Below are 230,686 nucleotides of genomic sequence, written 5' to 3'. Positions count from 1 at the left end.
CCTTGGCGGAGGCGGCGCTCGCCTCGGCGGTGCGGCCCGCGGCCGCGAGCAGGTGAGCGCGCGTGGCCCATGCCGGCTGGAATCGCTCGAACGCCGCGCCCTCCGCACCTTCTCTCAACGAATCGAGGTGCACCAGGCCTGCCTCGGGGCCGTCGACTTCGGCGATCGTGGCCGCGAGTGACACCTGCGCGCCGAGCGTGGGCGCGACCCGCACGAGCGCCTCGTTGAGCGTGCGGAGGGTGCGCCAGTCGGTCTCGCCCGTGGCCGCGCGGGCGCAGTGCACCGACTGCATGGCCGCCTCGAGTTGGAATCTGCCGAAGCCCGCGGCCGTGCTCCCCGGCCGGGCCGCCACCGCCCGTGCGTGCGCGCGGCGGAGGTGCGATTCGCCACGGGCGATGAGCGCCCTGTCCCAGAGGGCGGTGTGCTGCTCGGCGAGGGGCACGTGCTCGCCCGCGGGGCCGGTGCGCGCCTCCGTTCGCGCGAGCGAGAGGCAGAGCAACGCGGCCAACCCCTGCACCTCCGGCTCGTCGGGCAGCAGTTCGGCGAGCGTGGTGGCGAGGTAGAGCGCCTCGCCCGAGAGCGAGTCGCGCAGGGTCTCTCCCGAGACCCGGTGCCAGTCGATGGCGTAGCAGCCGTAGACCGCTTCGAGCACCGGCGGGAGCCGGGCGGCCATGGCCGTGCGGTCGGGTACGGCGAAGGGGATTCCGGCGTCACGGATGCGCCGTTTCGCCCGCACCAGCCGTTGCGCCATGGCCGGGGCCGGCACCGCGAAGGCGGCTGCGATCTGCGTCGCGTCGAAACCGAGAACGGTCTGCAGCATCAAGGGGGTGCGCACGGCGGGATCGATCGCCGGATGCGCGCAGACGAACAGCAACTCGAGCCGCTTGTCGGGGAGGGCGTCGAGGTCGAGGTCGGCCGGGTCGACGGATGCGCCGGCGGGCCGAGCAGGATCGCCTACGGAGGTCGAGGCCGCAGGCGGGCGCACCGGTTCGAGGGTGCCGGTCGACTCGAGCACGTCGAGCGCCACGGAGGTGCGCCGTGCGGCCGACCCGAGTTCGTCGCGTTGCCGATTGCGTGCGACGGTGAGCAGCCACGCTTCCGGGTTGTGCGGAACTCCGGCCTCGGGCCAGGTGCGGAGTGCCCGCTCGAAGGCGTCGGCCAGCGCATCCTCGGCTCCGGCGATGTCGCGCGTGGGGGCGGCGAGCACCGCGAGCAGCCGCCCGTACGACGCCCGGGCGGCGAGCTCCGCCCGGGCACTGGCCGCAGCCGGCTCGGTCACGCGAGCTGGTGCCAGGCGCCGTCGGAGAACGACAGCGCCGTCGGCCGAATCTCCATCACCCCGTACTGCGCGCCGGGGCATTTCTCGGCCCAGGCGATGGCGGCATCGAGGTCGCCGACCTCGATCACGAAGGTGCCGGCGAGCTTCTCCTTCGTGTCGGCGAACGGTCCGTCCTGCACCTGCAGGGCGCCGTTCCGCAGGGTCACGGTCGTCGACGCGGCCACGGGCTGCAGGATGTCGGCCGACACCAGCACTCCCGCTTCGTCGAGCGATTTCGCATAGGCGTCGAAGGCGGCCTTGAAGGGCGCCATGTCCTCTTCGGTGACGTTCGCATCCTGGGCTTCGGGGCTGATCAGAAGGAGTGAGTAGCGCATTGTCTGTCCTTTCGTGGTGGTCACGTTAGCGGTCGCGGGAGGCGACCTCTACTGTGATGACGATCGAGCACGCCTCCGATCGACACATCCGGCGGCATCGACACCTTGCGGCGGCCATGTCAGCATGGGTGCATGGCCACCTCGCTCCACATCACGGGCGTCGCCGACGCCGACGCGCTGCTCTCGTCCGACCCGCTCGCTCTGCTGCTCGGCATGCTGCTCGATCAGCAGATCGCCATGGAGACGGCGTTCGAGGGGCCGAAGAAGCTGCTCGACCGCGTCGGGTCGCTGGATGCGCAAACGCTCGCCTCCTACGATCCGGAGGCGCTCGTCGAGGTGTTCCGTCAGACGCCGGCTGTGCACCGTTTTCCCGGATCGATGGCCGCCCGGGTGCAGGCCCTCTGCGCCGAGCTCGTCGAGAACTGGAGCGGCGACGCCACCGCCCTCTGGACCCGCGACCACCCCGACGGCCCCACCGTGCTGAAGCGCCTCGAGTCGCTGCCCGGCTTCGGCGCCCAGAAGTCCCGCATCTTCCTGGCCCTCCTCGGCAAGCAATACGGCGTCACCCCGCCCGGCTGGCGCGAGGCCGCTGGCCCCTACGGCGAGGAGGGAAGCCACCGCTCGGTAGCCGACATCGTCGACGCCGACTCGCTCACGAGAGTGCGCGAGACGAAGCGCGCGGCGAAGGCGGCGGCGAAGAAGTAAGAAGAACGAAGCGAGAGAACCGAAGGCTACTCCGTCCGCAACGTCGGGTCCGAGTGATGAAAGCAGCGGGCCGCTCCCGGATGACCCAGGGTGAGCGCGCGGCCGCGTCAGCGACCGCTCGCGAACATGTCGCCTCGCGCCGCAGTAGCGGCGGCGCGAGCAATGAGCGACGCGCTAGCCGGAGGCCAGCGCATCGCGGGAAGCGGCGGGGCGGTAGCCAGTACCCATCCCCACATAGCGCTGCAGCACCAGCGCCCGGAGGGCCGCCGCTGCCGCACCGCGCGCCCAGTCCTCGAAGGTGTGCGGGCGGATGACGATGCGGCAGTTGCCCGCTGCCCCGAAGGCGTGCGCGCCGAAGGCCGCCCGCAGCCGCTGGTCGTAGAGGTCGTAGTCGGCCACCGCCTCACCCGTGATCACCACGATCTCGGGGCCGGTGAGGTTCGCGACGGTGGCGATGGCGGTGCCGATGACGGTGCCGGCGCGGTCGAAGGCCTCGATGGCCGCCGGCTCGCCGGCGTGCGCCAGAGCGACGGCGTCGTCGATGGTGGCGACGGGGGTCGATTGCGCGGAGGCGATGGCGCGCACGATGGCACTCGACGACGCGACGGCTTCGACGCATCCGCGCCGTCCGCAGGTGCAGACGTACTGCTCGGAGGTGAGGGGCAGATGCCCGATCTCCCCGGCCACGCCGAAGGCGCCCTCCACGACTTCGCCGTTCACGTGGAGTCCGCAGCCGATGCCGCTGCCGATGGTGACGATGGCGAACGACCCGATGCCGACCCCCACCCCGAACCAGTGCTCGGCGATGGTGAGCGCGCGCACGTCGTTCTCGATCAGCACGTCGACCCCGAGTCGGGCCTTGAGCGATGCGCCCAGCGGCTCGTCGGCCCAACCGAGCAGTGCCGATTCGCGCACGATTCCGTTGTGCGTATCGACGTCGCCCGAGACGGCGACACAGATGCCGGCCAGTCGTTCGGCGCGGTCACCCAGCAACTCGCTGAGCCGCTGCACCATCTCGGCGATGGCATCGACCATGGAGGTGAAACCGGTGTCGATCACGGCGAGATGCGCAGTGACCAGGATGCCCGCGGTCACATCGGTGGCCACCCCGATGATGTCGCCCGGGTTCACTTTGATGCCGAGGGTGATGAGCGATTCGGGCACCACTCGCACGGGGCTGGCCGGACGGCCCGGAAGGCCGTTCGTGGCCGACTCGTGGTGATCGGCCACCAACCCGGCCGCGATCATCGGCGCGACCGCCTTCGTGATCGCCGCCTGCGAGAGGCCGGTCAGCCGCGCGACATCCGTGCGCGACAGCGGCCCGCGGGTGAGGATGCGCGTGAACACATCCACCGCCGCGGGTGAGGCGGTGCGCAGCAGGTCGACGGCGTCGGTCACACTACGCATTCTGGCCTCTTTCCTGTCTTTTCGTCAGTTGTCGAGCCGGGGCGGCGCGCACATCGCGGCACCACCCCGGCTCGATGGGAGCGTGCGGGCGACTACTCGCTCAAGATCTCCTTCGTCTTCGCGGTCATCTCCGGGAACACGTCGTCGCCACGCTCACCCGAGAAGTAGGCCTCGAAGAGCGGCTGGATGGTGTCGTTGATCTCCTGGCCGTTGACCGTCGGCGGCGCCGGGTAGAGTTCGTCGTTCTGCAGGGCGCTGGTGAACACCGAGAGGTCGACGCCCTGCTTCAGCTGCGCATCCGCCGCGGCCTGCATCGAGGCGGCGATCGACGGCAGGAAGGTGCCGTCGGCGCCGGCCACCGACTGGCAGGCCTCCGAACCCATGTAGGAGACCCACTTCCAGGTGGAGTCGAGGTTCTTGGTGCCGGTGTAGATGTTGTTGGCGTTCGAGTTGCTGATCACCGAACGGCCCTCGGGGCCCTCGACGGTCGGCGCGATGCCGACCTTCAGGTCGGTGAGCTTCGCGAAGGTGGTCGCATCCCACGATCCGCCCTCGATCATCGCGACCTTGCCCGAGCCGAGCTGCTCGGCGCCGGAGACAGTGAAGGCACCGAAGGCCGGCGAGAAGCCGCGGTCGGCGAGCGAGGTCACGTAGTTCATCGTGGCGATGAAGTCGGGGTCGTCGTACTCGAACTGCGTCGGCCAGGCCGCCTTGTCGCCGAGGCGCCATCCGGTGGAGGAGGCGAGGGCGTTCCACGAGGTCTGGCCGTTGAAGTCACCCGAGCCGAGGCTGCCGATGCCGTAGGTGGCCACCTTCGACTTGTCGAAGCCGGCCTCGTCGCCGCGCACGCCGTTCTCGTCGATGGTGAGGTGGGCCACGATCTTGTCGAAGGTGCCGCCGTCGTCGGGGTTCCAGGTCATGGTGGCCAGATCGTCGGCCGTCAGGCCGGCATCCGTCACGGCCGCCTCGTTGAAATAGAACGCGGCGGAGGCCCAGTCCAGCGGCAGACCGTACTGCTTGCCGTCGGTGTATTTCCACGAGTCGACGCCCACGGCGAACTTCGACAGGTCGAAGTCGTTGTCGGCGATGAGGTCGTCGAGGGCCATGATCTGGCCCTGACCGGCGTAGGCGCCGAGGAGCGGCACACTGTTCTGGAAGGCGTCGGGCGCGGCACCCGAGACGAAGCCGGCGGTGAGCTTGGTGAAGTAGTCGTCGACGGCATACTGCGAGATCTTCACGTCGATTCCCGGGTTCTCCTTCTCGAAGCCGGGGAGGCACTTCTCGTAGGAGGCGGCCTGCTTCTCGTCCCAGGTCCACCAGTTGACGGTGCCCCCTGCGCTGTCGGTCGATGCTCCGCCCGCTCCGCTCGAGCAGGCGCTCAGGGTGACCGCCGCTCCGGCGACCGCCGCGATGGCGATGATGCGCTGTAGTTTCATCTGTTCTCTCTTCTCAGTACGAGGATTCCCGTTCGGCGGCGGCGCGCGACGTCGTGCGCTCGCCCGGCCCGGGGGAATCCGAGGGTGGTGTGGTGCTGGGGTACGTCGTGTGTCCGGCGGCCGTCCAGGGCAGGTCGCTGGGCGCGAGCCCGCGACCGCGGTCGTACCCCTGTGACTGGACGACCGCCGGAACCTGTTCTCCGCCGAGAGCGGCGGTGGCGGGGGAGGCGGGTGCGGATGCGGCGGGCTCGGCGGATGCGGCGGGCTCGGCGGATGCGGCGGGCTCGGCCGTGCCGTCGAGCAGATCCGCGAGCTCGGCGCTGCCGTGCGGCGCGAGCACGACCGCCACGAGGCGATCGCGGTGGGCGACGGATGCGGCCACCTCGCGCCCGGTGAGGTTGTGCAGCCGAGCTCGGGTGAGCGCGCCACCGGCCCACCGCAGGTCGACGGCGAGGCCGCCGCGGGCGCGCAGCCCCGTCACCTCGCCGTCGGGCCAGGCCTCCGGAAGCGATGGGAGCAGGGTGACGGCCGATCCGTGACTCTGCACGAGCATCTCGGCGACGGCGGCGGTGAAGCCATAGTTGCCGTCGATCTGGAACGGTGGATGCGTGCTGAACAGGTTCGGCAGCAGCCCACCCCATTCCGACCCGTCGACGGGGGCGAAACGGCTGGCGTCGCGTTCGAACGGATGCGTCGCCTCCACCAGCAGGGCTCTCGCGGTCTCGCCGTCGCCGAGTCGCGCTCGCAGCGCGATCTTCCAGGCCCACGACCAGCCCATGGCTCCGGGTCCCCGGCCGTCGAGGAAGCGCCGGGTCGCCGAGGCCAGGGCAGGGGTGGTCTCCGGGTCGATCTCGTCGAGCGGGTAGAGACCGACGGCGGCCGAGAGGTGGCGGTGCAGCGGGTCGTGCTCGGTCTCGTCGTGGTGCCATTCGCGCAGGCGGCCGTCGGCGGTGAGTCCGGGTTCGGGCAGGCGGGCGAGGGCGTCGCAGAGCTGGTGGTCGAGGTCGCGCACGGTGTCGACGGTGGAGAGCGCGGCGCCGCCGGCTGCGTCGGTCGCGGCGGGTCCGGCGGCGCCGATCGCGTCGGTCGTGCCCGCCTCCTCGGCCGCCAGAATCTCGATCGCCCGGCGTGTGCGTCGGAACAGGCTCCGGATGAGGAACACGTCCATGCTCGCCGACTCGGTGAGCGACTCCGGCGACCCGTCGGGGCCCACGAAGAGGTTCTCGGGCGAGGTGGACGGCAGGGTGCGCAACCGGCCGTCGGGCGCCTCTACGAGCCAGTCGAGGCAGAACTCGCTCGCGCCGCGCAGCAGCGGCCAGAGGGTGTCGCGGAGGTAGCCGGTGTCGGCGGTGAAGGCGAAGTGGTCCCAGGCGTTGTGGGTGAGCCAGACGCCGCCCATCATCCAGATCGCCCAGCTCGGGTTGCCGTGACCGCCGCCCACCGGGAGAGCCCAGCCCCAGGCATCGGTGTTGTGGTGCGCCACCCACCCGCGAGCCCCGTACAGGCGCCGGGCGACCTCGCCGCCGGTGACGGCGAGCTTCTGCAGCAGTTCGGGCAGCGGCGCGAAACACTCGGCCAGCCCAGTGAGGTCGGCCAGCCAGTAGTTCATCTGGGTGTTGATGTTGATGGTGTAGTTCGACGACCAGGCCGGACGCGGCTGGTCGTTCCAGATGCCCTGGAGGTTCGCGGGCGGACTTCCTGCGCGGGAAGAAGCGGTGAGGAGGTAGCGGCCGAACGCGGCGATGACGGTGGCGCGGAGGGCTTCGTCGTTGCCCCGGAGCACCTCGCGCGCGACATCCCACGACCCGGCCCGGCGGTGGCCGATCACGATGCGCGTGCGGGCGGTGAGGGTTTCGATGTCGTCGAGGTGGCGCGCGAGCAGCGCATCGGCACCGCGCCGGATGGCCACGGTGGCGCGGGCGTGAGCTCGAGCCTCGATCGCGGGGCGCGAGTCGTGGATGTCGCCGGATGCGTTCGTGGCACGGCGGTCGTGGGCTGCGCGCTCTCCGATCGGCGCGCCGGATGGCCGCGCGTGCGCGTCGGGGGTGCTTTCGGCGGGCGAGCCGTCGGCCGGCGGGGCCGCGTTCCACCAAGACTCGGCGCGGGTGGCCGTCGAGAGCACCGCGAGCAGGCGGGTGGCACCACGCACGAGCACGGCGCCGTCGACGATCTCGGCCGTGCCGTCGGTGTCGAAGGAGAGGTGCGCCGCCGCGAACGGGTCGTACTCGGCGGCGGTGGTAGCGGTGACCATCCCGGTGCCGGCGGCGGGCGCGGTGGGCGGGTCGCCGGCCGAGCCGGGGTCGGCAGCCGGGCCGGTGGCGGCAGCCGGGCCGGTGGCGGTGGTGGCATCGGAGCGGTAGCGGTGCGCCGGCACTTCGGGTTCGTGCAGAGGTGCGCCGTCGACCGGGATCTCCACGCCGATCGAGAGACCAGAACGAGTGGCCGAACTACCGGTCTCGCGCAACGGCGTCGTGAGCCGCAGCCGCACGTCCACCGTGCCGCCCCGCGTCTCCACCAGCACGCACAGCGCCTGATCGGGAGCCGACACCCAGCTGCGGCGACGGATCTCGGTGCCCTCTACCGCGGGGCCGGTCACGCGCATCCGCTCGCTCGCGACCGCCCGATCGAGGTCGAGCTCGCGCCCTAAGAACACCAACGGCGCTGTGGCCGACAATTCCACGTCGAGGTCGGCGAGTGGCAGGAACTCCTGCGAATACGCCCCTTCGAAGGTCATCAGCAGTCGCTCGGCGGTGCGCCGGTCACCCGCGTCGAGCGCGGCGCGCACCTCGGCGAGCCGCTGCGGCCCGGCGCCTCCGGCGAGCACCGCGTCGAGAGCGCGCGCCGGTGCGTCGGGAGTGCCCGACCAGACCGTGGAATCGTTCACCTGCAGACGACCGGATGCGCCCCCGAAGACCATCGCGCCGATGCGCCCGTTGCCGATCGGCATCGCCTCGGTCCAGTCCCCGGCCGCAGCCGGCCAGAACAGCCGGAGTGTTCTCGGGTCGGCCTCGCCGAAAGCGTCGGCACGATTCATCCGTTCGCCGCTCATTTGATGCCCGTGAAGCCGATGGAGTTGACGATCCGCTTGCCGAACACGATGAAGAGCACGAGCATCGGCAGGGCGGCCACCAGGGTCGCGGCCATGAGCCCCGCCCAGTCGGGCGCCGACTGCGGCGACGACTGCTTGAACACCGCGAGGGCGAGGGTGAGGGGCTGGACGCTGTCGTCGCTCGTGACGAGCAGGGGCCAGAAGTAGTCGTTCCAGGCGGTGATGAAGCCGAGGATCGAGAGCGTGATGATGGGCCCCGACGACATCGGCAGCGTGATGCGGAAGAACACCCGGATGCGGCCGGCCCCGTCGATCAGGGCCGCCTCCTCGGTCTCGGTGCTGAGTCCGAGCATGAACTGCCGCAAGAAGAAGATGTTGAAGGCCGAGAAGAGGGCCGTCGGCAGGATCATGCCGGCGAAGGTGTTGAGCAGGCCCAGCTCCTTCACGAGCACGAAGTTCGGCAGCAGGGTGAGGATGCCGGGCACCATGAGTGCGGTGAGGAAGAGGCTGAACATCAGCTCCCGTCCGCGCCAGCGCAACCGGGCGAAGGCGTAGGCGGCGAGGGCGGAGAAGAACACGATGAACACCGTGGAGAGGGTGGCGTAGATCACCGAGTTCAGCAGGAAGTGACCGATCTCGATCGAGGCGCCCGACCCGCCCTCCGCGATCGCCTGCTCGGGGGTGGCGAGCCCGAGCACCCGCTGGAACGCTCCGAGTGTGAAGCCGGTGGGCACGAGCGAGGCGGGGTCGGTGATCAGGGCGTAATTGTTCGAGAGCGCTGTGCGCAGAATCCAATAGAACGGAAAGATCGTGACGATCAGCACGATCACGATGTACGTCCACGCTGCGGCGCGGCCGACACTGAACCGCCGACGGCTCGGCCGGCGCACAGTCGCGGTCGCGGTCGCAGCGGGCTCCGCGGGCGTCGGAGTGACCGGGATGGGGGTGGCGGTGGTGGTCATCAGTTGGTGTCCGATTCGCTCGCGCGCAACAGGCGCATCTGCAGGAAGGTGATGACGATGAGCACGGCGAACAGCGCCAGCGACATCGCCGAGGCGTAGCCGAAGTCGAATTGCCCGAAGGCCTTGCTGTAGATGTACATCTGCAGCACGTTGGAGGCGTTCGCCGGACCGCCCTTGGTGGCGACCTGAACGATGTCGAACACCTGGAACGCGCCGATCACGTTGAGCACCACGACCAGGGCGAGGATGGGGCGCAGGAGCGGCAGGGTCAACCGCCGGAACATCTGGAACTCGTTCGCGCCGTCGATCCGGCCCGCTTCGTAGATGGTGGGCGGGATGGTCTGCAGCCCCGCGAAGATGATGATGGCGGTGTAGCCGAGCGACTTCCACACGCTGATCAGCGCGATCGACGGAATGGCCCAGGCCCGTGAGGTGAGGAACTGGATGCTCTGCCCGGTGAGCTGCTCGAGCGCGATGTTGATGATGCCGAGCTGGGTGTCGAGCATCCACGACCACACGGTCGCGGCCACCACACCCGAGATGAGGAACGGCAAAATGATGAGGCCGCGCACGACGGTCGACGCGGTGAGGCGGTGCAGCACCACGGCGGTGATGATCGAGAGCGTGAGGCCGAGGGCCACCGAGAGCACCACGAAATAGACCGTGACGAGCAGGGAGCTCCAGAACACGTCGTCGCCGAGCAGTTCGACGAAGTTGTCGAGGCCGATCCACGTGGGCGGGGTGAGCACCTTGAAGTCGGTGAAGCTCAGGTAGATGCCGCGAAGAGTGGGGTAGGCCGCGAACACCAGGAACCCGATCAGCGCGGGGGCGATGAAGAGCCAGGCGAGCTTCGCGTCGCCGCGGTGCGCGGGAGCCTTCGCGTTCACGGAGCCGCGTCGGTCGCGATTGCGTTCCGACCGGGAGAGCCGCGTCGGGGCCGACGCCCCTGATCTTGCGATCACCATTGATCCACCTGATTTCCGCCTGTTCGTCTAGGCCGGAAATCCCGTGTGGCGGCGAGAAGATTTCCGGGTCTGCACTTGCATCGACAGACTAGAGATGGTTTATTCACAATGTCAAGTAATTACGAATGAAGGAATTCAGACATGACTCACGGCGAGGAAGCCGTCATTCTGCTGCGCTCGGCCGGGGTGTCTTTCGCTGTCGAACTGACCTCCCCGGTGCCTCGGGTGCTGCACTGGGGTGAGGATCTCGGGCCGCTCTCCGGCACCGATCTCGAGGCTCTGCGACAGACCGCGCAGCCTGCGACGCTCAACAACTCGCCGGATGCGCCGCGCGTCTTCTCGGTCTGGCCCACGGAGCGCGACGGGTGGTCGGGCACTCCGGCGCAATCCGGTCACGCGGCCGGAACCCGCACCACGCCGCGGCCGGTGCTGGAGCGCAGCGAGGTGGTGGTCGGGGGGGCGGGTGACGCGACGGGCGTGGGCGCCGCGAGTGGCGCTGGCGGCGCGAGTGCTGCCACACGCGCGGGAGACGCGAGCGACGCAGGCGGGAGCATCGAACTGCATTTCGTCGACGCCGTCACCGCGATCCGCTCGCGCCTGTGCTACTCCCTCGACCCGCACGGCGTGCTCGCCGTCGACCTCAGCCTCACCCGAGACCTCTCGGTCGGCACCCCCGGCTCCGCGGCCCCCTATGCGCTCGCCTCCCTCGACGCACTGCTCCCGCTCCCCGAGCGGGCGGGCGAGATCGCCGACTTCGCCGGCAAATGGTGCCGCGAGCGCTCGCTGCAGCGCACTCCGGTGCGCTTCGGCGCCCACCGTCGCGAGAGCCGCCGCGGAAAGCCCGGGCACGACTCCCCGTTCCTGACGCTCGTCGGCACCCCCGGATTCGGCTTCCGGCACGGCGAGGTGTGGGGCATGCACGTCGCCTGGAGCGGCAACCAGCACACGCTCGTCGAAGAACTCCCCGAGGGCGCCGGCCCGTTCCGCTCCGTCATCGGCGGCGGCGAGCTGCTGGCGCCCGGCGAGGTGCTGCTCGCCGACGGTGAGAGCTACGCGGCTCCCACGGTGCTGTTCGCCTGGTCGGGGAACGGGATGGACGGCGTCTCCGAACGCTTCCACCGGCGACTGCGCGCGCGGTCCGGGCATCCGTCGACCGCCCGCCCGCTCGTGCTCAACACCTGGGAAGCGGTCTATTTCGACCACGACCTCGACCGCTTGGGCCGGCTCGCCGAACTCGGCGCGCGCGTCGGCGTCGAGCGGGTCGTGCTCGACGACGGCTGGTTCAGCGGCCGACGGAATGCGGATGCCGGGCTCGGCGACTGGAACGTCGACCGCGCGGTCTGGCCGCAGGGCCTCGCGCCCTTCGTGCAGCGGGTGCGCGAGCACGGGATGCAGTTCGGGCTGTGGTTCGAACCCGAGATGGTGAACCTCGACTCGGATCTGGCGCGCGAGCATCCGGATTGGCTGCTGGCACCGGTCGAGGGAGTGGGGTTGCCGTCGCGCAACCAGCACGTGCTCGACATCGGCAAGCCCGAAGTGTCGCACTACCTGCTCGACCGCATCGACGCCCTGGTGCGCGAATATGCGATCAACTACATCAAGTGGGATCACAATCGCGATCTCTCCGAGGCTGTGAGCCGCGGCACAGGCGCCGACGGCGGCGACCGGCCGGGTGTGCGGCAGCAGACCCTCGCGCTCTACGCGCTGCTCGACGAACTGCGGGTGCGGCATCCGGGGCTCGAGATCGAGACCTGCTCGGGCGGAGGCGGACGGATCGACCTCGGCATCCTCGAACGCACCGACCGGGTCTGGGCCTCCGACTGCAACGATCCCGTCGAGCGGCTCGAGATCGAGCGTTGGACCTCGCTGCTGCTGCCCCCCGAGTTGATCGGCAGCCACCTCGGGGCCGCCCAGGCGCACACCACTTCGCGGGTGACGTCGGCGCCCTTCCGGCTGGCCACGGCGCTGTTCGCGCACTCGGGCATCGAGTGGGACCTCACCGCCTGCAGCGAGGAGGAGCTCGAGCAGATCGCCACCTGGTCGGCGATGTACCGCGAGTTCCGCTCCCTCGTGCACGGCGGGCGCGTGGTGAACGCCGACCTCGCCGACGAGGCCACGAGCATGCACGGCGTGCTGGGCGACGACGGGCGGGGGCTCTACGCCTGGTCGCGGGTGGCGACCTCGGCCGGAGGGCAGGCGGGGCGCATCCGGTTGCCGGGGCTCGATCCGGCGGCGCGGTACGAGGTGCGGTTGCGCGAAGACCTCGGGCGGCCGAGCCGCCACGAGGCGCGCGACCCCGGCTGGGCCGAGGAGGCCGCACGCGGGTGGGTCGGCGTGCCCGGACAGGTGGCAGCCGTGGCCGGGCTGCCGCTGCCGACGCTGAACCCGCAGCAGACACTGCTGATCGAAGTGCGGCTCGCGGCCGCGCGCGGTGCCGTCGACGCCGGCGCCACGGATGGAGAGGTGGACGCATGACCGACCATAGTCACCCCGCCACGAAGCCGGCCCCGGTGCCGGCCACCGTGCCCGCCACCGTGCTCTTCGTCGGCGACAGCGTCACGGATTGCGAACGCCGAAGCGACCCGGACGGGCTCGGAGACGGCTACGTGCGCGTGCTCGCGGCCACGCCGGAGCTCAAGGGCGGCACCGTGCTGAACCGGGGGATCAGCGGCAACCGCGTCGTCGATCTCGAGGCGCGCTGGGCCGACGACGTGCTCGCGGCCGACGCGCTCGGCGACTCGGCCGTGGTGAGCATCCTGATCGGCGTCAACGACACCTGGCGCCGCTACGACAACGACGACCCCACCTCGGCGGCCGACTTCGAGGCAGGCTACCGCCGTCTGCTCGCGACGCTCGTGGCGCGGCCTTCGATCGCGATCGTGCTGATGGAGCCGTTCCTGCTGCCGGTCACGCCTGAGCAGTCCTCGTGGCGCGACGACCTCGACCCCAAGATCGAGGTCGTGCGGCGCCTGGCCGCCGAGTTCGGCGCCACGCTCGTGCCCACCGACGTCGAGCTCACGCGGCTCGCGGCGGAGCTGGGCGACGGTGGCGCGGGGGCGCTCGCCGCCGACGGCGTGCACCCGACGTCGCGTGGGCACGCCGTGATCTCGGCGATCTGGCTCGAACACGCGGGGCACCTGCTGGCGCGCTGACGAGTAACTACGCAAATGAGGAGGACCGGCCCCGTATAGCGCGTCGGTCCTCCTCATTTGCGTAGTTACTAATCAGCCCTCAGCAACTCCGCCACCCGTTCGACCGTCTCGGCCGGCGTGGTGGTGTGCGGCGAGAAGCGGATGCGGCTGTCGCCGTGCAGTGTGGCGGTGACACCCGCCGCCGTCAGGCGCGCGTGCGCCTCGACCGCCGCGCCGGCAGGGTAGCCCGCCACCACGATGCCCGCCCGTTCGGCGGGCGAGCGCGGCGAGAGCAGCGTGAGGCCGGCCGTGTCGATCGCGTCGGCCAGCCGACCGGCGGTGTGTGCGATCTGCGCTGCGGTCGCCGCGAGGCCTGCCGCCTCGATCCCCTCGAGGGCCGTCGCGAGTGCGCCCGAGGTGAAGGGGGACGGGTTCGTGACCGAGTGCCGTTCGGCTCCCGAGAGCAGCGGATGGATCGTGCCGTCGTAGTCCCCCTGCTCCTCCACCCCCGACCAGCTGCCGAGCGTCGGCTCCACGCGCGCGAGGCCCTGCTCCGAGAACGCCATGAATCCGGTTCCCCAGCCCGCGCGCAACCACTTCTGACCGCCCACCACGAGTGCGTCGACGGGTGACCAGTCGGTGTCGATCGCGCCGAACCCCTGGATGCCGTCGACCACGAGCAGGCGGTCGGGCCCGATGACCGAGCGGATGCCCGCCAGATCGGTCCGGTACCCGGTGCGGAAGTCGACCGCGCTCACGGCGACGACGCCGATCGCCGGCGTGAGCGCATCCGCGATGCGCTCGGGGGTGACGGGCAGGAGCTCACCGGCGCCACCACCGGCCACGCCCGACCCGGGCAAGCCCCGAACCTGCAACCGGCCCGCGGATTCGGCCCGGCGCCACGGGTACACGTTCGCCGGGAACTCGTCGAGGCTCACGAGCACCTCCCCGCGCACCCCGAACGCCACCTGCATGAGGCCTTGCGAGGTGCTCGTCGTCAGCGCCACGCGCTCGGCAGGCACGCCGCTGAGGCGCGCGATCGCCGCTCGCGCTCTGGCGTGCTCGCCGTGGAGGTCGGCCGAGGTGGTGGGTCCGCCGCGCATCGCCTCGGCCAGGAGGGTGTGGACGGTGTCGGCCACGGCCTGCGGGGGAGGTCCGTAGCTCGCGTGGTTCAGGTAGAGGGGGTCTTCGGGCACGCGTTCCATCGTGCCATCGGGTGGGGGTCGGCGAATGCCGCCAGCCCAGGCCACTTCATTGTGGGTGGCGTTCAAGTCCTCCGACCTATATCCTATTTCCTATAGGAAACACGCCGAAGGAATACCGTGACCAGCACGCCCGACACCACGATCGTCAGCGCCGAGGCCTGGCTCTGCGACCTCCCCGTCGAGACGGTGCGAACGGATGCGATGCAGTCCTTCCAGAAGCAGGAGACGATTCTGGTGCGCATCCGCACCGCATCGGGCGGAGAAGGCGTCGGCTACAGCTACACCATCGGCACCGGCGGCCCCGCCGTGCTGAGCCTCTTGCGCACGACCCTCCTCGACGCCCTGATCGGGCTGGACGCCGCGCGGCCCGAAGCCGTCTGGCTCGCCCTCGCCGCCACGACGCGCGCCACGGCCGTCGGCGTGATCACGTGTCTCGCCCTCGCCGCCGTCGACACCGCGGTGTGGGATGCCCGCTGCAAGCACACGGGCCTGCCACTCTGGGTGGCCGCCGGCGGCGCGAATCCCTCGATCCCGCTCTACGACACCGAAGGCGGCTGGCTGCACCTCAGCACCGACGAGCTCGTGGCCGGAGCCCGGGAATCGCAGGAGCGCGGGATGCGCGGCGTGAAGATCAAGGTCGGAAAGCCCCGAATGCACGACGACCGAGAACGGCTCCAGGCGGTGCGCGACGCCGTCGGGCCCGACCTCGACATCATGGTCGACGCCAACCAGTCGCTGACGGCTGCCGAGGCCATCCGGCGCGCGGCCGCTTTCGAACCGCTCGACATCTTCTGGTTCGAGGAGCCCCTGCCGGCCGACGACGTGGCCGGGCACCGGGCGCTGGCGCGCTCGACGAGCATCCCGGTCGCTGTGGGGGAGAGCCTGTATTCGCTCGGGCAGTTCCGGGAGTACCTGCAGTCGCAGTCGGCGGCCATCGTGCAGGTCGACGTGGCCCGCATCGGCGGCATCACGCCGTGGCTCAAGGTGGCGCACCTCGCCGAAGCCTTCACCGTGAAGGTCGCGCCGCACTTCTTGATGGAACTGCACGTCTCGCTCACCTGCGCCGTGCCGAACGCCCTCTACCTCGAGCACATCCCGCAGCTGCGGGCCGTGACCCGCACCGAGATGGTCGTCGTCGAGGGTGCCGGGGTGCCCTCCGATGAACCCGGGCTCGGCATCGACTGGGACTTCGATGCCCTCGACGCGCTCCGGGTCGCCTGATGGATGACCGTTCGCGCTTCCTGCCGGCCCGGCGAGCCCTGGTCGACGACGTCTACGACGCCGTGCTCGGCCTGCTGATGGATCAGGAGATCGCTCCTGGTTCCCGTGTGAGCATCGACGGCATCGCCCGACAGCTCGACGTCTCGCCCACGCCCGTTCGAGAAGCGCTCACCCGGCTGGAGGCGGAAGGGCTCGTGGTGAAGCGGCCGCTGAAGGGCTACACGGCGACACCGCTGCTCGACGCCGAGGGGCTCCGGCAGCTGTTCGAACTGCGCACCCTGCTCGAGCCGCCGGCCGCCGGTCTCGCAGCGAGGCGCACGACGGCTGAGTTCCTCGATGCTCTCGACGCCCTCTCCCGGCGGATGGCGGAGGGTGCCCGTGGGGGTCGCGACGACGACCGTTTTCGCGACTACCGCGCGTTCGCCGACCAAGACGCCGAGTTCCACCGTCTGATCGCCCAGCACTCCGGCAATCCGTTGCTGGCCGACGCGATCGGGCGGCTGCGCTCGCACCTGCACCTCTACCGGCTGTACTTCGCCCACGGCATCGCCGAAGACGCGGCGGGCGAGCACGATGCCGTGCTGAGGGCATTGCACACCGGAGACGCGGATGCCGCGGAGGAGGCCATGCGCGAGCACATCGCTCTCTCCTACCGGCGCATCGCGGCGCGGGTCGACGAGAGCTGACGCCCCGGGCCCGGCCCGATCAGGCGTCGCCCGCGATGCCCTCCTGCTGCGCGCGGAACCGCCACACCAGCGGCACCGGCATGCCGGCATCCCCGTCGCCCGTCACCTCGTAGTGGTCGACGAACGGGCCGATCGTGGCCTGCCATTCCACGTTCGCGGGGTCGGCGTCGAGCGCGGCCAATGCGGCGAGGAAGTCGTCGCACTCCACCAGGTGGAAGAGGTCGCGACCACTGCGCCAGATGGTCCAGTCGTGGATGCCCACCTCGGGGAAGCGCGCGGCCAGCGCCGGCGGAATCGTGGCGTGGGTCTGGTCGTAGCCCTCTTCGAGGCCGTCACGGGTGAGGGAGTGCAGGGCGACGCGCATCGCTGTCCTTCGGGGTCGGGGTCGGGGTCGGACTGTTCGGCGGCGCCGCATCCGGCACCGTCTTCATGCTGCCATACGGTGTCCGCGCTCCGAACCAGCGCAGCGTGAGCCCGCAGAGCGGCCCGATCGTCAGTGCGAACACGAGCGTGCCGATTCCCACGTCGCCCCCGAGGAGCCACCCCACGAGCAGCACACTCCCCTCCACCAGTGCGCGGGCGAGCCAGATCGGCCAGCCGAGGCGCGAGTGGATGCCCGTCATCAGTCCGTCGCGCGGGCCCGGCCCGAATGCGGCCCCGATGTAGATGCCGCTGGCCACGGCGAGCAGCAGCAGTCCGGCTGCGAAGAGCATGATCTGCAGCCACAGCTGATCGACCGGGGGAATGAGCCACAGACCGAGCTCGATGGTGGTGCCCACCAGCAGCACGTTGAGGAGCGTGCCGATGCCGGGTCGTTGGCGGAGGGGAATCCAGAGCAGCAGCACGCCGAGCCCGATCACGTTGGTGAGGATGCCGATACCCCCGCCGGTGCGTTCCGCCACGCCCTGAGCGAGCACCGTCCACGGCTCGACACCGATGGCCGCGCGGATGATCAGGCTGTCCGCGAAGCCGTAGAGCACGAGTCCGCCGAGGAGGCGCAGGATGCGGGGAGTCATTCAGGTAGCCAATCGTCTAATTGGCCCTTGATCAAGAAGCCAATATGACTAAGGTGGATGCATGTCTGACGCTCGCATCGGAACCCGCTCGCTTCTCGCACTGCTCGGCGATTGGCGAGTGCCCGCAGCCGGGCCGTCGTATCTGGCGTTGTTCGACCGCATCCGTCTGCTCGTGCTCGACGGCCGCATCGCGGTCGACACCCGGCTGCCCGCCGAGCGCGATCTGGCCCAGGCGCTCGGGGTGAGCCGCACGATGGTGTCGGCGGCTTATCGAGAGTTGCGCGACGCCGGCTACACCCAGAGCGTGCGCGGTTCGGGCAGTGTCACGCGGCTGCCCGGGCGTGCGCCGGTGGGCGGCCATGACATCTCGGGCGATTTCATCGACTTCTCGAAGGCCACTCTGCCGGCCTACCCCGGCCTCTTCGCGGCCACGCAGGAGGCCCTCGGCGACTACCCCGCCGCACTCGCCACGAGCGGGCTCGACCCGTTCGGCGAACTCCTGCTGCGCGAGGCGGTGGCCGCCCGGTACACGGCGCGTGGCCTCCCCACGTCGGTGGAGCAGGTGATGATCACGATCGGTGCGCAGCACGCGATCTTTCTGCTGGCGCGCGTGCTGCTCGGTCGCGGCGATCGTGCGGTGGTGGAGTTGCCGAGCTATCCGCACGCCTACGAGGCGCTGAAAGCGGCCGGTGCACGGCTGGTGCCGGTGACGGTCGCGGCGGCAGGCACGAGCGACGACGGCATGCACGGCTGGGATGCGGCGGGCCTCGCACAGGCGTTCGCTCGCACGAGCCCCGCACTCGCCTATCTGATGCCCGACTTCCACAATCCCACCGGGGAGTCGATGCCGGCCGAGTTGCGCGCGCAGGTGCTGGGTGACGCCGCCCGTCAGGGCACTCTCGTCATCGCCGACGAGACCTCGGGCGAGCTCGACATCGACCGCGCCGAGTCGTTCCTGCCGTTCGCCGCCTACGGCGATGCGGCCACGGCGGCCTCGGCCGTGATGATCGGGTCGGTCGGCAAGACGGTGTGGTCGGGGCTGCGGGTGGGGTGGATCCGTGCCGAGCCGTCGATCATCCGCAAGCTCGCGGGTGCGCGTTTCGCGGGCGACCTCGGCACACCGGTGCTCGAGCAGCTCGTGGTGGCGCGGCTGCTGCGCGATTTCGAGCCGATCCTCGCTCTGCGTTCCGCCCAGCTGCGAGAGGGGCGGGACACGGTCATCCGGATGCTCGGCGAACGTTTCCCCGACTGGAGGGTGCCGCGCGTCGACGGGGGTCTCGCCACCTGGGTGAACCTCGGCGCGCCCATCAGCTCGCAGCTCGCGCTCGCTGCCCGGTCGCGGGGCGTGCTGATCACGGCGGGGCCGCGCTTCGGGCTGGACGGCGCTTTCGAGCGCTTCATCCGCATCCCGATCGGCTACCAGCTGGGCGAACTCGCCCGCGGTATCGACGCCCTGGCCGAGAGCAGCAATGCGCTCTCGCACGCGCCGGTGCCGCCCGCCGAGCTCTACGCCGACGTGGTCTAGCGAGTTACGCTGGCGGCATGCCAGGGAACGACGACAGCGCAGCCGGCCGCCGACGGGTCGTGGAATGGGACGACCCGCAACAGAACGTCGACGCCGCGCCCGGAATGGCGGGCATCGACTTTCTTCGCGCGATGGTGGGCGGTGAGCTTCCCCCGCCGCCGATCGGCAAGCTCGTCGGCATGACGCTCGCCGAGGTCGGCGAAGGCACGGCGACCTTCACCTGCGAACCGGGTGAATACCACTACAACCCGCTCGGCATCGTGCACGGGGGCCTCATCAGCACCCTGCTCGACTCGGCCCTCGGCTGTGCGGTGCAGTCCACACTGCCCGCGGGAGTCGGCTACACCTCGATCGAGTTGAAGGTGAACTTCTTGCGCCCGATCAGCCGCGACAGCGGAACGCTCCGCTGCGTCGGCCGCGTCGTGAAACCCGGTCGCCGCGTCGCGTTCGCCGAGGCGGAGCTGACCGACGGCAAGGGAGCTTTGGTGGCCACGGCCACAAGCTCCCTCCTAATATTCCCCTTCTAGCTGCCTCGGGCGCCGTGCTTCGCGCGGCGTCCTCGGGCGTCGCCGGTCCCTGCCCGGCGCCGCGCGACATGTTCGCGTGCGGTCGCTGACGCGGCCGCGCGCTCACTCTGGGTCGTTCGGGAGCGGCCTGTTGCGTGCGATCTCTTACCCGATGTCATTGGCCAGACCTTCACACTTTTGCGTCCTGCTTCGGGAAGACCACCTTCTGCACGATGATGATCGCCGACGCAGCGATCGGGATGGCGACGAGCGCCCCGAGCACCGAGCCGAGCGTGCCGCCGGCCACCGCCGCGATCACCACGATCGAGCCGGGCACCGCCACCGCGCGGTTCATGATGCGCGGGCTCAAGAAGTAGGCCTCCACCTGCATGTAGATGAGGTAGTAGATCGCGGCGGCCAGAGCCGTGAGCGGCGAGGCGAACAGGCAGACCAGGGTGATGATGATCGCGCCGCTCAACGTTCCGACGAGCGGGATGAGTGAGGCCAGGAACGCGATGAAGGCGAAGAGCGCCGGCAGCGGCGCCCCGATGATCGTCAGGAAGATGAGGCTCAGGATGCCGTTGATGGCGGCGAGCCCGATCTGTCCCACCACGTAGCGGCCGACCGCCCCGGTGACGTCGTCGGTGAGCGAAGCGAAGGCTGCTCGCTTGTTGGCCGGAACGAAGCGGTAGGTGACGCGCTTCATGCTGCGGAGCGAGGCGAGGAAGTAGAGGGTGAGGATCAGCACGATCACGGCGCCGGTGGCCCCGCTCGCGATGCCCGTGCCCACGGCGAGCAGACCGCCGCCGATGTTCAGCAGGTTGTTCGGGTCTTGGAAGAAGGCCGTCGCATCCTGAACGGCCTTGTCGATGTCGATGAATCCGCCGATCTGCGATTGCAGACCCTTCACGAAGTCGCTCGAGGTGAAGTCCTTCACGATCTGCGGGAACTGGTCGATGAAGTTCGAGGCCTGGTCGACGATCAGCGGGATGACGGCGAACAGCAACCCACCGAAGATCAGGATGACCACGGCGAAGACGATCACGATCGCGAGCGGCCGCGCCATCTTCTTCTCGAGCCAGGAAACCAGCGGGTCGAGACCGAGCGCCAGGAAGATGGCGACGCCGATGTAGATGAGCACCGTGCTCAACTGGGTGACGACCCCGCCGATCAGGATGGCGAGCAGAACGCCGAGCCCGCCGACCAGGCCGATGCGGAACGCGTTCACCCGCACCGACGGAACGGTCTCCTGGCCGGAGACCTCCAGATCAGACCCCGCCTGGAGTGCTTCGCTCTCCGTTTTTTGCACACGCGATTTCCTGGTGAACACGAAAACACCCCATCTCGACTTGCTCGCAACCATAGCCCGCCGAGCACGGCGACGCCCGCCATGTATTAATGGGACGTATGGGAAAGCTGCTCTACGGCACTTCGGGCATCGAGATCGAGTTCGACGACCGCACGCTCACACATCTGCAGATCGTGATCGCAGCGAAACTGCGCCGAAAAGAGAGCTTCTTCTTCTCCTGGAAAGACGACCCTGCGATCGGTGACGGCCGGTCGAGCATCTGGCTCGACTCGTCGATTCCGCTCTACTTCAAGTTCGCGGGCGGGCGGGTGCCGGCCATCAATCGGGAGTGGCTCGACATCCTCACCGCCTCCTCCAACGGAAGCGGTGGGCTCCAGTTCACCGAGGAGCCGGGCGCACCCGGCACCAACGGCAGCGGAAACGGTCACAACGGAGCGAGTGGGCCGGCCACCGTCCGCTGAGCGTGCTTCGGCCACGAGTCGCCTTCGCGCGGGGGACGACCCCGCGCTAGAGGGACGCCTCCAGCGCCGCCTTCGCCTCCTCGAGGCTCGGGTAGCTGCCCAGGTTCTTACCGGTGCGGCCGGTCACGACGAAGCCGTGCACCCATTTCTCGGCCACGATTCCGAGCGGACGGGAATCGGATGATTTCGCGACCCACAAGCCCAGCTGTGCTTCCTGCCAGGTGATGGCGCGGTTCAGCAGTGTTTCCGTCATTGTTCTCCTTCGAACTCGACTCAAAGAATCATAGATGCTCAGCGACGCGTATGGAACGTGCAGGGTTCCCCGGGCGGGTCGATAGGAAAACGTTAGGACTCCCCATACGGCCGGTGAAAAGGCGTTGGATCGACTTCCGTCAACTTGCCCTTTTCGGATGGAGAATCCCGTGCTCGACATCGTCTATGTCGCTGCGATCCTGGCCGTGTTCGGTCTCGTCGCCCTGGTCGCCTGGGGGGTTGAGAAGCTGTGATCGTCATCGATGTCCTGGCCTTCGTGCTCGGCGCGGCCTCGGTCGCCTACCTGGTGTACGCGCTCGTGAAGCCGGAGCGGTTCTAACCCGTGTCCACTCTCGAAATCTGGCTCGCCGTCGCGCAATTCGCGACCCTCGTTCTCGCCCTCGGCCTGATTTACCGGCCGCTCGGCGACTACATCGCCCGCACCTTCACCTCGTCGAAAGACCTCAAGGTCGAGCGCGGTTTCTACCGGCTCATCGGCGTCGCGTCCCACTCCGAGCAGAGTTGGGGAGCGTACCTCCGGGGCGTTCTCGCCTTCTCGGTGGTCGGCGTTCTGCTGGTCTACCTCATTCAGCGCCTTCAGGCCGTTCTGCCCTACTCGCTGGGGTTCCCCGCGATCCCGGAGGGCCTCTCGTTCAACACGGCCGTCTCGTTCGTGACCAACACGAACTGGCAGTCCTACTCGCCTGACGTCACCATGGGCTACACCGTCCAGTTGATCGGCCTCGCGGTGCAGAACTTCGTCTCGGCCGGCGTCGGCCTCGCCGTGGCGATCGCGCTGATCCGCGGCTTCTCCCGGCGCTCGACCGGCACCATCGGCAACTTCTGGGTCGACCTGACCCGCGGCGTGCTGCGCGTTCTGCTGCCGATCTCCTTCCTTGCCGCGATCGTGCTGATCGCCGGCGGCGTCATCCAGAACGTCGCCGGGTTCACGGATGTGACGACCTTGACGGGTGGAACCCAATCGATCCCGGGTGGCCCGGTCGCGTCGCAGGAGGCGATCAAGCTGCTCGGCAACAACGGTGGCGGGTTCTTCAATGTGAACTCCGCGCATCCGTTCGAGAACCCGACGCAGTGGACGAACCTCTTCGAGATCTTCTTGATGCTGGCCATCCCGTTCTCGTTGCCACGCACCTTCGGAACGATGGTGGGCGACAAGCGCCAGGGTTACGCCATCCTCGCCGCGATGGGAGCGATCTTCGTCGTCTCACTCACCGCGCTCACCATCTTCGAGGCGATCGGCTCGGGTTCCGGTCCGATGGCCGCGGGCGGAGCGATGGAGGGCAAGGAACAACGATTCGGGATCTTCGGGTCGACTCTCTTCGGCACCACCTCGACCATCACGTCCACGGGCGCGGTGAACTCGATGCACGACAGTTACACCTCGCTCGGCGGCATGATGACGATGTTCAACATGATGCTCGGTGAGATCGCGCCGGGTGGCATCGGGGCGGGGCTCTACGGCATCCTCGTGATCGCGATCATCACCGTCTTCATCGCAGGACTGCTCGTGGGGCGCACGCCGGAATACCTCGGCAAGAAGCTCGGCCCGCGGGAGATCAAGCTGGCGAGCCTCTACATCCTCGCCACGCCCACCCTGGTTCTGGCCGGCACCGCCCTCAGCTTCGCGATTCCCGCGATACGAACGGATGTCGAGACCGTCTCGATCTTCAACCCGGGCCTGCACGGCTTCAGTGAAGTGCTCTACGCCTTCACCTCGGCGGCGAACAACAACGGATCGGCCTTCGCCGGCCTCACCGCGAACACCCCGTGGTTCAACACCGCGCTCGGTGTGGCGATGCTGCTCGGACGGTTCGTGCCGATCGTGTTCGTGCTGGCGCTCGCCGGTTCCCTCGCTTCCCAGGGCAAGGTGCCGGTCACCGCCGGAACGCTGCCCACCCACCGCCCGCAGTTCGTGGGCCTTCTCGTCGGCGTCGTCGTGATCGTCGTCGCCCTCACCTACTTCCCCGTGCTCGCACTCGGACCTCTCGCCGAAGGGCTTCAGTAATGTCCACCCTCACCCATCCGTCCCGCGGCTCCGCCGTCGCGGAGTCCCGCACGGGCGCGCAGCGCGCCTTCAGTGTCGGCCAGCTCTGGAAGGGCCTCCCCGGAGCCTTCCGAAAACTCGATCCCCGCGAGATGTGGCACAACCCTGTCATGTTCCTCGTGGAGATCGGCGCCGCGCTCACCACGGTGATCGCGATCGCGCAGCCGTTCCTGCCCGCCGAGGAAGGCAGCCAGGCCACCTCGCTGGCCTTCACCTGGAGCATCGCGGTGTGGCTCTGGCTCACCGTGCTCTTCGCCAACCTGGCCGAGTCGGTGGCCGAGGGCCGCGGCAAGGCGCAAGCCGCCACCCTGCGGGCCACCCGCACCAGCACGATGGCCGCCCGCGTCGTCGACTACGACGCGGCCGGTGACCCCGCCGCCCTGCGGGCGACCACCAGCCAGGTGGCCTCGTCCGACCTGCGGCTCGGTGACGTGGTGGTCGTGGTTGCGGGAGACCTCATCCCGGGCGACGGCGACATCATCGAGGGAATCGCCTCCATCGACGAGTCGGCCATCACGGGCGAATCCGCTCCCGTGGTGCGCGAGTCCGGTGGCGACCGCAGTGCCGTCACCGGTGGCACCCGGGTGCTCTCCGACCGGGTCGTGGTGCGCATCACCTCGAAGCCGGGCGAGACCTTCGTCGACCGGATGATCCGACTCGTCGAGGGCGCCAGCCGGCAGAAGACGCCGAACGAGATCGCGCTGAACATCCTGCTCGCGAGCCTCTCCATCATCTTCGTGATCGTGGTGCTCACCCTCGGCCCGATCGCGGGCTACTCCAACGCCACCCCGTCGATCGCCGTCATGGTGGCACTCTTGGTCTGCCTCATCCCCACCACCATCGGGGCGTTGCTCTCGGCCATCGGCATCGCCGGCATGGACCGCCTGGTGCAGCGCAACGTGCTCGCCATGTCGGGCCGCGCGGTCGAGGCGGCCGGTGACGTCACCACCCTGCTGATGGACAAGACCGGAACGATCACCTACGGCAACCGTCGTGCCTCGGAGTTCATCGCCCTCACCGGCGTCGACGACACCGCGCTGCGCGATGCCGCCGCCCTCTCCTCGCTCAGCGACCCGACACCCGAGGGCAAGTCGATCGTCGACCTGGCCGAACAGCAGGGCTTCCGCCGGCCGTCGACGGTCGACGGCGAGATCGTGCCGTTCACCGCGCAGACCCGCATGAGCGGCATCGACTTCGCCGACGGCCGCCAGATCCGCAAGGGCGCCGGCTCCGCCGTCACCGCCTGGGCCCGGGCGACCGGAACGACCGGCAGCACGCTCTTCGACGAGCTGCAGCTCTCGACCGATCGTATCGGCGGGCTCGGGGGCACTCCACTGGTTGTCGCCGTGCGCGAACCTGACCAGGCCGCGAGCATCCTCGGCGTCGTCTACCTGAAGGACATCGTGAAGGAGGGGATGGCCGGCCGGTTCGCCGAACTGCGCGCGATGGGCATCCGCACCGTGATGATCACGGGTGACAACCCGCTCACGGCCAAGGCGATCGCCGAAGAGGCGGGCGTCGACGACTACCTCGCCGAGGCCACCCCGGAGGACAAGCTCGCGCTCATCAAGAAGGAGCAGGAGGGCGGCCGGCTGGTCGCGATGACCGGCGACGGCACCAACGACGCCCCGGCGCTCGCCCAAGCGGATGTCGGCGTGGCCATGAACACCGGAACGTCGGCCGCGAAAGAGGCCGGCAACATGGTCGACCTCGACTCCGACCCCACGAAGCTCATCGACATCGTGGCCATCGGCAAGCAGCTGCTCATCACGCGCGGTGCGCTCACGACCTTCTCGATCGCGAACGACGTGGCGAAGTACTTCGCCATCATCCCCGCCATGTTCAGCGCCGTGTTCCCGGGCCTCGGCCTGCTCAACATCATGGGCCTGCACTCGCCGTCCTCGGCCATCCTCTCGGCGGTCATCTTCAACGCGATCATCATCGTGATCCTCATCCCGCTGGCCCTGCGCGGCGTGAAATACCGGCCGTTGTCGGCATCACGCATCCTCAACCGCAACCTGCTCGTCTACGGACTGGGTGGCGTGATCGCGCCGTTCATCGGCATCAAGCTGATCGACCTCGTGGTCGCTCTCATCCCCGGATTCTGAACTCAGAAACCTCTGAAAGGCACACTCCCATGGCATCCACTCGCGGATTCGCCCGCCCCTACTGGGTGGCGCTCCGATACATGATCGTCGCGACGATCGCGCTCGGAATCGTCTACCCCCTCGCCGTGCTCGGTGTCGGCCAGCTCGTGCTGCCGGCGCAGTCCAACGGCAGCCTGGTCACGAACGCCGACGGCAGCGTGCTCGGCTCCACCCTGATCGGGCAGTCGTTCACCGACGCCGACGGCAACGCGCTGCCCGAGTGGTTCCAGTCGCGGCCATCGGCGGCGGGCTACGACGCAGCAGGCTCGGTCGGCAGCAACTTCGGGCCCGAGAACCCCGACTTCCTCGACGCGATCGCGGAACGGAAGGCCGCGATCGCGGAGCTCGAGGGCGTTGACCCGGCCGACATCCCGGTCGATGCGCTCACGGCCTCCGGCTCCGGACTCGACCCTCACATCAGCCCGCAATACGCTCTACTGCAGGTGCCCCGCGTCGCGGAGGCCCGGGGACTGGAGGAGTCGCAGGTTCATGATCTCGTCGAAGCCTCCATTCAGGGTCGTGACCTGGGTTACCTCGGCAACGAAACGGTCAACGTGCTGCAGCTCAATATCGCGCTCGCCCAGCTGGCCGGCTGACCGGATGCGGGTGCGCGCGTGAAACAGGGGCGGCTGCGGGTGCTGCTCGGCGCCGCACCCGGAGTGGGCAAGACCTACACGATGCTGGAGGAGGGGCGGCGCCTCCGGGCCGCGGGCAAAGACGTGGTGATCGGCATCGTGGAGACCCACGGCCGCTCCGGCACCGCGTCGATGACGGCCGGCTTCGAGGTGGTGCCCCGCCTGCGGGTGGGGCACCGCGGCGTCGAGCTCGACGAGATGGATCTCGACGCGGTGCTCGCCCGGGCGCCCGAGTACGCCCTCGTCGATGAACTCGCCCACACCAACGCGCCGGGGCTCGCGCACGAGAAGCGCTGGCGCGACGTGGAGACGCTGCTGGATGCCGGCATCAACGTGCTCTCCACCGTGAACATCCAGCACATCGAGTCGTTGAACGACGTGGTGCAGCAGATCACCGGCGTTCCGCAGCGCGAGACGGTTCCGGATGCGGTGCTGCGCTCGGCCGACCAGATCGAGGTCGTCGACCTGGCTCCGCAGGCGCTCCGCGACCGCCTGGCTGAAGGTGTGGTGTATCCGGCGACGCGCGTGGATGCGGCGCTGTCGAACTACTTCCGGCTCGGCAACCTCACCGCCCTTCGCGAACTCGCGCTGCTCTGGCTGGCCGACGAGGTCGACAGCTCGCTGCGCCGCTACCGCACCGACCACGGCATCGGTGACAAATGGGAGGCCCGCGAACGGGTGGTGGTGGCACTCACCGGCGGCCCCGAGGGCGAGACCCTGCTACGTCGGGGCGCCCGGATCGCGGCCCGCTCCTCCGGCGGGCAGCTGATGGCCGTGCACGTCACGGCGCAAGACGGATTGCGCGAGCCCAACCCCGGTGCCCTCGCCGCCCAGCGCACCCTCGTCGAGAGCCTCGGCGGCAGCTTCCATCAGGTCGTGGGCGACGACATCCCCTCAGCACTCGTGGAGTTCGCCCGCGCGTCCAACGCCACCCAGCTCGTCATCGGCGTCAGCCGGCGCAGCAGGCTCTCCGTGCTGCTGACCGGTCCGGGAATCGGCGCCACGGTCATCCGGGAGTCCGGCGACATCGACGTGCACATCGTCACCCACGCGGCGGCGGGCGGCCGGATGCGCCTGCCCGGCACCCGGGGAGCGCTCACCCTCCGCCGCCGCCTTTACGGCTTCGCGTTCGCGATCGTGGCGGGCCCGTTGCTCACCTGGTTGCTCACGGCGTTCCGTTCCGACGAATCCATCACCTCCAACGTGCTGAGCTACCAGCTGCTCGTGGTGGTCGCCGCCTTGATCGGCGGAATCTGGCCCGCTCTGTTCGCCGCGGTGCTGAGCGGATTCACGCTCGACTTCTTCTTCGTCGAACCGCTCTACACCGTCACCGTCAACGAGCCGCTGCACGTTCTCGCGCTCGTTCTCTACGTGGTCATCGCGGTGCTGGTGAGCATCGTGGTCGACCAAGCGGCCCGCCGCTCGCGGGTGGCGCGGCGGTCGGCCGCCGAGTCGGAACTCCTCGCCACCGTGGCCGGCAGCGTGCTGCGCGGGGAGGATGCGTTGCAGGCGCTCGTGACCCAGACCCGTGAAGCCTTCGGTCTCGTCGGCGTGCGGCTGATGCACGACGATCGCACGCTCTACTCCGACGGCGAGCCGGGCTCGTGGGAGCCCCCGTCCGGTTCCCCATCCCAGTCCACCTCTCCCTCTCCCTCGGCAGGGGCTCGGGTCTCGATGCCCGTCGACGACGACACCGTGTTGGAGCTCTACGGTCGCGAGCTGCAGGCATCCGACCGCCGTCTGCTCGCCGTCATCGTGGCGCAGATCGCGGCCGCAGTCGAGCACGCGAACCTCGAGGAGACCGCTCGCGGCATGGCGCCGCTCGAGGCGGCCGACCGGGTGCGCACCGCCCTGCTGGCCGCACTCGGGCACGACCTCCGCCGGCCGCTCACGGCTGCCACCGCCGCGGTGACGGGTCTGCGGGCCCGCGGTGCGACGCTCAGCGAGTCCGACCGCGAGGAGCTTCTCGCGACGGCCGAGGAGAGCCTGGCCTCGCTCGCCCAGCTGCTCACCGATCTGCTCGACGTGCGCCGTGTGCAGGCCGGGGTGCTCGGCGTCTCGCTCGTCGACGTCGATCTCGACGACCTGCTGCCCGCCGTGCTCGACGAGCTCGGTATCGGCCCCGCCGAGGTCGACCTCGACATCCCCTCCGGCCTGCCCGTGTTTCCGGCCGATCCCGTGCTCCTTGACCGCGTGCTCGTCAACCTGCTCTCGAACGCGCTGCGCTTCCGCCCGGAGGGGGAGCGGGTGGTGGTGTCGGCCAGCACCTTCGCCGACACCGTCCAGCTGCGCGTGATCGACCGCGGCCCCGGCATCCCTGTCGAACGGCGCGATGAGGTGTTCCTGCCGTTCCAGCGTCTCGGCGACACCGACAACGCCGCAGGCCTCGGGCTCGGTCTCGCGCTGTCGAAAGGCTTCGTCGAGGGCATGGGCGGCACGCTCGACGCCGAGGACACGCCGGGCGGTGGGCTCACGATGGTGGTGACGCTGCCGGTCGCAGCTCCGGCCACGCCGGCACCGGCGACGTCGACGGCCTCGACGGCCTCGACGGCCTCGACGGCCGCGATGGGCGATCGGGTGCCGGGGAGAGGCGATGCCGACGACACCGAGGACAGCGCATGAAGATCCTGATCGCCGACGACGATCCGCAGATCCTGCGGGCGCTCCGCATCACTCTGGGTTCGCAGGGCTACGACATCGTCACCGCCGTCGACGGCGCCGACGCGATCCGCGTCGCGACCGAGGGCACGGTCGACCTCATCATGCTCGACCTCGGCATGCCGCGACTCAACGGCCTCGAGGTGATCCAGGCCGTGCGCGGCTGGTCGAGCGTGCCGATCCTCGTGGTGTCGGGCCGCGCCGGTTCGGCCGACAAGGTCGATGCGCTCGACGCCGGTGCCGACGACTACGTGACGAAGCCGTTCGCGATGGACGAGCTGCTGGCGCGCATCCGGGCTCTCACCCGACGCAGTGGCCCAGGCTCAACGGGCGACGAACCGGCGGTGACCTTCAGCGGCATCACCGTGGACCTCGCCGCCCACCAGGTGATGCGGCACGGGGACCGCACCGCCATCCGTCTGACCCCGACGGAGTGGAAGATCCTCGAGCTGCTGGTGCGCAACCCCGGTCGTCTCGTGACCCACCAGGAACTGCTCACCGAGGTCTGGGGCACCCACCTCGTGAAGGAGACCGGGTACCTTCGGCTCTACATCGGGCAGCTGCGCAAGAAGCTCGAGGCCGAACCGTCGCATCCCGTGCACTTCCTGACGGAGGCCGGAATGGGCTACCGTTTCGTGCCCGACCCTACGCCGGTGCACGAAGAGGGAGGACGCCGATGATCGTCGACAACGCCGTGTACGTGGCCGGCCGCCGCACCGCCGACCCGCCGAGCCTCGACGAGACCTTTGAGGTGATGCGAGCGCGCAACGGCTTCGCCTGGATCGGGATGTACCGCCCGAACCCCGAAGAGCTGCAGTCGGTGGCCGACGAGTTCGCCCTGCCTCCGCTCGCCGTGGAAGACGCCTTGCAAGGGCATCAGCGCGCGAAGATCGAGAAGTACGGCGGCTCGACCTTCCTCGCGCTTCGTCCCGCCCGCTACCTCGACGCCGACGAGCGGGTGGAGTTCGGCGAACTCGACATCTTCCTCGGCGCCGACTACCTCATCACGGTCCGGCATGCCGAGTCACCCGACCTGGCCCTCGTTCGCAAGCGGCTCGAAGGCGATCCCGACCTGCTGGCGAAAGGGCCGCTCGCGGTGCTCTACGCCGTGCTCGACCAGGTGGTCGACGAGTACCTGCCCGTCATCAACGGTCTCGAGAACGACATCGACGAGATCGAGGACCAACTGTTCAACGGCGACCAGGAGGTCTCACGGCGCATCTACCAGCTCTCGCGGGAGGTGCTGGCGTTCCAGCGGGCCACGCATCCGCTCTCGGACATGCTGGAGTCCGTGCGCGACTCGCTCGCCGAGAGCGGCGCCGATGAGACTCTTCGGGACAACCTGCGTGACGTGCACGATCACGTGCTGCGCATCGTGGAGCGCGCCGACTCCTTCCGCCAGCTGCTGCAGAACGCGCTGATGGTGCACACCACCCTGGTGGGCCAGGACCAGAACAACGAGATCAAGAAGATCTCCTCCTGGGCCGCCATCCTCTTCACCCCGACGCTCGTCGGCACCATCTACGGCATGAACTTCGAGTACATGCCCGAACTGCACTGGGTGCTCGGCTACCCCTTCGCGCTGGCCCTGATGCTCGGGCTCGGCTTCGCGCTCTACAAGATCTTCAAGCGACGAGGATGGCTCTGAAAACGCCGTAACGGAAATGTCGCGTCTCGGAAAGATGCGATAGTTAAGCTGCCTAGCTGTATCGCCCTGCACTCGCTCGGATAGAGAGACTTCCCCGTGCATTTCCTTGCCGTTCTCAGCATGAAGAACCGGGCCCTGATCGCCCTCGTCACGATCGTGGTCGCCGTGTTCGGTGGGCTCGCCCTCACGAACCTCAAGCAGGAGCTGATCCCCTCGATCGAGTTCCCGCAGCTCGCCGTGCTCACCACCTACCCGGGGGCCAGCCCCGAGGTGGTGAACGACGACGTCTCGACACCGATCGAGAGCGCGATCCAGGGCGTCGAAGGCATCGAGACCACGAGTGCGACGAGCAGCACGAACCTCTCCATCATCTCGGCCACCTTCACCTACGGCACGAACCTCGCCACCGCCGAGCAGAAGATCCAGCAGGCGGTCAACCGCATCAAGTCGACGCTGCCCGAGAACCTCGATCCGCAGGTGCTCTCCGGCAGCATCAACGACCTGCCGATCATCTCGATCGCCGTCTCCGGCGAAGACACCAAGACCCTCGCGCAGCAGCTCGAGACCTCGGCCGTGCCCGATCTCGAAGAGCTCAGCGGGGTGCGCGCCGCCGAGGTTCTCGGGGCCATCGGCCAACGGGTCACCATCACGCCCTCACCCGCATCGCTCGCCATCGCAGGCGTCACCACGAAGGACATCACTGACGCGATCGCCGCGAACGGCCAGCTGATTCCCGCCGGAACCCTCACGCAAGACGGCCAGAGCTACGCCGTGCAGGCCGGATCGAAGCTCACCTCCACCGACGACATCGCCTCCCTTCCGCTTCCCGCGGTCACCGCGGAAGGCACGCCTGTGACCATCGGACAGGTCGCATCCGTCGCCCTCGTCGACGACCCGGTGACCTCCATCTCGCGCGTCAACGGCAAGGATGCGCTCACCCTGTCGATCACGAAACTCCCCTCCGCGAACACCGTCGAGGTGTCGCAGGGAGTGCGCGATCTGCTGCCTCAGCTCGAGAGCGCCATCCCCGGGGCCACCTTCACCGTCGTCTTCGACCAGGCCCCGTTCATCCAGGAGTCCATCGAATCGCTCGCCACCGAGGGCCTGCTCGGTCTGTTCTTCGCGGTGCTCGTCGTCTTCGTGTTCCTGTTGTCGATCCGATCGACGATCGTCACCGCCATCTCCATCCCGACCTCGGTGCTCATCACCTTCATCGGCTTGCAGACCGCCAACTACACCCTCAACATCATCACCCTCGGCGCGCTCACCATCGCGATCGGGCGAGTGGTCGACGACTCCATCGTCGTGATCGAGAACATCAAGAGACACCTGTCGGCGCTCGCCGGCGTGCAGCTCTCGCCGAAGGAGGCGGGCGTCGCCCGGGCCTCGCTCATCGTCGACGCCGTGCGCGAGGTCGCCGGCGCCATCACAGCCTCCACCATCACCACGGTGGCCGTCTTCCTGCCGCTCGCCTTCGTGGGAGACACCACCGGTGAGCTGTTCCGGCCGTTCGCGCTCACTGTCACCATCGCGCTGCTCGCGTCGCTGCTGGTCGCTCTCACCATCGTGCCGGTGCTCGCGTACTGGTTCGTGCGGCCCCCGAAGGCGAAGAAGGCCGCTGCTACGGCCACGGATGCCGCGGCGACGACATCGACGGATGCCCGCTCCCAGGAGCACGCGCACGCGCACGCGGCCGTCGCCGAGCCCGGCTCGGCCCTCGAAGCGCCCAGCCGCCGCGCCCGCAACCATCGCGTCGAGATCGAAGACGAGCCGCCCACTGCCCTCCAGCGCCGCTACCTGCCGATCATCTCCTGGACGTTGAAGCACTCCGTCGTCACCATCATCATCGCCATCCTCGTGCTGGTGGGCACCGTGCCCCTGACGCTGCTGATGAAGACGAACTTCCTCGGCTCCAGCGGCCAGAACACCTTCACCGTCACGCAGACCGTGCCGGTCGGCTCGAGCCTCGACGCCCAGTCGGCCGCCGCCACCCAGGTCGAGACCGCGCTCGAAGGCATCGACGGCATTCAGACCGTGCAGCTCACCATCGGCTCCTCGGGCAGCGCTCTGCGCGATGCCTTCGTGGGCGGCGGTGACAGCGCCATCACCTACAACATCACCACCGACGAAGACGTCGATCAAGACACCTTGCAGGACACCGTGCGCACCACCCTCGAGAAGATCCCGGATGCCGGTGAGATCTCGGTCTCGTCGGGTGGCGGCTTCGGCGGCACCTCCGACATCGCGATCGACGTCACCGCGCCCACCCAGAGCGATCTCGCCACGGCGGCCGCTGCGGTGCTGACGAGCATGCAGGGGCTCGACGAGGTGAAGCAGGCGTCGTCGAACCTCAGCGCCTCGAGGCCCTTCATCCAGGTCGCGGTCGACCGCGACAAGGCCGCCCTGGCCGGGCTCAACGAGGTGGCGGTCGGCAGCATCGTCTCGCAGACCATGCAGCCCACCACCGTCGGCTCGATCGTGATCGACGACAAGAACTACACGATCTTCATCGTCGCCGACGACCCGCCCACCACTCAAGACCAGCTGGCCGCTCTGCAGATCCCGACCGCTCTCGGCCCGGTGCGGCTCGACTCGCTCGCGACGGTGTCGATCGTCGACGGCCCGGCGACCATCACGACCGTCAAGGGCGTGCGCACCGCGACCGTGTCGGTCACGCCCAACAGCGAAGACCTCGGCACCGCCAGCGCCGAGGTCACGAAGGCGCTCGACACGGTCTCGCTCCCGGCGGGCGCCACCGCGAGCGTCGGCGGTGTCGTCACCGACCAGTCGGATGCGTTCTCGCAGCTCGGCATCGCGCTGCTGGTCGCCATCCTGATCGTCTACGTCGTCATGGTGGCCACCTTCAAGAGCCTGCTGCAGCCCGTCCTGCTGCTCGTCTCCATCCCGTTCGCGGCCACCGGCGCCATCGCGCTGCAGGTCATCTCGGGCATCCCTCTCGGCGTTCCGTCGATCATCGGAGTGCTGATGCTCATCGGCATCGTGGTGACGAACGCGATCGTGCTCGTCGACCTCGTGAACCAATACCGGGCTCGAGGTCTGCCCGTGCGGGAGGCGCTCGTGGAGGGTGCTTCGCGTCGTCTGCGGCCCATCCTCATGACCGCGCTGGCCACGATCTTCGCGTTGCTGCCGATGGCGGTCGGACTCACCGGGCACGGCGGGTTCATCTCACAGCCGCTCGCGATCATCGTCATCGGCGGCCTGGTGTCGTCGACGCTGCTCACCCTGATCGTGCTGCCGGTGCTCTACAACCTCGTGGAGGGGTCGCGGGAGCGGCGGCGGGAGCGGCGCGAGGCGCGGGCGCAGGAAGTTGCGGCGGCTTCGTTGACTGTGCTAGCTGCCGAGTAGGCCGTGCTTCGCGCGGCCTACTCGGGTCGCGCCGGTCCTTGCCCGGCGCTCCGCGACATGTTCGCGTGAGGTCGCTGACGCGGCCTCGCGCTCACCTTGGGTCGTCGATAAGGGCCTGTTGCGTGCGGTGCCGGGTCTTTGTTCGTCGGAACGACGGACTTTTGCGGGGTGGAACGGGAATGACGGAGGGTCAGCCCGTTTGCCGGTGAATCCTCCGTCGTTTCGGCAGGGGCAACTAGAACGCCAGGGCGAGTAAGAAGAAGATCACACCCAGCAGGGGGAGGGTGCCCTGGGTTGCCGCCGCCTGGAGGCGGGCGCGACCGGTGCTGAGGAGCACGACGGAGGCCGCGAACATGCTTCCCGCGGAGAACACGGCGAGAGCGAAGCCGGCCTCGCGGGCATCCGTCCAGTAGAGGATGACGCCGAGGGCCGCACCGACTGCCAGGAACAGGTTGTAGAAGCCCTGGTTGTAGGCGAGCGGCGCGGTGGCGTCGGCATCCGCCTGGCTGGCGAGGCCGAAGCGCTTCCAGATGACGGGGGTGCGCCAGCGCACGCTCTCCATGTACCAGATGTAGACGTGCAGCAAGGCCGCGAGGCCGACGAGAACGGATGCGACGATGGCCATGCGGTCAGCCTAGCGGCGGTGAGGCGAGATACTTTATGAAGCGCAATCGATTCGATCTCGGAGGAGCCCTCATGGTGAACGTGGCCGTCACTGGTGGAAGCGGAAAGCTCGGCAGAGCAGTGGTGCGGGAGTTGCTCGACAACGGGTACGAGGTGGTGAACCTAGACCGGGCGCCGTCGCCCGAACCGGATGCGCGGTCCAAGTTCGTGCGGGTCGACCTGTCGAACTACGGCGAGGTCGCCGAAGCCTTGACCTCGGTCGACGACCGCTACAGCCAGGTCGACGCCGTGGTGCACCTGGCAGCGATCCCGGCCCCGGGCATGTTCACCAACTCGGCGACCTTCGCCAACAACGTGCCGAGCACCTACAACATCTTCGCAGCGGCGCAGGCGGCCGGCATCGACAACATCGTCTGGGCCTCGAGCGAGACCGTGCTGGGCCTGCCGTTCACCGAGACGCCTCCGCCCTCGTTCCCGGTCGACGAGTCGTATGCGGTGCGCCCGCAGTCGACGTACTCCCTCGGCAAGGCTGTGGAGGAGGAGATGGCCCGGCACTTCACGCGCTGGAACCCGAACCTGAAGCTCATCGGCCTGCGTTTCTCCAACGTCATGGACGTGGCCGACTACGCCGCCTTCCCGTCGTTCGAGGAGTCTCCGCTGTCGCGCGCCTGGAACGCCTGGGGCTACATCGATGCCCGCGACGGCGCGCAGGCGGTGCGCCTGTCGCTCGAGAGCACTCTGCGCGGCTTCGAGGCTTTCGTCATCGCCGCGGCCGACACGGTGATGTCGACCCCGTCGGCCGCTCTGGCGGCGGAGCACTTCCCGACGGTGCCGTTCACGCGCTCGGTCGACGGCACCGAGACCCTCCTCTCGATCGACAAGGCCCGGGAGCAGCTCTGGTTCGCCCCCAAGCATTCCTGGCGCGACCAGGTCTGATCTACTTGCTGAGTTGGCGTGAAGCGAGGTATGCTCATCGTTTGAAGTGAGCAACCCTCACCCGGTGTGTTGCTCATCGCTCGAGTGAGGAACCCCGCCCATGCCTGCTGCACTCCGCCGACGCATCCTGCCCGCTGTGGCGCTGGGCGTAGCGATCTCGCTCTTCGCCGGCTTGCCCGCTGCCCAGGCGGCGGGTGGGGCGACACCGGCGCCGGGGGAGACGCAGCTGATCAGTGCCGGCACTTCAGGAGGGGTCGGAGACGACGGGTCGACCGACACTTCGGTGTCGCCTGATGGCCGATTCGTGGCCTTCACGTCCGCGGCTCGCAACCTCACCAGCCTTCCCGTGCCGCCCTCGAAGTCTCAGGTGTACGTGCGAGACGTCACGAGTGGGCAGACCGTGCTCGTAAGTGTCAATGCAGTGGAAAAGGCCGGAGGTAACTCGAACTCCTACAACCCTTCGATCTCCGACGACGGCCGATATGTGGCGTTCGCGTCAGATGCAAGCGATCTGGACACGTCAGTTACTTACGATGGTCACACCCAGATCTACCTGCGAGACCTGACGACTGGATCGACGCAACTGGTCAGTAGGAACCCGACCAGCAGGGCAGCGGGCGTCTACAACTCGTTCCAGCCGTCGCTGTCCGGTGATGGATCGCGATTGGCTTTCGGTTCGATCGCGACGAATCTGTTGCCGGGGACGTCTTTCGATGTCAGTCAGATCTTCGGGGCAGAGATGAAAAGCGGCGTGATGACAGTCGTCAGATTGCTCAGCACGCGCGACGCGAATCTGCCCTCACCAGGTCGGATCGGAAACGGTGATTCATATTCTCCATCGTTGTCGCGCGACGGCACGGTGGTGGCGTTCGCATCGAAGTCGACGAACCTCAGTTCGAACGCGGTTTCAGGCACGGTCTACCAAGTCTTCCTGCATGCGATCGACTCCGGCAGCACGGGGTTGGTGAGCGTTGTACCTGACGGTAGCGGCGGTGGGAACGGCGATTCGCGCCGTCCGGTGGTCTCCGCGGATGGTCGGCGCATTGCGTACGACTCGAAGGCCGGGAACCTCTCGCCGAAGGCCGTGGGCACCGTCGACGAGCAGGTCTATCTGCGAGACACGTCGGCGCTCGCATCTCAGCTGGTGAGCGTGAACCAGTCCGGTGCCACGTCCGCGATCGGCCCGTCGTTCTCCGCCTCGATATCCGATGACGGGCAGCGGGTGGCTTTCGCCTCGTACGCCGGGGATCTGGTCCGGGCTGACGTTGGGGGTAGCGGGCAGGCGTACTGGCGCGACGTCCGGCTGGGTGTGACGAGTCTCGTCAGTGCCACAGCGGCCGATCCGCTGCGAGGCAGCGCAGGGGGCGGCGGTAATCCGAGCATCTCGGGCGACGGGCGGCTCGTCGCGTTCAGTGCGTCGCGTGACCTGCTGGGCGGCACGGAGACCGAGCCTGCGCAGGTCTACCTCCAGGGGTTGGAGGGGCCGCGGGTGGAACGAATCGGTGGAGCGGATCGGTTCGCCGTGTCGGCACGGGTTTCCGCGGAGACCTTCCCGCCCGGGGTGCCCGTCGCGTATGTCGCTTCTGGTGCTGTGTTCAGTGACGCGCTCTCGGGGTCGGCCATCGCGGGCGCGCAGGGCGGCCCCGTCTTGCTGGTCGGTAAGGATTCCGTTCCGGAAGCGATCGCTACCGAGTTGAAGAGACTCAAACCCGCGAAGATCGTCGTGCTCGGCGGGCTCAACACCATCAGCGCCGGCGTGGAGACGGCACTCAGTGCGTTCGGCGCGGGGGTATCGCGAATCGCCGGCACTGATCGATTCGCCGTGTCGGCGTCCATCTCAGCGAACGGATTCGCTCCGAGCCTCAACACTGCCTATGTGGCCTCCGGTGCCGTGTTCCCCGACGCCCTGTCGGGCTCCGCCGCTGCCGGCCTCCTCGGCGGGCCTGTTCTGTTGGTCGACAAGGATGTCGTTCCCGCCGCCATCACAGCCGAGCTCACCCGGCTGAAGCCCAAGAACATCGTGGTGCTCGGCGGCACCAACTCGATCTCCGATGCCACCTTCCTGAAGCTGAAGCCCCTGGCGACCCAGATCAAGAGGGTGGACGGCCTAGACCGCTTCGAGGTCTCCGCCAACGTGTCCCAGGACGTGTTCCAGAGCCGAGACGTGGTCTACGTGGCATCAGGTGCGGTGTTCCCCGACGCGCTTTCGGGATCGGCGGCCGCGATTGCAGACAAGAGCCCGGTGCTCTTGGTCACGAAAGATTCGATTCCGCCCTCGGTTGCAACACAATTGGATCGCCTCGACCCCTACCGCATCGTCGTGCTCGGCGGGCCGAACACGATCTCCGACACCGTGAAGGATGAGCTCGAGAAGTATCTGCGCAGGTGAACGGGGGCTGCGGAAAAGCTGGGCGTAGACCCCGAATCTGACCGATCGGACAGTGCCTGACCGATCGGTCAGATTACAGTCGTCGTGTGCCCTCCCCTCAGCCGATCACCCGCACCCAGACCGACGTCAGCGCCGAGCTGCGCCAGATCGCGCTGCAGATGTTCGCCGAGAACGGCTACGCGGGCACGAGTCTGCAGCAGATCGCCGACGCCGCCGGCTACTCGAAGTCGAGCGTGCTCTATCACTTCTCGTCGAAGGAAGCGCTCTTCGAAGGCGCCATCGCCCCCGCCGTCGAGCGGCTGGGCACCTTCCTCGCCTCGACGGTCGAGCGCGCTTCGTCGCGCGAGCTGCGCGAGGCCTTCGTGGTCGAATTCGTCGACCTGCTGCTCGAGTACCGCCTGGCCGCACACATCATCATCAACCAAGGGCAGACCCTCGGCGACATCCGTCTGATCGATGAAGCACTCGGCTACATGGCTCGCATCGGCGATGCCTTCATGTCCGAACTCCCCACCACGCAGCAACGCGTGCGCCTCGGCATCGCGCTCGCCGGAGCCGCCTACATCCTGGTCGCCGCGCCCGCGGGCAACGTGGTCATGGAACCCGTCGACGAGGTCAGGGAAGCCCTCATCGACGTCGTCACCGAGCTGATCCTGCCCCTCTCGGGCTGAGTCCCCTCACCCTCACGCACGATTTTCCCTACGAACAACCGAGGAGCCCTCCCGTGGCTACACTGCTCTACCGAATCGGACGATTCGCCTTCCGCAAAGCCTGGTACGTCGTGGCCGCCTGGGTGCTCGTCCTCGGCGCGCTGCTCGGCACGGGCCTCGCGCTCGGCGGCCAGACCCAGGAGAGCTTCACCATCCCGGGCACCGAGTCGCAGCAGACCATCGACAAGCTCGAGAACCTCTTCCCCTCCGCGGCGGGCGCAGCCGCCACCGTCGTGATCGTCGCTCCCGACGGCCAGAGCGTCAAAGACGCCGACGTGAAGCAGGAGATCAGCGACGTCGCCGACGACCTCGGCAAGCTCGACCAGGTCGCCGCGGTTGTGAGCCCCTACTCCGAATACGCCACGAACGCGATCTCCGAAGACGGCACGACAGCCCTGCTCAAAGTGCAGTTCGACGGTCCGACGACGGATGTGACGGATGCGACGCTCAAGCAGGTCACCACCGCGGGCGACACCCTCCAAGCCGACGGCATGACGGTCGCCTACGGCGGCGAGGTCTTCTCGAACCAGACCTTCGGCCTCACCATCACCGAGGGCATCGGCGTGCTCTTCGCCGGAATCGTGCTCTTCATCACCTTCGGCTCCCTGCTCGCAGCCGGTCTGCCCCTGCTCTCCGCCCTCATCGGCGTCGGCGTCTCCTTCGCCGGCATCACCCTCGTCGCCGCCTTCACCAGCGTCTCGAGCACCGCCCCGATGCTCGCCGTCATGATCGGCCTCGCGGTCGGCATCGACTATGCCCTGTTCATCCTGTCGAGACACAGATCCCAGCTGGCGCAGGGAATGGATGCGGAGGAGTCGGCCGCGCAATCGGTGGCCACCGCCGGCGCCGCGGTCGTGTTCGCGGGGCTCACGGTCATCATCGCGCTGCTCGGTCTGCTCGTGGTGGGCATCCCGTTCCTCTCCGTGATGGGGGTCGCGGCCGCCTTCGCGGTCTTCGCGGCAGTGAGCATCGCCATCACGCTCCTGCCCGCCATCATGGGCATCTCGAAGGGCAAGCTCGCCCCGAAGCCCGGCTCGCGGGCCGCCCGCCGGGCGATCGCCGCCGCCTCGCACGACGACGAGAAGACGGATGCACCGGCTCAGCCCGCCGCCGCCACCACCGACGAATCCGGCGAGCCGGTCAAGCAGGCCAAACCCGCCAAGCCCTCCCTCGGCGGCCGCTGGGTGCGCCGGGTGATGAAGGCCCCGATCGTGTTCATCGTGGCGGTCGTGGGCCTGCTCGGTGTGGCCGCGATCCCCGCGTTCAGCCTCGACCTCAACCTCCCCACCGCGGCCTCGCAGCCCGAGGGCGACTCGTCGCGTATCGCCTACGACACCATCGCCGACAAGTTCGGCCCCGGCTACAACGGCACCATCGTGGTGGTGGCCGACATCACGCAGACCACCGACATCCAGAACGACCTGGCGGGCATCCGGAGCGATCTCGAAGCGGTCGACGGCGTCGCGACGGTGGGCCCCGGCCTCCCCGACGAGACCCTCGACACCGCGATCTTCCAGGTCGTGCCCACCACCGCGCCCGACGCCCCGGAGACGAAAGCGCTCGTCGAGCGTCTTCGCGACATGAAGGGCGAAGTCGAGGCGCAGTACGGCACGCCGTTCACCGTGAGCGGGCAGACGGCCGTCGCCATCGACGTGTCGAACCAGCTCACCAACGCGCTCATCCCGTTCGGCATCCTCGTGATCGGGCTGTCGATCCTCTTGCTCGCGATGGTGTTCCGCTCCATCGCCGTGCCCATCAAGGCGGCGCTCGGCTTCGCCCTCTCGGTCGGCGCCTCGTTCGGCGTGACGGTCGCGGTCTTCCAGAACGGCCTCTTCGCCGACCTGCTCGGCGTGCACAGCACCGGCCCGATCATCAGCTTCCTCCCGATCCTGCTGATGGCGATCCTGTTCGGGCTCGCCATGGACTACGAGGTCTTCCTCGTCTCGGGCATGCGTGAGGAGTACGTGAAGACGAAGGATGCCCGAAGAGCGGTGCGCGTGGGCTTCCAGCACGGGGCCCGCGTGGTCACCGCGGCGGCGCTCATCATGTTCTTCGTCTTCTTCGCCTTCGTACCCGAGGGAGAAGGAGCCATCAAGGCCATCGCTCTCGCCCTCGCGGTCGGCGTCTTCGTCGACGCGTTCCTGGTGCGCATGACCCTGGTTCCCGCGGTCATGACGCTCCTCGGCAAGCACGCCTGGTATCTGCCGAAGTGGCTCGGCCGCATCCTGCCGAACGTCGACGTGGAGGGCGAGAGCCTGCGCGAACACATCGGCGAACGCGAATGGGCTCGCCGCCACGACGCCGCGGTCAGCGCCGAAGACCTCGCGGTCGAGGGGTCTGGTGCCCCGGTGTCGTTCGAGATCCCGGCCGGTTCCGTGGCGGTCATCACCGGCGAGACTGCCGCCCGCCGGCTGATCGCGGCCACTGTCGCGGGGCGTATCGCCCCCGACGAGGGACACCTGCAGGTTCTCGGCCACGTGCTTCCCTCCGAGTCGGGTTCGGTGGCCAAGCGTGTCACGCTGGTCGACCTCGAATCGCGGCGACCGGATGCGACCACCACGGTCGGCGACGCCCTGAACGAGCGTTTGCGTCTGGGCCTGCCCTGGTTCCGTCGCGTTCCCCGAGGCGACGCCGAGGCGCTGGTCGGCCGCATCAACGGCGCACTCGCCGGCCGTGAAGGCGAGACGCCGATCGACATCCACCGCACCCTCGGTGAACTCACACCCCTCGCGCAGTCGTTGCTCGCCGTGGCGCTCGGCGTCGCCGATCGTTCCGACGTGCTCGTGATCGATGCGGGCGACGGCGACTTCGCGCATCCGTCGACCCCCGCATTCGCCGGCGCCGTCGCGAGCATCGCGGATGCGTCGACCACCGTCATGATCGGCCTCGAATCCGAACCCGCCACCCACGCCGCCACCCTGGGCAACCGCGAGCTCATCCGCATCGCATTGCCGGGCTCCGACCCGGGCGCGCTCGAGGTCACCCCATCCGCCGAATCATCCGCTTCACCATCATCCGCTTCGAAGGGAGGCCCCCGATGAGCAGCTCGACCACCACACCGACGCCCCGGATGCGCCGCCGCACCAAGATCGTGCTCGTCGTTCTCGCCGCCCTCGCGGTGGCCTTCACACCGCTCGCGGTGAACGGCCTGTTCGCCGGCGCTCTCGCGAACGCCGACACGAACATCAGCACCGTGCCCGCCGCGATCGTGAACAACGACACGATGACCACCACCACGAACGCAGATGGCACGACCTCGACGAACTTCGCGGGCCGTGGTCTCGTGACCGAGCTCACCGGCGCCGGCCAGACCGGCTTCGACTGGCACGCCACGAACTCGTCCGACGCCCAGAAGGGCCTCGAGAACGGCACCTACTACGCGGTGCTCACCATTCCGAAAGACTTCTCGGCCTCCCTCAACACGCTCGGCACTGCCGATCCGAAGCAGGGCCTGATCGACATCACCACGGATGACTCGCACGGCTACCTCTCCGGAATCGTCGCGAGCACCGTCGCCTCGGCCGTGCAGGCCGGTTTCGGTCAGCAGGTCACGGCCCAGGTCGTGAACGGCATCTACACCAGCTTCGGTGGGGTCGGCACGAGCCTCTCGGATGCCGCGGGTGGCGCTACGCAGCTCGGCACCGGCGCCGACGGTCTGGCGACGGGCGCGACCCAGCTCGCCGATGGGGCCACGCAGCTCAGCTCGGGCCTCACCCAGTACACGGACGGGGTGAGTCAGCTGTCGGGTGGCATCGACCAGCTTGCTGCGCAGACCGCACCGATCGCGGCGCTGCCTGACGGGATCTCGCAGTACGTCGGAGGCACCCAGTTCGCCTCGAGCAGCCTGAACAACGCGCTCGCCGAGGTCATGGGGAACACCTCGGTGTCCGCCGCCGCCAAACAGCAGCTCGGAATCGCCCAGGGAACACTTCAGAAGCTCAGCGAGGAGGGCACCACGCTGATCTCGCAGACAGCCGGTCTCGCGGCGCTCCCCTCGGGTGTCTCGGAGCTCGCATCCGGCGCCGACACCCTCGCCGCCAGTGGCCCCGCCCTGGTCACCGGCGCCCAGCAGCTCGGCGACGGCGCGACGCAACTCTCCACCGGGGCCACACAGCTCGGCGACGGTGCACGCACGCTCGCCTCCGGTCTGCAGTCGGGTGCCGACCAGATCACCGCGAACAGCGACCCTGCCGCCGGCAGTTCGACTGCCGGTGACGTCGTGGCCCAGCCCGTGAAGGTCGACGTCAGCACCGAGAACCAGGTCACGAACCTCGGCCAGATCGTGTCGACCATCCTGCTGCCCACCGCCCTCTGGATCGGCGCGCTCGCCCTGTTCCTCTGGCTGCGCCCGTTCTCCCGTGCGGTGCTCGCGAGCTCGGCGACGACCGCGCGACTCACCGCGCGAACCTTCGCCCGCGCATCCGGAATCGCCGCGGCTCAGGTGCTGCTGCTCGTCGGCTTCCTGCACCTCTCGCTCGGCGTGGCGTGGAGCTCGCTCCCGGCCACCCTCGGGTTCTCCCTCATCGTGGCGCTCGCGTTCACGGCGTTCCACCAGTTCCTCGCCACCGCGTTCGGGCGGGTCGGCGCGGTGATCTCGCTCGTGCTGCTCGCCCTGCAGCTCGCGGCGACGGGTGGGCTGTACCCGGTCGAGATCCTCTCCGGGCCGTTCCAGGTGATCAACACGATCAGTCCGATGAGCTACGCGGTCTCGGGCATCCAGACCATCCTCACGGGCGGCGACGTCGGCACCGTGGTGACCGCGGCGCTCGTGATGGCCGGCATGCTCGTGCTGAGCATCCTGCTCTCCGCCTTCGCGCTGGCCCGCCGACGGCGCCCCGTGGAGATCGGCTGGCTCGTGCCCGCCCGAGCAGCCCTGCCCGCGGCCAAACCGAAGCCCCACCCGGCCCCGCGCCCCGGGATCGCCTGACCCGATTCCGCTCCGACTTCTCCAAACGAGACGACCACCGCCCCGCCATAGGGCTGCGCTTGCCGTCTCGTTTGGAGAAGTCCGACCGCGCGGCCTCTACTGAAGCGAACTCGCGTACACGCACAACCGTGCGTAGCAGGCGCCGAGCAGCGGCGTGGCCACCCCGAGTGCGCCCCCGCGGTCGACGAGGTCGCCGATCACCGACTCCACCTCGATCGGCCGCCCCTCCTCGAGGTCGCGGTACATCGAGGTGGTGAACGGCGAGCCCTGCTCGGTCACGCGCTCGGTCGCGGTCTCCACCACCCGTTCGCTCATCGGGTATCCGGATGCCGCGGCCACCGCCGCGCACTCCTCCACGATCGCTCGTGCCGTCTCCGGCCCGGTCGGGGTGGCGGCGACCCGACCGACCGGCCCGCCCATCAAGGTCGTCACCGCGCCGCCCGACGCCAGGAACACCCATTTCACCCACATGTCGGCGAGGATGTCCTCCGACAGTCGCGCCTTGTACTCCGCGCCGTCGCGGTCGGGCACCCGCAGCGTCTCGTCGACCGCCCGGATACGTTCGGTCATCGAACCGTCGAGCTCGCCGTAGGTCATGCTCGTGCCCGGCGCGAGCAGCCGCACCGTGCCATCGCCGGTCAGCTGCGAGGAGGCGACGCAGAGGCCGCCGATGACGGACTCGGCTCCATACCTCTCCTTCAGCGTGTCGATGTGCTTCAGGCCGTTCAGGAGCGGCAAGACCGTCGTCTCGGGCCCGACGAACGGGGCGATGTCGTCGATCACGCCGTGCAGCGCATACGACTTCACCGCCAGCAGCACGAGGTCGAAGGAGTCATGCTCTCCGGCGGAGATGGCACGGATGCCCGCGAACGTCTCGACCGCGTCCGGCCCGTCGCCCGGCACCCGGCCCGCAATGCGCAGTCCGTCGCGGCGCAGCGATTCGGCGCGGTTCTCGCGGGCGAGGAAGGTGACGTCACGCCCGGCGGCGATCAGCCGCGATCCGAAGAATCCGCCGATCGCACCGGCCCCGACGATGAGAGTGCGCATTGTCCCGTCCTTTCCGCCGACGTGTCACTGTCAACGCTACGCGTAAGATCCGACTCATGAGCCGACTCTCACGCGCCGGGTTTCCCTGGATGCTCGTGGTCGGCATCGTCTTCATCGGATTCATCCTGCGCGGCCCGCTGATCGCCGTCGCGCCCATCACGGGCACGATCAGCGACGAGCTCGGGATGACGGCGGCCCAGGCGGGGTTGCTCACCAGCCTGCCCGTGCTCTGCTTCGCCGTGATCACCCCGTTCGCCTCCCTCTTCGTGGGGAAGGCCGGCGCGAACTTCGCCACCACGATCGCGATCATCGGAGTCGGGATCGGGTCGATCGTGCGCTCGGCGGGCGGGCTGGAGGCCACGTTCACCGGCACCATCATCATGGGTGCCTTCATCACGATCGGCAACGTCGTGATTCCGGTGATCATCCGCCGCGACATCCGTGAGGAACGCGTGGGCATCGTCACCGGCGCCTACACCTCGGCCATGAACGTGAGCTCGATGATCACCTCGCTCGCCACCGTGCCGCTCGCCGTGACCTTCGGCTGGCGGGGAGCGCTGCTGGCCTGGCTCGGGTTCGTGGTGCTGGCCGCCGCGGCGTGGCTCCTGGCCATCGGTCCGCGGCGCGCGTTCCACTGGGGTCCGGTGCGGCGCTCGGTCGAGACCGGGGCCGTCGACACCGTGGTGATCGACACCCGATCCGTGCCGCTCACCGGCGAGGAGCCGCGCACCTGGCGCAACCTCTCCGCCGTGCTGCTCGCCCTGGCCTTCGCCGGGCAGGCCTTCTCGTATTACGGGCTCACCGCGTGGTTCCCCACCATCCTCGAGCAGGAGGTCGGCTACTCGGCAGCGGAGGCGGGCAGCAGCTCCTCGATCTTCCAGATCGCGGCCGTCGTCGGCGCGCTCGGGGTTCCGCTGCTGTCGAAACGCATCGGCATCCCGTTCACCTTCCTCGGTGTCGCGGTGCTCTGGGTGAGCTTTCCGCTCGGAATGATCGTGGCGCCCTCGACCTGGTTGCTCTGGGGATTCCTCGGCGGGGTCGCTCAGGGCGGCGGCATCACGATCGTGTTCATGCTCATCGTGCAGCTCGCGATGAGCGGCACCCACGCCCGTCGTCTCTCGGCCATGATCCAGGGGGTCGGCTATGCGCTCGGCGCCACCGCTCCCACCCTCGTGGGTGCCGCGCACGACGCCACCGGCGCCTGGACCTTGCCGATCGGCGTGGTGCTGGTCGGCACCCTCGTGTTCAGCGGCGCCGGGCTCGCCGGGGCGATCCGGGCGACGGGCCCGCGCGGAGGTCGTCTCACGCCGAGCCCGTAGTCTTGGCGGGTGGACTTCAGAATCTTCACCGAACCCCAGCAGGGTGCCAGCTACGACGACCTGCTTGCCGTGGCCCAGGCCGCCGAACGCCTCGGATTCGATGCGTTCTTCCGCTCGGATCACTACCTGCGCATGGGCGACGGAGATCCCGGACCGGGCCCGACGGATGCCTGGACGACGCTGGCCGGGCTCGCCCGCGAGACCTCGCGCATCCGGCTCGGCACGCTCGTCTCCTCGGTGACCTACCGCTATCCGGGCATCCTGGCGATCCAGGTGGCGCAGGTCGACCAGATGTCGGGCGGCCGGGCAGAACTCGGCCTCGGCACCGGCTGGTTCGAACGGGAACACCGCGCTTACGGCATCCCGTTCCCGGCGAAGCGGTTCGACCTGCTCGAAGAGCAGCTCGAGATCGTGACAGGGCTCTGGGCCACCGAGCCCGGGTCGACCTTCTCGTTCAGCGGCGAGCATTACACGCTCGAAGATTCGCCCGCGCTGCCGAAGCCCGTGCAGTCGCCGCTGCCGGTGCTGATCGGCGGCAAGGGCGCCCGGCGCACCCCTCTTCTGGCCGCGCGCTTCGCGAGCGAGTTCAACATCCCGTTCCCTGACCCCGGCACCATCCCGGGTCTCTTCGAGAACGTGCGGTCGGCGTGCGCTTCGCTCGGCCGCGACCCCGACGAGATCGTCTACTCCGTCGCCCAGATCGCGGTGGCCGGGGCGGATGACGCGTCGTTCGCGCGCCGAGCGGCAGCTGTCGGTCGGGAGCCCGGCGAGTTGCGCCAGAACGGGCTCGCCGGCACCACGGCCGAGGTCGTCGACAAGCTCGGGGCACTCCGCGAACAGGGTGTCGAGCGGGTGTATCTGCAGATCATCGATCTCGCCGACCTCGATCACCTCGACTTCCTGGCGCGGGACGTGCTGCCGCAGCTGTGAGCGGCCCGGCGACAGCCGACCCCGCGGAATAGGGTGGGGCCATGACCGTGAACTCTCTGCTCGAACTGACCATCGCACCCGAGGCCGTCGACGGCGCCGTCGCCCACATCGACCGCGTTCTCGAGGCCACCCGGGCCTTCGAAGGCTGCCTCGGTGTCGAGGTGATCGTCGACGTCACCGACCCCGCCCACATCGTGTTGCTCGAGAAGTGGACCACGCTCGAGCGCGACGACGCATACCGCGCTTTCCGGGCCACGCCCGAGGGCGCAAGTGATCTGGGCACGATTCTCGCGGGCCCGCCCACGCTCACCCGCTACCTCGTGGTCGAGTAGCCCTCATCCGCAGTGCAGGGAAGGTCGAACCTCGACAGGTGACGGCAGTTCGTGTAATGTAAGTCGGTCGGCTCTGGACACCGCGAGTTGCATCGCGGATGGGTTTGTAAGTCTGGTGGGCCGGTTTCCCAGTCAGTGCGTTGTTGCGCTGGTCACTGAGGAATGTCGCGTACGACACGGCCCCGGATACGAAACAACCGGGTTCTAGTTTGCACTTCACCACGAGCGTTTTCGAGCGCAAGAACGGTGTGGAGAAGTGCGCGCAATTAAAAAACCCGGAAAGTATCATGCCCAAAACCAACAAGTCCGGTGGCTTCAAGGCCGCCAAGAACTACGAGCCGCGCACGCCCGCCAAGGGTGGCCCCAAGGCCGGCAGCCGCAGCCCCGGTCACCGCGGCTACAAGGCCGTCGACGAGTCGGCGCCGCGCAAGCAGCGTTGGAACTCGGATGATCGCGCCGCTCGCGGTGCTGCTCCGTCGAACCGTGGCACCGAGCGCCCGAGCTACAACGACCGCGCCGAGCGCCCGGCCCGCCCGGCCCGTGACGGCGAGCGCGGCAGATACGACCGTTCTGAGCGATCTGAGCGTCCCTCCTACGGTGACCGCCCCGCACGCGGGGGCTACGAGCGCCCGAGCCGCGAGAACGGCTTCCACAAGTCGGGCACCGGCACCGGCCGCTCCGAGCGTCCGTCTTACGACCGTGGCGAGCGCCCTGCGTACAACCGTGGCGAGCGACCCTCCTACGACCGCCCGTCCTACGACCGCGCCGACCGCCCCACGGGCGAGGGCGAGCGTCGCGGCCACGACCGCGGCCAGCGCACCGACCGCCAGAAGTGGAACGACGCCCGCAACGAAGAGCGCCGTGCCGCCGCGGCTGCCGAGCGTGGAACGTCCGACCGCGGTTCCGACCGTGGCGCATCCACTCGTGGTTACGGCGGCAAGCCGCCCCGCACCGACGACCGCGGCTACAACCGCAGCGCCCGCCCGAAGTCCGACTACCAGCCCGGTGAGCGCGCCGACCGTCCGGCCCGCTCGTCGTACAACCGCGACGACCGCGCGCCTCGCACCGGAGGCTACGACCGCGGCGAGCGCCCGGCGTACAACAAGGATCGCGGCGAGCGTCCGGCCTACAACGGAGACCGCGGCGAGCGCCCGGCGTACAACCGCGACCGTGCCGAGCGTCCTGCCTACGGCGACCGCCCGGCGCGCACGGAGCGTCCTGCCTACGGCGACCGTCCGGCGCGCACGGAGCGTCCGTCTTACGGTGACCGCCCGGCCCGCAGCTACGACGACCGCCCGAAGCGCAGCTTCGACCGCGACGACCGTTCCCCGCGCACCGATCGCGCGCCGCGCACCGGCGGTTACGACCGCCCGGCCCACACCCGCGACGACCGCGGCAGCGACTTCTACCCGTCGCGCGACGCGAAGCAGAACTTCCACGCCGACGACGTGGTGCTCGAGCGCCTCGAGGCGCAGGCCACTCTGGCCGAAGAGGTCGAGGGCGCGACGTTCGCGAGCCTCGGACTCGGCGGCAACATCGTGCGCGTGCTCGGTGAGCTCGGCGCCGAGAGCCCGTTCCCGATCCAGTCGGCGACGATCCCCGAGGTGCTGAACGGCCGTGACGTTCTCGGCCGTGGCCGCACCGGCTCCGGCAAGACCATCGCCTTCGGCGCCCCCCTGGTGGAGCGCCTGATGGAGAACGGGGGAGGAGCGAACCGCAAGCCGGGCCGCAAGCCCCGTGCGCTCATCCTCGCCCCCACCCGTGAGCTCGCGTTGCAGATCGACCGCACCGTGCAGCCGATCGCCCGCGCCGTCGGTCTGTTCACCACGCAGATCTACGGCGGTGTGCCCCAGGCGCGCCAGGTCGGTGCCCTGCAGCGCGGTGTCGACATCATCATCGGCACCCCCGGCCGCATCGAAGACCTCATCGAGCAGCGTCGGCTCGACCTCAGCGAGGTCACCATCACGGTGCTCGACGAGGCCGACCACATGTGCGACCTTGGCTTCCTCGAGCCGGTTCAGCGCATCCTGCGTCACACCAAAGACGGCGGGCAGAAGCTCCTCTTCTCCGCCACCCTCGACAAGGGCGTCGCGACGCTGGTCGAGGAGTTCCTGGTGGAGCCGAGCGTGCACGAAGTCGCCGGCGAAGACCAGGCGTCATCGACCATCGACCACCGCGTGCTGATCGTCGAGAGCCGTGACAAGAGCGAGATCATCAAGCAGCTCGCCGACCGCCAGGGCAAGACGCTGATCTTCTCCCGCACCCGCGCCTACGCCGAGATGCTCGCCGAGCAGCTCGAAGACGCCGGGTTCCCGGCGACGAGCCTCCACGGAGACCTCAACCAGGCGCGCCGTACCCGCAACCTGCAGCAGCTCACCAGCGGTCGCGTGAGTGTGCTGGTGGCCACGGATGTCGCAGCCCGCGGCATCCACGTCGACGACATCGATCTGGTCATCCAGGCCGACGCGCCCGACGAGTACAAGACCTACCTGCACCGCGCCGGCCGCACCGGTCGCGCCGGCAAGAAGGGCACGGTCGTCACCCTCATCCCGCGCAGCCGTGGTCGCCGCATGCAGGAACTGCTGGGTCGCGCCGAGATCGAGGCCGAGATGATCACGGTCGCTCCCGGCGACTCCTTGGTGAGCGAGCTCGCCGCCGATCAGTAGGTTCCAGCGCGAAAGGGACGTGGCCGCAGGGTTGCGTCCCTTTCGCGTTCCAGGACGGTTGCGCTCCTTCACGAGCCTCGCGGGCATTCGTCGACGGGTAGGGTTTTCTGACATGTCTTCGCAGCCCGACGCCCATCACTCCCGCGCCCACCTCGGCCGCCTGCCCCTGGGGGCGGCGGTCGTCGTCGCCGTGGTGTGCGGAGTGCTGATGGTCACGCAGTCGCGCGTCAACGGCGAGCTCGGCGGGCAGCTCGGCGACGGATTCACTGCCGCTGCCCTCAGTTTCACCATCGGCCTCGTGATCGTGCTGATCGTCGTCGCGTTCATGCCCTCGGCACGCCGCGGCACCCGCTACGCCTTCGAAGAAGTGAAGCAGCACCGGCTCCCGCTCTGGACCTTCTTCGCAGGCTTCGGCGGCGCCGTGTTCGTGCTCTCGCAAGGGCTCGCGTCGGCGGTCGTCGGAGTCTCTCTCTTCACCGTCGCCTTCATCGGCGGGCAGACACTCAGCGGCCTGGTCGTCGACCGCGCCGGCCTCGGCCCTGGCGGCGTGCGCTACCTGACTCTCCGCCGGGTGCTCGGGGCGGGCATCGCGCTCGCCGTGGTCGTCTGGTCGATCCTGTCGCACCTCGAACCCGACATCCCGCTCTGGATGCTCGTGCTCCCCGTGATCGCGGGCGCCGCCGTCGCCGCCCAACAGGCTGCGAACGGGCGCGTCGCCAACGCAGCGGGCTCCGCAGTGACGTCGACGCTCTTCAACTTCATCGCCGGTGCGACGGCGCTCGTCATCGTCGCCGCCGTCCACGCGCTCCTGGCCGGCGGCCTGCCGGCGGTTTTCCCCGCCGAGTGGTGGCTGTACCTCGGCGGCCCGATCGGCGTTGTATTCATCTTCGGCCTCGCCACGGCCGTGCGCACCACGGGTGTGCTGCTGCTCGGGCTCTGCTCGGTCGCCGGTCAGCTGGGTGGGTCGATCGTGATCGATCTCGTCGCCCCCGGATCGGGCCACTCCGTCGACTGGACCACGCCGATCGCCGCCGTGTTCGTGGTAGTCGCCGTGCTGGTGGTGTCGTTGCCCGGGCGACGTGGTGGCCGCGTCAGCCGCAAGAACGCGGCCGACACCGCCGAGAACATCAGCCTCCGGGCGTGAGCTCCAGCCCCTCCCGGCGAACGAGACCGCACTCGAACGGCGCCGCCGTCCTAGCCGACGGCGGCGTGGCCCATCCGCCAGTACCCGATGAAGGTCACGTCGGATTTCGGCATGCCCGCCGCGACGAGGTGGCGGCGGAGCCCGGTGACGAGGGCGGATTCGCCGACCAGGTGCGCGTACCCGCGGCCCGACGGCAGGGTCGCCGCCGTGATCGCCGCCTGAACGCTCTCGCGGGCGAGCACTCCCGGAACCGCATGGGGGTCGGAGCGCGGGAGCCAGTTCACGGTCACGCCGGCCGGGGCCTGGACGGGCTGGACGTCGGCGGCATCCGGCAGCTCGATCCAGGCATGACCGACGGCGTCGCGCGGCAGGCGGGCCAGAACGCCGACGGCGGCCGGGAGTCCGGTCTCGTCGGCCGCGATGAGGTGCCAGTCCACGTCGTCGGCGGCTGCGTACGAGGAGCCCTCGTCGAGGATGCCCGCGGTGGTGCCGGGCTGCGCGTTCACGGCCCAGTCGGAGGCCGGGCCTGATCCGGCGCCGTGCACCACGAAGTCGACGTCGAGCTCCGGATGCGTCAGCTCACCCCCGGCCGCACGGTACGCCCGCACCGTGTAGTTGCGCACGTGGGGGCGGCGCTGCTTGGGTGTCGTGAGGAACTGGGCGTACCAGAGAAAGCTCGACCGGGTGGGTAGGCGCAGCACCTCCTGGCCTTCACGGGGCAAGAAGAGCCGGAACCACTGATCGAACCCGATCGGGCGGAATCGCCGGATCGCCTCGCCGCCGAACGTGACGCGCACGAGGTTGGGCGAGACGCGTTCGGTGCGAGTGACTTCGGCCACGATGAGCTGAGGTTTCTCGGGCTTGACCTGGGTGAGTCGTCCGGCCACGGGGCGGTCTCCGTTCTGCGGTGGTGCATTTGGGTGCGGTTCCGGGTCTCAGAAGCCCTGAGCGATGACGATCGCGGCGGTGGCGAGCCAGAACGCGGCCATGAATGCCCAGTCGCGCGCGCGGAACGGCACGAGGTGCCGTTCGGTGCGGGTGGCTGAGGCGCCGAAGGCCCGCGAGTCCATGGCGAGGGCGACCCGTTCGGCGTGCCGGATGCCGCCCGCCAAGAGCGGAACCACAGTGCCGAATCCGCGGCGCACGGCCGCGACCGGACCACGACCCGCCGCCATCCCACGCACGCGGTGCGCCTGCCGGATGACGTCGAGCTCGTGGCCGAAGCGCGGCACGAATCGGTAGGCCGCGAGGGCCGTGTAACCGACGCGGTAGGGCACGTGGAGGTGCTGCACGAGTGCGCGCACGAGGTCGGGGCCGGTGGAGGTGAGTCCCGCGATGAGGGAGAGGGAGAGGATGCCCGCGAGCCGGAGCGCGGCTGTCGCGCCCACCAGCAGGGAGCCGGCGTAGAAACGGAAGTCGCCGATCTGGAAGAGCACCGGCGTGCTGTCGACGCGCGACGCATCCGTCCACAGCCCGAGGCTCACCGCGAGCACGGCGGTGGCGAGGGGGAGCACGACGAAGAGGCCGAGGAGCGCGCGGCCCGAGAGGTGCGCGCCGACGAGCAGCAGCGCGAGTGCCAGGGCGACCAGCGCGAGCGGGATGCCGAGGTCGCGCGAGAAGATCAGCACCACCATCGCGGGAAGTGGCCCGGCGATTTTCGCGAGCGGGTTGAGGCGGTGCAGGAACCGGATCGCGCCGTAGTCCGGCGCGTCGGCGTAGGGATCGCGGTTTACGCGGTGGGCAGGGACCGCGGTGCGGGTCATGAGGAGCTGCCCTGTGTGGGCCGCCAGGCGGCCGGAGCGGGGTGGGCGTCGGGTGCGGCGGTGGATGGAGCGGGGTGGGCGTCGGGTGCGGCGGCGGGTGGAGCCGGGTGGGCGTCGGGTGCGGCGGCGGGCGGATGGGCAGCGACGGGTGCGGCTGCGGTCGACGCGGCGAGGTCGCTGAGGCGGGTCACCCCGTGCCAGGCCGGGTCCGCCGCCGCGCGGAAGGCGCGCACGAGCGGCGGGGCGAGCAGTCCGGCGTGCTCGAGAGCGTCGCCGGCGAGCACGTCGGCGGTGCGTCCGTGCGCCGCCACTCGGCCCTGGTCGAGCACCACGATGTGCGAGGCGTGGTCGGCCACGAGCTGCAGATCATGGGTGGAGACGATGATGGTGGTGCCCTCGCGGTTGAGCGCGGTGACCAGGTCGAGCAGTTCGACGGCGCGCTCGCGGTCTTGCCCGAAGGTCGGTTCGTCGAGCACGAGCACGGGCGCACCCGCGATGAGCGCTGTTCCCACCGAGAGCCGCCGTTTCTGCCCCCCGGAGAGGAGGAAGGGATGCGCGTCGCGCTGTTCGGCGAGACCGAAGCGGGCGAGCATCCGGTCGACCTGATCGGCGATCTCGGCCGGCGGAAGCCGCTGCAGTTCGAGGCCGTGCGCGAGTTCGTCGGCCACGGTCGAGCGGATGAACTGGTGCTCGGGGTTCTGGAAGACGAAGCCGACCGTGCGGGCGAGGGTGCGCACGTCGGCGCGGGCCGGGTCGAGGCCGAGCAGGTCGACCGCTTCGCGTGGTGGCGCGACGACACCGGCGATGGCCTGCAGCAATGTGGTCTTGCCGGCGCCGTTGGTTCCGACGACCGCCACGAACGAACCGGCCGCGATCGTGAGGTCGATGCCGTGCAGGATCTCGGTGCGCCCCCGCTTCACGCGCAGGCCTCCGACCCGGATAGCGGTCTCGGCATCCGGCGTCGCCCGGCGCGCGGGGGTGGTCACGACGTCCGGCGCGATGACCTCGGCCGCGCCCGTGGGCACCGCATCCAGGGTCGCTGTCAGCTCGGCGGGGGTCAGCGGGAGCGTCGGCACCGGCACACCGGCCGAGCGCAGGCGCAGCCCCGCAAGGGCCGCAGTCGGCAGCCAGACGCCGAGCGCGATCAGCTCGTCGACGTTGTCGCGCAGCACGGATTCGGCCGGTCCATCCAAGACGAGCCGGCCGGCGCGATCGATCACCACGACCCGATCCACGATCTCCATGGCCGCGTCGAGGTTGTGCTCGATCAGCACGAGAGCGTGCTCGCCGCCCCGCACGAGTTCGCCCAGAACCGCGTAGACCTCCTCAGTGCCGACCGGATCGAGGTTCGCCGTGGGCTCGTCGAGCACGATCACGGGCGACCGGAGGGCGAGCACGCAGGCGATCGCGAGGCGCTGCCGCCCGCCACCGGAGAGGCGGTCGGGGTTCTCTCCGCGGCGTCCCCAGAGGCCGACGTGCCGCAGCGCCGCCTCCGCGCGGGCGTGCACCTCCTCGACGGGGAGCGACAGATTCTCGGGGCCGAAGCACACTTCGTCGAGCAGGGTGCCGGTGACGATCTGGGCGTCCGGATCTTGGAAGACCATGGAGACCGTCTCGCTGAGCCGGGCGACCGTCGCGTCGGCGGTCGAGACCCCGTCGACGAGCACGGCTCCGTCGATGACGGCCGGCACGGCGTGGGGAATGAGGCCGTCGAGCGCCAGCGCGAGAGTGGACTTTCCGCTGCCGGAGGGGCCGAGTAGCAGCACCACCTCCCCGGGGTGCACGTCGAAACTCACGCCGTCGGGCGTGAACCGGGCGTTCCCATCGTGACGGATGCGCACATCCGCCACTCTGATGACGGGAGAGCTCGGACTCATGGCGCCTTTCGAACGACTTCGGAGAGAACGGATCGCGTCGCTCTGCACTCTAGCTTAGGTAAGCCTTGCCTGGGTCGATAGCGTCGTCGGAGGAAGGTTTCACTCGCTCTGGGATTTTCCAGCGACCAGACGCTATTCTCGTAACGCCCCTGGTCGAGGTCTCGCTGCCCGCGGATACGACCCCAGTAAGACCCCGAAAGCACTTCGTTTGACAAACCCGGAATCGCGATCCGACCGAAAGTCGGCCCGCAGAGCGCGCATCGACGGTTCGTCGACCCCGCTCACCCGGCGGCAGCTGCGCGAAGCGGCACTCGAACGCGAGGCGCTGGAGCGTCAGGCGGAGGCATCGGCAGAGGCGCCCGGTCGGCCCAGGGCGTTGAGCCGGCGGGAGCGGATCGCGGCCGAAGCGGCTGCTGCGGCAACGGATGTCGCTTCCCCCACCTCCGGCGACGTCGAGGTCGTGCCGGCGGCCGAGGTCGTGCCGGTCGTCACCACGGAGATCGTGATCGTGCCCGTCGCGGAGCCTGCACCGCTCACCCGGCGTCAGCTGCGCGAGCGGGAGCAGCAGCTGCGCGAACGGGAAGTGGAATTGCGCGTCGAAGAGATTGCCGATCTGGAGATCGCGACCCTCGATTCCGGTGCGCTCGAGCCGTCGGTCGAACTCGCGCTCGAACCGGTCGCGCCCGAATCCGCGATCGCCGACCCCCAGGCCACCGAGCCGGCCCTGCACCTCGTGCCAACGACCCGTCGGGAGCGCAAGCGCGCGACCCGGTCGGCCACGACCGAGGGCGAGGTCGTCGAGGCCGAGCTCATCGACGTGACCGCGGAATCCGCGGCGGCCGGCGCCGCAGCGCCGGTCACGGCCCCTGCTCCGACGTTCACGACTCCTTCCCACTCGAACGCCACATCCCGCACTTCGAGCGCAACGACGGCTCCCTCGTCTGCATCCGCGCTCGCCTTCTCCGGCGCGTCCGGCGCATCCAACGCCTTCGTCGCCCGTTCGGCGTCGCTGGCGCTCGCCGCCCCCACCACGCCCGCCCAGTTGGCCGTGGCGGGCGACGATGTCGCCGCGGCAGCATCGCTCTCCCGCGCCCCGAAGCTCGCCCGCACGGCCCGCCGCCGAGGCGGCTGGGCGAAGGCCGGGCTCACCGCTGTGGCGATGACGTTCGTGCTCGGCATCACGGCGGTCACCGCCATCCCCTCGACCGTGTCGGCGAGCCCCGTCGATGCGAACGTGGTGAACCTCAGCCTCAACGCCGGAACCGCCCCTGCCTCGCAGAAGCTCATCACGGCGGGTTCGGCCTCCGAGGTCGTGAACCGCGACGGCTACGCCGTCACCGACGCCGGCGAGTTGCAGGCCGCCGGGTACTCCACGGCGCAGCTGCTGGTGGGTCGCTCCCTCGCGCAGGAGCTCGTGAACGCGGTCGATTCGGGCAAACTCGTCGGGTCGACCCCCGATCACATCAAAGAGATCCGCTGGATCGCCCAGGGTGTCACGGTTCCCGATTGCGGAGTCGATTACCGCGTGCTCGAGATCATCGCGATCGCCGTGCGCAACTTCGACCAGGTGGGTGTGAGCGACATCAACCGCAAGTGCACGGGCCAGATCGAGGGCGCCGGCACGAGTTCATCGCACTACATCGACGGCGGCGGTCACGCGGTCGACTTCTACCTGCTCAACAACAAGAGTCTTGACGGCACCGACCCCGGAACGCTCAAGCTCATCAGCCTGCTCGACCCCGTGATGCCCGTCGGCGCGCACGTCGGCCAGGCCGAGTGCCGGGCCTCCGCCGGCATCAAACTGCAGCTGACCAACTGGACCGAGTTCGACGACGCCTGCACGCACATGCACGTCGACGTTCCCGTGACGGATGCGCCGCTGCTGCTCACCGACGACTCGCTGCTCACCACGCAGTAACGCGCGAGGCGGCTGCGGCTGCGGCGGTCTGCGCCTCAGCCTTAGCCTCACCGGAGCAGCCTCCGCGGGGTCTCCACCAAGGCGGCCGCTCGCGCTGGCGTGTGGGCGGGCGCATTTCGGGAGGAGCTGCGTGCAACGAGCCTCCGTGGAGGAGCTCGCTCGCGTTTGCTCCTCCCGAAGCGGCGCCTAGCGTCGGTTCGCAGGTCGCGCGAGGCCCCGCGCAACGCCCGTCGCCGCGAGCGCACGGGCGATCGCGATCGCCAGCAGCGTGAAGAGAACGGGCGACAGCACCGACCCGGCCACGAGCACGATCGCGCCCGCCGAGTCGAGCTCGCGGGCGCCCACCAGGCGATACATTCCGACCGCGAGCACCACACCCGAGAACACCGCGCCCGCCAGGAAGAGCCAGACGGGCCAGCGGCGATACCGGAGGATCAGAAACGGCAGCTCCTGCAGCACGCCGATACCCAGGGCGATCAGGGCCGCCACGAAGCCGAGCGGCTGGAAGGCGGCCGACACGAGGCCCGAAAGAACGGCCACCAGCAGGGCGACGCCGCCGCGGCGGAACAGGAACTGCGCGATCGCACCCGGCAGGAAGTACACCCCGAGGGTCAAGCCGTAGAGCATCGGCACGACCGCGTTGACCGTTCCGCCGAGATACGACGCGACGACGTACAGGATGCCGCCGGCGACGCCGATGGCCGCACAACTGAGCAGCAGGCGGGTGCTGGTGTTCTTCATGGGTCCTCCAGCAGAAGTCTACGGTCGCGGGAGTTCTGCTCCGATGCCCCGGCGTCCGGCCGTGCTGCTTGCGCTGGGCCGGAGGCGTGCGACGATCGGGGTATGGAAGAACGCGAATCCCGCGCAGTCCGGATGCGCCATGCCCGCGTGCGGTTCGCCGTGATGGCAGTGGTGGGGCTGGCCGTCGCCGGCGCCTCCGTTGTGCTCGGTCACGGCGACGTGGCGGCGATAGCCGGCTGGAGCGCGGCCTGCATCGTGTACCTGATCTGGATCTGGGCGACGATCGGCACCATGGATGCCCGGGAGACCGAGGAGCACGCCTTCCGCGAAGACCCGACCCGAACGATCAGCGACGTGCTGCTCATCATCGCCAGCCTGGCGAGTGTGCTGGTGGTGGTCTTCGTGCTCGTGCTGGCGTCGACCACGGCCGACGTCGAGCGCGACATCCTGAGCGGCATCGCGGTGATGAGTGTGGTGCTGTCCTGGGGGCTCGTGCACACGCTCTACACGCTGCGCTACGCGGTGATCTACTACTCCGGCACCGTCGGCGGCGTCTCGTTCAACCAAGACGAGCTGCCCCGATACGCCGACTTCGCCTATCTCGCCTTCACGCTCGGAATGACGTTCCAGGTCTCCGACACGAACCTCACGTCGTCGGCGATCCGGATGACGGCACTACGGCACGCGCTCCTGTCCTACCTCTTCGGGTCGGTCATCCTGGCGAGCCTGGTGAACCTCTTGGCAGGCTTCGCGCCCTGACGCTACTTTGGTGACACCATCCGCACGACGAGGTGCGGAGCGAACGAAGGAGTTCTCATGGCTGCACGACCCGGGGGAGTCACCCTCGTAGCCGTCATCGTCTGGATCCAAGGCCTGCTGACACTGATCGGCGGCATCATCGCCCTGATCGGCGCGTTCGCTCCCGGCGCCGTCGGTGGGGCGTTCCTCGCCGTGGCGATCATCTCGATCATCATCGGCATCATCACGATCGCCGTCGGGTTCGGATTGCTGCGTGGCAGCAGCGGCGCGCGCATCCTCACCACGATCGTGCTTCTCATCTCGCTGGCGACGGCGATCTTCTCGATGTTCGCGACAAACAGTTTCTGGAGCCAGCTGGTGAGCGCGCTGCTCGCCGTGATCGGGCTGATCCTGCTCTACACGCGGCGGGCGAACGAGTACTTTCGCGAATGAGTGAGTAATTCTCGCCGATCTCGTGCAATGGGCTGGGCGGGGTGCCATACTACTGAGGAATTATCATCGACTCAGGAGTGTGGATCATGCCGGTCATTACGGATTCAGTGCACGAAGGGCGCGGGCGCGGCGGGCTCGGGCGGCTCCGGCTGGCGGGAATCGCCGCGGCAGTCGCCGTGATCGGGTCTGTCGCCCTCGCCCCAGCGGCGGCCAACGCCGAGGAGCTCGTCCCGGTGTTGAACAACGACGCCTACACTCTGTCGGCTGGGCAGACCTTCACGACGCCCGCCGGTCAGGGGGTGTTCGCGAACGATGTCGATCTCGGGTTGAACGCGCTCATCTCGATCGTGGCCGGGCCCACGCACGGCTCCATCGAGGGCCTGGGCGATGGCGGCGAGTTCACCTACTCGCCCGACAACACGTATGTGGGCAGCGACTCGTTCGTCTACTGCATCAAGTTGGGCAAGGCTCTCCCCTGTCTGCCGCTGCTCACGGCGAAAGTGACACTCACCGTCGAGCCGACGATCGAGCGGATCGGCGGCGCCGACCGCTACGCCGTGTCGGCGGGCGTCTCCGCGAAGTTCCCGGCCGACATCGACACCGTCTACGTCGCTTCGGGTGCTGTGTTCCCCGACGCCCTCTCCGCCTCCGCCGCGGCCGGAGCACAGGATGCGCCCGTGCTGCTGGTCACGAAGGACGCCATCCCCGCGGTGGTCGACGCCGAACTGCGGCGCCTGCAGCCGCAGCGGATCGTGCTGATGGGCGGTCTGAACACCATCGGCGCCGCGGTCGAGACGGCGCTGGGCGCTTACACCGATGCGGTGGATCGCATCGGAGGCGCCGACCGCTTCGTCGTCTCGGCCGCGGTCTCGCGGGGCGTCTTCGACCCTGACCGCGAGGTGGCGTACGTGGCATCGGGCGAAGTCTTCCCCGACGCCCTGTCGGGATCGGCCGCGGCCGGGCTGCTGGGTGGCCCCGTGCTGCTTGTCACGAAGACCGGTATTCCGGCCGACGTGAAGACCGAGCTGGAGCGGTTGCACCCCAGCCGGATCGTGGTGCTCGGTGGCACGAATACGGTGGCTGACTCCGTCGCGACCGGACTCACGGCGATTGCGCCGACCACGCGCATCGACGGCGCCGACCGCTACGCCGTGTCGGCGAGCGTCTCGGCCGATGCTTTCGACGTCGACGACACCGGCACGGTGTACGTGGCGTCGGGCGAGGTGTTCCCGGATGCACTGTCCGGCTCGGCGGCGGCCATCCACTCCCACGCGCCGGTGCTGCTGGTGTCGAAAGAGAGCATCCCGGCCACGATCGCCACCGAACTCGACCGCATCAACCCGGTGCACATCGTGGTTCTCGGTGGCATCAACACCATCTCCGACGCGACGTACGCCGCGCTGGCGACCCACCTGGGGTAGCTCCAGGAGTAAGCGGCGGCCGGTGCCCCTCGAGGGTGCCGGCCGTCGGCCGTTTCAGAACAGGGCGATCAGCGCGAAGATCACGCCGAGCACGGCGGTGGCGATCAGAAGTACGGCGATGCGGGTGAGGGGCGTCCACGGCGAGACGCGGTTCTTGCGGGCCGAAGCGCGGCGCGTGAAGAACAGCGTCGCACCGGCACCGATCGCGACGAGGGCGGCGATCGCGGTGCCGATCAGGAAACCGCCCCGCAGACAGGCGAACGCGAGCAACAACGCGATCATGGCCGTGGAGAGAGCCGTGCGTTGCCACGCCAAGGCGGTGCGCTCGGGCTGCAGGCCGGGGTCACGCGGCGTCGAGGTGTCGCCCTCGACTGATTTCGGACTCACAGACCCCGCCCGATCTCGAACACCGCGTAGCCGCCGAGCACCAGCGCCAGAACCACCACGCCGCCCACGAGCCATGGCAGGGCGACGGGGGCGGGCAGCGGTCGGTCTTCGCGGAGTGCCCGCTCGACCCGCCGCCAGGAGAACAGGGCCGACGCGGCCAGCGCGCCACCGGCGAGACAGGCGACCAGGGCGATGACGTCGACGACCCAGGGCAGGTCGGCGATGGTCGCGAGCGTCGTGAGTGCCACGCCGCCCGCGACGAGGGAGAGCCCCGTTCGCACCCAGGCGAGAGCCGTGCGCTCGTTGGCGAGGCTGAACCGTACATCCGGATCGCGGCCGACGCCGTAGACCGAACGCGGCCGGCGGGTGTCCGGTGGCTCCTGCGCAGCCGGCTCCGAGGAGCTGGCAGCCGATTCATCCATACCCGAACTCTACCGACGCCGAAGGGCCGGCCACCCTGAGGTGACCGGCCCTTGGCCGTTGTGCCCGAGACTACATCGTGGGCATCAGCACCGAGTCGATGAGGTACACGGTGGCGTTGGCGGTGTGCACGCCGCCGCAGATGACCTTGGCGTCGTTGACCATGAGGTCGTCGCCACTGCCGGTGACGGTCACGGTGCCGCCTTCGACGGTGGTGTGGTCGCCGTCGATCATGTCAGGCGAGATCTGACCGGGAACCACGTGATAGGTGAGGATCTGGGTCAGCGTCGCGGCGCCTTCCGGGGTCTTCAGCGAGTCGAGCGTTGCGGCGTCGATCTTGGCGAACGCGTCGTCGACGGGGGCGAAGACCGTGAACTCACTGCCGTTCAGGGTGTCGACGAGGTTGACGTCGGGGTTCACTCCACCGGAGACCGCGGCGACCAGGGTCTTCAGCAACGGGTTGTTCGAGGCGGCGGTGGCGACCGGGTCGGCAGCCATGCCGGCTACGGAGCCCGCGCCGTCCGGAACGGCATCCGCGTAGGCGGCGCATCCGGAACCGACGAGGTCGGACGCGGGGTCGGCCATTGCTTCGGGGCTGGGCGTCGCCATCTCCGAGGGAGCAGTCGACTCTCCGGTCGACGACGAGCCGGAGGTGTCGGTGCTGGAGCCGGAACATCCGGCGAGACCGAACGTGGCGACGGCAGCGATTGCGAGAGCCGTCAGTGTGTGGCGCTTGGTGATACGCATGGACCTTCTCCTTCAGGGATGGATGTAACCGACCCCTGACCAGCGCTTTCGTTGCGGTGTCAGGTGGCCGAGCCTTCAGAGGGTCTTCGGAGGCGCACCCGCATCGGATTGGAAGCGGCAGAAGAATGGCTAGCCGAAAGCCTCGACGATCGGGCGGAATTTCATCTTCGTCTCGAGGTATTCGTGCTCCGGATCGGAGTCGGTCACGATCCCGCACCCGGCGAACGCCGTGATGTCACCGGATTCGTCGACCTGGGCCGAGCGCAGGGCGACAGCCCACTCGCCGTCGCCGTCGGCGCCCACCCAGCCCACGGGCCCGGCGTAGCGGCCGCGGTCGAACGGTTCGAGTTCGTGGATGAGAGCCAGAGCCGAGGAGGTGGGTGTGCCCGCCACGGCCGCGGTCGGGTGCAGCGCCGCGATCAGGTCGAGCGAGGTGGAGCCATCACTCAGCGTGCCTTCGATGTCGCTCGCGAGGTGCCAGAGGTTCGGCAGCTTGAGGGTGAACGGGATCTCGCTCACGGTGAGGTTGCGGCTGTGCGGCGTGAGTGCCGCCATCACGCTGGTGACCGCGTAGCCGTGCTCATCGAGGTCTTTGGTGGACGTCGCGAGCGCGACCGCCTTCTCCTGGTCGGCCTCCGCATCCGTTCCCCGTGAGGTGGTTCCGGCGAGCACCCGGGCGCTGACGGTTCCGTGGTCGACCCGCACGAGCGTCTCGGGGCTCGAGCCCACGAAACCGTCGACGGCGTAGGTCCAGCAGTCGGGGTAGCCGAGGGCGAGGTCGGTGAGCGGGCGGCGCAGGTCGGAGCCCGCCGGCAGATGGCCGGTGAGGTCGCGGGCCAGCACCACCTTGCTCAGCTGCTGGTCGGCGATGCGGGCGATCGCGGCGTCGACGGATGCCCGGAACCCCTCCGCAGACACGGCGCCCGGCAGCAGCGAGATGCGGTATTCGGGGCCGAGAGGGCGAGCGGTGGGGGTGACGACGGAGGCCGGATCTTCGCCCTCGACACTCGTGCGCGTGATCCAGAACCGGCCGTCGCGCTTGCCCAGCACCAGGCGCGGCACGATCAGCACGCTCGACGCGGCGGAGTCGTCGGCGAAGGCGAAGGTGCCGAAGGCCACGAGGCCCGTGCCGGGGGCTGAGATCGGGTCGGTGACGGTCGCGGCGTCGACCACCTCTTTCCAGGCGGCGCAGGCGTCGAGCATCCGGTCGGGCCCCGAGAATTCGAGTCGCAGCGCCTCGCCGATGCCGGCGATTCCCTGGCCCTTGCGCATCCAAATCAGCGGATGCCGCGGATCGATGAGTGGGATGAGGAGCTTCAGGTCGTCTACCCGGGTGGTCTCGACGTGCAGACGCGGAACCGGGGGAGTATCACTCACCGAATCAGCTTACGCCCGGCATTCGGCACCCCTGTCACGGGCAGTGCGCAGCGATCGCCCGGTAACTGAACGTAAACTGAGACGGTGACTAAGGCAGACCTCACCAAGCGACCCGAGCAGGTCTCTGCCATGTTCGACCAGGTGGCAGCCGGATACGACCGCACCAACACCGTGCTCTCGGTCGGCAACGCCATGCTCTGGCGCGTGGCGACCACCCGCGCGGTCGCCCCGCGACCGGGGGAGCGCATCCTCGACCTCGCGGCCGGCACCGGAACCTCGAGCGCTTCGCTCGCACGCAGCGGCGCGCACATCGTGGCCGCCGACTTCTCGCCGGGCATGATCGAGGTCGGCAAGAAGCGGCAGGCCGGCCTGCCGAACATCGAGTTCGTGGTGGCTGACGGCATGAACCTGCCCTTCGCCGACGACGAGTTCGACGCCGTCACCATCTCGTTCGGCCTGCGCAACATCGCGGAGCCGCAGACCGCGCTCGCCGAGCTCTTCCGGGTGACGGCACCCGGTGGCCGCATCGTGATCTGCGAGTTCAGTAAGCCCGTGGCGCCGATCCGTTCCGCCTATTACTGGTATCTCAAGAATGTCATGCCCACACTCGCCAAGGCGGCCTCGTCGAACGTGCCCGCCTATGACTACCTCTTCGAGTCGATCGAATCCTGGCCCGACCAGAAGACCCTGGCGGGGTGGCTGCGCCAGGCCGGGTTCGGGCACGTGAAGTATCGCGACCTGAGCGCCGGGATCGTGGCCCTGCACAAGGGCACGAAGCCGCTGCCGGAAGAAAAGTAGGCTAGTGAACGTGACCCCCAGTCTCCGCCGTGCCACGGGCCGGTCCACTCCGCTCTCGCTCGCGGACCGCCTCTTCTCCACCGGCGAAGACCGGCGCACCGCCCGTCTCATCGAGGAGAGCATCGATGCGCTCGAGATCCGCCTCGCCGCCGAGACGAAGTTCACCGGTGGTCTCGTGGATGTCGTGTCGCGGTATCTGCTGGATGCCGGCGGCAAGCGGGTGCGGCCCATCCTCGCCTTCCTCACCGCCCAGCTCGGCGAGGGTGTGACCGACGAGGTCATCACGGCGGCCACGTCGATCGAGCTCACCCACCTCGCTTCCCTCTATCACGACGACGTGATGGATGACGCGGATCAGCGCCGCGGGGTGCCGAGCGCCCAGAACGTGTGGGGCAACTCGGTCGCCATCCTCACCGGCGACCTGCTGTTCGCGCGGGCCAGCGCCCTGCTCGCCCAGCTCGGCGAGCGGGCCATCCGATTGCAGGCGGACACCTTCGAGCGCCTGTGCCTCGGCCAGCTCAACGAGACCATCGGCCCGCAAGACGGCGAAGACGCCGTTGCTCATTACCTCCGCGTGCTCGCCGACAAGACAGGGTCGCTCATCTCGGCATCCGCCCAGCTCGGCATCATCTTCTCGGGTGGCGACCCGACGTTCGAGGAGCCGGTGCGGGAGTTCGGCGAGAAGGTCGGCATCGCCTTCCAGCTGGTCGACGACGTGATCGACATCGCCCCGAGCGACCGGGAGTCGGGCAAGACGCCCGGTACCGACATCCGCGCGGGCGTCGCGACACTGCCGGTGCTGTTCCTGCAGCAGGAAGCGGTCAACGACCCCACGGCTGCGGCGTTGCTGGCACGGCTGACTCCCGAGGCGCTCGCGGCGGGCGGCACGGAGGCCGACGACGCCATCCGAGCGCTTCGCGAGCATCCGGTCACCCAGCGCACGATCGACGAAGCCCGTCGGTTCGCCCGCGAGGCCACGGAGGCGCTCGCCCCGCTGCCGGCCGGCACCGTGAAGAAGACCCTCACCCGTTTCGCCGACACCGTGGTCGAGCGCACCAGCTAGACCACTCTTCGCGCAGCCGACTCGGTTGCGTGCACCTCAGACGCCGAGCGTCTCCACCGATACGAAGGAACTCACCGTGACCAAGCTCCGTTTGGCCATCGTCGGAGCCGGCCCCGCCGGAATCTACGCCGCAGACCTGCTCGTGAAGGCCGAGCGTCACTTCGACGTCTCGATCGACCTGTTCGAGCAGCTGCCCGCCCCCTACGGTCTCGTGCGCTACGGCGTCGCGCCCGACCATCCGCGCATCAAGGGCATCATCACCGCGCTCCGCGAGGTGCTCGACTCGGGTGTCATCCGGTTCTTCGGCAACGTGCGCTACGGCGTCGACATCACGCTCGACGACCTGAAGAAGCACTACAACGCCGTCATCTTCTCCACCGGCGCCGTCCGCGACGCCTCGTTGAACGTTCCAGGCATCGACCTCGAGGGCTCCTACGGTGCCGCCGATTTCGTGAGCTGGTTCGACGGGCATCCGGATGTTCCGCGCACCTGGCCGCTCGACGCGCAGTCGGTCGCGGTGATCGGTAACGGCAACGTAGCGCTCGACGTGTCGCGCATCCTGGCCAAGCACGCCGACGACCTCCTGGTCACCGAGATCCCGACGAACGTCTACGAGGGCCTCAAGGCCTCGCCCGTCACCGACGTGCACGTGTTCGGCCGCCGGGGGCCGGCTCAGGTGAAGTTCACTCCGCTTGAGCTCCGCGAGCTCGGCGAGATGAACGACGTCGACATGATCGTGGCCGACGAGGACTTCGAGCTCGACGACGCCTCGAAGGCGGCCATCGAGTCGAACAAGCAGGTCTTCGTCATCAACAAGGTGCTGAACCAATGGCGCGAGCGGCCGGTGGGCCAGGCGTCCCGGCGACTGCACCTGCACTTCTACGCGAAGCCGCTCGAGATCGTCGGCGACGCCGACGGCCGTGTTTCGGCCATCCGATATGAGCGCACCAAGCCGGATGCGGCGGGCGGCGTGGTCGGCACGGGCGAGATCCGCGAGATCCCGATCCAGGCCGTCTACCGCGCCGTCGGCTACTTCGGGTCGCCGCTCGACGGCATCCCGTTCGATGAGCACCACGGCGTCATCCCGAACCACGAGGGCCAGGTGCTCGACGACCACAACGAGGTCATCCCGGGCGTGTACGCCACCGGGTGGATCAAGCGCGGACCGGTCGGACTGATCGGCCACACCAAGTCCGACGCGATGGAGACGCTGTCGCACCTCGTGCGCGACCAGGCGAACTGGTGGAGCCCGGCCGATCCCTCCGAGGAAGCGATGCCCGCGCTGCTCTCGTCGCGGGGCGTGGCGTACACCGACCTCGACGGCTGGCACAAGCTCGACCAGCACGAGTTGGCGCTCGGAGCTGCCGACACCCCGCCGCGTCTGCGCATCAAAGTCGTGCCGCGCGACGAGATGATCGACATCTCCCGCGCCTAACGGCGCACTCGGGAACGTACGGCCGCGGCCGCGCACACGATGACCGCGAGGGCTCCCACGATCGTGAGTGGAGTCAACGGTTCTCCGAGGAGGAGTGCTGCCCAGACGATGGTGAGCACCGGCTGCACCAGCTGGATCTGACTCACGGATGCGATGGGCCCGATTCCGAGGCCGCGATACCACGCGAAGAAGCCGAGGAACATGCTGATCGCGCTCACGTAGGCGAAGGCGAGCCAGCCGTCGAGCGGCGCGGTCGGCGGATGCTGCACCACGGAGATCCCGGTCAGCACGGCCATCACCGGTGCGGCCACCACGAGCGCCCAGCAGATCACCTGCCAGGAGCCGATCTCGCGCGAGAGCAGGCCGCCTTCGGCGTAGCCGACCGCCGCGGCGATCACCGCTCCGAGGAGGAGGAGATCGGAGATGTGCACGCCGCCGAATCCGCCACCGCTGATGAGGGTGAAGGCGACGACGGCGGCCGCGCCGGCGATCGACGCGAGCCAGAACAGCCGGCTCGGGCGTTCCCGGCCGCGCACCACCGCGACCACTGCGGTCGCGGCCGGCAGCAGGCCGATCACGACGGCGCCGTGACTGGCGGGCGAGGTCTGCAGGGCGAAGGAGGTGAGCATCGGAAACCCGACCACTACCCCGGCCGCTACGACCAGGATGCGCGGCCAGACGGCGCGTGGTGGCAGCGACGTGCGGGTCACGAGCAGCACGATGGCGGCGAGGGCGGCCGCCACCACGGCGCGGCCGGCGCTCACCATGATCGGGTCGAGTGTCGCGACGGCGATGCGGGTGAAGGGGAGAGTGAACGAGAAGGCGAGCACCCCGAGGAACCCCCAGGCGAGACCGGGGGCGGTGAGTCCGCGGGCCCGGGCGGCGGCGGAAGCGGGCGGCGGCGGCGCGGGCGAGGCAGAGGCTGGGGCAACCGCGTCGCGGGTGGTGGCCGGGCCGCTTGCCCCAGCCGCCTTCCGCGATAGCGGAGCGGTCAGGGCGGCAGTAGCGCTACTATCATCCTTCATGAACCAGAGTAGCAGTGCGGCGCGCATCGCCGTCGAACTCCGTACCGTGGTCGACGGTCTGCGAGCAGGCGCGCGACTGCCGTCCACTCGCGAGCTGACGGTGCGCTTCGGCGCCGGCCCGGTGACGGTGCAGCAGGCGGTGCGGATGCTCGTGCGCGAGGGCCTCGTCGAGTCGCGCCCCGGAGCCGGCACCTTCGTGCGCCATGCCCAGCCGGCGCCACGTGCCGACTACGGCTGGCAGACAGCGGCGCTCGGCGCGATCCGCGCCGACGGCGGCTACGTCGGATCGACCATGCAGACCGCTGGACCCGATGTCATCGCGTTGCACAGCGGCTACCCGGTCGACGACCTGCTTCCAGTGCGAGCGGTGCAGGCGGCACTCGGGCGCGCAGCACGGTCACGCTCGGCACTCGACCGGCCGCCGGCATCCGGTCTTCCCGAGCTGCGCTCCTGGTTCGCGCGGGAAGTGGGCGAGGCGACGTCGGCCGGCGGATCGGCGCCCACCGCATCCGACGTTCTCGTGATGCCCGGCGGCCAGAGCGCTCTGTCGTCGGTGTTCCGGGCGCTCGCACGGCCCGGCGACGCCATCGTGATGGAGTCGCCGGGCTATTGGGGAGCGATCGCTGCCGCCCGTCAGGCCGGGCTCGAGGTCGTGCCGGTGCCGCGCGACGAGAGCGGGAACGCGGTCGATCCGGTCGTGCTCGCCGAGGCGTTCGACCGCACACGGGCGCGTCTGTTCTACGCCATGCCGCACTTCGCGAACCCCACCGGGGCCACCTGGCCGGCGGCGCAGGCGGCAGCGATCCTCGAGGTGGTGCGGTCGAACGGAGCGTTCCTCGTGGAGGACGACTGGGCGCACGACTTCGCTCTCGACACCGTCGTGCGTCCGCTGATCGCTCAGGATGCCGACGGGCACGTCGTCTACGTGCGCTCGCTCACGAAGAGCGTGTCGCCCGCCATCCGGATCGCGGCGGTGATCGCGCGGGGACCGGCCAGGTCGCGCATCCAGACCGACCGGGTGGTCGACGGACTCTACGTGAGCGGAGTGCTGCAGACGGCGGCGCTCGAGGTGGTGACCGCGCCCGGCTGGGAGCCACACCTGCGGCGGATGCGTGAGCAGTTGCGCGCCCGGCGTGACGCCCTGGTCGGGCTGGTGGACGAGTTGCTCCCGCCCGGCACGCTCACCGCGGTTCCGCGCGGCGGGTTGAACATCTGGTTGCGATTGCCGGCCGGGGTCGATGCCGACGAGTTCGTGGAGGCCTGCGGCCGCGAGCGCGTGCTGATCTCGCCGGGTGAGGAGTGGTTCCCGGCTGAACCGACCGGGGCGTTCGTGCGGCTGAACTACTCGGGCCCCGATCCGGGGCGATTCGAGGAGGCGGTCCGGGTGATGGCCGGTGTGCTGGACACCTGATCTTCCGCCGGATGCGGGGTTCCGCAATCCTCGCGACGACCGCTCGACCCGTGTCGGAGGGGCTCGCTACAGTCACAAGCATGACTTTCTCCTCCGAATCCTTCGCCGAGCTCGTCTCCACGGCCTCCGGGCCGGTTCTGCAACGCGGTGACGCGGCGCTCGCCGCCGAGGTCGCCGCCCAGAACACCGCCGTCGTTCACGACCCCGAGGTCGCCGTCTCCGCGGTCGACGAAGCGGATGTCGCGGCCGCCGTGCGGTTCGCCATAGCCAACAGTCTCCCGGTGCACGTGCTCGCCACGGGCCACGGCAGCACCGTGCCCGTGACGTCGGGGGTCATCATCACGACCTCGCGTGTCACCGGTCTGTCCATCGACCCCGAGAGCGCGGTCGCATCGATCGGTGCGGGGAACCGGTGGGAAAGCGTGGTCGCTGCTGCCGCGGAGCACGGCCTGGCACCCATCACGGGAGCGTCGGGGCACGTCGGATGCATCGGCTACACCCTCGGCGGCGGGGTCGGCCCGTTGGCGCGCACTTTCGGATTCTCCTCCGACTACGCGCGGAGCTTCCGGGTGGTGACGGCCGACGGCGAGGTCGTGACGGCGAGCGCCGAGGAGCATCCCGATCTGTTCTGGGCGCTGCGCGGCGGCAAGGGCGGGCTCGGGGTGGTGACCTCGATGGAGTTCGGGCTGGTGCGGCTGCCGAGCTTCTACGGAGGCTCGCTGTTCTTCGAGGAGAGCGACATCCCATCCGTCCTGCGGGCTTGGGCGACGTTCACCGAGACTGCGCCCGAGGAGGCGACCTCGTCGGTGGCGGTCGTGCGATTCCCTCCGTTCGAGGTCATCCCCGAGCCGTTGCGGGGCAAGACGGTCATCTCGGCACGGTTCGCCTACGTCGGCGATCCGGCGGAAGGGGAGCGGCTGTTCCAGCCGATCCGAGACGCCGGCTCGGCATTCCTCGGTCGGGTCGGCGAGATGCCGGCGAGCGAGGTCTCGACGATCCACAGCGACCCAACCGACCCCGGGCCGAGCTGGGACCGAGGGATGCTCCTCGGCGGCATCGACGGCGAGTTCATCGATCGTTTCCTCGCGATGTTCGGCCCTGGGCGCGAGGTTCCGATCATCGTCGCCGAGCTGCGGCACCTCGGTGGGGCGACGGCACGCGACGTGCCGGGCGGCAGTGCCGTGGGTGGCCGGTCGGCGGAGTATGCGTTCGTGATGATCGGGGCACCCGATCCGTCCCTCTTCGACACGGTGCTGCCGCAGATCGCCGACGGCATCACGGCGCAGTTGTCGGAGTGGGTGTCGACGGAGACCAACATCAACTTCGCGAGCGGTTCACTCTCGGTGCCGGGTCTCTACGAGGAGTCCTGGCCGGCAGCCATCTTCGATCGCCTGGCCGAGGTGCGGCGGGCCTACGACCCCACCCATGTGTTCCCCTACCCCGACTTCCCCGATCGCGGCGAGTGAGCGAAGGGGCCCGACAGCGCGGCCCACTGGAGCAACATGATCGTCTTCGCGTCGACGATGTCGGTGCCGATGCGGGCGAGCGCGTCGTCGATGCCCAGCTCGACCAACTCGATGTCTTCGCCTTCGTCGGCGAGCCCGCCACCGGCATCCGCGCGGTTCGAGGCGTCGTAGGGGGCGGCGAAGAAGAAGAGCTTCTCGGTGACCGATCCGGGGCTCATGTAAGCGTCGAAGACGTGTTGCACCTCGCCGATCGCGTAGCCGGTCTCTTCGCGGGCCTCGCGACGGATGGCGGTCTCGGGGTCGTCTTCGTCGAGCAACCCGGCGGGCAGTTCGAGCAGCAGTCCGTCGGGATGGCCGTTGACGTAGGCGGGATAACGGAATTGCCGGATGAGCAGCACTGTTCGGCGCGCTGCGTCGTGCAGCAGGATCGTGGCCCCGTTGCCGCGGTCGTAGGTCTCGCGCTCCTCGGTCGACCAGTGGCCGTCGCTGTGCTGGAACTCGAATCGGGTGGTGCGGGTGACGTACCAATTCGAGGTGAGCAGGTCGACATCCGTCACCCGCACGCGCGGATTGCCGGTGAGGTCGCGCCCGGTCTGATCGAGTCGGGTGCGACCCCGGCGGTCGGGGATGTCGATGCCCGGGCGCCCCGGCTGATCGTTCGTCAGCGGGTCGATCGCCACCGGATCAGCGGAAGTTGATGAACTGGAGGGCCACGTCGAGGTCGGCGCCCTTCAGCAGCGCCATCGTGGCCTGGAGGTCGTCGCGGCTCTTGGAGGAGACCCGCAGCTCGTCGCCCTGAATCTGCGACTTGACGCTCTTCGGAGCCTCGTCGCGGATGAGCTTGTTGATCTTCTTCGCGTCGTCTTGAGCGATGCCCTCCTTCATGGAGGCCTCGAGGCGGTACTCCTTGCCGCTCGCGTAGGGTTCGCCGGCGTCGAGCGAGCGGAGGGAGATGCCGCGCTTGATGAGCTTCGACTCGTAGACCTCGAGGATGGCCTTCACCCGCTCCTCGGAGTTGGCCTTCATCAGCACCTTCTCACCGCTCTGCTCGATCGAGGCCCCGATGTTCTTGAAGTCGTAGCGCTGCGCGACCTCCTTCTGCGCCTGATTGAGGGCGTTGTCCGCCTCCATCTTGTCGACCTTGCTGACCACGTCAAACGATGAATCTGCCATGCGCTCATTTTACGTGGATCGACGGTTGTGACGAAGGCTCAACATGGCTAGACTTATGGCCTGGAGGTCGGGGAGACCATGGAGAGTTACGACATGCTGAACGCGCGAAATCAGTTCGCGAAACTCATTGCACGAGCTGAAGCAGGAGAAGAGGTCGTTGTCTCGCGCCGCGGAAAACCCGTCGCCAAGATCGTTCGGTTCGTCGAAGAGCCCGAGTATTTCACGGGCAAGACTTTCGTCGAATGGCTCGAGGCGAATCCCCTTCCGGAGCATCTCCGCAAGACACCCGAAGAGATCGACGCGATCATCGCTGATCTGCGGGGGGATGACGACGAGTGATCTACGTGGATTCGTGCATGTTCATCTATTCGATCGAGGACCTGTCGGCGAAAGGCGATGCCGTTCGGGCGCGGTTCGCGATGTTCGCCGATCAGCTCGTCGCGAGTCCTCTCGTCGAACTCGAATGCCGGGTCGGCCCGCTTCGAGACGGAAATGCGATACTGCTCCGCCGTTTCGAGCGAGCATTCGCCCGGGTTCGCATGCTCGACATGTCGCCGGCCGTCTATCGTCAGGCGGCAACGGTCAGAGCTCGCTACGGAACCAAAGCGATGGACTCGCTTCACCTGGCGACCGCCCAGGTGCACGAATGCGATTCGCTCTGGACCAATGACCTTCGCCTCCAGAACGCAGCCGGAGGTCTTGCGATCGAGACGTTCTGACCGCTGCTGTCAGGCGGGTCTGATTGAGTGGGGGGCGTGAGGAAAACGTGGGGTGCCGTTGTCGGCGCAGGGCTGACCGCGGTGGTGCTGCTGACGGGGTGCACGGCGGGCGCGGGCGGATCGACGGCGACCGGGCCCGATGCCACGTTCGCGGTGAACGCCGAGGCGGCCCGCGCATCCGGGGTCACTGACACCGCCTTCGACGACGGAACGCCGAGCGCCGACCTCGTCGACACCGGATGGCTGGACCGGGTCGCCGAGGCGACCGACATCCCGCGCCGCGCCCTGCAGGGCTACGCGGGAGCAGCGCTCGCGATCGGCGAGCAACAACCCGACTGCCACCTCGGCTGGAACACCCTCGCCGGCATCGGCTGGGTCGAATCGCACCACGGCACCATCTTCGGCGGGCACATCCAAGACAACGGGGTCACCAGCGACCTCATCATCGGAGTGGCGCTCGACGGCAACGGATTCCAGGAGATCCCCGACTCGGATGCCGGCGCCGTCGACGGCGACACCGAATGGGATCGCGCGGTCGGGCCCATGCAGATCGTGCCCACCACCTGGGCCGCCTGGGCCACGGAAGCCAACGGCGACGGGGTGCCCGACATCCACAACATCGACGACTCCTCCCTCTCGGCGGCGGAATACCTCTGCTACTCGGGCGGAGACCTCGGCACCGAAGACGGCTGGCGCACCGCGATCGGCGCCTACAACGAGTCACCCGCCTACCTCGACGAAGTGCTCGACTACGCGAACCGGTACGCGAGTGAGGCCATGGCTGAGAACTGACCCGCAGGCGATTTCTCTCCGGGCGCAGTCCTGGGTATTCTTTATCAGCGCCTTCGGTTGTGTTGCAGAACGTGGTCGGGTGCGCCCTGGCGGGTTACCCAAGTGGCCAAAGGGATCTGACTGTAAATCAGACTGCTTCGCATTCGGGGGTTCGAATCCCTCACCCGCCACTGTATTTTTGCCACCCAGCCGGTGGCGCCCCCCCCATTGCCACCCAGCCGGTGGCGCCCCCCCCATTGCCACCCAGCCGGTGGCGCCCCCGCATTTCTTCCCCGGAATTGCCGTCCAGCCGGTATCGGGTGAACCGCCCCGTTCAGAAGCGGGCGAGGAAGCGACGCGGGTTCTCGGTCGCGACGAGGTGCGCGAGATCCGCTCCTCCGATCCGTTCGATCAGGGGCAGTCCGCGCCGCCCGAGGTAGGCGAGGCCCGGCATGCCGCCATAGGCCGGGTAGCGACTACGACGGGCGACATCGCCCCCGATCAGGATGCGCCGAGCAGCCCCCATCGATGCCGCGCGCACCGCGCACTCCACGATCACGGAATCGGGCCACGACTTCGATCGGGCGAAACCGTCATAACCGAGATACGCGCCGGTCGCCGCGAGGTCGGCATGCAAGTAGGGATCGGGGTTCCGGTCGACATGAGCGAGCACCGTGGCCTCGGGCTCGACCCCGCCCGCGATGAGGATGTCGATGACTTCGAAGGCGGCACTGCCGTGCTCCAGATGCACCATGACGGGCGCCCCGGTCTCAGCGTGGGCCTGCCCGATCGCGTTGAGCGTTCGGCGTTCGAAGCGCGAGATGCTCCAGTAGCCGATGCCGGCCTTCAGCACACCCGCACGCCGCCCACCCGGGAGAGGAGGCTGCCGGGAGGGCGCGTCTTCCGGCGGAAGTCCCTCCGTGACATCCGTCACCAGAGCGTCGACCAGCTGCGCGGCACTCCACTCGCGGAGCCAGTGGTTCGGGGCGTAGTGTCCGTCGTGGTGCACGCCGGTGGTGGCGATGACCGCCAGGCCGGTGGCGGCGCTGATCCGCACGGTGGCTGCGGGCGAGCGGCCGAGACCGATCGGTGTCGCGTCGATCATGGCGTCGAAACCCGATTGCACGAGCGACGCGGCCTCCTCTGAGCTGGCGCGCTCGTCGTCGAGCTCGTCGCCGGGCAGGAGGGGGGAGATCTGGAAGAGATGCTCGTGGTAGTCGATCTTCGCGAGAGCCTCCGGTGCCACATCGCCGGTCACGGTGCGAACCAGGCGGCTGCGGGTCTCCGGCTCAGCGTGCGGCATCGGCCGTGGCGCGGGTCGCGTGCAGCGCCCGGGCGAATCGCCGAGCCGTGGCTTCGATGGTCTCCCAGTCGCCGGCCGCCATTGCGTGACTCGACACGAGATCGCCACCCGCGCCCACGGCCGTCGCTCCGGCGGCGAACCAGGCGTCGAGGTTCTCTGCCGTCACGCCACCGGTGGGCATGAACGCGATGTCGGGGAAAGGCCCCCGAAGGGCCCCGAGATAGCCCGGGCCGCCGAGCGACGACGGGAACACCTTCACCAGGTCGGCGCCGAGTTTCGAGGCCAGCATCACCTCGCTCGGTGTCATGCCGCCGAGCATCACCATGGCCCCGGTGGCCTTCATCGCGGCGGCGAGCTCGGCATCGGTGCCTGGGCTGACGAGGAAGGCCGCTCCCGCGTCGGCCACCTCGGCGGCCTGCTCGGGCCGACGGATGGTGCCGGCGCCCACGTACACCTCGTCACCGTGCCGCCGCACGATCTCGGCGATCACGGCGGCCGGGTCGGGCGTGCTGTAGGTGACCTCGATCGCCGTGATGCCGCCCCGCAGGAGCGCTTCGGTGGTGTCGAGGGCTGTTGCCACACTCGGCGCGCGAAGCACCGCGATGACTCCGTGACGGCGAACGGCGGACAGGTCGTGTTCGGTCATGGCAGGCTTCCTGAGTCGTGGCGGATCGGCACCCTGGCGGGCGCCAGGTGGGCGAGGAGGTTGTCGACGGCCATGGAGGTCGCACGGCTGACGCTGGCGCCGGTGTAGCCGCCGAGGTGCGGAGTCGCGAGCACGCGGGGATGACGAAGCAGGGCCGACGGCGCCGGCGGCTCGGTGTCGTATGCATCGACGGCGTAGCCTCCGAGCCGGCCCGATTCCAGCGCCGCGAGCACGGCGGCGTCATCGACGAGTGCGGATCGGGCCGTGTTCACCAGTGTCGATCCGGCCGGCATCAGCGAGAGCAGCCTCTCGTCGACCAGGGCGCGCCCGTCGGTCGGGGGAGGTGCGTGCAGCGACACCGTGTTCGAGCGCGCGAAGAGTTCTTCGAGCGGGAGGTTGTCGAGCCCGTCGAGGTCGGTGAACGGGTCGTGCCCGACGACGGATGCCCCGAGCGACCGGAAGAGACCGGCCACGGTGGCTCCGATGGCGCCGAGACCGACAACGCCCACCCGGAGGTCGGCGATCTCTCGGCCCTGCCAGCGATCCCAGCTGCCACGCTTCACCGAGTCGGATGACCAGGACAGCGATCGCGCGCAACTGAGCGCTGCTGCGAGGGCGAGCTCCGCCACGCCTTGCGCGTTGGCCCCAGCCGCTCGGGTGATCCGGATGCCCCGATCGGCGGCCGCCTGGGCGTCGATGTTGTCGACACCCGTTCCGTTGCGGCTGATGACTTCCAGCCCATCGGCGTGCTCCAGCGTGGCGCGCGTGATGGGTTCGACTCCGGCGAGCCACCCGCGCACGCCGGGAAGAGCGGATGCCAGGTCCTCGTCACTCGGTGTCATCCCGGCCGGGGTCGCGATCAGCTCGAAGCCTGCCTCTTCGAGCGGGCGCAGCTCGGGCACCGCCCTCAGTCCCGCTTTGGTCAACGACCGCGGAGTCACCAGTATCCGTCCCAGCATCGCCCTGCCCGTCTTCCCACTTCGATGTAGTAGTACTACAATAAAGCATGACGCAAGGCGGGAAGCAACCCCAGATATCGCCTCGACCCTTGCGGTATTGACCGGATTCAAGTAGTTCTACTACAGAACGTTGGGTCCGAATCGGCTCAGAAACTCAAAGAAGAGGAGTGACCACCGTGCTTGTGGGCATCGACAGCTACAGCTTCCACCGCTACTTCGGGGAGATCTACCCCCAGCAGACCGATCCGGGCACGCGCTGGGACATGAAAGACGACTTCATTCCCTTCGCTGTCTCTCTCGACGTCGACGAGGTGGCCTTGGAGACCCTGTTCTTCCCCGCCTTCGACGACGCCTACTGCTCGGCCGTCAGCGACGCGCTCGACGAAGCCGGCCTCCGCCGGGTGATCGGGTGGGGGCATCCGGATGGCCTGCACCGCGGGCAGGACGCCGAGGCTCTGCAAGACCTGATCCGCCACATCCCCCGGGCCGGCAAGGTCGGAGCCGACATCATGCGCATCGTGGCGTCGAGCATGCTCTACGTCGACGAGCCGCACGGACCGCAGGTCGAGGCGTCGATCAAGATGCTCAAGGAGGCCACCAAGGTGGCCGAAGACAACAACGTCACCCTGGCCATCGAGAACCACATCGACTTCACCTCGCTCGAAATCCTCGAAATCGTGCAGAGCATCGATTCCCCGAATTTCCGCGTGAACTTCGACACCGGCAACGCGTTGCGGCTCTATGAAGACCCGGTGGAGGCGGCGCGCAACCTCGCTCCCTACACGGTGGCGACCCACACCAAGGACATCACCACGCGCCGCGGCGGAGCTCCGTCGGAGCGCTTCCTGTTCTGGCCGTCCTGCCCGGCCGGCGAAGGGCTCATCGACTTCCACGGCATCGCCCGGGTGCTCGACGAAGCCGGGTTCGAGGGTTCCCTCGCGATCGAGCTCGATCTGCTCGCCTCGCCCTGGAACGACCGAACCGAAGAGGAGAACGTGGCAGAGAGCATCGCCTTCCTCAAGTCGGTCGTCGCGGAGCTCGAGTCGTCGAAGGTGCCGGAGGTGAGCGCATGACGCTGAGGCCCGCCCCCGGCGACGACCGCGACGCCATCCGTGTGGGGATGCTCGGCTACGGCTTCATGGGCACCGCGCACAGCAACGCACTGAAGACGCTCTCCTACATGTTCCCCGATGGCCCCAGACCCGATCTGCGGGCCATTGCGGGGAGATCCGAAGACGCCGTGCGCCGGGCCGCGACCCGATTCGGCTGGGAGCAGTACACCACCGACTGGCGCGACATCGTGGCCGATCCCGACATCCAGGTCTTCGACAACGTGGGCCCGGATGCCGCTCATTTCGAACCGACGCTGGCCGCCATCGAGGCGGGCAAGCACGTCGTCTGCGAGAAACCGCTGGCCACCACGGTCGCCGAGGCAGCACGCCTGGTCGACGCCGCCGAAGCGGCCGGGGTCAAGAACCTCACCTGCTTCAACTACCGCTTCGTGCCGGCCGTGCGACTCGCCCACGACATCATCGCGAACGGCGACTTGGGCGAGATCTACAGCGCAAGCTTCCGCTACGCGCAGGAATGGCGCACCGATCCTGAAGCGGAGCTGCCCACGTGGACGGGTGCGCTCTCCGTCATCGGATGCCACGCGGTCGATCAAGCGCGCTACCTGGTGGGGGAGCTCGACTCCGTCTCGGCGATCCTCTCGAACCCGGTGACCTCGGCCGACCGGGCCGAGCCCATCGACACGGTCGCGTCGATCGTGCAGTTCAGCGGGGGCGCCACCGGTGACATCGGGGCGAGCCTGATCGCCCCCGGGCGCCGGAACCGGCTGGGTTGGGAGATCAACGGCTCCAAGGGTTCCCTCGTGTGGGACCTCGAGAACCTGAACGTGCTGAAGGCGTTCACCCGCACCGGCGGCCCGCTCGACGGCTTCGCCGACGTCATCGTGAACGAGTCGCAGCATCCGCTGGTGGGCGCGTGGTGGCCGAGTGGGCACATCCTGGGCTGGGAGCATTCCCACGTCAACATGCTCGCGCATTTCCTCGCTGCCGTCGCGGACGGCGGGGAGGTCGGGCCCGAAGCCGCGACCTTCGCCGACGGACTGGCCGCCGCGAAGGTCGCCGAGGCGATCACGCGGTCGTCGGAGACCGGTGAACGCACGGCGGTGAGCTGATCCGGTCGACGAGATCTGATCGAAAAGGCCAGCGGGGCGGGACTGTGGTGGGTCCGCCCCGCTTCGCTGTGCCCGCCGCGCTTTGGCAGCCCTGCGCGATCGCCACTGCTCAGGCCGAGGCGGCCGGCACGAGGTAGACACCGAACGCGAACGAGCGCTCCTGCCCCGGGGCCAGCACGATGTGGGCCCGCTGGTCGCTTCGATTGAAGGCGTTCGTCAGCCGCTCCACCGGTTCGAGCGCGATCGATCCGCGCGGCTCCCGGGCGAGGTGGTCTGCGGTGTACACGTGCATCGATCCGCGCTCCTGCCACACGTCGAGCGCACGCCCGGTCGTCGGGTCGCGGAGGTGCGTGTGGAACGGCCCGCCCTCGAAGCCCTGCAATCCCGTGTAGTAGGTGTCGACGGCGGTGTCGCCGACAGCACGACCCGACCGGAACGAGAGCGGATCGTCGTCGTCGAGCGCCACGAAGGCGGCGCGCCCGTCGAACGGGATGAGGTCGTCGTCGGTGGCCACGCGCACGCTGGCCGGCACCGTCAGCTCGAGGTCGGCGACCGGTGCCGCGCCCAGGCGGAAGTACGGATGCCAGCCGCTGGCGAACGGGGCGTCGACCGATCCTTCGTTCCGCCCGGTGATGCGGATGCGCAGGGCGTGGCCGGAGAAGGCGTACTCGACATCGACTCGCACCACGAAGGGGTAGCCTTCGACCGATCCGTCGAGAGCGGAGCTGCTGAGCCGAATGACGGCCGAGTCCTCGCCGGTCTCCACGGAAGCGACCGTGAACGCGCGCTCCCGGATCAGCCCGTGAAGAACGAGGTCGGGGTCGGTCGGCGAACTGCCGCGCAGATCGAAGGCTTCGCCCCCGAACTCGTAGCGGCCGTCTCGCACCCGGTTGGTGAACGGAGCCATGATGCCGTTGCGCACGCCGTGCTGCTCGAGGAGCTCCTGCTCGGTGGCATAACCGTCGACCAGGTCGATCCGTTCGCCGGCATCCGTCACCACCCAGGACAGCAGTGTGGCGCCGTGCAACGCGATCGACGCTTCGGTGGCGCCATCGGCGCTGGATACCACCACGATGGGCGAGGAACCGAGCTGGGTCTCGGCGACCGAGAAACGCGACATCGCGATCAGCCTCGCATCTGGGCGAGGTCTTCCTTCATGATCTGGATGCGCCGGGCGGCATCCGGGCCTCGTCGCATCGACGCGCCGGTGGCGAGGATGTCGACGATCACGAGGCCGGCGAGCCGGCTGACGGTGGGGGTGTAGAGGTCGGTGTCTTCGAAGGTGCTGACCCGGATGGAGAGGTCGGCGAGCTCGGTCAGCGGCCCGTCGGCGCCGACGATGGCGAGAACGCGGGCGCCCTTCTTCTTGGCCGCCTCAGCGACGTTCACTACGGTGCGCGTGTGAGCGGTGTTGGAGATGGCGACGACGACGCCTCGGGCGTCGGTCATCGACGCCGCGATGAACTGCTGGTGGTAGTCGGCCGGCGCCTGGCAGGGCACACCGAACAGCGGGAACTTCTGCTGCGCATCCTGAGCCACGATCCCGCTCGCACCGGCGCCGACGAAGATCAGTTCCGAGGCATCGGACACCATCTCGATCGCCCGCTCCATCACGTCGTGGTCGAGCAGGCGGCGGGCACGATCGAGGCTCGAGATCGTGCGGCTGAAGACCTTGTCGGTGATGTCGGAGAGAGTGTCGTTCTCGTGGATGGTCGACATCGTCATCGGCAGCCCGAGCGCGATCGTCTGGGCGAGGCTGATCTTGAAGGTGCGGAATCCGTCGAACCCGATGGCGCTGCAGAAGCGCATCACCGTGGGTTCGCTGACTCCGGCGGCGTCGGCGAGGCCTGCCATGTTGAAGTCCATCGCCTGCACCGGGTCGCGCAGGATCAGCTCGGCGACTTTGCGCTCCGACGCCCGCAGGCTGTCTTTTCGCGCGGCGATGGTCTCGAGAAGTGTGGTGTTGGCGGCCTCTTGTTCAGCCATGGCGACGCGCATCACCTCGTCGCCCTCGCGAGATCGGAGAGACGATCGAAGGTCGGACCACTCGTCGGTATGTCGACGTGGAACACTTCGCCGATGACCTGGGTCCACCCATGCAGGAAGTATACCCATCCGTCTTCGACGTGCTGCAGCCGGCTGCCCTCCTGGGCGTGTGCCTGATCGAGGAACACGAGGTCGCCGCGGTAGTTGAGCTCCCACGCCAGACCGGCAGACGGGAACCGCCCCGCGTCGGTGATCGGTGACCCGGGCGCGTCTTTGCCGAGCCCGGTGGCGTTGACCACCAGCGATCCGGCGGCCAGTGCGGCCATGGCGCGGTCGTTGTCCTGGGCTTCCGGCGCGAGCACGTACTCGAATTCGGTGTCGGTGTCGAGCCCGGCGTGGAACTCGCGGATGTGGTCGAGCCGCAGCTGAGACCGGTTGCTCACCACGATGCGAGCCGGCCGGTCGTCGCCGCGCTCCTCTTGGCTCAGATACCAGCTGATGGCGATGGTCGAACCGCCGGCGCCGATGCAGAGGGCGTCGGCACTGGAGGCACGCCAGTAGCCGGCAGGGACGAAGGCGTCGAGAGCGAGCCCACTGGAGATCGGATCTTTCGCGTGGCAGATGAGTCCGGCATCCGACTTGGAGATGCAACTGGTCTCGCCCATCATCGTGGCGAAACGGTCGGTGCTGTCGAAGAGATCGGCCGCCGCCCGGTAGAGGTCGATCTTGTGCGTCGTCACGAGCGCGCCGAGGCTGAGCGGATCGGCCGCGATGAATTCCACCACCCGCCGGTAGTGCTCGGCCGGGGCGTGCAGCGGGAGATCGATGCCTTGAAGGTGCGCGACCCCGAGACCGAGTTCGGCCGCCCAGCGGGGGAACACCGACTGGATCGACGAGCTCGCCGTCGACACCCCGATGAAGTACAACGTCGGCACCTCGGCCGGGCGGAGGGTGTCCGCCGTCATCGCCGTGGGACTCACGACGCCGGGGCTTCCGAGGGCAGGTAGCCGACATGGTCGGGGTTGGACCGAAGGGCCCAGCGTGCCGTGTCGGCGACGACCAGCTTCGCCATGCCGCCGGCTCGCGCGATGACCTCGTAGTCCTGGCCCGCATCCGTCGCGTAACAGAACAGCGTGGTGAAGGGAACGTGGCCGACGTTGACGCTGCGGTGGATCCAGTGCCCCGGAACATGCACCGCCACCCCGGGGGTGATCTCGATCGCCCGGGTCTGGCCGTCGAGGGTCTCCATTAACATCACGCCGCGCCCGGCCAGTCCGTAGTACAGCTCCGCGCACTGCGCTTTGCCGTGGATGTGGCCCCGTGTCATCGAGAACTCGTCGCCGATGCGGCCGGGGTTGAGGGTGGAGACGCCGATCGTGAGAGCGCCGTCACCGTTCTCGATCGAGCTGCTCTGCACCCAGTAGGTGGGCTCGCCCTCGTCGGCGGACAGCGCCCGGTCGTAGGCGTCGGTGTCGCGGTACAGACCGCTGAGATCGGCGAGGTATTTCTCGTAGCGGCCGCTGCCGCCCACCATCGCGCCCGCTCCGATGAGGAATTTCAGTTCGGCGGGCTCTGCGTATCGTGGTTCGTTCTCGTTCATGTCGTTCCCCAGGCTCGGGTTCGTGGTCGGTCGGCGGGTGTGGTGGGTCACAGCTCGTCGAACCACGGTTCGAGGCGGCGGTAGGCGTCTACGAAGAGACGGTGGGCGTTCTGGTAGTCGGCGTGCCGCTCGGCATCCGGTGAATACGAGCCAGTCTCGTCGGAGAGGCGGCTCGCGATGTCGAAGTCGAAGAGACCGACGCCGACGCCGCCGACGATGGCGGCTCCGAGCGAGGTCGCTTCGTCGACGAGGGCGCGGCGACGGATGGGCTGGCCCCAGACGTCGGACAGGATCTGCAGGAACTCTCCGGAATTCGCCGCTCCGCCGATCGCCTGCACCCCTGAGATCTCGGCGCCGTTCTGGGTGAAGGCGAGCAGACCGGTCTGAAGATTGAAGGCGATGCCCTCCACGACCGCACGCACCAGGTTGTCGGCGGTGTGATGGCGGGCGAGCCCGGCGAACACGGCGCGAGCCCTCGGGTTCCAATAGGGCGATCGCTCGCCGAGCAGGTGGGGGAGGAAGTAGAGGCCGTCCTGAGAGGCCTCAGCCCGTGCGGCACCGGCCAGGAGCGTGCTGTACCGCTCCTCCTGACCCGGGGCGAGCACGTCGACGATCCACTGCAGTGACGCGCCCCCGGCCTGCATGGTCGCGGTCGGAACGAAGCGACCGGGAATCACGTGATTGAAGGTCATCGTGCGCATCTCCGGGTCGTGCAGAGGCGCATCGGACGCGTACGACACCCACGACGACGAACCGAGGTAGGCGTAGGCGCCCGATTCCGGCCCGGTGATCCCCGTGCCGAGCGCAGCCATCGGCCCGTCGCCGCCCCCCATCACGACGGGGGTGCCGGCGGGGAGCCCGGTGGCGCTCGCGGCATCGGCGGTGATGGTGCCGACGATGCTCGTCGACGGAACGATGTCGACGAACATCGACCGGTCGACGTCGGCGGCCTCGAGCAGTTCTTCCGACCAGGTGCCGGCCGACTGGTCGTAGGCGTTCATGCCGCTGGCGTCGGAGGGATCGGTCGCGAGAACGCCGGTGAGGCGGAACACCACGTAGTCCTTGGCGCACACCACCCGCCGGGCGGCCGCGAAGGCGTCGGGATCGTTGTCGCGCACCCACATCACCTTTGGCAGCGAATAGGTCGCGTTGAGGCGGTGACCGGTGATGCCGTAGGCGCGTTCCATCCCGACCCGCTCCACGAGCGTGGTCGTCTGCGCCGTCGAACGGGTGTCGGCCCAGATGATCGCGGGTCGCACCGGGCCGCCGGATGCGTCAAGCAGCACCGCTCCCATCATCTGCCCGGAGAAGGAGACACCGGCGATGCGCTCGCGGGAGCCGGGCACGGCGTCGACCAGCGCACGACTGGCGCGGCAGACGGCATCCCACCAGTCCTCGGGATTCTGCTCGGCGCGGCCGTGCGGACCGAAGTCGGTGCCGTATTCGACGGTCACGGCGGAGACCATGCGACCGTCGGCGTCGACGAGAGTTGCCTTGTTCCCGGTCGTGCCGAGATCGTGCGAAATGATCACGTCTGCCACCTACCTGAGGGAGAATCCACCGTCGATGAGCAATTCGGTGCCGCAGCAATAGGCGGCCTCCTCGCTCAGGAGATATTCGATCGCGCCGCTGATCTCGTCGAGCGTGGCGAAGCGGCCGACGACCGTGCCCTCGATCCAATGCGCGTGCATGTGCTTCTTGAGGGCGTTGAGCGGAGTGTCGACGTAGCCGGGGGAGACCGCATTGATGCGCACCCCGCGGGCACCCCATTCGACGGCGAGCGACCGGGTGAGGGCGGAGACACCGGCCTTGGAGGTGTTGTAGACGCTCTGCTTCTGCGGTTCGTTCACCACGGCGTTGCCCGACATCGAGGCGACGTTGACGATGGCGCCGCCTCCGCGAGCGAGCAACTCGCGACCGAAGTACTTGCAGGCGATGAACACACCGCGCAGGTTCACGCCCATCACGCGGTCGAAGGTCTCGAGCGGCATGTCTTCGGCGGCGACGTCGTTCTCGACGATGCCGGCCGCATTGACCAGCTCGACCGGAGTGTCGTCGCCCTCGTACAGGGCGGAGACCACGTCGATGACGGACTGCTCGTCGAGCACGTCGACGGTTCGGAACTCCACCCCGGCCGTCGGGTCGTCGGCACTGCGCAGGTCGAGCGCATAGACGGTCGCACCCTGGCGGGAGAGCGAGGCGGCGAGATGGGCGCCGATTCCGCCGGAGCCGCCGATCACGGCGATCCGGCGACCTAGAAAACGTTCGTTCACGAGTTGCTCCTTTGAAGCTCGGACGAGGTGAGGTGTAGCTAAACTACACAAAACAGACGCTCACCGCAAGAACCGGGGCCTGTATCCACAAAATCCTTGCCCGCAACCCCTTCCCATGACAGGTTTGATGTAGTAAACATTCTCCAAGCCTTCTCTTTCAACGCATCACCAGGAGAAATCAATGTCGATTCCCGTTACCGACGCGAAGAAGTCCCTCTTCCAAGGGGTCAACCCCGTTTCTGTGCTGAACCGTTTCGGCCTGCTCATCGTCATCCTCATCGGCGTGGCGATCATGAGTCAGGTCTCGCCGGTCTTCTTCACCTGGATCAACTTCACGAACGTGCTCTACGTCGCGAGCCTCGTCGCCGTGGTCGCGATCGGGCAGATGTTCGTTCTCCTCGTGGGCGGCATCGACCTGTCGGTGGGGGCGATCGTCGCGGTGTCGTCGGTCTTCGTCGTGGGGCTCCCGCAGCAGAACGACGTGCCCACATGGGCCGCTGTTCTGGTGAGCCTCGGCTGGGGAATCGTCTTCGGCTTCGTCAACGGTTTCGTCACCACGAAGTTCAAGATCTCGGCGCTCATCGTGACCCTCGGCACCATGAGCATCGCGCGGGGCATCGCCTACATCTACACCGGCGGCAGCAACCTCGCCCCGATCCCGGCCGACCTCGCCGCTGTCGGAAACGCCTCGATCGGCGGATTCCCGGTCGTCATCCTCTTCGCGCTGGCCATCGCGGTCATCGCCCACATCGTGCTCTCGCGCACCCGTTTCGGTCGCTCGGTCTACGCGGTCGGCGGCAATGCCGTCGCGGCCAAGTTCTCCGGCATCCGGAGCGACCGCATCATGATCCTCGCGTTCATGGTGTCCGGCCTCCTCGCCGCAGTCGGCGGGCTCATGATCACCGTTCGGTTGGGCGCCGGATCGGCGTCGTCGGGCACCGGCCTCGAACTCACGGTGATCGCCGCGGTCGTGATCGGAGGCACGAGCCTGTTCGGCGGAGAGGGGAAGGTGGCCGGCACCCTACTCGGCGTGCTGCTGCTCGGGCTCGTGCAGAACTCGATCAACCTCCTCTCGGTGCCGCCCAACTTCGACCTCGTGGTCAGCGGCATCGTGATCATCCTCGCCGCCGGAGTCGACGTCTACCGCCGGCTGCGACTCGAGCCGGCCCTCGCCCGGCGTGCTCTCGAACGCCAGAAGCAGGCCGAGGCACGGGCTGAGGCCAAAGCGGTCTCCGAGCAGCCCACGAGCGACGACGAGAAGGCCGACGCCACCAGCAGCCTCTCCAAATAGCCCACCACCAGTTGAGAACCACGATTCGCAAGGGAGCAATCTGATGAAACACAGCAACTCACAACCGTGGCGCAAGCGCCTCGGCAAGCTCGGTCTGTCCGCAGCCCTCGCAGCGGGTCTCGTGCTCGGCGCCTCCGCGTGCGCCGGAGGAACGACGGCGACCGGCGACGACGTCGGTTCCGACGGCAGCGGGATCTCCGGCAAGCGCATCACCTTCGTGACCTTCGGCATGCAGTACGAATTCATCGTCGGTCTGGTGACCACGGTGCAGGAGCGTCTCGAAGCCGCCGGAGCCGAGGTCACGATCGTCGACGGCAAGTCCGACCCGAACCTGCAGACCACGCAGCTCCAGGACGCGCTGGCACAGCAGCCCGACGCCGTCATCGTCGACCCGGTCGACCCGGCGCTCATGACCGCAGGCATTCAGAAGGCGAACCAGCAGGGCGTGCCGGTGTTCATCGTCGAGTCGCTGCCCGAAGACGTGGAGTACACCTCCTTCGTCGGCTACGACAACGTCGCCGCCGGCGAGCTCGGCGCTCAGACCCTCGCAGAGGCCATCGGCGACAAGGGCACCGTGCTGCAGCTCCAGGGCGGCGAGGCCTCGAAGCAGGCCGGCGAACGCAAGGAGGGATTCGACACGGAGATGGCGAACCACCCCGACATCACGGTGAAAGACCTGAAGACGGAGTGGACGGCGGAGAACGCCAACAGCATGACGCTCGACGCTTTCACCACCGACCCCGACATCGTCGGCATCTGGTCGCACAACGACGAGATGATCCGTGGTTCGGTCGAAGCCCTCAAGCAGCTCGGCAAAGACGCGGTGGTCGGTGAAGACGGCCACGTGGTGATCGTCGGACACGACGGAACCCCGCTCGCGCTCGACCGCATCCGCGAAGGCGTGCAGGACGCATCCGTCGTCTACGACGCGATCGAGATGGGCAACATCACGGCCGACAACGCCGAGGCGTTCTTCAGCGACGAGTCGTTCGAGAAGGACACCATCATCCAGCCCTTCATCGCCAACGCCGACAACGTCGACGACGACAGCCTCTGGGGCAACCTGCCCTCGCTGCAGAAGTAACACCCGTACACGACTAAAAGGAGACACACGTGGCCGACTACGCCAAGAAGAACGTCTGGCACTTCGACGAGATCGAAGAAGACGAGGAGACCGCTCGCCTGATGCCGGGCTTCGAGATCCAGTACATCATCACCGACGACACCACCGACCACAACGACAAGACCGTGTTCGGGCACTGTGTGTTCCCGCCGAAGTCGCAGCACTTCCCACACCGCCACCTGGCGGCCGCCGAGGTCGTGTACGTCATCAGCGGTCGTGTGGTGAACGGTTCGGTGGATGAGGACGGCACGATCAACGAGACGGAGTGCAGCGCCGGCATGGCGACCTACGTTCCGCAGCGTCAGATCCACTGGACACGCAATCCCTACGACGAGCCGTGCGAGTTCGTGTTCGCCTACTACGGAGCACCGAGCCTCGAGAAGAGCGCGTATGTCGATCTCACCGACGTCGTGCCGATCGAGAACGTCGAGGTCTCGGGCGTTCTCGTGCACGACGAGAAGGTCGACACCAAGCTGGCGCATTACCTCTGATCGGCACCTGCCCGGGCCGTTCGTCGTCGACGAGCGGCCCGGGCGCTGTCGGCGCACCATCGTTCACACAACTGCTTCGAAGGAGAAGACACCATGCGGGTTATTCAGGTCGGACTCGGATTCTGGGGCGCTGATTGGGCGAACGTCATCGCCACTTCCGGCCAGACGGAGCTCGTGGCCCTCGTCGACATCAGTGACGAGTCGCTGCGCGTCGTCGGCGACGCCATCGGTCTGGCTCCCGAGAAGCGGTTCACCGATTTCGCGGAGGCCATCGCGGCGACGGATGCGGATGCCGCGCTGGTGGTCGTGCCGCCGCACGTGCACGAGGCGATCGCCCTGCAGGCGCTCGAGGCGGGTCTGCACGTGATGGTGGAAAAGCCCTTCACCACCACGATCGCCGGATCGCAGCGTCTGATCGACGCTGCCGAACGTCACGACCGCACCATCATGGTCACCCAGAGCTTCCGCTTCCGTCGCGGACCGCGAACTGTCAAGCGGTTGATCGAAGAAGGCGCCTTGGGCACCATCGAGCAGGTGTATGGACGTTTCTTCAAAGACCCCGCCTTCACCGGTTTCCGCCTGGAGATGGACGAGCCGCTGATCGTCGACATGTCCATCCACCACTTCGACTACATCCGCGGCATCTTCGGCCTCGAGCCCACCCAGGTGCGGGCCCGGAGTTTCAACCCGAGCTGGTCGCGGTTCGCCGGCAACGCGTCGGCCAACGTGCAGTTCACCACCGCCGACGGCGCGGAGATCTCCTACGTGGGGTCGTGGCATGCACGCCGCCCGCACACCTCCTGGGATGGCACCTGGGAGATCCACGGCACCGACGCCTCCCTCTCCTGGGACCACAACACCGTGTTGCTCTACCCGCACTCGAACGTCATCGGCGAGACGGTCTTCCGTCGCCGCGCACTGGAGCGGCCGGGCGACGTGCTCGAGTTCCCGCTCGACCCGCTCGAGCGGGAAGAGCGCTGGGGCACGATCAACGAATTCGTGACCGCGATCGCGGAGGGGCGCGCTCCGGAGACCCACGGCGGCGACAACATCCGTTCGCTCGGGCTCGTGCTCGCCGCGGTCGAGTCGACGAAGAACGACGGCGCGCCCGTCGACTTCGAGCAGTTCCTGCGCGAGGGCGTGACCTCATGAACGGCTCCCCCCTCCTCAGCGTCAGGGGCGTCACCAAGTCGTTCCCCGGGGTGCGGGCACTCGACGACGTGCGCCTCACCGTGAACGCCGGCGAAGTGAATGCCCTGTGTGGCGAGAACGGCGCGGGCAAATCGACTCTCATCAACATCCTCTCCGGTGTCTACACAGCCGATTCGGGGGAGGTGCTCGTCGGCGACCAGCCGCTTCCGGCCGATCCGGTCAAGGTGATCGAAGCCGGCATCGCCACCATCTATCAGAAGCGCCAGTTCGTTCCTGCGATGACGGTCGCCGAGAACGTGATGCTCGGCAACTGGCCGTCGGCGGGCGGGTTCGTCAACAAGCGGGAGATGAAGAGGCGCGCCCTCGATGCGCTGCGCCAGGTGGCACCCCACCTCTCGCCCGACAAGCTCGCGCGCGAACTGTCGCCCGCCGAAGCGCAGGAGATCGACATCGCCCGCGCCCTCTCGCGGGAGTCGAAGGTGCTGATCATGGATGAGCCCACCACCGCGTTGTCTCCGCCCGAGGTCGACCGTCTGCTGGCTCTGGTGAACACCCTGCGTGACGCGGGCATGGGCATCCTGTTCGTGTCGCACTGGCTCGAAGAAGTGCTGCAGATCGCCGATCGGGTGACCGTGCTGCGCGACGGACGGTACGTCGGCGAGGCGCCGGTCGCAGAGCTCGACACGCAAGCCATCATCCGGATGATGGTCGGCCGCGAGGTGAAGGATCCCCCGATCCCCGCACGCACCATCGGCGAACCCGTGCTCGAGGTGAAGAACCTCACCCGCACCGGCATCTTCAACGACGTCTCGTTCCAGGTTCGCGCGGGGGAGATCGTGAGCATGGCGGGCATCGCGGGCGCCGGCCGCACCGAGGTCGTTCAGGCCCTGTTCGGGGCCGACAAGTACGACTCCGGTGAGGTGCTCGTGAACGGCCGCCAGATCAGGCCCGGCGATGTGGCCGCCTCGGTGCGCGCCGGCATCGGCCTCGTTCCCGAAGAGCGTCACCTGCAGGGCCTGGTGGAGCAGATGAGCGTGCGCGACAACATGACGCTCGCGGCTCTGAAGGGTGTGGCGCCCGGTGGCTGGCTGTCGACGTCGCGGGAGAACGCGGTCGACAAGCAGTACACGAAAGAACTCTCGATCAAGGCGGCCAACTCCGCCGTGCGCGTCTCCACGCTGTCCGGCGGCAACCAGCAGAAGGTGCTGATCGCGCGCTGGCTGGCCCGCAAGCCGAAGATCCTCATCCTCGACGAGCCCACCAAGGGAGTCGACGTGGGGGCGAAAGCGGAGATCCACGCGCTCATCGCGCGCCTCGCCGAAACCGGGATGGCCGTACTGCTCGTGACCTCCGAGTTGCCCGAGGTGCTGCTTCTCAGCGACCGAGCTCTGGTGATGCGCCAGGGCCGACTGGTGGCCGTGGTCGACAAGGCCGACCTCACCCAGGAATCGGTCATGGCGCCGGCGACCGGCGAGTGACGATGAGTGACGACAGGAGAGTCCGATGAAAGCCCGATTCGTTCCCGTTCACCTCGAAGAGCAGCCGACGGAATCGTTCACGCGGCAGCTCGACGCGCTGATGATGCTCGGCGAGCACCTGATCGACTGGCAGGAACCGCGCTGGATCGGTCACGCCGCGGATGCCGATGGCGACGCCGTCATCGTGCCCGACATGAGCGGAGTCGCCTACCGGCTGCTGCCGGAGTTCCAAGCACTCCGACTGCCGATCCTGGTCGTGACGAGCGAGTTCGGAACGGTCAGCATGTGGGACTGGGAGATCCGCGACTTCCTGCGCCGGCGCGGAGTCGAGACGACGGCGCCGACCTCGCTCGCCGAGTTCCACGACGTCAGCCGTGCCCTCGCCACGAAGGCCAAGCTCGGGCGGTCGAAGATGCTCGCCTACCAAGACAACCTCGGCGCCGGAAAGCAACCCGACATCTTCAAGCGCTTCTACTGGTGGGAGGAGGAGTGCGTCGACGACATGCAGAATGCATTCGGCGTGACGATCGAGCACCGCAGCTACAAAGAACTGTGGCAGCGCGCCCTCGCCCTTCCTGAGCAGCGGGTGATCGACGAGATCACCCGCCTCGACGGCGAGGTGCCGATCATCGGGTTGTCGAATCGAGGGAGAGCGGATGCGCTGCGCCTCAAGCTGGCGCTCGACGACGACCTCGACGAGACACCGGATGTCATCGCCGCCGGCATCAACTGCCTCAACGAGTCGGCCACCTCCACCACCACGCCGTGCCTGGCGTGGAACCTCCTGTTCGAAGAGAGGGGTCTCATCTGGGGCTGCGAGGCCGACCTCACCTCGATGATCACCCAGTTCATCACCTGGGAGACGCTCCGCACGCCCGCGATCATGACCAATCTGTACCCGTTCCTGATGGGCGATGCGGCGCTGAAGCACGAGAAGATCCCGTATTTCCCGGAGGTCGACGAGCCTCAGAACCACATCCTCACGGCGCATTGCGGCTTCTTCGCCGTCATTCCGCAGTCCTGGTCGACCGAATGGGCCGTGCGCCCCCGCGTGCTCGAGATCGTCGACGAGAACGCCCATGCCCTGGATGCGAGGCTTCCGCTCGGCGACCTCACCATCGTGAAGATCGCCAGCACGATGGACACCCTCACCGTGACGCCCGCGGAGTTGACCAACTACGAGCAGTACGTGGATTCCGACTGCCTGAACGGCGCGGTGCTGCGGATCGAGGACGGCTATCGCTACGTCGAGTCGCTTCCCTCGCACCACGCCGTGCTCGCCGTCGGAGACATCGTGCGCCGATTGGAACTCGTGGGGCAAGTGATGAATCTCGACATCCAGAAGATCTGACCATACGGTCTCGCCCCCGCCCCTCCGCACCTGGAACGACCTCGAAGGACTCCGATGAAAGCGATCGTCTACGACCGGCCGGGCAGTTTCACGCTCGCCGAGATCCCCACCCCCCGGCCCGGCGCGCGCGACGTGCTGCTGCGCGTCATCGTCGCGGGTGTCTGCGGCACCGACCTGCATCTGCACGACGGCGAGTTCGGCCCCAGCTACCCGCTGATCCCCGGGCACGAGGTCGTGGGCGAGGTCGTCGAGCGTGGGTCGGAAGTCACCCAGGTCGAGGTCGGCGACCGCGTGACCTTCGACAACACCGCGGCCTGCGGACACTGCGACGAGTGTCGTCGTGCCCGCCCGGCGTTCTGCCGCTACATCATCGCCCAGGGAGTGAACGCGCCCGGCGGGTTCGCGGAGTTCGTGGTGACCTCGGGCGACCGGTGCTTCGTGGTGAACGACCTCGATCCGGAGGTCGCCGTGTTCGCCGAACCGATCGCGTGCGTCGTGCACGGGCTCGACGTGCTCGCGCTGAAGCCGGGCGCCGATGTGCTGTTGTTCGGAGCCGGGCCGACGGGGTTGGTGCTCGCCGAGCTGCTCGCGAAGTCGGGAGCGGGAATGCTCACCGTCGCTGCGCCCACTGCGGCGAAGCTGGCCTTCGCGGCCGAGCACGGCGCCGACCGCACCGTGCAGGTGCGGCGCGAAGGCGGATTCGCCGATGACCTGCTGGCGCTGACGAGCGGTCGCGGTTTCGACGTCGTGATCGATGCCACCGGCGCACTCGGCGTGCTGGAGCACGCCATCCCCTTGACGCGCACCGGCGGCACGGTCTTCGTCTACGGCATGACCGCCGAAGCGGCGATGCTCCCGATCGCGCCCTATGAAGTGTTCCGTCGCGAGCTCACGATCAAGGGCTCGTTCGCCCAGCAGTTCTCGTTCGACCGAGCGCTCGAGGCACTGAGGAACGGCCGGGTCGACACCGCGGGCATGGTCACCCACCGGTTCACCCTCGAGGAGTACGCCGAAGCCCTCGCCGCTGTCGCCGACAGTTCGTGCATCAAAGCCGTCATCCGCCCCGGCGGAGTCTCCTAGGAGCCCCATGTCCCGCTATCCGTTCGGAATCAGTTCCTTCCTGCTCGCCTCTCCGTTCCGCGACGAAGATGTCGAGGCCCAGTTCAGCTACGCGCACGACGTGGGCTTCGACGTCTTCGAGGTGTGCGTCGAAGACCCGGCCGCGCTCGGCGCCGACACCCTCAACGAAGCAGCAGCCCGCACGGGCCTTACCGTGTCGGTGTGCGGGGCGTTCGGCCCCGACCGCGACATCTCGCACGAGGATGCCGCGGTGCGCCGGCTCGGCATCGAGTACGTGAAGCTCTGCGTCGACCTGGCCGAGGCTGTGGGCTCGCCCCATGTGGCAGGGCCGATGTATTCGGCCACCGGGAAGACGCGCATGCTCGCCCCGGAGGAGCGCCGACAACAGCGCGACTGGGCCGCGGAGAGCCTGCGCGAACTCGGCGACTACGCCGGCGAGCGGCAGGTGTCGCTGGCCGTGGAGCCGCTCAACCGGTTCGAGACCGACCTGGTGAACACGGTCGACCAGGGCCTGGAATTGTTCGACCTCACCGGGCGCTCCAATGTGGGCTTCATGCTCGACACCTTCCACATGAACATCGAGGAGAAGCATCTCGGTGCCGCCATCCGGGCTGCCGGCGAGAAGGTGTTCCACTTCCAGGTCTCTGAGAACGACCGCGGCACACCCGGGTCGGGGCACGTGCCCTGGACCGAGACCTGGGAGGCTCTCGACGAGATCGGCTATCGCGGATCGATCGTGATCGAGTCGTTCTTGCCCACGGTGGTCGAGATCGCCCGAGCGGTCTCGCTGTGGCGGGAGATCGAAGTCTCGATGGATGCGCTCGCCCGCGACGGACTCGCTTTCCTGCAGGACGAGCTGCCCTGAGCGTCTCGCGGCTCTCCGGCTTGATTTGCGCCGGGATGCCGCTTTGACTTGACTGGTGAATCCGGGGACAACCGACCGGCATCCACTCCGACACCTGGGAGACCGATCCATGGCCGACGCCACGCCCGCCGAACTGCTCGAACTCGCTCGCTCCATCGCGGTGGAAGCCGGCGCTCTCATCAAGAAGCGGCGGGCCGAAGGCGTCACCGTGGCGGCGAGCAAGTCGTCGCCCGAAGACGTCGTGACCTTCGCCGACCGCGAGTCGGAGGACTTCATCCGCGCCCGCCTGGCCGAGGCGCGACCCGGTGACGGCTTCTTCGGCGAAGAGTCGGCCGCGACCGCGGGAACCTCGGGCGTCACCTGGGTGGTCGATCCGATCGACGGCACCGTCAACTACCTCTACGACCTCCCCGCCTACGCGGTGAGCATCGCGGCCGTGGAGGGCGATCCCGACCCGTCGACCTGGACCGCTCTGGCGGGCTGCGTCGTGAACCCCGCCACCGGCGAAGTCTTCACCGCGAGCCGTGGCGGCGGCGCCTTTCTCGGCACCCGACGGCTGCAGGTGAACACGGATGTCGAGCTCTCGCAAGCCCTCGTGGGAACCGGGTTCGCCTACGACGCCCGGTTGCGTGTGAAGCAGGGGCGCTTCGTCACCGGTCTCGTCGAGAAGGTGCGCGACATCCGTCGGGCCGGCTCGGCCGCGCTCGACCTGTGCTCGGTGGCCGCGGGCCGCCTCGACGCCCATGCCGAGCGCGGACTCAACCCCTGGGATCACGCGGCCGGCGCCCTCATCGTGCGCGAAGCGGGCGGCCGGGTGAGCGGCTTCAACGGCGCCGCCGAGGGCACCGTGATGACCTTCGCCGCGGGCCCGGCGCTCGCGGAGCAACTCGAACCGCTCCTGTACGAATTGCACCGTGGCGCGGGTCTTCCGCTCTGATCCTGCGTGACACTCGGGCCTCGCGCGGGTTTGTTGCACCAGGTGGCAATTCGATAGAAGCGTATGTAGCCTGGGTTGATCCGTTATCTCGCTTACCCCGAGAACACCCGTCGATCAACCGGAAGTTCCCACACAATTGGCACGTACGACTTCACGCCCGGATGACGACTCATCCAAACGCGAGGCCCACGGTTCAGCGAAGCACCCCACCTCCTCTCTTCCCTCACGCCGCAGTCTGCGCTCGGGCTCTGTCGCGCCCGCGGACGCGGCGTCAGCGAACGCTGAATCGACCCCGGCTGAGTCGACCCCACTGAGGTCGGTGCGGAGTCGCCGCGAGGCGCGGCTGGCGAACGTTCCGGCCACCTCCGTCGACGGGGAGGCGACGGATGCGCGCACGTCGGTTGCGAACGCGACGGCTGCGCAGACCGCCGCTGCGGTGAGCCGCCGTGCGGCGCGTGCCGCCGCCATCGCAGCCGCCGAAAGCACATCGGAGACTTCTGCTGCCGCGCCGGATGCCGTCGCCGCCAGCACCGTCGCCATCGTGCGGCCGCACGCGCAGAAGGCCGGCCGTCGGGCCGCCGAAGCGTTCTCCGACGAGATCGAGAAGCCGGTCGGCGGGCGCCGCGCCATCGTCTCCCGACCCACGACCGCCTTGCCGCCCACCGATGACTCCGTCGCCGGAGATGCCACGCCGCTCGAGCTCGAGGTCGAGATCGTCGTCGCCGAAGCGGTCAGCGATTCCCGAACCGGCGCGACTCCCGTCATCTCGCCGATCATCGAGACCGCGGCGATCCCGGTCATCAAGACCGCAGCGCCGATTCTGCCGGCCACCCTCGCCGACGAGCCGGCGGCACCCGTCAAGCCGGTATCGCGCCGCACGCTGCGCTCGGCCGCCATCGTGCCGGCCGAGCGCCGACCGAACGACGCGACGCCCGCATCCGGAACCTCGTCGACGACCACCGGCACGGGTGCCGGCCACGCCGACGACGCGAAGCCGCCCACGGGGCGCCGCAGCCGCCGCAACATCGCGAAGGGCGGCTTCAGTGCCCTCGCCCTGATCTTCGCCACCGGCATCGCCGTGGCCACCAGCATGCCGGCCGAAGCGTTGCACGCCGCCGCCGAGAGCCCTCGGGTGAGCATCCTCGCCTCGGAGCGGGCCCTCGCCGACACGGCACCCGGTCAGCAACTCACCACGAGTTCCGACGTCGCCGGTGCGAACATCGCCCGCGACGGTTACGGTGTGCGCGACACCGCGGCACTCCAGGCCGCCGGATTCCGCATCGCCGACACCTTCACCAACAACCCGAGGGGCGCCATCCAGTGGCCGTTCCCGGTGGGCGTGCCCATCAGCGACGGCTTCGGCGCCCGCGAATCACCGGGCGGCATCGGCAGCACCGACCACAAGGGCGTCGACTTCGCGCCCGGCCAGGGCACCCCGATCCAGTCGATCGCCGACGGTGTCGTCAGCTCGGTGGAGCCGTACGACAACAGCGGGCTCGGCGTGCACGTGATCATCGATCACGTCGTCGACGGCCAGAAGGTCTCGAGCGTCTACGGGCACATGCTGACCGGGTCGATCCAGGTGTCGGAGGGCCAGGTGGTGAAGGTCGCCCAGACCGTCGGTCTCGTGGGCAACACCGGTGCATCGACCGGCCCTCACCTGCACCTGGAGATCCGTCTCGACGGCGTCACGCCGGTCGACCCCTTCGCCTGGCTCGAGTCCCACGCGGTCTGATCCTCGTTCCCCGTCCCCCTCCTTCCTCCTCGCGACTCGCCAAAATCCGCCCTCGAATCGGTGATTGAGGGCGGATTTTGGCGTCTCGCGAGGAATTTTCCGCTGGTCGCGGAGAGGCGGGACCGGCCTAAGGCGTGAGCCAGACCGCCGTGTCGGGGGCCAGAGCCGCCTCGGTGAGGTCTTCGCTGGAGAGCAGCGCGTCGCCCACCGGCAGTTCGACCGCGGTTGCACCGATGTTGGCGATCACCGTCACGCCGTTGTTGCGGAACGCAATCACCTCGGGCCCGTACCCCGGCAGCCACTCCACCGCGCCGGTGCCGAGGTCGAAGCGGGAGCGCAGCTCCAAAGCGAGCTTGTAGAGCTCCAGGGTCGACCCGGGCACGCCCTCCTGCGATGACCGTGTGAAGCGATCCCAATCCGCCGGCTGCGGCAGCCAGCTCTTGTCGGAAGACGCCGGGCCGAAGCCGTAGGTCGGCACGCCGGCCTCCCAGGGAATCGGCACGCGGCATCCGTCGCGCCCGTACCGCTCGCCCTTGCTGCGGAACCAGGTCGGGTCTTGACGGGCCGAATCGGGCAACTCGATGTCTTCGGGCAGGCCGAGCTCCTCGCCCTGGTAGATGTAGGCGCTGCCGGGCAGGGCCAGCATGACGGCGGTGGCGGCGCGGGCGCGACGCAGACCGACGACCGGATCGGGCAGGCCGGGCGAGTCGGGCCCGATGCCGTGCCCTTGCGGGTTGTCGGCGGTCAACGCCAGGCGGGAGGCGTGCCGCACGACGTCGTGATTGGAGAGCACCCAGGTCGAGGGCGCCCCCACCGACGCGAAGGCCGAGATGGAGTTGTCGATGACCGCGCGCAGCTCCGGCGCCGACCAGCCGGCCGAGAGGTAGGTGAAGTTGAAGGCCTGCTGCATCTCGTCGGGCCGCACCCAGTCGGCCAGCTTCGTCAGCGGCTCCACCCAGGCCTCGGCGCAGAGCACACGGTCGCCCTCGTACTCCTCGAGCACGGCGTGCCAGCTGCGGTAGATCTCGTGCACGCCCGGCTGCGCCCAGTACGGCGGGGTCGGCGGATGCGCGTCGATCTCGGGCTCGAGACCCACCGGCTCGACACCCACGATGCCGCCGCCCATGCTCCCGGCGTCGGCCGGAGGGGTGTAGTCGGGGAGGCCTTCGGCCTTGATCAATCCGTGGGCGACATCCACGCGGAATCCGTCGACCCCGCGATCGAGCCAGAAGCGCAGGATGTCGAGGAACTGGTCGCGCACCCAGGGGTTCTCCCAGTCGAGGTCGGGCTGCGATTTGTCGAAGATGTGCAGATACCACTGGCCAGGCGTGCCATCGGGTCGCGTGACCCGCTCCCACATCGGGCCGCCGAACACCGACTCCCAATTGTTCGGCGGGATGTCGCCTCCCGGGCCCTTGCCGTCGCGGAAGATGTAGCGGGCGTGCTCGGGGCTGCCTTCGGGGGCGGCGAGGGCCTCCTGGAACCACCGGTGGTCCCACGAGGTGTGGTTCGGCACGAGGTCGACGATGACGCGGATGCTCAACTCGTGCGCCGTCGCGAGCAACGCATCGAAGTCGGCGAGCGTGCCGAACAGCGGATCGACGTCGCAGTAGTCGGCCACGTCGTAGCCGGCGTCGTGCTGCGGCGAGGTCATGAAGGGGGAGAGCCACACCGCGTCGACACCGAGGTCGGCGAGGGCGGGCAGGCGCTTCCGGATGCCGGTGAGATCGCCGACCCCGTCACCGTCGTCGTCGGAGAAGGAGCGCGGGTAGATCTGGTAGATGACCGCTGAACGCCACCACTCGCCCCCGGTGCCGATGAGGGTCGCCAGGGGCTGCGCATCCGTCTCGGGAAGATCGGATTCGGGGCTGTCCGCGATAGTCATGACGAGAACTCTAAAGGATGACGGCGAGCATGTGGAATCGTTTGCAGATAGCTTGGCGCTCGTGCGGCAAAACCGGGCGGGGATGGATGCTATTCTCTACTGGTGCCAAAAGCCGTTCGCGGTTGTGCGCGCCCCCTTAGCTCATTGGTAGAGCACTTCCTTGGTAAGGAAGAGGTAGTGGGTCCGATTCCCACAGGGGGCTCCGGCTTCCCGACGCCGTACGATGGTCGGAAGCAAGGCGGGATAGCTCAGTTGGTTAGAGCACACGGCTCATAATCGTGGGGTCGCGGGTTCAAGTCCCGCTCCCGCTACGAAAACCCCCAAGATCTCGCCATCTTGGGGGTTTTTGCTTGCCGTAGCGACATCCGTCAGTCGATGGGCACGAATTTCACGGTGTTCGTGCGGAGGTAGCCCGTTCCCGCCGCGTTGCTCACCGAAACCGAGCCCGACGGGCCTGCTGCGAAGTCGAACCGGCCGAGCAGTATCCAGGTGGCGCCTCCTGAGCGCTGATCGATGTCGGTGGTCGTGGTGCCGGCCGAGTCGGTCACGGTGAAGCGTGCGGAAGGGCTCGCGTTGGAGTGGTTCGGCACCCAGGCGTAGACGTCGTACTCCCCGGCCTCGGTCAGGTCGGGCCGCCACTCGGCCGTCGCTCCCGGCGACAGGCTCGCCCGCGTCTTGCTGCTCAGCCACCCGGCGACGCTCGACGCGGCCCACGCCGAGCCTGCTTCGGTGTATCCGGGGTCCTCGACCCCGATGATCGCCATTGGCAACGGGGTGACGCTCGTGGCCGTCGGTGCCGACTCGTTGCCGACGAGATCGAGGGTGGTCACCGCGATCGAGTGGGAGACGTCGTTGGCGAGATCGGGCACCTCGTAGCCGAGCGGCCGATTGGTCTCGTCGTTGATGTTGCCGACCGGCTCGTCGTTCTGCAGGGTGCCGTCGACATAGAGGTTGTAGCCGCCGAGGTCGAGCTCGGTGTTCTGGCTCCAATACAGCACCGCCTTGCCGTTGGCCGCTTCGGCCACCAGCCCGGATGGTGGCGTGGGCGCCTGCGTGTCCGCGGGCACGACTGCGGCTGCTCCCGTCGATGGTCCCGACTCGTTGCCCAACCGGTCGACCGTCGTCACAGTGATCTGGTAGTTCTGCCCGGCGAGCAGCTCATGCATCCGGAACGACGTGCGCTTCACCGGCTGCCACGTCAGCCGCTGGCCGTCGAGGTAGACGTGGTAGCCCACGACGTCGGCGCCCGCCACCGGCGACCACGTCGCGGTGAAGTAGGCGTTGCCGTTCGCCGGCGTGGTGGTCACGCTGACTCCGAGGCCGCTCGGAGTCGAGGGCGCCCCGGTCTCCGGCGGCGCGGGCACGAACTTGACCGCGTCGACGCGCATCTGCTTCGGCGGTGTGTTGCCCACCTGGTCGTAGTCGACGCGGCCGGCGTTTCCGGACGCGAACGGATAGTTCCCGAGGCGCAGCCAGCCCCCGCTGGTGGTCGCGGCGGTGATCGGCACGGTCGCCGTTCCGCCGTTGTACGCCACCGTGAACTGCGAGGTCGGCGGCGTGTTGGCGTCGCGCGGAGGCAGCCACGCGTAGACGTCGTAGCTGCCGGCGGCGAGCGTCGGCGTCCAGTGCGCCTTCGCGGTCGAGTTGGCCGAGTACCGAGTGTCGGTGCCGCGCCAGCCGGTGACCCCGGTGGAGGTGTTCCAGGCGCCGGTCTCGGAGTAGCCGGGTGTGCCGTTGTCGATCACCGTGGAGGGGACGAATTTCACGGCGTCGGCGCGCAGGATGCCGACCCCGGCCGGGTCGCTCGCTGCTGTGACCTTCTGCCCCGATCCGGGCGTGAAGGAGTAGGAGCCGAGGCTGACCCACTGCTGGCCGGCCTTCGTCTGATCGACCACGACATCCGTCGTTCCCTCGTCGTGGGTCACTGCGTAGCGCGCCGCGGTCTGCCCCGTTGCGAGAAGACTGGAGTTCCAGGCGTAGACCTCGTAGGCGCCGCCCGTGCTCAGGTTCGGCGCCCACGAGGCGGTGGAGCCCGCCGTGTCGCTTGCGCGGACGGTCTTGTCCTGGAAACCGAAGGCCACCTGGCGACCGTCGGTGACCTCGTAGTGCCACACGCCCGACTCGGTGTAGCCCGGGTCGCCGTTGTCGACGACGACGGTCGCCGCCGATTGGTCGTGCCCCGTCGCGACCGGTGCGAAGTAGCGGAAGTAGTCCCAGGTGGTCTCGCCCGGCAGCTCGTCGGCGACGACGCCCTCGGTGTAGCCGAGGGTGGTGAGCCAGATGTTCTGGATGCCGTGCGGGCCGGCCTTCGGAAGGGTGTACTGCAGCACCCCGTCGGTGTAGAACTTGACCTCGGTGGGCGTCCATTCGAAACCGTAGGCGTGGTACGCGGCCGAGGTGTCCTGCTGGGTGATCAGCTTCCCTTGGTTCCCGACGTGACCCGGCATGAACCAGTGCGAATGGTAGGCGAGCTTGTCCGGAGCGTGCGAGTCGACTTCGAAGCCGTCGATCTCGTTGATGCGGTTGTGTGGGCCGGTGTAGCCCGGCACGTCGGGGATGTAGGCCGAGAGCCCTGTCGTCCAGAACGCCGAGTGGAACCCCTGGTCGCCCCAGAGCTTGGCGCGGGTCTCGTAGTAGCCGTAGCCGAACCACTGCTTGGACACGACGCCGCCGCAACTCGTCGTGATGTCGTCGTCGATCGGCACATCGAGCTCGTCGAAGGCGATGTGCAGGAGTCCGTCGCCCACCGTGACGTTCTCGGGGCGATTGGTGCAGATGGCCTTGTCGCCCTCGCGGTAGAACCACTCGTCTTCGTCGAGGCCGGTTCCGTCGCCATCCACGCCGTCGAACTCGTCGGCCCAGGCGAGTCGGTAGCCCGGAATCGGAGCCGAGGCGGCGGTGGACGGCTCGGCGGTGGTCTCGGCGTGACCCGGAGCGGCAGCGCCGACTCCGAGCCCGGCGAGCCCGAGTGAGGTGATGCCGAGAACGGCGATCCGGCGGATTCGTGCGCGATGTGACGTCATGACTGCCTCCTTGCAGATTCGAACGCTTTGTGGAAGGGAGTGCGAAGTGAGTGGGAACGTCCTAACGCGAACGCGTGAACCGGCGAACGACGTCCTCGTCGACATCGACCCCGAGTCCGGGGCCGGTGGGAACGACGAAGGCACCGTCGGGGTGCACCTCGAGCGGCGTCGTCAGGATCCGGTTCGCGACCGGGAGAGTGAACGGCTGATACTCGAAGGCGAGCAGCGAAGGCGACACCGCGGCGACGTGGACACCCGCGGCCATGGCGATGCCGAACGCTGCGGAGTGGTGGGGTGCGACCTGCGCATGAAAAGCATCCGCCAGCCCGGCTATGGCCAGGCCTTCGGTGATGCCGGTGCGACCGATGTCGGGTTGGGCGAGGCCGAGCGCCCGCCGCTGCAGCCAGTCGGCGAACTCGAAACGGCTGCGCATCGCCTCTCCGACGGCGATCGGGGTGCTGATCGATGCGGCCAGGTCGCGGTGGCCCTCGACGTCTTCGGGAGCGAGTGGCGCCTCGAAGAACCAGGCGCCACGCGCGTCGAGCTCCTTGCCGAGGGCCTTCGCCTCGCCGAGTCGATAGCTCCAGTGGGCGTCGAGCCCGATCTTCAGCTCCGGGTCGACGGCCTGGATGGCGTCGTAGCTCGCGAGGTCGGTGCGCAGGTCTGTGCCGAGGTGCAGCTTCATCCGTCGCGTGCCGGCCGCGACGAGTTCGGCCGCCCGGTCCGCGCGCTCGGCGTCGTCGACTCCGCGCACGCCGGACACATAGCTGGGCACGGTCGGGGAGTGGCTGCCGCCTGCGAGCTCGGCCACCGAGAGACCGACGGCGCGGCCCCAGAGATCCCACAGTGCGATGTCGACGGCCGACATCGCGTCGGCCTGGTGGCCGGTGAGGTGCCCCCGCTCGCGCATCGATTCGGTCATCCGGTGCCAGAGCACCCGCACCCTGCGCGGGTCTTCCCCGAGCACGAGGGGCGTGATCAGCTGGTCCACGATCGTGGCGGCCACCTCCGGTGCAACGGGGGCGAGCCCCTCACCCCAGCCGACGAGGCCGTCTTCGGTTTCGATGCGCACGAGGAGGCTCTCGTAACCCCGCGAGTAGAGGCTGCGCCACGGCGGCTTGATCATGTAGCCGCGGTGTTCGACGGCCGATTCACCGGCGTAGGAGTTGTCGGCGTCCTCCTTGCTCAGAAAGAGGGGAAACGTCTGCACGCGCGAGATCTTCATCGATTGCTCCAGGGTGAAATGGGCAGAGTCCTGCCCCGCGAGGTGGGGTGGTGCTGAGTCAGCTCGTGGCGAAGGCCGTCGAGGAGTAGGAAGGGCTGTAGCCCAGGGCGACGGAGATCTCGTCGGCGGCCTCGATCACCTGAAGCGCGAGTTCTTGGTGCGGCGCCTGCAGATCGAGTGCCGAGAGCGGACCGCTGACCGAGAGGCCGGCGATGATCTCTCCCGCGCGGTTGCGGATCGGAGCGGCAAGGCAGGCCCGGCCGAAGGCGAGCTCCTCGATCTCGGTCGAGTAGCCGCGGCTGCGGATCTCGTCGAGTGCGACACCCATCTCGGCGCGGTCGACGATGGTGTGGGGCGTGAAGCGCGGCGGATTGCCGGCGAAATAGGCGTCGACCTTGGCTGTGGGCATGCCCGACAACAAAGACTTGCCGAGCCCGGTCGCGTGCAGGGGCGCTGAACGACCCGCCATGGAGAAGGACTTCGGCGCGTTCCTGCCCTCGAAGTTGCAGAGATAGAAGAGAGTGAGGTCGTCGATCTCGGCGACGTTCACGCCCAGCCCGATGCGATGTGCGAGGTTCTGCGCGATCATTCGAGCGGCCCGGAAGATCGGTGAGCCGTTGAGGGCGATCGTTCCGAGTGAGACGGCTGCGGGGCCGAGACGGTAGAGCCCGGTGCGCTCGTCTTGGATGACCAGTCGCATCCGATCGAGTGAGGACATCATCCGTGACACCGTCGACTGCCCGAGCCCGGTCATCGTGCACAGTTCGGAGACCCGGAGCTCACCGACCTCCTCGGAGAAGCACGCGAGCAGCGACATCGCCCGCTCGACGGTCTGCGTTCCACCCACGGTCTCCGAGGCCACGATCATCTCCTTCTCCTGTGTCATGCCGGGTCGACCAGTGTCGACCATCTCGGTGGAAGGACGTCCCACATACCGACATCCTAGTGAGGGGATCGCGGCACATCAAGGCAATTATGGGTTAGTCATGCATTTTATGGATTTCGCATGCGCAATGTGATTTACTGACTGCCATCGACGCGGTCTGCCGCTACAACGACGTACGCGCCCTACCAGGGCTGAACTCGGGAAGTGAGTGAATGGAGCAAACCCTCCTCGGTCGCGAGACCGAGCGCACGCAGGCCGAGCGCACCCAGGCCGAACGCGCCCGGCGCCGGCGCACTCCGACCCCGCGCACCCCGACGAAGCGCACCAAACTCGGCGCCCGCGACCGCACCTTCGGGTTCATGATCGCACTGCCGGCGGTGCTGCTGTTCATCGTGATCTCCATCTACCCCTTGGTCTCGAGCATCGGAACGAGCCTGTTCGACCAGTCGCTCCTGCGCCCCGAACGGAACTTCGTCGGGATGGCCAACTACTCGGCGGTCTGGGAGGAGTTCGTCGCTCGTCTCGGCACGACCCTCATCTTCTCCAGTCTTGCGACGATCTTTCCGGTCGTTCTCGGCGTGTGGCTCGCGATGCTGCTGAATGCGCGCATCCGCGGCCGCAACGTCTTGCGCGGCTTCCTGATGCTGCCATGGCTGCTGCCCGGAGTCGTGGTCTCGTTCCTCTGGGCGTGGATCTTCAACGACAGCTACGGCATCCTGAACCACCTGTTGAGCCTCGTGGGGCTGCCGGGGCTGAACCTCCTCGGCAACCCGGCCGGGGCGATGGCCGGTGTCGTGATCGCGAAGACCTGGAACTCGTTCCCGTGGATCATGGTGGTGGCCCTCGCTGCTCTGCAGACCCTGCCGAGCGAGCAACTCGAAGCGGCCGCGATCGACGGGGCGACCAGGCGGCAGCGGTTCCTGCACATCTCGCTGCCGCACTTGATCGGCCCGGTGGCCCTCGTCTCGGTGCTGGAGTTCATCTACAACTTCGGCAACTTCGACACGATCTTCGTAATGACAGGGGGAGGCCCGGGCACGTCCACGACGACGCTGGCGCTGAGCCTCTACCAGATGGCGTTCGGCAGTTATGAACTCGGCAAGGCCTCGGCCATGGGCGTGCTCTGGCTGGTGCTGCTCGGAGTGATCGCGGGCGGATACCTGCTGCTCAACCGACGATTGGAGAAGCGATGACCCGGCGCAGCGAGATCGGGGAGGCGATCGTCTACCCTCGACTGTCCATCCCGGGCAAGGTCGTCCTGACTGTGCTCGCGCTGTTCGGGTTGCTGCCGATCTACTGGCTGGCGTCGACCGCCTTCATGAAGCGCGATGCGGTATTCGCCATCGACCGCCCGCTGTTCCCGATCGATCCGACGCTGGAGAACTTCATCGGGTTCTTCCAGAACGACGCCCTGATCCGCAATCTCGTGAACAGCGTGATCGTGTCGACCGGAACGGCGCTGCTGTCGGTGATCGTCGCGGGCTTCATGGCCTACTCGCTGTCGAAGTTCCGGTACCGGGGCCGCAACGCGATCATGGTCATGTTCCTGATCGGGCAGCTGATCCCGGGAGCGCTCCTGCTGATCTCGCTCTACCTCATGCTCAACTCGGCAGGGCTGCTCTACACCTACACCGGCCTCATCCTCTCGTTCACCACGTTCACCCTGCCGCTGACCGTCTTCCTGCTCAAGGGCATCATGGACGGCCTGCCCGACGACATCCTCGAGGCGGCGAAGGTCGACGGGCTGCGGAGCGGCGCCATCCTGTTCCGGATCGTCTTCCCGCTCGTCGTGCCCGGCCTCATCACGGCCGCCATGTTCGCCTTCATGCGCGGGTGGAGCGATCTGCTGTTCGCGCTGACGCTCGCCGGGCCGGACAAGCAGACCCTGCCTGCCGGCCTCACCCAGGCCTTCATCCACGAGGGAACAGCCGACTGGCCCGCACTGATGGCGGCATCACTCATCACCTCGCTGCCCCTTGCGATCATCTTCATCATCCTGCAGCGCTACTTCGTCTCCGGCCTCGCCGCCGGAGCCGTCAAGGGCTGACCCGCACCGTCCGCACATTTCGACAAGGAGTCCACAGATGAAATCGAGTCCAGCATTCGATCGCCGCGCGTTTCTCATGGGAGGCAGCGCATCCCTCGGCCTCGGCATCCTCGCTCTCGCGGGCTGTGCCACGACCCCGCCGCCGGGCGGCAGCGCCGGAGCAGGCGGTGCCACCGAAGTGAAGACCATCAGCCTCTACGGCAACTCCCTCGGCGAAGATTCGCAGAAGGCGGCCTGGCAATCCGTCGTCGACGGGTTCCAGAAGGCGTCCGGCGCAACGATCAAACCCGTGATCTACCCTTACGACCAGGCCGCGACCCAGTTGGCGCTCACCGGTCGTTCGGGCAAACTCCTCGGCGTGGGTCAAGCCGGACCATGGCAGGTGCTCTCGCCGATGGGCGTGCTCGCCGACCTCACAGATCTCGCCGACGGACTCGGCATCCCGCAGGGCGTGCTCGACACCTACACGATCGACGGCAAGCTCTACGTTCTGCCGCTGACCGCGGCCGGCATCGGCCTCATCGTCAACGGCGAGATCGCCTCGAGCGTCGGGCTGAAGTCGGGGTTGTCGACGGATGCCTTCGCCACCGCGCTCGAGAAGATCAAGAGTCAGGATTCCAGCCTGATCCCCTACGCGGCGGTCACCAAGAACCCCGACCTGAAAGACGCGGTGCATTGGATGTGGGGCTTCGGCAGCGAGGTCGTCACCGCCGATCTCGAGTGCACGATCGGCGACAAGGAGAGCGTCGAGGCCATGACCTGGTACAAGGGGTTGCAAGACCAGGGTCTGATCCAGCCGAACGTGGCGCGATCGGATGCGCGCATCCTCTTCGCCAGCGGGCGGACGGCCGTCTACGATGACGCCCCGCTCGCCTCGACCTTCGTGAAGACCAACGGCGCCGCGCAGAACGTCATCGACAACATCAGCACCATCAGCCGGCCGCAGCACAAGGGCAAGGACTCGTTCAACCGTGCCTGGGGTGGCGGCCTGTTCGTCACTGCAGGCGAGGGTGAGACGACGAGTCGCGACTTCGCGCTCTTCGCCGCGACCGACCTGGCCGCCGCCACGGCGCTCTACGAGCAATCGGCGGTCGCTCCGGCGGCGAAGTCGGTGGCCGACCAGATCCCGGCTCTCGCGAACGACACCTTCCAGACGGTCTTCCGCACCGAGGTCTCGGAGCACGCCCGCGGCGCCGCGTGGGACCGCATCGCCGTCACAGCGCAGGTGGACACCACGATCGGCGAGGGCGTCGCGTCGATCCTCGCCGGACAGGTCGACGTGCAGTCGGGTCTCAACGACCTCAAGCAGAAGGTGCAGAGCCTGCTCGACTCGAACGCGTGAGCACCGCGTCCCAGGCCTGACCGACACGATCGAGTGCCGCGTCGACGATCCCCAGGCGGGTGGTCGTCGACGCGGCGGGCGGGCAGCTGATCTTGAGCCCGATGAACGGCGGCTCAGCGCAGGCGTCCGCCGCTGAGAGGGTCGCCTCGAGCGCCGCGTCGTCAAGCAGCGAGGGGTCGTCGGGGTCGTTCGGATCGGCCGGCGGGAGGTGCACGTCGGCCCAGGCGCCGCCGCGGGCATCCGTCCGACCCGAGCAGCCCGAGAGCACGACTCCGGCGAGGAGGCCGGCCTCGCGCACTGCTCGAACGTGCTCGACCGGGGTGAGCGCACTGCCGCCCTCGATCGCCGACCGGCCCCAGTTGATCACCAGGCCGACCGGCGCCTCGTGCTGGGCGAACCGGCGCACGACCTCGATCTCGGCCTCCAGCTCGAGGAATCCTTTCGCCGCCGTTCGGCCGGGTCTCGCCGCGTCGCAATGTTCGACCACGAGACGTGCGCCGGCCCAATCCCAGCCGAGCAGTTCGTCGAGAGAGCGGCCCAGAGCATCCGCTGATGAGCCGGCGCCTGAGCGGGGAGCGGTCTGCAGCTCCACGAAGTGCACGACGGATCGGCCGGCGAGGTCGGCGAGACGCACCGAGGCGTCGCGCACCGATCGCGCCACGTCGACCGCGGAGCGTCGCCCGTCGGCGTCGAGCGAGGCGAGCCCGAACCGCGGCCGCGAGGAGAGGCGGCCGACGGTGTCGCCGACCAGGGTCGTGACGAGCTCCTTGTGGTCGCCCAGGCGTGCCAGCAGCCAGTCGTCGCCGTTCCGGTTGAACCGGTCGAGGTAGGGAATTTCGAGGCCGGCCACATCGGGTCGCCGCAGCAGGCCATCGAGCAGCGTGCGCTCGTCAGCGGCATCGAGGTCGGGCCCCGCGGCCGCGTAGGCGCCGACGATCACTTGGCGAGGTAAAGGGTTCGGTGCGCCGATCGTGTCGCACGTCGCGGTCATCGGGCCCGCTCGCCGAAGGTCAGGGGTCGGATGCGCTCGATGAGCCCCGTCGTGTGTTCTGCGGTGCGCATGATCTCCGCTGCCTTCTCGGGCCCCGGGAGGCCTGTGGTGTCGCCGACTGCCGAGATGACCAGAGCGGCCAGTCGCGAGCCGATCAGCGCGGCCGCCTCCGGATCGGCGCCGTCGAGTCGCGCCCAAAGATAGCCGCCGGTGAACGCGTCGCCTGCGCCCACCGTGTCGACGACCGTCGTGGCGACGGAGCCGAGATGGCGGGGATGCCCCTCGGGATCGATCCAGTGACATCCGCGCTTGCCGTCTTTGATGACGACCTCGCGGCATCCGGTGGACATCGCGGCATGCGCGATCTCGCCCGGGTCGGACGTGCCGAACAGGGCCTCGCCCTCGTCGGCGCCAACGATGAGGAGGCGGGTCACCGGAAGCGCGTCGCGGATCGCGGCGAGGCTCTCCTCCCATCGGCCGAGGGCGGGACGCAGATTGGCGTCGATGACGAGCCAGGTGCGCGTGCTGAACTCCGGGTGCCCCGCGAGCGCGCGGAACAGCTCCGCGGGCTGCTCGCCGAGGGCCGCGGTGAGGCCGGAGACGAGCACGGCGCGCGGGTGGTGGGCGAGGGCTCTCTCGAGTGCCTCCGGTCCGAGCCGCGATGCGGCCGAGCCGGCGCGGTAGTAGTGCACGCGCCGGGCATCCGAGCTCACCGGCTCTTTGAAGAAGATGCCGGTGGGCCGCGCGCTGTCGGTGTCGGCGTCGAGCGATACGCCGAGCCGGCGTGCGGTCTCGTGCACGCGCGCCGCGAAGGGATCGTCGCCGAGCCGTGTCACGAGGGCCGGCCGGCCGCCGAGAGCGGCCACGGCGGCGCAGGCATTCAGCTCGGCGCCGGCCACATGCACGCTGTACGCCGTCGCGGTCTCGAGTGTGCGGCCGGCGCCGGGCTCGAGCAGCACCATGGCTTCGCCGATTCCGACCACATCGCACCGCGGCCGCGAAGAGGAAACCGGGCTCACAGCCAACGGGCCCGCAGCTCGGGCTTCAGCCACGCGGCGGGAGACGAGATCGACAGGCCGCCGTCGACCGGGATGGTGGCGCCCGTGACGAATGAGGCACCCCCCGAGGCGAGGAACACCACTACGGATGCGACCTCCCCAGGCGAGCCGACGCGACCGAGCGGATAGCCCTCGCTCTCGTCCGAGCCGATCGCCGAGATGCTGCCGGGCTCGACGGCGTTGACGCGGATGCCCCGCGGCCCGTATTCGAGAGCGAGTTGGCGCACGAGGCCTTCGACGCCGGCCTTCGCCGCCGCGTAGGCAGGGAGTCCGGGAGCGGCCAGGGAGGCGTTGACGGAGGTTACCGCGACGATCGCCGACCCGGGTGCGAGGTGAGGGAGCGCTGCCCTCGTCGCGAAGAAGGCGGAGTCGAGGGTCGCGCCCACCGCGTTCCGCCAGTCGACGTCGCTGGTGTGTTCGGCCGAAGCGACCGGCATCTTCGCAGCGGCCAGAACGAGCACGTCGAGGCGGCCGAGAGTCGCTCGAGCCTCGCCCACCGCCCGGTCGGCTTCGGCGGAATCAGAGCAGTCCGCCACCACGAAGCCCTCATAGGCCTCGGATTCGAGCGGTGTGAGGCCGATGCCGACGACCCGGTCGCCGCCGTCGCGGAAGGCGGCGGCGATGGCCAGCGCGATGTCGGAATTGCCGCCGATCAGAGTGACTCCGCGACCGGTCACGCCCGAACCCCCGAACGGTAGGCGGGAAGACCGAGCTCATCGAGCACCACGTGCACGGCCTTCCGGCTGCCGGGGTCGAGGGTGGTGGCGGGGTACCGCACCCGGGCGTTCTCGATGATGCCCCGGGCGACGAGGACCTCCTTGTGCACGGCCCAGGCGATGCCGGGTTGCAGGCCGATCAGAATGAGCGGAAGGAGGCGCCGGAACGCCTCCCGCGCCTCCTCGTGGTCGCCCTGCTCCCATTGGTCGAGAACGGGTCTCAGCACATCCGAGAACTCGCAGGCGGGCATCGTGCCCACGGCTCCGCGAGCGTATTCCTCAAGGCAGAACTGGGCGTTCTGGCCTCCGAGCACCACGAAGGAGGGGTCATCGACCGCTTCGACCACTGCGCCCACCTTGGGAGTGGTGGGCGGCGCCTCGATCTTCACCGATCCGATGCGGTCGATTCGGGCGAGTTCCGCGATCAGCGACGGCGGTATCGCGACCCCGGTGACGCCCGGTGCGTCCTGCACCATCGTGGTCAGCCCGGTCGCCGCTGCGACCTCGCCGTAGAAGTCGACCAGGGTTCCCGCGGGCGGCTTCACCATGAACGGGGGGAGCACCATGAGGGCGTCGGCACCGCCCGCTTCCGCTTCGGACGCCTGCTCGATCGCCGTGGCCGTCGAGGTTCCGTTGACTCCGGCGATCACGGGAACCCGCCCGGCCGTGACCTCCACGACCGCGGCCAGGATCGATCGTCGGTCGATCGCGGTGAGGGCGAAGCCCTCGCTCGCCATGCCGAACACGGCCAGCCCGTCGACCCCGGCGTCCAGCTCGAACTCGACCAACCTCCGCAGCCCGACCGTGTCGAGCGCGCCGGACTCGTCGAACGGCGTCGCCAGAATGGGCATCAAGCCGCGCAAGGTCGTGACCATGGATCGTCCTAACTTCAGCGTCAATGCTGAGCTGAGCATGCGCGGAACATTTTCGCGCAATCGGCATTCATATTGTGAGTTAGCCTGCCATATATTGGATTCTATCGCCAGACGTGGGAGTGGAGAGTCATGACCGTTTCAGAAGACGCACGGATGTCTCGCGCATTGGATTCGGCTCTGGTCGACGTGCCGGTGGTGGGGATCGTGAGAACGGATGACGGTGACCACGCCCACGATGCGGTGTGCGCCCTGCTCGACGGGGGACTGACCGTGGCCGAAGTCACTTTGACCACCCCCGGGGCGCTCGCGGTGGTGCGTTGGTTGCGCGGCGAAAGTCGGGCGGGGGTGGTGATCGGGGCGGGTTCGGTGCGAACCGCCGCCGACGCGCTGGCGTCGATCGAGGCCGGGGCGGAGTTCCTCGTCACGCCGACGACGAATCCGGCGGTTCTGTCGCTCGCTCGCGAGGCGGGTGTGCCCGTTCTGTGCGGGGCGTTCACACCCACCGAGATCGAGGTGGCGAACGCCGCCGGCGCTCACCTCGTCAAGCTGTTCCCCGCCTCGATCGGGGGTCCGGCGTATCTGCGCGACCTGCTCGCGCCCATGCCGGAACTCCGGATCGTGCCGACCGGCGGAGTGAGCATCGACAACCTCGGCGAGTGGTTCGAGAGCGGGGCACCCGCCGTCGCGGTCGGGAGTGCCCTCGTGCCGCGCCAGGGGGCCGCGGCTTCCGACATCGCCGAGCGCGCCGCGCGCTTCGTCGCGGCCGCCGTCGCCGCACGAGGGCGGTACGCCCGGCCCGTCGCATGACCCGCGTCGTCGATGTGATTTCGGGCGACCGCTTCGCCCAGGGCGAATCCCCGCGGTGGGACGCCCGTCACGACGAGCTCGTCTGGGTCGACATGGCCACCGGTACCCTGCACCGTGGAACGATGGATTCGGCCGGACTGACCGTGATTGCATCGATCGGAATCGGTGGCCGGATCGGGTGCGCGGCGCCGATCTCCGACGATCCGGACGGCCTGATCGTGGCTGCCGACCGCGGTTTCCTGCGGGTCGGCCGGAACGGAGAGCTCGCGCCGACGCAGGTGGACGTGGCGCCTGAGGGTGCCTTCATGAACGACGGCGGATGCGACCCGGCCGGCCGGTTCTGGGCCGGCACCCAGTCGGTGCCGCGGGCGCCGCACTGCAGCCTCTACAGCCTCGAACCCGACGGCACGGTGATCGAGCGCCTCCGCGGGGTGACGGTGTCGAACGGCCTGAGCTTCTCGGCCGACGGTCGCACCCTCTATTACATCGACACGCTGCCCGACCGCGCGATCGACGCCTTCGACGTGGATGCCCGGGGCCGGCTCGGTAATCGACGGCGGCTTGCGGTGGTCGAGGGCGGCAATCCCGACGGTCTGGCCATCGATGAGGAGGGGGCGCTCTGGGTCGCGGTGTGGGATGCCGGTCAAGTGCGACGGTACGCGTCCGACGGACGACTGCTCGAGTCGATCGACCTGCCAGCGGTTCGGCCCACCGCCGTCGCGTTCGTCGGCAGCACTTTGATGGTCACGACTGCTTCAGTAGGCCTGCCGGCGCCCTCGCCCGAGGACGGCGCGATCCTCGCTGTCGCCCTCGATGTCGGCGGAGCGCCCGCGTCGCCCTACGGCCGGCCGGGCGTATGACTCAGGGGCCCCGCGTCCCCCTCACTGCCGCACGAGTGCTTTGAGAACAGCGACACCCCGACCAGAATGGATGCGGACGGTGATTCGCAGACATGGCACAGCACTCTGACGCGCAGGCGATCACGATCGACAACCCGTCGGGGCTCTCCCTCACCGTGTTGCCGCAGCGCGGTCTCGACATCGGAGAGGCGTCGTTCGACGGCGGCATCCTGAGTTGGGCGCCGGCCGGCGGTGTGCCGAAGGTGCCGGCCGCAGAAGGGCCCGAGCAGTGGCGGTCGACTTTCGGCGGCCTGGTCGCCACCTGCGGTCTCAACAATGTGGGTTGGCCGTCTGAGGGCTACGGGATGCACGGCTCCTTCACTCTTACTGCCGCCCACGACGTCTCCGTGGCTCGCGACGCCGGCGCGGTCAGCGTCACAGGCGTCGTCACCGACGGCGACCTGGTCTGTCATCGCTCGGTCGTCGTCACCGATCGATCGCTCGCCATCACAGACGTCGTCACGAACACGGCCGCGGCCGACCGGCAGGCGCCGATCCTTTACCACGTGAACTTCGGCGCCCCGTTCCTCGGTGCGGAACTCGTGGTCGACGGTGCGGTCGCGACGAGCATCCCGCGCGATCCACTGCCCGGGGCCCCGGTCGACTGGCGCCGGCCGGCCCGGAACGCGGTGTTGGACGACTTCGTGATCGAGCATCTCTGGGAGGCCGACGCTCCTCGCGTCATGACGCTCACCGACGCGGCCACCCGACGTCGGGTTTCGGTCGGATGGTCCGGTCTGCACAGACTGCACCAGTGGATCGACCTCACACCTCGCTATTTCGTGACCGCCATCGAACCGTCGAACAGCTCGGTGCAGGGCCGGGAGTTCGACCGCGCAGCGGGCCGCGCTCCGATCCTCCGCGCGGGTGAATCGCGCACCACCGGCGTGACGATCTCCTGCGAGAACCTGCCCATCTGAACCCCGACGCTCCGCTGGTTCGCCGGCCGTGGATTCCCTCGTGCGAAATTGTTCACCGAGGCGTACGTTCGGTCGCGCCGCCGGCGTAGCCCGCATCCGCGGGGCGAGCGACCGGCGAGACGGAGGTGCGACGTGTCAGAGAAGACGGATGCGGCGGGTGGGTCGCCGAAGCCGAAGACCGTGCGGAGCCTGGTGCCGGCCCGCATGGACAGGTTGCCGTGGACGAGGTTCCACTGGATGGTGGTGTTCGGTCTCGGGGTGTCGTGGATCCTCGACGGACTCGAGATCCAGATCATCGCGTCGAACGGCTTCCAGGAGTCGCTCGGCATGGACTCCCAGCAGGTGGGCCTGGCCGGCACCATCTACCTCGTGGGCCAGGTCGTCGGCGCTCTCGTGTTCGGGCGGCTCTCCGACAAGTTCGGCCGCAAGAAGCTCTTCATCATCACGCTCGCCATCTACCTTGTGGGATCAGCGGCCGCCGGCTTCTCGCCGAACATGGAGTTCCTCTTCGCGATGCGCTTCGTGGCGGGTCTCGGCATCGGCGGCGAGTACGCGGCCATCAACTCGGCGATCGACGAACTCATCCCGAGCCATTACCGCGGTCGCATCGACATCGCCATCAACGGCACCTACTGGGCCGGTGCAGCGCTCGGCTCGGTGGCCAACCTGTTCTTCTTGAACCCCGACAACTTCGCCGAGAACGTCGGATGGCGCCTGGCCTTCTTCATCGGGCCGATCCTCGGTCTCGTCATGATCTACATGCGCCGCCACATCCCGGAGAGCCCGCGGTGGCTGATGACCCACGGCAAGGAGGACGTGGCCGAGAAGACGGTCGACGACATCGAGGCGCGGGTGGAGAAGGAGTCGGGCAAGAAGCTCGACCCGGTGCCCGACGACCAGGCCATCGAGGTGGTGCCGCTCGACCGCATCCCGTTCAAGAAGATCGCCAGCGTGCTCATCCGCGACTACCCGAACCGCACGGTGGTCGGCTTGACGATGATGATCACGCAGTCCTTCCTCTACAACGCGATCTTCTTCACCTACGCCCTGGCCCTGCAGAACTTCTACGGTGTCGAGAACGACGCGGTGCAGTACTTCTTCTTCCCGTTCGCCATCGGCAACCTGGTCGGGCCGCTCGTGCTCGGGCACCTGTTCGACACCTGGGGCCGGCGCAAGATGATCCTGCTGACCTACGGCCTCGCCGGCGTCATCCTCACCATCTCCGGATTCCTCTTCCAGGCCGACCTGCTGAATGCCACGACCCAGACGGCCTTTTGGTGCGTGTCGTTCTTCTTCGCCAGCGCGGGCGCTTCATCGGCCTACCTCACGGTGAGCGAACTGTTCCCGCTGGAGATGCGGTCGCAGGTCATCTCCTACTTCTTCTCGATCGGCCAGATCGCCGGCTCCGTCGCCCCATTGCTGTTCGCGACGCTGATCGGCGAAGGCGAGGACCGCGGACCGATCGCCATCGGCTACATCGGCGCGGGTCTGCTGATGCTCGCAGGGGGGATCGTGGCGTTCATCTTCGGAGTCAACGCGGAGCGCAAACCCCTCGAGGCCATCACCAACCCGCTCTCGGCGGTGAGCTCCGGCAAGTTGAAGGTGGAGGGGGAGCGCACCACGCGGGACCGCGAACGGCAGACCTGAGAGCGTCGCTCGGAGGGGCGCTCAGCGCGCCGGTTCGAAGCGTGCGGCGAGGTCGTCGAGGAGGGGCCCGAAGCTGTCGACCATCTGGTCGAAGAACTCCTTCTCCCACTCCGCGCCGGTTCCGTAGGCACTCGTCACCACACGGAGCACACAGGACCCGCCGGATTCGGCTTCGATGAGGAATTCCGTCGCGATCGGCGTGACCGCGGACAGGGTCTCGTAGACCTCGGCCAGCGGCACGCCGATCGAGTCGAACCACTCGGCCATGTCGGGAGCGATCTCTTCGGGGCGTTCGGCGATCGGCCACGGCTCCTCGTAGGCGAAGCGCGTGTTCGGCGTGTAGTCGGTGACGACTCCGCGGGAGGTGTAGTCGCCGAGGTCGAAAGTCACCTGGCCTCCGGCCTGCGGTTCGAGCCGGGTGGGTGCCATCCATGACGCGATGCCGTCGGCCGTGGCGATCACCTCCCACACCTGTTCGGGACTGGCGGCCAGGGGGTAGCGGCGTTCCATCCGGTGCTCGACGCGTTCCGGTTCGTCGGGGCGGTTCATGATGACTCCTTCGGTCGGGGGTAGGACGAGAGGGTCAACCGATGCGGCCGGCCCTCGTCGTGGTGGTAGCGGGCGACCAGAGCAGCGATCGCCGATTGCAGTTCGGTGGCGAAGGCCGCCCGGTCCTCGGGCGAGGCGAACCCGATCACGGTGTCGACGGTGAGGGTCGGAAGGCGCGTCTCGGTCGTCGTGCTGTTCGCGATGGCTCCTACTTCGGAGACGGTGCGCGCGTTCACGGCGATGAGATACGCGGCCGACAGGCGGTCGGCGATCTCGTCGGGATCGACGGCGGCGTTCTGCAGCACGCCGGGCGAGACCACCAGACAGCGGGCCGACCGACGCATGAACCGCTCGTTGATGCCGCCCCACAGGCGGGTCTCCGCCTGCTCGATCAGCCCGTGCGCCTCGAGCGCCTTGAGGTGGTAGTTCACCTTCTGCCGAGTCGACCCGATCGCCGCCGCGACGGTCGTGGCCGAACCGGGCTCGCTCAAGGCGTCGAGGATCGAGGTGCGGATCGGATCGAGTGCGACCTCGACGGCGGCACTGTCGGTGAGTACTCGGATGTCCTCCATGCACTCAATCTAGAGCTTGACAGAAAAAGTTGTCAAGGGGTGGGGACGAGGGTCTCCAGTGCTGGGCGCGTGGCCAGGTAGTCCTCGATGCGCTGACGACGCTCGAACTCGTTGGAGTACGCGACCTCCACCAGCTCGAGCGAGATGCCGTCGGGGTCGTGGAAGTAGACCCAGCGCCATCCGGCGAGAGCGCCGTCGTCGAAGCCGTTGATGTCGGCGAGGAACTCCACCCCGTGGGACTCGAGTTCGGCCTTCTTGGCGACGATGTCGTCGACCCGGAGGGCGATGTGCATCGCGCCGAGGTAGTTCTGCTGGATCGGCTCGTCGTTGTCGACCGGCCGGTTGGCGTATTCCAGGAGCTCCAGCGTGGCATCCGACCCGATGCGCAGGAGCGCGTTCCGAAGGCGGGCCCCGGGCACACCGGTGCCGCGTGCCAGCGCTTCCCCCTCCATCCACTCGCTCGGCTCCTGCGAGAGCGGCAGGCCCAAGACGTCGTGATAGAAGTAGATCGAACGATCGAGATCCCGCACGATGATGGCCGTGTGGTGCACGCTTCGAATTGTCATTGTGTTGATTCCTTCTCTGTGTCCTCGTCGAAGACGAACATGACCTTGTCGGCTCGTCTCTCCTGCACCATCCGGAACGCGGTCGGCGCCTCGTCCAGCGTGAAGCGGTGGCTCACGGTGACTTCCGGCGTGATCCCGTGACGCAGGATGAATCGCACCATCTCGTCGTATTCATAGATGGGGAAGACCCATCCGCCGATCACGGTCAGCTCTTTGCGCAGGAACTGCTCGCTGGGGTTGATGGTCGCCGAGGAGGATTCCCCCACGAACGCCGCGCGCCCGAGGCGGGCTGCCGCGTCGAGAGCCAGGTTCTCGCCCGCAGCGTTGCCGGAGCAGTCGATGGCGACCTCGGTGCCGCGGCCGTCGGTGAGCGCCAGGATCTGCTCGAGCGCCGTGCCGTCGCTCACGTCGACGACATGATCGGCGCCGAGGGTGCGAGCCAGCTCCAGACGGTGGGGCACCAGGTCGACCGCGATGACGTCTGCACCCCGCGCCTTCGCGACGAGAACCGCGGCCGCGCCCATCGGGCCAAGGCCCACCACCGTCACGACATCCGTTCCCGACACCCCGAGGCGCTTCTGCGTGTGGTACTGGGTGCCGAAGTTGTCGACCATCACCGATCCGGCCTCGTAGGAGAGCTCGGGCGGCAACTGGAGACACACTGCCTCCGGCACGACGATGTATTCGGCGTCGCCCCCGTCGACGTCGAAACCGACGCACTGCCACTGCAGACACTGCTCGATGTAGCCGGCGCGACAGAACTCGCAGTGCATGCATCCGATCGACAGATGCACGGCGACCCGATCGCCCACGGCGACGCTCCGCACCCCCTCGCCGATCTCGACCACGTCTCCTGCGGCCTCGTGCCCGGGAATGATCTTTCCGCTCCCGGCCAGGTTTCCACCCACGACCGCATTGCCGGAGTAGAGCGAGAGGTCGCTGGCGCAGATCGCCGACGATCGCACTTTGATGAGCACCTGGTTCATCGAGGGCACCGGAATCGGTCGCTCGACGACCTCGACCGTGCCGTCGCCGGGCAACAGGACTGCCTTCATGTCTCCTCCAGGAGGGGGTTTCACTTGATTGCTCCGAAAGCGAGTCCCGACACCATCTGACGGCGCAGAAGCACCATGAGCACCAGAATCGGTGCGGCCGTCAGAGTGGCGGCCGCCGTGATGTTGCCCCAGTCCGTGCCGTAGAGGCCCGTGAACTGCTGCAGGCCCACCGGCGCCGTCTTGGCGCCGCTGCGGGTGAGGGTGAGCGCGAACAGGAATTCGTTCCACGTCAGCACGATGGTCAGCACCGCCGCGGTCGCCGCCGAGGGCACGAGCAAGGGCCAGATGACCCTCGTCAGGATGGTCCACGACGACGCGCCGTCGACCATCGCGGCCTCCTGCAGCTCGTAGGGGAGCTGGATGATCGAGCTGCGGAGGATCCACACCACGATCGGCAGGTTGAAGGCGGCGTAGGGGATGATGAGCGCGATGTAGGTGTCCATGAGCCCGAGCCGACCGACGATCAAGAAGATCGGAACGACCGCGACGATCGGCGGAAACATATAAGTGGAGAGAATCCAGTTCGACAGGCCTTTGCGAGCTCGGAACGACCGCATCGACAGTGCGTACGCCGCGGGAACCGCGAGGATCAGCGCCAGTGCGGTGGACCCGAGGCTGACGATCGCGCTGTTCAAGAGGAGATTGGCGAAGCCCTCCGAATTCCCGGCGCCCGGCAGGAGCACCGCCGCGTAGTTCTCCAAGGTGGGCGTGAAGATCCACGCCGGCGGGATGTCGTTGGCCAGAGCGGTCGGCTTGATCGAGGTGATGAGCATGAACACGATCGGCACCATGCTGATCACGAGCCACAACCACAGCCAGGTGCGGCCCGCCAGCCACAGCGTCAACGCGCCGGGACTGACTTTGCTGGTGCGAATACCGGACTGGCTCATGACATCTCCTCAGGGTCTGCTCGGCGGCCGATGACTCGCTGCAGCAACGGGATCAGCAACGACAGCAGCACCAGGAAGATGACCCCCAGGGCGCAGGCCAATCCGACGTTGAAGGTCTGCAAGCCGATCCGGTAGATGCCGAGGTTGATGATCTCGGTGGAATCGCCCGGGCCGCCGCCCGTGAGGATCTTGAACGAATCGAAGGTCTTGAACGCTTGGATGGCCCGCAGCACGACGGCGATCGAAAGAAACGGGAGCATCTGCGGCAGGGTGATGTGCCAGAACATCTGGGCACTGGACGCGCCGTCGACCATCGCGGCTTCGCGCGGCTCCAGCGGAAGCGATTGCAGCCCGGCCATCAGGATCAAGGCGATGAACGGGGTCCACTGCCACATGTCCAGGATGACCAGCATCAGCCAGGCCGTAGTCGGATCGCTGAGCAGGTCGGTTCCCTCAGGCAGGCCGAGGAAGCCGAGGTAGTACCCGATCCAACCGAAGTTCGGGTTCAGCAGCTGCTTGAAGACGATCGCCGCCGCGGCCGGCGTGACGGCGAACGGCAGCAGCATGATGGCGGCGCCGAAGCGGTTGGCCCGGGTCTGCCCCGACAGCGGGAGCGCCAGGGCGAACCCGGCGGCCAGCTCCAGCGCCACCACCACGACCACGAAGGCGATCGTCACGAGGAAGGAGTGCTGGGTCGACGGATTCGTGAGAGCGGTGATGAAGTTGTCGAAACCGACGAACTTCCCTGCACCACCGAGAACGCGGTCGTTGCGGAACGCGGAGTAGAGCACGAAGATCGCGGGCCCGATGGTCAGCGCGCCCAGCACGATGAGGCTCGGCGCCATGTAGAACCACGGCGAGCTCCGCTTGCGGGGGCGCGGCGGCCGGCTCCGCGCAGGCGGATCGATCCGCTGCACGGGCCGTTCCACCGACGGCGCCAGGGTTCTGGTCATCGCACGCGCCCTTTCGCTCCGACTCCGCGCCCGCTCACTAGTTCCCGGCTCCCAGCAACGACTGCACCCTGTCGGCCGCCGAGCTCAGTGCCTCCTCGGGCGTCGACGCCCCGGTCGCTGCGTCGTTGACCGCGACGGCGATCTCGTGGCTGATCTCGGTGTAATTGGGCACCCGCGCGCGGCCGACCCCCTGGGCGAGCGAATCGCCGAGCGTCTCGTAGAACGCAGCTTCCGGATTGTCGCTCGTGACGCTCTCGTAGGCCGAGACGCGGCTGGGGTGCATCTGCAGTTCCGTCATCGCGGTCTGCTGCTCGCTCGCCGTCATCCAGCTGATGGCTTGGTAGGCCCATTCCTTGTTCTTCGAGTTGGGATTGATCGAGAGCATCCAGGTGCCGAAGTGCGGGCCTTCTGCCTGCTGTCCGGGCATGGGGGCGTATCCGATCCGGCCGCCGGCGTCGGAGACGGTGGGCGAGAGCGCCATGGGGCTGTAGTTCCAGGTCATGGCCGTCAGTCCGCTGGCGAACGAGTCGGCCGTGGTTCCCCAGTCGGCCGAGGTGCTGCCGGGAGGCACGTTGCCGCTCTGCGCGAGATCGGCGTAGTAGGTCAGGGCATCGACGCCCTCGGGCGTGTCGAAGGTCTGCTCCCCATCGGGGTTGACCAACGTTCCGTCACCGCCGAAGGATGCGAGCAGGGTCTTGAAGTCATCGGTGGCCCAGTCACCCACCCCGGCCATGATGGTCGTTCCGTACAGACCCTTGTCGGGCTGCGTGAAGAACTCGGCGACGTCGGCGAAGTCCTCCCAGGTGGTCGGCACAGCGAGGGGCCGGCCGTACTCCGCGGCGAACGCGGCCTGTTGGGCGGGATCCTCGAAGAGGTCGGCCCGGTAGGCCATGGTCGCCACGTTCGCCTGGATCGGCAGACCGAAGACGTCGAAGCCCGAGTCCGTGATCGAGCCGATGTCCGGTGCCGACTCCGCGTCGTCGAATCGCTCCGTGGGTGAATCGGCCTTGTAGACCGCCGTGTCGTAGAAGACCTTCGGGATGAAGTCACCCAAGTCCGACTCGGGGGCGTTCTTGTTGAGGGCATCGTTGCTCAGGTACGACCCGAGGGGCTCGAGGCTCTGAACGAGGGCGGGCGCCCAGGGAGTGTCGACGATCACGATGTCGTAGTAGTCGCTGGCCGATGCGAACTCCGAGAAGACCTTCTGCTGGAGGGCGTCGTACGGCATGTTGTCGATCTCCAGATCGACCCCGTAGGCCTCCTTGAATCCTGGAACGAGCGACGCGATGGCTTCGTCGCCTGCCGAGGCGTCGCCGTACAGCACTCTGAGCTGCTGCGGCTTTTCGGCGTTCTCATCCGGACCGCTCGAGCCGGCGGTGCAGCCGGCCAGCAGCAGAGATGCTGCGCCGAGCAGAGCCCCGGCTGCCAATAGGGGTCGTCTGAAGGTGCTCCTGGGAATCATGGTTCGACCTCGTCGTCTGATTGATCGTGCAAGAGGATGCGCCGCTAGGGCGTTCGGCGATTGCCGTTAGATCTGTAGTGAAACTACCTAGACAGTCTTTCGGGCGCAACCCTTGATGCGATTTTGGGCAAAACAGACGTTACATCTTGCATTCTGGGAATGTTTACTACAAGATAAGGCCAACACGAGGAGGTGGCGGCCGGAGCACGACGGCGTGGTCGCCGTGCCCGAACGCGCCTCCGGGGTCTACTGCGTGGCGCCCGGCGAGCCGCTGAACGGCGGCTCGATCGCCGGATCGACCTCGTTCATGAACGCCCGCGCGATCTGCTCCCAGTCGGAGCCCTCGATGTAGCCCTCTTTGCCGTCGGGCGTCAGGGTCGTGTACACCGGCTCGTGCTCCTCGCCCTCCGGCGACTTCACCACCAGGTAGCCGAACATCGTGCCGTCGCGGGTGATCGTCCATCGCGGCGGGCCGCCCGCGAGCGTGTAGCTGAATCCGCGATGTTCGATCGTCAGGTTCTCGGACTCCAGTGCCATCATCTACTCCTTCTCGGCTGCGCGACGGGCTATGGATGCCCGGATCGCTTCCTCATCGACATCGATGTCGCCCGCGTCATCCGGGCCGCCGACCCCGGGCACCGATTTCACGGCAGCCTCGTCGATGTCCGGGTCGTCGAAGTGCGCGGAGGTGCGGGGTTCGTCCTGTGCCTGCTCGGTCTCCCGACCGCTCGCCGGGCTGTAGGACATGTCCTTCTCCACGGTGTCTTCGTCGTTGCCGCTCTGGATCGCCATGGTTCCTCCTGGTGCTACGGATGCGCCTCCGACGCGAGACCGGTGACCGTTCCGACGGTACGCCTGAACGCCCGCGAATCGTAGGGAGGGCACCCGTAGCCCAGCGCACTCGGAGTCTGGACCTCCGCGCGACAGCGACAGTACAGTGGCGGCATGGGGCATCCGGGCCCGGTGCGGCGATCCGATGTGGCCGGTGCGGTGACGATCCGGCGGCCGGTGCGCGTCGTCTTCGCCGTCTGCTCCGAGTTGCGCAATCTTCCGCGTTCGGTGGGCGACGTCGTCGACGTGCGGCCGCTCGGGCACGACCGATACGAATGGACGGTGGCGGGACCCGCCGCTATCCGCGTGCGGCTCACGGTGGAGGTCACGGCGCGCGAGCCCGACCGGGCGCTTGCCTATCGCTCCCGGGGCGTTCGCGGAATGCGGGCGCAGTGGCTTTTCCGGTTCGAGGAGACCGACCAGGGTTTCTGTCGCGTGCACGAGACCATCCGTCTGCCGTTCGGGGCGCTGGGGGCGGCGGTTTTGAGAGCGGTCGGCAAGAACACGTCGGTGGAGCTCCACGCCAACCTCCGCCGGTTGAAAGACGTGCTCGAGTCGGACGATCCGGCGCGATGACGAACCCGGCTCACGCCCTCCCCGACGCCGGAGGAGCTGCCGCGGCGTCGGCTCGCGCGAGGTCGCGCGCGATGTCGGCCACCGCATCCCGCCCGGCCCGATTCGCACCGACGGTCGACTGCGAGGGGCCGAAGCCGATCAGGTGGATGCGGTGGTCGCGTTCGACCCGGGTGCCGCGCAGGGTGATGCCACCCTCGGGGTTCTTCAGCTGCAGCGGATCGAGGTGCGCGAGCGCCGCCCGGAATCCGGTGGCCCAGAGGATGACGTCGACGGAGGTGAACGTTCCGTCGGCCTCCCGCACGCCGTGCGGCTCGATCGCGGTGAACATCGGCCGCCGTTCGAGCACGCCGCGGTCGCGGGCTGCGAGGGCGTATGGCGTCCAGGCGAGACCGGTGTAGGAGACGACGCTGCCGGTGCGGTGCCCGGCCTCCACATCGGCCACCACCTTCGCGATCGTGTCACGGCCGATGGTCTCGTGGTCGAACGCCCCGGGCAAGAAGAAGGGCTCGCGGCGGGTGTACCAGGCGGTCCAGGCGACACGCGAGATCTCCTCGAGCTGCTGCACCGCCGAGATCCCCCCGCCGACGACCGCGACGCGGTGACCCGCGAACTCCTTCAGATCGCGGTAGTCGCTCGTGTGGAGCTGCCGACCGAGAAAGGTGTCCTGGCCGGGGTACACCGGCAGCACGGGGTTCGTCCACGTGCCTGTGGCGTTGATCAGGTACCGGGCGCGCCAGGTTCCGTCGCTGGTGCTGACGACGAGGTCCCCGCCGAGGCTGTCGTCGGCCCGTTCCACTGTCGTGACCGTCACGGGGCGGAGGATCGCAAAGTCGAAGTGCCGCTCGTAGTCGCCGAAATACTGTGGCACGGCGTCGCGGCTGGGTCGGTCGTCATCGACGGGCGGTTGGGCGAAGCCGGGGAGATCGAAGATGCCGTTCACGGTCGCCATGCGTAGCGATTCCCACCGATGCTGCCAGGCGCCCCCCGGGGCGACTTCGGCGTCGAGCACGACATAGCTGCGCTCGGCGCGAGGGTGGTCGACGGCGCTGACGAAACCGCGTCGCTGCAGGTGGTAGGCGGCCGACAGGCCTGCTTGACCGGCGCCCACGATCAACACCGTGGCGACCCGCTCCACTTGCTCACTCACCTCCCGTTCAACGCGCCGGCGCCGGAGATGTTCCCGCGTCGCGCGTGCTGTAGCGCAGGGATCACGTTAGGTTCGTGTCGGAACCAACACCATATGGAGGGAATCATCATGAGCACCACACCCGCAGCACAGACACCGCAGACCGCCCCCGCCGGGCAGGACTTCCCCGGCAAGACCCTGGGCATCGTCGGCCTGATCCTTGCGATCTTCTTCAACCTGATCGGCCTGATCGTCTCGGCGATCGCGCTGAGCCAGTCGAAGAAGGCCGGCTACAAGAACACGCCGGCGCTCGCCGGAGTCATCGTCGGAGCAATCCTGCTGGTGATCGGCATCATCGTCTCCATCGTCGTCGGCGTCACCGCCGCCGCCACCATGAGCACCATGAACTACTGATCCGCTCGCGGAGACGACGAACGCCCCGCCCGCCTCCGTAAGGAGTGCGGACGGGGCGTTCGCCTTGTGTGGGGCTAACCCTCCGTGGAGCGGCGTCGACGGATCGTCATCAGCACGGCCAGTCCGAGCCCGGCCACCAGCAGCAGACCGCCGATGACGAGCGGGGCGCCCGTCGTGAAGCCCGTGTTGCCGAGCTGCGAGGCGTCCGACGTGGTGGGAGCCGGCGTGCCGATGCTCGTCGGAGCATCCGTCGGCGGCGTGCCCGGGTCGGTCGGGGTTCCGGGGTCGCCGGGCTCTCCCGGATCGCCGGGATCACCTGGGGTGCCCGCCTCGACCAATTCGATCGACGCCGACACCACGACGGTCCCGTCGGCACGCTGCACCTCGACGGTGTGTTCGCCGGCTTCGATCGCGTCGGGGATGTCGGCGGACACCGTCAGCGCTCCATCGGCGTCGCTCGTCGCCGAGCCGAGCAGCACCGGCTCGGAGTGCAGGTAGACCGAGTAGGCGGTCGCGACGTCGAGGCCGGTGGCCACCACGTCGAGGTGCCCGCTGGTCTCCAGTGTTCCCGTCACCGTGACGGCCGGCTTCGGGTGCTCCGGCTCATCCGTGTCCTCGACCACGATCGTGCGCTGCACGCTCGTCGCGTTCCCGGCGGCGTCGCTCACGGTGTAGCTGAGCACGTAGCTACCGGGCGTCGCGGTGTCGACCGTTCCGGTCACAACGATGGCAGCTGTCACATCGCCGTCCACGTCGTCCGTCGCGCTGACGCCCGCCAGCGGATCGAAGGCATCGCCCTTCGTGACGGTGTCGTCGGTCGGCAGGGTGATGACCGGCGCCTCGGTGTCGTGGATCACTGGCGCGAGGCCGTCCACGGCGGAGCGCAGCGCGGTGTAGGCGGCGAGGTAGTCGTCGTACGACGTCTCCTCGCCCACCGAACCGGCCGCGGCCAGCGCATCCGTCACCGCGGCGAAGCTCTCCGGGGTGTACAGCGCCGGATCGAGCGCCGCCGCCTGCGGAACGAGCTCGGCGAGCTGCCGGATGACCTTCCATTCGAGCTGACCACCGGCCAGGTTGAGCGCCCGGAGTGCTGCGCCGAGCGCCTCGGTGGTCACGGCCGGGTCGGCCGCCACCGCACGGGCGTTCTCGAGCGCCTGGGTGAAGGTGCGGAAGTCGATGGCCAGGTAGCGGTCTCCCAGCTCCTCGAGCGGCTCGAACGCGGCGATCGCGTCGGTCAGCGGCGTCAGGTCGACGCCGTAGCCGAATTCGAGCCAGTCGATGTTCGCGACATACGGATGTCCGCCGTCGGCCTGGGTGCGCAGCACCAGGAACACGGTGTGCGCTCCCGTGATGCCGCTCGGCAGGTCGACCGTGGTGGTGGTGATCGCGTTCCACGCGTTTCCGGAGACCGGGAGCGGCACCGTGGTGAACGGCTCACCGCCCTTGGAATCGAGGAACACGTCGATCCGTGAGTTCTGACCGCAGCGCGACGAGTTGTTGACGTAGCGCACGGTCACCGAGGTCGCGGCCTGCGAACCGAGGTCGATCCCGTCGTACTGCAGCCAGTCGCCGTCGTGCGTGCCCTTGAGATTCGTGTAGGCAACGCCCGAGGGGTCGGTGTTGTTCTCGACACCGAGGTCGCCGCCCGAGTTGGCCGTGAAGTCCTCGGCCTCCAGGTGGAACGACGTCGGCACATCGACCGGAGCGCTGCCGAACTGCAGCCAGCCGACGTTCGCGACGTAGGGATTCTGCGCCGTGGCCGTCGGAGCCGTGAACACGATGTAGACATCCTGCACGCCGGTGAAGACGGTCGGATCGAGGTCGAGCGTCGTGGTGTTGTAGGTGCCCCAGTTGTCACCGGTGAACCCGGCGAGCGGCACGGTGGCCGTGGCCGGCGCATCCAGGCTGCCGAGTCGGATCTCGACCCGCGTGTCCTCCGTGGTTCCGTTGTGCGGCTTGTCGAAGCTGACCTGGATGTGGTCGGCCCCCTTCGCGCCGAAGTCGTAGCCGCTGTAGGCCGCCCACTCACCATCGTTGAGGTTCTGGAAGATGGGGAGCGAGTGGTCGATGCCCGGGTGCAGCTCCGTCGCGTTGGTGGTGTCGAGCCGGTCGAACTTCACCGAGCCATCCGGTGCGGCGCCCGCCGTGAACTGGAACGAGTCCAGGTTCGCGATGAAGGGAAGTGCGCCGGTGACGGTTCCACCGAACACGAAGTAGACGCTCGACGCGCCGGCGAGCACTGTGCGATCGTCGATCGCGGCGGTCACCGTCGTGTAGTTGTTCCAGTCCGGACTGTTGTGCGGCAGCGCGACGGTCCCCGCGAGCGGGCCGTCGGGGGCGTCGGCGTGGATCTCCACGAAGGAGTCCGGCGCCGTGCGTCCGGCGTTGGCGACGTACCGGATGTCGATCGCGCCGGGAGCGCCGGTCGAGAAGTCCATGCCGTCGTAACCGACCCAGCTCCCCGGGGTCACCCCGCCGAGGTTGATCGCCTCGTTCTTGAGCCCGCCGCCCGACCAATGATCGGATGCCTCGCCCTCCAGCCGGCGGAAGCCGCCCTCGCCGAGCACCAGACCGTCCATCGCCGTGTTCACGGTGAAGTAGGCCTGCTGCAGGGCGACCTCGGAAGCATCCGGCGCGTCGAGCAGCGCCTTCGCCTTCGTGAGCGCTTCGCTCAAGGCCGCGAAGCTCTGCGGCGAGTAGTTGCCCTGGTGAACCAGGTGCGCCTCGTCGTAGAGATCCTGCAGCCGCGAGTGCCAGTCGGCGCCGACGGTCAGGGTGAAGGGGCTGAGCGAGCTGAGGCCGTCACCGGTCACCTGCCGCGAGGTGACACCACCCGCGAAGGCGGCGTCGTCGAGCACGAGGCTGAACGAGCTCGGTGCGATCGTGGTGAGGGTGCCGTTCACCTCGAGGGCGAGCGTGGTGGCATCCTGCCGCACGAGCGTGGCGCTGAGGCCGGCCGGGAGGCCCGCCAGGTGCGCGGTGCCCGTGGCGAGCAGGTCGGTGCCGGTCGCGCCGGCGAGCGTTGCGCCGCCGTGCAGTGTCAGCGTCGCCTGATCGGCCGTGGCCCCCGACTCGTCGGCCTTGAGGCCGATGTCGTCGGCCGACACGGTGTATCCCGTGTAGCTCACCTTGAACGTGATCGTCTGAGCAGCAGCGCCCGCCGAACCGGCGAACGCCGAGTCGGTCAGGGCGACGTTCAGATCGTCGATGTCGTCGGAGGGCAGGTGGATGCGCGAGGTTCCCGAGAGCGAGAGTTCGAGCGATCCGGCGCCCTTCTTGGTGGCGCGCAGAGCCAGGCCGTCGGGCAGGTTCTCTGCCGTGACCGCTCCGCTCGCGGCGAGGTCGTCGCCGTTCGCGCCGGCGAAGGTCGCCTTCGTGGTGCTGAGGGTGACCGTGGAGCCGATGGTGCCGTCGTTCGCGTCGGACTCGGTGAAGACGCGCGCCGACGAGACGATCGGGTTGCTGCCGCTGCGGTCGTAGACCCCGCTCGACACGTGGTCGCTCATGGAGTAGTCCATGGGCCCGTCGGCCGCCCAGCCGGAGGCCTTCTCGCCCATTTGGAACGTGACCGCGCCGCCGGCGTGGATCTCGTCGCTGGTGAGCCAGGTGCGGTCGAGGCTCTGGCCGTTCAGGTCGGCCGACTGGATGTAGAACGAGTCCGGCGAGACGCCGTCGGCGTTGATCGCGAAGGTGCGCCCGTCGTGCAGGTCGATCGTCATCCTCTCGAAGATCGGCGAGCCGATCTGGAAGCTGTTCGATCCGGAGACCACCGGGAACAGGCCCATGGCGTCGGCCACGAAGGTGCCCGACATCATTCCGGTGTCGTTGTCCTGCGTGGGGAGGAAGCCGTCGGAGTCGAGTTCGAACACCTTGTCCTTGATCGGCGGACGGAACTCGCCGCCACCCGAGGAGACCTCGCTGGTCGAGTCGGTGGCGATGTAGCGGTTCCAGCTCGCCTTGGTGGCGATGGTGCGGGCCCAGTACTGCGTGTGGCTCGGCTGGCCGACGTAGTTGAACAGGTAGGGAGCCTGCAGGTCGATCTCGTTGGCGTTGGAGTGGAGCATCCGCGAACCGTCGTCGGGAGCCTGCTCGCCGAAGAAGTAGTCGATCGCCGACTGGGCGTTCTTCTGACCGCCCATGAGGTCGATCATGCCGCCCATGTCGTTCGCGACATACCAGTTGTACTGCCAGAGCGTGCCCTGGTAGAGGTTGGCCGCCTGGAACTGCTCGGGGTCGACGTTCGTCCAGAAGTTGCCGTTGCCGTCTTTGGGCATGATCATGCCCACCTCGTCGCCGGCCGGGTTCGTCCACGCATCCTTGTCGAACAGGTTCGTGTAGTTGGTGGCGCGGTTCAGATAGAACGCCTCGTCGTCGGTCTTGCCGAGGGCGTGCGCGATGAGCGACATCGACCAGTCGTCGTATGCCGTGCCGAGCGTGTCGCCCGGCTGGTCGGCGAGGTAGCCGCGCGCCGTGTTGGCGGCGTCGTTGTAGCCGCCGCCGACGTGCTTCTTCAAACCGGCGAACGCGAGGTCGAGTCCCTTGAGGTTGACGCCCTTCGAGACGGCGTCGGCGATGACGACGGAGGCGCGCTCGAACCGAACCGTGGGCACCGACTGCTCCAGCGACGAGACCGAGCCGGCCCCGCTGTTCGCGAACTCGGCGAAGAGGTCGACCAGCGACTGCGCGACGTCGTGGTAGACATCCGGGTAGGCGATGCCGAGGATGGCCTGCTTGCGGAAGTCGTCCCAGAGTCCCCAGCCGTCGTAGTGCGTGTAGCCGTCGGCCTGGTAGATCACGCCGTCGATTCCGCGGTAGGTGCCGGTGGTGCTCGTGGCGTTCACCGGCGATCCGAACATCCGGTAGAGGTGCGTGTAGAACAGCTGCTCGAGCGTGCCGTCGGGGTCGCTCGTGGTGCTGCTGTCGACGGCCACCGTCGAGAGCACCTGGTTCCAGGCGGCCTTCGTGCCCTCACGGACGTCGGCGAAGGAACGGCCGCCGATCTCGTTGGCCATGTCGGTCTTCGCCTGGTCGGTGCTGATCGGCGAGAGAGTGGTGTTCAGCTGCACCTGGTCGCCGGCCGCCACATCGAAGTCGATGATGGCGCCGATGTCCTTGCCCTGGCGGCTCGCCGAGTCGTCGAGGGTTCCGGCGGCGTCCCAGGTGCGGATGCCCTTCACCGGGCCGGTGGTCTCGGCGTAGTAATAGAGACGGTAGTTGTTGCCGTTGAAGCCGCCCGCCACGAAGCCCGAGAAGCTCGCCCGGCCGTCGGGCAGGATGGCGGTGTCGAGGGTGGCGTCGTTACGGCCGGTGTAGTTGTTGCGCAGGTCGAACACGAGCGAGGCCGTGCCGGCGTTGGGGAAGGTGTAGTTCTGCAGCGAGCTGCGCACATCCGCCGTCATCTGCGCGTCGATCGGCGCGCTGCCCGGGGTGTTGGAGACGCTGCTGTCGGTGCCCTGCGTGGTGGTGAGGTCGACCTGGTAGTAGCCGGGCGTCGCCTCCTCGTGGTCGTGCGAGTAATCCTTGGCGTAGGAGTTCGTCGACGGGCGCGTCGTGTACTGCACGTAGGTGGGAACCACGAGGAGGTCGCCGCCGGCGCCCGATCCGCCGACGCCGTCGAGGTTCGTCGAGGTGAAGCCCGCGATCTGGTCTTCGGCGTAGTCGTAGCCGGTGTGCGAGCGGCCCGGCGTGGTCATCGGGTTGAGTTTCGCGAGACCGTGTGGGGCGAAGGCGCCCGGCATGTCCTGGCCGAAGTCGTCTTCGGTCGAGACGAAGGGGTCGACGAGCCGGGTGTAATCGGATGCGTCGGCGGCCGTGCTGCCCGTGCTCATGACGGGAGCGGCGGATGCGCTCGCCGCCACCCCGAACCCTGGCATCAGGCCGGCTGCGACCACGGCGACGACCGCCGGGATCGGCAGCAGGCGGTGGAGCCTTCGTTCCGGGCGGGCCCGGCGGTTTCGGGGGGCGTTCTCGACGCCCGTCCTGTCGTCTGCGTGTGCCACGTCGTTCCTTCTGTCCCCTGCGCGCTTGTACGCCGAAGACGCGGCGTACAAGCGCGCACCAGTGCTGCGATCGATGAATCCGTCGCCGCCCACGAGCGCGGGCGGCGACAGCTCCTGAAGATCGCAGCGCCAGGTGGACCGAATCCGTCCGGAAAGCGTCCGGGGTCGGAACGAGCAGGAAGCGGTTAGTTCACCGCTACAAACGACTGCTCACTGCGGGACGGTGCTCAGGCCGACGCGGCCGCGATCGCTTCGCGCACCTGACCGGCGAATCCGGCCACGGTGAAGCCGTCGGGGAGGCTGTCGATGAGCACGAGATCGGAGATCGAGTTGTTCACGCGGAGAGGCAGGATCGCCTGGTAGGCCTCGGACTCGTACCATGCAAGCGCGGTCGCACGATCGGCGAACTCGATCAGCACCACCGAACCAGGCCATGCACCCTCGACCACCACGTCGGGAGCGCCTTGCGCGAGCCATTTGCCGCCGAACGGGGCGACCGTCGCCTCGACCTGGTCGAGGTAGCTCAGGCCGTTCTCGTTCGGAACATCGCCCGGAATGCGGAGGTGATTGATCAGATAGGTGCTCATGGTGAAGCCTTTCGTTTGGATGATTGTCATAATCTAAACCCTCGCTCCGCGATCTGCAAGTTAAATGATGGGTGTAATATTAGAGACGCAGGCGGGCGTATGGCCGCCGGTGAGGAGGCACCATGAGCAGAGCGTCACAAGCGGATGCCGCGAAGCACCGCGACGAGGTCGTGACCGCCGCGGCGCAGTTGCTGCGCGAGCGCGGCGCGGCGGGCATCAGTGTGCAGGAGGTCATGGCGGGTGCCGGCCTCACCCATGGCGGGTTCTACAAGCACTTCGCCTCGAAAGACGAACTCGTGGGGCTCGCGGCCACGGAGGCATTCGGTGAGATCCTCGCGTTGCTCGACGGGCTGCGCGGTCACGACCTCGACCGCTCCACCCTGGGGTCGCGCGTCGTGAACGACTACCTGTCGGCCGAGCATCGCGACGAGCCGGGCACGGGATGCGCGAACACTGCTCTCGCCTCCGACTCGGCGCGCGCCCCGGAGTCGCCGCTGCGCTCGTCGTACCTCGAGGGACTCGGCGGCACGATCGAGCGCCTGACCGAAGTACGCAAGGAGGCCGGCGACAGCGACGAGGCGGATGCGCGGCGGCACGCCATCGAGACCCTCGCCTCTCTGGTCGGCGCGCTCACCCTCGCGCGGGCGACCGCCGGAGATCCGTTGTCCGACGAGCTGCTCTCCGTGGTGAGCGAGGGTTTGCTGCAGCGCTGGTGATCATGCGGTTCCCGGCGAGGTCGGAGGGGGCGTCCAGGCTTCTGGGGCACTCGCCTGACAGGCTGGGCACACCATGCTCGGACCACTGCTCTACCTCCTTTTCGCCGGCGCTCTCGCCGCGCTGACTCTGGTGGCGTTCGTGAGCGCGGCCCGGCCCACGCCGTTGCCGGCGCGCTGGGCGATCCCGCTCGTGGGAGTATGGGCGGCATCCCTCGCCGTGATGACGCTGCGGCCAGGGTCGGGGCTCGGGATGCGGCTGAATCTCGTGCCTATTCTGTTCGACGGACCGGGCTCGGCCGTCGACGCGGTGCTGAACGTCGCCGTCTTCGTGCCGTTCGGGCTGCTGCTGGCCGCGGCCGCTGTGCGCTTCCGCACCACCTTCGCGGTGGCCCTCGCGATCACGCTCACCATCGAGGTGACGCAGTACCTCGCCGACACGGGGCGCACCGCCGACATCAACGACGTGCTCACGAACGTGGCGGGCGCCTGCCTCGGCTGGGCCATGGCGCGCGCCATCCGCGCCCTGGCGACGCGCGCCGCTGCGGCCCGCACTCCCACCGCGCCCGCGCGCCCCTGACTCTGTCCTCCGTGCCCTTGTCCACGACCCCGGCACCGTGGTCGTTCTAGACTCTCGTTTCATGCCCGTCATCCCCGTCGCCGAGCTCGGCGATCCGCGCCTGGCCGACTACGCGCACGCCACCGACGTGGCGCTGAAGAAGGCGCGCGGCACCGAGCACGGCCTCTACCTCGCCGAATCGCTGCTCGTGCTGCAGCGGGCGCTCCGGGCCGGGCACGTTCCCCGCTCCGTGCTCGCGCTCGGCAGCAGCGAGGAGGAGGCCGTGGCGGCGCTCGCCGAAGCCGGGCATCCCGAGGTGCCGGTGTTCGTGGGCCCCGGGGAGCTGCTCGCCGAGCTGACCGGCTACCTCCTGCACCGGGGGCTGATCGCGTCGATGAACCGCCCCGCGCTTCCGGATGCCGCGGCTCTGCTCACGGGTGAAGGCACCGGCTCCGGCGGCACGGGCGGCACCGGCACCCGCCGCATCGTCGTGATCGAGAACGTGGTCGACCCCACCAACGTCGGCGCGATCTTCCGCTCCGCCGGCGCCATCGGGGCCGATGCCGTGCTCGTGACGCCGCGCTGCTCCGATCCGTTCTACCGGCGCGCCATCCGGGTCAGCATGGGCACCGTTCTGCAGGTGCCGTGGACGCGGGTGGGGGAGTGGCACGAGCTGGCCCCCCTGCTCGCCGAACACGGCTTCCACACAGCGGCCCTCGCCCTGACCCCGGATGCGGTGAGCCTGCGCGAGTTCGAACGGCGGGTTCCCGAGCGCGTCGCCCTGGTGCTCGGCGCCGAAGGCGAGGGCCTCAGCCCCGAGGCGATCGCCGCGGCCGACACAGTGGTGCAGATCCCGATGCTGCACGGCATCGACTCGCTCAACGTCGCGGCCGCGAGCGCCGTGGCGATGTGGGCGGTCTCGCGCTGAGAGGCGCGGAGGCTAGCCCAGGCCGTCGAGGTAGCGCAGCAGGATGCCCTCGCGCAGCGCCCAGGGCGACACCTCGAGCTCGTCGACGTCGTAGAGCTTCATCACCGAGTGCAGCACCACGGCGCCGGCCACGATCTGGAAGGTGCGATCGGGCGTGATGCCCGGCAGCGCCTGCCGTGCCTCGGCGGGCAGCTGACCGAGTCGCGGAATCCAGTCCTTGAGGTCGGCGCGGCGGAGCGTGACGGTGGGTTCGCCGGCTCCGGATGCGTTGGGCCGGGTCGAGCCGGCCAGTCGCGCGAGCGAGCGGATCGTCTTCGAGGAGCCGACCACGTGCTGGAACGGTGGCAGGCCGGCGAACAGCGGAAGCGCATCCGCCCGCATCACGGCCCGCGAGTGCGCGCGCAATTCCAGCATCTGCGAGGGGGTCGGCGGGTCGGAGGGGAAGAACTGCACGGTGGTTCGCCCGGCGCCGAGAGGAAGCGAGACAGCCACTTCAGGGAACTCGTCAGACCCGGCTGCGATCTCCAGCGAGCCCCCGCCGATGTCGAAGAGCAGGATGTTGCCGCTCGACCAGCCGTACCAGCGGCGGATGGCGAGGAAGGTCAGCCGCCCCTCGTCTTCGCCGGTGAGCACGCGCAGCGAGACGCCGGTCGCGGCCTCGACCTGGGCGAGCACGGCCTCGCCGTTGGTGGCTTCGCGAAGGGCCGACGTCGCCATCGGCAGCAGCTCCTCGATGTTCTCGCGCCGCGCCACCTCCATCGCCGACGAGATGGCGGCCACGATCGCGTCGACACCCGCAGCGCTGATGCTGCCGTCGGGCTCGAGATAGCGCATCAACCGCAGCACCGACTTGTGCGAGGCGGCCGGCACGGGGCGGGCGCCCGGATGCGCGTCGACCACGATGAGGTGGACGGTGTTGGATCCCACGTCGAGCACTCCGAGTCGCACGTTCCGAGACTAGTGGACGGCGCGACGACCGGTTGGGGCGGGCGACCTGCCCCGAGGTCTCCGTAGACTGGGCGGGTGGCAGTGAATCCAGAGCTGGTCGGACGCGTGTTCGAGAAGACGAATTCCTACTTGGTGGGCCGGGAGAAGGTGCGGGAGTTCTCGCGCGCCGTGTTCTCCTCGAACCCCGTCAACCTCAGCGTCGAGGCCGCGCGCGACGCCGGCTACGCCGATCTGGTGGCACCCCCGACCTTCGCGATCGTGGTGCAGGAGCTGACCCTCGGGCAGCTGCTCGGTGAAGAGGACGCAGGGATCGAGCTCACCCACGTGGTGCACGGTGAGCAGCGATTCGACTACTCGCGCCCCATCGTGGCGGGCGACGAGCTCAGAGCGCAGCTGAACGTCACGAGCGTCAAGATGCTGGGCGGCAACGCCATGGTGGTGGCCGAATCGGTCGTCACCGACTCGGAGGGGGAGCACGTCGTCACCGCCGTCTCGACCCTCGTGGTGAGGGGAGACGTATGAGCGACCTCGAGATCGTGCACAAATACGAGGTCGGCGACCAGGTGGCGGAGGCGAGCTACCATCTGACGCGCGATTCGCTCGTGCGGTATGCCGGCGCATCCGGAGACTTCAACGCCATCCACTACCGCGACGACATCGCGGCCGAGGTGGGCCTGCCCGGCGTTCTCGCGCACGGGATGCTCACCATGGGCCTCGCGGTGCAGCCGGTGGTGGCGTGGCTGGGAGACGCCTCGCTCGTGTCGGGCTATCAGGTGCGGTTCACCCGCCCCGTCGTGGTCGATCCGGTCGACGGGGTGCAGATCGCGGTCGTGGCGAAGATCGGCCAGCTCGACGAGGAGGCCGGCACGGCGCGCATCGACCTCACCACCACGGTGAACGACGAGACCGTGCTGGGCAAGGCGCAGGTGCGCGTCCGTCTGCCATGAGCGACTCCGCCCTCGACGTGCCGCTCGCACCGCTCACGACCCTCCAGGTGGGCGGCCCGGCGGCTCGCTTCGTGACGGCGACCACCGAGCCCGAACTGCTCGAGGTGGTGCGGGAGACCTGGGCCTCGAACGACGACTGGTTCGTGCTCGGTGGTGGATCGAACGTGGTCGTGGCCGATGACGGCTTCGACGGCACGGTCATCCGGATCGCCACGCGCGGCATCGCGCCCGTGATGTCGAAGGTCGGCTCGGTGCGCCTGCGCGTGCAGGCCGGCGAGCCCTGGGACGACTTCGTGCGGCACACCGTCGAGAACGGATGGAGCGGCATCGAAGCGCTCTCCGGCATCCCGGGTTCCGTGGGAGCGGCGCCGATCCAGAACATCGGAGCCTACGGCCAAGAGGTCGCGTCGGCGATCGTGTCGCTCGACTTCCTCGACTTCGGCACGGGCGAGGTGCGCCGGATGTCGCATGACGACCTCGAGCTCTCCTACCGTTCGAGCGTTTTCAAACGCGGCCTCCGCGGGGTGGTCATCTCGGTCACCTTCGAACTGCGCGATGCCTGGGGCGACTCGCTCGAGGGCGCCGACTCGCTCACCGACGCGGTCGATGTCGACGACCCCGGCGCATCCGCCGCTCTCAGCGAACCGGTGAACTACGCCCAGCTCGCGTCGGCGCTCGGCATCGACCTGGGGGAGCGGATGCCCATCGACCAGGTGCGCGGCGCCGTGCTGTGGCTGCGCGGCAGCAAGGGCATGGTGCTGGATGCCGACGACCCCGACTCGGTGAGTGCCGGCTCGTTCTTCACCAACCCGATCGTCACCGAGCACTTCGCGCGCACCCTGCCGCCGAGCGCGCCGCGCTGGCAGATCGAGCCCGACGAGCCCGACACGATCATCCCGCTCGAAGACGGCATGGAGATCGCTGTCGACGGCGACAGTTCGGCCACGGCGCTGCCCGCGGAATACCACGTGAAGCTCAGCGCGGCGTGGCTGATCGAGAACGCCGGCATCCGGCGCGGCTTCTCGTTGCCCGGGTCGACCTCCGCGATCTCGTCGAAGCACACCCTGGCGATCGTCAACACGGGCGCTTCGTCGGGCACCGGGCTGGCGGCGGATGTCTCCGAACTCGCCCGCTACGTGCAGGGCCGGGTGCTCGCCGAGTTCGGCGTGCTCCTCCAGCCCGAGCCCGTCTTCCTGGGTCACGAGCTCTGAAAGAGAGAGCGGCGACTCAGTGGCGGTGTCAGCGCTTCTCGCGCTCGATCAGCTCCCGGTAGCGCTGCGACTCGCCCACCATCTGCCAGCCGGCGTCGTCGGCCGGTGGTGCCCAGGCGGGGTCGCTCTCGCCGGCGAAGACCAGACCTCCGGCCGCGATCGTCTCGGCGTACTCCGACGCCCAGGCGCGCTCGGTCTCGAGCAGCCGCAGTTCGAGTTCGAGCGTGTGGGCGACGTGCGGCGGGGCCAAGCCGCGGGCGACCGCCGCGATCTTCTCCAGCAGTTCGGCGCTGCGAACGGATGCTCGCCGCTCGCGTTCCCGCAAGGCATCGAGCATCTCGGCCCGCCGCAAGAGCGGTGAGAGACTGATCGCCACCCGGAAGCTGGAGGGGTTCATGGCGTTCACCGTGACCACCGCCTCCCGCAGCAGTCGGTCGAGCTCGGCCCGGCCGGCATCCGCCATCGTGTAGACGGCCACCGTGCGGTCACCCTCGGTGAGGTCATGGCGATCGATGAAGCCCTGCTTGGCGAAGGTGCTGAGCATCGAGTAGATCGATCCCGGCTTGATGTGCGCCCAGTCCTCCACGCCCCAGGACAGCAGCTCGCGGCGCAGCTGGTAGCCGTTCGCGGGCTCGAACAGGCTGACGACTCCCAGGAGGAGCGCGCGGGTCGTCAGGGTGGCCATGAGCCGAGTATATGAGCGTGCATCGACCAAGAAAACGCCTTGACACGGAGGTGTTCAAGTTTGAATAATAGGCTCCGACAAAGGGAGATCCATGATTCATGCACGAGGGCTCGCGCGCACCTTCGCGGGGCGCGGCCGAGGCAAGGAGAAAGAAGACGTGAAGGCGGTCGCCGGAGTCGACATCGACGTCGAGAAGGGCGAGATCGTGGGCTTCCTCGGCCCCAACGGCGCGGGCAAGACGACGACGCTGCGCATGCTCACCACTCTGCTGAAGCCCACCGCCGGCACCGCAACGGTCGCCGGATACGACGTCGCGACCCAGTCGCAGCAGGTGCGGCGCAGTATCGGCTACGTCTCGCAGAGCGGATCGACCTCGCCCGAGGCGCGTGCGGGCGAGGAGATCATGGATCACGGCATGCTCTACGGCATCAGCCAGAAGCAGGCGGAGGCCCGCGGTCGTGAGTTGTTCGAGCAGCTCGACCTCGACGGGTTGTGGACGCGGGAGCCCCGAGCGATGTCGGGCGGTCAGCGTCGCCGGCTCGACATCGCGATGGGCCTGGTGCACGACCCCACGTTGGTGTTCCTCGACGAGCCCACCACGGGCCTCGATCCGCAGGCCCGCGCGAACCTCTGGACGCACATCTCCGACCTCCGCGTGCGCCTGGACTCCACCGTCTTCCTCACCACCCACTACCTCGACGAGGCCGACGCGCTCTGCGACCGCATCCTCGTGATCGATCACGGCTCCATCGTCGCCAGCGACACCCCGGATGCGTTGAAGCGGCAGATCTCGGGCGATCTCGTGGAGCTCGTCGTGACGGACGCGGCGCAGTCGGCCGCGGCCGCCGAGCTCCTCGCGCGCATCGCCGACACCGACGTCGACACCGACACCGACAGCGTGAGCGCACGGGTGCGCGGCGCTGGGCACGAGATCCCGGGCCTCATCCGCGCGCTGGATGCCGCGTCGATCGAGCTCGAGTCGATCGAGGTGCGCCGGCCCACCCTCGACGACGTCTTCCTCACCCTCACCGGCCGTTCCCTTCGAGAGGATGCCTGATGTTCTGGCGCGACACCTACATCGTCTTCCGGCGGCAGCTGCGGCTGGCGCTCCGCAACCCCGCCTGGGTCATCATCGGGCTCGTGCAGCCGATCCTCTACCTGGTGCTCTTCGGGCCGCTGCTCGAGCCGATCGCGAGCCAGCTCGGCACGCAGAACGCCTACACCCTGTTCGTTCCGGGCCTGCTGGTGCAGCTCGGCCTGTTCGGCGCGCTGTTTGCGGGCTTCGGCCTCATCGCGGAGTGGCGCGCCGGCGTGATCGAAGCCGAGCGCGTGACGCCGGCGAGCCGCACGGCGTTGCTGCTCGGGCGCATCCTGCGCGACGTGCTGCAGCTGTTCGTGCAGGGCATCGTGCTGATCGGGCTGGCGTTCCTGTTCGGGCTCACCGGCTCGATCCTCGGCATGGTGTTCGGCCTCATCCTCACCGTGCTGCTCGGGGCTGCTTGCGCTGCTGCGTCCAACGCCCTCGCGCTCACCACGAAGAGCGAAGACGTGATGGCCCCGGTGCTCAACAGCATCGCACTGCCGGTGTTGCTGCTGTCGGGCATCCTGCTGCCGATGACCATCGGCCCGCAGTGGCTGCAGGTGGTGAGCGATTTCATGCCCACGAAATACATCGTGAACGCCATCCGTGAACTGTTCGTGGGCAACTTCTGGACCATCACCACGATGTGGGGCGTGATCTGGACGATCGTGCTCTTCGCGGCGGGGCTCTACGTGGGAACGCGCACGTTCCGCAAGGAGAACGCGTAGGGGTCGCGCCGCTCAGAGCAGCCCGAGCTCCATTGCGCGGGTGACCGCCCGGGTGCGATCGGAGACCTCGAGCTTCTCGAAGACGTGCTGCAGATGCGTCTTCACCGTGGCCTCGCCGATGAACAACGCCCGCGCGATCTCGGGGTTGCTCCGGCCGTCGGAGACGAGTCGGAGCACCTCGAGTTCCCGGGCGCTCAGGGCGGGCACCGCGGGCGATCCGCTGCGCATCCGCTGCACGAGCTTGGTGGCGATGGAGGGTGCGAGCACCGTCTGGCCGGCGGCCACCGAGCGTACGCCGGCGATGATCTCCTCCTGCGGCGCGGCCTTCAGCAGGTAGCCGCTCGCGCCGGCCTCGATGGCTCCGAGGATGTGATCGTCGCTCTCGTAGGTCGTGAGCACGAGCACCCGGATGCTCGGGTCGGCGGTGAGGATGGCCGCGGTCGCCTCGGAGCCGCCGAGCACCGGCATCCGGAGATCCATCAGCACGACGTCGGGTGTCAGCTCGCCCGCCAGGGTCACCGCTTCGGCGCCGTCGGCAGCTTCGCTCACTACCTCGATGCCGTCGGCCGCGCTGAGGAGGGCGACGATGCCGCTGCGCACGATCGGGTGATCGTCGGCGACGAGCACGCGGATCGCCGGTGCCGTGTCGCCGTTTCGGGAGGAGCTCACGAGACCGACGCCTTCCAGGGGGTGTCGTTCACCGCTCCTCCTCCCGAACCGTCGCCACGAGCTCGGTGCCGCCGCCCGCGAGGGAGGCGACGCGCAAGGTTCCGCCCACGAGGGCGAGGCGCTGCCGCATGCCCTCGAGGCCGAAGCCGCTGTGAGCGCTCGCTGCGTCGGCGGCACCGATACCGATCCCGTCGTCGCCCACGGTGAGCGTGATGGAGCCGGCGCTCCGGTGCAGCGCGAGCCGTGCCCGTGAGGCGCCCGAATGCTTGCGCACGTTCGCGAGCGCCTCTTGCCCGCAGCGGAGCAGCACGACCTCGAGTTCGCGCGGCAGGGTGCCGACCTCGTCGAGGCTCGTGTCGATCTCGATGCGGGTCTCGCGCTCGAAGGTGCCGACGAGGCGTGCCAGGGCTGCCGCGAGTCCACCGTCGACCGGCACCGTCGCGGTCGCGGCGACGAGAGCGCGGGCTTCGGTGAGGGCATCCCGTGCCACCTGTTCGATGAGTTCGAAGTCGTCGTGCATTCCGGTGCCGTCGGTGCCGCGGTTCTGGCCGCGCTGGGCGAGCATCACGAGGCTGGTGAGGTTCTGGGCGATGGTGTCGTGCAGTTCGCGGGCGAGCCGTTCGCGCTCGGCGGTGGCACCGGATTCGCGGTGCATGGCGGCGAGCTGGCCCTGAGCAGCGGTGAGTTCGGCGAGCAGCCGGGTGTTCTCGCCGCCCGTGCGCATCTCGGTGGTGAACCACACGCCGAGCCCGATGCCGAGGGCGATGGACACCACCTCGATCACGACGCCCTGCACGAGGGCATCGAGCCCTCCGCCGAGGCTGATCCAGAACCCTGCGGACACGCCGATCGCCATCACCACGCAGGTGAGGATCGGGCGCCGCATCGATTCGCCCGGACAGAGCGCCCAGATCATCGGAAACGCGATGCACTGCAGCGTCGCGACATTCGGCGAGAGAGCGGTCCCGATCGCGACCGTGGCGACGACGGCCACGATCAGCGGCGTCGCCCAGCGCGGGTCGCTGAGCCCGCGCCGCCCGACCAGTGCGTAGAACAGCCCGAAGGCGGCGAGCACGGCGAGCGCAGCGGGAGTGGTCCAGGCGGGCGCGACGGGTGTGGTGACAACGAGCGCGCCCACCACGAGGAGCGCTCCGGCCACCGCGACGTGCCACCAGCGGGTGCGGTTCATGGGCCCACCCTATTCGTGCGGCACTCCGGTGAACGACGGTGTCGAGGCATCCGTCGTTCAGCTGTCTTTGCGGATCCAGCGGAAAGTCACCCGGCAGACCACCAACCCCACCACCAGCCAGATGCCGAGAGCGATGGCGACACCGGGCAGATTCCAGGTGCCGCCCGCCTCGGCTGCAGCGAAGGAGTCGGGGAGGAGCGCTGCCCGCATTCCCTGCGCGATCCACTTCAACGGGAAGATGCTCGCGATGTTCTGCAGCCACTCGGGCAGCAGCGCGAAGTTGAGGTACACGCCGGAGATGAACTGCAACACCAGGAGGGGAGGGATGATCACCGCGGAGGCGCTCTTTCCCGAGCGGGGCAGCCGAGAGATGGCGATGCCGAGCACGGCCGCCGTGAAGATGCTGAGGAAGTAGACCCAGACGAAGGTGAACCACTTCTCGGGTTCGGTCGGCAACGCGACCCCGAACGCCACCCGGGCGAGCAGCATCAGCAAGATCACCTGGGCCAGCGAGGTGACCAGCACCTGGCCCATCTTGCCGATGAAATAAGAGATCACGGGGAGGGGTGTGCCGGCCAGGCGTTTGAGGGTGCCGTCGCCGCGTTCCATCGCGATGTCGACGCCGAGGTTCTGCACGCCGCTGAGCAGGATGCCGGCGGCGATCATCCCCGGCAGATAGTAGGCGGCCTGGCTGATGCCGCCGGAGCCGTCGGGATTCGTGCCGACGTTGCCGAGGCCATCAAACGCGACCGAGAAGATGCCGAGCAGCACCACCGGAAAGAGGAAGGTGAAGAAGACTGTGTCGCCGGCGCGGAAGTAGATCTTCGTCTCGTAACCGACGCGGCGAAGACCGAGCCGCACGGCCCGCACGGCGCCGAAGCGGGTGCCGTCGGGGCTGGTGGCGGTCGTGACCGAGGTGGTGGTGAGGGTGCTCATGCTGCCTTCTCCGATTCAGACGAGGCGACCAGTTCGAGGTAGATGTCTTCGAGCGACGGCCGGATGACTTCGAGTTCGGCCGGTTCGCCATGCTCGGCCACGAGGCCGGCGACGAAGCGCGCCGGTTCGTGGGTGCGTTGCTCGTGCACGGAGCCCGACCCGGTGTCGCACCAGCGAACCAGGGGCACGCGGGCCTCCGCCGATCCCAGTTCGTGCACCGGTCCGATGTCGATCAGCCGGCCGCCGGCGATGACGGCGGCGCGATCGCTCAGCTGCGCGGCCTCGTCGAGGTAGTGGGTCGTCAGCACGATCGTCGTGCCTTCCCGCGAGAGCGACCGGATCAACTCCCAGAACTGACGCCGGGCTTCCGGATCGAATCCCGTGGTCGGTTCGTCGAGAAACAGCAGTTCGGGCCGGCCGATGACGCCGAGCGCGACATCCACTCGCCGGCGCTGCCCTCCGGAGAGCGACTTGATGCGCGTCTTCGCCTTCTCTTCGAGCCCGACGGCGGCGATCACCTCATCGACGTCGCGCGGTCGCGGATACAGGCCCGCGAAGTGGGTGAGCTGCTCTCGCACGGTCACATTGCCGCTCTCGCCGGTCTGCTGCAGCACGATGCCGATGCGCGCCTTCCACTCGAGCGTCGCGTGTCGCGGGTCGGCGTCGAGCACCCTCACCTCGCCTCCGCTACGCTCGCGGTAACCCTCGAGGATCTCGACCGTCGTGCTCTTTCCGGCGCCGTTCGGCCCGAGCAACGCGAACGTCTCGCCGCGGGCGATCTCGAAGCCGATGCCGTCGACGGCGGTGAAGCTGCCGTAGCTCTTGCGGAGTCCGTCGACGGTGACCGCCGGTCCGGAGCCGCGATGCGAAGAAGTCATGCATCCATGCTCGCCACTCGCGCGCGCCGGCACCAGCCGTCGTCGGCCGGATTCGCGCATCCCCCGAACGGTGGATGCGCGTCATGATGTATCCTCAGTGAATAGTGACGGATGCTCGCATCGTGAGCCGCCGAGGCGAGGGGAGTGGTCGCAATGAGCGTCTTGGAGCGGATGCGCGGATCCCGAGGAGCGGGCGGCGTGCCGCTGCTGCATGTCGCCGTCGATCAGGGTGATGGGCCGGTGGTCGTTCTCCTGCACGGCATCGCCTCGTCGTCGGCGAGTTGGCGGCTCGTCGTGCCCTTTCTTGCACCTCTCTACCGCGTGATCGCGATCGATGTCCTCGGCTTCGGAGGGTCGGTCGGCGGCCCGGGTGTGGGATTCACTCTCGATGAGCACGTGCTGGCCTTGCACAAGACGATCCGCTCGTTGCGCATCCGCGGGCGGTACACCATCGTCGGCCACAGCCTGGGCGCCCTCATCGCCGGTCGCTACGCTGCCGTGCATCGGCGCGAGATCTCGCACGTCATTCTCGCGAGCCCGCCGATCTACCCCGACCGCCGTTACATCGACGAGCTGAGCCATCGGCTTCGGGTCGGTGGTTATCTGTGGTTCTATCGCTTCGTGCGCAGCAACAAGCTCACCATCATCAACAACGCCGGCCGGTTCTCGAAGTGGATGCCCAACGGATCGATGAAGATCGACGAGCAGTCTTGGCTGGCCTTCTCCAAGTCGTTGGAGAACTGCATCGAGACGCAGACCGCCACTGCGGATGTCGCTCAGATCACCGTGCCGGTCGACATCGTGTTCGGTTCCCGCGACCAGGTGATCGTGCCGGCGACGGTCGAGCGGCTCGGGGCGATGCATCACGTCGTGCTGCACGAGGTGGCGCACACCGACCATCTCATTCGCGCACCACTGGCTCGCGAGATCGCTCGCCTGGTGCGCTGACCTGACCGGCTCCGGTGGGCTGGTCGGCGTCGGCGGTCTGGTCGGCGTGGGCGGTCTGGCTGGCGTGGGCGGTCTGGTCGGCGTGGGCGGTCTGGCTGGCTCGGGCGGTCCGGCCGGTCTGGGAGGTCAGGCCGGTCGCGCGTCCGGAGGCGAAGCGGAAGTACGCCCACACGCCGAGGCTGAGCAGCGCGAAAGCGCCGAAGGCGAGGAACCACGGGAGGAGCTCGCCGCCTACCGCGGCCCAAGCTCCGGGCAGCGGTAGAAGCACCACGCAGAAGGCGGCGACCGCGACCAGGAACAGCATCGCCCACGCGCGTCGGGAAGCGGTGAACAGGGTGTTCCCGTCAAGGAACCTCAGGGGAACCAGCGAGACCAGGGGGCCGCTGAATCCGCAGACCACGATCGCGGTCGTGGTGTCGAGCACAAGCGCACCGAATGCGTCGGGGGCGCGGAGCACGCTCGGCTCGACGGCGGAGTGCACCACCCACGCGAGCACAGCGATTGCGATGAGTGAGAGGTTCGTGACCGCCACCAGCAGTGCACTCCTCGCTCTGCTGACGGTTGCACCGAGTTCGAGGGCGATGACGATGCCGAAGACGAAGCCCGGCTCCAATCCGACGGCGCGGGATATCAGCACACTCAGGGCCGTCAGCACGAGTGCCGACGATCGACTCATCACGGTGCCGCTCGTGCCCCACCGGTGTCGGGCGTAAAGCGACGCGACCGCGGCGGGCACCGCTCCGCACACGATCATCGCGATCGCGAAGGCGGCGAAGAGTCGCGCGGAGGCCGCGTCGGCACGGGCCTCGGGATCGACCGCGACGGACGCCAGAGAGGCGACGCCGACCGCGAACAGGACGGGGAAGGCGCGACCGCCGCGACCGCCCGCGTGTACAACGGTCGAACGAGCGATCCGCGTTCCGACTCGCATCTTCGCGAACGGGTCGCGCAATCGATCGCCGACCCACTTCACCGGCGCAATCATCGCTCCACGCCTGAGAACGCCGGCGAGCGCGCCTCGAATCCGGTCGTGGTTCTCGTGCAGTGTCGCCTCGAGCAGGCCGCCCGGCACGATCACGAGGAGCAGGGCCCCGGCGAGCAGGAGCACCAGGAAAACGGTCGTCGGAGGTGGGAACGACAACACCTCATCGACCGTTCGAAGGCTCGAGCCGAACTCCGACGGCAGCGCGAATGATGCGAGAACACCGGTCTGGGACTCGGAGGCAGATCCGCCTCCGCCGGCAGCGTCAGCGCCCGCAGGCCTGTCGGAGCTCCCAGCGCCGGCCCCACCGGGTCGGTCGGCCGTTTCACCTCTGGACCAGAAGCGCTCGGTTGCCGCATCGCGACCACCTTGACCGTTCTGCGCCGCTCCCGTTCGCCCCTCCCCGTCCCCGCCGGCGGGTGCGCGACTGTCCCCTGAAGAACCCACCTGCGCGGATGGGTCTTCGAGCGCCGATCCGGTCCAGCCGAGGTCGGCGGCCTCGCCTCCGCTGCCTCCGTCGGAACCGCCCACCCCATCGGCGTTCGCGGTGGTGTCCGGCGCATCCGCTTCAGCGGAGCCGTCGGGTTCGGCCGACCCGTCGGTGCCGCCGGTGCCGCCCGTTCCCCCTGGCCCGTCATCGCTTTCACCCGAGTCTTCCGGGTCGGGTGGAATGGGCGGTTCGACCACGACTCCGGCATCGACGATCAGTTGCAGGGGCAGACCTTCAGCCCAGCTGGTGGGGGCGCTCGGGTAGGCCTGGCTCACCGTCAGTGTGAATGGTCCGGGGCCGGTGGGAAGCGTCGGCGGGCGGCAGCTCCAGGAGCCGCTCCCGTCGATCGTCGTGGTGCAACCGCTCCCGTCGCTCAGCACGACCCGCAGCAACCCCCCTGGCACGCCGCTGCCGGTGAACAGCGGCGCATCCGGCGTCGCTGTGATCGTGGTGCTGCTCCCAACATCCGTCGTCACCTGAGGCGGATGGAGCAACCCGAACTGCAGCATGACCACGTCGCTGCCGTTGTAGACGTTGACGGGACCAGGAAAGTCGCGGGTCGTGGTCACGGTGCACGACCAACTGCCGTCTGCCGCCACGATGACGGAGCACAGCGTCAACAGGTCGCCGACAGACGGCACCGCTCGCACATCGATCGTCTCGCCCGCGCCTCCCTGCCCGTCGATCAGGAACGACACGGAACCGTCTGGCGACGCGATCACCACGCTGCCGCTTGCCGGTGCGTTGGACACCGCCAGGAGGCTGTCGGCGCTCGCCGGCGAGTGCGGAGCAGCCAGGGCCACCACGACGGCGAGGCCGACACAGAGGAGCGCGCTGAACCCCGAGGCGAGCACCGCATGGGATTTCATGAGCGAAACTCTACTCGTCGAAGAGCTTCAAGTGAAGAATGCTCGGCTATGTCATCCTTGCGATGTACGTGCCCGTGCCGCCGCTACCCGAAGAGCTTCTGCAGGCGGGCGACGCCATCCGCCAGGGCGTCGTCGCCGAGGGCGTACGACAGCCGCAGGAATCCGCTCGGCCCGAAAGCCTCACCCGGAACCGTCGCCACCTCGACCTGCTCCAGTATGAGGTCGGCGAGCTCCAACGACGTCTGAGGCGTCACCCCGCCCCAGGTGCGGCCGAGCAACCCCGTCACATCCGGGTACACGTAGAACGCGCCCTCGGGCAGCGGGGTGTGCACGCCGTCGATCTGGTTGAGTCCGTCGACGATCAGCTTGCGTCGGCGGTCGTAGGTGGCGCGCATCACGTCGACCGTGTCCTGGGGGCCCGTCAGTGCGGCGATGGCCGCGCGTTGCGAGACATTGGAGACGTTCGAGGTCATGTGCGACTGCAGGTTCGAGGCGGCCTTGATCGCATCGAGGGGGCCGACCATCCATCCCACCCGCCATCCGGTCATCGCGTAGGTCTTCGCGACGCCGTTGACGAGCAGTGTGCGGTCGGCCAGTGCCGGCACGGCGTCGACGATCGAGACGGCGGTGAGTCCGTCGTAGACCAGGTTCTGGTAGATCTCGTCGCTGATCACCCAGAGACCGTGCTCCTCGGCCCACTCGCCGATCGCCTTGGTCTGCTCGGGGGAGTAGACGGCGCCGGTGGGGTTCGAGGGCGAGACGAAGAGCAGCACCTTGGTGCGCTCCGTGCGCGCCGCTTCGAGCTGCTCAACCGTCACGAGGTAGTTCTGGTCGCTGCCCGCGAACACCTCCACCGGAACGCCGCCCGCGAGGGCGATGGCTTCGGGATAGGTCGTCCAGAACGGAGTGGGCACGAGCACCTCGTCGCCCGGATCGAGCAGCGTGGCGAAGGCCTCGTAGACGGCCTGCTTGCCGCCGTTGGTCACGATCACCTGGGCGGGCGACACCTCGATCCCGCTGTCGCGGAGGGTCTTCGCGGCGATCGCCTCGCGCAGCTCCGGCAGCCCGGCGGCGGGTGTGTAGCGGTGGTTCTTCGGATCGCGCACCGCCACCGCAGCCGCCTCCACGATGTGCTCAGGAGTGGGGAAATCAGGCTCGCCCGCGGCGTAGCTCACGACCGGCCGCCCGACCGCCTGGAGCGCCTTGGCTTTCGCGTCGACCTTCAAGGTCGCCGACTCGGCGATGGATGCGATTCTGTGCGAGATGCGGGGATGGTCGGTCACGCCACCAGCTTAGAAGACCTACCTCCGCTGAGGAGGCTCAGACGACTATGTAGCGGGCCAATTGAGGGAGAAGGGCATCGCTGACGGTGTTCGGCCCTCCGAGCACGATGATGCGCAAGGGATTGAGGCGGTCGAGTTCCGTCTTAACCGCGTCGGGGATGCCGTCTTTCGTGACGAGCAGCACAGGGGCGCCATGCATGATGGCGGCGGCTGAACCGGAAAGTGCGTCGGGGAAGACGGTTCCAGAGGCGACGTACACTGTGGGAGCTCCCGTCGAGTGGCCGTAGTGCGAGACTGCTGCCGAGACGGCGTAACGGTCGTCGCCGTCCACGCGAACGACACGGGTAGTAGGCGAGGCGTACGCAGAGATGGCGGCAAACGTTGCGTCGCTCACGGAGTTGCGGCCACCGACGACGACGATCTCGAAGCTCTCGTGACGTTCCAATTCCGCTGCCACTGGGCTCGGGATGCCATCGCGGGTGACAAGGAGAACCGGTCCGTCACCCGTGGTGCCCGCGGAACCAGAGAGCGCGTCGGGAAACGTCTCGCCCGACGCCACGTAAATGGTTGGCACGAAGGTGCCGCCGAACATCGCTTTCGACAAGGCGGAAGAGACGGCGTACCGGTCGGGGCCTCCGAGGCGTAGGGCGGGCGCGTATCCGCTGAGTGTGGCCTCGACACCCAGCGAAATGGAGTCGGTTCCGCCGACGATGATGATCTTCCCGGGCGTCAACCGGGAGAGTTCGGCCGCGATGGCACTGGGAACCGCATCGCGGGTGACGAGGAGGACGGGCCCGAAGCCACGGCTGGCGGCCGAGGCGGAGAGCGCGTCCGGGAAATTCTCTCCAGAAGCAATGAAGGCATATTGCACTCCCGAGTCGAACGTCTCGGCAGAGACAGCAGCGGAGAGGGCGTACCGATCGGGGCCGCCAATGCGCGACAACCCGGTGGGAACGGCGGCTTCCGCAGACGTGACTGTCGCGCCGGAGAAGAGGGCGATCGTGGCCGCTGTGGCGGCGACCAGACGAAAGAAGTGATGATGACGAAGCCTCATGATATTCGAGGATAACAGAGACAAACTCAGGTATTGGAGATGGATCACTACTTAGTGAGAACCGGGAAAGCCTCTGCGAGAGCGCCGATGATCGACTGGATGGCGATCGAGAGCAGGAGCAGGCCGAACAGGCGCGTGACGATGCTCATGCCGGTGGGTTTGACCACCCGGGCGACCTCGGGGGCGAAGAACAGCGCGACCGCGATCACGCCGGCCACCAGGAGATTGATGCCCACGCCGGCGAGCAGGTCGATCGGGCTCGGGTAGTCGTCGGCGAAGGTGATCACGAGGCTGATGGCGCCCGGGCCGGCGATCAGCGGAATCGCGAGGGGCACGACCGCCGGCGACTGCGAATCCGCCACGGTCAGCACGTTCTGCTTCGCGGTGAGCATGCCCCAGCCGATCGAGGCGACGAGCAGGTTCCCGGCGATCCGGAAGGAGGTCAGGTCGATGCCGAACGCCTCGAGGATGAACTTGCCGACCAGGAGCGACACCGTGAGCACCGCGAACACGGCGACGCCCACCAGGAAGCCGATCCGTCGCTGCCGAGCGCGGTCGAAGTCCTTCGTGAGGTTCAGGAAGATCGGAAGACTGCCGATCGGGTTGGCGATGGTCAGCAGGGCGATCGCGCTGGTCACCAGAGTCGGCGCGCTGATCACGTCGCTCACGCGAGGGCCTGCCGGGGAACGACGACCTGCTTGATGATGATGAGGATCGACGCCACCACGGGCACGGCGATCAGCGCGCCGAGCACGCCGAGCAAGGTGCCGCCCACTAGCGCTCCGATCACGACCAGGATGCCGGGCACGTCCACCGCCTTGTTCATGATCCGCGGGCTGAAGACGTAGGCCTCGACCTGCATGTAGACGAGGAAGTAGATGCCGATGGCGATGGCCGTCACCGGCGACACGGTGAGGGCGAGGAAGGTGATGAGGATGGCGCTGATCACCGTTCCCACCAGCGGGATCAGCGCGAGCAGGAACGCCACCACCGCGAGCGCGCCCGCGTAGGGCACTCCGATGATCAGCATCGCGATGAACCCGAAGACGCCGTTGGTGGCCGCGAGGATGACCTGTCCGCTCACGTATTTGCCGATCGACCGCACGATCTGCTCGCTGATGGCGACGACGCCTTCGCGCTGCGACATGGGCACCAAGACGTAGAAACTGTTCTTCACGGCCTCGAGCGACCCGAGGAAGAAGAGGGTGAGCACGAGCACCAGGATGCCGGCGGTGATTCCGTTGATGAGCGCCAACCCGACCTTCAGCACCCCGCCGCCCAGTGCGGCGAGATTGCCCGGATCGGTGAGGAAGTCGTCGAGGTCTTGAACGAGCTTCTGGGTGTCGACGGAGGTGCCGAAGACATCCGTGAACCAGGTCGACTGAGTGGCGGCCTTCACCGCGTCGGGAAGATTCGAGATCAGATCGGTGGTCTGGTCGACGAACGCCGGGATGACCAGGAAGAACACTGCCACCGCAAAGGCGATCACCAAGACGAAGACGATGAGGATGCTCCAGCCGCGCGGAATGTGCCGCCTCGTCAGCCAGCGCACCAGGGGATCGAGGCCGAGCGCCATGAACAGTGAGGCCAGGATGCAGATGACCACGGTCGACAACTGCACGAAGGCGAACCCCAGAGCGAATGCCACGAGACCGCCGAGGGTCGCGACGAATCCGATTCGGAAGGCGCCTGTGCGCATGTTGTGCTCCATCTCGCTGCCTTTGCGGTCCTACCGGATGTGACTTACACTGTGTGTCGGTAGTTGAAATCTGCCAAGCTTTTCTATGCCTATTTTCTGGGCCCTGAATCCTCAAGGTGAGTGTAGCGAAGCTGTGCGTCTTCAACGCTGTGCTGGTTACAGCATTAGGGCGGTGGCTCAATTGGTAGAGCAGCGGTCTCCAAAACCGCAGGTTGCAGGTTCGAGTCCTGTCCGCCCTGCTCCTGTTTGTGAAAGGTACTGACACGGTGGCACGAAAAATAATCGACGAACCTTCCGAGGACGTCGTCGAGAATGCCAAGAAGGAGCGGGCGGCACGGCGCAATCCGTTCGCCCGTATCGTCCTGTTCATCAGGCAGGTCATCACGGAGCTGAAGAAGGTCGTCACACCGACCCGGCGCGAGCTGATCAGCTACACGCTGGTCGTGCTGGTGTTCGTCGTCATCATGATGGCGATCGTCGTGGGGCTCGACACCGTGTTCGGCTGGCTCGCGATCGTGGTGTTCGGAACGCCATCCTGATCTCCCCGCACCATCCTGCGGCCCCGCGCCGCACCCGAAGCTAAGAAGTGGAAACGAATTCAGTGTCTGACGCAAAGCCCGAAGAAGCCGGTGTCCCGGCTGACCTCGACGCCCTCCTGGAGGCGATCGACGAGGCAGCCGACCCCGAAGCCGACGCGGTCGTCGACGATGCACTGAACATCGACGACTTCGACGAGGCCGCCGCGGTGCTCGACGTGCTCGAAGACCCCGATGCCGAGGTCGCCGACCAGCCCGTCGACGAGACCGCAGAAGAGGTCGAAGCGGATGCCGCCGACTCGTCCGCCTCCGAATCGGAGGAGTCCGGCGAGGCCGACGACGAAGAGGCCCCCGAGGTCGACCCCTACGACGCGTTCCGCGCCGAACTGCGGTCGCTGCCCGGCAAGTGGTACGTCATCCACTCCTACGCCGGCTTCGAGAAGCGCGTGAAGTCGAACATCGAGAGCCGCAAGACCTCGATGGGCATGGAGGACTTTGTCTTCCAGGTCGAGGTTCCGATGGAAGACGTCGTGGAGATCAAGAACGGCCAGCGCAAGCTGGTCACCCGCGTGCGCATCCCGGGCTACGTGCTCGTGCGCATGTTCCTCAACGAGGACAGCTGGTCGGTCGTGCGTCACACGCCGGGCGTCACCGGCTTCGTCGGCAACTCGCACAACCCGACGCCGCTGCGCTTCGAAGAGGCCTTCAACATGCTGAAGAGCCTCGTCGAGGTCAAGGAAGTTCCGACCGCGAAGTCCGCCGGTGGCAAGGGCGGCAAGGCCGTCTCGCGCAACATCCCCGCCGAGGTCGACTTCGAGATCGGCGAGACCATCACGATCAAGGAGGGCTCGTTCGCGGGTCTGCCCGGATCGATCAGCGAGATCAAGCCGGAGAGCGGCAAGCTCACGGTTCTCGTCTCCCTGTTCGAGCGTGAGACGCCCGTCGAGCTCAGCTTCGACCAGGTCACCAAGCTGTAGGGCCGTTCAGGCTTTTCGGCTAAGATATTTCGGTTGCCTTCACGGGCATCCGTCACACCACTGCAGGGAGAAGCCCTGTGGTGGGAGCGCCGCCTTCGTGCGGCTCGATAGAGAAGAGAAGAAATGGCACCGAAGAAGAAGGTCACAGGTCTGATCAAGCTTCAGATCCAGGCCGGCGCCGCCAACCCCGCACCGCCCATCGGGCCGGCGCTGGGTCAGCACGGCGTCAACATCATGGAGTTCTGCAAGGCGTACAACGCCGCGACCGAGTCGCAGCGCGGCAACGTCATCCCGGTCGAGATCACCGTCTACGAAGACCGCTCGTTCACCTTCATCCTGAAGACCCCGCCCGCGGCGGAGCTCATCAAGAAGGCCGCCGGCGTCGCCAAGGGCTCCTCCACTCCGCACACCGTCAAGGTCGCGAAGCTCACCAAGGAGCAGGTGCGTCAGATCGCTGAGCAGAAGCAGGTCGACCTGAACGCGAACGACATCGAAGCTGCAGAGAAGATCATCGCCGGCACTGCCCGTTCCATGGGCATCACGGTCGAGGCATAAGGAGGAGGCTGAAAATGGCACAGAAGTCAAAGGCCTACCGGGCCGCGGCCGAGAAGATCGAAGCCGGCAAGTACTACACCCCGTCCGAAGCCGTCACGCTCGCGCGTGAGACCGGCTCCGCCAAGTTCGACAGCACCGTCGAGGTCGCGCTGAAGCTCGGGGTCGACCCGCGCAAGGCCGACCAGATGGTGCGTGGCACCGTCATCCTGCCGCACGGCACGGGCAAGACCGCCCGCGTCATCGTGTTCGCGACGGGCCCCGCGGCCGAAGCAGCGATCGCTGCCGGCGCCGACGAGGTCGGTGGCGACGAGCTGATCGAGAAGGTGGCCGGCGGCTACACCTCGTTCGACTCCGCCGTCTCGACCCCGGAGCTCATGGGCAAAGTCGGTCGTCTCGGAAAGGTGCTCGGCCCGCGTGGCCTCATGCCCAACCCGAAGACCGGCACCGTGACCCCGGATGTCGCGAAGGCCGTCTCCGACATCAAGGGCGGAAAGATCGAGTTCCGCGTCGACAAGCACGCCAACGTGCACTTCGTGGTCGGCAAGGCCGCGTTCACGCCGGAGCAGCTCGACGAGAACATCAAGGTCGCTCTCGAAGAGGTGCTTCGCCTGAAGCCGAGCTCTTCCAAGGGCCGCTACATCCAGAAGGGCGCCGTTTCGACGACCTTCGGCCCGGGCATCCCGCTCGACGTCAACGCGATCTAGTTCGCCGCAGTACACGGAAAGGGCTCGCCTCACGGCGGGCCCTTTCTGCGTGTGCGGGGTGGCGTGGGCGACCGGGTAGATCGTCAGCTGTCGTGGAGTGTCGGAACCGGCGGGCCCTGCGAGGAGATGCGAAGTGCGCAGGTACCGTGGAGGAATGGTCACCAGGGTTCGCACCGCTCGCCTCGAGGATGCCGGGATCGTGTCGGCCGTGGCCGCCGAGACCTTCGAGATGGCCTGCCCTCCCAGCACCGCGCCGGCAGCGATCGCCGCGTTCATCGCCGAGAACCTCTCCGATGCCCGGTTCGCCGGGTATCTCTCCGATCCGGAACGCAGCGTGATTCTGGCCGACGTCGACGGTGAGATCGCCGGGTACACGATGCTCATCGGCGGCGAACCGACCGATCAGGCGGTGGCTGCAGCGGTGGCCGGGCGGCCGACCGTCGAACTGAGCAAATGCTACGTGCGCGAGAACTTCCACGGGTTCGGGGTGGCCTCGGCGCTCATGACGGCCTCGATCGAGGGCGCTGAGCGGTCGGGAGCGGCGAGCGTGTGGCTCGGCGTCAACCAGCAGAACGCGCGCGCGATCCGGTTCTACGAGAAGAGCGGCTTTCGGAAGGTCGGGGTGAAGCAGTTCCTCGTGGGTGACGAGCTGCACGACGACTTCGTCTTCGAACGGGCGCTGGCGCTTCCTGCACCGTCGTCTGAGTAGAAACTACTCATAACACCCAGAGCGAGATGGCGAACAGGGTTGAGGTACCGTAACCCGAAAGGCGGTCGCCATGAATCGTCCGAACGCACTCCGCTCCTTCAGCAGCACAGATCGCTTCCCGAAGGTGGCTTCGCTGGGCCTGGTCGCCGCCCTCATCGCCGTGATGGGAATCGGTGCCGCCTCGTCGGCGCAAGCCCTCTCCGCGCCACGGGCGCCCTACGTCATGCCGACCCCGACGCGCATCCAGGGTGCCGATCGTTACGACCAGGCGATCAAGGCGTCCTCCGCCATGCGCACAGCCGACCTCGTCTACGTCACGAGCGGCGAGAAGTTCGCAGACGCCTTGAGCACCGCAGCGGTGGCCGGGCGACATGGTGCGCCGTTGCTTCTCACCCCTCGAGCCGCGGTGCCGGAGAGCGTGATCGCCGAGCTGGGCCGACTCGAGCCCACGACGATCGTGGTGGTCGGAGGTCCTGCCTCTGTCTCCGACGAGGCCATGGAGCAGCTGTCTCAGCGCGTGGCCGGGGCCACTGTCGTGCGAATCGGTGGAGCGGATCGGTACGAGGTCTCCCGCAATCTCCTGACCGAACCGACCTTCGGCGCCATCCGGGGTGAAACGGTCTTCGTCGTCACCGGAGCGAACTTCCCCGACGCGCTCACCGCCTCACCCGCTGCGACCCACACCGGGGCATCCCCGGTGCTCCTCGTAGACGGAGCGGAGCATGTCGCGACGGAGGCGGAGATCTCGGTGCTCCACAGCTTGGGAGCCAATGACGTGCACCTGGTCGGGGGAGTCAACTCCCTCAGCTCGGAACTGGAAGTCAATCTGGGAGGTCGGCACTTCGTCGTCACCCGCTCCGAGGGCGCGGATCGTTACGAGGCGGGAGTCAGCGTCAATCGTTGGGCCTTTGAGTCAGCGTCGACCGTCTACCTGGCCAGTGGCACGGCGTTCCCGGATGCGCTGAGTGGCGGGCCACGGGCGGCTCAGTCCGGTTCCCCGCTCTATGTCGTTCAGCCCAACTGTGTTCCCGCATCGGTGCTCGGTGAGATCAAGCGGCTGCAGGCGCAGCAGATCATCATTCTCGGCGGGCCGGCCACCCTGGGTTCCGGTGTCGATTCGCTGACTCCCTGCTGATGCCGTGGCGGCCTCAGGGCCGCGCTTGTCAGAACGGCAGGTCGCCGATCTGGAGCACGAGCTTGCCCCGCGTGTGGCCGCCCTCGAGATCGCGGTGGGCCTCCGCAGCCGACTCCAAGGGGTACGTGCGGTCGACGTGCACGCGCACGTCGCCCGAGTCGATCAGCCGGGCGATCACGGCGAGGGTCGACGCATCCGGAGCGACTTTGAACGTGGTCGCCCGCATCCCGGCCGCCGCCGCCTCCTCCTCGAACCCCGGCCAGCTGCCGGTCGGCCCATTGATGATGAGACCTCCCGGGCGAAGCGTCGCCAGCGATCGACTCCCTGTGTCGGCGTGCACGTTGCCGAGCAGGTCGATGACCACGTCGAGGTCGGAAACGTGATCTTCGAATGCGACCGCGGTGTAATCGATCACAGTCGAGGCGCCGAGCTCTCGCAGCCAGCCTTGATTTCGAGCCGAACCGGTCGCCGTGACGCGCGCGCCGAAGTAGGCGGCGAACTGCACCGCGAAGTGGCCCACCCCGCCCGCAGCCGCATGGATGAGCATCCGTTGCCCCTCGTGCGCCTTCGCCAGATCGACCACCAGACCCCACGCCGTGAGCGCCGCGAGCGGAACCGCAGCAGCCTCGGTCAGCGAAAGCGCCTTCGGCTTACGGGCCACCTGCAGACTCGGCACGGAGACGTACTCGGCATACGACCCGGCCCCGCGCGGCACCGACATCATGCCGAAGACCTCGTCGCCGACGTTCAGCTGATGCCCCGCATACGGCGTCTCGACCACCACGCCCGCGAAATCGTAACCGAGGATGCACGGATACGACGAGATCGCGGCGGCCACTCCGCGCCCGGCTCGGGTCTTCGCGTCGAGCGGGTTCACGCCCGCCGCCGCGACCTTCACCAATACCTCGGCGTTCACCCGCACGGGGCTCGGCACCTCGGCGATCTCCAGCACCTCGGGGCCGCCGATTCCCGACATCAGGGATGCGCGCATCCTCGCCGGGTGGGTGAGGGTCGGGCTCGGCGCCGCCGGCGATCCACTCCGCTTCTCGATCATCCCTGTGCCTTCCGTCGATCTCCTGGAATACGCGATGGGGCTCGGGGACCCGCTTCACTGCGTTGCCTTGTGGCTACCCCCACGCTAATTGCTGAATAATTCACAGGTGTTACGGTCAGGTCACTGGGGTGCAAACTCGGTCGGGCCGCGTTAACATTCAGTAACTTCCGAACACCGCCCAGCCCGCACCGGCCGCACGCACGAGAGAGACCCGATCCATGAGTCCAGCCCGTCGGGCGCCGATCGCCCGTCTCTCTCCGACGGCGCGGTCTGGGGTGCTCTGGGCCGCGGCCGTTCTGGGCGCCGTCGGTCTCGCCCTCATCTGGGTGGCGCGCATCGCGGCGGCCCGCTTCGTCTACGTCAGTGAGCTCGGCGCCACCGGCGAACCGACGGCGGAGGTGTTCCGATGGGGCCTCGTTCTGGTCGCGGTGGCGGCGATGCTCGTGGCGCTCTGCGCTCCACGACTGCGCCCGAGCGTGCGCTGGCTCGCCGTGGCGCCGCCCGCCGCGGTGCTGGCGGGATCGGCGATCGCGTTCGGAGTCGCCTCGCAGATCACCTGCACGGTGGGGTGCCCGCTACCGGTGGGCCCGGCGTTCACCTGGCAAGACCTCATCCACACCTCGTGCGCCGTTCTGGGTTTCGCAGGCGCCGCCTTCGTGATGCTGCAGGTGGCGACGGATGAGGACTTCCGGGCGCTGGCACGCTTCTCGCTCGTGTCGGCCATCGCGGTGGCCGTCATAGCCGGCGTCGGTGGCCTGCTGTCGCTGTTCCGGATCGGCACCCAGGTGGGCGGCGTGCTCGAACTGGTCGCGACGACGATCGCACTGCTCTGGCTGGTGGGGCTCGCCGCGTTCCTTGCCGTCGCCGCGCGGCGCGACCTGCAGGTGGCGGCCGTCATCGACCGGTCGGACGCCGCGCACGGCGGTCACGAGCATCCGATCGCGCCTGCTCAGGCCCAGCCGAGCCAGGCCGCGACTCCGGCGCGCGTTGCCGCGACGTACTCGGAGTAGCCGTCGTCGCGGGCCGGGATCGGGATGCTCGCAGCGCCGTTCAGCTCATCCATCCAGAGTTCGGCGACCGACACCGGATGCACGGGGTCGAGCGGAGCCCACGTGATCGCCAGAGGCAGGTCGATCGACGACAGGTCGTCGTCGGAGCCGAATGCCGCCGAGCGCGGGATCTCGATCAGTCGCGCCGCACGCTCGGCTGCCCGCGGGCTGCGGAACTGCTGCAGAAGTCCCGCCGCTCCCAGCCGCGATTCAGCATGGGTGTCGGCGTAGAGCGAGGTCTGCAAGAACGCCTTTTCGCCCTCGACCGCGCCGCGGTCGGCCAGCAGCTCGCCGATCACCGGAAAGGCCCGCAGGTTGTGGGGGAGCGGCCGATCGGTGAATGACGGCCGCACGAAGACGATGCGGTCGATCGGGAGAAGTTGCCGCAGCGCCAGCCGCAAGGCGATCGCGGCGCCCATCGAGATGCCGATGACGGTGAGGGGTTCGCCCGAGCGACCGTCGGAATCCCTCGCCGACGCGACGCGGGCGGCGATGTCGTCGCCGAGTGCGTCGAGGGCGAACGACGCCGCCGGCCCGTTCTCGTCGCGCTGACCGTGTCCGCGGGTGTCGGGGGCCAGCAGGTGGGTGCCGTGCGGCACGATCGGCGCGAACAGCGACAGGGCCTGCTCACGGTCGCCACCGAGGCCGTGCAGCAGCAGAACGGTCACGCCGGCTGCCGCTCGCCGCGCATCCAGGCCAGCATCCGGTCGGCGCGGCGCACGAGCAGTTCGATCTGAGATTCGTCGCGATCGACCCATTGGCAGCGGGGCTCGGCGTCGACGGGCACGAAGTCGAGGTGCTGCTCCCAGACCACGAGGGTGCGCTCGGCGCCGAGAACGTATTGCTGCCACCAGACCTGTCGAAGATAGCTGCGCGGGATGCGCGACCACGGCTTCGAGGTGGTCTTGATCTCCGCGAGTTCGAGCGTTCCGTCGCCGGCCACCCGGATGCCGTCGGGTGTGGCCAGGTGCCGCCGGTCGCGCGAGGCATGGAACAGCGCGAAACTCGGATCGATCGCGTGCTCGCGCCGCACCCAGTTCGCGATTTCCGGCTCGCGTGCCCGCCCGTGGTCAGTGAAGGCGTTCCCGCTGAAGCCCGAGCCGTTGAGTTTTTCCCACGCGACGGTGGCGATCGCCTGGTCGCTGGAGAGGCGTGCGACATCCGTCGCTGTCACGCCGCGGCTGCGGGCGCGGAGCCACGCGACACGGTCGGTGGACTGCGCGACGACGCGCTCGAGGTGCGGCGGTCGCGGCGGCTCCGGGGCGACCTCGTCGTCGGTCTCCCACGGAAAGGAGAGCATGAGATCGGTCACGTCTCCATTGTCCCTCGCGCCCCGGACATCCCGCGCCGCCAGATGCGCTGAGTCGCCAGATTCCGACGGAATGGGGGGTCGGATTCCGTCAGAATCTGGCGACTCGATGGGCGAGCGCGTCGGTCACGGAAAGGGTTGCGCGAAGAAGGCTCGTTCGTGGTCGACCGAGCGCAGGAAGGCCGTGCGCATCGCCTCGACCCGAGCCGGCGCGGACACCCGAGCCGCGGCATCCGCGAACCCGATCGCCCGCTCGGTGGCGTCGGCGAACGCGGGGTCGGCGTAGCTCGCGAGCCAGTCGTCGAACGGATGCTCCGGGTGGCGTCGGGCGGAGAGGCGCGTTCCGAGGTCGGTGTAGACCCAGAAACAGGGGAGGAGTGCCGCGACCAGTTCGGCGTAGTCGCCGTGGGCAGCGACGGCGTGCAGGTGGTTGACGTAGGCCAGGGTGGTGGCGCTCGGCGAGGCCGGCGGTCGATCGTGGAGGCGTTCGCGGTGGAGGCGGGCCTCCTCGGCCAGGCAAGCGGCCGCGCTCGTGGCCCAGAAGATCTGCTCCTCGGCGGTCGGCGCGAGCTGGCTGGCGCGGGCGAGAACGCGCGCGTAGTCGCCGAGATAGAGCACGTCTTGCGCGAGATATGCCTCGAAGTCGGCGCGGTCGAGGGTGCCGTCGCCGAGCCCGCGGACGAAGGCGAGCGAGTCGATCGCCGCGCGCGCGGCGGCGGTCTCGCGCCAGAGCGCGGCGCTGAGCGGCCCTTCGGAGTCGTCGGATGCGTGTGCGCGCTGGACGGCCAGGGCGCGGCGGGTGGCGTGCGAGTGGTCGATCGGGCCGTTGCCGCGGCCGACCTGCAGTGCATCGGCCGCGCGAAGGGCGCCGGACAGCCACGTCTTCGCCTCGCGCAAGGCCGGCAGCCATCGTGCGCCGTCGGCGAGGTGGCGATCAGCGGCGCTGCCTCGGCCCGCTGAGCCACCGGCCGGAGCGTCGCCGGCCACGCCGTCGTCGGCAGGTGCATCGGCGGCCGACCCGAGGCGTGCACCGAGCGTTGCCATCGCCGACGAGAGGGAGCATCCGGTGCCGTGCGTGTTGCGGGTCTCGATCCGCTCGCCCGCCACCTCGTGCTGGTGGACCGCGCCGTCGCGAACCCAGACCAGCGCATCCGGAGCGGACGGGCCCGCGAGGTGGCCGCCCTTGACGAGCACGGTGGCGCCCGACGAGCGCGCGAGGTGCTCACCCTGGAGGAGCGCGCCCGCCCAATCGCGTGCCGCCGGCGCACCCACGAGCACGCCGAGCTCGGCGAGGTTGGGTGAGACGAGATCGGCCTGGCTGCAGAGCCGCCGTACGATCTCTTCGCCGTCGGGGGTGAGCAGCCGGTCGCCGCTGGTGGCGACGATCACCGGATCGAGCACCACGAGCGGCGGACGCACGGCAGCCAGCCACTCCGACACGACCCCCGCGAGCTCGGCGTTCGCGAGCATCCCGATCTTCACCGCGTCGATCTCGACGTCGTCGCTCACCGCATCGAGCTGTTCGCGCAGGAATGCCGCCGGCGGAACGTGCACCGACCTCACGCCCCGCGTGTTCTGGGCCACCAGCGCGGTGACCACGGCCATCCCGTATCCGCCCAGCGCGGCGATCGATTTCAGGTCGGCCTGGAGGCCGGCGCCACCCGTCGGATCGGTGCCCGCGATGCTCAGCACCCGCGGGATCGCCGCGGAGGCGGATGCAGACCTGGACACCGATGCGGACCCGGACGGGAAGGCTGCCCCGATCCCGTCGCCCGTCATCGCGCGCCCTCGTTCCGGAGTTCCGCGAAGCGCGCAGCGGCGGCCCGCGGATCGGGCGACGCGCAGATCGCCGACACCACGGCCACACCGGCCGCCCCTGCGGCGACCAGCCCCGGCACATCCGCCTCGACGATCCCGCCGATCGCGACGCAGGGCAGCGACGACGCGGCGGCCAGAGCGGCGAATCCGTGGATGCCGAGGGGCTCCGGATGGTCGGGCTTCGTCGTGGTGGGGCGGATGACGCCGACTCCCAAGTAGTCGACCGTGCCCTCGGGCAGGGCGGCGACCGCGGTGAGGTGGGCGGGGGTGTTCGCGGTGAGGCCGATGACGGCATCCGGACCGAGGAGGGTGCGCGCCGCCGACACCGGCAGGTCGCTCTGGCCGAGGTGCACGCCGTCGACCCGCGCGCCGGCGAGCCGCGCGGCGAGCACCACGTCGACGCGGTCGTCGATGAGGAAGAGGGCCCGCCCGTCGATCACGGCGGCGAGTTCGACCGCTGCGGCCAGCAACGCGGCGGGGCTGGCGTCGTGATCGCGCAGCTGCACCGTGGTCGCGCCGCCGGCGACGGCGGCGTCGACCACCGCGGCGAGTCCGAGGCCGTGGCGCCCGGCCATCGCGGTGTCGGTCACGAGGTAGACGCCCAGCGCGAGGCGCATTCCGACCGAACGATCGGATGCGCCGGAATCGCCGGATGCGCCGGATACGACTACTGCGCCGCCCGGGCGCACGCTCACGAGAGCCGCGCTTCGGCCGCGACCTCGGCCGGAGTCACCGCGGCCAGCGCGTCCAGCAGCCCGACCGCGAAGCTCCCCGGCCCGGCGGCAGTCGCCGCCGCGTGCTCGGCGGCGATGCCGTAGACGCTGGAGGCCGCCACGGCGGCATCGAACGGCGATGCCGCCGCCAGGAAAGCCGCCATGACGGCGCCGAGCGCGCATCCGCCGCCCGTCATTCTCGTGAGCATCGCATGGCCGTTCGCCACCCGCACCCAGCCGAATCCGTCGGTGACGATGTCGACCGGTCCGGAGATCGCGACCACGCCGCCGGTGCGGCGGGCAATCGCGCTGCCGGCTTCGAGGGCGTCTTCGGCCGTGTCGACCGCGTCGACGCCCCGTCCGCCCGATCCGGCGCCCGAGAGCGCGATGATCTCCGACGCGTTGCCCCGCACGATGGCCGGCCGGAATTCCAGCAGCTCGTGCGCCAGCGCCGTGCGGATCGGCAGCGCCCCGACCGCCACCGGGTCGAGCACCCAGGGCGTGCCCTCCTGGCGAGCGGCCGCGACCGCCTCGCGGGCGGCGTCACGCTGTTCGTCGGTCGGGGTGCCCAGGTTCACCAGGAGCCCCGAGGCGATGCGCGCGAACGGGCCGGCCTCGCCCGGGATGTCGCACATCGCGGCCGAGGCCCCGATCGCGAGCAGCGCGTTGGCGGTGAATCCGGTCACCACCGCATTGGTGATGCACTGCACCAGCGGTTCGCGCTCGCGCAGGGTGGCGAGGAGGTCGGACGGGTGGACTGGCGTGCGAATGCTCATTCGCGACATCCCTTCGCTAGTACGAACTAGATCAGGTTCGACGGGTTTCATCTCAGCCCGCGAAGGGCACCCCGTGTCACTACCGACGAGGCTAGCAGCGCGCGTATTCACAGGGCGCTTAACGGCATCACATAGGTGCCTCATAGGAAACTGTCAATACTGGAACTGTGACCATCGACAGATCTCTCATCTCCGGCAGTTCTTCCAGCGGAGCCAAGCAGCCGAAACTCCGCCGCGCTGACGGCACTCCGGTGCGTGCGCTCGTGGTCGACGACGAGAACACCCTCACCGATCTGCTCTCGATGGCTCTCCGCTACGAGGGCTGGGAGGTCAAGACCGCGAGCGAGGGCCGCCAGGCCATCACGATCGCCCGCGAGTTCCGCCCCGACGTCATCGTGCTCGACGTGATGCTGCCCGACATCGACGGCCTTCAGGTGCTCAACCGGGTGCGCGCCGACGGTCACGAGACCCCCGTTCTCTTCCTCACCGCGAAGGATGCCCTCGACGACCGGATCGCCGGCCTCACCGCCGGCGGAGACGACTACGTCACCAAGCCGTTCAGCCTCGAGGAACTGGTCGCGCGCCTGCGCGGCCTCATCCGTCGCTCGACCCTCGTCGTGGCCGACGCCGACGACCCGGTCGTGACGGTCGGCGACCTCGAGCTCAACGAAGACAGCCATGAGGTCTTCCGCGACGGCGATCCCATCGAGCTCACCGCCACCGAGTTCGAACTGCTGCGCTTCCTCATGCGCAACCCGCGCCGGGTGCTGAGCAAGGCGCAGATCCTCGACCGGGTCTGGAGCTACGACTTCGGAGGCAAATCGAGCGTGGTGGAGATCTACATCTCCTACCTGCGCAAGAAGGTGGATGCCGGTCGTCCGGCGATGATCCACACGGTCCGCGGCGCAGGCTACCTGCTGAAACCCGCGCTGTGACCATTCGCCGCACGCTGATCCTGAGCGTGCTCGGCCTGATCGCCCTGGCGGGGCTCGTGATCGGCGTCGTCAGCACCATCGCGCTCAACGGCTTCCTGCTCGACCGGCTCGATTCGCAGGTGCAGGAGGCCTCCGACCGAACAGTCTTCTCGATCACCACCCAGGCGCAGCCCACCGGACCACAGCCGGGAATCTCGCTCGGGCAGGCCTCAGGAACCGTGGTGGCAGTGGTCTCGGCCGGAGTCGCCACCAACGGCTACGTGCTCGACGACACCGGTCAGCTGCAGCCGTTGACCACGGCGCAACTCGCCGCGCTCGACGGGGTTCCCGGGTCGGCGGTGACCCAGCTCGTGCCGGCCGACGGCGGGGGAGCCAGCGTCGAAGCCCCTGATCCGCAGAGCGTCACCATCGACGGTCTCGGCGCCTATCGGGTGGAGGGGCGTACCGTCACCGCAGCCGGCGACATCGTGGTGACCGGCCTGCCGTTGGCCGACGTCAACAGCACCGTCTCGCAACTCGTGATCGTGATCGTGCTGGTCACCGCCGGCGCCATGGCGCTCGCCGGAGTCGCGGGCTTCCTCGTCATCCGGCTCGCCCTGCGTCCGCTCGACCGCGTCACTGCGACGGCGTCGCGCGTGGCCGAACTCCCACTCGACCGCGGAGACGTCGCGCTCGCCGAACGGGTGCCGGCCTCCGACACCGACCCGAGATCCGAGGTGGGCCGGGTCGGTCTCGCCTTCAACCGGATGCTCGAACACGTCGCGAGCGCCCTCACCTCCCGTCAGCACAGCGAGAACAAGGTGCGCCAGTTCGTGGCCGATGCGAGCCACGAGCTCCGCACGCCGCTCGCCTCGATCCGGGGTTACGCTGAACTCACCCGCCGCACGGCGCCGGAGCTGCCCGACGAGGTCTCGCACTCGCTCGGCCGCATCGAGTCGGAGGCGACCAGGATGACGACCTTAGTCGAAGACCTGCTGTTGCTCGCACGCCTGGATGCCAAGCCCGAACTCGATCTCACCGAGGTCGACCTGTCGATCGTGCTCGTCGACGCCGTGAGTGATGCCCACGTCGCCGGCCCCGACCACGTCTGGGACCTCGACCTGCCCGAGGAGCCCGTTCTCGTCTCCGGCGACGCCCCGCGGCTGCACCAGGTGTTCACCAACCTGCTCGCCAACGCACGGGTGCACACGCCGGCCGGCACCACTGTGCGGGTGAGCGTGACCGCGGATGCGCGGGAGGAGGCATCCGTCGCCCTCGTCACCGTGGCCGACGACGGACCGGGTATCGCCCCTGAACTGCTGCCGACACTGTTCGAGCGCTTCGTGCGCGGCGACGCCTCGCGCTCACGGCACGCGGGCAGCACCGGGTTGGGCCTCGCGATCGTCGAGGCGGTGGTGGATGCGCACGGCGGCAGCGTGAGCGTGCGCAGCGAGCCGGGCGAGACGGTGTTCACGGTGGCGATCCCGCTGCGGGCGACCGGCTGACGCGTCGCGCCGAGAAATGAGCCGAGTCCGTTTCTGCCGCGATCGGGGTACGTTGAAGAGCAGGCCATTTTGGCTGAGGGCCATAAGCCCGAGTCCCGAAAGGTATGGAACCCCTACATGAACATCCTGCTGATCGTCATTGCCGTCATAGCCGTGATCCTCTTGTTCACGGGAGGCTTCGTGCAGACCCTGAACTTCCTGCTCTGGATCGGTCTGATCCTCCTGGTCTTCGCGGTGATCGTCTTCATCGTGCGAGCCGTCTCGGGCAACCGGAAAGTCTGACCCTCATGCCCGATGACGAGCAGAGCGAACCCATCATGGTCGGCAGCGACGACGCGTCCGTCGTCGAGAAGGCCGAGGGCATCATGGCGCAGGTGAAAGCCGACGCCGGGGATGCCTCCGAGCCCGAGCTCGTCGACCTCCTGCGGGAGCGCTTCGCCGACGCGGGCATCGAATCCGACGACCACGACCTCGCCCGCATGGCGCGGTGGATCGCCGGAGACGAATAGAGGCAAGAAACGCTGATCAGGAAACGCTGATCACAGCGACCCGCGCATCCGATTTGCACTGGATGCGCGGGTCGCTTACTCTGTACGAAGCCAAAGACCGCTGGTCATCGATGTGCGCGAAAGCAACCATCGATCGAAGTCTCGTGAGAACGAAGACCCGCGCAGGTGCACGTAGTTAGTTCGAGCAGGTCTCCTGCTTCTCCTCGCTCCGGCCCTGTGCCGGAGCTTTTCTGTTTGTCTGAACAGCTTGTGAGCCTCCGTACAGCAGTCGTCCCGGCTGAAACTGACTACTACTAGGAGCGCCATGGCGAACAAGGAAGCCTCGGTAGCCGAGCTCACGGAACTTTTCCAGAGCTCGACCGCCGTTCTGCTGACCGAGTATCGCGGTCTCACGGTCGCACAGCTCAAGCAGCTGCGCGGCTCCATCCGTGAGCACGCGTCATACGCCGTGGTAAAGAACACGCTGACCAAGATCGCGGCGAACAACGCCGGCATCTCGTCGTTCGACGACGAGCTCGCCGGTCCGTCCGCGATCGCGTTCGTTCACGGAGACCCCGTGGCCGTCGCCAAGTCGCTGCGTGACTTTGCCAAGGCAAACCCTCTGCTGGTCGTGAAGGGCGGTTACTTCGACGGTAACCCTCTGACCGCCGCCGAGGTCACCAAGCTCGCCGACCTCGAATCCCGTGAAGTTCTGCTGGCGAAGCTCGCCGGTGCCTTCAAGGCTTCGCTGTTCGGTGCCGCATATCTCTTCAACGCCCCGCTGTCGAAGGCCGTTCGCACGGTCGATGCGCTGCGTGAGAAGCAGGAGTCCGCTTCCTGAGCGCAGGCTCGTGAGCGGTTGAACTAACTACCAAACAAGGAGAACATCATGGCAAAGCTTTCCACCGAGGAACTGCTTGACGCATTCAAGGAGCTCACGCTCATCGAGCTGAGCGAGTTCGTCAAGGCATTCGAGGAGACCTTCGAGGTCACCGCGGCTGCCCCCGTCGCCGTCGCCGGCGTTGCCGGCCCGGCCGCCGCTGCCGAGGAGGTCGAGGAGCAGACCGCTTTCGACGTCATCCTCGAGTCGGCCGGCGAGAAGAAGATCCAGGTCATCAAGGAGGTGCGCGCACTCACCAGCCTCGGCCTCGGTGAGGCGAAGGCTCTCGTTGACGGCGCCCCCAAGGCCGTGCTCGAAGGCGCGACCAAGGAGGCCGCTGACAAGGCCAAGGCTCAGCTCGAAGAGGCTGGCGCCACCGTCACCCTGAAGTAGTCTTCTCTCCTTCCAACGGATGCCCCGGGCCACTGGCTTGGGGCATCCGTCGTTAACTCCTCGCGAGGAGCGCCAGGGAGGCGGATGCGTGGGCGGCCGCCTCGGAGCGGGTGGGGGCCGGGGTGAGGTCGAGCAGGCGGCGGCGGTGGGGCTCGCCGAGCAGCACGGAGTAGAGAGCCGCCGCACGGGTGGGCGTGTCGCCGCCGGGCGGTAGGTAGCTTGCCAAGAGGTCGATCGAGTGCAGTGGTCCGCTGGCATAGAAGGTCTGCGCCAGATCGGGGAAGCGCCGCGCCTCGGCGATCACCGACCGGTGCAGGGCGACCGCGGAGTCGGAGTGCAGCACCATGACCATCTCGGTCGCCACGTCGATCAGGGAGCCGGCATCCGTCGCCACCGCTCGGATGTGGTCGTGCTCTCGCTCGACGGCCGCAGCGAACAACGCCGCCTTGTCGCCCACGTCGGTGTAGAGGGTGCGCTTCGTGACTCCGGCGGCGGCCGCGATCTCGTCGAGGCTGGCGGCGCCGAAGCCGCGCCCCGCGAAGGTTGCGACGGCGGCGTCGAGGATGCGTTCCCGCCGCACTGCGCGCTCGTAGGCGGTCGGTCTGCCGCGCTTCGCCATCCGGCCTCCCCGCTGTTCAGGGTAAATGATACTATCTAGTGTCATTAAAGGAGGCTCGCATGGCCCTGATCGCACACGTCGCCATCGTCGACGACTGGGAATCGGCACGCAACCTGGGGGAGTACGAGGTCTCCACGCGCGGTGTGAGCCTCGACGAGGCGGGGTTCGTGCACGCGGTCGCCCTCGACGGCGTGCGCGGGGTGCTCGATGAGTTCTACGCCGACATCCGCTTCTCGCTGCTGCTCGTCGTGCTCGACACGGATGCGCTGGCCGCCGCCGGTCTGCAGGTCACCGAGGAGACCCCCGGCTTTCCGCACATCCACGGGCCCATTCCCACCGACGGCCCCGCTGTCGTGGCCGAACTGCCGATCGACCGCGCCGCCGGCGACTTCGTGGTGCCCGACCTCAGCCGATTCGCGGGCGGGGACGCGCCGTCGACGAGCGCATGATGAGGGTGGCCGGCAGCACCGTGTGACGCTTCGGGGGCGTCCAGCCGGGCTCCTCGAGCTGGCGGATCACCCAGTCGACCACCTGTTCGCCCTGCAGATCGGGCCGCTGCTCGATCGAGGTGAGCCCGAACATCTCGGCCAGGGGGTGGTTGTCGATGCCGATCACCGAGAGATCGTCGGGCACGGAGATGCCGAGCTCGCGCGCCGCGAGGATGACCCCGATCGCCACCTCGTCGGCCGCGGCGAAGATCGCCGTGGGGCGTCGACGGGGGTCGCCCAAGATCTGCTTTCCCACGCGATAGGCGCTCGGGATGTCGAAGCGGGTGGCGACGTAGGAATCCTGGTCGTAAGGGATGCCGGCCTCGGTGAGCGCCTCCATGTACCCCTTCAGGCGCTTGGAGTGCACGTGGAAGTCCATCTGCTCGTCGACGTCGCCGCCGATGTGCATGATGTCGCGGTGCCCGAGCAGCAGAAGGTGCTCGGTGGCGAGTCGTGCGGCCGCCACGTCGTCGATGCTGAGCGTCGGGATGCCTTCGAGCGGCCCTCCGATGCCGGCGATCGGCTTGCCGAGGGCGAGCAGTCGCTCGGTCTCCTCGGGCGTGATCTCGAGGGTGACCGCGATAACCGCGTCGACGCGCTTGCGCACCAGGAAGTACTCGAAGACGCGTGTGCGTTCGGCGTGCGATTTGGTGAGGTTGTAGAGCATGAGGTCGTAGCCGCGGTCGAGCAGCGCGCGTTCGACGCCCTCGATGATGCTGCCGAAGAACCACTGATTGATCACCGGGATGATGACACCGACGTTGTTGGTGCGACCGGTCACGAGGCTCGACGCGCTGGAGGACACCACATAGCCGAGGGTGGCTGCGGCCTGCGCCACGCGGGACCGGGTGTCGCTCGACACGTAGCCGCGACCACTCAGGGCGCGGGAGACGGTGGCCTTGGACACACCGGCCAGGCTCGCCACGTCATCGATCCCCGACACGTTCGACCTCCTCGTCTGCAAACGCTTCCAGAATCTTAGCGCCTGGCCGCGACGCATGACGAAATCGGCGGCGGCGGAGCTCGGCGGAGCCGCTGCCATGAGAGCGCTCTCTGCAACCAAATCGTTACATTCTGCGGAGTCACACGAGCGGGTTGTGATTTGCTGAGAGTTATGGAAAGGTTTCCCTACACGAGCCGCCGATGGCACCACAACGGCGGCGCGTCCACCTAGCCGGTCACCAGATCGGCGGTGGCCCGGGTCGATCGATCCGCGCCACCTCTACTCAATGAGGAGGAGAAATGCGGGCTACCTTGCACCGCCGGGTCACAGCACCCATCGCAATCGCGGCGGGCCTCGGCCTCGCGCTCGTCGGCTGTTCCGGCGGAGCCGGAGGGGGCAGCGCAAACGAAGCGGGCGAAGCCGACGGCGTCGTCACTGTCTACGGCACGATCGCCGACACCGAGGCAGAACTTCTCGAACAGTCCTGGGCGGACTGGGAGAAAGAGAACAACATCGACATCCAGTACGAATCGTCGAAAGAGTTCGAGTCGCAGATCGGTATCCGCGCCCAGGGTGGCAACCCGCCCGACCTCGCAATCTTCCCGCAGCCGGGTCTGCTCGCCGACCTCGCGTCGCGTGGCTTCCTCAAAGAGGCCCCTGAGGGCGTCGAGAAGAACGCCGACGAGTTCTGGTCGACCGACTGGAAGGCCTACGGCACCGTCGACGACACCTTCTACGGCGCTCCGCTGATGGCGAGCGTCAAGGGCTTCGTGTGGTACTCCCCGAAGCAGTTCGCCGACAACGGCTGGGAAGTTCCGAAGACCTACCAGGAGATGCTCGACCTGACCGCGAAGATGCAGACCACCCTGGGCAAGCAGCCCTGGTGCGCCGGCTTCGGCTCGGGCGACGCCACCGGATGGCCGGGCACCGACTGGGTCGAAGACCTGGTGCTGCGCCAGTCGGGTCCTGACGTCTACGACGAGTGGGTGAAGAACGACGTCAAGTTCACCGACCCGCAGATCTCCGACGCCTTCGACGCGGTGGGCGACATCCTGCTCGACCCGAACTACGTCAACGCGGGCTACGGCGACGTCAAGTCGATCAACAGCACCGAGTTCGGCGACGTGGCGACGGGCATGGCGCAGGGCACCTGCTCGCTCACCCACCAGGCCTCGTTCTTTGACGGCTTCCTCACCGACGCCGGCGCGACCGTGGGTCCGGACCAGCAGATCTGGGCCTTCGTGACCCCGCCGATCGAAGAGGGCGAGACCGCCGTCACCGGTGGTGGCGAGATCGTCGGAGCCTTCTCCAACGACGCCGACACCGTGAAGGTGCAGGAGTACCTCTCCAGCCCCGAATGGGCGAACAGCCGAGTCTCGCTCGGTGGTGTCATCTCCGCGAACAAGGGTCTTGACCCGGCCAACGCGCAGAGCCCGATCCTGCAGCAGGCCATCGAGATCCTGCAGGACCCGAACACCACGTTCCGCTTCGACGCCTCCGACCTGATGCCCGGTGCCGTTGGCGCCGGAACCTTCTGGAAGGGAATGGTCAACTGGATCGACGGCACCCCGCAAGATGAGGTGCTGAGCTCCATCGAGGCCGGCTGGCCGACCGAATAGGTCGTTCGGCTCGCACGTTCAGTACGAATGGTTGCAGTGAGGCCGCCCGAAGTGATTCGGGCGGCCTCCGTGCACCCCGGTGCTACGGTGTCCTCACGACGCCGACGCGTCGGGCCGTTCCTGAGTCCAGAGTTGTACTCGAAAGGTTGTCATGTCGGATTTCCTTACCTGGGTCGGTGGCCTGCCGGCACTGGCCCAGATCCCCATCGTGGTCATCGCGTTCGGCATCGTCGTCGCGCTGATCCTCTTCTTCGTGGAGATCGCTCCTCGCTCCGGGCGTAAATACACGATCATCCGCCTCGCCGTCTGCATCATCGCCCCGTTCCTGGCGTTCGTGCTGATCGGATCGGTCTGGTGGGCGGCTCTCATCGCCGCGGCCTTCGGCCTGCTGTTCTTCTGGCTCGACCGTCGGTCGAGCCAAGGCGCCGGCTACCTGTTCCAGCTCTTCGGATTCCTCGCCCCCGCGATCATCCTTCTGCTGGTCGGACTCATCTACCCCACGGTGAAGACCTTCATCGACTCCTTCTTCTCCAGCCGCGGCAACTTCGTGGGCCTCGACAACTTCGCCTGGGTGCTCACCAGCCCGGCCAACCTGAGGGTGATCCTCAACACGATCATCTGGGTGCTCGTGGTGCCGACGCTGTCGACCGTCTTCGGTCTCGCCTACGCGGTGTTCATCGACAAGAGCCGGGGCGAGAAGTTCTTCAAGATCCTAGTGTTCATGCCGATGGCGATCTCGTTCGTCGGCGCGTCGATCATCTGGCGCTTCGTCTACACCTACCGGCCCGAAGACCAGAACCAGATCGGTCTCCTCAACCAGGTGGTGGTGTGGCTCGGCGGTCAGCCCGTGCAGTGGTTGCAGGAATCGCCCTGGAACACCTTCTTCTTGATCGTGGTGCTCATCTGGATTCAGACCGGATTCGCCATGGTCGTGCTCTCAGCGGCCATCAAGGGCGTGCCGACCGAGCAACTGGAAGCAGCTGAGCTCGACGGCACGAACGCCTGGCAGCGGTTCACCAACGTGACGGTGCCCGGCATCCGATCGTCGCTGATCGTCGTGATCACCACCATCTCGATCGCGTCGCTGAAGGTGTTCGACATCGTGCGCACGATGACCGCGGGCGCGAACGACACCAGCGTTCTCGCGAACGAGATGTACACGCAGTTCAAGAACTTCGAATACGGGCGGTCGGCGGCCTTCGCCGTCATCCTGTTCGTGCTCGTGATGCCGATCGTCATCTACAACGCACGGCAGATCAAGAAGCAGAGGGAGATCCGATGAGCGCCGTCCAGCCGATCGACCTGCCGGTCGATCCCGAGACCCGGAGCCAGCTCCGCGGTGGAGAACGCGAGATCGAACGCGAGGAGACCGCCGTCAAGCGCACCAAGCGACGGTTGACGAGCCGTGGCGCCACCATCGCCGCGCTGATCATCGCCATCCTGTGGACGATCCCGACCTTCGGTCTGTTCATCTCGTCGTTCCGCGACCGGAACGACATCCAGACCACCGGTTGGTGGACGATCTTCAGCAACTGGGGCTTCACGCTCGACAACTACGCCGACGTGCTGCAGGCCGGCAACTCGCAGGTCACGATCGCGTCGTCGTTCATCAACTCGATCGCGATCACCATCCCGGCCACGCTCATCCCGCTGGTCATCGCCTCGCTCGCGGCCTACGCCTTCGCGTGGATCGACTTCAAGGGCAAGGACTGGCTGTTCATCGGGGTGTTCGCGCTCCAGATCGTGCCGATCCAGATGGCGTTGGTTCCGCTGCTGTCGCTGTTCTCCCGCGGCGTCTCGGTCGGTGACGACTGGATCTTCTCGGGCGTTCCCTCGGGCGGCACCTTCTCGCAGGTCTGGATCGCGCACACGATCTTCGCCCTGCCGTTGGCGATCTTCCTGCTGCACAACTTCGTGTCGGAGATCCCTCGTGAAGTGATCGAGGCGGCCCGGGTCGACGGCGCCGGGCACGGGCAGATCTTCTTCCGCATCATCCTGCCGCTCACGATGCCGGCGCTGGCGTCGTTCGCGATCTTCCAGTTCCTCTGGGTCTGGAACGACCTGCTGGTGGCGCTGATCTTCGCCGACGGCTCGGTGGCGCCGATCACCAAGCTGCTGGCCGAGATCACAGGAAGCCGCGGTCAGGACTGGTACCTGCTCACCGCCGGCGCGTTCCTGGCCATCGTGGTTCCGCTGATCGTGTTCTTCGCTCTGCAGCGCTTCTTCGTGCGGGGCCTGCTGGCTGGTTCCACGAAGGGCTGATCGGCAGTTCGCGTCGGAAATCGCAAACGTCGCGGTGACCGGGCTCCCAAAGGGGCCGGTTGCCGCGACGTTTGCTGTTTCGAACCGCCGAGCGTGTGTCGCGTTCGTTCAAGCGCGACGGTGCACGGCGGATGAGGATGGTCGAGACGGAAGGAACACATCATGACCGAGAACACCATCGCCCGCGCGAGCACGGTGGTCGACGCCACCCCTGACGAGGTCTGGCGGGCGCTCACCGATCCGGCCATCGTGAAGGAGTACTTCTTCGGCACCACCGTCACCACCGACTGGCAGGTCGGCAGCCCCATCACCTACTCGGGCGAGTGGGAAGGCACGAGCTACGAGGACAAGGGCGAGGTGCTCGAGGTCGACGAGCCGCGCCGATTGGTCACGAGCTTCTTCAGCCCGATGAGTGGCAAAGCGGATGCGCCCGAGAACTACCAGAGAGTCACCTACCTGGTCGAGGAGACGGATGGCGGCACCCGCGTCTCGGTGGAGCAGGACAACAACGCCGACGACGAGGCCGCGGCGCACTCCTCAGGAAATTGGCAGATGATCCTCGACGGCCTGGCGGGCGTGGTCTCCCGCGCGTAGGCGCTCGCCGCGAAGAGGTGCGGTTCCGCTGCGGGCGAAGGGCGGCAGCGATGTCGTACGCCGGGCGTATTGTGGCCGTGTGAGTGGAGTTGGCGGCGGTCGGATGAGTGCGGTCGCGGCTGCCGGCGGCTCGGCGCGCGCGGGTGGCGGCGGGGGCGGTGGAGGTCGCATCTCCGGCGGCGACGCGCGGGCGCAGCGCGCGGCCAATGCGGCGGCGCCGAAGATCCCACATCTGCTGCGGCGCATCTCGACGCTGTTCGTGCCGTATCGCGCGGCGCTCATCACCACCGGCATCCTGGTGCTCATCACGGCGGGCCTGACCGTGATCCCGCCGCTGCTCACGCAGCAGGCCTTCGACCTCGGGCTCTTCCCGGCCGGCGGCAAGCCGAACATCCCGGTGCTGATCGAACTCGTCGGCCTCATGGTGCTGATCTGGATCGTGTCGGCCGCGCTCGGCGTCTGGCAGACCTACCTCACCGCTCGGGTGGGCAACCGCGTGATGGGCGATCTGCGCATCCGGTTGTTCAGCCATCTGCAGCGGATGGAACTGGCCTTCTTCACGCGCACCAAGACGGGCATCATCCAGTCCCGCCTGCAGAACGACGTGGGCGGTGTGGCGAGCGTGCTCACCAACACCGTCTCGAGTGTGCTCGGCAACACGGTCACCGTGATCGCGGCGCTCGTGGCCATGCTGGTGCTGAGCTGGCAGCTGACCGTGGTGGCCATCGTGTTGATGCCGCTGCTCGTCTTCGTGCAGCGCCGCGTGGGCCAGGTGCGCGCGCGCATCGCGGCGCAGACGCAGGAGTCGCTCTCCGACATGACGGCCATCACCCAGGAGACCCTGAGCGTCTCGGGCATCCTGCTGGCCAAGAGCTTCAACCGGCAGGCCGCCGAGGTGGCCCGCTACTCCGACGAGAACGACAACCAGATCGGCCTGCAGGTGCGCCAGCAGATGAGCGGTCAGTGGTTCTTCGCGATCGTGCAGATCTTCCTCTCCATCGTGCCGGCCATCGTCTACCTGGTGTCGGGCTACCTCATCAACGGCGGAGTCGACATCACCGCGGGAACGATCGTGGCCTTCACCACCGTGCAGGCCCGACTGATGTGGCCGCTGCTCGGACTCATGCGCGTGGGTCTCGACCTGCAGACGAGCGGTGCCCTCTTCGCACGCATCTTCGAGTACCTCGATCTGAAGCCGGCAATCTCCGACAAGCCGGATGCGGTGACGCTGCCGGCGTCGACGACCGCGGGCCGGGTGGAGTTCGACCACGTGAGCTTCGTCTACCCCGACGGCGAGCCCGAGCATCCGACCCTCGACGACGTGTCATTCGCGGTACAGCCGGGGCAGTTCGCCGCGTTCGTCGGCCCTTCGGGCGCCGGCAAGACCACGGTGTCCTACCTCGTGCCCCGCCTCTACGAGGCGACGTCGGGTGCCGTGAAGGTCGACGGCGTCGACGTGCGCGACCTGCAGCACCAGTCGCTGATCGACCGGCTGGGCATCGTGAGCCAGGAGACCTACCTCTTCCACGCCACCATCGCCGAGAACCTGCGGTATGCCAAGCCCGAGGCCTCGCTCGAAGAACTCGAGAGCGCGGCGCGGCGGGCGAACATCCACGAGCGCATCATGAGCTTTCCGGGCGGCTACGACACGGTGGTGGGGGAGCGGGGTTACCGCCTCTCCGGCGGCGAGAAGCAGCGCATTGCCATTGCGCGGGTGCTGCTGAAAGACCCGGCGGTGCTGATCCTCGACGAGGCGACCAGCGCCCTCGACTCGATCTCCGAACGCGTGGTGCAGGATGCGCTCGACCAGGCTGCGCACGGGCGCACCACCATCGCCATCGCCCACCGCCTTTCCACCATCGTGAACGCCGACGTGATCTTCGTGGTCGACGCCGGGCGCATCGTGGAATCGGGCACCCATTCCGAGCTGCTGGCCCTGAACGGCGCCTACGCCGGCCTCTACGCGCAGCAGCTCGCGAACGCATAGCGCCGGCGGCTTCATATCGCGTGACCGATGTGGTTAGAGTTGCCTTCTGAGTCATCGACGAGGTGACGGCAGAGGTGCGGGGGCCCATCGATGGCGCGAAATCGTCTTAACTTACCCACGGTCAAAACCGGCGGATCGAACCGTCGCGGCCTGGGCATCCAGTCGAAGCTGCTGATCATGCTGCTCGCCGTGAGCATCGGGTCGACCCTCGTGGTGGGCTATGTCGGCTACGCCTCGGGGCGCGACAGCCTGCGCGACGCCGCCTTCGACCAGCTCACGAGCGTGCGCGAGGCGAAGACGCTGGCCGTGCAATCGCTGTTCACGAACATCGAGTCGGGGCTCGTACTCGACTCCAGCGGGGCGACCGGCAACCAGGCCGCCAGCGAGTTCTCGGCCGCCTTCGCCGAGCTGAACGCCCAGCCGGTGAACCCGGAGCAGAAGGCGACGGTCGACTCGTACTACACCGACTCCTTCATCCCAGAGCTCGAGGCCCGCACCGGCCAGGAATCGGCGCCCGACGTGTTCGAGCCCACCTCGCCGGCCGAGGTCTATCTGCAGAACTTCTACACGGCTCCACCGGCCGGCGACTACGAGGCGGCCGCCTTGGTCGATGACGCGGGCGACGGCAGCAGCTGGTCGGCGGTCGACGCGAAGTACAATCCCTACTTCCGTGAGATGGCGACCCGGTACCAGTACGAAGACGCGCTGATCCTCGACACCGAGGGCAACGTCGTCTATTCGGTGTACAAGGGGGTGGATCTGGGCACGAACATCCTCGACGGGCCGTACAAGGGGTCGACCCTCTCCAGCGCCTACACCGAGGCTCTGAACTCCAACACCGTGAACTACGCCGCGATCACCGACTTCGACCGATATCAGCCATCGCTCGGTGTGCCCACGGCCTGGGGGGTCTCGCCGATCGGCGACGGTGGCCAGGTCAACGGCGTGCTCGCCGTGCAACTGCCGATCTCGGCCATCAACGACGTGATGACCGGGCAGGAAGGCTGGGCGGTCGACGGTCTCGGCGACACCGGCGAGTCGTATCTCGTCGGACCCGACCACACCATGCGGTCGGTCTCGCGGCTGCTCATCGACGACCCGGAGACGTTCCAGGAGCTCACGATCTCCGGTGGCTCCTCGCCCGACCTGGCCCAGCGGATGGTGGATGTCGGCGGAACGGTCGAGTTGCAGCGGGTCGACACGGTGCCGGTCGACCTCGCCCTGAGCGGCAAGACAGGCACCGTCGTCGCCCAGAACTACCTCGGGCAGGAAACCCTGAACGCGTACGCACCGGTTGAGATCAACGGCGTGCAATGGGTGATCGTCTCGAGCATCACCACGGCCGAGGCCTTCGCTCCGGTCGACGAGTTCACCCGCAACCTGGCGCTCGCGATTCTCGCGATCATCGTGATCGTGTCACTGCTGTCGTTAGTGCTCGCCCAGGTCTTCGCCCGGCCGGTGCGCACCTTGGTGGGGGCGGTGCGGCAGGTGGCCGGCGGCGACCTCGGCGTGGAGGTGACGTCGAAGACCCGCGACGAGTTCGGCGATCTCTCGGTGGCCTTCAACGACATGAGCCGAAGTCTTCAGGTCAAGCAGCGGTTGATCGACGAGCAGAAGGCCGAAACCGATCGCCTGTTGCTCAGCATGATGCCCGAGAAGGTGGCCCGCCGCTACCAGGAGGGCGAGGAGACGATCGCCGAGAACCACCAGGACGTCTCGGTGATCTACGCCGACGTCGTGGGCTTCGACGAATTCGCGGCGTCGCTCAGCTCGGAGAAGGAGCTGAGCATCCTGAACGACCTGATGCGCCAGTTCGACGAGGCGGCGACCGCGGCCGGGGTGGAGAAGGTTCGCACACTGCGGGCCGGCTACCTGGCAAGCTGCGGCTTGATCGTGCCGCGTGTCGACAGCGCCCGCCGCACGGTCGACTTCGCCCTCCAGATGACCCGCATCGTGGAGCGGTTCAACGCGCAGTACGACGCGTCGATCTCGATCCGGGCCGGCATCGACAGCGGCACCGTGACGTCGGGCCTGGTCGGCAAGGCCAGCATCGCCTACGACATGTGGGGCGATGCGGTGAACGTGGCGAACCGGGTGCAGGAGCTGGCCGGCAAGCCCGGCATCTTCCTCACCCAGCGGGTGCGCGACCGGCTGCCCGACACGAGCGGGCTGGTCGAAGTGGCCTCCGTCGACATCAAGGGCACGCCGCAAGCGGTGTGGCAGATCTCCTGAGAGGGCGACGCTCATGACCGAGATCTGGAAAGAGGCCTGGTTCCCCTGGGCGGTGGGCCTCGCGATCGGCCTGCCGATCGTGCTCGTGGTGCTCACCGAGATCTACGGCGCGCTGCTGCGGCGAGGCAACCCGGCAGCCAAACCGGTGCGCCTGCTGCGCAACCTCGTGGTGCCGGTGTTCGCGTTGTTCGTGCTGCTCACCCTCGCCTCCGATCAGCAGTTCGACCTGAACTGGGTGCGGGTGGTCGGCACGGTGCTCGGGTTCCTGCTCATCCTGCTCGTGCTCTCGGCGTTCAACGTGGCTCTGTTCGCGAATGCGAGCGAGGGCAGCTGGCAGAAGCGCCTGCCGTCGATCTTCATCGACCTCGCGCGACTGGCGCTCATCCTGATCGGCCTCGCCATCCTGTTCTCCTGGGTCTGGGGAGCGGATGTCGGTGGACTGTTCGCCGCACTCGGCGTGACCTCGATCGTCATCGGCCTCGCCCTGCAGAACGCCGTGGGCTCGGTGATCTCGGGTCTGCTGCTGCTGTTCGAGCAGCCCTTCAAACTCGGCGACTTCCTCGACACGCCATCAGGCCGGGGGCGCGTGGTCGAGGTGAACTGGCGCGCGGTGCACATCGACACGGGCAACGGCATCCAGATCGTTCCGAACGCCTCCCTCGCCGGTGCGTCGTTCACGAACCTCAGCCAGCCGGCGGGTGCCTACGTGGCGACGGTCGCCGTGAAGTTCACCACCGACGATCCGCCGCACCGGGTCTCGAGCCTGCTGCGCTCGGTGGCCGCGACCCTGCCGATGCTCGACCCGGCCGACAAGCCGGCCGTGAGCTACGCCGGCAACGGCGCCTATACCGTCGACCTGCCCGTGGTGAGTCCGGCCGTGGAATCGGAGGCCGTTTCGCTCTTCCTCGCCTGGCTCTGGTACGCGGCCCGCCGCGACGACCTTGCGCTCGACGGCGACTCGAGCGACCCGGTCAACACCCCCGAGAACGTGCGTGACGCGCTCTCCTTCGTGGGGCCGCTGTTCAGTCTCGACGCCGACTACCTCGACCAGATCGCGCCGGACTGCCGCATCGAGCAGTGGGGCGCGGGCGAGCAGGTTCAGGGGCTCGGTGTCGTGCCCGACAGCCTGCGGATCGTGCTCGACGGCGCGTTGCAGCTGTCGACCCCGTTCGAGACGGGGAGGCTGGAGTTCGGCATCGTGGAACGCGGCGAATCGGTGGGGCTCACCTCGCTCACCCGGCAGGCCACCACCTACTGCGCCACTGCCCTCCGCGCGGTGCGCATCCTGCGGGTTCCCCGCGACGCGGTCGACGCCGCCGTGCGCCGCAACCCCGCGCTCGCCCGCCGCATCGGGGAACAGCTCGACAACCGGCGCCGGATGTCGGTCGACGCGATCGCGGTCGCTCGCGAGGCATCCGGAGTCATCTCGATCGGTGACGCCCGGGTGGACTAGAGTGGAATCGTGTTCGTGAACCTCCTCTGTTGTCGTCGCTGAGCGACCTCCCTTCGCAGACCGGATTCGCCACGCCCCAGCCGCCCGCTCACGCAGCGCGCCGTGTCACATCGTGCACGAAGCGGCTGCAGGCCTCAGCCAAGGACACTCATGCCCCACTCTCGAATGCACTACGCAAACAGCGTCATCGACCTCGTCGGCAACACCCCCCTCGTCAAGTTGAACAGCGTGACGGAGGGCATCGCCGCCACCGTGCTCGCGAAGATCGAGTACCTCAACCCCGGCGGGTCGTCGAAAGACCGCATCGCCACCCGCATCATCGATGCTGCGGAGGCCGAAGGCCTGTTGAAGCCCGGCGGCACGATCGTCGAGCCCACGTCGGGCAACACCGGCATCGGCCTCGCGCTCGTCGCCCAGCAGCGCGGCTACCGCTGCGTCTTCGTGCTGCCCGACAAGGTGGGTGAAGACAAGCGCAACGTGCTCACCGCCTACGGCGCCGAGATCGTGGTGACCCCGACGGCGGTCGCACCCGAAGACCCCGACTCCTATTACTCGGTGTCGGATCGGTTGGCCCGCGAGATCCCCGGTGCGTTCAAGCCGAACCAGTACTCCAACCCGAACGGTCCGCTCAGCCACTACGAGACCACCGGCCCTGAGATCTGGCGCGACACCGAGGGCGAGATTACGCACTTCGTGGCCGGGGTGGGCACCGGTGGCACCATCAGCGGGGTCGGGCGCTACCTCAAAGAGGTGTCCGATGGCGCGGTGCAGGTCATCGGCGCCGACCCGGAGGGCTCGGTCTACTCCGGCGGCACCGGCCGCCCCTACCTCGTCGAAGGTGTCGGCGAAGACTTCTGGCCGAGCGCCTACGACGGCTCGGTCGTCGACGAGATCATCGCGTCGACGGATGCGGAATCGTTCGAGATGACCCGGCGACTCGCCCGCGAAGAGGGTCTCCTCGTCGGCGGATCGAGCGGTCTCGCCGTGTCGGTCGCGCTGAAGGCCGCTCGCGATCTGCCGGCCGACGCGGTGGTGGTGGTGCTGCTGCCCGACGGCGGGCGCGGTTACCTCGGCAAGATCTTCAACGAGAAGTGGATGCGTTCCTACGGCTTCGCAGCGGAGGACGAGGGATCGACCGTGCGCGACATCCTGAACGGCAAGAACCACGGACTGCCGGCGCTCGTGCACGCGCATCCGAGCGACACCGTGCACGACGCCATCGGCATTATGACCACCTACGGGGTCTCGCAGGTGCCGGTGCTCTCGGCCGAACCGCCCGTCGTGATGGGCGAGGTGGTGGGCTCGCTCGACGAGCAGACCCTGCTCGACCAGGTGTTCGGTGGCGCCGCGGCGATGACCGACAAGGTGGGCGACTTCGTGTCGGGCCCGCTGCCGCTCATCGGTATCAACGAGCCGGTCTCGTCAGCCCGGCAGGCGCTCACCACCGCGCCGGCCTTGCTCGTCTCCGACGACGGCAAGCCGGTCACGGTCATCACCCGGCAAGACCTCCTCACCTTCCTCAGCGAAGCCTGACGCGCCGCTCCGGCAGAAAGAACCACCATGGCTCCCAAGAAGACCGAACAGTTCGAGACCCGCGCGATCCACGCGGGTCAGGCGTTCGACCCCACCACCGGCGCGATCATCCCGCCCGTCTACCTCACGAGCACCTTCGTGCAAGACGGCATCGGCGGATTCCGGGGCGGCTACGAGTACGCCCGCGGCGGCAATCCCACCCGCACCTCGCTCGAGACCCTCGTCGCCTCGCTTGAGGGCGCGAAGCACGGACTGTCGTTCGCGTCGGGTCTGGCGGCCGAAGACGCCCTGCTGCGCGCCGTGCTCGAGCCCGGCGACCGCATCGTGCTCGGCAACGACGTCTACGGCGGAACCCACCGCCTGATCGAGCGCATCCACGGAAAGTGGGGTGTCGAGAACGTCGTGGTGGAGATGAGCGACCTCTCGGCGGTGTCGAAGGCAGTGGCCGGCGGCACGACCAAGCTGCTCTGGCTCGAGACCCCGTCGAACCCGCTCATGAAGATCAGCGACGTGGCCGAGCTGGCCGAGATCGGGCACGCGGCCGGCGCCCTCGTCGTGGTCGACAACACCTTCGCCTCGCCTTATCTGCAGCAGCCCCTCGCGCTCGGCGCCGATGTCGTGGTGCACTCGACCACGAAGTACCTCGGCGGTCACTCCGACGTGCTGGGCGGCGCGGTCGTGCTGAACGACGATGCGCTGGAAGAGAAGGTGCGCTTCCTGCAGTTCGCCTCGGGCGGGGTCTCCGGACCGATGGATGCCTGGCTCACCGTTCGGGGCATCAAGACCCTCGCCGTGCGGATGGACCGCCACTCCCAGAACGCCCAGGCGATCGCCGAGCATCTCGTGGGTCACCCGGCGCTCGACGCGGTGTACTACCCGGGCCTCCCGACGCATCCGGGTCACGAACTGGCCAAGCGGCAGATGAAGTCGTTCGGCGGCATGATCTCGGTGGCGTTGAAGGGCGGGCCTCGCGCCGCGCGCAAGTTCGCCGAGTCGACCGAGGTGTTCCAGCTCGCCGAGTCGCTCGGGGGAGTGGAGTCGCTGATCGGCTACCCCTCGGAGATGACCCACGCCTCGGTGAAGGGCACGGCGCTCGAGGTGCCCGAGAACCTGATCCGCCTCTCCGTGGGCATCGAGGGCGTCGACGACCTCCTCGCCGACATCGACCGCGCACTCCCCCGGAAGTAGGAACAGCATGACGACGATCGGGGCCAACTGGGCCGGCACCTACGAGTACGGCGCGGAGCGTCTGCTGCGGCCGCGCAGCACGGAGGAGGTGGCGGCCATCGTGGCCGGTGCATCCCGTGTGCGGGCGCTCGGCACCCGGCACTCCTTCAACGACCTGGCCGACAGCACCGGCGACCTGCTGTCCCTCGTCGACCTCGAGGCGCATCCGGTGATCGACGCGGCGGCCTCCACGGTCACCGTCGCGTCCGGCACCCGCTTCGCGGTGCTGGCGGCCCACCTCGAAGCGCACGGCTACGCGCTGCACAACCTCGGCTCGTTGCCGCACATCTCGATCGCGGGAGCCGTGGCCACCGGCACCCACGGGTCGGGCGTCGGCAACGGCAACCTCTCCACCGCGGTGGCCGGTCTCGAACTCGTGACCGGGCGGGGCGACGTCGTGCACGTCAGCCGCGCCGACCCGCGTTTCGACGGCATGGTGGTGGCGCTCGGCGCTCTCGGCGTGGTGACGCGGATCACGCTCGACATCCAGCCGACCTTCCGGATGCGTCAAGACATCTACCTCGATCTGCCCTGGGATGCGGTGCTCAGCACCTTCGACGAGATCGTCTCGGCCGCGTACAGCGTGAGCCTCTTCACCGACTGGACCGGGGATGCGCTGAAGCAGGTGTGGCTGAAGTCGCGCCTGCCCGATGCCTCCTCGGGTGTCGCGGCGCTGTTGTTGCCTGACGACTTCTTCGGTGCGCATCCGGCGGGCGACAAGGTGATGTCGCCCGCGGGCGACGACATCGACAACACCACCGTGCAGGGCGGGGTGCCCGGACCGTGGTCGGAGCGCTTGCCGCACTTCCGTGCCGATGTCACTCCCTCGAACGGCGACGAGATCCAGACCGAGTACTTCGTGGACCGAAAAGACGCCGTGGCCGCGATCACAGCCGTGCGGGCCCTCGCCGACCGGATCGCCCCGCACCTGCTCGTGACCGAGCTGCGCACCGTCGCGGCCGACACGCTCTGGCTCAGCCCCGCCTACCAGCGGGAGAGCCTCGCCATCCACTTCACCTGGCGCAACGAGCCCGCCGAGGTGCACGCTCTGCTGCCCGAGATCGAGGCGGTGCTCGCTCCCTTCGACGCGCGGCCCCACTGGGGCAAGTGGTTCGCGATGGGCGCCGACGAGATCGTGCCGAAGTACGAGCGGGCCGCCGATTTCCGCGCGCTCGCCGAAGCCTTCGACCCGCAGGGCCGGTTCCGCAACGACTACCTCGAGCGGGTGCTCGCGCTGCCCCTGCGCTGACCGGCCACCCTCGCCCGGGGCCGTCGAGCCTCGGGCAGATTGGCTGAAATTCCGCGGGATCTGGCCGTAGCGCCGTTCCGCGGGCCCGGGGCGTGCGCGATGCTGAGCGGATGGCCACCGCACCGACCGCCCCCGCCGCACCCGGCAGCCCGGGAGCCGCCGCCGAGACCCCGACGCACACCCCGACGGTCGGGCTCGCCCAGGGTGCCGCGCTCTACATCGCGGCGGTGCTCGGCACGGGCATCCTGGTGCTGCCCGCGCTCGCCGCCGATGCGGCCGGGCCGGGTTCGATCCTCGCGGTGGTGGCCCTGATCGTGCTCTCTGTGCCCTTGGCCGGCACCTTCGCAGCACTCGCGGCGCGACATCCGGATGCCGGCGGGGTGGCCACTTTCGTGCGTCTCGCCCTCGGACCGACGGCGGCACGGATGGCCGGCTACTGGTTCTTCTTCGGTGTGACCGTCGGGGCGCCGGTCGTCGGCCTGCTCGGCGCGGAGTACGTGGTGGCGGTGCTCGGCATCGAACGCTGGGTGGCGCTGGTCGTCGCCCCCGTGCTGCTGGCACTGCCCTTCATCTCGAACCTGTTCGGCCTGAGGTTCTCGGGCCGGGCGCAGCTCGTGCTCTCGGGGCTGCTCGTGGTGATCGTGGTGGGCGTGATCGTGGTTGCGGCTCCAGCGACGGAATCGTCGAACTTCACCCCCCTTCTTCCGCACGGCTGGCCGGGCGTGGGCCTGGCGGTGAGTCTGTTCGTGTGGGCGTTCGCCGGCTGGGAGGCCGTGACGCACATCGCGGGGGAGTTCCGGCGGCCGCGTCGCACCATTCCGCTCGCCACGGCGATCGCGATCGTCGTCGTCGGCGCCAGCTACCTGGGCCTCCAGATCGTGACCGTCGGCGTGCTCGGCGACCGTGCGGGCGCGAGCGCGGTTCCGTTGCTCGACCTCGTGGCCGAGACGGCGCCGGCCTGGGGCAAGTACGCGGTGGCGTCGATCGCCGGAATCGTGGCGCTCGGCGTGCTCAACACCTATGTCGCGGCCCTCGCGAAGCTCGGCGCGTCGCTCGGCCGCGATCGGCACCTGCCGCACTGGTTCGGCAAAGGGGCGGAGTCGGGCGGTGTTCCGCGGCGGGCGCTCGCGCTGGTGGGGGTGATCGTCGCCCTCTACTTCGCCGCCTTCGTGGTGACCGGAGGTGACCTGGCGCCGTTCATCCTCATCCACACCTCGAGCATGGTGTGCGTCTACGCGCTCGGTGTCGTCGCGGCGCTCCGGCTGCTGCCGCGATTCGGGGTCGGATGGTGGCTCGCGGCGGTGTCGACGGTGCTCGTGGCCGGGCTCCTCCTGCTCGCCGGCGCCAACCTGCTGGTGCCTCTGGTGCTGGCCGTCGCCGCGGTGCTGGTGACCCTCGTTCAGCGGGTGCGCGCGACACGCCCGACACGCTGAATGTCGGTGGTCGGATTTATCCTCAGGGGTGAGGGTGGATGCTCTCCACAGGCCGCTTCAGAAGGCCGGAAATCCGCCACTCAGGCTGTGGATGAAAGGGTCGAAAAGATGTGCACAGATGGGGATGACCTGTGGATAATTACACCGGTGTAACACTTCATCTAGGGGTGCTCGATATCGCGACCAACTATATGTAGTATTGAAGTCCCGGCGCAGAGAAGCCACGAAAGCAGTGGATTTCCACGGGGTTGGAGTGGATACGGCGCCAGGCAACTCAAGATTTCACAACGTTCTATCTCCTTCGAGAAAGGTGCATTCCTTATGGCAATCACGGTGTACACGAAGCCCTCCTGCGTGCAGTGCACTGCGACCTACCGCGCCCTCGAGAACAAGGGTCTCGAGTTCGAGATCTTCGACCTGTCGGTCGACGAGAAGGCCCTCGAGACGGTCAAAGAACTCGGCTACCTGCAGGCTCCGGTCGTCATGACCAGCGAAGGCGACCACTGGTCGGGCTTCCGCCCCGACAAGATCGAGGAACTGGCGCGCGCTGCCGCCAGCTGAGCACGTGTCCGACGACCTCGTCTATTTCTCGAGCGTCTCCGGTAACACGCGCCGCTTCGTCGAGTCGCTTGGCCGGCCGGCGTCGCGCATCCCGCTCCACTCCCGAGAAGAACGACTGACGGCAACGAAGCCGTACGTGCTGGTGCTCCCCACATACGGTGGGGGAGGCCAGGGCGGGGCCGTTCCCAAACAGGTGATCCATTTCCTCAACGACGAGGGCAACCGGTCACTCATCCGCGGCGTCATCGCAGCGGGCAACACCAACTTCGGCGAGGCCTACTGCCTTGCGGGCGACATCGTCGCGCGCAAAACAGGAGTCCCGCTGCTCTACCGATTCGAAGTATTCGGAACCCCGGATGACCGTGAGGCCGTCCAGATTGGATTGGACACACTGTGGAAGCAACATTGATCGACGCGCCGACTGCCGCGCCGGCGCTCGACTACCACTCGCTGAACGCGATGCTGAACCTCTACGACGAGAACGGGCTGATCCAGTTCGACAAAGACCGCGAGGCCGCGAAGCAGTACTTCCTGCAGCACGTCAACCAGAACACGGTCTTCTTCCACAACCTGCGCGAGCGCCTCGACTACCTGGTCGAGAAGGAGTACTACGAGAAGGAGGTGCTCGACCAGTACTCGTTCGAGTTCATCCAGCAGCTCAACGACCTCGCCTACTCGAAGAAGTTCCGCTTCGAGACATTCCTCGGTGCGTTCAAGTACTACACCTCGTACACGTTGAAGACCTTCGACGGCAAGCGGTACCTCGAGCGCTTCGAAGACCGCGTCGTGATGACCGCGCTCGGGCTCGCCCAGGGCGACGAGAAGCTCGCCACCAACTTGGTCGAGGAGATCATCGGCGGCCGCTTCCAGCCGGCCACTCCCACCTTCTTGAACACCGGCAAGGCGCAGCGCGGCGAGCTCGTCTCCTGCTTCCTGCTCCGCATCGAAGACAACATGGAGTCGATCTCGCGCGGCATCAACTCCGCGCTGCAGCTGTCCAAGCGCGGCGGCGGCGTGGCCCTGCTGCTCTCGAACATCCGTGAGGCCGGTGCGCCGATCAAGCAGATCGAGAACCAGTCCTCGGGCATCATCCCCGTGATGAAGCTCCTCGAAGACTCCTTCAGCTACGCCAACCAGCTCGGTGCCCGTCAGGGTGCGGGAGCGGTGTACCTCTCGGCCCATCACCCCGACATCATGCGCTTCCTCGACACCAAGCGCGAGAACGCGGATGAGAAGATCCGCATCAAGACGCTCTCGCTCGGTGTCGTCGTTCCCGACATCACCTTCGAGCTCGCGAAGAACGACGAGGACATGTACCTCTTCTCGCCGTACGACGTCGAGAAGGTCTACGGTCTGCCGTTCGGCGACATCTCGGTCACGGAGAAGTACCGCGAGATGGTCGACGACTCGCGCATCCGCAAGACCAAGATCAAGGCGCGCGAGTTCTTCCAGACCCTCGCCGAGATCCAGTTCGAGTCGGGCTACCCGTACATCATGTACGAAGACACCGTGAACAAGGCGAACCCCATCAAGGGCCGCATCAACATGTCGAACCTGTGCTCGGAGATCCTGCAGGTCAACACCCCGACGACCTACAACGAAGACCTGTCGTACGCCGACATCGGCAAGGACATCTCCTGCAACCTGGGTTCGCTGAACATCGCGCTCACCATGGACTCGCCCGACTTCGGCCGCACTGTCGAGACCGCCATCCGCGGCCTCACCTCGGTGTCGAACCAGTCGCACATCGCCTCGGTGCGTTCGATCGAAGACGGCAACGACAAGTCGCACGCCATCGGCCTCGGCCAGATGAACCTGCACGGCTACCTCGCTCGTGAGCGGGTGCACTACGGGTCTGAAGAAGGTGTCGACTTCACGAACATCTACTTCTACACCGTGCTGTTCCACGCACTGCGGGCCTCGAACTCGATCGCGATCGAGCGCTCCGAGAAGTTCGACGGGTTCGATGACTCGACCTACGCATCCGGTGAGTTCTTCGACAAGTACACGGATGTCGCGTGGCTGCCGGCCACGGAGCGTGTCGCATCGCTCTTCGCCGAGTCGAACATCGACATCCCGACGCAAGCCGACTGGCTCGCGCTCAAGGCGTCGATCCAGGAGCACGGCATCTACAATCAGAACCTGCAGGCCGTGCCGCCGACCGGGTCGATCTCCTACATCAACAACTCGACCTCGTCGATCCACCCGGTGGCGTCGAAGATCGAGATCCGCAAGGAAGGCAAGATCGGCCGCGTCTACTACCCGGCGCCGTTCCTCACGAACGACAACCTCGAGTACTACGACGACGCGTACGAGATCGGCGCCGAGAAGATCATCGACACCTACGCTGCCGCAACGCAGCACGTCGATCAGGGCCTGTCGCTGACCCTGTTCTTCAAAGACACCGCCACCACGCGCGACATCAACAAGGCTCAGATCTACGCGTGGCGCAAGGGCATCAAGACCATCTACTACATCCGTCTCCGCCAGATGGCCCTCGAGGGGACCGAGCTGGAGATGTGCGTCTCGTGCATGTTGTGACAAGAGCCCACTAGTCCGATGGTCACTTCCTCTCTTCCCGAGATCGTCTTCGAAGAAATCGGAGCTCCGGTCGGCGTCGTCTATGGCATTCGCGACGTCGCCACCGGAGATCTCCGCTACGTGGGCCAGACGGCGGCGCCGGTTCGACGACGCTTCGCGCAACACCTCCGGGTGGCGCGAAGCGGACGGAAGACCCCGCTCTACGACTGGTTGCGCTCTCGGCCGACCGACAGGGTCGAGGTGGTCGAGCTCGAGAAGGTGTACCGGAATCGGGAAGAGCTCGGGATCGCCGAGATGGCGTGGATCTCTTACATGCGAGAGAGAGGCGCACGTCTGCTGAATATTGCGGACGGGGGTCTCGGGCCGACAGGCGTCGTCTGGAGTCGAGAACAGCGGGAGGCCGCACGGGAGCGCTCGACAGGGCGGCTGGGAACTCCACGACCGGGCGTGGCGAATCCCTTCTACGGAATGGCTCACAGTCCGCTCCAGCGCGCCATCTGGTCAGAGAGCAGGCGGGGCTCGATCTCCGGTGAGAAAAATCCCAACTTCGGCAAGTTCGGGTCCGCGCATCCGTCGTTCGGGCGGACGTTGTCGGACGAGACCAAGGCGCGCCTCTCGGAACAGAAGCGGGGCGCGAAGAACCCCAACTTCGGCAAGACTGCGTCGGATGAGACGCGGGCGAAGATGTCGGCGGCGCGGAAGGGGCGTCCGATGCCATCGAGCGCTCGCAGTGCCCATACCCGGCACCACACGAACAAGGGCATCACCAGCCCTACATGCTCCTACTGCGCCGAGAACTCGGCGCTCGATTCATCCCCTGAAAGCGAGACCGAGAAATGACTCCTCCTGAGCCGATCAAGCTCCTCAACAAGGTGCAGGCGATCAACTGGAACCGCATCCAGGACGACAAAGACGTGGAGGTGTGGAACCGCCTCGTCAACAACTTCTGGTTGCCCGAGAAGGTGCCGCTGTCGAACGACGTGCAGTCGTGGGCAACGCTCACGCCGGCCGAGCAGACGCTCACCATGCGCGTGTTCACGGGGCTGACGCTCCTCGACACGATTCAGGGCACCGTCGGCGCCGTGTCGCTCATCCCGGATTCCCTGACGCCGCACGAAGAGGCCGTCTACACGAACATCGCCTTCATGGAGTCGGTGCACGCCAAGTCGTACTCGTCGATCTTCTCGACGCTGTCGAACACGAAGGACATCGACGAGGCGTTCCGCTGGTCGACCGAGAACCCGAACCTGCAGAAGAAGGCGTCGATCGTTCTCGACTACTACCACGGCGACGAGCCGCTGAAGCGGAAGGTCGCCTCGACGCTGCTCGAATCGTTCCTCTTCTACAGCGGCTTCTATCTGCCGATGTACTGGTCGTCGCGGGCGAAGCTCACGAACACGGCCGACCTCATCCGCCTCATCATCCGTGACGAGGCCGTGCACGGCTACTACATCGGCTACAAGTTCCAGCGCGGACTCGAGCTCGTCGACCAGGCCAAGCGCGACGAGATCAAGGACTACACCTTCTCGCTGATGTACGACCTCTACGAGAACGAGGTGCAGTACACGCAAGACCTGTACGACGAGGTCGGTCTCACCGAAGACGTCAAGAAGTTCCTGCACTACAACGCCAACAAGGCGCTGATGAACCTCGGCTACGAGCCCATGTTCCCGAAGTCGGTGACGGATGTGAACCCCGCCATCCTCTCGGCTCTCTCGCCGAACGCCGACGAGAACCACGACTTCTTCTCGGGGTCGGGTTCGTCGTACGTCATCGGTAAGGCCGTGAACACCGAAGACGAGGACTGGGACTTCTAGGGTTCTGCTTCTTGCTCTGCGCCTCGACGCCCTCCGCTCGCCTGCTCGTCAGGTGTCGTGGAGGGCGTCGTTTTTTGAGTATGAGTAGTTCGGTGCGGTGATGACGGCCTCTGCTACTTTCTGAGGTTATGTCACATATACACAGCAGAGTGGCTGCCTTAATCGCAGCCGGTGCCCTTCTGGCGGGAATCGTCGTGCCCTTGGGTGCGCAGAGCGCGCAAGCGCTGCCCCCCGAGTGCACGACCGAGGTCACTTGGCACAACGGGACCTCGTACGTCAAAGACGATGGCACCATCGTCGAGACCGGTATCCATTCCACCAGCCGCTTCGTCTGCGGTCCCACCACGGGCTGGGAGCCGGGCGGCGACCCGTCGACCGGCGGTGGCAGCACGCCTCCCGGCCCACCTCCCGCGCCCCCCGGGCCCGAGCTGCCGAAGCCGCCGGACTCGGTTCCGCCGACTGCGGCGCCGCCCTGTGTCCCGGGTGCGAACAACGCGACCGACCCTGGCCGGGGGAAGGCGAATCAGACGGGAAACGGCGACGCGATCGAGGATCTCGTGACCGCGGCGCTCGCGACCGGTGACGTGAAGATCGACTCGACTTCTCCGTCGAAGATCATCTCGATGGACGTCAACGTCGGCGAATCGATGAGCGGCGACCGGGGCGTGAATCCGTTCGAGGGCGTCGAGGCGAACGGGGTGCCGAACAGGCTGTATTGGAATGGAGTGGATCCCACGATCACCGAGGTCGGGTGGGCGCTGAAGGCTCTGAAGACGACAGCGCAGCAGATGATGAGAGCGGTGACGACGGGGGATCTTGCGGCAAACAGCGCATGGCGAGCGACCTGGGCGAAGCTTCCCGCCGACAAACGCCAGATCGTCATCGACATCGTGAAAACGCGTATTCAGAGCACGCAGTCCGCATGGAAGAACGATGTTCCTGAACAGGTCAAATGGGTGATCGAAGGCCTCTGGGAGATGCTCGAACTGGCAGCGGAGATTCCCCTCCCAGTTTCGGGGGCACCCGATGCTGATCCCGCACAGCTGTACATCGCAGCGTTGAGCGAACCGCGCTTCTTCGGGGATCGATCGAACGACAATGACGGGGTGTGCGGGCAGCTCGCCTCGGCGACAGTCAGTGCGCCGTCCTTGGCGGGTCTCGCGCCGACCGGAGAATGGGTGCACGTTACCCTCACCGGAACCACGCACGGCACACTCGTTGACGAGCTCAAGGCTCTGACGGCGCCCGCCGTCCACTGTCCTCGGGTCGAGGTGGATGCGATCGCGAAGCAGGAGAACCTGTTGCAGGTCACGACGGGATGCTCGGGCACCGTGACCGCGAGCCGCATCCTGACCCGGAAGGAGGTCGTCGAACTCTCCTACGCCGACAAGGCGATCCTCATGGCTGGAAGTGAAGAAGACCCGCTGGCCGGAACCGTCCTCAAGTACTCCTACGCTTCATCGGACCCGTCCCACGCGTACCCGAACAGCGGCGCGACGTCGATCGCGGGAGTGGACACGATCAACTTCTTCGGTGACAGCAAAGACGGAACGATGTCGTATACGACACTGAAGCCGCAGATGGCGGAGGACTACGTCGTCGTCGCGGCGAAGGACTCGGCCGGTGTGGAGCATCCGTTCCTGGTGAAGATCAACATCAAGTCACCGCCGAACTGCCCCAAGGTCGACAAGCCGGTCGGCCCGGGTGTGGACGGATTCCGTGCGGTGATTCAGGACGGGAACCTTCAGCTGGTGCGGAACCTTCCCTTCACTCTGGACCTCAAGCTGTTCTGCACCACGGACTACCGCGACACCTACCGCGTGACTCTGGAGAACACGATTCCCGGGACCAAGGGAACAGTCAATCCGGACGGAACAGTCACATTCACGTGGACCGACCCTGACGTCGTGATCGACAAGAGCCATCCCGAAGTCCTGACGGTGACTCCCTGGGATGAAACAACGGGCGCGCCCGGCGAGTCGTGGGACGTGCCCGTGGTCGTGCGCGACGTGCCGCCGTCCTGCAAGGACGTCGCCATCGTCTATGACGAGTCGGACTTGAAGGGCGGCCCGTTGGAGATTCCGATCGAGTGCGGGATGGAAGGCGGGTTGAAGGTGCTTTCGCCTCCGTTCCTGAACTTCCTGGTACCGGGCACCGATCAGATGGTGCAGGAAGTTCCCGGTGGCACGTTCGTGAGCGATGGCAAGACGCTGACCTTCACGCCCACGGGTAAGCATGTGGCCCTGTCCACGGCGCAGGTGGTGCCGTGGAGCACTAATCCGCTGACGTACACGCCCTATCCAGTGCAGGGCAAGGCGTTCGAGGTGGATGTGAGGATGGAAGACTGACATCGGCGTGACGCCTTGACATCAGGTGGGCTCCGCTCGGCGCCTCCATGGCGGAGCGGAGCCCACTGGTGATCCGGGCGCTGACAGCGTCTTCGAACGGATCGGTTCCGGGGAGATCGCGGCGCATTGGTGTTGCCGGTCGGGTTCGCGGCCCGGATGCTCAGGGCGGCGGGAAGAGCCATTGCTGCCGAGGCGCTTCATCCGTCGCTGCGTGTGAGGGTATTCGGGAGGAGCTGCGTGTGAAGGGGCCCGTATAGACCTGTCGTCTTGCACAGGTCCTCCCGAAACGGCGAAGCAAGGCAAGGCGCGGCGAGACAGGGCGCGGCACGCCGCCGTCTCAGTGCAGGGTGGCGTCGGAGGCCGTGACGCGCCAGGCGTGGAAGCGCACCGTGAGGTCGGCTCGCGACGGAGCCGAGACGAGCGGGCCCGCCGACGCGATCGCATCCGGCGGGAACGGCAGCACCCGCACGAGGCGCAGCGGCTCGTCGTCGACGCGAGCGCGGAGAGTCACGGCGTCGCCCGCGCGACTGGCGCGGATCGTGACGCGCCGTCCCTTCCACGACGGCACCGGTGCCAGAGACCAGTCGGATGTCGGCGCGGTGACGACGGCGCCCAGCTGCAGCGACCCCTCCGAGAACTCGAGCCCCGCCTTCACCCAGCGGTCGTCGGCGATGCGCAAGAACAGCCCCGCCTGATCGAACTGCCCCTCGAAGTCGGCCGTGAACTCCACCTCGACCGCCGAATCCTGCGGGAACGGCGCCAGCAACGCATGCTCGGTGTCGTGCACGAAACCATACGACGTGGTGCGCCACGCGTCGCTGCCCTCGACCGCCGTGACGAGGAGGTCGGCGTCATCCGGGTCGACGACGGATGCGGCGGGGGGCGTCGTCCAGACACCCTCCGACCACGGAATCACACGCGGCGCGACATCCGAGTCGGCCGAAGGAGCCGAGTCGGCGGTCGAGCCCTCGACGCCCACAGCGCCACCCTCCACCGGCGTCAGTGCCGCGCGCCCCGCGAGCACGGCCACCACGTTCTGCACCGCCAGCGACCCCATCCGTTCCCGCGTCGCGATCCCCGCACTGCCGATGTGCGGCGCCGTCACCACGTTCGGCAACTCCAGCAGGCCGGCCGAAACCGACGGCTCCCACTCGTACACGTCGAGCCCGGCCGCAGCGATCTCGCCGTCGCGGAGGGCGTCCACCAGTGCCAGTTCGTCGACGATCGGCCCCCGAGCCGTGTTGATGAGGATGGCCGACGGCTTCATCGCCCGCAGCTCCGCCGCGCCGATCAGGTGCCGCGTCGACGGCGTGAGCGGGCAGTGCAGACTCACCACGTCGCTCTCGGCCAGCAGCTCCGGCAAGGTGACCGCCCGGATGCCGAGAGCCGCCGCTTCGGCCGACGACGCCCGCGACCCGGTGGCGATGATCGTCATGTCGAAGGCGGCTGCGCGGCGGGCGACAGCGAATCCGATCCGGCCGAGTCCGACGATGCCGAGCGTCGCGCCACCCGACACGTCGAGCCCCACGAACAGGTCGGGCTCCCATTTCCAGTCGTTGCCCGCGCGCACGAAGCGATCCGCCTCGACAACCCGGCGCGAGGTGGCGAGCAGCAGCGCGAACGCGAGATCGGCGGTGGCGGCGTCGAGCACACCCGGCGTGTTCGACACCACGATGCCCCGCTCGCGGGCCGCCGCCACATCGATGTTGTCGTAGCCGACCGCGTAGTTCGCGATGACCGCAAGCGACGGCCCCGCGGCATCCATGAGCTCGGCGTCGATGCGGTCGGAGAGCAGGCAGATGAGTCCGGATGCCCCGCGCACGCTCTCGAGAAGATCCGACCGCGGCTGACCGGAGGGACCGGTGTAGACGGTGGTCGGCAACCCCGTCGCCCCGAGTTCCGCCGCCGCGAGCTCCGGCAGTTCGAAGGTGACGTGGACGTGGCCGGCAGCGTTATCGGTACCCATGTGTCCACTCTTCCGCCTCGCGCCCCGAACCACAAAACCGCGCGCGATTTGACACCCCATCGGCCGTCGTGAGGTGATTGGCGGGTGAGTCGTCGTCGAGTTGTCGTGGCCCCGGATTCGTTCAAAGGAACCGCGACGGCGATCGAGGTCGCCGACAGTCTCGCCGCAGGCTGGCGGGAGGTGCATCCGGACGACGAGGTGCGGTGCCTGCCGATGGCCGACGGCGGCGAGGGCGCCCTGGACGCGTTCGCCATCGCCCGACCGGATGCGCGGCGGATGCCCGTCACGGTCACCGGTCCTGACGACCGCGCCGTCGACGCCTACTGGCTCCTGCTCCCCGGGCCTCAGGGCGACACCGCCGGCGGTACCGGTGTCGTCGAACTGGCGAACACGAGCGGCATCACACTGCTGAATCCGTTGCGGCCGATGGAGGCGCACTCGATCGGTTTCGGGCAGGCCATCCGGGCCGCTCTGGATGCCGGCGTCGAGCGGTTGGTGCTCGCCATCGGCGGCAGCTCGTCGACCGATGGGGGAGCCGGTGTGCTCCAGGTGCTCGGCGCCCAGTTCGTCGGAGTCGACGGTGTGCCCGTGCCCTCCGGCAACGGCGGACTCGGCGCCGTGCAGCGCGCGGTCTTCGAGGGCCTCGTGCCGCTGCCGGCCGGCGGGGTGCGTGTGCTCAGCGACGTCACGAATCCGCTGCTCGGCCGGCTCGGGGCGGTGGCGGTGTTCGGTGCGCAGAAGGGCATCGGCGACGGGCTGGCGCATCAAGCCGAGGAGAATCTCGCGAACTTCGCTCGTGTGGTGACGGATGCGCGGGGCACCGATCCGCACGAGCCCGGCACCGGAGCAGCCGGCGGCGTGGGCTTCGGACTGGTCGCCTGGGGTGCCGAACTGGTCGCGGGAGCCGCAGCCGTGGGCGCCGAGATCGGCTTGCCGGCGCTGGTCGCCGACGCCGACATCGTGCTCACCGGCGAGGGCCGCTACGACCACCAGTCCGAGTCGGGCAAGGTGCCGAGCTACGTGCGCGGCCTGGCCCGCGACGCGGGCGCCCGAACCGGCCTGGTGGCAGGCGCCCTGCAGGCCACGCCCCGTGACTTCGATGCGGCGGTCTCCCTCACCGACTTGGCCGGCACCGCCGAGGCCGCGATGGCGGACACGCAGCGCTGGCTCCAAGAGGCCGCCCGCCGTCTGGCCACCGAGCTCACCTGATTCCCCGCGATGCGCCGGCCTGCGGCTGGCGCGTCGCTCGTTGCTCGCGCCGCCGCTTCTGCGGCGCGAGGCGACATGTTCGCGTGCGGTCGCTGACGCGGCCGCGCGCTCACCCTGGGTCGTCGAAAAAGGCCCGCAGCTTTCCATCTCGTCTTCAGCTAGTGGGGAGCCTCAAGATCTGCTCAGGTACCGGGACCGCCCAGAATTTCCGCATTCATCCGCCGCTGCCACCCCTCGTCCGCCCACATCGGGTGGTGCGGTGCGGCGTTCGAGCAGAGCACCATGCCCCAGACTCCGTGGTCGAGGGCGGTGCGGATGCCGTGTTCGGCGAGCGCGCGTCCGACGGGTCCTTCCTCGAAGGTCCCGTGCAGCGGTGTGTACCCGATCCAGCCTTCGCCGACGACGGCGGGCACCGACTTCCAGCGTGCCCACTCCGCGATCGCGATCACGCGCGACTCGATCTCGCGCTCCATCACTTCGCGGTATGGCCCGTAGTTCGAGTAGAGCCAGGTGTCCCAGGCGTCGGCGTCGAGCCAGTCGTAGCCGTAGATCATCTGGTCGGTGACGACGGTGGCGCGGTATTTCCACTCGGCCGCGCGTCCGTATTCGGCGGGCGTCGGCGCATCCTGAACCAGAAGCGACGACAGCATCGCGTTGGGAAAATCGGCGCTGCCCTCCGAGCGGATGTCGACGAGCTTCTGCAGGGCGTCGAGCACACCGTAGCTGTAGACGTGGAACTGCGCCGCCCCGAGCCCGTCGGGCACCTGGTGCATGGCGAGGTGCGGAGGCTTTCCGTAGCTCGCGGTCACCAGGAGATCGGGATGCGCCTGCCGCAGCCGCGCGACCTCGGCTGCACCTCCGGTGCCCGCGTCGGCACCCTCGCCGAGTGGCGGGAGGATCGAGAAGTCGACCTCGTTGTGCAGTTCGACGAGCGCGATCGTGTCGCGGTGGCCGGCGTCGGTGAGGAAGGCGAGCATCCGGTTCCAGGATGCGCCGAGCAGCGCGTAGCGGTCGGCCATCGGAACCGCGTCGATGGCCTCGAACCAGGCGCTCGACCGCGCGTAGGCCGGGGACTGCTGGTACTCCCAGGTGGCGAGGATGACCACCAATCCATGACACTCGGCGGATTCGAAGAGCTGGAGCAGGCGGGCGCGGAGGTCGATGCGGTAGCCGCCCGGGGTGTCGTACCAGCGCGTGCGCTGCCCGAAGAATCCCCCGTGCGGTGAGGCGCCGAGCCCCTCGATCTCGAGGTCGGCGGCGAGATCGTCGAGGCTCTGCCCCTCGTGCTCGAGACCGCTGAACAACAGCAGCGGCGCGGCACAGATGCGGATCGTGTTGTAGCCGAGCGCGGCCGCCTGGGCGCACGCCGCATCGAGGTCGGCGAACGGGCCGCCGGGCTCGGCGCGGGTGTACCAAGAGAAGTCCCAGAGCGTGATGGTGAGGCGCTGTGGGAGGTGCTCGGGAACCGGGCCGGTGAGGGTCGCGCGGTGCGCGGCGGCTTCGGCTCCGGCACCGAGGTAGCGAGGTGCCGGAGCGGGTGCGGTGTCGTGGTCGTCGGTCACGCGACATCCTCCCATCCGGGGACGGAGACGGAGACGGACCGCCCTCTCCGCGCCAAGTCTCGCAGCTCGGCCGCGGTCTGGGTTCGGGCGGCGGCGGTGTCGGTGTCGAAGAGCAGCAGCTCCGGCAGCGAGGTGGCGAAGTAGTCCACCGGCAGCTTCTCGCGGTCGAGCTGGTCGGCGCGCTGATCGAGCGCGGCCCAGACCTGTTCGGCCGCGTCGGACTCGTCCAGACGCAGATGCGCCACGCCCAACCAGTAGTCGGCAGCCTCCACGGGCCGTTCAGCCACGGCGAGGGCGCCGGCGCCCGACCGCGCCCGCTGCCAGGCCTCGACGGCGGCGGCGGTGTCACCCGAGCGCTCCAAGGCGTCGCCGAGCAGAACGAATCGCTCGGCCAGACTGTCGGCCGGGTGCCGCCCCTCGCCGAGATTCGCGGGAACCTCGATGCCGGAAGCGATCAGCTCGGCGGCAGCTCGCGCATCCGTGTCGAGCAGAGCGCGGGCGACGGTGAGGGTGGCGCGGTCATAAGCGGCGATCGCCTTGCCCTCCCCTCCTTCGAAGGGCTGGAAACGACGAGTCGAGAGGATGCGGACGGCGTCGTCGACTCGCCCGACCGTGAGCAGCAGGTCGAGGTGACTGAGCGCGAGGTCGTCGCGCACCAGAACGCTCGGGTCGTGCGCCTCGATGGCGCGGAGGCGCTCCGGAGCACCGATGCCGCGAACGCCGGCGAGGAGGTCGCGTTCGAACACCAGACGGGGATCGTCGGGGCTGAGCTCGAGGGCGCGGGCGAAGAAGTCGTCGGCGGTCTCGGGGTCGCCACCGGTGTTGACAGTGGCGACCGCGGCGTTGCGCCAGGCCACCGGATCGGCCGAGTCGTTCGCCAGGGCGTCGTCGAGAGCCGATCGCGCTTCGGATGCGCGGCCGGCGTCGAGCAGCCAGGCGCCGAGGAGAGCGGGGGCGACGGCGTCGCTCGGGTCGGCGGCGATGGCCGCCACCAGGGCGTCGTATTCGTCGAGGCCGGCGGGGAAGGCGTAGGTGCTGTCGGCCGCGCGAGCGGCGGCACGCTCGTCGGCGGCTCGAAGGGCGGCGTCGGAGCCGCCTCGCGCCTCGAGCCAACCGGCACGGAGGTAGTGCGCCAGCGGCACCGGATTGCCGAATGTCTTGGGCACGCCAGGTGCGGCGGCTGCAGCGGCTGCGCCAGGCGCGCCAGGTGCGCCGGGTGCGCCGACGAGCGCATCCGTCACCGCCAGTGCCTCATCCCACTGCCCGGCGCGGGCGAAGCCGACCCCGACGAGAAGCGGCGTCTTCGGGTCGGCGACACCGGGGCGGCCGGCGAGGGCCAGAGCCACCGGGTCGAGCGGGTCGGCCTCGAGCGTCTCGTCGAGCAACGTGGCCGCCTCGGTGTCGCGGCCCAGCCGGCGCAAGGCCAGGACCTCGAGGTGCCGTGCCTCCGGGCTCAGGGCGTCGAGCCGTCGTGCCTGACCGACGTGCGTCAGGGCCTCGGCCGGTCGGCCGGAGCGGAGGGCGAGCCGAGCCGATGCCAGGGCAGCGGGATGCGCCCACGCGGCATCCCAGGCGGCCTTCGCGAAGTGGGCGGCAGCGGCCTCGTATTCGCCCTGCCGCTCGAGCACGAGGGCGAGGCGGTAGCTCGCCTCGCCGCTGGCGGGGTTGAGGTTGCGGCGGGTGAGCCGCCCGAGGGCCCGTTCGAACAGTGTGCGGGCCTTGTCGTACTCACCGCGGCGGTAGAGCGCGGCACCGAGGGCGACGGATGCGCGCGAATCGAGCGGGTCGCGTCGCAGCGCCTCCTCGAAGTAGGGAAGCGGCGAGCGGGTCGGATGCCGGTATTGGGTGAGGTGCACCCCCGTCAGGTAGAGCTCGTCGACGCTCTCGACCTCGGCGGGCAGGAGCGGTTCGGTGGCGACCCAGGGCTCGGCAGGCGCGCCGGAGTCATCCGTCGCCGGGCGCGGCTGCCAGGTGATGAGTTCGCGCCCGTCGGCCAGCACCCGCAGGCGCAATTCGTCGTCACTCACGTCGTCGCCGGTCGCGATCAGCGCGGTGCCCACGAACGGCTGAGCCGGCGAGAGCGGGGTCTCCCACTCCGACACCACGACTCCGTGGTGCTCGACGAGCACCACGGCGCGCTCGTGCACCACCGCGCTGGAGACGCCCACGCGAACGCGAACGCCACCGGCACCCGCGATCGCACCCGCGCCCGCGTCTGCGGCTGCGCCCCGGTCGACCTGCAGGCTCACCGCGATCTCCCGCTCGGCCTGGTGCGCCGGCCCCAGCTCCCGAATCGGGAACCAGTACTGGCTGAACGTGCGCGTCTCCCCGGGCGCGAGGTAGCTGAAGTCGGGCTGGTTGTCGGTGTAGACGCCGGCCATGAGCTCGACGTAGGGCCCGTCGCCGTCGGTGAGCTGAGCATCCCAGGCATGGCCGATCGGGCCGTTGCCCCAGGTCCATTGCTTCTTGCCCGGGGCGATCGTGCGGTCGGCCCAGTGCACGAAGCCCGCCCGGGCGTCGTGGTCGTAGCCGCCGAAGAAGCTGTCCTCGGTGTCGGTGATCATGTAAGAGGTGGGCACCGGGATGTTGCTGTAGAAGTCGATGCGGTCGGCATCCGGATGCGCCGCGTCGGCCAGCTCCGGATAGTCGACCCCGTAGTACGGTCGGTCGGCGCGCGGGAACGCGGTGATCGCCCGCCGGGCGTGATCGGCCACGTACCGCACGTCGGTCGGAAAGAACGACTGGTAATTCCCATCCGACCGCGCCGCCACGTTCGCCCACCAGAGGAAGGTCTGCGGCTCGTCGGTGCGGTTGTGGAGGCGCGCTTCGACTTCGATCACCGAGCTGTCGCCGCGGAGGCGCACGCCGTGGCTGCCGCGCATCCGCTGCAGGGGATCGAGGTCGGAGTGCCACACGGTGACGTCGCCGGCATCCGCTCGCTCGATGGCCGTCTCGACGGGCAGGAAGGTGCCGGGCCGGTGGTGCTGGGGCCAGTTGAACTCGACGCCGCCGGAGATCCACGGGCCGGCGAGGCCGACCAGGGCGGGCTTGATGACGTTGTTGCGGTAGAAGAAGTCGTAGCCGTTGGTCTTGTCGTAGCCGATGTGGATGCGGCCGCCGATCTCGGGCAGGAGCATCAGGCGCACCCACTGGTTCTCGAGGTGGATGGCCTGCCACTGCCGCGGGGCCTTCTCCTGCGCGATCCGGTCGACGAAGGGGATGGGATACACCCGTCCACTCGACCCCTGGTAGACCCGGCGGTCGAGGAAGAGCGGGTAGCGGTCGGGGTCGGCCGGCTCGTAGGTTCCGATCTCCACCGGCTCGCTCCAGCAGGCGACGCCGCCCGCGTCGAGGATGGCCTGCTGGTCGGCCGGCGCAGGGGGGAGTTCGATGCGTGCAGGGTCGTCGTTCACGTAGGTCACAGCGACGAGACTAGGGACATCCTGAGAGCTGCTCCATGGCAGATGATGGCCTGAAGATGGATGATCCGCTGGCATGGCAGAATTGCGCCATGGAACGCGCGGTCGGCTTCGACAATCAACGGTTGTGTGTGGTGCCTCGCCCGCTCGTGGCCGAGGCGCTCGCTCGGCCGGTCACCCGACGGCTGGTCGTCACCGATGCCGGATATTTTCCGCATGCCCATGCTCACGGGCGTCACCGACCGGCTGGAGCGGAGGAGACGATCGTGATCGTCTGCGTCGCCGGGTCGGGCTGGGTGGAGGCGCAGGGGGTGCAGACACGCATCGGTCCCTCCACGGCGATCGTGATCCCGGGCGGCGTGCCGCACTCCTATGGAGCTTCTGAGACCGAGCCATGGACGATCTGGTGGTGCCATGTGCGGGGCGCCGACGTGCCGGAGCTGGTGGAGGCGGCCGACATCGAGCCGAGTCGCATCACGGTGTCGCTCCGTGCCATCGACCGGGTGACGGCCATGCTCGATGAGATCGTCGCGTCGCTCGAACGAGACCAGTCGCCGGCGCGACTGCTCTCGACCGCGGGAATGGCGTGGCGGATGCTCACCCAGCTCGCCGTCGATCGTCGGCTCCCCGAGCAGGGCGAACCGCTCGAGCGCGCCATGCGCTACCTCGAGGAACGCGTCGACGGCGCCATCCGGGTGCCGGAGCTCGCCGCGCTGGTGGGGGTGTCGTCGTCGCACCTGAGCGCGCTGTTCCGCGACGCGACCGGCGGAGGGGTGCTCGCCCACCACACCGCACTCAAGATGGCCCGGGCGCGCAGGCTCCTCGACACCACGACCTTGCCCATCGCGGAGGTCGGCCGGGAGGTCGGGATGCACGACCAGTTCTATTTCTCGCGTCAATTCCGTCGCACGCACGGCGTGAGCCCCTCGGTGTACCGCGCGCAGCGAAAGGGTTGATAGTGCGGCGCGGCCGTAGAAATGTCCATGGATTCGACGCGATCCACCATGTATTAGGGCATTCGCTTCGACGTAATCTCGGTTCGCACCACATCCCGACCCTCGCATCACATTTTTGCAAAGGAGCATGATGTTCGGACTCCGAACCCATCGATCCATCCGGCTGGCAATCGCCGGCGTCGTCACCGTCGGTGTCGCCGCGAGCCTCGCCGCCTGCTCGAGCAGCGGCGGCGACACTGCGTCGACCGCCTCGGCCGAGAACCCCGTGCAGATCACCTTCCAGTCCTGGGTGCCGAACATCGACCAGGCGGTCGACGCGTTCAACGCCTCCCACGACGACGTCAAGGTGACGCTGGAGACGGTCACCGCCGGCCCCGACGGCGGCTACGCCAAGATGCTGTCGGCTGTGCAGGCGGGCAATCCCGCCGACGTCGCTCAGCTCGGCTACGACGCCATCCCCGACTTCCTCGTCAACGACGCGCTCGAAGACATCACCGATTACGTCGGCGACTCCTCCGACCTGTTCGTGCCCTGGCAATGGGACACCGGCGTCTTCAACGACAAGGTCTACGCCGTGCCGCAGGCCTCGGGCCCGCTCGGCCAGTTCTACCGCAAAGACATCTTCGACTCGCTCGGAATCGCGTACCCCACCACCTGGGACGAGTACTACCAGGCCGCGAAGACGATCCACGCCTCCGACCCGAACAAGTACATCACCGCGTTCGCGTTCAACCAGGCGCCCTGGCTGATCGGCCTCTCGCAGCAGGGCGGGGCCAACTGGTTCTCGACCTCCGACGACGCCTGGAACGTGGACATCGCCGATGCGTCCACCCTCAAGGTGGCCGAGTTCTGGCAGAAGCTGATCGACGAGGGCCTCGTGAAGATCGAGGCCGACTTCTCGAGCGAGTGGAACGCCGACATCCAGAACGGAAACGTCGCGACCTGGATCTCCGGCTCGTGGGCCGATGCGATCCTCCGCGGAACCGCGCCCGACACCGCAGGCAAGTGGGCCGTCGGCGCCATGCCGCAGTGGCAGGCCGGTCAAGACGTCTCGGCCACCTGGGCCGGTGGCTCGGCGAGCGCCGTGCTCAAGGGCTCGAAGCACCCGAAGGAGGCGGCAGAGTTCGCACTCTGGCTGAATTCCGACCCGGAGAGCGTGAACATCCTCACGAACGTCGGTGCCGGCTGGCCCGCCATCGCCGACACCTCGCAGATCACCTCGCTGCAGAACGACCCCGACGTGTTCTCCTTCTACGGAGGGCAGGACATCTGGGACGTCTTCGCCGCCTCGGATGCCGCGGTGGACACCTCCTGGAAGTGGCCGCCGCTGTCCTCCACCCTGTTCTCCTCGCTCACCGACAACGTCAAGAGCGCGGTCGAGGGTGGCACCCCGCTGACGGATGCCTACACGAAGACCCAGGACGACATGGTCGCTGCCCTGAAGGCCAAGGGGATCTCCGTCAACTGACGACGCGCGGGGCGGGGTGCCCAGGCACCCCGCCCCGTTCTCCACCCGACACCCGAGTCGAGGAACAGATACGACAATGACACTCACCGCCACCCGCCCGAAGCGGCGCTTCCGGCCCGCCCTCTGGGTTCTGACGCTTCCCTTCGTGATCATGTTCGCGCTGTTCTTCATCGCGCCGATCATCTACGCGATCGTCGACAGCCTGTTCTCCACGAAGGCCTCCGGCCTCGGCTTCGGGGCGCCGGAGAAGGTCTTCGTCTTCCTCGACAACTACACCGCCGCCCTCAGCACGCCGTCGTTCGTCGAGAGCCTCGGCCGGCTCCTGCTGTTCTCGCTGATCGAGGTGCCGCTCATGGTGGTGACCGCGCTCGGTCTCGCCCTGCTGCTCGAATCGGCGCGGGCCCGCTGGCCCCGCTTCTTCCGCGTGCTCTACTTCGTGCCGTACGGCGTGCCCGGCGTCATCGCCGCCCTGCTCTGGGGCTTCCTCTACATCCCCGCCACCAGTCCGGTGCTCCAGGGACTCGCAGCCGTCGGAATCGACATCGACCCGCTGTCGTCCAGCGGTGTGCTGTTCGCCATCGCGAACATCGCGCTGTGGGGCTTCGCGGGCTACAACATGCTCATCCTGATCGCAGCTCTGAACGCGATCCCGACCGAACTGTACGAGGCCGCCCGCATCGACGGCGCATCCGAATGGTCGATCACCTGGAACATCAAGCTTCCGTTGGTTCGTCCATCCGTCATCCTCGTCACGGTCTTCACCATCATCGGCACGCTGCAGCTGTTCGTCGAACCGCTCGTGCTCCGCCCGCTCACCACGGCGATCAGTTCGGACTTCACACCGAACCTCGCCGCCTACAACCAGTCGTTCGCCGAGGGCAACCCGAGCCTCGCCGCCGCCATGGCCGTCATCGTGGCCGTGATCGGCTTCGTGTTCTCGTTCGGCTTCCTGCGCCTGGTCAACCGGAAGGGAAACCGCGCGTGGTGAACCGCTCGCAGTACCGCTCGCGCCCCGGCGCCCAGAAGAGTTCGAACGACCGCACCCGAGCCCGCTCGCAGCGCATCAAGCAACCGGTCGGCAGCTCGATCGTCGTGAACGGCATCCTCGTGCTGGCCGGCATCTACTTCTTGCTGCCGATCGTCTGGGTGCTCATCGCCGCCACGAAGACGCCGGGGCAGTTGTTCAACAGCTTCGGTCTCTGGTTCTCCGATTCGCCGCAGGCCTGGCAGAACCTCGTGAACGTCTTCACGCAGGACAACGGCATCTTCTCCGTCTGGATTCTGAACAGCGTGCTCTACGCCGCGGTCGGCGCCTTCGTGGCGATGGTCATCTCGGCGGCCTGCGGGTATGCGCTCGCGAAGTACGTCTTCCGGGGCCGCGAGACGTTGTTCTCGATCATCCTCGGTGGCGTGCTGGTTCCCGCCACGGTCATCGCGCTGCCGCTGTACTTCCTGCTCAACTCGGTGGGGCTGACCGGAACGTACTGGGCGGTGCTGCTGCCGAGCATGGTGAGCCCGTTCGGCGTGTACCTGGCGCGCATCCACGCGAACGCCGCGGTGCCCGACGAGGTGATCGAGGCGGCCCGCATCGACGGCGCCGGCGACCTGCGCATCTTCGGGTCCATCGCCACCCGGATGATGATGCCCGCTCTGGTCACGATCTTCCTGTTCCAGTTCGTCACGATCTGGAACAACTACCTGCTTCCGCTCGTGATGCTGAACCGCACCGAGACCTTCCCCATCACGCTGGGGCTCACGCTCTGGAACTCGCAGACCCAGCGCGACCCGATGTTCTACCAGCTGGTCGTCACCGGCTCGGCGGTCTCGGCGATCCTGCTCGTGGTGCTGATGGTCTCGTTGCAGCGGTTCTGGAAGGCCGACCTGACGGCCGGCGCCACCAAGGGCTGACTAGCGCGCGGCGCGCGCCGCGTACTGCTCGCGGATGACGGAGCGGAAGTCGGCAGCGGGCGACGCCGCCACCGAGACGCCCCACGTCGGGCGGGTGCCGCTGAACGCCCAGCCGGCCTGCACGGCGGCGCCGTCGGCCACGTACTCCCCGGGCTCGGGCACGGTCACCGGCACATCGAACACCTGGGCCGCGATCGCCTGCACGGCGGGATTCATCGCCGCTCCGCCGATCAACAGGATGCGCGACGGCTCGACGCCCACCCGGCGCAGCGCGTCGAGCCCGTCGGCGAGACCGCAGAGCAGTCCCTCGATGGCGGCGCGTGCGAGGCCCTCGCGGGTGGTCGAGGCGAGGGTCATGCCGAACAGGGTCGCGGTGGCGTCCGGCAGGTTCGGCGTGCGCTCGCCCTCGAAGTAGGGCTGCAGCACGAGTCCGTCGGCGCCCGGCGCCGCGGCGAGCGCGAGCGACCCGAGCGTGTCGTGGTCGACTCCGAGCAGCGCTGCGGTGGCGTCGAGGATGCGCGCCGCGTTCAGCGTGGCGACCAGCGGAAGAAACGCGCCCGAGGCATCCGCGAACCCGGCGACCGTGCCGCTCTCGTCGGCCGACGGTTCGCCCGTGACGGCGAAGACCGTGCCGCTCGTGCCGATCGACACCACGACATCGCCTTCGGTGGCGCCGAGTCCGAGTGCCGCTCCGGCGTTGTCGCCGGCGCCGGGCCCCACCACGATTCCGGCCGGAAGGGTGGGCAGCCCGGGAGCGGAGAGTGCGACGGTCGTGCCCGCCGACTCTGCCGGCCCGAGAACCCGGGGCAGCACGGCATCATGACCGAGGGCGGCCACGAGCAGCTCGTGGTCGTAGGCGCCCGCGGTCGGGTTCCAGTAGGAGGTGCCGCTCGCATCCGAGCGATCGGTCACGAGCTCGTCGAGCACCGGCCCGAGCGGGCTCGCGGATGCCGGCCCGAAGCCGCGCAGGCGCCAGGTCAGCCAGTCGTGGGGGAGCGCGACGGCGGCGACGCGGTCGGCGGCAGAGGGCTCGGCATCCCGCAGCCACCGCAGCTTCGTGGCGGTGAACGACGCGACCGGCACCGATCCGGTGCGGGCGGCGAGTGCGGCTGCCCCGAACTCGGCGATGAGCTCGGCCGCGGCCCCCGCGGAACGGGTGTCGTTCCAGAGCAGGGCGGGGCGGATGACCTCTCCCGCGGCATCCAGCACCACCATGCCGTGCTGCTGCCCCGCGATCGACACGGCCGCCACGTCGTCGAAGCCGCCGGCGTCGGCGATCGCGGAGCCCAACGCCTCCCACCAGGCCTGCGGATCGACCTCGGTGCCCGACGGATGGGCCGCGCGGCCCTGGCGCACCAGCTCCCCGGTCGCGAGGTCACGGATGGCGACCTTGCAGCTCTGGGTGGACGAGTCGATTCCGGCGACGAGCGTCATTGGTGTGTCTCCTGGGGCCTGAGCGATGCGGGCGGACTAAAAGTTCTCAGTGACAACATATTTCACGGCCCGCGCCCACGCAAAAGAGCGGGCTCGGTTGACGTCACGCAACTAGTCATGCGAGAGTAGTCGCGTGTCATCCATTCGACTCTTCATTCTCGGAAGCCTCGACTCCGCGGGCCCGATGCACGGCCACCAGCTGCGGCTGCTGGCCGAGGAGGAACGCATCCATCTCTGGACGGATGTGTCGGTCGGCTCGCTCTACGGCGCCATCAAACGATTGGCCAACGAAGGGCTGATCGAGGAGGTGAGGGTCGAGCGCGAGGGGTCGTATCCCGAGCGGCAGGTGTTCGAGATCACGGCAGAGGGTCGGCGCGCGCTCGCGACCCTGCGCGAAACCGGTCTCAGCACGGTCGACTTCCGCAACGATCCGTTCGACCTGGCGATGGCGAGACTCGACCCCGGCACGCTCGACGCACTGCCTCTCGTGATCGAGACCCGGATGCTCGCCTTGCGCACCAAGCTCTCCGAACAGGAATTCCTGGCCCGCGCCGCCGCTCCCTACCTCTCGCGCGCCGAGGCCTGGGTGATGCAGCACCGGGTCGACCGGCTGAGCGCCGAGGTCGACTCGCACGAACACCTGCTCTCCCTCCTCCCCGACATCATCGCCGACGAACAGGCGCGAAAGGCCCACGCACATGACTGACGAAGCACGTCCCATCCCGAGCGCCTCGAGCACCCCGAGCGCCCCGACGGCGCCCGCGATTCCGCGGCGCGCGTGGCAAGCCCTGATCGTGTTGCTGGCCGGCATGTTCATCGCGCTGCTCGACACGACCATCGTGAACGTCGCGCTGCCGAGCATCCGCACCTCGATCGACGCCTCCGAGGCGACGCTCTCGTGGATCATCTCGGGCTACGCTCTGGCGTTCGGCCTTGCCCTCATCCCGGCGGGTCGGATCGGCGACCGGATCGGCCACAAGTGGGTCTTCTTCACCGGTGTCGCCCTGTTCACCGTCGCGAGCCTGGCCTGCGGGCTCTCGCAGAACGACCTGCAGCTCGTGGTGTCGCGCATCGTGCAGGGTCTGGCCGGCGGCATGTTCGTTCCCGCGGTCACGGCATACATCCAACTGCTGTTCCCGTTCCGTTCGCGCGGCAAGGCCTTCGCCATCATGGGCGCCGTCATCGGTGTCTCGTCGGCTCTCGGCCCGATCGTGGGCGGACTCATCATCGAGGCCTTCGGTGCCGAGAACGGGTGGCGTCTGGTGTTCGGCGTGAACCTGCCCATCGGAATCGCCACGTTGATCGCCGCCGCCATCCTGCTGCCCGGTCGCCGGGAATCGGATGCGGTGTCCACGTCGATCAACGGGCCGGCGGCGTCGGCCTCACCGGTCAAGGCCGGCATCGACTGGCTCGGGCTGGTGCTCGTCTCAGCGGGGTTGGTGGCTCTGCTGGTGCCGCTCATCCAGGGGGAAGACGAGGGCTGGCCGCTCTGGACCTTCCTCTCGCTCGGCGCCGGCGCTCTCCTGATCGTGGCCTTCGGAGCCTGGGAGGTGGCCTACGCCAAGCGCGGCCGCAGCCCTTTGGTTCCTCCGCGTCTGTTCCGGCACGCCTCCTTCACGGGCGGCGTCATCCTCGCCCTGGTGTACTTCGCCGCCTTCACGAGCATCTTCTTCACCATCTCTATCCTCTGGCAGGCCGGGCTCGGCCACACGGCCCTGGAGTCGGGAGTCGTCTCCATCCCGTTCGCCATCGGCTCGATCGTCGGATCCTCGCAGAGCGGCCGGCTCGCCCAGCTGCTCGGCCGCCGGGTGCTCGTGATCGGCACGGCCGCCGTGGCCGTGGGCCTCGCCTGGGTCTGGCTGGTGTTCTTGCTCACCGACCCCTCCGACCTCACGAACTGGGAGCTGATCGCTCCGCTGCTGATCGCCGGCCTCGGCAACGGCCTGTTCATCGCCCCGAACGCCCAATTCATCGTGGCAACCGTCGACCGCTCGGAAGCGGGGGCCGCGAGCGGCGTCATCAGCGCCATGCAACGGGTCGGGAGCGCCGTGGGAATCGCGGTGATCGGCAGCGTCTTCTTCGGCACCTTGGTGATCAGCGGTCAGACCCCGGATGCGGTCGCCACCGGATTCGGAGCCAGTGCGACATCCGCCATGGCAGTCAGCGTCGGCTTCGCCGTGCTCGCCTTCCTGCTGGTGTTCACGCTGCCCCGCCGCACGGGAGCGCCAGGCGGCCACTGACCGGCTTCGGGGAATCCGTCGATCGGATTCCCCGAAAAGGGTTGCGCCCATGCTGCGCCGCCCGCTAATCTCAGAAACCGCGACAGACTGTCGCCTTGAGATTGAGAAGGGAAGTGAGCTCCATGATTTCCATCATGCCGGCGCTTTCCCCGATCCGGAGCTTCGCAGGCTAGTCCTTCTCGACTGCCCGCCTGGCTCTCCGCCAGAAAGCGCCCCCTCGCCGGGCGCGTACTGACTCCGCGCACCGCGCCATCCGCGCCCGGCGCCTCCTGCGCCCTCCGCGCCGAGTCAGCACCTCCTCGCTGGTCATCTCAATGGAAGAAGTCTTCTCGTGTTCACATCTATCAGTCGCGCCCATGATCGGGCGCTTCTCGAATTCCTCAATCCCGATCCCGTTCACTGGATCGACGCACTGCAGTTCGGTCGTGGTCTTGCCGCGGGCACGCTGCGGCGCGACTGGACCTGGCTCGCATTCGTCGACGACCGGCCGGTCGCCCGCGGTGTCTGGTGGGGTCCGGTCGGCTCGGTGCACCCCGTGGAGCTCCGGTGCCTGGCGGTCGACGCCTCGCTGCCGCACCCCGAAATCTGGGGCGCTGCACTGATCCGTTCGGCCCATCGGCAGTTCGCCGAAGCGGGCGCCATCCTCGCTCCCGACTTCGTGGTCGAGTACGACCGTGATCGCCGCGACGACCCTGCGGTCGAGCGGGCGCTCGCCTGGCGTGGCCTCGCCGCCGAGGCGGCCGGGCTCACCGTTCGCACCGACGACGGATCGGGCGATCGGGTCACCTTCTCGACTCGTCCGGTTCGGGCGAGTCAGGTGATGACCACCGCCGGTTCGCGGTGACATCGCCCGGATGTGACTGTCACTCGACGTGTGAAAGCGTCGTGTGACAGTCACATTCTCCGCCACGCCTCGGCGGCCGAAGTGTGCATAATGTAACTGCGTCCACGCTGTGTGAACGTGCACACCGGCATTGATGCGAGCGGATACGTGACCTTCGAACCCCCTTCCGAGGCGAAGCGGCCCCGTGCCCCGAGCATCCGCGACGTCGCGAAATTGGCCGGGGTCTCGCATCAGACGGTCTCCCGGGTGCTGAACGATCACCCGAGCATCCGCGAAGAAACCAAGAGCCGCGTGCTCGAGGTGATGAGTGAGCTGCAGTACCGCCCGAACCGCGCGGCGAGAGCCCTCGTCACCAGCCGGTCGCGAACCATCGGGGTGCTCACCTCCTCGCGGTCGGAATACGGGCCGGCGTCGAGCATCCAGGCCATCGAGGAGGCCGCCGTTCTGCAGGGCTACCTCGTGGTCACCGCGAACGCCGAAGGCGCCGATTCACCGTCGATCGCCCGGGCGATCACCCACCTGCTCGACCAGGCGGTGGAGGGGATCGTGGTGATCGCGCCGCAGGTGCGCGTGTTCGACACCCTCGCCGAGATGCAGCTCGACCTGCCGTTCGTGACGCTGCAGACGACCGGGCGGCTGAACGACCACGCCCTGTCGGTCGACCAGATGACGGGCGCCCGGATGATCACCCGGCACCTGATCGAACTCGGCCACCGCGGCATCTACCACCTCGCCGGCCCCCAAGACTGGATCGAGGCGGAGGCCCGGATGGAGGGGTTCCTGCGCGAGATGAGCGACCAGGACGTGCCCACGACGGCACCGATCCTCGGCGACTGGACCGCGGAGTTCGGCTATCACGCGGGCCTCGAACTGCTCCGCGTGCGCGATTTCACCGCCATCTTCTCGTCGAACGACCAGATGGCGTTGGGGCTCATACACGCCATTCACGACGTCGGGCTCGACGTGCCGCGCGACGTCAGCGTCGTGGGTTTCGACGACATCCCGGAGGCCGCCCATTTCTGGCCGCCGTTGACGACGGTGCGCCAGGATTTCGCGGAACTCGGGCGCCGGTGCGTGGCGCTGCTGATCGGCCAGGATGACGCTCCGGAGGGGGCGGAGGCGCCCGGTTCGGTCATCCCGACGCTGGTCGTCCGCCGATCGACGGCGCCTCCCGCCGCCTGATCGCCGCTTTCGACCGGAGGCTCGGTTACCGAACCGATATCTTTCCGGGTTGACACGGTAATCCCTTGTGGGACTAACATGATGATCCGATGTGACCGTTCACATCAGACCGAATGTGAACGGTCACACTCAGAGAGACAAAGGAGTCAGTCGCGTGACGACGAGCAGCCAGCCGATGCCAGGGGCATTGCGGTGAGCGGCTTCGGGCCGGAGCTCGAGGTGGGCATCGCCCGCCTCCGCGCCGAGATCGCGAACTTGCACGCCGAGCTCATGAACTACGGGCTCGTGGTGTGGACGGGCGGAAACGTCTCCGGCCGGGTGGCCGGCGCCGACCTCTTCGTGATCAAGCCCTCCGGCGTCTCCTACGAGCAGCTCGCACCCGAGAACATGATCCTCTGCGACCTCGACGGCACCGTGGTGCAGGGCACCCCGGGCGCCTCGCGTACGCCGTCGAGCGACACCGCCGCGCACGCCTACGTCTACCGGAACATGCCCGAGGTCGGCGGCGTCGTGCACACGCACTCGCCCTACGCCGTCGCATGGGCCACCCGCGGTGAGCCGATCCCCTGCGTCACGACCGCCATCGCGGCCGAGTTCGGCGGCGAGATCCCGGTCGGTCCCTTCGCCGTGATCGGCGACGACGCGATCGGCCGCGGCATCGTGGAGACCTTGAGCGGTCATCGCTCGCCCGCCGTGCTGATGCAGAACCACGGCCCTTTCACCATCGGTCCGGATGCGCGCAGCGCCGTGCGCTCGGCCGTGCTGGTCGAAGACGCCGCCCGGGCCGTACACCTGGCCCGCCAGCTCGGCGAGCCGATCCCCATCGCGCAGGACGCGCTCGACGAGCGCTACCGGCTCGCCTCACAACTCTCACCTTGACCCAAGACGAAGAAGTCCCTCACAGAAATACGAAAGGAAACACAGTGAAGATCAAGACACTGCTCGCGGGAGTCGCCGCGGGTGCACTGATGGTCAGCCTCGCAGCGTGCGCCAGCGGAGGAACGAGCACCGAAGACAGCGCCGGCGGCGGAGACGGCGGCCTGATCGGCGTCGCGATGCCGACCAAGTCCTCCGAGCGCTGGATCCAGGACGGCGACGCTGTCAAGTCGCAGCTGGAAGACGCCGGATACACCGTCGACCTGCAGTACGCGGAAGACGACATCCCCACGCAGGTCTCGCAGATCGAGAACATGATCACGAAGGGCGCCAAGGCACTCATCGTGGCGTCGATCGACGGCACCACGCTCACCAGCGTGCTGCAGGAGGCCGCCGACAACGACATCCCCGTCATCGCCTACGACCGCCTCATCCGCGACACCGAGAACGTCGACTACTACGCGTCGTTCGACAACTACAAGGTCGGCGTTCAGCAGGCCAACTCGGTGCTCAACGGCCTGGGCCTGGTCGACCTCGAGGGCGCCCCGACTGACGGTGCTCCCGCCGGCCCGTTCAACATCGAGCTGTTCGCCGGTTCGCCCGACGACAACAACGCGACCTTCTTCTGGGATGGTGCGATCGACACGCTCCAGCCCTTCATCGACAAGGGAACCCTCGTCGTGAAGAGCGGCCAGACCGACTTCGAGCAGGCTGCAACGCTCCGCTGGGATGGCGAGACCGCCCAGAAGCGCATGGAGAACCTGCTGACGTCGACCTACTCCGACGGCTCGAAGGTCAACGCGGTGCTCTCGCCCTATGACGGCATCTCGCGTGGCATCATCTCCGCTCTCACCGACGCCGGTTACTCGGTCGGCGCTGAATGGCCCACCATCTCGGGTCAGGACGCGGAGCTCGACTCGGTCAAGGCCATCGAGTCCGGTGAGCAGTTCGCCACGATCTTCAAGGACACCCGCAACCTGGCGAAGGTGGCCGTCGACATGGCGACCGCTCTGCTGGAGGGCAACGAGCCCGAGACGAACAACACCACCGACTACGACAACGGTGTGAAGGTCGTTCCTTCCTACCTGCTCGAGTCGCAGATCGTCGTCAAGGACAACATCAACGACGTCCTGGTCAAGTCCGGTTACTGGACCGAAGACGAGATCAAGGGCTAGTCAGCCCTTCTCCACGGCATCCGCCCCGCCCCGCCTGCACGCGTGGGCGGGGCGGATGTGCCGGGTCAGCACCCGGCGAGTAAGGTACAGGCCACTGGCAAGGAAGCAGGCAATCGCGCATGACGGATGACATCCAGGCGAGAACGAACATCCTCGAGATGCGAAGCATCACGAAGACATTTCCGGGCGTCAAAGCCCTTCAGAACGTGACCGTCGACGTCAAGCGCGGTGAAGTGCACGCGATCTGCGGTGAGAACGGCGCCGGCAAATCGACCCTCATGAAGGTGCTGTCGGGGGTCTACCCGCACGGTACCTATGACGGCGACATCGTGTTCGAGGGCGAAACCGTCGAGTTCCGCGACATCCGCGACTCGGAGGCCAAGGGCATCGTCATCATCCACCAGGAGCTGGCGCTCAGCCCGTTCCTCTCGATCGCCGAGAACATCTTCCTCAACAACGAGCAGAAGGGCGCGCTCGGGCTGATCGATTGGAACAAGACCAATCACGAAGCGGCGAAGCTGCTCGCCCGCGTGGGCCTGCGCGAGAACCCGACCGCGAAGATCATGGACATCGGCGTCGGCAAGCAGCAGCTGGTGGAGATCGCGAAGGCTCTCTCCAAGCGGGTGAAGCTCCTCATCCTCGACGAGCCGACCGCGGCGCTCAACGACGAGGACTCCGACCACCTGCTCGACCTCATCCTGCACCTCAAGGAGCAGGGCATCACGTCGATCATCATCAGTCACAAGCTGAACGAGATCAAGAAGGTCGCCGACACGGTCACCGTCATCCGCGACGGCAAGACCATCGAGACCATCGCCAAGACGGATGTGACCGAAGAGCGCATCATCAAAGACATGGTGGGCCGCGACCTAGAGCACCGCTACCCCGACCACACGCCGCACATCGGCGAAGAGATCCTCCGGGTCGAGGACTGGACGGCGCACCACCCGCAGGACTCCACCCGGGTCATGGTGGATGCCGTCAACCTCAACGTGCGTCGCGGCGAGATCGTGGGCATCGCAGGGCTCATGGGCGCCGGGCGCACCGAGTTCGCGATGAGCCTGTTCGGCCGCACCTACGGCACGAAGATCTCGGGACGCGTCTTCATCGACGGCAAAGAGGTGAAGACCCGCACGGTGTCCGAGGCCATCCAGAACGGATTGGCGTACGCCACCGAAGACCGCAAGACCTACGGGCTCAACCTGATCGACGACATCAAGCGCAACATCTCGATGGCGGCGCTCGACAAACTCGAACGCTTCGGCATCGTCGACGACGGCAAAGAGTTCCAGGTCGCGAACGAGTACCGCAAGAGCATGAACATCAAGGCTCCGAGCGTGCTGTCGAAGACCGGGAAGCTCTCGGGCGGAAACCAGCAGAAGGTCGTGCTCTCGAAGTGGATCTACTCCGACCCCGACGTGCTCATTCTCGACGAGCCCACCCGGGGCATCGACGTGGGCGCGAAGTACGAGATCTACAGCATCATCAACAAGCTCGCGGCGGCGGGCAAGGGCATCATCGTCATCTCTTCGGAGCTGCCGGAGCTGCTCGGCATCTGCGACCGCATCTACGCCCTCTCCGAGGGACGGATCACCGGTGAACTGCCGATCGAGGACGCCAGTCCCGAAGCCCTTCTCAAACTCATGACCATGGAAAAGCCCCGCTAGCGCCCGCGCTACCGGAGAGGAGAAACAACGACTATGTCTGACTTGGAAACCAAGCCATCCGACTCGACCGCCGCGGGCGCGCAGGTCAACCCGGTCGAGAACAAGTTCACCGATCGCCTCAGCCACATCCTGGGCGACCTCGGCAAGAACGGCATCTTCATCGCCCTGGTGCTCGTGGTGGTGCTGTTCAGCATCCTCACCAACGGCATCCTGCTGCGGCCGCAGAACATCTCCAACCTGATCGTGCAGAACGGGTACATCCTCGTTCTCGCGATCGGCATGGTGATGGTCATCATCGCCGGCCACATCGACCTCTCGGTCGGTTCGGTCGCCGCCTTCGTGGGTGCCGTCTCGGGTGTGTTCGCGGTGCAATGGGGGCTGCCGTGGTGGCTCTCGATCATCCTCTCGCTGCTCGTGGGAGCTCTGGTGGGCGTCTGGCAGGGCTTCTGGATCGCCTTCGTGGGCATACCGGCGTTCATCGTGACGCTCGCCGGCATGCTCATATTCCGCGGTCTCGCGCTCGTCGTGCTCGGCAACGCCAACATCGGCTCGTTCCCGGTGGAGTACCGTGCTCTCGGCAACGGGTTCCTCACGAACCTGTTCGGTGAGTTCCAGCTCGACCCGTTGACACTCGGCATCGCCGCCATCGCGATCATCGCCCTGTTCGTGCAGCAGTTCCGCACCCGCCGGGCGCGTCAGAGCTACAACCAGGAGGTCGAGCCCTTCGCCTGGTTCGTGACCAAGCTCATCCTGGTCGCCGTGGCGATCGGTCTGTTCGCCTTCGCCCTCGCCACCTACAAGGGCATCCCGGTCACGCTCATCGTGCTCGCCGTGCTCGTGCTCATCTACGGCATCGTGATGAACCGCTCGACCTTCGGGCGCCACATCTACGCCATCGGTGGAAACCTGCACGCGGCCGAGCTGTCGGGCATCAAGACCCGTCGCGTCACCTTCTGGCTCTTCGTGAACATGGGCTTCCTGGCGGCACTCGCCGGCCTCATCTTCACGGCCCGCCTCAACCTCGCCGGGCCGAAGGCCGGTGACGGCTTCGAACTCGAGGCCATCTCGGCGGCCTTCATCGGTGGTGCTGCGGTGCAGGGTGGTGTGGGAACCATCGGCGGCGCGATCATCGGTGGTCTGATCATCGGTGTGCTGAACAACGGTATGTCGATCCTCGGAATCGGTATCGAATGGCAGCAGGTGGTCAAGGGCCTGGTGCTGCTTCTGGCCGTGGCCTTCGACGTCTACAACCGACGCCGCTCCGGCGGCCGCTGAGCCGCAGGCGTTTCGCTCCTCCTCGCGACCCGCCGATTTCCGCCCTCCATTCTCTGGATGAGGGCGGAAATCGGCGGGTCGCGGTGCGTTGTGCGTTGCGCGGCTAGCGTTGCACCGTGATTAAGGCATGAGCATGAGCAGCGGTATGAGCAACCCGACGGATGGCGGCGTGCAGTTCACCCTCGCAACGGGCGACGTCATCGGCGCTGCCGCCGGCGAACTGGTCGCCGTGTGCGGGGAAAACGGATCGGGCCTCGACGTCGTGCTCCGCGAGGTGACCGACCGCATCGTCGCCGGCGGCACGGCGTCGGCCGCCTCCGCCGGCGGAATGCCTGCCACAGCACTCATCGGCATCCGTCGGGGCATTTCACCGAACTTCGACGTGGCCGAGAACGTGTTCCTCGGCAACGAACGCAAGAAGCGGTTGGGGCCGTTCCCGCTCGGCATCGACTGGGAGGGCACCCGGGCCGCCACCGCTGAGATCCTGAAAGGGCTCGGCTCGGAGTTGACGCCCGGGATGCGTGCCCGCGAGCTGGGCGAATACGACCGGCTGATCGTGGAGCTGGCCCGCGCACTCGCACGCTCGGCGACCTCGATCGTGCTGGACGAACCGGCGGCGCGACTCGGCGAGGCCGATACCGGCCGCTTCTTCCGGGTGCTGCGCTCGGTGCTCGACCGCGGGGTCGCGGTGCTGGTGCTCACGCAGAAGCCGCGGCAGGCCCTGGGGTATGCCGACCGACTCGTGGTGGTGCGTGATTCCGCGGTTGTGGCGGAGCATCCACGATCCGAATGGGCCGACGGGGCGGCCGCGGCCGAACGCGTGCGCGCGCACATCCTGCGCGAGCTCGTCGACCGGCAGCCCGGGGTCGCAGCCGAACGCGAGCTCGCCTCTGCCGAGCAGGCTGCCACCCGACCGGAGCTCCTGCGCATCACCGACTGGAGCGCCCACGATCCGCTCGACCCCGACGCCCTGCTCGTCGACGGCGCCGATCTCGTGGTGCATGCGGGCGAGATCGTGGGCATCGCGGGTCTCCGCCGCGCGGGCGCGCAGGCGCTGCTGCTCAGCGTGTACGGCAACTCCGCGGGCACCCGGCCGAGTGGCACGGCGTCGGTGCGCGGCGCCGTCGTGAAGACCGAGACGGTGGAGCAGGCGATCGCCGCGGGCCTCTTCTTCGCCTCGACGGATGCGCCGCAGTACCGGGTGCGGTTCGTCGGTGGCATCGCGGTGCCGGTCTCCTCGTCGAAACTGCCGGGCCTCGTCAAAGCCGGGCTCGTCGACCGTGACAGCGACCTCGGGCCGGGCGACGGCTGGGGCGGGAAGCTGCTCGGTGCCGTGCGCTCACTCAGCCGCGAGGGGTCGCAGGGCGACCAGATCCGCGGGCTGGTGAAAGAGTTCGCGGCCTCGGATCGACAGGTGCTGCTGCTCGGCGACCCGACCGCCGGTGCGACGCCCGCCGAGCGTGCCGAGGTGCACGCCGGCCTCGCCCGCATCGCCCGCTCGGGCAAGGCAGTGGTGATCGCCTCCACCGACCTCGCGGAGCTCTTGGGCGTCTGCGACCGAGTAATCGGCATGTCCGCCGGTCGTGTGACCGGCGAGGTTCCCGGCGCCTCCGACCCGGCGCTCCTCGCCGCCCTCATCGTGCGGGACTGATCCCTCGCGGTGGTGACTCGTCCCAAATGGGGCGAAATCCTGGGATTCTGCCCGATTTGGGACGAGTCGGACGCGGAGTCAGTAGGAAAGCGGCTCGCGGGTGGCGCCTCGGGTGGGGGTGACCGTGAAGACGTCGGGGGCGCCGAAGCCCGCCGCCGCGAACGCGGCGAGCGTGGCGGTGCGCAGGGCCTCGACCTTGGCGGCGGGGATGACGGCGATCGCCGATCCGCCGAAGCCGCCGCCGGTCATCCGGGCTCCGATCGCGCCGTGCTGCTGGGCCGTGGTGACCGCGAGGTCGAGTTCGGGCACCGAGATCTCGAAGTCGTCGCGCATCGAGACGTGCGAGGCATCCAGCAGCGGGCCGATCGCGGTGGCGCCCTGGTCGCGCAGGGTGCGCACCGTCTCGAGCACGCGCTCGTTCTCGGTGATGACGTGCCGCACCCGGCGGAAGGTCTCGTCGTCGAGCTCGCGCGAGGCGCGCGGGAGGTCGTCGACCGTCAGGTCGCGGAGCGAGGTCACGCCGAGCAGCTGCGCACCGAGCTCGCAGGATGCGCGGCGTGCCGCATATCCACCGGTCGCGTGCTCGTGCGCCACCTTGGTGTCGATGACCGCGATGGTGAGACCGGAGTCGGAGAGACCGAGGGGGATCACAGAGGCATCGAGCGAGCGGCAGTCGAGCAGCACCACGGAGTCCTGCTCACCGAGGAGCGACGCCGACTGGTCCATGATGCCGGTCGGGGCGCCGACGACCTGGTTCTCGTTGAACTGGCCGATCCGCGCGATCGACTGGCGGTCGTAGCCGAGCGACCACAGCTCGGTGATGGCGAGGCCGAATACGCTCTCGAGCGCCGCGGAGGAGGAGAGGCCGGCGCCGACAGGGATGTCGGACTCCAGGTAGGCGTCGAAACCGAAGGCCGCGTCGAGCACCGAGCCGAACTCCGTCGCGCCCCACACCATGCCGAGCGGGTAGGCCGACCAACCGCTGACCGTCGCGGGCGAGATGTCGTCGAGGGCGATCTCGACGGTCTCGGGTGCGAACGACGTGGCGATGCGGATGACGCGGTCGTCACGACGACGCACGGCCATGACGGTGCGGCGGTCGATCGCGAAGGGCAGCACGAAGCCGTCGTTGTAGTCGGTGTGCTCGCCGATCAGGTTCACCCGGCCGGGTGCCGACCAGAGCGAGTCCGGCGCCTCACCGAAGCGGGCGGCGAATCCGTCGACCACGGAGTGTTGGAGGGAGGAGGCGGCGTTCACAGGTTCTGGTCCGATCGTTCGAGGGCTTCGCGCAGCAAGGCCGCGCTGGTCTCCGGGAGCACGTCTCCGATGAAGGCTCCCATGGCCGCCTCCGAGCCCGCCAGGAACTTCAGTTTGTCGGCCGCGCGGCGAGGCGAGGTGATCTGCAGCATGAGGCGGATGTCGTCGCGGTGGGCGTGCACCGGCGCCTGGTGCCAGGCGGAGATGTAGGGGGTGGGGGTGTCGTAGACGGCATCGACGGCCCGCAGGAGGCGCCGGTAGAGCACCGCCAGCTCGTCGCGTTCCTCCTCCGTCAGGCCGGCGAAGTCGGGCACGTGGCGGTGGGGGAGCAGGTGCAGCTCCAGAGGCCAGCGGGCGGCGAACGGCACGAACGCGGTGAAGTGCTCGCCCCGGTAGACCACACGATCCGACTCCTGCTCGAAGGCGAGGATGTCGGCGAAGAGCGTGGGCCCGTAGCTCTCGATCGACGCGATCAGCTTCTGCGTGCGCGGCGTGATGTAGGGGTAGGCGTAGATCTGGCCGTGCGGGTGGTGCAGCGTGACGCCGATCGCCTCACCGCGGTTCTCGAACGGGAACACCTGCTCGACGCCGGGCATCGCCGACAGCGCCGCCGTGCGGTCGGCCCAGGCCTCGACCACCGTTCGGGCGCGCGACTCGGAGAGCGTCGCGAACGAGCCGTCGGTGTCGGGGCTGAAACACACCACCTCGCAGCGGCCGACGGAGGGGCGGGTGCGGCCGAGACCGATGCGGCCGAGCTCGGCGAGCGCGGCCGAGTCGTCGTAACGTCCGGATGCGCCGGTGACGGCGGCGAGATCCGGTCCGAACGACGGCGACTTGTTCTCGAACACCGCCACGTCGTAGTTGCTCGGCACCTCGGTGAGGTTGTCGGGCGTCGACGGAGCAAGCGGGTCGAGATGCTTGGGCGGGAGCACCACGCGGTTCTGGCGTGCGGAGGCGATGGAGACCCATTCACCGGTCAGCGGGTCCTGCCGCATGGAGGCGACGGCGGGCCGCTCGGCGGGGGGTCGGGCATCCGGTGCCCGCTCCGGGGCGAGGGTGGTGTCGGCGTCGTCGAAGTAGATGAGTTCGCGGCCGTCGGAGAGGTGGTGCACACGCTTGACGATGCCGTGGGAGAGCTGTTTCACACCACGAGTAAGCCACTTTCGATACCACAAGTCAAGTCGGGATGCTCCTTGAGAATTGACAAGTAAAGCGAAGTATTCGAAACTCGGCGCATGGCCATCGAATTCGAGCAGCTCCCCGCGGCCGTACGGCGCGAGCGCATTCTGGCCCGCGTCTCGGAGACCGGGTTCGTGCGGGTGGCCGACCTGAGTCGGGAATTCGGGGTCTCGGAGGTCACCGTCCGGTCGGACCTGGATGCCATCGAGCGCGAGAACCCGATCGATCGGGTGCACGGCGGCGCGGTGCTCCGGGGCGGCGCTTCGCTCCGCGAGGAGCCCTTCGAGCAGGCGCTCGCCACGTCGGCCGACGAGAAGCGGCGCATCGGCGTGGCCGCGGCCGCTCTCGTGCGCAGTGGCGACAGCATCATCCTCGACGTCGGCACGACCCCCGCCGCCGTCGCTGCAGCCCTCCTCGAACGCGACGACCTCGACGACCTCGTGATCGTGACCAACAGCCTCACCACCGCCCTCAGCCTCGAACCCGCCATTCCGCGTTTCACCGTGGTGGTCACCGGCGGCACGCTGCGCCCACTGCAGCACTCCCTCGTCGCGCCTTTCGCGGCGAAGGTGCTCGACGAGCTGCACGTCGACCTGGCGTTCCTCGGCGGCACCGGCGTGCATCCGGAAGGCGGAGCGACCAACGTCAACCTGGCCGAGACAGAGGTGAAGCGCGCCATGCTGCTCTCGGCCGATCGGGCCGTATTCGTGGCCGACGCCTCGAAGGTCGGGCGGGTCGACCTCGGCCGCATCGGCGCGATCGAGGAGTTCGACACCCTGGTCACCTCGGGGATCGCCGACGAGGTGCGCGAATCCTTCCTCGCTCGAGGACTCGCCGTCGTCGTCACCTGACGAACACGGCGTCTCACGCCCTAGACTTTTCTGGACGCCGGGGGATGAGATTCCTTGCCGGGCGGACAATCGCCATCGTCGGCCCCCGGATCGCGGCAGTGCGCCCGCAGGAATGTCATCGTGACCACAGCAACATCGCCCATCACCGTCGTTCACCCCGGCGACTCCCTCACCACCCGGCAGCGGCTGGTCTACGTGATCATCCTCGGGGCACTCACCGCACTCGGGCCCTTCACCATCGACCTCTACCTGCCGGCCTTCCCGGTGCTCGAAGCCGACTTCGACGTGCCGGCCGCGCTCATCCAACTCACCCTCACCGGCACAACGATCGGCTTCGCGCTCGGCCAACTGCTGGTGGGCCCGTGGAGTGACCGGGTGGGGCGACGGATGCCCATCATCATCGCCTCGAGCCTGCACGTGGTGGCCTGCGTGGGTGCCGCGGTGGCACCCGACATCTGGACCCTCGGCGTCTTCCGGGTGCTGCAGGGCATGGGCGCGGCGGCCGGTGGCGTGGTGGCGATGGCGATGGTGCGCGACCTGTTCGGTGGGCGGCCGCTCGTCGTGATGCTCTCGCGCCTCGCGCTGGTGAGCGGACTCGCGCCGATCGTGGCGCCGGTGATCGGGTCGCAGCTGCTGCTCGTCATCGACTGGCGCGGCATCTTCTGGTTCCTGGCCGCCTACGGGGCGCTCGTCATCGTCGTGGTGGCGCTGTGGATACGCGAGACCCTCCCGGTCGAACGGCGGCACGACTCGGGCCACACCACCACTCGGCAGAGATATCGGGCGGTGCTCACCGATCCGGTGTTCGTCGGGGTCGCGATCATCGGGGGCATGACGTTCTCGGGTCTGTTCTCCTACCTCTCGGCGAGCTCCTTCCTCTTCCAGCAGGTCTACGGCTTCGACGCGCAGCAGTTCGGTATCGTCTTCGCCGTGAACTCACTCGGTGTGGTGGGCGGAGCGCAGCTCAGTGCGCGACTCACGAAGTACTTCGGGCCGCAGTGGATCATCGCGGTCTCGACGGTGCTGCTGCTGGCCTGCGCGGCCATGATCATCCTGTTCGACCACCTCGGGTTCGGGCTGCTCGGAACATTGATTCCGCTCTGGTTCTTCATCTTCGCCTGCGGTCTCACCTTCCCCTGCGTGCAGGTGCTGGCGCTCAACGCGCACGGGCACGAAGCCGGCACGGCGGCCTCGCTGCTGGGGGCCGTGAACTTCGGGCTGGCCGGCATCGTCTCGCCGCTCGTGGGCGTGCTGGGCATCGGCAGCTCCACCCCGATGGCGTCGGTGATGGCGGGCACGGCCGTGGTGAGCATCCTGTCGCTCTGGCTGATCGTGCGCCCCAAGCGGGTGCCTGCACTCACCCGCTGAGCGCTGCCGGATGCGGCCGACCGGGGTAGTCTCGCGAGATGCCCTCCGACGCCGGCCACGACGCCCCTCCCGACGCCGCTGACGGCGCCGCGCCCGCTGTACTCGCCCCGGGAGCGTCGACCGCTCCCGCTCCCGCCCAGGTGGCCCGCCGCTGGCCGGTCGTATCGGGTGCGGTGGCTGTGCTGCTCGTGCTCGGACTCGGCGCGATCGTGGTGGTGCGCGAACGCCTGCTGCCGTTCGGGTTCGATGCCGAGTGGATGGAGGAGATGGTCGAGCACCGGTCGCCGTTCTGGGTGGTGCCGTCGCTCGTGATGAACTCGCTCGGCGGCGGGGTGATCGCGGTGTTCGTGGTGCCGATCGTGGTGATCGTGGCGCTACTGCTCTTCCGGCGTCCCTGGGCAGCGTTGTACTTCGTGATCGCCATCATTGTGAGCGCGGCGCTGGTGCAGATTCTCAAGTCCGCCATCGGGCGGCCGCGCCCGGAGCAGATCCTCGTCGTCTCCGACTTCGGCTCCTTTCCCTCGGGCCATTCGGCCAACGCGGCGACCCTCGCGGTGACGCTCGGCATCGTGTTCGTGCGGGTGTGGATCTGGGTGGCCGGCTCCGTCTACACGCTGCTCATGATGGCGAGCCGCACCTACCTCGGCGCGCACTGGCTGAGCGACACCATCGGCGGCCTCCTGCTCGGCGCGGGGGTCGCGGTGCTGCTCTGGGCGCCGTTCGCGGCGAAGCTCTACGACGAACGCGTGCGGGCGCATCCGCCGGTCTGGGTGCGCTGACGTGGCCGATCTCGACCTGCGCAAGCTGCGGTATTTCGCGGTCGTGGCCGAGGAGCTGAACTTCGGGAGAGCCGCCGAGCGGCTGCGGATCGCCCAGCCGGTGCTGAGCCGGCAGATCGCGGCCCTCGAGAAGGAGCTCGGCGCCGAGCTCTTCGAGCGCTCGCAGCGCGGCACCCGGCTCACCGCGGCCGGGACGGCGCTCCGCGACGACGCCCGCGACATCCTCACCGAGGCCGCCGCGCTGCAGCGCCGGGTGCGGCGGGGGAGTCGTGCCGGCCGGAGCCTCGGGCTCGGGTTCATGCCGGGGCTGATCGTGACCCCGGTGGTGCGGGCGCTCACGGAGCGGTTCCCCGCGCTCACCGTGGAGGTGGTGCGCACCTCGTGGGACGACCAGGTGGAGATGGTGCACGACGGGCGCATCGACGCGAGCTTCGTGCGGCTGCCCATTTCCCGCGACGGATTGCGGGTGACGCTGCTGTTCGGCGAGCCGCGCGTGGTGGCGCTGCCGGCGTCGCACGAGCTGGCGTCGTCGTCGGCGGGGGTGCGGCTGGCCGATCTGCTGCCGCTGCGGCTGCTGCAGGCTCCGGATGTGGTTCCCGAGTGGCGGGATGCGCTCCGGTCAGCGGGTGTCGACCCACAGAAGGCGGGGCGCGGTCGGCCGGTGGTGCACACGGTCGAGGAGAAGCTCGAGCAGGTGGCGGCCCTCCGCGGGGTGGTGGTGCTGCCGGAGTCGACGGCGCGCTTCTACACGCGACCGGATGTCGTCTACCGGGTCGTCGACGACCTGCCGCCGAACGAGGTGGCGGTGGTTTCGGAAGCGCGCAACGAGTTGGCGGAGATCGAGGCGCTGCACGAGCTCGCCGTGCGATTGATGCGCGCGTAGGGCGCCGCGGTGATACCCGTCGGGTATCGCAGCGATGCTGAAGTGGTCTTGGACGAAGCGGCGGCCCGGGTCGCAGAGTGGAGGCATCCCATTCCGTTTCCCGTCTGAATCGAGCCCCACCATGTCTCTCTCCGCATCCACCGTCGTCGTTCTCGGTGGCAGCAGCGGCATCGGCTTCGCGGTGGCCCGCGCGGCCGTCGCCGCCGGCGCCCGCGTCGTCATCGCCTCCAGCAGCCCGGCCCGTGTCGAGGCGGCGGTCGCCCAGCTCGGCCCGGCGGCCGGAGGCTACGCGGTCGACGCCTCCGATTCCGTCGCCCTCGATGCCTTCTTCGCTGCGGTCGGCCCTTTCGACCACCTCGTGTACACCGCCGCCGGTACCTTGACCCCCGTGACGCTGGCCGACTACACGGCGAAGGCTGCCCGAGATTTCTTCTCGCTGCGGCTGGTCTCGGCGCTCGACGCGGTGCGTGCGGCACTCCCTCAGCTCGCGACGAGCGGGTCGATCACGCTGACCTCGGGCTCGGCCGCCCACCGCTCGGGCGCCGGCTGGGTGCTCGGGGCGGCGGCATCCGGGGCCATGATCTCGGCGACGCGGGCGCTCGCGGTCGAGCTCGCGCCGATCCGCGTCAACGTGGTCGCGCCCGGGGTGGTGCGGAGCCCGCTCTGGGCCGGACTGAGCGCGGCCGAGCAGGAGTCGATGTATGCCGGGGTGGGTGCATCCGTGCCGCTCGGGCGGGTGGCGGAGGTGGAGGACGTGGCGAAGGCCTACCTCTACGCGATGGAGCAGCACTACGCGACCGGCTCCGAGATCCTGGTCGACGGCGGCGGCATCCTGGCCTGAAGTGCGCCCCGACCGGTAACGTCGACCCACCGTGGGGGTGTCACAGCATCCTGGCCTGAACCGCGCCCTGACGGTAACGTCGACCCACCGTGGGGGTGTCACAGCATCCTGGCCTGAACCGCGCCCGAACGGTAACGTCGACCCATGAGAATCCTCCTTGTGGGTGCCGGCGGAGTGGGCGACGCCATCGCGAAGATCGCCGCCCGCCGCGACTTCTACGAACTGCTCGTCGTCACCGACTACGACTTGGCGCGGGCCGAGCGCACGGTCGCCTGGATCGCCGCGAAGCACGGCGCCGACGTGGCCGCCCGCTTCGCCGCCGACCGGATCGACGCCTCCGACCCCGACGACGTGGCTGCCGTGGCCGAGAAGCACGGCGCCACCCACGTGATGAACGCCGTGGAGCCCAAGTTCGTGCCCACCATCTTCGCCGGCGCGCTCGCCGCGGGGGCCGACTACCTCGACATGGCGATGAGCCTCTCCGAGCCGCACCCCACCGATCCGTACACCGAGACCGGCGTGAAGCTCGGCGACGACCAGTTCGCCCAGGCGCCCGATTGGGAGAAGAGCGGCCGACTGGCGCTCGTCGGCATCGGCGTCGAACCGGGCCTCAGCGACGTCTTCGCCCGCTACGCCGCCGACCATCTGTTCAGCGAGATCGACGAACTGGGCACCCGCGACGGCGCGAACCTCGTGGTGCGCGACTCCGACGGCAACGAGATCTTCGCCCCCTCCTTCTCCATCTGGACCACGATCGAGGAGTGCCTGAACCCGCCCGTCATCTGGGAGAAGGATCGCGGCTGGTTCACCACGCCCCCCTTCTCCGAACCCGAGGTCTTCACCTTTCCGGAGGGCATCGGCGACGTCGAGTGCGTGAACGTCGAGCATGAGGAGGTGCTGCTGATGCCGCGCTGGGTGGATGCGAAACGCGTCACCTTCAAGTACGGGCTCGGTAACGAGTTCATCGGCATCCTGAAGACGCTGCACCAGCTCGGCCTCGACAAGACCACCCCCGTGAAGGTGCGGTCGGCGAACGGCCCGGTCGAGGTCGCCCCGCGCGACGTCGTGGCTGCCGGCCTTCCCGACCCGGCGACCCTCGGCCCCTTCATGACCGGCAAGACCTGCGCCGGCCTCTGGGTGACGGGCACCGGCACCGACGGGAAGCCGCGCGAGGTCTACCTCTACCACGTGAGCGACAACGAGTGGACGATGGCCGAATACGAGGCCCAGTGCGTCGTGTGGCAGACCGCTCTCAACCCCGTGATCGCGCTCGAGCTGCTGGCCGCCGGCACCTGGTCGGGCACCGGCGTGCTCGGGCCGGAGGCCTTCGACGCCAAGGCGTTCCTCGACCTGATGGCCGCACCCGTCGACTCCGGCGGCTACGGTCAGGCCTGGGGGCTCGAGGACAGGCTGGCCTGATCATGACCACGCTGGTTCCGGTGCACTCGAGCGGTTCCGCCCTCCCCGTGGTGGTGGAGGCGGTGGAGCTGCATCGGGTAGCCATGCCGCTCGTGCGCCCCTTCGAGACCAGCTTCGGTCGGCAGACCGCCCGTGAGGTGCTGCTGGTGCGGGTGGTCACGGATGCGGGTGACGGCTGGGGCGAGTGCGTCGCCATGGCCGACCCCGTCTACTCCAGCGAGTACGTCGACGGCTGCGCCGACGTGATCCGCAGCTACCTCGCCCCGGCCCTGCTCGACGCCGGCACGGTGCGCGCCGCGGATGTCGCGAGCGTGCTCGACTTCGTGATCGGGCACCGGATGGCGAAGGCCGCGGTGGAGACGGCCGTTCTCGACGCGCAACTGCGGGCATCCGGAACCAGCTTCGGGGAGTACTTCGGTGCTGTGCGCCCCGAGGTCGACTGCGGGGTCTCGGTGGGCATCGCGCCCGACCTCGACTCCCTGCTCGCCGAGGTCGACGGCTACGTCGCCGAGGGTTATCGCCGCATCAAACTCAAGATCAAACCGGGCTGGGACCTCGAACCGGTCGCCGCCGTTCGCGCCCTGCTCGGCCGTGACGCTCTGCTGCAGGTGGACGCCAACACCGCCTACACGATCGCCGACATCGACCACCTGCGGGAACTCGACGCTTTCGGTCTGCTGCTGATCGAGCAGCCCTTCGTGGAGGAGGACATCGCCGCCCACGTGCGCCTCGCCCGCGCGATCGACACCCCGGTCTGCCTCGACGAGTCGATCACGAGTGTGGGGGTGGCGATCGACGCGATCGAGCGGGACGCGACCGCCATCGTCAACATCAAGGCCGGGCGCGTGGGCGGCTACCTCGAAGCCATCCGCATCCACGACGCCTGCCTCGAACGTGATGTGCCGGTCTGGTGCGGGGGCATGCTCGAGACCGGCATCGGGCGGGCGGCCAATGTAGCGCTCGCCGCTCTGCCCGGCTTCACCCTGCCGGGCGACACGAGCGCCTCGAACCGCTACTTCGCCGAAGACCTCACCGAGTCGTTCGTGCTCGTCGACGGGCGTCTCGCCGTGCCGACCGGCCCTGGTTCGGGGGTGACGGTGCGCACGGAGTTGGTGGAGGAGTGGAAGTCGCGCCCCACGCAGCTGATCACGCGTGCCTGAGCGAACGGATGCGCCGGGTCGGCTCCGCGTCAGGCCCTACGACCCGCAGCTCCCGAGCGACCGGCAGGCGGTGCTCCAGATCTGCCTGAAGACGGGCGACGCCGGGGCCGACGCCACGGCCGCGTTCCCCGACCCGCGCGAGCTCACCGAACGCTATGCGGCGCCCTACCTCGACCTCGAGCCCGGGCTCGCCTTCGTGGCCGAGCGGGAGGCACAGGGTGGGGAAGACGGGGGCGAGGTGCTCGGCTACGTGCTCGGCGCATCCGACACCCGCAGCTTCGCGGCCCGTTTCGTAGCTCGGGAGAGCTCGCTCCGCAGCGCCGCTCGAGCCGAACACGCAGCCCGGATGCTCGTGCCCGAGCTCGCTGCGTTCCCCGCGCACCTGCATGTCGACCTTCTGCCGTCGGCGCAAGGCCAGGGCGGCGGCCGGATGCTCGTCGAGACCCTGCTCGACCGGCTCCGGCAGCTCGGCGTGGCGGGTGTGCACCTCGGGGTCGACCCGCGCAACACCGGTGCGCTCGCCTTCTACCCCCGTCTCGGCTTCGCCGAGTCCCGCCCGGGCTTCTTCACCCGTGCGTTGCGGGCAGTGACGGATCAGCCCAAGACGAGCGACGACGGCGACATGAGCGCGATCAGGACGAGCGCCAGCAGCGAGATCGCCCCGACCATACAGAGCCCACCGACCCAGGGCCAGCGTTCGAACCAGTAGACGAGGTCGGGCGACTGGGCGCGCAGTCGCGATGCGGTGATCGGATCGGCGAACCGCCGCACCGGCACGTCGAAGGCTCCCGCGATCGCCTCGATGTCGTCGTTCGACCAGAACTCCCCACGCATGCGTAGCAGCAGCTCGCCCGACGAATCCAGCAGGAACAGCTGGCGGTGCGTCTCGGTGGACACGCCGCGGTACACGTCGATGATGTGCGCGGCCGCGATGCGCTTGGCCGGGATGCGGTTGTCGTGCCGGAAGAATCCGCGCTCCACCAATCCGTCGCGCCCGATGCGGATGCTCACACCCCGGAGCAGCCACGCCGCCGTCAGGTAGATCGCGGCGATGAAGAGAAAGGCGATGATGACCCGAGGCCAGGTTCCGCGCGGGATGGAGAACCAGAGCATGGCGGCGAGGATCGGGAGGGTGAGGGTGGCCGCCACGAGGCGGGTCTGGCGGGAGATCTGGTCGCGCGGTCGCACTACGGCGGCGACGGAGCTGTTGCGCAGACTCATCCGTTCTCGAATTCTCTGAAGTGGTGAGGCTCTCTGGCCTGGACACCTGCGATGTTACGGGGCGCCGTCGGCCGGGAACAGAGGCCATCCGGGGGACACGGGAGGCCCCACTCCCAGCGGGCGCTCAGCGGGTGTACACCGACGTGCGACCCGTTCGGGCCCGGCTGCGCACACGCGACGACGGCCGGATGCCTGGGTGGGCATCCGGCCGTCGCCGCTGTGATGGTGCGTCAGCCGATGTAGGCCTTCAGCGAGTTGAAGACGGCATCCGACACGGTGTTCGAACCTCCCAGCACGACGATCTTCGCCGGGTTCAGTCGGCTCAGCTCCGTCTTGACCGAGGCCGGGATCGTGGTGGAGGTCACCAGGAGCACCGGTCCGCCCTTGACGATCGCGGCAGCCGATCCGGAGAGCGCGTCGGGGAAGACGGCTCCGGATGCGACGTACACGACCGGCACGCCGGGCGTGAAGGTCGAGGCCGAGACGGCGGCGGAGACCGCGAACCGGTCGGCGCCGGCGACGCGGGTGGTGGGAGCGATTCCGTTCAGCGTGTTCTTCACGCTCTCGGCGATCGTCGCCGTGCCTCCCAGAACCACGATCTTCGCCGGCTTCAGCCGGTTCAGCTCGGTGGTGACGACCGACGGGATGCTGTCCTTCGAGACCAGCAGCACCGGGCCTCCGAGCTTGCCGGCGGCAGCCGATCCGGAGAGCGCGTCGGGGAAGACGGCTCCGGATGCGACGTACACGACCGGCACGTTCGGTGCGAACACGGCCTTCGAGACGCCCGCGGAGACCGCGAACCGGTCAGCGCCACCGATTCTCGTGGTGGGTGCTGTGCCGTTCAGCGAGTTGAGCACCGCATCCGACACCGTGTTCACGCCGCCGAGAACCACGATCTTGGCCGGGTTGAGTCGAGCGAGCTCGGCTCCGATCGAGCCGGGGATCGTGGTCTTCGACACGAGCAGCACCGGGCCTCCGAGCTTGCCGGCGGCGGCCGATCCGGACAGGGCGTCCGGGAAGACCTCGCCGGAGGCGACGTAGGCGACGGGCACGTTCGGTGCGAAGGTGCTGGCCGAGACCGCTGCCGAGACCGCGTAGCGGTCGGCACCACCGAGCCGCACGGTCGTGGCGTCAGCCGCGATCACTGCCCCGGTGGGGGCGGAGGTCGCCGTCAGGGTGTCGTAATCGGCCTTGGTGCCGGTGACGGTGATCGTGATCGCCTTGCCCACCTGGGCGGCTGTCGGCGTGAAGGTCAGGCCGGTGGCTCCGGCGATCGCGACACCATCAGCGTTCCACTGGTAGGCGAGTGCCACCGGGTTGGGAGCCCACGGGGCGACCGTCGCGGTGAGCACCTTGCCGACCTGGGCGGTGCCGGCCACGGTGGGCGGAACCGGGCTGAGTGCGTACTTCGGGGCGCCGTTCGAGTCGTACATCGCGTAGTCGTCGGTGATGAGCTCGCCGTTGGCGGTGAGGTTCAGCCCGAAACTGATGCCCGTGATGTCGGCCGGAATGGGCGGTGTGGTGAAGTTCGCCTGCGTGTAGATGGTCGCCGGGGCGAACATCGGGCTCGAGGTCCAGTAGGTCCAGGCGCCCAGCGTGTTGCGGGTGTAGACCGCGAACTGGGTGTTCGCCGTCGACATGTAGAACGCTCTCAGCGAGTACGTGGCTCCGGGTGTCACCGTCGGTGCGCATCCGGATTCATCGAACAGGGCGAGGATCTTCGCGTCACCGTTGACGTAGTTGGACACGGTGACCTTCGATGCCGTTGCGCCGGTGCGACCGGGGGTGACGGTGGTGAACGCCGGAGTGTTGCTGCCGAAGCTCGAGCCCCACCAGCAGGCGGGCATGTTGACCGCGGTGCCGGGAGTCTCCAGGCTCGGGTTCTGTGTGCCGTTCTCTCCCGGGCCGGGCGCCGGTGCGAGCGGCGGGCCGTCGACCAGGGGCTTGACTGCTCCGCCGACGACCTGGTTCACGTTCTTGACGGACTTGGTGGTGCCGTCCTGCCACCCGGCGAGCCAGGTGGTGAACTGGTCGAAGAGGGCGGGCGAGATCGTCGGGTTGTTCGGGTCAGGTGCGCCCGTGGTGTCGGCGATGTGATGGAAGGTGAGCTGCACCCAGCCGCCCGCGGGCTCCGCGTCGGTGACCCGCTTCTGCAGCTGCTCGAGCGTCCAGGTGGCGTCGACCTGATCCGCGGCCCGCGTGTAGAACGCGTCGGTCGGGGGAATGGTCTCGGCGTTGTCGCAGTCCTGGCAGTCGGTGCCGGGGGCGGTCTTCAGATCGCCGAGGCCACGAGCGCTGTTGTAGCCGCACTCGGCCACGATCGACTCGGCCTGCGCGTTCACCGAGGCGAACGGATAGGCGAAGCTCGTCACCGGGTAGCCCCAGCCGGTGAGGTTCACCCGGTCGTTGCAGACCTGGCGCTTCACGGCATCGGCGCCGAGGGCGGCGAGATCCTGGTGGTTGACGGTGTGTCCGCCGATCTCGTTGCCCGCGGCGAACAGCGTCGCGAGGTTCGACTGGGTGAGGTAGTTGGGCTGACCGACCGAGCCCGAGATGATGTAGAAGGTGCCGGTGAGGCCCTTCGCGTTCATCGCCTGAGCGGCTGCCAGCTGGTCGGCGTCACCGTCGTCGAAGGTCAGCGAGACGACGACGTTGCCGGCTGCTTGGGCGGGTGCGGCGACACCGACGACGGCGCCTGCCGATCCGATCACGACGGCGAGAGCCGCAATCAATATGCGCTGCCATTTGGAGCGTTTGGACGTTGGTACGGCATTCTCGTGCATGAGGAACCCCCTAGATAAGAGCTGCCGGCCCCCGATCCGGGTCATCGGGGAAGCGGCAGAACAGGAAGTCGAGTCACTTCCTTGTTGGGGAAGCTAACAGCGCCGCGGGAGCCGTGCCCAGGACGTTTCCCGCACGATTTCGGTGCGGGAAACCACGCGGTTTACCGCATGGCCAATGGGCTCGAACCCCCGTATCGTGCTTGTTCATGGTGGGGGTCTGTGCACGGCGGCGGTCTGTTTCCTAGGCTGAGCCCATGACCACTCACGGTTCGGTTCCCTTACCCGTCGTCGACGCCTGGTGGCGCGCGGCCAACTACCTCTCGGTCGGGCAGATCTATCTGCTCGACAACGCGCTCCTCCGCGAGCCACTCACGGCATCCGACATCAAACCCCGACTGCTCGGTCACTGGGGCACCACCCCGGCGCTCAATCTCGTCTGGGCGCACCTGAACAAGCTGATCGTCGAGCGCTCCTCGAACGTCGTCTACATCGCCGGGCCCGGCCACGGCGGCCCGGGCGTCGTGGCCAACACCTGGCTCGACGGCACCTACTCCGAGCTGTTCCACCACGTGTCGCGCGATGGGGCGGGTATGGAGAAGCTGTTCCGGCAGTTCTCCTTCCCGGGCGGCATCCCGTCGCACGCGGCACCGGAGACGCCGGGGTCGATCAACGAGGGCGGCGAGCTCGGCTACTCGCTGGTGCACGCCTACGGAGCCGTGCTCGACAACCCGTCGCTCATCACCGCCTGCGTCGTGGGAGACGGCGAGGCCGAGACCGCGACGCTCGCGACCAGCTGGCACCTCAACAAGTTCCTCAACCCGGTGAGCGACGGCGCGGTGCTGCCGATCCTGAACCTCAACGGTTACAAGATCGCGAACCCCACCATCCTCGCCCGCATCCCGGAATCGGAGTTGACGGCCCTGTTCACGGGCTACGGCTACTCGCCGCGGATCGTCAGCGGCGGCTTCGACGGTGAAGACCCGATGCTGGTGCACGAGCGGTTCGCGGCCGCGCTCGCCGAGGCCTTCGACGACATCGAGGCCATCCAGAAGGCGGCGCGGATCGACGGAGTCACGGATCGGCCGGCCTGGCCGATGCTCGTGCTGCGCACACCGAAGGGCTGGACCGGACCCAAGGTCGTCGACGGACTCCCGGTCGAGAACACCTGGCGTGCCCACCAGGTGCCGCTGTCGACCGTGCGCAACAACCCCGAGCACCTGGCGCAGCTCGAAGAGTGGCTTCGGGGCTATCGGCCCGAGGAGCTCTTCGACGAAGACGGGCGCCCGGTCGCGTTCCTCGACGCCGATCAACCGGTCGGCGATCTGCGGATGAGCGCGAATCCGAACGCCAACGGCGGACTTCTGCTGCGCTCACTCTCGCTTCCACCGCTCGCACCGCACGCCGTCGACGTCTCGGGCGGGCGCGGCGCGGTGGTCGAACCGACCCGCGTGCTCGGGCGCTGGCTCCGCGACCTGATCTCCGCCAACCCCGACAACTTCCGCATCTTCGGGCCCGACGAGGTCGCATCCAATCGTCTCGACGACGTCTACGACGTCACGAACAAGGCGTGGCAGGGCTCCGTGCTGCCGACCGATGAGCACCTCGCGCACGAGGGGCGGGTGATCGAGATGCTGAGCGAGAACCTCGCGCAGGGGCTGCTCGAGGGCTACCTGCTCACGGGGAGGCACGGGCTCTTCACCTCCTACGAGGCGTTCATCCACATCATCGACTCGATGTTCAACCAATACGCCAAATGGCTCGAGTCGAGCGCGCATGTGGAGTGGCGGCGCCCGGTCTCGTCGTTCACCTACCTGCTGTCCTCGCACGTCTGGCGGCAGGACCACAACGGCTTCTCCCATCAGGACCCCGGATTTCTCGACCACGTCGTGAACAAGAAGGCGAGCGTGGTGCGGGTCTACCTGCCGCCGGACGCGAACACCTTGCTGGTGACGGCCGATCACTGCCTCGCCTCCCGCGACTACGTCAACGTGATCGTGGCCGGCAAGCAGCCGACGGCGACGCTGCTCTCCCTCGACGAGGCGCGGGCGCACGGCGCTCGGGGTCTGAGCGTCTGGGACTGGGCCGGAACCGAGGCGCCAGGGCAGGAGCCGGATGTCGTGGTGGCCTGCGCCGGCGACATCCCGACGGTCGAGGCGATGGCGGCGGTGCAGATCGTGAAGCGGGAGATCCCCGATCTCGCGGTGCGGTTCATCAACGTCGTCGACCTGATGCGCCTGCAAGACTCCACCGAGCATCCGCACGGTCTCTCGAGCGACGACTTCGACGCGCTGTTCACCCGCGACAAGCCGGTGATCTTCGCGTTCCACGGGTATCCGTCGCTCATCCACCGGCTCACCTATCGGCGCACGAACCACTCGAACATCCACGTGCGCGGCTTCAAGGAGATGGGCACCACCACGACGCCGTTCGACATGCTGATGTTGAACGACCTCGACCGGTTCCGGATCGTGATGGACATCGTGAACCGCGTGCCGCGGCTGCGGGTCTCCTATGCCGGGCTGTCCCAGCGCATGGACGACGAGCGTTACGCCCACCGGGCCTACACGCGGGAGCACGGCGAGGATGCGCCCGATGTGATCGGCAGCGCCGGGCTGCCGTTCGCCGACGAGCGTGACGCTCACGGCGAAGCGGACGACACGGGAGACGACAACGCGTCCCGGTGACCTCACAGCATCCGCGCCTTCCGCGGGAAGGATTTCGGGTGTCTACTGGTTCTACTGAACGACGAAGGGAGTCAATATGAAGGTACGGAATTCATTGGGCTCGATGAAGAAGATGCAGGGTTCGCAGATCGTCCGCCGCCGGGGCCGGACGTTCGTGATCAATCACTTGAACCCCCGTTTCAAGGCCCGTCAGGGCTGATCGGACTACCCGGATAGCGTCCTGCGGGGCGCTGCATTTCCAGTTCAATCTCTTAGAACCGCCTCCGTCCTAGCGACGGGGGCGGTTCTTGTTTTCTGCCGCGGCTACGATCAGAGCATGAGCAACAATCTCCTGGGCGTGCCCGAAACCCTCCTCCCCGACGAGCCGGGGGTTCGGGAGTCGCTGGCGCGTGCCAACGGCTACGAGGTCGACGGCGTTCTGGAGGCGACCGTCACCGACTACCCGACCTCCTCGCTCGCCTGGGCCACGCTGGCCGACCGCACCTGGCGTAAGGGTGAAGTCGTCGCCTCCTACGCCTACGCGCGCGTCGGCTACCACCGCGGGTTGGATGCGCTCCGCAAGGCGGGCTGGCGCGGACAGGGTCCGGTGCCGTGGGCCCACGAGCCCAACCGCGGCGTTCTGCTCTCGCTCTACATGCTGCGGCGCGCCGCCGAGGGTATCGGGGAGAGCGCCGAAGTCGTGCGGCTCACCGAGTTCCTCGACGGAGCCGACCCCGTCGCGGTGACCGCGATCGAGGCCGGCGAGCGCTAGGTCACACCTGGCGCTTCGGGCGACGGATGACGGCACTCCCGAGGAGGGCCAATCCGACGAGCGCGGTGAGACCGGCTGCCATCGCGAGGGGCGTGATGTCGAGGCCGGTTTCAGCGAGCGAGTCGGTGCCGGTGCCGGTGCCGCTGCCGTAGAAGTCGACCCCACTGCCGTAGGTGCCTGAACCGGAGCCGCCCCCGCCCGTGCCGGGACCGCCGGGGCCGCCGTTCGTGCCGGGGCCGCCGGGGCCGCCTGGGCCTTCTATTCCGGGTCCGCCGGGGCCTTCCGTGCCCGGTCCTCCGGGGCCTTCAGTGCCCGGTCCGCCGGGGCCACCCGTTGTGGGTGGTGTCGTCGTGGGCGGCGTGGTGGTCGGTG

206 protein-coding genes, 4 tRNA genes, 1 pseudogene and 1 riboswitch (2 of these 212 only partly in view) are annotated in these 230,686 nt (G+C 68.2%); of the genes and pseudogenes, 128 read left to right on the top strand and 83 right to left on the bottom strand.

Annotation, left to right across the window (positions count from 1 at the left end; genetic code table 11):
• Positions 1-1,279, bottom strand: partial view of an RNA polymerase sigma factor gene (locus N1027_RS02610; protein WP_259504858.1) — the 5' portion only. It extends 62 nt beyond the left edge of the window; only the first 1,279 of its 1,341 coding nucleotides appear in the window; it begins with the start codon at positions 1,277-1,279; its stop codon lies off the left edge, out of view.
• The gene (locus tag N1027_RS02605) at positions 1,276-1,653 is read right to left on the bottom strand and encodes a YciI family protein (RefSeq protein ID WP_259504856.1); all 378 of its coding nucleotides are present in this window, start codon (positions 1,651-1,653) and stop codon (positions 1,276-1,278) included. The genes N1027_RS02610 and N1027_RS02605 overlap by 4 nt, the downstream gene beginning before the upstream one ends.
• A gap of 132 nt (positions 1,654-1,785) precedes the next feature.
• On the opposite strand from N1027_RS02605, the gene N1027_RS02600 reads away from it, so the two are divergent.
• Positions 1,786-2,358: an HhH-GPD-type base excision DNA repair protein gene (locus N1027_RS02600; protein ID WP_259504854.1), complete on the top strand. Its 573-nt coding sequence runs from the start codon at positions 1,786-1,788 to the stop codon at positions 2,356-2,358.
• A gap of 174 nt (positions 2,359-2,532) precedes the next feature.
• Here the strand turns inward: N1027_RS02600 and N1027_RS02595 are convergent, their stop codons facing one another.
• The 5 genes from N1027_RS02595 to N1027_RS02575 all read right to left on the bottom strand — a co-directional run bounded on the left by N1027_RS02595 (position 2,533) and on the right by N1027_RS02575 (position 10,174).
• Entirely contained in the window at positions 2,533-3,756 is a 1,224-nt protein-coding gene (locus N1027_RS02595; protein WP_259504852.1) for an ROK family transcriptional regulator, read from the bottom strand.
• 101 nt (positions 3,757-3,857) lie between these two features.
• On the bottom strand, positions 3,858-5,201 hold the full coding sequence (locus N1027_RS02590; RefSeq protein ID WP_259504850.1) for an ABC transporter substrate-binding protein: 1,344 nt from the start codon (positions 5,199-5,201) through the stop codon (positions 3,858-3,860).
• 13 nt (positions 5,202-5,214) lie between these two features.
• Entirely contained in the window at positions 5,215-8,235 is a 3,021-nt protein-coding gene (locus N1027_RS02585) for a glycosyl hydrolase family 95 catalytic domain-containing protein (RefSeq protein WP_259504849.1), read from the bottom strand.
• Positions 8,236-8,246: 11 nt separating this feature from the next.
• Positions 8,247-9,212: a carbohydrate ABC transporter permease gene (locus N1027_RS02580; RefSeq protein ID WP_259504848.1), complete on the bottom strand. Its 966-nt coding sequence runs from the start codon at positions 9,210-9,212 to the stop codon at positions 8,247-8,249.
• Positions 9,212-10,174: a carbohydrate ABC transporter permease gene (locus tag N1027_RS02575; protein ID WP_259504846.1), complete on the bottom strand. Its 963-nt coding sequence runs from the start codon at positions 10,172-10,174 to the stop codon at positions 9,212-9,214. Before N1027_RS02575 ends, N1027_RS02580 begins: the two co-directional genes overlap by 1 nt.
• A gap of 144 nt (positions 10,175-10,318) precedes the next feature.
• On the opposite strand from N1027_RS02575, the gene N1027_RS02570 reads away from it, so the two are divergent.
• The gene (locus tag N1027_RS02570) at positions 10,319-12,652 is read left to right on the top strand and encodes an alpha-galactosidase (protein WP_259504844.1); all 2,334 of its coding nucleotides are present in this window, start codon (positions 10,319-10,321) and stop codon (positions 12,650-12,652) included.
• A complete protein-coding gene (locus N1027_RS02565) occupies positions 12,649-13,329 on the top strand; it encodes a GDSL-type esterase/lipase family protein (RefSeq protein WP_259504843.1) in 681 nt (226 codons plus the stop codon). Before N1027_RS02570 ends, N1027_RS02565 begins: the two co-directional genes overlap by 4 nt.
• A 68-nt stretch (positions 13,330-13,397) precedes the next feature.
• On the opposite strand, the gene N1027_RS02560 is transcribed toward N1027_RS02565, so the two are convergent.
• Positions 13,398-14,504: an aminotransferase class V-fold PLP-dependent enzyme gene (locus tag N1027_RS02560; RefSeq protein ID WP_259504841.1), complete on the bottom strand. Its 1,107-nt coding sequence runs from the start codon at positions 14,502-14,504 to the stop codon at positions 13,398-13,400.
• A gap of 126 nt (positions 14,505-14,630) precedes the next feature.
• Between N1027_RS02560 and N1027_RS02555 the strand changes: the two genes are divergently transcribed.
• Both N1027_RS02555 and N1027_RS02550 read left to right on the top strand, forming a co-directional pair.
• The gene (locus N1027_RS02555) at positions 14,631-15,734 is read left to right on the top strand and encodes a mandelate racemase/muconate lactonizing enzyme family protein (protein ID WP_259504839.1); all 1,104 of its coding nucleotides are present in this window, start codon (positions 14,631-14,633) and stop codon (positions 15,732-15,734) included.
• Entirely contained in the window at positions 15,734-16,420 is a 687-nt protein-coding gene (locus N1027_RS02550) for a GntR family transcriptional regulator (protein ID WP_259504837.1), read from the top strand. Before N1027_RS02555 ends, N1027_RS02550 begins: the two co-directional genes overlap by 1 nt.
• A gap of 19 nt (positions 16,421-16,439) precedes the next feature.
• Here N1027_RS02550 and N1027_RS02545 read toward each other — a convergent pair whose 3' ends face one another.
• Positions 16,440-16,784, bottom strand: a complete 345-nt coding sequence (locus tag N1027_RS02545; RefSeq protein ID WP_259504835.1) for an L-rhamnose mutarotase — start codon at positions 16,782-16,784, stop codon at positions 16,440-16,442.
• The gene (yczE, locus tag N1027_RS02540) at positions 16,753-17,436 is read right to left on the bottom strand and encodes a membrane protein YczE (protein ID WP_259504833.1); all 684 of its coding nucleotides are present in this window, start codon (positions 17,434-17,436) and stop codon (positions 16,753-16,755) included. Before yczE ends, N1027_RS02545 begins: the two co-directional genes overlap by 32 nt.
• 61 nt (positions 17,437-17,497) lie before the next feature.
• Between yczE and yczR the strand changes: the two genes are divergently transcribed.
• A complete protein-coding gene (yczR, locus tag N1027_RS02535) occupies positions 17,498-18,961 on the top strand; it encodes a MocR-like transcription factor YczR (protein ID WP_259504831.1) in 1,464 nt (487 codons plus the stop codon).
• A 17-nt stretch (positions 18,962-18,978) separates the two neighbouring features.
• Complete coding sequence (locus tag N1027_RS02530) at positions 18,979-19,488, top strand: PaaI family thioesterase (RefSeq protein ID WP_259504829.1); 510 nt, start codon at positions 18,979-18,981, stop codon at positions 19,486-19,488.
• Between the two features lie 169 nt (positions 19,489-19,657).
• On the opposite strand, the gene N1027_RS02525 is transcribed toward N1027_RS02530, so the two are convergent.
• Positions 19,658-20,776: an AI-2E family transporter gene (locus N1027_RS02525; RefSeq protein WP_259504827.1), complete on the bottom strand. Its 1,119-nt coding sequence runs from the start codon at positions 20,774-20,776 to the stop codon at positions 19,658-19,660.
• A gap of 98 nt (positions 20,777-20,874) precedes the next feature.
• Here N1027_RS02525 and N1027_RS02520 point away from each other — a divergent pair, with 98 nt between their 5' ends.
• A complete protein-coding gene (locus tag N1027_RS02520; protein WP_259504824.1) occupies positions 20,875-21,237 on the top strand; it encodes a DUF7882 family protein in 363 nt (120 codons plus the stop codon).
• A 46-nt stretch (positions 21,238-21,283) separates the two neighbouring features.
• Here the strand turns inward: N1027_RS02520 and N1027_RS02515 are convergent, their stop codons facing one another.
• A complete protein-coding gene (locus N1027_RS02515; RefSeq protein WP_259504822.1) occupies positions 21,284-21,490 on the bottom strand; it encodes a hypothetical protein in 207 nt (68 codons plus the stop codon).
• Between the two features lie 249 nt (positions 21,491-21,739).
• Between N1027_RS02515 and N1027_RS02510 the strand changes: the two genes are divergently transcribed.
• The 8 genes from N1027_RS02510 (at position 21,740) to N1027_RS02475 (ending at position 34,008) form a co-directional block, all read left to right on the top strand.
• Positions 21,740-21,829 (top strand): potassium-transporting ATPase subunit F, encoded by a 90-nt coding sequence (locus N1027_RS02510; RefSeq protein WP_259504820.1) that lies wholly within the window; start codon positions 21,740-21,742, stop codon positions 21,827-21,829.
• A gap of 18 nt (positions 21,830-21,847) precedes the next feature.
• The gene (gene kdpA / locus N1027_RS02505) at positions 21,848-23,515 is read left to right on the top strand and encodes a potassium-transporting ATPase subunit KdpA (protein WP_372499709.1); all 1,668 of its coding nucleotides are present in this window, start codon (positions 21,848-21,850) and stop codon (positions 23,513-23,515) included.
• The gene (gene kdpB, locus N1027_RS02500; RefSeq protein ID WP_259504815.1) at positions 23,515-25,662 is read left to right on the top strand and encodes a potassium-transporting ATPase subunit KdpB; all 2,148 of its coding nucleotides are present in this window, start codon (positions 23,515-23,517) and stop codon (positions 25,660-25,662) included. The genes kdpA and kdpB overlap by 1 nt, the downstream gene beginning before the upstream one ends.
• A gap of 29 nt (positions 25,663-25,691) precedes the next feature.
• Entirely contained in the window at positions 25,692-26,297 is a 606-nt protein-coding gene (kdpC, locus tag N1027_RS02495) for a potassium-transporting ATPase subunit KdpC (RefSeq protein WP_259504813.1), read from the top strand.
• An 18-nt stretch (positions 26,298-26,315) separates the two neighbouring features.
• On the top strand, positions 26,316-28,958 hold the full coding sequence (locus N1027_RS02490) for a DUF4118 domain-containing protein (protein ID WP_259504811.1): 2,643 nt from the start codon (positions 26,316-26,318) through the stop codon (positions 28,956-28,958).
• Complete coding sequence (locus N1027_RS02485) at positions 28,955-29,674, top strand: response regulator (protein WP_259504809.1); 720 nt, start codon at positions 28,955-28,957, stop codon at positions 29,672-29,674. The genes N1027_RS02490 and N1027_RS02485 overlap by 4 nt, the downstream gene beginning before the upstream one ends.
• A complete protein-coding gene (corA, locus tag N1027_RS02480; RefSeq protein ID WP_259504807.1) occupies positions 29,671-30,642 on the top strand; it encodes a magnesium/cobalt transporter CorA in 972 nt (323 codons plus the stop codon). Before N1027_RS02485 ends, corA begins: the two co-directional genes overlap by 4 nt.
• Before the next feature lie 96 nt (positions 30,643-30,738).
• The gene (locus N1027_RS02475) at positions 30,739-34,008 is read left to right on the top strand and encodes an efflux RND transporter permease subunit (RefSeq protein WP_259504805.1); all 3,270 of its coding nucleotides are present in this window, start codon (positions 30,739-30,741) and stop codon (positions 34,006-34,008) included.
• A gap of 235 nt (positions 34,009-34,243) precedes the next feature.
• Here N1027_RS02475 and N1027_RS02470 read toward each other — a convergent pair whose 3' ends face one another.
• Positions 34,244-34,633, bottom strand: coding sequence for a DUF1304 domain-containing protein (locus N1027_RS02470; RefSeq protein WP_259504803.1), 390 nt, complete (start codon positions 34,631-34,633; stop codon positions 34,244-34,246).
• Between the two features lie 35 nt (positions 34,634-34,668).
• Between N1027_RS02470 and N1027_RS02465 the strand changes: the two genes are divergently transcribed.
• The 5 genes from N1027_RS02465 (at position 34,669) to N1027_RS02445 (ending at position 43,594) form a co-directional block, all read left to right on the top strand.
• Positions 34,669-35,568, top strand: coding sequence for an NAD-dependent epimerase/dehydratase family protein (locus N1027_RS02465; RefSeq protein WP_259504801.1), 900 nt, complete (start codon positions 34,669-34,671; stop codon positions 35,566-35,568).
• Between the two features lie 100 nt (positions 35,569-35,668).
• Complete coding sequence (locus N1027_RS02460; RefSeq protein WP_259504800.1) at positions 35,669-37,957, top strand: cell wall-binding repeat-containing protein; 2,289 nt, start codon at positions 35,669-35,671, stop codon at positions 37,955-37,957.
• 86 nt (positions 37,958-38,043) lie between these two features.
• On the top strand, positions 38,044-38,628 hold the full coding sequence (locus N1027_RS02455; RefSeq protein WP_259504798.1) for a TetR/AcrR family transcriptional regulator: 585 nt from the start codon (positions 38,044-38,046) through the stop codon (positions 38,626-38,628).
• 53 nt (positions 38,629-38,681) lie between these two features.
• The gene (locus N1027_RS02450; protein WP_259504796.1) at positions 38,682-41,708 is read left to right on the top strand and encodes an MMPL family transporter; all 3,027 of its coding nucleotides are present in this window, start codon (positions 38,682-38,684) and stop codon (positions 41,706-41,708) included.
• Positions 41,705-43,594, top strand: a complete 1,890-nt coding sequence (locus tag N1027_RS02445; RefSeq protein ID WP_259504794.1) for a YhgE/Pip family protein — start codon at positions 41,705-41,707, stop codon at positions 43,592-43,594. Before N1027_RS02450 ends, N1027_RS02445 begins: the two co-directional genes overlap by 4 nt.
• Before the next feature lie 96 nt (positions 43,595-43,690).
• Here the strand turns inward: N1027_RS02445 and N1027_RS02440 are convergent, their stop codons facing one another.
• Complete coding sequence (locus N1027_RS02440; RefSeq protein WP_259504791.1) at positions 43,691-44,641, bottom strand: ketopantoate reductase family protein; 951 nt, start codon at positions 44,639-44,641, stop codon at positions 43,691-43,693.
• 56 nt (positions 44,642-44,697) lie between these two features.
• Between N1027_RS02440 and N1027_RS02435 the strand changes: the two genes are divergently transcribed.
• The 5 genes from N1027_RS02435 to N1027_RS02415 all read left to right on the top strand — a co-directional run bounded on the left by N1027_RS02435 (position 44,698) and on the right by N1027_RS02415 (position 51,032).
• On the top strand, positions 44,698-45,960 hold the full coding sequence (locus tag N1027_RS02435) for an MFS transporter (protein WP_259504789.1): 1,263 nt from the start codon (positions 44,698-44,700) through the stop codon (positions 45,958-45,960).
• A gap of 9 nt (positions 45,961-45,969) precedes the next feature.
• Entirely contained in the window at positions 45,970-46,890 is a 921-nt protein-coding gene (locus tag N1027_RS02430; RefSeq protein WP_259504786.1) for an LLM class F420-dependent oxidoreductase, read from the top strand.
• Between the two features lie 41 nt (positions 46,891-46,931).
• The gene (locus N1027_RS02425; protein ID WP_259504784.1) at positions 46,932-47,222 is read left to right on the top strand and encodes a putative quinol monooxygenase; all 291 of its coding nucleotides are present in this window, start codon (positions 46,932-46,934) and stop codon (positions 47,220-47,222) included.
• 287 nt (positions 47,223-47,509) lie between these two features.
• Positions 47,510-49,888, top strand: coding sequence for a DEAD/DEAH box helicase (locus N1027_RS02420; protein ID WP_259504782.1), 2,379 nt, complete (start codon positions 47,510-47,512; stop codon positions 49,886-49,888).
• Between the two features lie 112 nt (positions 49,889-50,000).
• Complete coding sequence (locus N1027_RS02415) at positions 50,001-51,032, top strand: DMT family transporter (RefSeq protein ID WP_259504780.1); 1,032 nt, start codon at positions 50,001-50,003, stop codon at positions 51,030-51,032.
• 50 nt (positions 51,033-51,082) lie between these two features.
• On the opposite strand, the gene N1027_RS02410 is transcribed toward N1027_RS02415, so the two are convergent.
• Genes N1027_RS02410 through N1027_RS02400 form a run of 3 tightly spaced genes read right to left on the bottom strand, consistent with a single transcriptional unit; the run spans position 51,083 to position 54,672 of the window.
• Positions 51,083-51,919 (bottom strand): siderophore-interacting protein, encoded by an 837-nt coding sequence (locus N1027_RS02410; protein WP_259504778.1) that lies wholly within the window; start codon positions 51,917-51,919, stop codon positions 51,083-51,085.
• A 48-nt stretch (positions 51,920-51,967) separates the two neighbouring features.
• Entirely contained in the window at positions 51,968-52,795 is an 828-nt protein-coding gene (locus N1027_RS02405) for an energy-coupling factor transporter transmembrane component T family protein (RefSeq protein ID WP_259504769.1), read from the bottom strand.
• A complete protein-coding gene (locus tag N1027_RS02400; protein WP_259504767.1) occupies positions 52,792-54,672 on the bottom strand; it encodes an ABC transporter ATP-binding protein in 1,881 nt (626 codons plus the stop codon). Before N1027_RS02400 ends, N1027_RS02405 begins: the two co-directional genes overlap by 4 nt.
• A gap of 208 nt (positions 54,673-54,880) precedes the next feature.
• Between N1027_RS02400 and N1027_RS02395 the strand changes: the two genes are divergently transcribed.
• Positions 54,881-56,590, top strand: coding sequence for a hypothetical protein (locus tag N1027_RS02395; protein WP_259504766.1), 1,710 nt, complete (start codon positions 54,881-54,883; stop codon positions 56,588-56,590).
• A gap of 186 nt (positions 56,591-56,776) precedes the next feature.
• Here the strand turns inward: N1027_RS02395 and N1027_RS02390 are convergent, their stop codons facing one another.
• The gene (locus N1027_RS02390) at positions 56,777-57,331 is read right to left on the bottom strand and encodes an ECF transporter S component (protein WP_259504764.1); all 555 of its coding nucleotides are present in this window, start codon (positions 57,329-57,331) and stop codon (positions 56,777-56,779) included.
• Between the two features lie 102 nt (positions 57,332-57,433).
• On the opposite strand from N1027_RS02390, the gene N1027_RS02385 reads away from it, so the two are divergent.
• The 3 genes from N1027_RS02385 (at position 57,434) to N1027_RS02375 (ending at position 59,943) form a co-directional block, all read left to right on the top strand.
• Entirely contained in the window at positions 57,434-58,090 is a 657-nt protein-coding gene (locus N1027_RS02385; protein WP_259504763.1) for a DUF1345 domain-containing protein, read from the top strand.
• A 57-nt stretch (positions 58,091-58,147) separates the two neighbouring features.
• Complete coding sequence (locus N1027_RS02380; protein WP_259504762.1) at positions 58,148-58,522, top strand: hypothetical protein; 375 nt, start codon at positions 58,148-58,150, stop codon at positions 58,520-58,522.
• Between the two features lie 86 nt (positions 58,523-58,608).
• Positions 58,609-59,943, top strand: coding sequence for a cell wall-binding repeat-containing protein (locus N1027_RS02375; RefSeq protein WP_259504760.1), 1,335 nt, complete (start codon positions 58,609-58,611; stop codon positions 59,941-59,943).
• 54 nt (positions 59,944-59,997) lie between these two features.
• Here N1027_RS02375 and N1027_RS02370 read toward each other — a convergent pair whose 3' ends face one another.
• The 4 genes from N1027_RS02370 to N1027_RS02355 all read right to left on the bottom strand — a co-directional run bounded on the left by N1027_RS02370 (position 59,998) and on the right by N1027_RS02355 (position 62,874).
• On the bottom strand, positions 59,998-60,330 hold the full coding sequence (locus tag N1027_RS02370) for a DUF202 domain-containing protein (protein ID WP_259504758.1): 333 nt from the start codon (positions 60,328-60,330) through the stop codon (positions 59,998-60,000).
• Positions 60,327-60,752, bottom strand: a complete 426-nt coding sequence (locus N1027_RS02365; protein ID WP_259504756.1) for a YidH family protein — start codon at positions 60,750-60,752, stop codon at positions 60,327-60,329. Before N1027_RS02365 ends, N1027_RS02370 begins: the two co-directional genes overlap by 4 nt.
• A 70-nt stretch (positions 60,753-60,822) precedes the next feature.
• Positions 60,823-61,497: a fasciclin domain-containing protein gene (locus N1027_RS02360; RefSeq protein ID WP_259504755.1), complete on the bottom strand. Its 675-nt coding sequence runs from the start codon at positions 61,495-61,497 to the stop codon at positions 60,823-60,825.
• Positions 61,498-61,626: 129 nt separating this feature from the next.
• Positions 61,627-62,874, bottom strand: coding sequence for an isochorismate synthase (locus tag N1027_RS02355; protein ID WP_259504754.1), 1,248 nt, complete (start codon positions 62,872-62,874; stop codon positions 61,627-61,629).
• Between the two features lie 84 nt (positions 62,875-62,958).
• Here N1027_RS02355 and N1027_RS02350 point away from each other — a divergent pair, with 84 nt between their 5' ends.
• From N1027_RS02350 to N1027_RS02340, 3 genes are all read left to right on the top strand, one after another.
• Positions 62,959-63,672, top strand: a complete 714-nt coding sequence (locus N1027_RS02350) for a class I SAM-dependent methyltransferase (RefSeq protein ID WP_372499653.1) — start codon at positions 62,959-62,961, stop codon at positions 63,670-63,672.
• Positions 63,673-63,682: 10 nt separating this feature from the next.
• A complete protein-coding gene (locus tag N1027_RS02345) occupies positions 63,683-64,735 on the top strand; it encodes a polyprenyl synthetase family protein (RefSeq protein ID WP_259504732.1) in 1,053 nt (350 codons plus the stop codon).
• 76 nt (positions 64,736-64,811) lie between these two features.
• Complete coding sequence (locus tag N1027_RS02340) at positions 64,812-66,170, top strand: FAD-dependent oxidoreductase (protein WP_259504729.1); 1,359 nt, start codon at positions 64,812-64,814, stop codon at positions 66,168-66,170.
• Here N1027_RS02340 and N1027_RS02335 read toward each other — a convergent pair.
• Positions 66,167-67,195 (bottom strand): DMT family transporter, encoded by a 1,029-nt coding sequence (locus N1027_RS02335; RefSeq protein WP_259504726.1) that lies wholly within the window; start codon positions 67,193-67,195, stop codon positions 66,167-66,169. The two genes, N1027_RS02340 and N1027_RS02335, sit on opposite strands and share 4 nt — an antisense overlap.
• On the opposite strand from N1027_RS02335, the gene N1027_RS02330 reads away from it, so the two are divergent.
• A complete protein-coding gene (locus N1027_RS02330; protein WP_259504724.1) occupies positions 67,194-68,606 on the top strand; it encodes an aminotransferase-like domain-containing protein in 1,413 nt (470 codons plus the stop codon). The two genes, N1027_RS02335 and N1027_RS02330, sit on opposite strands and share 2 nt — an antisense overlap.
• A gap of 80 nt (positions 68,607-68,686) precedes the next feature.
• The gene (locus tag N1027_RS02325) at positions 68,687-70,072 is read left to right on the top strand and encodes an FAD-binding oxidoreductase (protein WP_259504721.1); all 1,386 of its coding nucleotides are present in this window, start codon (positions 68,687-68,689) and stop codon (positions 70,070-70,072) included.
• On the opposite strand, the gene N1027_RS02320 is transcribed toward N1027_RS02325, so the two are convergent.
• Positions 70,042-70,752 carry an NUDIX domain-containing protein gene (locus N1027_RS02320; RefSeq protein WP_259504719.1) on the bottom strand — a complete coding sequence of 237 codons (711 nt, stop codon included), beginning with the start codon at positions 70,750-70,752 and terminating at the stop codon, positions 70,042-70,044. The genes N1027_RS02325 and N1027_RS02320 overlap by 31 nt on opposite strands.
• 4 nt (positions 70,753-70,756) lie before the next feature.
• Positions 70,757-71,245, bottom strand: a complete 489-nt coding sequence (locus N1027_RS02315) for a YajQ family cyclic di-GMP-binding protein (protein WP_259504717.1) — start codon at positions 71,243-71,245, stop codon at positions 70,757-70,759.
• 93 nt (positions 71,246-71,338) lie between these two features.
• On the opposite strand from N1027_RS02315, the gene N1027_RS02310 reads away from it, so the two are divergent.
• The 4 genes from N1027_RS02310 to N1027_RS02295 all read left to right on the top strand — a co-directional run bounded on the left by N1027_RS02310 (position 71,339) and on the right by N1027_RS02295 (position 72,926).
• Positions 71,339-71,584: a type II toxin-antitoxin system Phd/YefM family antitoxin gene (locus N1027_RS02310; protein ID WP_372499652.1), complete on the top strand. Its 246-nt coding sequence runs from the start codon at positions 71,339-71,341 to the stop codon at positions 71,582-71,584.
• Positions 71,581-71,964 carry a type II toxin-antitoxin system VapC family toxin gene (locus N1027_RS02305; protein ID WP_308199768.1) on the top strand — a complete coding sequence of 128 codons (384 nt, stop codon included), beginning with the start codon at positions 71,581-71,583 and terminating at the stop codon, positions 71,962-71,964. Before N1027_RS02310 ends, N1027_RS02305 begins: the two co-directional genes overlap by 4 nt.
• Positions 71,965-72,000: 36 nt before the next feature.
• A complete protein-coding gene (locus tag N1027_RS02300) occupies positions 72,001-72,756 on the top strand; it encodes a lytic transglycosylase domain-containing protein (protein WP_259504713.1) in 756 nt (251 codons plus the stop codon).
• Positions 72,757-72,844: 88 nt separating this feature from the next.
• Positions 72,845-72,926 (top strand) — tRNA-Tyr (locus N1027_RS02295).
• A gap of 143 nt (positions 72,927-73,069) precedes the next feature.
• Here the strand turns inward: N1027_RS02295 and N1027_RS02290 are convergent.
• Genes N1027_RS02290 through N1027_RS02280 form a run of 3 tightly spaced genes read right to left on the bottom strand, consistent with a single transcriptional unit; the run spans position 73,070 to position 75,643 of the window.
• Positions 73,070-74,038: a phosphotriesterase family protein gene (locus N1027_RS02290; protein WP_259504711.1), complete on the bottom strand. Its 969-nt coding sequence runs from the start codon at positions 74,036-74,038 to the stop codon at positions 73,070-73,072.
• Entirely contained in the window at positions 74,025-74,684 is a 660-nt protein-coding gene (locus tag N1027_RS02285) for a bifunctional 4-hydroxy-2-oxoglutarate aldolase/2-dehydro-3-deoxy-phosphogluconate aldolase (RefSeq protein WP_259504709.1), read from the bottom strand. Before N1027_RS02285 ends, N1027_RS02290 begins: the two co-directional genes overlap by 14 nt.
• Positions 74,681-75,643: an NAD(P)-dependent oxidoreductase gene (locus N1027_RS02280; protein WP_259504700.1), complete on the bottom strand. Its 963-nt coding sequence runs from the start codon at positions 75,641-75,643 to the stop codon at positions 74,681-74,683. The genes N1027_RS02285 and N1027_RS02280 overlap by 4 nt, the downstream gene beginning before the upstream one ends.
• Positions 75,644-75,810: 167 nt before the next feature.
• Here N1027_RS02280 and N1027_RS02275 point away from each other — a divergent pair, with 167 nt between their 5' ends.
• Both N1027_RS02275 and N1027_RS02270 read left to right on the top strand, forming a co-directional pair.
• A complete protein-coding gene (locus tag N1027_RS02275) occupies positions 75,811-76,716 on the top strand; it encodes a sugar phosphate isomerase/epimerase family protein (protein WP_259504698.1) in 906 nt (301 codons plus the stop codon).
• A complete protein-coding gene (locus N1027_RS02270) occupies positions 76,713-77,825 on the top strand; it encodes a Gfo/Idh/MocA family protein (protein ID WP_259504696.1) in 1,113 nt (370 codons plus the stop codon). The genes N1027_RS02275 and N1027_RS02270 overlap by 4 nt, the downstream gene beginning before the upstream one ends.
• 109 nt (positions 77,826-77,934) lie before the next feature.
• On the opposite strand, the gene N1027_RS02265 is transcribed toward N1027_RS02270, so the two are convergent.
• From N1027_RS02265 to N1027_RS02240, 6 genes are read right to left on the bottom strand one after another with little or no spacing between them, the layout of a single operon-like run.
• Positions 77,935-78,945 carry an aldose 1-epimerase gene (locus tag N1027_RS02265; RefSeq protein WP_259504694.1) on the bottom strand — a complete coding sequence of 337 codons (1,011 nt, stop codon included), beginning with the start codon at positions 78,943-78,945 and terminating at the stop codon, positions 77,935-77,937.
• A 5-nt stretch (positions 78,946-78,950) separates the two neighbouring features.
• Entirely contained in the window at positions 78,951-79,811 is an 861-nt protein-coding gene (locus N1027_RS02260; protein ID WP_259504691.1) for an SIS domain-containing protein, read from the bottom strand.
• Positions 79,812-79,822: 11 nt separating this feature from the next.
• Positions 79,823-80,791, bottom strand: a complete 969-nt coding sequence (locus N1027_RS02255; protein ID WP_259504689.1) for a shikimate dehydrogenase family protein — start codon at positions 80,789-80,791, stop codon at positions 79,823-79,825.
• On the bottom strand, positions 80,788-81,411 hold the full coding sequence (locus tag N1027_RS02250) for a glucose-6-phosphate isomerase family protein (protein ID WP_259504687.1): 624 nt from the start codon (positions 81,409-81,411) through the stop codon (positions 80,788-80,790). Before N1027_RS02250 ends, N1027_RS02255 begins: the two co-directional genes overlap by 4 nt.
• A gap of 47 nt (positions 81,412-81,458) precedes the next feature.
• Complete coding sequence (gene xylB, locus N1027_RS02245; protein ID WP_259504676.1) at positions 81,459-82,943, bottom strand: xylulokinase; 1,485 nt, start codon at positions 82,941-82,943, stop codon at positions 81,459-81,461.
• A gap of 9 nt (positions 82,944-82,952) precedes the next feature.
• Complete coding sequence (locus N1027_RS02240; protein ID WP_259504675.1) at positions 82,953-83,684, bottom strand: SDR family oxidoreductase; 732 nt, start codon at positions 83,682-83,684, stop codon at positions 82,953-82,955.
• A 181-nt stretch (positions 83,685-83,865) separates the two neighbouring features.
• Between N1027_RS02240 and N1027_RS02235 the strand changes: the two genes are divergently transcribed.
• The 10 genes from N1027_RS02235 (at position 83,866) to N1027_RS02190 (ending at position 95,187) form a co-directional block, all read left to right on the top strand.
• A complete protein-coding gene (locus N1027_RS02235) occupies positions 83,866-84,975 on the top strand; it encodes an ABC transporter permease (RefSeq protein ID WP_259504672.1) in 1,110 nt (369 codons plus the stop codon).
• A gap of 43 nt (positions 84,976-85,018) precedes the next feature.
• Complete coding sequence (locus N1027_RS02230; protein ID WP_259504670.1) at positions 85,019-86,059, top strand: sugar ABC transporter substrate-binding protein; 1,041 nt, start codon at positions 85,019-85,021, stop codon at positions 86,057-86,059.
• Positions 86,060-86,088: 29 nt separating this feature from the next.
• Positions 86,089-86,589 (top strand): cupin domain-containing protein, encoded by a 501-nt coding sequence (locus N1027_RS02225; protein ID WP_259504668.1) that lies wholly within the window; start codon positions 86,089-86,091, stop codon positions 86,587-86,589.
• A 93-nt stretch (positions 86,590-86,682) separates the two neighbouring features.
• Positions 86,683-87,741 (top strand): Gfo/Idh/MocA family protein, encoded by a 1,059-nt coding sequence (locus N1027_RS02220; protein ID WP_259504666.1) that lies wholly within the window; start codon positions 86,683-86,685, stop codon positions 87,739-87,741.
• Entirely contained in the window at positions 87,738-89,219 is a 1,482-nt protein-coding gene (locus N1027_RS02215) for a sugar ABC transporter ATP-binding protein (RefSeq protein WP_259504664.1), read from the top strand. Before N1027_RS02220 ends, N1027_RS02215 begins: the two co-directional genes overlap by 4 nt.
• A gap of 25 nt (positions 89,220-89,244) precedes the next feature.
• The gene (locus N1027_RS02210; RefSeq protein ID WP_259504662.1) at positions 89,245-90,570 is read left to right on the top strand and encodes a hypothetical protein; all 1,326 of its coding nucleotides are present in this window, start codon (positions 89,245-89,247) and stop codon (positions 90,568-90,570) included.
• Between the two features lie 54 nt (positions 90,571-90,624).
• Positions 90,625-91,650, top strand: a complete 1,026-nt coding sequence (locus tag N1027_RS02205) for a zinc-dependent alcohol dehydrogenase family protein (protein ID WP_259504660.1) — start codon at positions 90,625-90,627, stop codon at positions 91,648-91,650.
• 7 nt (positions 91,651-91,657) lie between these two features.
• Positions 91,658-92,515, top strand: a complete 858-nt coding sequence (locus tag N1027_RS02200) for a sugar phosphate isomerase/epimerase family protein (RefSeq protein WP_259504648.1) — start codon at positions 91,658-91,660, stop codon at positions 92,513-92,515.
• A 109-nt stretch (positions 92,516-92,624) separates the two neighbouring features.
• On the top strand, positions 92,625-93,452 hold the full coding sequence (locus N1027_RS02195) for an inositol monophosphatase family protein (protein WP_259504646.1): 828 nt from the start codon (positions 92,625-92,627) through the stop codon (positions 93,450-93,452).
• A 319-nt stretch (positions 93,453-93,771) separates the two neighbouring features.
• Positions 93,772-95,187, top strand: a complete 1,416-nt coding sequence (locus N1027_RS02190) for a M23 family metallopeptidase (protein ID WP_259504643.1) — start codon at positions 93,772-93,774, stop codon at positions 95,185-95,187.
• Between the two features lie 127 nt (positions 95,188-95,314).
• On the opposite strand, the gene N1027_RS02185 is transcribed toward N1027_RS02190, so the two are convergent.
• On the bottom strand, positions 95,315-97,072 hold the full coding sequence (locus N1027_RS02185; protein ID WP_259504641.1) for a glycoside hydrolase family 13 protein: 1,758 nt from the start codon (positions 97,070-97,072) through the stop codon (positions 95,315-95,317).
• A gap of 130 nt (positions 97,073-97,202) precedes the next feature.
• On the opposite strand from N1027_RS02185, the gene N1027_RS02180 reads away from it, so the two are divergent.
• Both N1027_RS02180 and N1027_RS02175 read left to right on the top strand, forming a co-directional pair.
• Positions 97,203-97,274, top strand: a tRNA-Thr gene (locus N1027_RS02180).
• A 35-nt stretch (positions 97,275-97,309) separates the two neighbouring features.
• A tRNA-Met gene (locus N1027_RS02175) sits at positions 97,310-97,383 on the top strand.
• 57 nt (positions 97,384-97,440) lie between these two features.
• On the opposite strand, the gene N1027_RS02170 is transcribed toward N1027_RS02175, so the two are convergent.
• From N1027_RS02170 to N1027_RS02160, 3 genes are all read right to left on the bottom strand, one after another.
• A complete protein-coding gene (locus tag N1027_RS02170; protein ID WP_259504639.1) occupies positions 97,441-100,095 on the bottom strand; it encodes a golvesin C-terminal-like domain-containing protein in 2,655 nt (884 codons plus the stop codon).
• 61 nt (positions 100,096-100,156) lie between these two features.
• The gene (locus tag N1027_RS02165; RefSeq protein ID WP_259504636.1) at positions 100,157-101,320 is read right to left on the bottom strand and encodes a mandelate racemase/muconate lactonizing enzyme family protein; all 1,164 of its coding nucleotides are present in this window, start codon (positions 101,318-101,320) and stop codon (positions 100,157-100,159) included.
• A gap of 58 nt (positions 101,321-101,378) precedes the next feature.
• The gene (locus N1027_RS02160) at positions 101,379-102,206 is read right to left on the bottom strand and encodes an IclR family transcriptional regulator (RefSeq protein WP_259504635.1); all 828 of its coding nucleotides are present in this window, start codon (positions 102,204-102,206) and stop codon (positions 101,379-101,381) included.
• Between the two features lie 212 nt (positions 102,207-102,418).
• On the opposite strand from N1027_RS02160, the gene N1027_RS02155 reads away from it, so the two are divergent.
• Genes N1027_RS02155 through N1027_RS02145 form a run of 3 tightly spaced genes read left to right on the top strand, consistent with a single transcriptional unit; the run spans position 102,419 to position 105,595 of the window.
• Positions 102,419-103,399, top strand: coding sequence for a carbohydrate ABC transporter permease (locus tag N1027_RS02155; RefSeq protein ID WP_259504633.1), 981 nt, complete (start codon positions 102,419-102,421; stop codon positions 103,397-103,399).
• Positions 103,396-104,253, top strand: a complete 858-nt coding sequence (locus tag N1027_RS02150) for a carbohydrate ABC transporter permease (RefSeq protein ID WP_259504632.1) — start codon at positions 103,396-103,398, stop codon at positions 104,251-104,253. The genes N1027_RS02155 and N1027_RS02150 overlap by 4 nt, the downstream gene beginning before the upstream one ends.
• A gap of 37 nt (positions 104,254-104,290) precedes the next feature.
• Positions 104,291-105,595: an ABC transporter substrate-binding protein gene (locus tag N1027_RS02145; RefSeq protein ID WP_259504630.1), complete on the top strand. Its 1,305-nt coding sequence runs from the start codon at positions 104,291-104,293 to the stop codon at positions 105,593-105,595.
• Here N1027_RS02145 and N1027_RS02140 read toward each other — a convergent pair.
• From N1027_RS02140 to N1027_RS02125, 4 genes are read right to left on the bottom strand one after another with little or no spacing between them, the layout of a single operon-like run.
• Entirely contained in the window at positions 105,555-106,586 is a 1,032-nt protein-coding gene (locus N1027_RS02140; protein ID WP_259504627.1) for a DUF4862 family protein, read from the bottom strand. The two genes, N1027_RS02145 and N1027_RS02140, sit on opposite strands and share 41 nt — an antisense overlap.
• A complete protein-coding gene (locus N1027_RS02135) occupies positions 106,583-107,569 on the bottom strand; it encodes a sugar kinase (RefSeq protein ID WP_259504624.1) in 987 nt (328 codons plus the stop codon). Before N1027_RS02135 ends, N1027_RS02140 begins: the two co-directional genes overlap by 4 nt.
• 32 nt (positions 107,570-107,601) lie before the next feature.
• On the bottom strand, positions 107,602-108,321 hold the full coding sequence (locus N1027_RS02130) for an SDR family NAD(P)-dependent oxidoreductase (protein WP_259504622.1): 720 nt from the start codon (positions 108,319-108,321) through the stop codon (positions 107,602-107,604).
• Positions 108,318-109,235: a dihydrodipicolinate synthase family protein gene (locus N1027_RS02125; RefSeq protein ID WP_259504621.1), complete on the bottom strand. Its 918-nt coding sequence runs from the start codon at positions 109,233-109,235 to the stop codon at positions 108,318-108,320. Before N1027_RS02125 ends, N1027_RS02130 begins: the two co-directional genes overlap by 4 nt.
• 129 nt (positions 109,236-109,364) lie before the next feature.
• On the opposite strand from N1027_RS02125, the gene N1027_RS02120 reads away from it, so the two are divergent.
• The 4 genes from N1027_RS02120 (at position 109,365) to N1027_RS02105 (ending at position 113,508) form a co-directional block, all read left to right on the top strand.
• On the top strand, positions 109,365-110,042 hold the full coding sequence (locus tag N1027_RS02120; RefSeq protein ID WP_259504619.1) for a bifunctional 4-hydroxy-2-oxoglutarate aldolase/2-dehydro-3-deoxy-phosphogluconate aldolase: 678 nt from the start codon (positions 109,365-109,367) through the stop codon (positions 110,040-110,042).
• On the top strand, positions 110,039-110,902 hold the full coding sequence (locus N1027_RS02115) for an SMP-30/gluconolactonase/LRE family protein (RefSeq protein ID WP_259504617.1): 864 nt from the start codon (positions 110,039-110,041) through the stop codon (positions 110,900-110,902). Before N1027_RS02120 ends, N1027_RS02115 begins: the two co-directional genes overlap by 4 nt.
• Before the next feature lie 92 nt (positions 110,903-110,994).
• Entirely contained in the window at positions 110,995-111,861 is an 867-nt protein-coding gene (locus N1027_RS02110; RefSeq protein WP_259504616.1) for a DUF4432 family protein, read from the top strand.
• A 132-nt stretch (positions 111,862-111,993) separates the two neighbouring features.
• The gene (locus N1027_RS02105; RefSeq protein ID WP_308199766.1) at positions 111,994-113,508 is read left to right on the top strand and encodes an MFS transporter; all 1,515 of its coding nucleotides are present in this window, start codon (positions 111,994-111,996) and stop codon (positions 113,506-113,508) included.
• Between the two features lie 21 nt (positions 113,509-113,529).
• Here the strand turns inward: N1027_RS02105 and N1027_RS02100 are convergent, their stop codons facing one another.
• The 9 genes from N1027_RS02100 to N1027_RS02060 all read right to left on the bottom strand — a co-directional run bounded on the left by N1027_RS02100 (position 113,530) and on the right by N1027_RS02060 (position 120,347).
• Positions 113,530-114,057 (bottom strand): SRPBCC family protein, encoded by a 528-nt coding sequence (locus N1027_RS02100; protein WP_259504614.1) that lies wholly within the window; start codon positions 114,055-114,057, stop codon positions 113,530-113,532.
• Positions 114,054-114,629, bottom strand: coding sequence for an ArsR/SmtB family transcription factor (locus N1027_RS02095; RefSeq protein ID WP_259504611.1), 576 nt, complete (start codon positions 114,627-114,629; stop codon positions 114,054-114,056). The genes N1027_RS02100 and N1027_RS02095 overlap by 4 nt, the downstream gene beginning before the upstream one ends.
• Before the next feature lie 32 nt (positions 114,630-114,661).
• Complete coding sequence (locus N1027_RS02090; RefSeq protein WP_259504608.1) at positions 114,662-115,195, bottom strand: VOC family protein; 534 nt, start codon at positions 115,193-115,195, stop codon at positions 114,662-114,664.
• On the bottom strand, positions 115,192-116,250 hold the full coding sequence (locus N1027_RS02085; protein ID WP_259504605.1) for a zinc-binding dehydrogenase: 1,059 nt from the start codon (positions 116,248-116,250) through the stop codon (positions 115,192-115,194). Before N1027_RS02085 ends, N1027_RS02090 begins: the two co-directional genes overlap by 4 nt.
• Positions 116,251-116,270: 20 nt before the next feature.
• The gene (locus tag N1027_RS02080; protein ID WP_259504602.1) at positions 116,271-117,140 is read right to left on the bottom strand and encodes a carbohydrate ABC transporter permease; all 870 of its coding nucleotides are present in this window, start codon (positions 117,138-117,140) and stop codon (positions 116,271-116,273) included.
• Positions 117,137-118,093, bottom strand: a complete 957-nt coding sequence (locus N1027_RS02075; RefSeq protein ID WP_259504600.1) for a carbohydrate ABC transporter permease — start codon at positions 118,091-118,093, stop codon at positions 117,137-117,139. The genes N1027_RS02080 and N1027_RS02075 overlap by 4 nt, the downstream gene beginning before the upstream one ends.
• Positions 118,094-118,130: 37 nt before the next feature.
• The gene (locus N1027_RS02070; protein ID WP_259504598.1) at positions 118,131-119,522 is read right to left on the bottom strand and encodes an ABC transporter substrate-binding protein; all 1,392 of its coding nucleotides are present in this window, start codon (positions 119,520-119,522) and stop codon (positions 118,131-118,133) included.
• 279 nt (positions 119,523-119,801) lie between these two features.
• On the bottom strand, positions 119,802-120,092 hold the full coding sequence (locus N1027_RS02065) for a hypothetical protein (protein ID WP_259504596.1): 291 nt from the start codon (positions 120,090-120,092) through the stop codon (positions 119,802-119,804).
• 3 nt (positions 120,093-120,095) lie between these two features.
• A complete protein-coding gene (locus tag N1027_RS02060; RefSeq protein WP_259504593.1) occupies positions 120,096-120,347 on the bottom strand; it encodes a hypothetical protein in 252 nt (83 codons plus the stop codon).
• A 153-nt stretch (positions 120,348-120,500) separates the two neighbouring features.
• Here N1027_RS02060 and N1027_RS02055 point away from each other — a divergent pair, with 153 nt between their 5' ends.
• Complete coding sequence (locus N1027_RS02055; protein ID WP_259504591.1) at positions 120,501-120,962, top strand: SRPBCC family protein; 462 nt, start codon at positions 120,501-120,503, stop codon at positions 120,960-120,962.
• Positions 120,963-120,972: 10 nt separating this feature from the next.
• Here N1027_RS02055 and N1027_RS02050 read toward each other — a convergent pair whose 3' ends face one another.
• Complete coding sequence (locus N1027_RS02050) at positions 120,973-122,109, bottom strand: NAD(P)-binding domain-containing protein (RefSeq protein WP_259504590.1); 1,137 nt, start codon at positions 122,107-122,109, stop codon at positions 120,973-120,975.
• A 108-nt stretch (positions 122,110-122,217) separates the two neighbouring features.
• Here N1027_RS02050 and N1027_RS02045 point away from each other — a divergent pair, with 108 nt between their 5' ends.
• Complete coding sequence (locus N1027_RS02045) at positions 122,218-122,502, top strand: hypothetical protein (RefSeq protein ID WP_259504587.1); 285 nt, start codon at positions 122,218-122,220, stop codon at positions 122,500-122,502.
• Between the two features lie 74 nt (positions 122,503-122,576).
• On the opposite strand, the gene N1027_RS02040 is transcribed toward N1027_RS02045, so the two are convergent.
• Positions 122,577-128,501 carry a glycoside hydrolase domain-containing protein gene (locus tag N1027_RS02040; RefSeq protein WP_259504586.1) on the bottom strand — a complete coding sequence of 1,975 codons (5,925 nt, stop codon included), beginning with the start codon at positions 128,499-128,501 and terminating at the stop codon, positions 122,577-122,579.
• Between the two features lie 227 nt (positions 128,502-128,728).
• On the bottom strand, positions 128,729-129,088 hold the full coding sequence (locus N1027_RS02035) for a DUF1330 domain-containing protein (protein ID WP_259504585.1): 360 nt from the start codon (positions 129,086-129,088) through the stop codon (positions 128,729-128,731).
• Between the two features lie 122 nt (positions 129,089-129,210).
• On the opposite strand from N1027_RS02035, the gene N1027_RS02030 reads away from it, so the two are divergent.
• The 3 genes from N1027_RS02030 to N1027_RS02020 all read left to right on the top strand — a co-directional run bounded on the left by N1027_RS02030 (position 129,211) and on the right by N1027_RS02020 (position 131,288).
• Positions 129,211-129,804: a TetR/AcrR family transcriptional regulator gene (locus N1027_RS02030; protein WP_259504584.1), complete on the top strand. Its 594-nt coding sequence runs from the start codon at positions 129,211-129,213 to the stop codon at positions 129,802-129,804.
• 73 nt (positions 129,805-129,877) lie between these two features.
• Positions 129,878-130,381, top strand: a complete 504-nt coding sequence (locus N1027_RS02025; protein ID WP_259504582.1) for a VanZ family protein — start codon at positions 129,878-129,880, stop codon at positions 130,379-130,381.
• Between the two features lie 61 nt (positions 130,382-130,442).
• Positions 130,443-131,288, top strand: a complete 846-nt coding sequence (locus N1027_RS02020) for a TrmH family RNA methyltransferase (RefSeq protein WP_259504580.1) — start codon at positions 130,443-130,445, stop codon at positions 131,286-131,288.
• Between the two features lie 12 nt (positions 131,289-131,300).
• Here the strand turns inward: N1027_RS02020 and N1027_RS02015 are convergent, their stop codons facing one another.
• Positions 131,301-132,236 (bottom strand): Ppx/GppA phosphatase family protein, encoded by a 936-nt coding sequence (locus tag N1027_RS02015; protein WP_259504578.1) that lies wholly within the window; start codon positions 132,234-132,236, stop codon positions 131,301-131,303.
• Between the two features lie 75 nt (positions 132,237-132,311).
• Between N1027_RS02015 and N1027_RS02010 the strand changes: the two genes are divergently transcribed.
• From N1027_RS02010 to N1027_RS02000, 3 genes are read left to right on the top strand one after another with little or no spacing between them, the layout of a single operon-like run.
• Entirely contained in the window at positions 132,312-132,758 is a 447-nt protein-coding gene (locus tag N1027_RS02010) for an FAS1-like dehydratase domain-containing protein (protein WP_259504576.1), read from the top strand.
• Complete coding sequence (locus N1027_RS02005; RefSeq protein ID WP_259504574.1) at positions 132,755-133,183, top strand: MaoC/PaaZ C-terminal domain-containing protein; 429 nt, start codon at positions 132,755-132,757, stop codon at positions 133,181-133,183. The genes N1027_RS02010 and N1027_RS02005 overlap by 4 nt, the downstream gene beginning before the upstream one ends.
• On the top strand, positions 133,180-134,394 hold the full coding sequence (locus N1027_RS02000; RefSeq protein ID WP_259504572.1) for a UDP-N-acetylmuramate dehydrogenase: 1,215 nt from the start codon (positions 133,180-133,182) through the stop codon (positions 134,392-134,394). Before N1027_RS02005 ends, N1027_RS02000 begins: the two co-directional genes overlap by 4 nt.
• Positions 134,395-134,422: 28 nt before the next feature.
• Here N1027_RS02000 and N1027_RS01995 read toward each other — a convergent pair whose 3' ends face one another.
• Positions 134,423-135,079, bottom strand: coding sequence for a PadR family transcriptional regulator (locus N1027_RS01995; RefSeq protein ID WP_259504570.1), 657 nt, complete (start codon positions 135,077-135,079; stop codon positions 134,423-134,425).
• A gap of 91 nt (positions 135,080-135,170) precedes the next feature.
• On the opposite strand from N1027_RS01995, the gene N1027_RS01990 reads away from it, so the two are divergent.
• Together N1027_RS01990 and N1027_RS01985 are read left to right on the top strand one after the other, a co-directional pair.
• Positions 135,171-136,136, top strand: coding sequence for an ATP-binding cassette domain-containing protein (locus N1027_RS01990; RefSeq protein ID WP_259504567.1), 966 nt, complete (start codon positions 135,171-135,173; stop codon positions 136,134-136,136).
• Positions 136,136-136,888, top strand: coding sequence for an ABC transporter permease (locus N1027_RS01985; protein WP_259504565.1), 753 nt, complete (start codon positions 136,136-136,138; stop codon positions 136,886-136,888). Before N1027_RS01990 ends, N1027_RS01985 begins: the two co-directional genes overlap by 1 nt.
• 12 nt (positions 136,889-136,900) lie before the next feature.
• On the opposite strand, the gene N1027_RS01980 is transcribed toward N1027_RS01985, so the two are convergent.
• Genes N1027_RS01980 through N1027_RS01965 form a run of 4 tightly spaced genes read right to left on the bottom strand, consistent with a single transcriptional unit; the run spans position 136,901 to position 140,560 of the window.
• Positions 136,901-137,557: a response regulator gene (locus tag N1027_RS01980; protein WP_259504562.1), complete on the bottom strand. Its 657-nt coding sequence runs from the start codon at positions 137,555-137,557 to the stop codon at positions 136,901-136,903.
• Between the two features lie 28 nt (positions 137,558-137,585).
• Positions 137,586-138,746 (bottom strand): sensor histidine kinase, encoded by a 1,161-nt coding sequence (locus N1027_RS01975; protein WP_259504561.1) that lies wholly within the window; start codon positions 138,744-138,746, stop codon positions 137,586-137,588.
• A gap of 57 nt (positions 138,747-138,803) precedes the next feature.
• On the bottom strand, positions 138,804-139,682 hold the full coding sequence (locus N1027_RS01970) for an ABC transporter permease (protein WP_259504559.1): 879 nt from the start codon (positions 139,680-139,682) through the stop codon (positions 138,804-138,806).
• The gene (locus N1027_RS01965; protein WP_259504557.1) at positions 139,679-140,560 is read right to left on the bottom strand and encodes an ABC transporter ATP-binding protein; all 882 of its coding nucleotides are present in this window, start codon (positions 140,558-140,560) and stop codon (positions 139,679-139,681) included. The genes N1027_RS01970 and N1027_RS01965 overlap by 4 nt, the downstream gene beginning before the upstream one ends.
• A 153-nt stretch (positions 140,561-140,713) precedes the next feature.
• Here N1027_RS01965 and N1027_RS01960 point away from each other — a divergent pair, with 153 nt between their 5' ends.
• The gene (locus N1027_RS01960; RefSeq protein ID WP_259504556.1) at positions 140,714-141,508 is read left to right on the top strand and encodes an alpha/beta fold hydrolase; all 795 of its coding nucleotides are present in this window, start codon (positions 140,714-140,716) and stop codon (positions 141,506-141,508) included.
• On the opposite strand, the gene N1027_RS01955 is transcribed toward N1027_RS01960, so the two are convergent.
• From N1027_RS01955 to N1027_RS01935, 5 genes are all read right to left on the bottom strand, one after another.
• Positions 141,462-143,849: a hypothetical protein gene (locus tag N1027_RS01955; protein ID WP_259504554.1), complete on the bottom strand. Its 2,388-nt coding sequence runs from the start codon at positions 143,847-143,849 to the stop codon at positions 141,462-141,464. The genes N1027_RS01960 and N1027_RS01955 overlap by 47 nt on opposite strands.
• Before the next feature lie 83 nt (positions 143,850-143,932).
• The gene (locus N1027_RS01950) at positions 143,933-145,132 is read right to left on the bottom strand and encodes a pyridoxal phosphate-dependent aminotransferase (RefSeq protein WP_259504552.1); all 1,200 of its coding nucleotides are present in this window, start codon (positions 145,130-145,132) and stop codon (positions 143,933-143,935) included.
• A gap of 37 nt (positions 145,133-145,169) precedes the next feature.
• A complete protein-coding gene (locus tag N1027_RS01945) occupies positions 145,170-146,234 on the bottom strand; it encodes a cell wall-binding repeat-containing protein (RefSeq protein ID WP_259504551.1) in 1,065 nt (354 codons plus the stop codon).
• Positions 146,234-146,854: a MarC family protein gene (locus tag N1027_RS01940; RefSeq protein ID WP_259504549.1), complete on the bottom strand. Its 621-nt coding sequence runs from the start codon at positions 146,852-146,854 to the stop codon at positions 146,234-146,236. Before N1027_RS01940 ends, N1027_RS01945 begins: the two co-directional genes overlap by 1 nt.
• Entirely contained in the window at positions 146,851-147,885 is a 1,035-nt protein-coding gene (locus tag N1027_RS01935; RefSeq protein WP_259504547.1) for an AI-2E family transporter, read from the bottom strand. Before N1027_RS01935 ends, N1027_RS01940 begins: the two co-directional genes overlap by 4 nt.
• Positions 147,886-148,051: 166 nt before the next feature.
• Between N1027_RS01935 and N1027_RS01930 the strand changes: the two genes are divergently transcribed.
• From N1027_RS01930 to N1027_RS01900, 7 genes are all read left to right on the top strand, one after another.
• Positions 148,052-148,124 (top strand) — tRNA-Trp (locus N1027_RS01930).
• Between the two features lie 27 nt (positions 148,125-148,151).
• Positions 148,152-148,424: a preprotein translocase subunit SecE gene (secE, locus tag N1027_RS01925; RefSeq protein WP_259504544.1), complete on the top strand. Its 273-nt coding sequence runs from the start codon at positions 148,152-148,154 to the stop codon at positions 148,422-148,424.
• Positions 148,425-148,486: 62 nt separating this feature from the next.
• Positions 148,487-149,398, top strand: coding sequence for a transcription termination/antitermination protein NusG (nusG, locus tag N1027_RS01920; protein WP_259504537.1), 912 nt, complete (start codon positions 148,487-148,489; stop codon positions 149,396-149,398).
• 123 nt (positions 149,399-149,521) lie between these two features.
• On the top strand, positions 149,522-149,953 hold the full coding sequence (gene rplK / locus N1027_RS01915; RefSeq protein WP_259504531.1) for a 50S ribosomal protein L11: 432 nt from the start codon (positions 149,522-149,524) through the stop codon (positions 149,951-149,953).
• Between the two features lie 14 nt (positions 149,954-149,967).
• Complete coding sequence (gene rplA / locus N1027_RS01910; RefSeq protein ID WP_259504523.1) at positions 149,968-150,657, top strand: 50S ribosomal protein L1; 690 nt, start codon at positions 149,968-149,970, stop codon at positions 150,655-150,657.
• Positions 150,658-150,811: 154 nt separating this feature from the next.
• Positions 150,812-151,366, top strand: a complete 555-nt coding sequence (locus N1027_RS01905) for a GNAT family N-acetyltransferase (RefSeq protein ID WP_259504514.1) — start codon at positions 150,812-150,814, stop codon at positions 151,364-151,366.
• A 70-nt stretch (positions 151,367-151,436) separates the two neighbouring features.
• Entirely contained in the window at positions 151,437-152,501 is a 1,065-nt protein-coding gene (locus N1027_RS01900; protein ID WP_259504511.1) for a cell wall-binding repeat-containing protein, read from the top strand.
• 28 nt (positions 152,502-152,529) lie between these two features.
• Here N1027_RS01900 and N1027_RS01895 read toward each other — a convergent pair whose 3' ends face one another.
• On the bottom strand, positions 152,530-153,555 hold the full coding sequence (locus tag N1027_RS01895) for an NADP-dependent oxidoreductase (RefSeq protein WP_372499650.1): 1,026 nt from the start codon (positions 153,553-153,555) through the stop codon (positions 152,530-152,532).
• A gap of 218 nt (positions 153,556-153,773) precedes the next feature.
• Between N1027_RS01895 and N1027_RS01890 the strand changes: the two genes are divergently transcribed.
• Positions 153,774-154,565, top strand: a complete 792-nt coding sequence (locus N1027_RS01890; RefSeq protein ID WP_259504510.1) for a DUF998 domain-containing protein — start codon at positions 153,774-153,776, stop codon at positions 154,563-154,565.
• On the opposite strand, the gene N1027_RS01885 is transcribed toward N1027_RS01890, so the two are convergent.
• The 5 genes from N1027_RS01885 to thiM form a co-directional block, all read right to left on the bottom strand.
• Positions 154,505-155,272: an alpha/beta hydrolase gene (locus N1027_RS01885; RefSeq protein WP_259504508.1), complete on the bottom strand. Its 768-nt coding sequence runs from the start codon at positions 155,270-155,272 to the stop codon at positions 154,505-154,507. The genes N1027_RS01890 and N1027_RS01885 overlap by 61 nt on opposite strands.
• Complete coding sequence (locus tag N1027_RS01880) at positions 155,269-155,916, bottom strand: YqaJ viral recombinase family protein (RefSeq protein WP_259504506.1); 648 nt, start codon at positions 155,914-155,916, stop codon at positions 155,269-155,271. The genes N1027_RS01885 and N1027_RS01880 overlap by 4 nt, the downstream gene beginning before the upstream one ends.
• A gap of 123 nt (positions 155,917-156,039) precedes the next feature.
• Positions 156,040-157,692, bottom strand: coding sequence for a bifunctional hydroxymethylpyrimidine kinase/phosphomethylpyrimidine kinase (locus tag N1027_RS01875; protein WP_308199765.1), 1,653 nt, complete (start codon positions 157,690-157,692; stop codon positions 156,040-156,042).
• The gene (gene thiE, locus N1027_RS20075) at positions 157,689-158,426 is read right to left on the bottom strand and encodes a thiamine phosphate synthase (protein ID WP_308199764.1); all 738 of its coding nucleotides are present in this window, start codon (positions 158,424-158,426) and stop codon (positions 157,689-157,691) included. Before thiE ends, N1027_RS01875 begins: the two co-directional genes overlap by 4 nt.
• Positions 158,423-159,229 carry a hydroxyethylthiazole kinase gene (gene thiM, locus N1027_RS01870; RefSeq protein WP_372499648.1) on the bottom strand — a complete coding sequence of 269 codons (807 nt, stop codon included), beginning with the start codon at positions 159,227-159,229 and terminating at the stop codon, positions 158,423-158,425. Before thiM ends, thiE begins: the two co-directional genes overlap by 4 nt.
• Positions 159,212-159,304: riboswitch (TPP riboswitch) on the bottom strand. Its footprint overlaps the gene before it by 18 nt.
• Positions 159,305-159,387: 83 nt before the next feature.
• Between thiM and N1027_RS01865 the strand changes: the two genes are divergently transcribed.
• From N1027_RS01865 to rplL, 6 genes are all read left to right on the top strand, one after another.
• Positions 159,388-160,155, top strand: a complete 768-nt coding sequence (locus N1027_RS01865; protein ID WP_259504502.1) for a response regulator transcription factor — start codon at positions 159,388-159,390, stop codon at positions 160,153-160,155.
• The gene (locus tag N1027_RS01860) at positions 160,152-161,639 is read left to right on the top strand and encodes a sensor histidine kinase (RefSeq protein ID WP_259504500.1); all 1,488 of its coding nucleotides are present in this window, start codon (positions 160,152-160,154) and stop codon (positions 161,637-161,639) included. The genes N1027_RS01865 and N1027_RS01860 overlap by 4 nt, the downstream gene beginning before the upstream one ends.
• 117 nt (positions 161,640-161,756) lie before the next feature.
• Positions 161,757-161,921, top strand: a complete 165-nt coding sequence (locus N1027_RS01855; RefSeq protein WP_259504498.1) for a hypothetical protein — start codon at positions 161,757-161,759, stop codon at positions 161,919-161,921.
• A 5-nt stretch (positions 161,922-161,926) separates the two neighbouring features.
• Complete coding sequence (locus N1027_RS01850) at positions 161,927-162,148, top strand: hypothetical protein (RefSeq protein WP_259504496.1); 222 nt, start codon at positions 161,927-161,929, stop codon at positions 162,146-162,148.
• Between the two features lie 304 nt (positions 162,149-162,452).
• Positions 162,453-162,968: a 50S ribosomal protein L10 gene (gene rplJ, locus N1027_RS01845; RefSeq protein ID WP_259504494.1), complete on the top strand. Its 516-nt coding sequence runs from the start codon at positions 162,453-162,455 to the stop codon at positions 162,966-162,968.
• Between the two features lie 48 nt (positions 162,969-163,016).
• Positions 163,017-163,400, top strand: coding sequence for a 50S ribosomal protein L7/L12 (gene rplL / locus N1027_RS01840; protein WP_259504493.1), 384 nt, complete (start codon positions 163,017-163,019; stop codon positions 163,398-163,400).
• Between the two features lie 52 nt (positions 163,401-163,452).
• Here the strand turns inward: rplL and N1027_RS01835 are convergent, their stop codons facing one another.
• A complete protein-coding gene (locus N1027_RS01835; RefSeq protein WP_259504491.1) occupies positions 163,453-164,019 on the bottom strand; it encodes a TetR/AcrR family transcriptional regulator in 567 nt (188 codons plus the stop codon).
• Positions 164,020-164,078: 59 nt separating this feature from the next.
• On the opposite strand from N1027_RS01835, the gene N1027_RS01830 reads away from it, so the two are divergent.
• Complete coding sequence (locus N1027_RS01830) at positions 164,079-164,468, top strand: DUF952 domain-containing protein (protein WP_259504489.1); 390 nt, start codon at positions 164,079-164,081, stop codon at positions 164,466-164,468.
• Here the strand turns inward: N1027_RS01830 and N1027_RS01825 are convergent.
• Positions 164,425-165,450: a LacI family DNA-binding transcriptional regulator gene (locus N1027_RS01825; RefSeq protein ID WP_259504487.1), complete on the bottom strand. Its 1,026-nt coding sequence runs from the start codon at positions 165,448-165,450 to the stop codon at positions 164,425-164,427. The genes N1027_RS01830 and N1027_RS01825 overlap by 44 nt on opposite strands.
• A gap of 299 nt (positions 165,451-165,749) precedes the next feature.
• Here N1027_RS01825 and N1027_RS01820 point away from each other — a divergent pair, with 299 nt between their 5' ends.
• The 17 genes from N1027_RS01820 (at position 165,750) to N1027_RS01740 (ending at position 188,306) form a co-directional block, all read left to right on the top strand.
• Positions 165,750-167,069: an ABC transporter substrate-binding protein gene (locus N1027_RS01820; RefSeq protein ID WP_259504486.1), complete on the top strand. Its 1,320-nt coding sequence runs from the start codon at positions 165,750-165,752 to the stop codon at positions 167,067-167,069.
• Positions 167,070-167,220: 151 nt separating this feature from the next.
• Positions 167,221-168,351, top strand: coding sequence for a carbohydrate ABC transporter permease (locus tag N1027_RS01815; RefSeq protein ID WP_259504484.1), 1,131 nt, complete (start codon positions 167,221-167,223; stop codon positions 168,349-168,351).
• On the top strand, positions 168,348-169,331 hold the full coding sequence (locus tag N1027_RS01810) for a carbohydrate ABC transporter permease (protein ID WP_259504482.1): 984 nt from the start codon (positions 168,348-168,350) through the stop codon (positions 169,329-169,331). Before N1027_RS01815 ends, N1027_RS01810 begins: the two co-directional genes overlap by 4 nt.
• 162 nt (positions 169,332-169,493) lie before the next feature.
• The gene (locus tag N1027_RS01805) at positions 169,494-169,925 is read left to right on the top strand and encodes an SRPBCC domain-containing protein (protein WP_259504480.1); all 432 of its coding nucleotides are present in this window, start codon (positions 169,494-169,496) and stop codon (positions 169,923-169,925) included.
• 103 nt (positions 169,926-170,028) lie between these two features.
• Entirely contained in the window at positions 170,029-171,912 is a 1,884-nt protein-coding gene (locus N1027_RS01800; RefSeq protein WP_259507860.1) for an ABC transporter ATP-binding protein, read from the top strand.
• 90 nt (positions 171,913-172,002) lie between these two features.
• Entirely contained in the window at positions 172,003-174,144 is a 2,142-nt protein-coding gene (locus tag N1027_RS01795) for an adenylate/guanylate cyclase domain-containing protein (RefSeq protein WP_259504479.1), read from the top strand.
• Positions 174,145-174,157: 13 nt separating this feature from the next.
• Positions 174,158-175,597 (top strand): mechanosensitive ion channel domain-containing protein, encoded by a 1,440-nt coding sequence (locus N1027_RS01790; RefSeq protein WP_259504477.1) that lies wholly within the window; start codon positions 174,158-174,160, stop codon positions 175,595-175,597.
• A 165-nt stretch (positions 175,598-175,762) separates the two neighbouring features.
• Entirely contained in the window at positions 175,763-177,130 is a 1,368-nt protein-coding gene (locus tag N1027_RS01785) for a cystathionine beta-synthase (protein ID WP_259507858.1), read from the top strand.
• A 27-nt stretch (positions 177,131-177,157) separates the two neighbouring features.
• Positions 177,158-178,318, top strand: coding sequence for a cystathionine gamma-synthase (locus N1027_RS01780; protein ID WP_259504476.1), 1,161 nt, complete (start codon positions 177,158-177,160; stop codon positions 178,316-178,318).
• 7 nt (positions 178,319-178,325) lie between these two features.
• Entirely contained in the window at positions 178,326-179,606 is a 1,281-nt protein-coding gene (locus tag N1027_RS01775) for an FAD-binding protein (protein ID WP_259504473.1), read from the top strand.
• A gap of 110 nt (positions 179,607-179,716) precedes the next feature.
• On the top strand, positions 179,717-181,039 hold the full coding sequence (locus N1027_RS01770) for an amino acid permease (protein ID WP_259504471.1): 1,323 nt from the start codon (positions 179,717-179,719) through the stop codon (positions 181,037-181,039).
• Between the two features lie 321 nt (positions 181,040-181,360).
• Entirely contained in the window at positions 181,361-181,600 is a 240-nt protein-coding gene (gene nrdH / locus N1027_RS01765) for a glutaredoxin-like protein NrdH (RefSeq protein ID WP_092557681.1), read from the top strand.
• 4 nt (positions 181,601-181,604) lie between these two features.
• The gene (gene nrdI / locus N1027_RS01760; RefSeq protein WP_259504467.1) at positions 181,605-182,009 is read left to right on the top strand and encodes a class Ib ribonucleoside-diphosphate reductase assembly flavoprotein NrdI; all 405 of its coding nucleotides are present in this window, start codon (positions 181,605-181,607) and stop codon (positions 182,007-182,009) included.
• Positions 181,994-184,141 (top strand): class 1b ribonucleoside-diphosphate reductase subunit alpha, encoded by a 2,148-nt coding sequence (gene nrdE, locus N1027_RS01755; protein ID WP_259504465.1) that lies wholly within the window; start codon positions 181,994-181,996, stop codon positions 184,139-184,141. The genes nrdI and nrdE overlap by 16 nt, the downstream gene beginning before the upstream one ends.
• 18 nt (positions 184,142-184,159) lie before the next feature.
• A complete protein-coding gene (locus N1027_RS01750; RefSeq protein ID WP_259504463.1) occupies positions 184,160-184,981 on the top strand; it encodes an NUMOD3 domain-containing DNA-binding protein in 822 nt (273 codons plus the stop codon).
• Positions 184,978-185,958 carry a class 1b ribonucleoside-diphosphate reductase subunit beta gene (gene nrdF / locus N1027_RS01745; protein WP_259504461.1) on the top strand — a complete coding sequence of 327 codons (981 nt, stop codon included), beginning with the start codon at positions 184,978-184,980 and terminating at the stop codon, positions 185,956-185,958. The genes N1027_RS01750 and nrdF overlap by 4 nt, the downstream gene beginning before the upstream one ends.
• 149 nt (positions 185,959-186,107) lie before the next feature.
• On the top strand, positions 186,108-188,306 hold the full coding sequence (locus N1027_RS01740; protein WP_259504459.1) for a hypothetical protein: 2,199 nt from the start codon (positions 186,108-186,110) through the stop codon (positions 188,304-188,306).
• Between the two features lie 337 nt (positions 188,307-188,643).
• On the opposite strand, the gene N1027_RS01735 is transcribed toward N1027_RS01740, so the two are convergent.
• Together N1027_RS01735 and N1027_RS01730 are read right to left on the bottom strand one after the other, a co-directional pair.
• The gene (locus tag N1027_RS01735; RefSeq protein ID WP_372499708.1) at positions 188,644-189,219 is read right to left on the bottom strand and encodes a DUF1349 domain-containing protein; all 576 of its coding nucleotides are present in this window, start codon (positions 189,217-189,219) and stop codon (positions 188,644-188,646) included.
• A 90-nt stretch (positions 189,220-189,309) separates the two neighbouring features.
• A pseudogene (locus N1027_RS01730) lies at positions 189,310-190,272 on the bottom strand (2-hydroxyacid dehydrogenase); the annotation flags it as partial.
• A gap of 84 nt (positions 190,273-190,356) precedes the next feature.
• On the opposite strand from N1027_RS01730, the gene N1027_RS01725 reads away from it, so the two are divergent.
• Complete coding sequence (locus N1027_RS01725; protein ID WP_259504457.1) at positions 190,357-191,481, top strand: glycerate kinase; 1,125 nt, start codon at positions 190,357-190,359, stop codon at positions 191,479-191,481.
• Between the two features lie 182 nt (positions 191,482-191,663).
• Here N1027_RS01725 and N1027_RS01720 read toward each other — a convergent pair whose 3' ends face one another.
• Together N1027_RS01720 and N1027_RS01715 are read right to left on the bottom strand one after the other, a co-directional pair.
• Positions 191,664-193,043 carry a cellulase-like family protein gene (locus tag N1027_RS01720; protein ID WP_259504455.1) on the bottom strand — a complete coding sequence of 460 codons (1,380 nt, stop codon included), beginning with the start codon at positions 193,041-193,043 and terminating at the stop codon, positions 191,664-191,666.
• Positions 193,040-196,465, bottom strand: a complete 3,426-nt coding sequence (locus tag N1027_RS01715; protein ID WP_259504454.1) for a DUF5107 domain-containing protein — start codon at positions 196,463-196,465, stop codon at positions 193,040-193,042. The genes N1027_RS01720 and N1027_RS01715 overlap by 4 nt, the downstream gene beginning before the upstream one ends.
• A gap of 89 nt (positions 196,466-196,554) precedes the next feature.
• On the opposite strand from N1027_RS01715, the gene N1027_RS01710 reads away from it, so the two are divergent.
• The 4 genes from N1027_RS01710 to N1027_RS20070 all read left to right on the top strand — a co-directional run bounded on the left by N1027_RS01710 (position 196,555) and on the right by N1027_RS20070 (position 200,794).
• Positions 196,555-197,418, top strand: coding sequence for an AraC family transcriptional regulator (locus tag N1027_RS01710; RefSeq protein ID WP_259504452.1), 864 nt, complete (start codon positions 196,555-196,557; stop codon positions 197,416-197,418).
• A 130-nt stretch (positions 197,419-197,548) separates the two neighbouring features.
• Positions 197,549-198,886, top strand: a complete 1,338-nt coding sequence (locus tag N1027_RS01705) for an ABC transporter substrate-binding protein (protein ID WP_259504451.1) — start codon at positions 197,549-197,551, stop codon at positions 198,884-198,886.
• 76 nt (positions 198,887-198,962) lie between these two features.
• The gene (locus N1027_RS01700) at positions 198,963-199,874 is read left to right on the top strand and encodes a carbohydrate ABC transporter permease (protein ID WP_259504449.1); all 912 of its coding nucleotides are present in this window, start codon (positions 198,963-198,965) and stop codon (positions 199,872-199,874) included.
• The gene (locus N1027_RS20070; protein ID WP_259504447.1) at positions 199,868-200,794 is read left to right on the top strand and encodes a carbohydrate ABC transporter permease; all 927 of its coding nucleotides are present in this window, start codon (positions 199,868-199,870) and stop codon (positions 200,792-200,794) included. Before N1027_RS01700 ends, N1027_RS20070 begins: the two co-directional genes overlap by 7 nt.
• Here the strand turns inward: N1027_RS20070 and xylB (N1027_RS01690) are convergent, their stop codons facing one another.
• Positions 200,795-202,228, bottom strand: coding sequence for a xylulokinase (xylB, locus tag N1027_RS01690; RefSeq protein ID WP_259504445.1), 1,434 nt, complete (start codon positions 202,226-202,228; stop codon positions 200,795-200,797).
• Between the two features lie 133 nt (positions 202,229-202,361).
• On the opposite strand from xylB (N1027_RS01690), the gene N1027_RS01685 reads away from it, so the two are divergent.
• From N1027_RS01685 to N1027_RS01645, 9 genes are all read left to right on the top strand, one after another.
• Entirely contained in the window at positions 202,362-202,934 is a 573-nt protein-coding gene (locus N1027_RS01685) for a PadR family transcriptional regulator (RefSeq protein WP_259504443.1), read from the top strand.
• On the top strand, positions 202,927-204,468 hold the full coding sequence (locus tag N1027_RS01680; protein WP_259504442.1) for an MFS transporter: 1,542 nt from the start codon (positions 202,927-202,929) through the stop codon (positions 204,466-204,468). The genes N1027_RS01685 and N1027_RS01680 overlap by 8 nt, the downstream gene beginning before the upstream one ends.
• Positions 204,469-204,799: 331 nt before the next feature.
• Entirely contained in the window at positions 204,800-205,312 is a 513-nt protein-coding gene (locus N1027_RS01675) for a hypothetical protein (protein WP_259504440.1), read from the top strand.
• A gap of 111 nt (positions 205,313-205,423) precedes the next feature.
• The gene (locus tag N1027_RS01670) at positions 205,424-206,494 is read left to right on the top strand and encodes a LacI family DNA-binding transcriptional regulator (protein WP_372499647.1); all 1,071 of its coding nucleotides are present in this window, start codon (positions 205,424-205,426) and stop codon (positions 206,492-206,494) included.
• A 192-nt stretch (positions 206,495-206,686) separates the two neighbouring features.
• Positions 206,687-207,373, top strand: a complete 687-nt coding sequence (locus N1027_RS01665; RefSeq protein WP_259504438.1) for an L-ribulose-5-phosphate 4-epimerase — start codon at positions 206,687-206,689, stop codon at positions 207,371-207,373.
• A 44-nt stretch (positions 207,374-207,417) separates the two neighbouring features.
• The gene (gene chvE / locus N1027_RS01660; RefSeq protein WP_259504435.1) at positions 207,418-208,545 is read left to right on the top strand and encodes a multiple monosaccharide ABC transporter substrate-binding protein; all 1,128 of its coding nucleotides are present in this window, start codon (positions 207,418-207,420) and stop codon (positions 208,543-208,545) included.
• Between the two features lie 119 nt (positions 208,546-208,664).
• Entirely contained in the window at positions 208,665-210,212 is a 1,548-nt protein-coding gene (mmsA, locus tag N1027_RS01655; protein ID WP_259504433.1) for a multiple monosaccharide ABC transporter ATP-binding protein, read from the top strand.
• Positions 210,213-210,245: 33 nt separating this feature from the next.
• Entirely contained in the window at positions 210,246-211,487 is a 1,242-nt protein-coding gene (gene mmsB, locus N1027_RS01650) for a multiple monosaccharide ABC transporter permease (protein ID WP_259504421.1), read from the top strand.
• Positions 211,488-211,620: 133 nt separating this feature from the next.
• Positions 211,621-213,138: an ATP-binding cassette domain-containing protein gene (locus N1027_RS01645; protein WP_259504420.1), complete on the top strand. Its 1,518-nt coding sequence runs from the start codon at positions 211,621-211,623 to the stop codon at positions 213,136-213,138.
• A gap of 78 nt (positions 213,139-213,216) precedes the next feature.
• Here N1027_RS01645 and galK read toward each other — a convergent pair whose 3' ends face one another.
• A complete protein-coding gene (gene galK, locus N1027_RS01640; RefSeq protein ID WP_259504418.1) occupies positions 213,217-214,395 on the bottom strand; it encodes a galactokinase in 1,179 nt (392 codons plus the stop codon).
• Positions 214,392-215,540: a galactose-1-phosphate uridylyltransferase gene (gene galT, locus N1027_RS01635; protein ID WP_259504415.1), complete on the bottom strand. Its 1,149-nt coding sequence runs from the start codon at positions 215,538-215,540 to the stop codon at positions 214,392-214,394. The genes galK and galT overlap by 4 nt, the downstream gene beginning before the upstream one ends.
• A gap of 90 nt (positions 215,541-215,630) precedes the next feature.
• Between galT and N1027_RS01630 the strand changes: the two genes are divergently transcribed.
• The 8 genes from N1027_RS01630 to N1027_RS01595 all read left to right on the top strand — a co-directional run bounded on the left by N1027_RS01630 (position 215,631) and on the right by N1027_RS01595 (position 223,584).
• The gene (locus N1027_RS01630; protein WP_259504413.1) at positions 215,631-216,425 is read left to right on the top strand and encodes a DeoR/GlpR family DNA-binding transcription regulator; all 795 of its coding nucleotides are present in this window, start codon (positions 215,631-215,633) and stop codon (positions 216,423-216,425) included.
• A gap of 120 nt (positions 216,426-216,545) precedes the next feature.
• Positions 216,546-217,793 carry a multidrug effflux MFS transporter gene (locus tag N1027_RS01625; protein WP_259504412.1) on the top strand — a complete coding sequence of 416 codons (1,248 nt, stop codon included), beginning with the start codon at positions 216,546-216,548 and terminating at the stop codon, positions 217,791-217,793.
• Between the two features lie 38 nt (positions 217,794-217,831).
• Positions 217,832-218,572, top strand: a complete 741-nt coding sequence (locus N1027_RS01620; protein WP_259504410.1) for a phosphatase PAP2 family protein — start codon at positions 217,832-217,834, stop codon at positions 218,570-218,572.
• 1 nt (position 218,573) lies between these two features.
• Complete coding sequence (locus tag N1027_RS01615) at positions 218,574-219,455, top strand: LysR family transcriptional regulator (protein ID WP_259504408.1); 882 nt, start codon at positions 218,574-218,576, stop codon at positions 219,453-219,455.
• Positions 219,456-219,576: 121 nt separating this feature from the next.
• Positions 219,577-220,296, top strand: a complete 720-nt coding sequence (locus N1027_RS01610) for an SDR family oxidoreductase (protein ID WP_259504406.1) — start codon at positions 219,577-219,579, stop codon at positions 220,294-220,296.
• 144 nt (positions 220,297-220,440) lie between these two features.
• Positions 220,441-221,715: a saccharopine dehydrogenase family protein gene (locus N1027_RS01605; RefSeq protein WP_259504399.1), complete on the top strand. Its 1,275-nt coding sequence runs from the start codon at positions 220,441-220,443 to the stop codon at positions 221,713-221,715.
• A 2-nt stretch (positions 221,716-221,717) separates the two neighbouring features.
• A complete protein-coding gene (gene menC, locus N1027_RS01600; protein WP_259504397.1) occupies positions 221,718-222,875 on the top strand; it encodes an o-succinylbenzoate synthase in 1,158 nt (385 codons plus the stop codon).
• Positions 222,868-223,584 carry a GNAT family N-acetyltransferase gene (locus tag N1027_RS01595; protein ID WP_259504396.1) on the top strand — a complete coding sequence of 239 codons (717 nt, stop codon included), beginning with the start codon at positions 222,868-222,870 and terminating at the stop codon, positions 223,582-223,584. The genes menC and N1027_RS01595 overlap by 8 nt, the downstream gene beginning before the upstream one ends.
• Here the strand turns inward: N1027_RS01595 and N1027_RS01590 are convergent.
• Positions 223,470-224,096, bottom strand: a complete 627-nt coding sequence (locus N1027_RS01590) for a hypothetical protein (protein ID WP_259504395.1) — start codon at positions 224,094-224,096, stop codon at positions 223,470-223,472. The genes N1027_RS01595 and N1027_RS01590 overlap by 115 nt on opposite strands.
• 230 nt (positions 224,097-224,326) lie before the next feature.
• Complete coding sequence (locus tag N1027_RS01585; protein ID WP_259504390.1) at positions 224,327-226,879, bottom strand: cell wall-binding repeat-containing protein; 2,553 nt, start codon at positions 226,877-226,879, stop codon at positions 224,327-224,329.
• Between the two features lie 254 nt (positions 226,880-227,133).
• Between N1027_RS01585 and N1027_RS01580 the strand changes: the two genes are divergently transcribed.
• From N1027_RS01580 to N1027_RS01570, 3 genes are all read left to right on the top strand, one after another.
• Positions 227,134-229,563, top strand: a complete 2,430-nt coding sequence (locus N1027_RS01580; protein ID WP_259504388.1) for a phosphoketolase family protein — start codon at positions 227,134-227,136, stop codon at positions 229,561-229,563.
• 76 nt (positions 229,564-229,639) lie between these two features.
• The gene (locus N1027_RS01575) at positions 229,640-229,762 is read left to right on the top strand and encodes a ribosomal protein bL36 (RefSeq protein WP_259504386.1); all 123 of its coding nucleotides are present in this window, start codon (positions 229,640-229,642) and stop codon (positions 229,760-229,762) included.
• A 117-nt stretch (positions 229,763-229,879) separates the two neighbouring features.
• Entirely contained in the window at positions 229,880-230,314 is a 435-nt protein-coding gene (locus tag N1027_RS01570; protein ID WP_259504384.1) for a DUF3151 domain-containing protein, read from the top strand.
• A 1-nt stretch (position 230,315) separates the two neighbouring features.
• Here N1027_RS01570 and N1027_RS01565 read toward each other — a convergent pair whose 3' ends face one another.
• On the bottom strand, positions 230,316-230,686 hold the end of the coding sequence (locus tag N1027_RS01565) for an ice-binding family protein (protein WP_259504383.1). It continues 718 nt past the right edge of the window; only the last 371 of its 1,089 coding nucleotides appear in the window; its start codon lies off the right edge, out of view — the gene reads right to left on this strand; it ends in the stop codon at positions 230,316-230,318.

This window comes from Herbiconiux aconitum, assembly GCF_024979235.1.
In the GTDB taxonomy this organism is placed as follows: Bacteria; Actinomycetota; Actinomycetes; order Actinomycetales; family Microbacteriaceae; genus Herbiconiux; species Herbiconiux aconitum.
The sequence above is the reverse complement of the archived record's forward strand: the minus strand, read 5'-3'. Positions and strand labels throughout refer to the sequence as shown.

What these genes read in the sequence shown, in the direction of transcription:
- N1027_RS02605 (WP_259504856.1), bottom strand. Translation starts at nt 1,653, where the DNA reads ATGCGCTACTCACTCCTTCTGATCAGCCCCGAAGCCCAGGATGCGAAC.
- N1027_RS02600 (WP_259504854.1), top strand. Translation starts at nt 1,786, where the DNA reads ATGGCCACCTCGCTCCACATCACGGGCGTCGCCGACGCCGACGCGCTG.
- N1027_RS02590 (WP_259504850.1), bottom strand. Translation starts at nt 5,201, where the DNA reads ATGAAACTACAGCGCATCATCGCCATCGCGGCGGTCGCCGGAGCGGCG.
- N1027_RS02585 (WP_259504849.1), bottom strand. Translation starts at nt 8,235, where the DNA reads ATGAATCGTGCCGACGCTTTCGGCGAGGCCGACCCGAGAACACTCCGG.
- N1027_RS02580 (WP_259504848.1), bottom strand. Translation starts at nt 9,212, where the DNA reads ATGACCACCACCGCCACCCCCATCCCGGTCACTCCGACGCCCGCGGAG.
- N1027_RS02570 (WP_259504844.1), top strand. Translation starts at nt 10,319, where the DNA reads ATGACTCACGGCGAGGAAGCCGTCATTCTGCTGCGCTCGGCCGGGGTG.
- N1027_RS02565 (WP_259504843.1), top strand. Translation starts at nt 12,649, where the DNA reads ATGACCGACCATAGTCACCCCGCCACGAAGCCGGCCCCGGTGCCGGCC.
- N1027_RS02550 (WP_259504837.1), top strand. Translation starts at nt 15,734, where the DNA reads ATGGATGACCGTTCGCGCTTCCTGCCGGCCCGGCGAGCCCTGGTCGAC.
- N1027_RS02545 (WP_259504835.1), bottom strand. Translation starts at nt 16,784, where the DNA reads ATGCGCGTCGCCCTGCACTCCCTCACCCGTGACGGCCTCGAAGAGGGC.
- yczE (WP_259504833.1), bottom strand. Translation starts at nt 17,436, where the DNA reads ATGACTCCCCGCATCCTGCGCCTCCTCGGCGGACTCGTGCTCTACGGC.
- yczR (WP_259504831.1), top strand. Translation starts at nt 17,498, where the DNA reads ATGTCTGACGCTCGCATCGGAACCCGCTCGCTTCTCGCACTGCTCGGC.
- N1027_RS02530 (WP_259504829.1), top strand. Translation starts at nt 18,979, where the DNA reads ATGCCAGGGAACGACGACAGCGCAGCCGGCCGCCGACGGGTCGTGGAA.
- N1027_RS02520 (WP_259504824.1), top strand. Translation starts at nt 20,875, where the DNA reads ATGGGAAAGCTGCTCTACGGCACTTCGGGCATCGAGATCGAGTTCGAC.
- N1027_RS02515 (WP_259504822.1), bottom strand. Translation starts at nt 21,490, where the DNA reads ATGACGGAAACACTGCTGAACCGCGCCATCACCTGGCAGGAAGCACAG.
- kdpB (WP_259504815.1), top strand. Translation starts at nt 23,515, where the DNA reads ATGTCCACCCTCACCCATCCGTCCCGCGGCTCCGCCGTCGCGGAGTCC.
- kdpC (WP_259504813.1), top strand. Translation starts at nt 25,692, where the DNA reads ATGGCATCCACTCGCGGATTCGCCCGCCCCTACTGGGTGGCGCTCCGA.
- N1027_RS02485 (WP_259504809.1), top strand. Translation starts at nt 28,955, where the DNA reads ATGAAGATCCTGATCGCCGACGACGATCCGCAGATCCTGCGGGCGCTC.
- corA (WP_259504807.1), top strand. Translation starts at nt 29,671, where the DNA reads ATGATCGTCGACAACGCCGTGTACGTGGCCGGCCGCCGCACCGCCGAC.
- N1027_RS02470 (WP_259504803.1), bottom strand. Translation starts at nt 34,633, where the DNA reads ATGGCCATCGTCGCATCCGTTCTCGTCGGCCTCGCGGCCTTGCTGCAC.
- N1027_RS02465 (WP_259504801.1), top strand. Translation starts at nt 34,669, where the DNA reads ATGAAGCGCAATCGATTCGATCTCGGAGGAGCCCTCATGGTGAACGTG.
- N1027_RS02460 (WP_259504800.1), top strand. Translation starts at nt 35,669, where the DNA reads ATGCCTGCTGCACTCCGCCGACGCATCCTGCCCGCTGTGGCGCTGGGC.
- N1027_RS02445 (WP_259504794.1), top strand. Translation starts at nt 41,705, where the DNA reads ATGAGCAGCTCGACCACCACACCGACGCCCCGGATGCGCCGCCGCACC.
- N1027_RS02440 (WP_259504791.1), bottom strand. Translation starts at nt 44,641, where the DNA reads ATGCGCACTCTCATCGTCGGGGCCGGTGCGATCGGCGGATTCTTCGGA.
- N1027_RS02435 (WP_259504789.1), top strand. Translation starts at nt 44,698, where the DNA reads ATGAGCCGACTCTCACGCGCCGGGTTTCCCTGGATGCTCGTGGTCGGC.
- N1027_RS02425 (WP_259504784.1), top strand. Translation starts at nt 46,932, where the DNA reads ATGACCGTGAACTCTCTGCTCGAACTGACCATCGCACCCGAGGCCGTC.
- N1027_RS02420 (WP_259504782.1), top strand. Translation starts at nt 47,510, where the DNA reads ATGCCCAAAACCAACAAGTCCGGTGGCTTCAAGGCCGCCAAGAACTAC.
- N1027_RS02415 (WP_259504780.1), top strand. Translation starts at nt 50,001, where the DNA reads ATGTCTTCGCAGCCCGACGCCCATCACTCCCGCGCCCACCTCGGCCGC.
- N1027_RS02405 (WP_259504769.1), bottom strand. Translation starts at nt 52,795, where the DNA reads ATGACCCGCACCGCGGTCCCTGCCCACCGCGTAAACCGCGATCCCTAC.
- N1027_RS02400 (WP_259504767.1), bottom strand. Translation starts at nt 54,672, where the DNA reads ATGAGTCCGAGCTCTCCCGTCATCAGAGTGGCGGATGTGCGCATCCGT.
- N1027_RS02390 (WP_259504764.1), bottom strand. Translation starts at nt 57,331, where the DNA reads ATGAAGAACACCAGCACCCGCCTGCTGCTCAGTTGTGCGGCCATCGGC.
- N1027_RS02385 (WP_259504763.1), top strand. Translation starts at nt 57,434, where the DNA reads ATGGAAGAACGCGAATCCCGCGCAGTCCGGATGCGCCATGCCCGCGTG.
- N1027_RS02380 (WP_259504762.1), top strand. Translation starts at nt 58,148, where the DNA reads ATGGCTGCACGACCCGGGGGAGTCACCCTCGTAGCCGTCATCGTCTGG.
- N1027_RS02375 (WP_259504760.1), top strand. Translation starts at nt 58,609, where the DNA reads ATGCCGGTCATTACGGATTCAGTGCACGAAGGGCGCGGGCGCGGCGGG.
- N1027_RS02365 (WP_259504756.1), bottom strand. Translation starts at nt 60,752, where the DNA reads ATGGATGAATCGGCTGCCAGCTCCTCGGAGCCGGCTGCGCAGGAGCCA.
- N1027_RS02360 (WP_259504755.1), bottom strand. Translation starts at nt 61,497, where the DNA reads ATGCGTATCACCAAGCGCCACACACTGACGGCTCTCGCAATCGCTGCC.
- N1027_RS02330 (WP_259504724.1), top strand. Translation starts at nt 67,194, where the DNA reads ATGAACCAGAGTAGCAGTGCGGCGCGCATCGCCGTCGAACTCCGTACC.
- N1027_RS02335 (WP_259504726.1), bottom strand. Translation starts at nt 67,195, where the DNA reads ATGAAGGATGATAGTAGCGCTACTGCCGCCCTGACCGCTCCGCTATCG.
- N1027_RS02325 (WP_259504721.1), top strand. Translation starts at nt 68,687, where the DNA reads ATGACTTTCTCCTCCGAATCCTTCGCCGAGCTCGTCTCCACGGCCTCC.
- N1027_RS02315 (WP_259504717.1), bottom strand. Translation starts at nt 71,245, where the DNA reads ATGGCAGATTCATCGTTTGACGTGGTCAGCAAGGTCGACAAGATGGAG.
- N1027_RS02310 (WP_372499652.1), top strand. Translation starts at nt 71,339, where the DNA reads ATGCTGAACGCGCGAAATCAGTTCGCGAAACTCATTGCACGAGCTGAA.
- N1027_RS02290 (WP_259504711.1), bottom strand. Translation starts at nt 74,038, where the DNA reads ATGCCGCACGCTGAGCCGGAGACCCGCAGCCGCCTGGTTCGCACCGTG.
- N1027_RS02285 (WP_259504709.1), bottom strand. Translation starts at nt 74,684, where the DNA reads ATGACCGAACACGACCTGTCCGCCGTTCGCCGTCACGGAGTCATCGCG.
- N1027_RS02280 (WP_259504700.1), bottom strand. Translation starts at nt 75,643, where the DNA reads ATGCTGGGACGGATACTGGTGACTCCGCGGTCGTTGACCAAAGCGGGA.
- N1027_RS02270 (WP_259504696.1), top strand. Translation starts at nt 76,713, where the DNA reads ATGACGCTGAGGCCCGCCCCCGGCGACGACCGCGACGCCATCCGTGTG.
- N1027_RS02265 (WP_259504694.1), bottom strand. Translation starts at nt 78,945, where the DNA reads ATGTCGCGTTTCTCGGTCGCCGAGACCCAGCTCGGTTCCTCGCCCATC.
- N1027_RS02260 (WP_259504691.1), bottom strand. Translation starts at nt 79,811, where the DNA reads ATGGCTGAACAAGAGGCCGCCAACACCACACTTCTCGAGACCATCGCC.
- N1027_RS02250 (WP_259504687.1), bottom strand. Translation starts at nt 81,411, where the DNA reads ATGAACGAGAACGAACCACGATACGCAGAGCCCGCCGAACTGAAATTC.
- N1027_RS02235 (WP_259504672.1), top strand. Translation starts at nt 83,866, where the DNA reads ATGTCGATTCCCGTTACCGACGCGAAGAAGTCCCTCTTCCAAGGGGTC.
- N1027_RS02230 (WP_259504670.1), top strand. Translation starts at nt 85,019, where the DNA reads ATGAAACACAGCAACTCACAACCGTGGCGCAAGCGCCTCGGCAAGCTC.
- N1027_RS02220 (WP_259504666.1), top strand. Translation starts at nt 86,683, where the DNA reads ATGCGGGTTATTCAGGTCGGACTCGGATTCTGGGGCGCTGATTGGGCG.
- N1027_RS02215 (WP_259504664.1), top strand. Translation starts at nt 87,738, where the DNA reads ATGAACGGCTCCCCCCTCCTCAGCGTCAGGGGCGTCACCAAGTCGTTC.
- N1027_RS02210 (WP_259504662.1), top strand. Translation starts at nt 89,245, where the DNA reads ATGAAAGCCCGATTCGTTCCCGTTCACCTCGAAGAGCAGCCGACGGAA.
- N1027_RS02205 (WP_259504660.1), top strand. Translation starts at nt 90,625, where the DNA reads ATGAAAGCGATCGTCTACGACCGGCCGGGCAGTTTCACGCTCGCCGAG.
- N1027_RS02200 (WP_259504648.1), top strand. Translation starts at nt 91,658, where the DNA reads ATGTCCCGCTATCCGTTCGGAATCAGTTCCTTCCTGCTCGCCTCTCCG.
- N1027_RS02195 (WP_259504646.1), top strand. Translation starts at nt 92,625, where the DNA reads ATGGCCGACGCCACGCCCGCCGAACTGCTCGAACTCGCTCGCTCCATC.
- N1027_RS02185 (WP_259504641.1), bottom strand. Translation starts at nt 97,072, where the DNA reads ATGACTATCGCGGACAGCCCCGAATCCGATCTTCCCGAGACGGATGCG.
- N1027_RS02170 (WP_259504639.1), bottom strand. Translation starts at nt 100,095, where the DNA reads ATGACGTCACATCGCGCACGAATCCGCCGGATCGCCGTTCTCGGCATC.
- N1027_RS02165 (WP_259504636.1), bottom strand. Translation starts at nt 101,320, where the DNA reads ATGAAGATCTCGCGCGTGCAGACGTTTCCCCTCTTTCTGAGCAAGGAG.
- N1027_RS02160 (WP_259504635.1), bottom strand. Translation starts at nt 102,206, where the DNA reads ATGACACAGGAGAAGGAGATGATCGTGGCCTCGGAGACCGTGGGTGGA.
- N1027_RS02155 (WP_259504633.1), top strand. Translation starts at nt 102,419, where the DNA reads ATGGAGCAAACCCTCCTCGGTCGCGAGACCGAGCGCACGCAGGCCGAG.
- N1027_RS02150 (WP_259504632.1), top strand. Translation starts at nt 103,396, where the DNA reads ATGACCCGGCGCAGCGAGATCGGGGAGGCGATCGTCTACCCTCGACTG.
- N1027_RS02145 (WP_259504630.1), top strand. Translation starts at nt 104,291, where the DNA reads ATGAAATCGAGTCCAGCATTCGATCGCCGCGCGTTTCTCATGGGAGGC.
- N1027_RS02140 (WP_259504627.1), bottom strand. Translation starts at nt 106,586, where the DNA reads ATGACCGCGACGTGCGACACGATCGGCGCACCGAACCCTTTACCTCGC.
- N1027_RS02125 (WP_259504621.1), bottom strand. Translation starts at nt 109,235, where the DNA reads ATGGTCACGACCTTGCGCGGCTTGATGCCCATTCTGGCGACGCCGTTC.
- N1027_RS02120 (WP_259504619.1), top strand. Translation starts at nt 109,365, where the DNA reads ATGACCGTTTCAGAAGACGCACGGATGTCTCGCGCATTGGATTCGGCT.
- N1027_RS02115 (WP_259504617.1), top strand. Translation starts at nt 110,039, where the DNA reads ATGACCCGCGTCGTCGATGTGATTTCGGGCGACCGCTTCGCCCAGGGC.
- N1027_RS02110 (WP_259504616.1), top strand. Translation starts at nt 110,995, where the DNA reads ATGGCACAGCACTCTGACGCGCAGGCGATCACGATCGACAACCCGTCG.
- N1027_RS02100 (WP_259504614.1), bottom strand. Translation starts at nt 114,057, where the DNA reads ATGAACCGCCCCGACGAACCGGAACGCGTCGAGCACCGGATGGAACGC.
- N1027_RS02095 (WP_259504611.1), bottom strand. Translation starts at nt 114,629, where the DNA reads ATGGAGGACATCCGAGTACTCACCGACAGTGCCGCCGTCGAGGTCGCA.
- N1027_RS02090 (WP_259504608.1), bottom strand. Translation starts at nt 115,195, where the DNA reads ATGACAATTCGAAGCGTGCACCACACGGCCATCATCGTGCGGGATCTC.
- N1027_RS02085 (WP_259504605.1), bottom strand. Translation starts at nt 116,250, where the DNA reads ATGAAGGCAGTCCTGTTGCCCGGCGACGGCACGGTCGAGGTCGTCGAG.
- N1027_RS02080 (WP_259504602.1), bottom strand. Translation starts at nt 117,140, where the DNA reads ATGAGCCAGTCCGGTATTCGCACCAGCAAAGTCAGTCCCGGCGCGTTG.
- N1027_RS02075 (WP_259504600.1), bottom strand. Translation starts at nt 118,093, where the DNA reads ATGACCAGAACCCTGGCGCCGTCGGTGGAACGGCCCGTGCAGCGGATC.
- N1027_RS02065 (WP_259504596.1), bottom strand. Translation starts at nt 120,092, where the DNA reads ATGGCACTGGAGTCCGAGAACCTGACGATCGAACATCGCGGATTCAGC.
- N1027_RS02060 (WP_259504593.1), bottom strand. Translation starts at nt 120,347, where the DNA reads ATGGCGATCCAGAGCGGCAACGACGAAGACACCGTGGAGAAGGACATG.
- N1027_RS02055 (WP_259504591.1), top strand. Translation starts at nt 120,501, where the DNA reads ATGGGGCATCCGGGCCCGGTGCGGCGATCCGATGTGGCCGGTGCGGTG.
- N1027_RS02045 (WP_259504587.1), top strand. Translation starts at nt 122,218, where the DNA reads ATGAGCACCACACCCGCAGCACAGACACCGCAGACCGCCCCCGCCGGG.
- N1027_RS02035 (WP_259504585.1), bottom strand. Translation starts at nt 129,088, where the DNA reads ATGAGCACCTATCTGATCAATCACCTCCGCATTCCGGGCGATGTTCCG.
- N1027_RS02030 (WP_259504584.1), top strand. Translation starts at nt 129,211, where the DNA reads ATGAGCAGAGCGTCACAAGCGGATGCCGCGAAGCACCGCGACGAGGTC.
- N1027_RS02025 (WP_259504582.1), top strand. Translation starts at nt 129,878, where the DNA reads ATGCTCGGACCACTGCTCTACCTCCTTTTCGCCGGCGCTCTCGCCGCG.
- N1027_RS02020 (WP_259504580.1), top strand. Translation starts at nt 130,443, where the DNA reads ATGCCCGTCATCCCCGTCGCCGAGCTCGGCGATCCGCGCCTGGCCGAC.
- N1027_RS02005 (WP_259504574.1), top strand. Translation starts at nt 132,755, where the DNA reads ATGAGCGACCTCGAGATCGTGCACAAATACGAGGTCGGCGACCAGGTG.
- N1027_RS02000 (WP_259504572.1), top strand. Translation starts at nt 133,180, where the DNA reads ATGAGCGACTCCGCCCTCGACGTGCCGCTCGCACCGCTCACGACCCTC.
- N1027_RS01995 (WP_259504570.1), bottom strand. Translation starts at nt 135,079, where the DNA reads ATGGCCACCCTGACGACCCGCGCGCTCCTCCTGGGAGTCGTCAGCCTG.
- N1027_RS01990 (WP_259504567.1), top strand. Translation starts at nt 135,171, where the DNA reads ATGATTCATGCACGAGGGCTCGCGCGCACCTTCGCGGGGCGCGGCCGA.
- N1027_RS01985 (WP_259504565.1), top strand. Translation starts at nt 136,136, where the DNA reads ATGTTCTGGCGCGACACCTACATCGTCTTCCGGCGGCAGCTGCGGCTG.
- N1027_RS01975 (WP_259504561.1), bottom strand. Translation starts at nt 138,746, where the DNA reads ATGAACCGCACCCGCTGGTGGCACGTCGCGGTGGCCGGAGCGCTCCTC.
- N1027_RS01970 (WP_259504559.1), bottom strand. Translation starts at nt 139,682, where the DNA reads ATGAGCACCCTCACCACCACCTCGGTCACGACCGCCACCAGCCCCGAC.
- N1027_RS01965 (WP_259504557.1), bottom strand. Translation starts at nt 140,560, where the DNA reads ATGACTTCTTCGCATCGCGGCTCCGGACCGGCGGTCACCGTCGACGGA.
- N1027_RS01960 (WP_259504556.1), top strand. Translation starts at nt 140,714, where the DNA reads ATGAGCGTCTTGGAGCGGATGCGCGGATCCCGAGGAGCGGGCGGCGTG.
- N1027_RS01955 (WP_259504554.1), bottom strand. Translation starts at nt 143,849, where the DNA reads ATGAAATCCCATGCGGTGCTCGCCTCGGGGTTCAGCGCGCTCCTCTGT.
- N1027_RS01935 (WP_259504547.1), bottom strand. Translation starts at nt 147,885, where the DNA reads ATGCGCACAGGCGCCTTCCGAATCGGATTCGTCGCGACCCTCGGCGGT.
- rplK (WP_259504531.1), top strand. Translation starts at nt 149,522, where the DNA reads ATGGCACCGAAGAAGAAGGTCACAGGTCTGATCAAGCTTCAGATCCAG.
- rplA (WP_259504523.1), top strand. Translation starts at nt 149,968, where the DNA reads ATGGCACAGAAGTCAAAGGCCTACCGGGCCGCGGCCGAGAAGATCGAA.
- N1027_RS01905 (WP_259504514.1), top strand. Translation starts at nt 150,812, where the DNA reads ATGGTCACCAGGGTTCGCACCGCTCGCCTCGAGGATGCCGGGATCGTG.
- N1027_RS01900 (WP_259504511.1), top strand. Translation starts at nt 151,437, where the DNA reads ATGAATCGTCCGAACGCACTCCGCTCCTTCAGCAGCACAGATCGCTTC.
- N1027_RS01895 (WP_372499650.1), bottom strand. Translation starts at nt 153,555, where the DNA reads ATGATCGAGAAGCGGAGTGGATCGCCGGCGGCGCCGAGCCCGACCCTC.
- N1027_RS01890 (WP_259504510.1), top strand. Translation starts at nt 153,774, where the DNA reads ATGAGTCCAGCCCGTCGGGCGCCGATCGCCCGTCTCTCTCCGACGGCG.
- N1027_RS01875 (WP_308199765.1), bottom strand. Translation starts at nt 157,692, where the DNA reads ATGACGGGCGACGGGATCGGGGCAGCCTTCCCGTCCGGGTCCGCATCG.
- thiM (WP_372499648.1), bottom strand. Translation starts at nt 159,229, where the DNA reads ATGTCGCGAATGAGCATTCGCACGCCAGTCCACCCGTCCGACCTCCTC.
- N1027_RS01855 (WP_259504498.1), top strand. Translation starts at nt 161,757, where the DNA reads ATGAACATCCTGCTGATCGTCATTGCCGTCATAGCCGTGATCCTCTTG.
- N1027_RS01850 (WP_259504496.1), top strand. Translation starts at nt 161,927, where the DNA reads ATGCCCGATGACGAGCAGAGCGAACCCATCATGGTCGGCAGCGACGAC.
- rplJ (WP_259504494.1), top strand. Translation starts at nt 162,453, where the DNA reads ATGGCGAACAAGGAAGCCTCGGTAGCCGAGCTCACGGAACTTTTCCAG.
- rplL (WP_259504493.1), top strand. Translation starts at nt 163,017, where the DNA reads ATGGCAAAGCTTTCCACCGAGGAACTGCTTGACGCATTCAAGGAGCTC.
- N1027_RS01835 (WP_259504491.1), bottom strand. Translation starts at nt 164,019, where the DNA reads ATGGCGAAGCGCGGCAGACCGACCGCCTACGAGCGCGCAGTGCGGCGG.
- N1027_RS01830 (WP_259504489.1), top strand. Translation starts at nt 164,079, where the DNA reads ATGGCCCTGATCGCACACGTCGCCATCGTCGACGACTGGGAATCGGCA.
- N1027_RS01820 (WP_259504486.1), top strand. Translation starts at nt 165,750, where the DNA reads ATGCGGGCTACCTTGCACCGCCGGGTCACAGCACCCATCGCAATCGCG.
- N1027_RS01815 (WP_259504484.1), top strand. Translation starts at nt 167,221, where the DNA reads ATGTCGGATTTCCTTACCTGGGTCGGTGGCCTGCCGGCACTGGCCCAG.
- N1027_RS01810 (WP_259504482.1), top strand. Translation starts at nt 168,348, where the DNA reads ATGAGCGCCGTCCAGCCGATCGACCTGCCGGTCGATCCCGAGACCCGG.
- N1027_RS01805 (WP_259504480.1), top strand. Translation starts at nt 169,494, where the DNA reads ATGACCGAGAACACCATCGCCCGCGCGAGCACGGTGGTCGACGCCACC.
- N1027_RS01800 (WP_259507860.1), top strand. Translation starts at nt 170,029, where the DNA reads ATGAGTGCGGTCGCGGCTGCCGGCGGCTCGGCGCGCGCGGGTGGCGGC.
- N1027_RS01795 (WP_259504479.1), top strand. Translation starts at nt 172,003, where the DNA reads ATGGCGCGAAATCGTCTTAACTTACCCACGGTCAAAACCGGCGGATCG.
- N1027_RS01790 (WP_259504477.1), top strand. Translation starts at nt 174,158, where the DNA reads ATGACCGAGATCTGGAAAGAGGCCTGGTTCCCCTGGGCGGTGGGCCTC.
- N1027_RS01785 (WP_259507858.1), top strand. Translation starts at nt 175,763, where the DNA reads ATGCACTACGCAAACAGCGTCATCGACCTCGTCGGCAACACCCCCCTC.
- N1027_RS01780 (WP_259504476.1), top strand. Translation starts at nt 177,158, where the DNA reads ATGGCTCCCAAGAAGACCGAACAGTTCGAGACCCGCGCGATCCACGCG.
- N1027_RS01775 (WP_259504473.1), top strand. Translation starts at nt 178,326, where the DNA reads ATGACGACGATCGGGGCCAACTGGGCCGGCACCTACGAGTACGGCGCG.
- N1027_RS01770 (WP_259504471.1), top strand. Translation starts at nt 179,717, where the DNA reads ATGGCCACCGCACCGACCGCCCCCGCCGCACCCGGCAGCCCGGGAGCC.
- nrdH (WP_092557681.1), top strand. Translation starts at nt 181,361, where the DNA reads ATGGCAATCACGGTGTACACGAAGCCCTCCTGCGTGCAGTGCACTGCG.
- N1027_RS01750 (WP_259504463.1), top strand. Translation starts at nt 184,160, where the DNA reads ATGGTCACTTCCTCTCTTCCCGAGATCGTCTTCGAAGAAATCGGAGCT.
- nrdF (WP_259504461.1), top strand. Translation starts at nt 184,978, where the DNA reads ATGACTCCTCCTGAGCCGATCAAGCTCCTCAACAAGGTGCAGGCGATC.
- N1027_RS01710 (WP_259504452.1), top strand. Translation starts at nt 196,555, where the DNA reads ATGGAACGCGCGGTCGGCTTCGACAATCAACGGTTGTGTGTGGTGCCT.
- N1027_RS01705 (WP_259504451.1), top strand. Translation starts at nt 197,549, where the DNA reads ATGTTCGGACTCCGAACCCATCGATCCATCCGGCTGGCAATCGCCGGC.
- N1027_RS01700 (WP_259504449.1), top strand. Translation starts at nt 198,963, where the DNA reads ATGACACTCACCGCCACCCGCCCGAAGCGGCGCTTCCGGCCCGCCCTC.
- xylB (WP_259504445.1), bottom strand. Translation starts at nt 202,228, where the DNA reads ATGACGCTCGTCGCCGGAATCGACTCGTCCACCCAGAGCTGCAAGGTC.
- N1027_RS01680 (WP_259504442.1), top strand. Translation starts at nt 202,927, where the DNA reads ATGACTGACGAAGCACGTCCCATCCCGAGCGCCTCGAGCACCCCGAGC.
- mmsA (WP_259504433.1), top strand. Translation starts at nt 208,665, where the DNA reads ATGACGGATGACATCCAGGCGAGAACGAACATCCTCGAGATGCGAAGC.
- mmsB (WP_259504421.1), top strand. Translation starts at nt 210,246, where the DNA reads ATGTCTGACTTGGAAACCAAGCCATCCGACTCGACCGCCGCGGGCGCG.
- N1027_RS01645 (WP_259504420.1), top strand. Translation starts at nt 211,621, where the DNA reads ATGAGCAGCGGTATGAGCAACCCGACGGATGGCGGCGTGCAGTTCACC.
- N1027_RS01630 (WP_259504413.1), top strand. Translation starts at nt 215,631, where the DNA reads ATGGCCATCGAATTCGAGCAGCTCCCCGCGGCCGTACGGCGCGAGCGC.
- N1027_RS01620 (WP_259504410.1), top strand. Translation starts at nt 217,832, where the DNA reads ATGCCCTCCGACGCCGGCCACGACGCCCCTCCCGACGCCGCTGACGGC.
- N1027_RS01610 (WP_259504406.1), top strand. Translation starts at nt 219,577, where the DNA reads ATGTCTCTCTCCGCATCCACCGTCGTCGTTCTCGGTGGCAGCAGCGGC.
- N1027_RS01605 (WP_259504399.1), top strand. Translation starts at nt 220,441, where the DNA reads ATGAGAATCCTCCTTGTGGGTGCCGGCGGAGTGGGCGACGCCATCGCG.
- menC (WP_259504397.1), top strand. Translation starts at nt 221,718, where the DNA reads ATGACCACGCTGGTTCCGGTGCACTCGAGCGGTTCCGCCCTCCCCGTG.
- N1027_RS01590 (WP_259504395.1), bottom strand. Translation starts at nt 224,096, where the DNA reads ATGAGTCTGCGCAACAGCTCCGTCGCCGCCGTAGTGCGACCGCGCGAC.
- N1027_RS01585 (WP_259504390.1), bottom strand. Translation starts at nt 226,879, where the DNA reads ATGCACGAGAATGCCGTACCAACGTCCAAACGCTCCAAATGGCAGCGC.
- N1027_RS01580 (WP_259504388.1), top strand. Translation starts at nt 227,134, where the DNA reads ATGACCACTCACGGTTCGGTTCCCTTACCCGTCGTCGACGCCTGGTGG.
- N1027_RS01575 (WP_259504386.1), top strand. Translation starts at nt 229,640, where the DNA reads ATGAAGGTACGGAATTCATTGGGCTCGATGAAGAAGATGCAGGGTTCG.
- N1027_RS01570 (WP_259504384.1), top strand. Translation starts at nt 229,880, where the DNA reads ATGAGCAACAATCTCCTGGGCGTGCCCGAAACCCTCCTCCCCGACGAG.